At 63.0% G+C, this 197,575-nt stretch carries 165 protein-coding genes, 1 tRNA gene and 2 pseudogenes; 58 read left to right on the plus strand and 110 right to left on the minus strand.

Features of this window, described 5'->3' with window-relative positions:
• Positions 1 to 356: 356 nt before the first annotated feature.
• The gene (locus tag VGE08_RS18750) at positions 357 to 623 is read right to left on the minus strand and encodes a DksA/TraR family C4-type zinc finger protein (protein ID WP_331069440.1); all 267 of its coding nucleotides are present in this window, start codon (positions 621 to 623) and stop codon (positions 357 to 359) included.
• Positions 624 to 1,031: 408 nt separating this feature from the next.
• On the opposite strand from VGE08_RS18750, the gene VGE08_RS18755 reads away from it, so the two are divergent.
• The gene (locus VGE08_RS18755) at positions 1,032 to 1,370 is read left to right on the plus strand and encodes a hypothetical protein (protein ID WP_331069441.1); all 339 of its coding nucleotides are present in this window, start codon (positions 1,032 to 1,034) and stop codon (positions 1,368 to 1,370) included.
• A gap of 35 nt (positions 1,371 to 1,405) precedes the next feature.
• Here the strand turns inward: VGE08_RS18755 and VGE08_RS18760 are convergent, their stop codons facing one another.
• The gene (locus VGE08_RS18760; RefSeq protein ID WP_331069442.1) at positions 1,406 to 1,864 is read right to left on the minus strand and encodes a hypothetical protein; all 459 of its coding nucleotides are present in this window, start codon (positions 1,862 to 1,864) and stop codon (positions 1,406 to 1,408) included.
• A gap of 73 nt (positions 1,865 to 1,937) precedes the next feature.
• Between VGE08_RS18760 and VGE08_RS18765 the strand changes: the two genes are divergently transcribed.
• The 3 genes from VGE08_RS18765 (at position 1,938) to VGE08_RS18775 (ending at position 6,054) form a co-directional block, all read left to right on the plus strand.
• Positions 1,938 to 2,801 carry an endonuclease/exonuclease/phosphatase family protein gene (locus tag VGE08_RS18765; RefSeq protein WP_331069443.1) on the plus strand — a complete coding sequence of 288 codons (864 nt, stop codon included), beginning with the start codon at positions 1,938 to 1,940 and terminating at the stop codon, positions 2,799 to 2,801.
• Between the two features lie 21 nt (positions 2,802 to 2,822).
• Positions 2,823 to 4,862, plus strand: coding sequence for a 3-hydroxyacyl-CoA dehydrogenase NAD-binding domain-containing protein (locus VGE08_RS18770; protein WP_331069444.1), 2,040 nt, complete (start codon positions 2,823 to 2,825; stop codon positions 4,860 to 4,862).
• A 133-nt stretch (positions 4,863 to 4,995) separates the two neighbouring features.
• Positions 4,996 to 6,054 carry a cyclic nucleotide-binding domain-containing protein gene (locus VGE08_RS18775; RefSeq protein ID WP_331069445.1) on the plus strand — a complete coding sequence of 353 codons (1,059 nt, stop codon included), beginning with the start codon at positions 4,996 to 4,998 and terminating at the stop codon, positions 6,052 to 6,054.
• 19 nt (positions 6,055 to 6,073) lie between these two features.
• Here the strand turns inward: VGE08_RS18775 and VGE08_RS18780 are convergent, their stop codons facing one another.
• From VGE08_RS18780 to rrtA, 10 genes are all read right to left on the minus strand, one after another.
• Entirely contained in the window at positions 6,074 to 6,424 is a 351-nt protein-coding gene (locus VGE08_RS18780; protein ID WP_129648570.1) for a PilZ domain-containing protein, read from the minus strand.
• A 90-nt stretch (positions 6,425 to 6,514) separates the two neighbouring features.
• Positions 6,515 to 7,588, minus strand: a complete 1,074-nt coding sequence (gene holB, locus VGE08_RS18785; protein ID WP_331069446.1) for a DNA polymerase III subunit delta' — start codon at positions 7,586 to 7,588, stop codon at positions 6,515 to 6,517.
• Positions 7,589 to 7,632: 44 nt separating this feature from the next.
• Positions 7,633 to 8,673: an endolytic transglycosylase MltG gene (gene mltG, locus VGE08_RS18790; protein ID WP_331069447.1), complete on the minus strand. Its 1,041-nt coding sequence runs from the start codon at positions 8,671 to 8,673 to the stop codon at positions 7,633 to 7,635.
• A gap of 16 nt (positions 8,674 to 8,689) precedes the next feature.
• A complete protein-coding gene (pabC, locus tag VGE08_RS18795; protein WP_331069448.1) occupies positions 8,690 to 9,499 on the minus strand; it encodes an aminodeoxychorismate lyase in 810 nt (269 codons plus the stop codon).
• Positions 9,496 to 10,863: an aminodeoxychorismate synthase component I gene (locus VGE08_RS18800; RefSeq protein WP_349258746.1), complete on the minus strand. Its 1,368-nt coding sequence runs from the start codon at positions 10,861 to 10,863 to the stop codon at positions 9,496 to 9,498. Before VGE08_RS18800 ends, pabC begins: the two co-directional genes overlap by 4 nt.
• A 54-nt stretch (positions 10,864 to 10,917) precedes the next feature.
• A complete protein-coding gene (fabF, locus tag VGE08_RS18805) occupies positions 10,918 to 12,162 on the minus strand; it encodes a beta-ketoacyl-ACP synthase II (protein ID WP_331069450.1) in 1,245 nt (414 codons plus the stop codon).
• 137 nt (positions 12,163 to 12,299) lie between these two features.
• Positions 12,300 to 12,542, minus strand: a complete 243-nt coding sequence (acpP, locus tag VGE08_RS18810) for an acyl carrier protein (RefSeq protein ID WP_066920125.1) — start codon at positions 12,540 to 12,542, stop codon at positions 12,300 to 12,302.
• A gap of 156 nt (positions 12,543 to 12,698) precedes the next feature.
• The gene (gene fabG / locus VGE08_RS18815) at positions 12,699 to 13,448 is read right to left on the minus strand and encodes a 3-oxoacyl-ACP reductase FabG (RefSeq protein WP_331069451.1); all 750 of its coding nucleotides are present in this window, start codon (positions 13,446 to 13,448) and stop codon (positions 12,699 to 12,701) included.
• Positions 13,445 to 14,404, minus strand: coding sequence for an ACP S-malonyltransferase (gene fabD, locus VGE08_RS18820; protein WP_331069452.1), 960 nt, complete (start codon positions 14,402 to 14,404; stop codon positions 13,445 to 13,447). Before fabD ends, fabG begins: the two co-directional genes overlap by 4 nt.
• Before the next feature lie 82 nt (positions 14,405 to 14,486).
• Entirely contained in the window at positions 14,487 to 15,026 is a 540-nt protein-coding gene (gene rrtA, locus VGE08_RS18825) for a rhombosortase (RefSeq protein ID WP_331069602.1), read from the minus strand.
• Positions 15,027 to 15,168: 142 nt separating this feature from the next.
• Between rrtA and gspH the strand changes: the two genes are divergently transcribed.
• From gspH to VGE08_RS18860, 7 genes are read left to right on the plus strand one after another with little or no spacing between them, the layout of a single operon-like run.
• Entirely contained in the window at positions 15,169 to 15,834 is a 666-nt protein-coding gene (gene gspH, locus VGE08_RS18830; RefSeq protein WP_331069453.1) for a type II secretion system minor pseudopilin GspH, read from the plus strand.
• Entirely contained in the window at positions 15,831 to 16,397 is a 567-nt protein-coding gene (gspI, locus tag VGE08_RS18835; RefSeq protein ID WP_331069454.1) for a type II secretion system minor pseudopilin GspI, read from the plus strand. Before gspH ends, gspI begins: the two co-directional genes overlap by 4 nt.
• Positions 16,394 to 17,059 (plus strand): type II secretion system minor pseudopilin GspJ, encoded by a 666-nt coding sequence (gene gspJ / locus VGE08_RS18840; RefSeq protein ID WP_331069455.1) that lies wholly within the window; start codon positions 16,394 to 16,396, stop codon positions 17,057 to 17,059. The genes gspI and gspJ overlap by 4 nt, the downstream gene beginning before the upstream one ends.
• On the plus strand, positions 17,056 to 18,066 hold the full coding sequence (gene gspK, locus VGE08_RS18845) for a type II secretion system minor pseudopilin GspK (RefSeq protein WP_331069456.1): 1,011 nt from the start codon (positions 17,056 to 17,058) through the stop codon (positions 18,064 to 18,066). The genes gspJ and gspK overlap by 4 nt, the downstream gene beginning before the upstream one ends.
• The gene (gene gspL, locus VGE08_RS18850) at positions 18,066 to 19,394 is read left to right on the plus strand and encodes a type II secretion system protein GspL (protein ID WP_331069457.1); all 1,329 of its coding nucleotides are present in this window, start codon (positions 18,066 to 18,068) and stop codon (positions 19,392 to 19,394) included. Before gspK ends, gspL begins: the two co-directional genes overlap by 1 nt.
• Positions 19,394 to 19,891: a type II secretion system protein M gene (locus VGE08_RS18855; RefSeq protein ID WP_331069458.1), complete on the plus strand. Its 498-nt coding sequence runs from the start codon at positions 19,394 to 19,396 to the stop codon at positions 19,889 to 19,891. The genes gspL and VGE08_RS18855 overlap by 1 nt, the downstream gene beginning before the upstream one ends.
• Positions 19,892 to 19,914: 23 nt before the next feature.
• Positions 19,915 to 20,664, plus strand: coding sequence for a type II secretion system protein N (locus tag VGE08_RS18860; protein ID WP_331069459.1), 750 nt, complete (start codon positions 19,915 to 19,917; stop codon positions 20,662 to 20,664).
• Between the two features lie 34 nt (positions 20,665 to 20,698).
• Here the strand turns inward: VGE08_RS18860 and VGE08_RS18865 are convergent, their stop codons facing one another.
• From VGE08_RS18865 to VGE08_RS18880, 4 genes are all read right to left on the minus strand, one after another.
• Positions 20,699 to 24,067 (minus strand): UvrD-helicase domain-containing protein, encoded by a 3,369-nt coding sequence (locus VGE08_RS18865; RefSeq protein WP_331069460.1) that lies wholly within the window; start codon positions 24,065 to 24,067, stop codon positions 20,699 to 20,701.
• Positions 24,054 to 26,693, minus strand: coding sequence for a PD-(D/E)XK nuclease family protein (locus VGE08_RS18870; protein ID WP_331069461.1), 2,640 nt, complete (start codon positions 26,691 to 26,693; stop codon positions 24,054 to 24,056). The genes VGE08_RS18865 and VGE08_RS18870 overlap by 14 nt, the downstream gene beginning before the upstream one ends.
• Positions 26,694 to 26,755: 62 nt before the next feature.
• The gene (locus VGE08_RS18875; protein ID WP_331069462.1) at positions 26,756 to 28,027 is read right to left on the minus strand and encodes an aminotransferase class I/II-fold pyridoxal phosphate-dependent enzyme; all 1,272 of its coding nucleotides are present in this window, start codon (positions 28,025 to 28,027) and stop codon (positions 26,756 to 26,758) included.
• Between the two features lie 96 nt (positions 28,028 to 28,123).
• Positions 28,124 to 28,870 (minus strand): hypothetical protein, encoded by a 747-nt coding sequence (locus tag VGE08_RS18880; protein ID WP_331069463.1) that lies wholly within the window; start codon positions 28,868 to 28,870, stop codon positions 28,124 to 28,126.
• Between the two features lie 258 nt (positions 28,871 to 29,128).
• Here VGE08_RS18880 and VGE08_RS18885 point away from each other — a divergent pair, with 258 nt between their 5' ends.
• Together VGE08_RS18885 and VGE08_RS18890 are read left to right on the plus strand one after the other, a co-directional pair.
• On the plus strand, positions 29,129 to 29,878 hold the full coding sequence (locus VGE08_RS18885; RefSeq protein ID WP_331069464.1) for an electron transfer flavoprotein subunit beta/FixA family protein: 750 nt from the start codon (positions 29,129 to 29,131) through the stop codon (positions 29,876 to 29,878).
• Positions 29,878 to 30,822: an electron transfer flavoprotein subunit alpha/FixB family protein gene (locus VGE08_RS18890; RefSeq protein WP_331069465.1), complete on the plus strand. Its 945-nt coding sequence runs from the start codon at positions 29,878 to 29,880 to the stop codon at positions 30,820 to 30,822. The genes VGE08_RS18885 and VGE08_RS18890 overlap by 1 nt, the downstream gene beginning before the upstream one ends.
• 365 nt (positions 30,823 to 31,187) lie before the next feature.
• Here VGE08_RS18890 and VGE08_RS18895 read toward each other — a convergent pair whose 3' ends face one another.
• From VGE08_RS18895 to VGE08_RS18915, 5 genes are all read right to left on the minus strand, one after another.
• The gene (locus tag VGE08_RS18895; protein WP_331069466.1) at positions 31,188 to 31,667 is read right to left on the minus strand and encodes a peroxiredoxin; all 480 of its coding nucleotides are present in this window, start codon (positions 31,665 to 31,667) and stop codon (positions 31,188 to 31,190) included.
• A gap of 150 nt (positions 31,668 to 31,817) precedes the next feature.
• The gene (locus VGE08_RS18900; protein ID WP_331069467.1) at positions 31,818 to 32,450 is read right to left on the minus strand and encodes a GntR family transcriptional regulator; all 633 of its coding nucleotides are present in this window, start codon (positions 32,448 to 32,450) and stop codon (positions 31,818 to 31,820) included.
• Positions 32,451 to 32,679: 229 nt separating this feature from the next.
• The gene (locus tag VGE08_RS18905) at positions 32,680 to 33,597 is read right to left on the minus strand and encodes a hydroxymethylglutaryl-CoA lyase (RefSeq protein WP_331069468.1); all 918 of its coding nucleotides are present in this window, start codon (positions 33,595 to 33,597) and stop codon (positions 32,680 to 32,682) included.
• A gap of 43 nt (positions 33,598 to 33,640) precedes the next feature.
• On the minus strand, positions 33,641 to 35,368 hold the full coding sequence (gene ilvD, locus VGE08_RS18910) for a dihydroxy-acid dehydratase (protein WP_331069469.1): 1,728 nt from the start codon (positions 35,366 to 35,368) through the stop codon (positions 33,641 to 33,643).
• An 83-nt stretch (positions 35,369 to 35,451) separates the two neighbouring features.
• The gene (locus VGE08_RS18915; RefSeq protein ID WP_331069470.1) at positions 35,452 to 36,837 is read right to left on the minus strand and encodes a class II 3-deoxy-7-phosphoheptulonate synthase; all 1,386 of its coding nucleotides are present in this window, start codon (positions 36,835 to 36,837) and stop codon (positions 35,452 to 35,454) included.
• 388 nt (positions 36,838 to 37,225) lie between these two features.
• Between VGE08_RS18915 and VGE08_RS18920 the strand changes: the two genes are divergently transcribed.
• Complete coding sequence (locus tag VGE08_RS18920; RefSeq protein ID WP_331069471.1) at positions 37,226 to 38,200, plus strand: 2-dehydropantoate 2-reductase; 975 nt, start codon at positions 37,226 to 37,228, stop codon at positions 38,198 to 38,200.
• A 7-nt stretch (positions 38,201 to 38,207) separates the two neighbouring features.
• On the opposite strand, the gene VGE08_RS18925 is transcribed toward VGE08_RS18920, so the two are convergent.
• From VGE08_RS18925 to VGE08_RS18965, 9 genes are all read right to left on the minus strand, one after another.
• Positions 38,208 to 38,672, minus strand: a complete 465-nt coding sequence (locus VGE08_RS18925) for a DUF1772 domain-containing protein (protein ID WP_331069472.1) — start codon at positions 38,670 to 38,672, stop codon at positions 38,208 to 38,210.
• Between the two features lie 102 nt (positions 38,673 to 38,774).
• Positions 38,775 to 42,683, minus strand: a complete 3,909-nt coding sequence (gene hrpA / locus VGE08_RS18930; protein WP_331069473.1) for an ATP-dependent RNA helicase HrpA — start codon at positions 42,681 to 42,683, stop codon at positions 38,775 to 38,777.
• Positions 42,684 to 42,810: 127 nt separating this feature from the next.
• Positions 42,811 to 44,175: an ATP-binding protein gene (locus VGE08_RS18935; protein ID WP_331069474.1), complete on the minus strand. Its 1,365-nt coding sequence runs from the start codon at positions 44,173 to 44,175 to the stop codon at positions 42,811 to 42,813.
• A 21-nt stretch (positions 44,176 to 44,196) separates the two neighbouring features.
• Positions 44,197 to 44,886, minus strand: coding sequence for a response regulator transcription factor (locus VGE08_RS18940; RefSeq protein ID WP_331069475.1), 690 nt, complete (start codon positions 44,884 to 44,886; stop codon positions 44,197 to 44,199).
• A gap of 3 nt (positions 44,887 to 44,889) precedes the next feature.
• Positions 44,890 to 45,183, minus strand: a complete 294-nt coding sequence (locus VGE08_RS18945; RefSeq protein WP_331069476.1) for a PepSY domain-containing protein — start codon at positions 45,181 to 45,183, stop codon at positions 44,890 to 44,892.
• 102 nt (positions 45,184 to 45,285) lie between these two features.
• On the minus strand, positions 45,286 to 45,852 hold the full coding sequence (locus tag VGE08_RS18950; protein ID WP_331069477.1) for a glycine zipper 2TM domain-containing protein: 567 nt from the start codon (positions 45,850 to 45,852) through the stop codon (positions 45,286 to 45,288).
• A gap of 145 nt (positions 45,853 to 45,997) precedes the next feature.
• Positions 45,998 to 46,873, minus strand: a complete 876-nt coding sequence (gene mazG, locus VGE08_RS18955; protein ID WP_331069478.1) for a nucleoside triphosphate pyrophosphohydrolase — start codon at positions 46,871 to 46,873, stop codon at positions 45,998 to 46,000.
• A gap of 18 nt (positions 46,874 to 46,891) precedes the next feature.
• Positions 46,892 to 47,533, minus strand: coding sequence for a CoA pyrophosphatase (locus tag VGE08_RS18960; RefSeq protein WP_331069479.1), 642 nt, complete (start codon positions 47,531 to 47,533; stop codon positions 46,892 to 46,894).
• Complete coding sequence (locus VGE08_RS18965; protein ID WP_331069480.1) at positions 47,530 to 48,930, minus strand: class II fumarate hydratase; 1,401 nt, start codon at positions 48,928 to 48,930, stop codon at positions 47,530 to 47,532. The genes VGE08_RS18960 and VGE08_RS18965 overlap by 4 nt, the downstream gene beginning before the upstream one ends.
• Before the next feature lie 81 nt (positions 48,931 to 49,011).
• Between VGE08_RS18965 and purB the strand changes: the two genes are divergently transcribed.
• The 5 genes from purB to VGE08_RS18990 all read left to right on the plus strand — a co-directional run bounded on the left by purB (position 49,012) and on the right by VGE08_RS18990 (position 55,961).
• Positions 49,012 to 50,391: an adenylosuccinate lyase gene (purB, locus tag VGE08_RS18970; RefSeq protein WP_331069481.1), complete on the plus strand. Its 1,380-nt coding sequence runs from the start codon at positions 49,012 to 49,014 to the stop codon at positions 50,389 to 50,391.
• Between the two features lie 110 nt (positions 50,392 to 50,501).
• Positions 50,502 to 51,017, plus strand: a complete 516-nt coding sequence (locus tag VGE08_RS18975) for an NUDIX hydrolase (RefSeq protein WP_331069482.1) — start codon at positions 50,502 to 50,504, stop codon at positions 51,015 to 51,017.
• A 118-nt stretch (positions 51,018 to 51,135) separates the two neighbouring features.
• Positions 51,136 to 52,218, plus strand: a complete 1,083-nt coding sequence (gene mnmA / locus VGE08_RS18980) for a tRNA 2-thiouridine(34) synthase MnmA (protein ID WP_331069483.1) — start codon at positions 51,136 to 51,138, stop codon at positions 52,216 to 52,218.
• 249 nt (positions 52,219 to 52,467) lie between these two features.
• The gene (gene acnA, locus VGE08_RS18985) at positions 52,468 to 55,161 is read left to right on the plus strand and encodes an aconitate hydratase AcnA (RefSeq protein WP_331069484.1); all 2,694 of its coding nucleotides are present in this window, start codon (positions 52,468 to 52,470) and stop codon (positions 55,159 to 55,161) included.
• Positions 55,162 to 55,184: 23 nt separating this feature from the next.
• Positions 55,185 to 55,961, plus strand: coding sequence for an enoyl-CoA hydratase-related protein (locus VGE08_RS18990; protein ID WP_331069485.1), 777 nt, complete (start codon positions 55,185 to 55,187; stop codon positions 55,959 to 55,961).
• A gap of 15 nt (positions 55,962 to 55,976) precedes the next feature.
• On the opposite strand, the gene VGE08_RS18995 is transcribed toward VGE08_RS18990, so the two are convergent.
• Entirely contained in the window at positions 55,977 to 56,297 is a 321-nt protein-coding gene (locus VGE08_RS18995) for a hypothetical protein (protein WP_331069486.1), read from the minus strand.
• 51 nt (positions 56,298 to 56,348) lie between these two features.
• Here VGE08_RS18995 and VGE08_RS19000 point away from each other — a divergent pair, with 51 nt between their 5' ends.
• Entirely contained in the window at positions 56,349 to 57,218 is an 870-nt protein-coding gene (locus VGE08_RS19000; RefSeq protein WP_331069487.1) for a GFA family protein, read from the plus strand.
• On the opposite strand, the gene creD is transcribed toward VGE08_RS19000, so the two are convergent.
• Positions 57,178 to 58,515: a cell envelope integrity protein CreD gene (gene creD / locus VGE08_RS19005; protein WP_331069488.1), complete on the minus strand. Its 1,338-nt coding sequence runs from the start codon at positions 58,513 to 58,515 to the stop codon at positions 57,178 to 57,180. The genes VGE08_RS19000 and creD overlap by 41 nt on opposite strands.
• Before the next feature lie 178 nt (positions 58,516 to 58,693).
• Between creD and msrP the strand changes: the two genes are divergently transcribed.
• Positions 58,694 to 59,659, plus strand: coding sequence for a protein-methionine-sulfoxide reductase catalytic subunit MsrP (gene msrP / locus VGE08_RS19010; RefSeq protein WP_331069489.1), 966 nt, complete (start codon positions 58,694 to 58,696; stop codon positions 59,657 to 59,659).
• Positions 59,660 to 59,673: 14 nt separating this feature from the next.
• Complete coding sequence (locus VGE08_RS19015) at positions 59,674 to 60,333, plus strand: protein-methionine-sulfoxide reductase heme-binding subunit MsrQ (protein ID WP_331069490.1); 660 nt, start codon at positions 59,674 to 59,676, stop codon at positions 60,331 to 60,333.
• On the opposite strand, the gene kynA is transcribed toward VGE08_RS19015, so the two are convergent.
• The 3 genes from kynA to VGE08_RS19030 all read right to left on the minus strand — a co-directional run bounded on the left by kynA (position 60,283) and on the right by VGE08_RS19030 (position 62,780).
• On the minus strand, positions 60,283 to 61,146 hold the full coding sequence (gene kynA / locus VGE08_RS19020; RefSeq protein WP_331069491.1) for a tryptophan 2,3-dioxygenase: 864 nt from the start codon (positions 61,144 to 61,146) through the stop codon (positions 60,283 to 60,285). The two genes, VGE08_RS19015 and kynA, sit on opposite strands and share 51 nt — an antisense overlap.
• Before the next feature lie 87 nt (positions 61,147 to 61,233).
• Positions 61,234 to 61,968, minus strand: coding sequence for a SprT family zinc-dependent metalloprotease (locus VGE08_RS19025; protein ID WP_331069492.1), 735 nt, complete (start codon positions 61,966 to 61,968; stop codon positions 61,234 to 61,236).
• 26 nt (positions 61,969 to 61,994) lie between these two features.
• A complete protein-coding gene (locus VGE08_RS19030; protein WP_331069493.1) occupies positions 61,995 to 62,780 on the minus strand; it encodes a tetratricopeptide repeat protein in 786 nt (261 codons plus the stop codon).
• A 27-nt stretch (positions 62,781 to 62,807) separates the two neighbouring features.
• Here VGE08_RS19030 and VGE08_RS19035 point away from each other — a divergent pair, with 27 nt between their 5' ends.
• Positions 62,808 to 63,659 carry a TatD family hydrolase gene (locus tag VGE08_RS19035; RefSeq protein ID WP_331069494.1) on the plus strand — a complete coding sequence of 284 codons (852 nt, stop codon included), beginning with the start codon at positions 62,808 to 62,810 and terminating at the stop codon, positions 63,657 to 63,659.
• 33 nt (positions 63,660 to 63,692) lie between these two features.
• Complete coding sequence (locus VGE08_RS19040) at positions 63,693 to 65,117, plus strand: M20 family metallopeptidase (RefSeq protein ID WP_331069495.1); 1,425 nt, start codon at positions 63,693 to 63,695, stop codon at positions 65,115 to 65,117.
• A gap of 187 nt (positions 65,118 to 65,304) precedes the next feature.
• On the opposite strand, the gene VGE08_RS19045 is transcribed toward VGE08_RS19040, so the two are convergent.
• The 5 genes from VGE08_RS19045 to VGE08_RS19065 all read right to left on the minus strand — a co-directional run bounded on the left by VGE08_RS19045 (position 65,305) and on the right by VGE08_RS19065 (position 72,163).
• Positions 65,305 to 65,886: an NERD domain-containing protein gene (locus VGE08_RS19045; protein WP_331069496.1), complete on the minus strand. Its 582-nt coding sequence runs from the start codon at positions 65,884 to 65,886 to the stop codon at positions 65,305 to 65,307.
• 6 nt (positions 65,887 to 65,892) lie between these two features.
• Positions 65,893 to 67,194, minus strand: a complete 1,302-nt coding sequence (gene thrC / locus VGE08_RS19050; RefSeq protein ID WP_331069497.1) for a threonine synthase — start codon at positions 67,192 to 67,194, stop codon at positions 65,893 to 65,895.
• 60 nt (positions 67,195 to 67,254) lie between these two features.
• On the minus strand, positions 67,255 to 68,187 hold the full coding sequence (locus tag VGE08_RS19055) for a homoserine kinase (RefSeq protein WP_331069498.1): 933 nt from the start codon (positions 68,185 to 68,187) through the stop codon (positions 67,255 to 67,257).
• Positions 68,184 to 70,691 carry a bifunctional aspartate kinase/homoserine dehydrogenase I gene (thrA, locus tag VGE08_RS19060; RefSeq protein ID WP_331069603.1) on the minus strand — a complete coding sequence of 836 codons (2,508 nt, stop codon included), beginning with the start codon at positions 70,689 to 70,691 and terminating at the stop codon, positions 68,184 to 68,186. The genes VGE08_RS19055 and thrA overlap by 4 nt, the downstream gene beginning before the upstream one ends.
• Positions 70,692 to 70,846: 155 nt before the next feature.
• Positions 70,847 to 72,163, minus strand: a complete 1,317-nt coding sequence (locus tag VGE08_RS19065; RefSeq protein ID WP_331069499.1) for an AAA family ATPase — start codon at positions 72,161 to 72,163, stop codon at positions 70,847 to 70,849.
• Positions 72,164 to 72,360: 197 nt separating this feature from the next.
• Between VGE08_RS19065 and VGE08_RS19070 the strand changes: the two genes are divergently transcribed.
• The gene (locus VGE08_RS19070) at positions 72,361 to 73,299 is read left to right on the plus strand and encodes a glyoxylate/hydroxypyruvate reductase A (RefSeq protein ID WP_331069500.1); all 939 of its coding nucleotides are present in this window, start codon (positions 72,361 to 72,363) and stop codon (positions 73,297 to 73,299) included.
• A 13-nt stretch (positions 73,300 to 73,312) separates the two neighbouring features.
• On the opposite strand, the gene VGE08_RS19075 is transcribed toward VGE08_RS19070, so the two are convergent.
• Both VGE08_RS19075 and VGE08_RS19080 read right to left on the minus strand, forming a co-directional pair.
• Positions 73,313 to 74,113, minus strand: a complete 801-nt coding sequence (locus tag VGE08_RS19075; RefSeq protein ID WP_331069501.1) for a metallophosphoesterase family protein — start codon at positions 74,111 to 74,113, stop codon at positions 73,313 to 73,315.
• Positions 74,110 to 75,063 carry a diacylglycerol/lipid kinase family protein gene (locus tag VGE08_RS19080; RefSeq protein WP_331069502.1) on the minus strand — a complete coding sequence of 318 codons (954 nt, stop codon included), beginning with the start codon at positions 75,061 to 75,063 and terminating at the stop codon, positions 74,110 to 74,112. Before VGE08_RS19080 ends, VGE08_RS19075 begins: the two co-directional genes overlap by 4 nt.
• A gap of 241 nt (positions 75,064 to 75,304) precedes the next feature.
• Here VGE08_RS19080 and ligD point away from each other — a divergent pair, with 241 nt between their 5' ends.
• The 3 genes from ligD to VGE08_RS19095 all read left to right on the plus strand — a co-directional run bounded on the left by ligD (position 75,305) and on the right by VGE08_RS19095 (position 79,943).
• Positions 75,305 to 78,079, plus strand: a complete 2,775-nt coding sequence (gene ligD / locus VGE08_RS19085; RefSeq protein ID WP_331069503.1) for a DNA ligase D — start codon at positions 75,305 to 75,307, stop codon at positions 78,077 to 78,079.
• A gap of 67 nt (positions 78,080 to 78,146) precedes the next feature.
• Positions 78,147 to 79,019, plus strand: a complete 873-nt coding sequence (locus VGE08_RS19090; RefSeq protein ID WP_331069504.1) for a Ku protein — start codon at positions 78,147 to 78,149, stop codon at positions 79,017 to 79,019.
• Between the two features lie 84 nt (positions 79,020 to 79,103).
• Positions 79,104 to 79,943 (plus strand): tetratricopeptide repeat protein, encoded by an 840-nt coding sequence (locus VGE08_RS19095; protein ID WP_331069505.1) that lies wholly within the window; start codon positions 79,104 to 79,106, stop codon positions 79,941 to 79,943.
• A 6-nt stretch (positions 79,944 to 79,949) separates the two neighbouring features.
• On the opposite strand, the gene VGE08_RS19100 is transcribed toward VGE08_RS19095, so the two are convergent.
• The 6 genes from VGE08_RS19100 to VGE08_RS19125 all read right to left on the minus strand — a co-directional run bounded on the left by VGE08_RS19100 (position 79,950) and on the right by VGE08_RS19125 (position 84,463).
• Positions 79,950 to 81,614, minus strand: a complete 1,665-nt coding sequence (locus tag VGE08_RS19100; protein ID WP_331069506.1) for an alpha-amylase family protein — start codon at positions 81,612 to 81,614, stop codon at positions 79,950 to 79,952.
• 15 nt (positions 81,615 to 81,629) lie between these two features.
• Positions 81,630 to 82,004 (minus strand): sensory rhodopsin transducer, encoded by a 375-nt coding sequence (locus VGE08_RS19105; RefSeq protein WP_331069507.1) that lies wholly within the window; start codon positions 82,002 to 82,004, stop codon positions 81,630 to 81,632.
• Positions 82,005 to 82,006: 2 nt separating this feature from the next.
• Positions 82,007 to 83,218 carry a D-arabinono-1,4-lactone oxidase gene (locus VGE08_RS19110; RefSeq protein ID WP_331069508.1) on the minus strand — a complete coding sequence of 404 codons (1,212 nt, stop codon included), beginning with the start codon at positions 83,216 to 83,218 and terminating at the stop codon, positions 82,007 to 82,009.
• Between the two features lie 321 nt (positions 83,219 to 83,539).
• Positions 83,540 to 83,812, minus strand: coding sequence for a DUF5985 family protein (locus tag VGE08_RS19115; RefSeq protein ID WP_331069509.1), 273 nt, complete (start codon positions 83,810 to 83,812; stop codon positions 83,540 to 83,542).
• 3 nt (positions 83,813 to 83,815) lie between these two features.
• Entirely contained in the window at positions 83,816 to 84,076 is a 261-nt protein-coding gene (locus VGE08_RS19120; protein ID WP_331069510.1) for a DUF5985 family protein, read from the minus strand.
• Positions 84,077 to 84,463, minus strand: a complete 387-nt coding sequence (locus VGE08_RS19125) for a hypothetical protein (protein ID WP_331069511.1) — start codon at positions 84,461 to 84,463, stop codon at positions 84,077 to 84,079.
• A gap of 364 nt (positions 84,464 to 84,827) precedes the next feature.
• On the opposite strand from VGE08_RS19125, the gene VGE08_RS26595 reads away from it, so the two are divergent.
• From VGE08_RS26595 to VGE08_RS19145, 4 genes are read left to right on the plus strand one after another with little or no spacing between them, the layout of a single operon-like run.
• Positions 84,828 to 86,891, plus strand: a complete 2,064-nt coding sequence (locus tag VGE08_RS26595; protein ID WP_331069512.1) for a HAMP domain-containing protein — start codon at positions 84,828 to 84,830, stop codon at positions 86,889 to 86,891.
• A 17-nt stretch (positions 86,892 to 86,908) separates the two neighbouring features.
• Positions 86,909 to 91,612 (plus strand): HAMP domain-containing protein, encoded by a 4,704-nt coding sequence (locus VGE08_RS19135; RefSeq protein ID WP_331069513.1) that lies wholly within the window; start codon positions 86,909 to 86,911, stop codon positions 91,610 to 91,612.
• Positions 91,609 to 93,270: a response regulator gene (locus tag VGE08_RS19140; protein WP_331069514.1), complete on the plus strand. Its 1,662-nt coding sequence runs from the start codon at positions 91,609 to 91,611 to the stop codon at positions 93,268 to 93,270. Before VGE08_RS19135 ends, VGE08_RS19140 begins: the two co-directional genes overlap by 4 nt.
• A 25-nt stretch (positions 93,271 to 93,295) precedes the next feature.
• A complete protein-coding gene (locus tag VGE08_RS19145; protein WP_331069515.1) occupies positions 93,296 to 93,937 on the plus strand; it encodes a hypothetical protein in 642 nt (213 codons plus the stop codon).
• A 6-nt stretch (positions 93,938 to 93,943) separates the two neighbouring features.
• Here the strand turns inward: VGE08_RS19145 and VGE08_RS19150 are convergent, their stop codons facing one another.
• Complete coding sequence (locus tag VGE08_RS19150; RefSeq protein ID WP_331069516.1) at positions 93,944 to 95,527, minus strand: M48 family metalloprotease; 1,584 nt, start codon at positions 95,525 to 95,527, stop codon at positions 93,944 to 93,946.
• A 166-nt stretch (positions 95,528 to 95,693) separates the two neighbouring features.
• On the opposite strand from VGE08_RS19150, the gene VGE08_RS19155 reads away from it, so the two are divergent.
• Positions 95,694 to 96,254: a hypothetical protein gene (locus VGE08_RS19155; protein ID WP_331069517.1), complete on the plus strand. Its 561-nt coding sequence runs from the start codon at positions 95,694 to 95,696 to the stop codon at positions 96,252 to 96,254.
• A gap of 25 nt (positions 96,255 to 96,279) precedes the next feature.
• On the opposite strand, the gene VGE08_RS19160 is transcribed toward VGE08_RS19155, so the two are convergent.
• From VGE08_RS19160 to VGE08_RS19235, 16 genes are all read right to left on the minus strand, one after another.
• The gene (locus VGE08_RS19160; protein WP_331069518.1) at positions 96,280 to 96,840 is read right to left on the minus strand and encodes a hypothetical protein; all 561 of its coding nucleotides are present in this window, start codon (positions 96,838 to 96,840) and stop codon (positions 96,280 to 96,282) included.
• Positions 96,841 to 96,871: 31 nt separating this feature from the next.
• Positions 96,872 to 97,090 carry a hypothetical protein gene (locus VGE08_RS19165; RefSeq protein ID WP_331069519.1) on the minus strand — a complete coding sequence of 73 codons (219 nt, stop codon included), beginning with the start codon at positions 97,088 to 97,090 and terminating at the stop codon, positions 96,872 to 96,874.
• Positions 97,087 to 99,120, minus strand: coding sequence for a carbon starvation CstA family protein (locus tag VGE08_RS19170; protein WP_331069520.1), 2,034 nt, complete (start codon positions 99,118 to 99,120; stop codon positions 97,087 to 97,089). The genes VGE08_RS19165 and VGE08_RS19170 overlap by 4 nt, the downstream gene beginning before the upstream one ends.
• A gap of 91 nt (positions 99,121 to 99,211) precedes the next feature.
• Complete coding sequence (locus VGE08_RS19175; protein ID WP_331069521.1) at positions 99,212 to 100,516, minus strand: cytochrome c; 1,305 nt, start codon at positions 100,514 to 100,516, stop codon at positions 99,212 to 99,214.
• A gap of 224 nt (positions 100,517 to 100,740) precedes the next feature.
• Positions 100,741 to 101,208 (minus strand): Lrp/AsnC family transcriptional regulator, encoded by a 468-nt coding sequence (locus VGE08_RS19180; protein ID WP_331069522.1) that lies wholly within the window; start codon positions 101,206 to 101,208, stop codon positions 100,741 to 100,743.
• A 295-nt stretch (positions 101,209 to 101,503) separates the two neighbouring features.
• A complete protein-coding gene (locus VGE08_RS19185; protein ID WP_331069523.1) occupies positions 101,504 to 101,977 on the minus strand; it encodes an Lrp/AsnC family transcriptional regulator in 474 nt (157 codons plus the stop codon).
• Positions 101,978 to 102,000: 23 nt separating this feature from the next.
• On the minus strand, positions 102,001 to 103,404 hold the full coding sequence (lpdA, locus tag VGE08_RS19190) for a dihydrolipoyl dehydrogenase (protein ID WP_331069524.1): 1,404 nt from the start codon (positions 103,402 to 103,404) through the stop codon (positions 102,001 to 102,003).
• A gap of 3 nt (positions 103,405 to 103,407) precedes the next feature.
• On the minus strand, positions 103,408 to 104,808 hold the full coding sequence (locus VGE08_RS19195) for a dihydrolipoamide acetyltransferase family protein (RefSeq protein WP_331069525.1): 1,401 nt from the start codon (positions 104,806 to 104,808) through the stop codon (positions 103,408 to 103,410).
• A 3-nt stretch (positions 104,809 to 104,811) separates the two neighbouring features.
• Positions 104,812 to 105,825 (minus strand): alpha-ketoacid dehydrogenase subunit beta, encoded by a 1,014-nt coding sequence (locus tag VGE08_RS19200; protein ID WP_331069526.1) that lies wholly within the window; start codon positions 105,823 to 105,825, stop codon positions 104,812 to 104,814.
• Between the two features lie 2 nt (positions 105,826 to 105,827).
• A complete protein-coding gene (locus VGE08_RS19205; protein WP_331069527.1) occupies positions 105,828 to 107,105 on the minus strand; it encodes a thiamine pyrophosphate-dependent enzyme in 1,278 nt (425 codons plus the stop codon).
• A gap of 259 nt (positions 107,106 to 107,364) precedes the next feature.
• Positions 107,365 to 108,471 (minus strand): hypothetical protein, encoded by a 1,107-nt coding sequence (locus VGE08_RS19210; protein ID WP_331069528.1) that lies wholly within the window; start codon positions 108,469 to 108,471, stop codon positions 107,365 to 107,367.
• Positions 108,472 to 108,498: 27 nt separating this feature from the next.
• Positions 108,499 to 109,902 (minus strand): hypothetical protein, encoded by a 1,404-nt coding sequence (locus tag VGE08_RS19215; RefSeq protein WP_331069529.1) that lies wholly within the window; start codon positions 109,900 to 109,902, stop codon positions 108,499 to 108,501.
• 38 nt (positions 109,903 to 109,940) lie between these two features.
• On the minus strand, positions 109,941 to 111,278 hold the full coding sequence (locus tag VGE08_RS19220; RefSeq protein ID WP_331069530.1) for a DUF1552 domain-containing protein: 1,338 nt from the start codon (positions 111,276 to 111,278) through the stop codon (positions 109,941 to 109,943).
• A gap of 23 nt (positions 111,279 to 111,301) precedes the next feature.
• Positions 111,302 to 113,107 carry a DUF1588 domain-containing protein gene (locus VGE08_RS19225; protein ID WP_331069531.1) on the minus strand — a complete coding sequence of 602 codons (1,806 nt, stop codon included), beginning with the start codon at positions 113,105 to 113,107 and terminating at the stop codon, positions 111,302 to 111,304.
• A gap of 291 nt (positions 113,108 to 113,398) precedes the next feature.
• A complete protein-coding gene (locus VGE08_RS19230) occupies positions 113,399 to 114,361 on the minus strand; it encodes an MBL fold metallo-hydrolase (protein ID WP_331069532.1) in 963 nt (320 codons plus the stop codon).
• An 88-nt stretch (positions 114,362 to 114,449) separates the two neighbouring features.
• The gene (locus VGE08_RS19235) at positions 114,450 to 117,509 is read right to left on the minus strand and encodes a TonB-dependent receptor domain-containing protein (RefSeq protein ID WP_331069533.1); all 3,060 of its coding nucleotides are present in this window, start codon (positions 117,507 to 117,509) and stop codon (positions 114,450 to 114,452) included.
• A gap of 277 nt (positions 117,510 to 117,786) precedes the next feature.
• Here VGE08_RS19235 and VGE08_RS19240 point away from each other — a divergent pair, with 277 nt between their 5' ends.
• Positions 117,787 to 119,019: an aldolase/citrate lyase family protein gene (locus tag VGE08_RS19240; protein WP_331069534.1), complete on the plus strand. Its 1,233-nt coding sequence runs from the start codon at positions 117,787 to 117,789 to the stop codon at positions 119,017 to 119,019.
• A 67-nt stretch (positions 119,020 to 119,086) separates the two neighbouring features.
• On the opposite strand, the gene VGE08_RS19245 is transcribed toward VGE08_RS19240, so the two are convergent.
• Positions 119,087 to 119,734 (minus strand): outer membrane beta-barrel protein, encoded by a 648-nt coding sequence (locus VGE08_RS19245; protein ID WP_331069535.1) that lies wholly within the window; start codon positions 119,732 to 119,734, stop codon positions 119,087 to 119,089.
• Positions 119,735 to 119,871: 137 nt separating this feature from the next.
• Between VGE08_RS19245 and VGE08_RS19250 the strand changes: the two genes are divergently transcribed.
• Positions 119,872 to 120,567 (plus strand): DUF6445 family protein, encoded by a 696-nt coding sequence (locus VGE08_RS19250; RefSeq protein ID WP_331069536.1) that lies wholly within the window; start codon positions 119,872 to 119,874, stop codon positions 120,565 to 120,567.
• Positions 120,568 to 120,936: 369 nt separating this feature from the next.
• Positions 120,937 to 121,569 (plus strand): RNA polymerase sigma factor, encoded by a 633-nt coding sequence (locus VGE08_RS19255; protein ID WP_331069537.1) that lies wholly within the window; start codon positions 120,937 to 120,939, stop codon positions 121,567 to 121,569.
• 101 nt (positions 121,570 to 121,670) lie between these two features.
• Here VGE08_RS19255 and VGE08_RS19260 read toward each other — a convergent pair whose 3' ends face one another.
• The 14 genes from VGE08_RS19260 to ruvC form a co-directional block, all read right to left on the minus strand.
• The gene (locus VGE08_RS19260; RefSeq protein WP_331069538.1) at positions 121,671 to 122,360 is read right to left on the minus strand and encodes a c-type cytochrome; all 690 of its coding nucleotides are present in this window, start codon (positions 122,358 to 122,360) and stop codon (positions 121,671 to 121,673) included.
• A gap of 150 nt (positions 122,361 to 122,510) precedes the next feature.
• Positions 122,511 to 122,586: transfer RNA gene (locus VGE08_RS19265), tRNA-Lys, on the minus strand.
• 69 nt (positions 122,587 to 122,655) lie between these two features.
• Positions 122,656 to 123,336 (minus strand): 7-cyano-7-deazaguanine synthase QueC, encoded by a 681-nt coding sequence (gene queC, locus VGE08_RS19270; RefSeq protein ID WP_331069539.1) that lies wholly within the window; start codon positions 123,334 to 123,336, stop codon positions 122,656 to 122,658.
• A gap of 74 nt (positions 123,337 to 123,410) precedes the next feature.
• Positions 123,411 to 124,103: a 7-carboxy-7-deazaguanine synthase QueE gene (queE, locus tag VGE08_RS19275; protein ID WP_331069540.1), complete on the minus strand. Its 693-nt coding sequence runs from the start codon at positions 124,101 to 124,103 to the stop codon at positions 123,411 to 123,413.
• A 121-nt stretch (positions 124,104 to 124,224) separates the two neighbouring features.
• Positions 124,225 to 125,007, minus strand: coding sequence for a tol-pal system protein YbgF (gene ybgF, locus VGE08_RS19280; protein WP_331069541.1), 783 nt, complete (start codon positions 125,005 to 125,007; stop codon positions 124,225 to 124,227).
• Positions 125,008 to 125,015: 8 nt separating this feature from the next.
• Complete coding sequence (gene pal, locus VGE08_RS19285; protein WP_331069542.1) at positions 125,016 to 125,543, minus strand: peptidoglycan-associated lipoprotein Pal; 528 nt, start codon at positions 125,541 to 125,543, stop codon at positions 125,016 to 125,018.
• A 171-nt stretch (positions 125,544 to 125,714) separates the two neighbouring features.
• The gene (tolB, locus tag VGE08_RS19290; RefSeq protein WP_331069543.1) at positions 125,715 to 127,016 is read right to left on the minus strand and encodes a Tol-Pal system beta propeller repeat protein TolB; all 1,302 of its coding nucleotides are present in this window, start codon (positions 127,014 to 127,016) and stop codon (positions 125,715 to 125,717) included.
• 51 nt (positions 127,017 to 127,067) lie between these two features.
• Positions 127,068 to 127,982: a cell envelope integrity protein TolA gene (gene tolA / locus VGE08_RS19295; RefSeq protein ID WP_331069544.1), complete on the minus strand. Its 915-nt coding sequence runs from the start codon at positions 127,980 to 127,982 to the stop codon at positions 127,068 to 127,070.
• Positions 127,983 to 127,997: 15 nt separating this feature from the next.
• Positions 127,998 to 128,450 (minus strand): protein TolR, encoded by a 453-nt coding sequence (gene tolR, locus VGE08_RS19300; RefSeq protein WP_349258747.1) that lies wholly within the window; start codon positions 128,448 to 128,450, stop codon positions 127,998 to 128,000.
• Positions 128,451 to 128,455: 5 nt separating this feature from the next.
• Positions 128,456 to 129,175 carry a protein TolQ gene (gene tolQ, locus VGE08_RS19305; protein WP_349258745.1) on the minus strand — a complete coding sequence of 240 codons (720 nt, stop codon included), beginning with the start codon at positions 129,173 to 129,175 and terminating at the stop codon, positions 128,456 to 128,458.
• Complete coding sequence (ybgC, locus tag VGE08_RS19310) at positions 129,172 to 129,624, minus strand: tol-pal system-associated acyl-CoA thioesterase (RefSeq protein WP_331069546.1); 453 nt, start codon at positions 129,622 to 129,624, stop codon at positions 129,172 to 129,174. Before ybgC ends, tolQ begins: the two co-directional genes overlap by 4 nt.
• A gap of 8 nt (positions 129,625 to 129,632) precedes the next feature.
• Positions 129,633 to 130,667, minus strand: coding sequence for a Holliday junction branch migration DNA helicase RuvB (ruvB, locus tag VGE08_RS19315; protein WP_331069547.1), 1,035 nt, complete (start codon positions 130,665 to 130,667; stop codon positions 129,633 to 129,635).
• A 25-nt stretch (positions 130,668 to 130,692) separates the two neighbouring features.
• Entirely contained in the window at positions 130,693 to 131,298 is a 606-nt protein-coding gene (gene ruvA, locus VGE08_RS19320; protein WP_331069548.1) for a Holliday junction branch migration protein RuvA, read from the minus strand.
• Positions 131,295 to 131,957 carry a crossover junction endodeoxyribonuclease RuvC gene (ruvC, locus tag VGE08_RS19325; protein ID WP_331069549.1) on the minus strand — a complete coding sequence of 221 codons (663 nt, stop codon included), beginning with the start codon at positions 131,955 to 131,957 and terminating at the stop codon, positions 131,295 to 131,297. The genes ruvA and ruvC overlap by 4 nt, the downstream gene beginning before the upstream one ends.
• A 107-nt stretch (positions 131,958 to 132,064) precedes the next feature.
• Between ruvC and VGE08_RS19330 the strand changes: the two genes are divergently transcribed.
• Both VGE08_RS19330 and VGE08_RS19335 read left to right on the plus strand, forming a co-directional pair.
• Positions 132,065 to 134,248 (plus strand): bifunctional (p)ppGpp synthetase/guanosine-3',5'-bis(diphosphate) 3'-pyrophosphohydrolase, encoded by a 2,184-nt coding sequence (locus VGE08_RS19330; protein WP_331069550.1) that lies wholly within the window; start codon positions 132,065 to 132,067, stop codon positions 134,246 to 134,248.
• Positions 134,249 to 134,262: 14 nt separating this feature from the next.
• Positions 134,263 to 134,742 carry a WbuC family cupin fold metalloprotein gene (locus VGE08_RS19335; RefSeq protein WP_331069551.1) on the plus strand — a complete coding sequence of 160 codons (480 nt, stop codon included), beginning with the start codon at positions 134,263 to 134,265 and terminating at the stop codon, positions 134,740 to 134,742.
• Positions 134,743 to 134,776: 34 nt separating this feature from the next.
• Here the strand turns inward: VGE08_RS19335 and VGE08_RS19340 are convergent, their stop codons facing one another.
• From VGE08_RS19340 to VGE08_RS19375, 8 genes are all read right to left on the minus strand, one after another.
• The gene (locus VGE08_RS19340) at positions 134,777 to 136,141 is read right to left on the minus strand and encodes an APC family permease (RefSeq protein WP_331069552.1); all 1,365 of its coding nucleotides are present in this window, start codon (positions 136,139 to 136,141) and stop codon (positions 134,777 to 134,779) included.
• 169 nt (positions 136,142 to 136,310) lie between these two features.
• The gene (gene lpdA / locus VGE08_RS19345; RefSeq protein ID WP_331069553.1) at positions 136,311 to 137,735 is read right to left on the minus strand and encodes a dihydrolipoyl dehydrogenase; all 1,425 of its coding nucleotides are present in this window, start codon (positions 137,733 to 137,735) and stop codon (positions 136,311 to 136,313) included.
• A gap of 99 nt (positions 137,736 to 137,834) precedes the next feature.
• Complete coding sequence (odhB, locus tag VGE08_RS19350; protein WP_331069554.1) at positions 137,835 to 139,052, minus strand: 2-oxoglutarate dehydrogenase complex dihydrolipoyllysine-residue succinyltransferase; 1,218 nt, start codon at positions 139,050 to 139,052, stop codon at positions 137,835 to 137,837.
• Between the two features lie 30 nt (positions 139,053 to 139,082).
• Entirely contained in the window at positions 139,083 to 141,968 is a 2,886-nt protein-coding gene (locus tag VGE08_RS19355) for a 2-oxoglutarate dehydrogenase E1 component (RefSeq protein ID WP_331069555.1), read from the minus strand.
• Positions 141,969 to 142,331: 363 nt separating this feature from the next.
• The gene (locus VGE08_RS19360; RefSeq protein ID WP_331069556.1) at positions 142,332 to 143,810 is read right to left on the minus strand and encodes a hypothetical protein; all 1,479 of its coding nucleotides are present in this window, start codon (positions 143,808 to 143,810) and stop codon (positions 142,332 to 142,334) included.
• Positions 143,800 to 145,287 (minus strand): undecaprenyl-phosphate glucose phosphotransferase, encoded by a 1,488-nt coding sequence (locus VGE08_RS19365; protein WP_331069557.1) that lies wholly within the window; start codon positions 145,285 to 145,287, stop codon positions 143,800 to 143,802. Before VGE08_RS19365 ends, VGE08_RS19360 begins: the two co-directional genes overlap by 11 nt.
• A gap of 200 nt (positions 145,288 to 145,487) precedes the next feature.
• Complete coding sequence (locus VGE08_RS19370) at positions 145,488 to 146,330, minus strand: IclR family transcriptional regulator (protein WP_331069558.1); 843 nt, start codon at positions 146,328 to 146,330, stop codon at positions 145,488 to 145,490.
• A 75-nt stretch (positions 146,331 to 146,405) separates the two neighbouring features.
• Positions 146,406 to 148,067: a long-chain fatty acid--CoA ligase gene (locus tag VGE08_RS19375; RefSeq protein WP_331069559.1), complete on the minus strand. Its 1,662-nt coding sequence runs from the start codon at positions 148,065 to 148,067 to the stop codon at positions 146,406 to 146,408.
• A gap of 324 nt (positions 148,068 to 148,391) precedes the next feature.
• On the opposite strand from VGE08_RS19375, the gene VGE08_RS19380 reads away from it, so the two are divergent.
• Positions 148,392 to 149,603 carry an acyl-CoA dehydrogenase family protein gene (locus tag VGE08_RS19380; protein WP_331069560.1) on the plus strand — a complete coding sequence of 404 codons (1,212 nt, stop codon included), beginning with the start codon at positions 148,392 to 148,394 and terminating at the stop codon, positions 149,601 to 149,603.
• A 19-nt stretch (positions 149,604 to 149,622) separates the two neighbouring features.
• Complete coding sequence (locus VGE08_RS19385; protein ID WP_331069561.1) at positions 149,623 to 150,765, plus strand: acyl-CoA dehydrogenase family protein; 1,143 nt, start codon at positions 149,623 to 149,625, stop codon at positions 150,763 to 150,765.
• A 57-nt stretch (positions 150,766 to 150,822) separates the two neighbouring features.
• Here the strand turns inward: VGE08_RS19385 and VGE08_RS19395 are convergent.
• Positions 150,823 to 151,466: pseudogene (locus VGE08_RS19395) on the minus strand (DUF6134 family protein).
• Positions 151,467 to 151,631: 165 nt separating this feature from the next.
• Entirely contained in the window at positions 151,632 to 151,793 is a 162-nt protein-coding gene (locus tag VGE08_RS19400) for a TetR/AcrR family transcriptional regulator (protein WP_331069564.1), read from the minus strand.
• Positions 151,794 to 152,018: 225 nt separating this feature from the next.
• On the opposite strand from VGE08_RS19400, the gene VGE08_RS19405 reads away from it, so the two are divergent.
• The 5 genes from VGE08_RS19405 (at position 152,019) to VGE08_RS19425 (ending at position 157,319) form a co-directional block, all read left to right on the plus strand.
• On the plus strand, positions 152,019 to 153,755 hold the full coding sequence (locus tag VGE08_RS19405) for a diguanylate cyclase (RefSeq protein ID WP_331069565.1): 1,737 nt from the start codon (positions 152,019 to 152,021) through the stop codon (positions 153,753 to 153,755).
• A 416-nt stretch (positions 153,756 to 154,171) separates the two neighbouring features.
• Positions 154,172 to 154,918 (plus strand): hypothetical protein, encoded by a 747-nt coding sequence (locus tag VGE08_RS19410; RefSeq protein WP_331069566.1) that lies wholly within the window; start codon positions 154,172 to 154,174, stop codon positions 154,916 to 154,918.
• 203 nt (positions 154,919 to 155,121) lie between these two features.
• Positions 155,122 to 155,409, plus strand: a complete 288-nt coding sequence (locus tag VGE08_RS19415) for a hypothetical protein (RefSeq protein WP_331069567.1) — start codon at positions 155,122 to 155,124, stop codon at positions 155,407 to 155,409.
• A gap of 242 nt (positions 155,410 to 155,651) precedes the next feature.
• On the plus strand, positions 155,652 to 156,182 hold the full coding sequence (locus VGE08_RS19420; RefSeq protein WP_331069568.1) for a sigma factor-like helix-turn-helix DNA-binding protein: 531 nt from the start codon (positions 155,652 to 155,654) through the stop codon (positions 156,180 to 156,182).
• Positions 156,183 to 156,242: 60 nt separating this feature from the next.
• Positions 156,243 to 157,319 (plus strand): LacI family DNA-binding transcriptional regulator, encoded by a 1,077-nt coding sequence (locus tag VGE08_RS19425; RefSeq protein ID WP_331069569.1) that lies wholly within the window; start codon positions 156,243 to 156,245, stop codon positions 157,317 to 157,319.
• Between the two features lie 73 nt (positions 157,320 to 157,392).
• On the opposite strand, the gene VGE08_RS19430 is transcribed toward VGE08_RS19425, so the two are convergent.
• Together VGE08_RS19430 and VGE08_RS19435 are read right to left on the minus strand one after the other, a co-directional pair.
• Entirely contained in the window at positions 157,393 to 160,146 is a 2,754-nt protein-coding gene (locus VGE08_RS19430; RefSeq protein WP_331069570.1) for a TonB-dependent receptor plug domain-containing protein, read from the minus strand.
• A 189-nt stretch (positions 160,147 to 160,335) separates the two neighbouring features.
• Positions 160,336 to 161,244: an amidohydrolase family protein gene (locus VGE08_RS19435; RefSeq protein WP_331069571.1), complete on the minus strand. Its 909-nt coding sequence runs from the start codon at positions 161,242 to 161,244 to the stop codon at positions 160,336 to 160,338.
• Positions 161,245 to 161,414: 170 nt separating this feature from the next.
• Here VGE08_RS19435 and VGE08_RS19440 point away from each other — a divergent pair, with 170 nt between their 5' ends.
• Positions 161,415 to 161,753 carry a carboxymuconolactone decarboxylase family protein gene (locus VGE08_RS19440; protein ID WP_331069572.1) on the plus strand — a complete coding sequence of 113 codons (339 nt, stop codon included), beginning with the start codon at positions 161,415 to 161,417 and terminating at the stop codon, positions 161,751 to 161,753.
• Positions 161,754 to 161,791: 38 nt separating this feature from the next.
• Complete coding sequence (locus tag VGE08_RS19445; RefSeq protein WP_331069573.1) at positions 161,792 to 162,604, plus strand: IclR family transcriptional regulator; 813 nt, start codon at positions 161,792 to 161,794, stop codon at positions 162,602 to 162,604.
• A gap of 8 nt (positions 162,605 to 162,612) precedes the next feature.
• Here VGE08_RS19445 and VGE08_RS19450 read toward each other — a convergent pair whose 3' ends face one another.
• Positions 162,613 to 164,103 carry an aldehyde dehydrogenase family protein gene (locus VGE08_RS19450; protein ID WP_331069574.1) on the minus strand — a complete coding sequence of 497 codons (1,491 nt, stop codon included), beginning with the start codon at positions 164,101 to 164,103 and terminating at the stop codon, positions 162,613 to 162,615.
• A gap of 87 nt (positions 164,104 to 164,190) precedes the next feature.
• Between VGE08_RS19450 and VGE08_RS19455 the strand changes: the two genes are divergently transcribed.
• The gene (locus VGE08_RS19455) at positions 164,191 to 165,807 is read left to right on the plus strand and encodes a GMC family oxidoreductase (RefSeq protein ID WP_331069575.1); all 1,617 of its coding nucleotides are present in this window, start codon (positions 164,191 to 164,193) and stop codon (positions 165,805 to 165,807) included.
• An 81-nt stretch (positions 165,808 to 165,888) separates the two neighbouring features.
• On the opposite strand, the gene VGE08_RS19460 is transcribed toward VGE08_RS19455, so the two are convergent.
• The 9 genes from VGE08_RS19460 to VGE08_RS19500 all read right to left on the minus strand — a co-directional run bounded on the left by VGE08_RS19460 (position 165,889) and on the right by VGE08_RS19500 (position 175,412).
• Positions 165,889 to 166,755, minus strand: coding sequence for a p-hydroxycinnamoyl CoA hydratase/lyase (locus VGE08_RS19460; RefSeq protein WP_331069576.1), 867 nt, complete (start codon positions 166,753 to 166,755; stop codon positions 165,889 to 165,891).
• Positions 166,756 to 166,766: 11 nt separating this feature from the next.
• On the minus strand, positions 166,767 to 168,908 hold the full coding sequence (locus VGE08_RS19465) for an acetate--CoA ligase family protein (protein WP_331069577.1): 2,142 nt from the start codon (positions 168,906 to 168,908) through the stop codon (positions 166,767 to 166,769).
• Positions 168,909 to 168,916: 8 nt separating this feature from the next.
• Positions 168,917 to 170,266 carry an MFS transporter gene (locus VGE08_RS19470; RefSeq protein ID WP_331069578.1) on the minus strand — a complete coding sequence of 450 codons (1,350 nt, stop codon included), beginning with the start codon at positions 170,264 to 170,266 and terminating at the stop codon, positions 168,917 to 168,919.
• Positions 170,267 to 170,315: 49 nt separating this feature from the next.
• A complete protein-coding gene (locus VGE08_RS19475) occupies positions 170,316 to 171,203 on the minus strand; it encodes a DUF6282 family protein (RefSeq protein WP_331069579.1) in 888 nt (295 codons plus the stop codon).
• A 54-nt stretch (positions 171,204 to 171,257) separates the two neighbouring features.
• A complete protein-coding gene (locus VGE08_RS19480; protein WP_331069580.1) occupies positions 171,258 to 172,175 on the minus strand; it encodes a hypothetical protein in 918 nt (305 codons plus the stop codon).
• 188 nt (positions 172,176 to 172,363) lie between these two features.
• Positions 172,364 to 172,927, minus strand: coding sequence for a flavin reductase family protein (locus VGE08_RS19485; protein WP_331069581.1), 564 nt, complete (start codon positions 172,925 to 172,927; stop codon positions 172,364 to 172,366).
• A gap of 23 nt (positions 172,928 to 172,950) precedes the next feature.
• Positions 172,951 to 173,349, minus strand: a complete 399-nt coding sequence (locus VGE08_RS19490; RefSeq protein WP_331069582.1) for a carboxymuconolactone decarboxylase family protein — start codon at positions 173,347 to 173,349, stop codon at positions 172,951 to 172,953.
• On the minus strand, positions 173,349 to 174,539 hold the full coding sequence (locus VGE08_RS19495; protein ID WP_331069583.1) for an LLM class flavin-dependent oxidoreductase: 1,191 nt from the start codon (positions 174,537 to 174,539) through the stop codon (positions 173,349 to 173,351). Before VGE08_RS19495 ends, VGE08_RS19490 begins: the two co-directional genes overlap by 1 nt.
• Positions 174,540 to 174,572: 33 nt before the next feature.
• Positions 174,573 to 175,412, minus strand: a complete 840-nt coding sequence (locus tag VGE08_RS19500; RefSeq protein ID WP_331069584.1) for an alpha/beta hydrolase — start codon at positions 175,410 to 175,412, stop codon at positions 174,573 to 174,575.
• Positions 175,413 to 175,613: 201 nt separating this feature from the next.
• Here VGE08_RS19500 and VGE08_RS19505 point away from each other — a divergent pair, with 201 nt between their 5' ends.
• Both VGE08_RS19505 and VGE08_RS19510 read left to right on the plus strand, forming a co-directional pair.
• Positions 175,614 to 176,798, plus strand: coding sequence for an FAD-dependent monooxygenase (locus VGE08_RS19505; protein ID WP_331069585.1), 1,185 nt, complete (start codon positions 175,614 to 175,616; stop codon positions 176,796 to 176,798).
• Positions 176,799 to 176,839: 41 nt separating this feature from the next.
• Entirely contained in the window at positions 176,840 to 178,042 is a 1,203-nt protein-coding gene (locus VGE08_RS19510) for a hypothetical protein (RefSeq protein WP_331069586.1), read from the plus strand.
• Positions 178,043 to 178,052: 10 nt separating this feature from the next.
• Here the strand turns inward: VGE08_RS19510 and VGE08_RS19515 are convergent, their stop codons facing one another.
• Entirely contained in the window at positions 178,053 to 178,583 is a 531-nt protein-coding gene (locus tag VGE08_RS19515; protein ID WP_331069587.1) for a VOC family protein, read from the minus strand.
• 225 nt (positions 178,584 to 178,808) lie between these two features.
• On the opposite strand from VGE08_RS19515, the pseudogene VGE08_RS26600 reads away from it, so the two are divergent.
• Positions 178,809 to 179,027 (plus strand): annotated as a pseudogene (locus tag VGE08_RS26600) (hypothetical protein); the annotation flags it as partial.
• A gap of 4 nt (positions 179,028 to 179,031) precedes the next feature.
• On the opposite strand, the gene VGE08_RS19520 reads toward VGE08_RS26600, so the two are convergent.
• Positions 179,032 to 180,048, minus strand: a complete 1,017-nt coding sequence (locus VGE08_RS19520; protein WP_331069588.1) for a LysR substrate-binding domain-containing protein — start codon at positions 180,046 to 180,048, stop codon at positions 179,032 to 179,034.
• Positions 180,049 to 180,130: 82 nt separating this feature from the next.
• Here VGE08_RS19520 and VGE08_RS19525 point away from each other — a divergent pair, with 82 nt between their 5' ends.
• Complete coding sequence (locus VGE08_RS19525) at positions 180,131 to 181,573, plus strand: aldehyde dehydrogenase family protein (protein WP_331069589.1); 1,443 nt, start codon at positions 180,131 to 180,133, stop codon at positions 181,571 to 181,573.
• A 68-nt stretch (positions 181,574 to 181,641) separates the two neighbouring features.
• Here VGE08_RS19525 and VGE08_RS19530 read toward each other — a convergent pair whose 3' ends face one another.
• The 4 genes from VGE08_RS19530 to VGE08_RS19545 form a co-directional block, all read right to left on the minus strand.
• Positions 181,642 to 184,047 carry a TonB-dependent receptor gene (locus VGE08_RS19530; RefSeq protein WP_331069590.1) on the minus strand — a complete coding sequence of 802 codons (2,406 nt, stop codon included), beginning with the start codon at positions 184,045 to 184,047 and terminating at the stop codon, positions 181,642 to 181,644.
• A gap of 238 nt (positions 184,048 to 184,285) precedes the next feature.
• Complete coding sequence (locus tag VGE08_RS19535; RefSeq protein WP_331069591.1) at positions 184,286 to 184,618, minus strand: YnfA family protein; 333 nt, start codon at positions 184,616 to 184,618, stop codon at positions 184,286 to 184,288.
• 76 nt (positions 184,619 to 184,694) lie between these two features.
• Positions 184,695 to 185,183 (minus strand): VOC family protein, encoded by a 489-nt coding sequence (locus VGE08_RS19540; RefSeq protein ID WP_331069592.1) that lies wholly within the window; start codon positions 185,181 to 185,183, stop codon positions 184,695 to 184,697.
• A 182-nt stretch (positions 185,184 to 185,365) separates the two neighbouring features.
• On the minus strand, positions 185,366 to 187,156 hold the full coding sequence (locus VGE08_RS19545) for a sulfurtransferase (protein WP_331069593.1): 1,791 nt from the start codon (positions 187,154 to 187,156) through the stop codon (positions 185,366 to 185,368).
• A 178-nt stretch (positions 187,157 to 187,334) separates the two neighbouring features.
• On the opposite strand from VGE08_RS19545, the gene VGE08_RS19550 reads away from it, so the two are divergent.
• The gene (locus tag VGE08_RS19550; RefSeq protein ID WP_331069594.1) at positions 187,335 to 188,264 is read left to right on the plus strand and encodes a M14 family metallocarboxypeptidase; all 930 of its coding nucleotides are present in this window, start codon (positions 187,335 to 187,337) and stop codon (positions 188,262 to 188,264) included.
• 3 nt (positions 188,265 to 188,267) lie between these two features.
• On the opposite strand, the gene VGE08_RS19555 is transcribed toward VGE08_RS19550, so the two are convergent.
• Positions 188,268 to 189,818, minus strand: a complete 1,551-nt coding sequence (locus tag VGE08_RS19555; RefSeq protein WP_331069595.1) for a S10 family peptidase — start codon at positions 189,816 to 189,818, stop codon at positions 188,268 to 188,270.
• Between the two features lie 91 nt (positions 189,819 to 189,909).
• Here VGE08_RS19555 and VGE08_RS19560 point away from each other — a divergent pair, with 91 nt between their 5' ends.
• Both VGE08_RS19560 and VGE08_RS19565 read left to right on the plus strand, forming a co-directional pair.
• Entirely contained in the window at positions 189,910 to 190,239 is a 330-nt protein-coding gene (locus VGE08_RS19560) for a 2Fe-2S iron-sulfur cluster-binding protein (protein WP_331069596.1), read from the plus strand.
• A 22-nt stretch (positions 190,240 to 190,261) separates the two neighbouring features.
• On the plus strand, positions 190,262 to 191,578 hold the full coding sequence (locus VGE08_RS19565) for a cytochrome P450 (RefSeq protein ID WP_331069597.1): 1,317 nt from the start codon (positions 190,262 to 190,264) through the stop codon (positions 191,576 to 191,578).
• A gap of 9 nt (positions 191,579 to 191,587) precedes the next feature.
• On the opposite strand, the gene VGE08_RS19570 is transcribed toward VGE08_RS19565, so the two are convergent.
• On the minus strand, positions 191,588 to 193,324 hold the full coding sequence (locus VGE08_RS19570) for a CocE/NonD family hydrolase (RefSeq protein ID WP_331069598.1): 1,737 nt from the start codon (positions 193,322 to 193,324) through the stop codon (positions 191,588 to 191,590).
• A gap of 667 nt (positions 193,325 to 193,991) precedes the next feature.
• Between VGE08_RS19570 and VGE08_RS19575 the strand changes: the two genes are divergently transcribed.
• The 3 genes from VGE08_RS19575 to VGE08_RS19585 all read left to right on the plus strand — a co-directional run bounded on the left by VGE08_RS19575 (position 193,992) and on the right by VGE08_RS19585 (position 197,548).
• Complete coding sequence (locus VGE08_RS19575; protein ID WP_331069599.1) at positions 193,992 to 195,809, plus strand: glycosyl hydrolase family 18 protein; 1,818 nt, start codon at positions 193,992 to 193,994, stop codon at positions 195,807 to 195,809.
• A 92-nt stretch (positions 195,810 to 195,901) separates the two neighbouring features.
• The gene (locus tag VGE08_RS19580; RefSeq protein ID WP_331069600.1) at positions 195,902 to 196,459 is read left to right on the plus strand and encodes a DUF4126 domain-containing protein; all 558 of its coding nucleotides are present in this window, start codon (positions 195,902 to 195,904) and stop codon (positions 196,457 to 196,459) included.
• Between the two features lie 51 nt (positions 196,460 to 196,510).
• Positions 196,511 to 197,548 (plus strand): IS630 family transposase, encoded by a 1,038-nt coding sequence (locus VGE08_RS19585; protein WP_331069601.1) that lies wholly within the window; start codon positions 196,511 to 196,513, stop codon positions 197,546 to 197,548.
• Positions 197,549 to 197,575: the final 27 nt, after the last annotated feature.

Here is a 197,575-nt window from a genome sequence, read left to right on the forward strand (position 1 = left end):
TATGCATTATGCGCCCCAGCGATGCCGGTGCCACAGGGGCTCAATCACCAGACTGGTTCTCCAGAATTGCCCAGCCTTTTCGCGCTCCTCGGTCGCCCGACAATGACAATCCGGCCGCTCGGTCGGAAAGCTCGGCTCATAAACTGGAATCAAGCGGACCCACTGCGTATGCAGTGTCGCCGGTGCTGGCTGCGTCATGACGCCAATGACATCTTGGGAATGGAACACTTCCGTCCGCAGATCGGCATTGCCCAGCCGAGAAATTCAATCGGTGGTGCCCGCCGACGCTGTGCGCGCGCAGTTCGACGAGATACTTGCCTCGCAGGGCTGAGTAACACATCAGCCAGGAATGTTTATTAGCGAAGCTGGCTGTCCTTACTGCCGCGGCGGTTGTAGCCGCTGAACTGAGCGACTTCTTTGTCTTCCGCTTCCTGGCAGGGAATGCACAGGCGCACGCCTGGGATGGCCTTGCGTCGCGCTTCGGGAATCTCGTTGCCGCAGTCGGCGCAATGAGTGAGCCCAGGGCCGCTGGGCAACAGGCTTTTCGCGCGCTCCACGGCATCTTTTACCGTCGCGTCGATCTGATCCTGAACGGCGCCATCGCCTGCCCAACCCGTCGCCATGATCACCTCTCGAATTCTCGCAAGATCCCAATGTATGGGGCCGCGGCCCGGCCCGCTCAAGCTACTCGCCGCCCCCGAGATTCGCCAGGTGGCCGAGCCGGACGAGCAGCGACTCGGCATATCCCTGAACCACCCCCTGGGCAGGATGCTGGCCTTGCAGGCAGGCTCACTTAAGCAAAGCGACCACACCCCCGGGCCCCCGGATCGCAATGCCAAAAAACTGGCGCGGCCCCGTTGCCTTTCGAAGTCGCAGGAGTATATTCCGGCTGTAGTCGATTGACGCGACGGGAGAAAAACCGCCGCCCCGACTTAAAGTAACTTCTCAGCTTTCGCTCGCCGTTGTTGTTGCTAATGCTCGAAGCGATCCTTGGCGCCAAGCAGCGGCTAACCCATCCGGGAGTCAGTTGAATGAGCAGCGCCTGGGAGCAATTTTTCGCCGCCACACTCGTGCTCGCCTCGGCCGGACCGATCAAGCACCGTCTGGCGGAAGCTTTTCGTGAGCATCTGGCCGATCTGGAAGAAGACGAGCTGCCGCGGGAGATCCGCGACGAATTCACGTCCCTGTCCACGTCCTTGTGCTGTGTCCACCCGATGAAGGGCGAAACGGCGGTTCAGGCCACCGTGCGCAAGATGTCCGATTCCGAAGCCGGTGGCTGCGCGACACGCATCGTCGGCATGCTGGGTGTGCTGGCCCGCCTGCAGGCGGCGCAGCGTGCACCGAAACTGCGCGCGGTTGGCGAGGACTAGCCGCGCTCGAAGGCCTCGCGGCCTTTCAAGCGCCCTCAATCCAGCTTGAAATCGATGGTGTCCCAGCGGGCTGTGTCTTCGTGACGGGCCTGGCGCCGGATGGCGTCCGCGATGGTGCGCTCGTTCCACTCGATGATTTCGTCGCCCAGCGCTTCGAGCTGCACCGGCACCTTCTCCTTCACGCCGAATTTCTCCAGCACGATGACCGGCTTGTCCAGGCCCTTGGCGCAGTTGAGCTGAAAATCGAGCAGCTCCCGGTGCCGCTGATACAGCGCCGCAGGAACGATCACCACCTCCGCCAAGTTGATCTGCTTGCGCAACTCGTCCTTCATCGCCTCGCGCGAGTTGCTGGGGAAGTCCGGATTGCTACAGTTGCGATAGTAGAAATTGTGCGAACTCTCCAGATACTCGAACACCCGGTGATAATCGTCCGAGGGCTCGAACGCGTGGCTGACGAACAGCCGCACCGGATCGTGTTGAGAAATGCTGCCCACTTGAGCTTGGCTCCCCGTCGCGATGGAGGCGCCCATTCTAATCCATAATGCTGCTGTAGAATGCGGCCCCGCCGTGCCGATCCGCAATGCGGGCGCCGGCGCGTCCGATTGCGTCGAACAGTCCGTTAAACAGTCCGTCGAACAGCCCCTGACCACGCCGCTTCATACGCCGATTCGAGCTGACGCCAACACGATGCGCTTCGTTCTGTACAACATCCGGTATGCCACCGGTTTCGGCCCGGCCTTCCACCTGCCGGTGCCCGGCGCGGGTTACCTGCGCAGCAATCGAAGCGTCCTGAACAACATCACCCAATGGCTCAAGTCGCTCGATCCGGACCTGGTCGGGCTGATCGAGATCGACACCGGCTCGATCCGCTCGGGGCTGGTGAACCAGGCCAAGCAGATCGCCGACTCGCTCGGCCACTACTCCACCTACCAGTGTAAATACGGCACGGCCTCCATCAACCAGTTGATGCCCATCGTTCGCAAACAGGGCAACGCCTTCCTGGCGGCGCCGCGCGTCGAGGGCGAGCGCTTCCACTACTTCGAGACCGGCATCAAGCGGCTGATCATCGAGCTGGAGCTGGAGGAATGCGCCATCTTCCTGGTGCACCTGTCGCTGAAGTTCCGCCATCGCCACGACCAGCTGCGCCACCTGCACGAGTTGGTGAAGCGCGCCAGCAAGCCGGTGATCGTGGCCGGCGACTTCAACACCTTCTGGGGCGATCACGAGATCTACCTGTTCATGGAAGCCTCGGGCCTGAAGAGCGCCAACCGGCTGGGCCTGCCCTCCTACCCCAGCCACAAGCCGCGCAAGGAACTGGACTTCGTGCTGTATTCCAACGGCATCGAAGTGACCCAATTCGATGTGCCGGACGTGCGTTTCTCCGACCACCGGCCGCTGATCTGCGACTTCAACATCCGACCGCGAACGTAACAAGAACTGCGGGAGCCGAGCATGACCGAAGCCACCTCTGCTGCGAGCAGCGCGCAACACTGGCGCTTGCAGATCGAAGCGGACGGCGTCGCCTGGCTGATCATCGACAAGGCCAACGCTGCGGTGAACAGCCTGTCGCGGGAGGTGATGGAGGAGCTCGACGCCATCCTCACCGCTTTGAACCGGACGCCACCCAAGGCGCTGATCGTCAGCTCGGCCAAGAACGGCTTCATCGCTGGCGCCGACATCAAGGGTTTCGTCGGCATCGAGTCGCCGGACCAGGCGTATGACATGATCCGCCAGGGTCAGCTGGTCATCGACAAGCTCGCGGCACTTCGCTGCGTCACCGTCGCGGCCATCAATGGCTTTGCACTGGGCGGCGGGCTCGAGGTCGCGCTCGCGTGCCGGTATCGCGTGGCGGCGGATGATCCGTCGGTGACGCTGGGCTTTCCCGAAGTCCAACTCGGCGTGCATCCGGGCCTCGGTGGCACTGTGCGAGCCGTGCAGCTCGCGGGCCCCATTGCCGCGATGGATTTGATGCTGACCGGTCGGCATGTCCGCCCGAAGCAGGCGCTGCAAATGGGGCTGGTCGACAAGCTCGCGCCTCCAGCACAGTTGAAAGATGTAGCTCGGCAGGTGGCACTGAATCCACCGCCGCTGAACAAGCCGCCGCTGAAGAATCGATTGCTGAACTCCGGCTTGGCGCGGCCCATCCTTGCCGGGCAAATGCGCAAGCAGGTGGCGAAGCGCGCTCGGAAGGAGCACTACCCTGCTCCCTACGAGCTCATCGAGTTGTGGCAGGAGTACGGAAGCGCTGGCACCCGTGCCTACGAGGCCGAAGCGCGCTCGATGGCGCATCTGCTATGCACGCCAACGTCGCGGAATCTCGTGCGAGTGTTCTTCCTGCAGGAACGACTCAAGTCCGCGGGCAAGAGCAGCGGCGAGCGGATGAAACACGTGCATGTCATCGGCGCCGGTGTCATGGGCGGCGACATCGCCAGCTGGTGCGCGGCTCGCGGTCTGACCGTAACGTTGCAGGATCGCGAGGAGAAGTATGTCGCGCCCGCCATGGAGCGCGCTCGCAAGTTTTTCGAGAAGCGCTATCCGGACCCGGCCAAGCGCGATGAAGTCATGGCTCGTCTCAAGGCCGATGTCCCCGGCGCAGGCGTGCCGCAGGCCGATCTGGTGATCGAGGCCATCTTCGAGAACCTCGAAGCCAAGCAAGAGCTGTACGCCCGAGTCGAGCCGCAACTCAAACCGAATGCCGTGCTCGCCACCAATACCTCCAGCATCGTGCTGGAGCAGCTGGCCGAGAAGCTCAGCAAACCGGAGCGCCTCATCGGGCTGCACTTCTTCAACCCGGTGGCGCGCATGCCGCTGGTCGAAGTGATTTACGGCGAGAACACGGAGCCGCAGCAGGTGCAGGCCGGGCTCGCGTTCGCGCGGCAGATCGACAAGCTCGCGATTGCGTGCCGGAGCGCTCCAGGCTTCCTCGTGAACCGGGTGCTGATGCCCTATCTCAGTGAGGCCGTGCGCGCCGCGCAGGAAGGGATTCCACTGCCTCTGATCGACCGCGCTGCCGAGGAATTCGGCATGCCGATGGGGCCCATCGAGCTCGCCGACGTGGTGGGGCTCGATGTCGTCATGAGCGTCGGCAAGGTGTTCTTCGAAGCGGGCTCCGAAGTGCCGCCGGTGCTGGCGACCCGCCACGCGCAGAAAAAGTTCGGCAAGAAAACCGGCGAGGGCTTCTATGTCTGGCAGAACGACAAGCCGGTGAAGCCGGAGACGGCGGGCCAGACGGCGCCGGATGATCTGCAGGATCGCCTGTTGCTGCCTCTGGTGAATGAAGCGGTGGCCGTGCTGCGGCAGCGTATCGTCGAGGATGCGGACCTCATCGACGCCGGCGTGATCTTCGGCGCGGGCTTCGCGCCCTTCCGGGGCGGTCCGCTCCAATACGCCCGCACTCGCGGGGTCGATGCCATCGTCGCGCGCCTGCAAGAGTTGCAGCGGCTGCACGGAGATCGCTTTGCGCCGGACGAAGGGTGGGATTTACTGCGCTAATTAGCCATTTTAGCGCGGTCTTGCCGTTAATTCGGCTGTGCTACCATCCGGCAGATACTCCGAGCCCATCGCTGCCGGCCTCCCTTCCCCGGTCGCGTTGCCCGGACAACGATCCCTGCGACATTGGAGACCCATGGAGAGCAAGCCGCTCGATCTTGGCCTGCTTCGGCAATTTTCCCCGCTTGACGGTTTGAAATCCGAAAACCTGCAGTCGCTGGCGCGGAAAACCGTGCTGCGCGAGCTGCCCGCGGGACGCGTGCTGTTCAAGGAAGGCGACAGCGACAAGCGGACCTTTTACCTGGTGAGTGGAGCCCTGGAACTGCTGCGGGACGATCGCCCCGTTAGCGTGCTGCGCGCCGGCTCCCCTGAAGCGCGCAGTGCCATCGCTCCCTTCACGCCGCGCCGCTATACCGCCCGCGCCATCTCCGATCGCGTCGAGTTCCTCGCCATCGACAGCGACATGCTCGACATGATGCTCACCTGGGACCAGACCGGCTCGTACGAAGTGGGCGAGCTGAGCTCGGGCGCCGAGCAGGCCTCCAGCGACGACTGGATGACCACGCTGCTGCAGACCAAGGCGTTCCATCGCATTCCCCCGGCCAACATCCAGGCCATCTTCATGCGCATGCAGCGCGTCGATGCCAAGGCCGGTGACGTCATCATCAAGCAAGGCGACGACGGCGATTACTTCTATGTCATCGTCAAGGGCAAATGCCAGGTGACACGCGAGACGCCGTTGAATCGCGCCGGCATCAAGCTCGCCGAGCTGGGCATGGGCGACACCTTCGGCGAGGAGGCGCTGATCGCCGACGCCAAGCGCAACGCCAACATCACCATGCTCACCGACGGCGCGCTGATGCGCCTGGCGAAAGACGATTTCCGTACTCTGCTCAACGAGCCGATGCTGAATTGGGTGACGCTCGAGCAGGCCAACGCCATCATCGCCAAGGGCGGCAAGTGGCTCGACGTGCGGCTGCCGAGCGAGTTCGAGAACTTCCACCTGGAAGGCGCGCTGAACCTGCCGCTGTATTTCATCCGGCTGAAATTGAAACAGCTGGACCCCAAGGTTCACTACGTCACGGTGTGCGACACCGGCAGGCGCAGCTCCGCGGCGGCTTACATCCTGGCCGAGCGGGATTTGAATGCGTCGGTGTTGAAGGGCGGCCTGGGTGCCGCGGGTCTGAAACGCTGAAGCTGGAGAGCGCCCGCGCTTACATCGTGTGCGTGGGTTTATCGCCGCCGAGAGCGCCGGCCAGGTAGCTCTCGATCTTGCGCTGGGTGTTGCCCCGATCCTGCTCGCTGAACTGCACGCCGATGCCGGCGGTGCGCTTGCCCTGCGCGCCCTTGGGCGTCATCCAGATCACGCGGCCGGCCACCGGCAGCTTCTCGTCCTCGCCCATCAGGTTCAGCAGCATGAAGACTTCGTCGCCGAGCCGGTAGTTGCTGTTGGTCGGAATGAACAGGCCGCCGTTCTTCACGAACGGCATATAGGCCAGATACAAGGCGCTCTTGTCCTTGATCGTGAGAGTCAGCAGACCGGGCTTGCTGCTTGGTTGACGCATCACACTGTTGGTTCCGACGGCGATTTCGACTGCAATTCCGAACGACTCTGAATACTACTCGACCCTTGCCAGCCTGTTGTGTGAACGTGCTCAGCCCGCGCGTGCCACCGGCGCTCCACCCCTGGAGGGTGCGAGCGCTTCCAGCAGCGCGATGAGCCATGATTCCACCGCCAGCTCGCGCTGGAGCGCGGTACGGGCCAGTTGTGCCTTCAAGGCCCGCGTACGGTCCACCATGCTGTAGAGCGCGCTTATGTTCAACGGCCGCGACGGGCTTGGCAAGGGCGCAGGTCCCCCTGGGAACGTGACCCGATCGTCAGTTCCCGCAATCGCCGTCCGGGCCAGCGAGGACAGCCACAGGTCCAGCCATACCAGCCGATCGATCAGCGCATCCTTGTCCTTGGAGTCGTCCCATTCCGCCGCGACCTGGGTCACATCCGCGTCGCCGCTCAGCAAATCCCGCAGGGATTTCTGCATGTGCTGGTTCAACGCGTCGAATCGCCCGTCCGCGTACGACAGTGCTCGCAGCGGCGCCCCGCCACTGAACGCGAGCAGCGCGGGCGACACCGACTTGCCGGCCTCGTTCTGCAGCCACGCCATGGCCTCTGCAGTGGACGGACGCGCGATCGTGAGTTTCTGACAGCGGCTGCGCACCGTAGGCAACAGGCCCGAGGGACGCGATGTCAGCAGAACGAGCAAGCTGCCCGGCGACGGTTCTTCGAGCGTCTTGAGCACGCTGTTCGCCGCGCCCAGCGTCATCTGATGCGCAGGTTCGAGGATGGCGACCTTGTAGCCTTGCCGGAAGCTGGTCTTGGAAAGCTTCTCGCACGCCGCGCGCACCTGATCCACGGACAACTGGGTCTTGTCGGCCTCCGGCGCAACCCAATACAGATCAGGATGCGAGCCCGCCTTGATGAGCGCGCAGCTCGCGCAGGTTCCACACACATCGAGCTTGCCGTCCACGGACTGTTCGCAAAGTGCAGCCGCGGATAGCCAAGCCGCAAAGGAGCCTTTGCCGAGCCCATCGGCCCCCTGGACGAGAATGGCGTGTGGCAACCGATTCGCTGCCCACGCCTGACGCAACTGCGTGGCCGCAGCCGAATGCCACGGCAGCAAGCGTGGGCTTGGCAGCGGTTGCACCTCGGGTTGTTCGTCTTTCTTCGCCATGACTCACATAAGAAACATTCTGTGGCCGACCAACGCGCCGGGGGTCACTTGCTTTGCACCGGGCTCGAACTGCTCCGCAGCTTTTTCAAATAACGCTTCACGGCTGCATTGTGCTCCGCCAGCGTGCGCGAGAAATAGTGGCTGCCATCGCCATCGCCGGTGGCCACGAAGAACAAGGCGCCGGTGATCTCGGGCTGCACGGCAGCGCGCAGGGAGTCGAGTCCGGGCAATGCAATCGGCGTCGGCGGCAGGCCGGCGCGCGTGTACGTGTTGTATGGAGTGTCTCGCAGCAGGTCGGTGCGACGAATGTTGCCGTCGTACGAAGCCATCATGCCATAGATGACCGTGGGATCGGTCTGCAAGCGCATGCCTCGTCGCAGCCGCTCCACGAACACGCCCGCAATCTGCGGACGTTCGGAATCGAGCGCGGTTTCCTTCTCGACGATGGAAGCCAGGATCAGCGCCTCGTAGGGTGTCGCCAGCGGCAAGTCCTTGGCTCGCGACTCCCACGCCGACTTGAGCTCCTGCTGCATGCGCCTGAAAGCCATGCCGAGCAGCTCGATGTCCGTAGTGTTACGCGGGTAGCGATACGTATCGGGGAAGAACTGGCCTTCCGGATGCACATCGGGCTGACCCAAGGCGCGCATCACGTCCTGGGCACTGCGTTCGCCGTACTCGCTCACGATCGTTGGCGATTGCGCCAGCGCTTTGCGCATGTCGTTGAAGGTCGAACCTTCGATGAAGGTGATGCTGTGAAGGAGCACCTCGCCGGAGTTGAGCAGATCGAGCAGCCCGCTGGGCGTCAGTCCGGGCGACAACTGGTACTCGCCTGCTTTCAGCGAATGCGCACGTTTGGTGATGCGCGCCCAGGCCGTCCAGATCTGCGGCTGATCGAGCAGGTTCTGGTCGTTGAGACTGCTGGCGACCGTGCGCAGGGACGCGCCCTTGCGTATCTCGATGATGGTCGGCTCGGTCAGCGTTGCAATCGGCGTCTGCAGCCAGCGGTGGCCCCACCACGCCAGGGCTGCGGTAGCGACGATGCCCAGCAGAATCAAAACACCCAACAGACGCAGCAGCGTTCGCATTTACAAATTCATTCCTTTACGGCTCGCTCAGCGACAATGCGTTCGCCATGCGCGTGGCCACACCGGTCTCGCTCCATTGCAACGAATCGAGCGACGCCACCGATCGGATGCCGCGCACGGCATTGGTGATGAACACCTCGCTCGCCGTCTCGAGGTCGTGCGGCCACAGCGGCTCCTCGCTTGCCGTCAACCGTAGCCTGGCGGCCGCTTTTAGAACCTGGGCACGCATCACACCCTGCACACCGCAGAATCGCAGATCGGGCGTGACCAGCACGCCATCGCGTACCGCGAACACGTTGGCCGAGGTGGCGCAGACGACCTCACCTTCGGTATCCAACATGACGCCCTCGTCCGCCTCGCCTTCCTGCCATTCGCTTTGCGCCAGCACCTGTTCGAGCCGGTTGAGATGCTTGATGCCCGCCAGGCGTGCGTTACGACCGAGTCGGATCTCGCACCAACGCAAACGCAAGCCTGCCTGCGGAGATGGATTGAAAGGATACAGCGCGACCACGCGAGTGCTCGCCATCGCATTGCTGGGACGATAACCACGCCCGCCCGCGCCTCGCGTCACGATGATCTTGAGCACACCGCGGTCACGGCCGGCTGTGACCTGCGCGATCTCGCCTCGCAAAGTGGCTGCGTCCGGCGCGTTGATGCCCAAGCGATCGCAACCGGCGAACAGGCGACGCAGATGATCGTCCAGAAAACGAACCCGGCCGTGCGCCAGCAACACGGTCTCGAACAATCCATCGCCATATTGCAGGCCGCGATCGTCGGCACGTAGCAGTTTCGATGGTTGACCATTGATCAGCATTGCGAGTGTCATCGCTTGCCACCTTCGGTATCGGCATCGAAGGCTCGCAGCACACCGCGAGCCTTGGCGCGCGTCTCCGCCAGTTCGCGCTCCGGCACTGAATCGGCAACGATGCCGGCACCAGCGCGCACGGTCAGTTGATCGCCCGCCACTTCCAGCGTACGAATCAGGATGTTCATGTCCATGCTGCCGTCGCGGTTGAGATAACCGAACGAGCCCGTGTACGCGCCGCGTGCCGTGCCTTCGAGCTCGGCGATGATTTCCATGCACCGGACCTTGGGGCAGCCGGTGATGGTGCCGCCAGGAAACACCGCGCCGAGAACTTCGCCGGGCGTCACGTTGGCGCGCAGCTGGCCGCTCACATTGGAGACAATGTGATGGACGTGCGCATACGACTCGATGGTCATGAGCTCGTCGACCTTCACGGTCCCCGCTTCGCAGATTCGCCCCAGATCATTGCGTTCCAGGTCGATCAGCATCACGTGCTCGGCCCGCTCCTTGGGATGAGCGTGCAGCTCACGCGCGAGATCGACATCGGCCGAGGCAGTCTGGCCTCGCGGCCGCGTGCCTGCAATGGGTCGAGTCGACACGTGCCCGTCGCGCACGGACACGAGGCGCTCGGGCGAGGAACTGACGACGGTGATGTCCTCCAACCGCACGATCCCGCTGAAAGGAGCCGGGTTGGTCTGACGCAGGCGTTGATAGAGATGCTGGGGAGTGATTCCTGCCGTCAAACGCGCCGACCAGGCGCGGGACAGGTTCGCCTGATAGATGTCGCCAGCGGCGATGTACTCGAGCGCGCGCGTCACACTGCGCAGATATCTGTCAGGCTCCTCTTCCTCCACGCCGCCCGTAACCAGAGGCACTGTGGCCGGGATCAGCGCTGGAAGATGCGCAAGGTCTCGAGCCATGCCAGCCAGCAGCGGCTCGAATCCCGCCTCGGCCAGCAGCCAGGACTTGCCGCTGTTGCGCTCATGGATGATCGCGGCGGGAATGCGCACGGCGGATGCGATCGGCCCGGCTTTGGGCAAGGGCAAATGCAGTCGCGGCTCGATCTCGCCCGCCATTTCGTAACCGAGGTAGAGCAGCCAGCCGCCGGTAAAAGGCAGATCGAGGCCGGCCGTCGCGCTTGATCGCTCGCTTTGCCACCAACGATCCAGCGCCGGGAGAAAACGCTTGTCGTTCGAGCCCGTGCTGAAGTTCAGCGTGCCATCAGCACGTAGCGACAGCCGAGCTTGTGGATGAGCGAAAAGAATGTCGAAGCGAGTGGCCGCATTGCCGGCTGCGGCACTTTCGAACAGTGCTGGATAGCGATCGGGGAACGCGGCATGCAACGCCAGCAGCGCCGACGGATCGGCGCTGACGGGGCGGAGCAACGGCGGCCGGTCGATCGAGAGAGGCGTGGGCGACTCCTGGCCGCGCACGGCAGCTCAGTCGAGCTTCTTGAAGATCAGGCTGCCGTTGGTGCCGCCGAAGCCGAACGAATTCGACAAAGCCACCTTGATCGGCATCTGCCGCGCGACCTTCGGAACGTAATCGAGATCGCAACCTTCGCCGGGATTGTCCAGGTTGATGGTCGGCGGCGCGACCTGATCGCGGATCGCGAGGATCGAGAAAATCGCTTCCACCACACCGGCGGCCCCGAGCAGGTGGCCGGTCATGGACTTGGTGGAACTGACCGCGAGCTTGGACGCGTGATCGCCGAAGCAGCGCTTCATGGCGATGGTCTCGGCCCTGTCGCCCAGATCGGTCGAGGTGGCGTGCGCATTGAGATACTGCACTTCGCTCGGGTTGAGCTGCGCGTCCTTCAGTGCGTTCGCCATGGCAAGGCGAGCGCCCTCGCCGTCATCCGGCGGCGCGGTGATGTGATGCGCATCGCCGCTCATGCCGAAGCCGACGAGCTCGGCGTAGATGCGCGCGCCGCGCTTCTTCGCATGCTCGTACTCTTCGAGCACGACCGAGCCGGCGCCATCGGCCAGCACGAAGCCGTCGCGATCCTTGTCCCACGGACGGCTCGCCGCCGCGGGATCATCGTTACGAGTCGACAACGCGCGTGCCTGGCAGAAGCTGCCGAGGCCCAGCGGTGTGGTCGCCATCTCACCACCGCCGGCGATCATCACGTCGGCATCGCCGTACTGGATCAAACGCATGGCCAGACCGATCGAGTGAGTCGAGGTCGTGCACGCGGTGACCGTGGCGATGTTCGGTCCGGTGAGCTTGAAATCGATGGAAATGTGGCCGGAGATCATGTTGATGATGCTGCCGGGCACGAAGAATGGAGAGATGCGCTTCGGGCTCTTGGTCTCCATCCACTTGGCATGATTCTCCTCGATGGTGTCGAGGCCGCCGATGCCGGCGCCCATCGCCACACCGACGCGAGGCGAGTTCTCGGCGGTGACCTCCAAGCCCGAGTCCTTGAAGGCGTCCACCGCGGCGGCATAGCCGTAGTGCATGAACGGATCCATGTTCCGCAGCCGTTTCGCCGGCAGATATTTCTCCGCCTCGAAACCCGCCACCGCACCATGAAAGCGCACCGGGAAGGCGCTGGCATCGAAACGGGTGATCGGCACGATGCCGCTCTTGCCTTCGAGCACGTTGCGCCACGCCGTATCGACCTGCGAGCCGACGGGAGAAACGATGCCCAGACCAGTGATGACGACGCGTCGCTTGGACAAACAGCTACCTCACAAGCGTGACTTCGATGGACGTGAACGGAAAGGATCGGAACATGGAGGGGCAATTGGCGGAAGACCGTGAGTGTGCGGCCTTCCTTGTGCTTTGAGCGATGGCGCAGCCCGCGCCTGCAGGCCCGTCAGGCCTGATTGCGGCGCTCGGTGATGTAATCGATCGCCTGCTGCACGGTGGTGATCTTCTCCGCGTCCTCGTCCGGGATCTCGGTCTCGAACTCCTCTTCCAGCGCCATGACCAGCTCAACCGTGTCGAGCGAGTCCGCGCCCAGGTCGTCGACGAAGGAAGCGTCGTTGGTGACCTCTTCCTCTTTCACCCCCAGTTGTTCGGCGACGATGGCTTTGACCTGCTGTTCAATACTGCTCATTGTGTACGAGTCCTCTATGAGGTGCTTAAACCCTTCGCTCGAGACCGACCCTTTTTGTTCATGGGTGGGGTCGCACGGGGGGCGTATTCTAAGTTAGAAGCCCGGTGGGGCCAACATTTGCGAAATTCTGACGAAATCGGCGCCAAGCCGCTTGATTCAGATCATGTACATGCCGCCGTTGACGTGCAGCGTCTCGCCGGTGATGTAACCCGCCTGTGGCGACGCAAGAAACGCCACAGCATGGGCAATATCCTCGACGGAACCCAGTCGCCCCAACGCAACTTGCGCGCTCAGCTGCTGTTGTTGCTCGGCTGGCAGCTTGGCGGTCATGTCGGTCGCGATGAAACCCGGCGCCACCACGTTCACCGTGATGCCGCGCGAGCCGACTTCGCGTGCCAGAGACTTGGAAAAGCCGATGATGCCGGCCTTGGCGGCGGCATAGTTGGTCTGCCCGGCGTTGCCCATCACTCCGACCACCGAGGCGATGTTCACGATGCGGCCGCGGCGGGCCTTCATCATGCCGCGAAGAACGCCCTTGGACAGCCTGAACACCGAGGCGAGATTGGTGTTCATGATGTCGTCCCATTCTTCCTGCTTCATGCGCATGAGCAGGTTGTCACGGGTAATTCCTGCATTGTTCACCAGGATGGTGACCGCGCCTTCCTTCGCTTCGATGTCTTTCAAAGCGCTTTCGCTGGCGGTGGCGTCGGCGACGTTCAGCACGATACCGCGGCCCTTGTAGTTGCCCGCGGCGAGCCAATCGGTGATGCCCTGGGCGCCGGCTTCGGTGGTCGCCGTGCCGATCACTGTCGCGCCGTTGCGCGCCAGCTGTTCAGCAATGGCTCGACCGATACCACGCGACGCGCCGGTGACCAGCGCCACATCCTGGGAGAGTGTCTCGCTCATGACTGACTCCGGCAGGCGGCCAGCGCCGCTTGTAACGACTCGGGATCCTCGATGGCGAGCATGCCGATATCCTTGTTCTTGTCGATGCGTCGATTCAAGCCGGTCAGCACCTTTCCCGGGCCGCACTCGACCAGCACTTTGGCCCCGCCGGCCAGGATGGCGCGCACCGTTTCGGTCCAGCGCACCGGCTTGACCAACTGTTGCACCAAGGCCTGGCGGATGCTGTCCGGGCCTTGGTGGGTCTTGACGTCGACGGTGTAGATGTCGCGCACTTGCGGCTGCGCGAAAGTAATGCCTCGTAACTTCTCAGCCAGCCGCTCGGCTGCCGGCTGCATCAATGCAGTGTGCGAAGGCACGCTGACCGGCAGCTTGATGGCGCGCTTTGCGCCCTTGCCCTTCAGCACTTCGATCGCACGGTCGACGGCGGCCGCGCTGCCTGCGATCACGACTTGTCCGGGCGAATTGAAGTTGGCTGCCTGCACGATTTCACCGGCGGCACCGGCGGCTGTAGCTTCGGCACAGGCTGCTTCCACGTCCGCATCGTCGACGCCGAGGATGGCAGCCATCGCGCCCTGCCCGGGGGGCACGGCAGCCTGCATGGCCTGGCCGCGAAACTGCACCAGCGCCACCGCGGTCTTGAAGTCCAGCGCGCCGGAACACACCAGCGCCGAATACTCGCCGAGGCTATGCCCGGCCATTGCCGCCGGCATGGGACCGTCATGCTTGCGCCAGACGCGCCAGGTGGCGACCGCGGCCGTCAGCATCGCCGGCTGGGTGCGCTCGGTGGAGCCCAGTTGATCCTCCGGCCCCTGCTGGCACAGCTGCCACAGGTCATAGCCCAGCACCGAGGACGCTTCGGCGAAGGTTTCCTGCACCAACGGCTCGGCACTCGCCAGCGCGGCCAGCATGCCGACCGACTGCGATCCCTGACCGGGAAATACGAAGGCAAAAGTCATTGAGCTCCTACACTGGTTACGGGCCGCTTGCGGCCCACCAGGCTTATGCGGCGCGCGATTATAGCGATCACAATCGCCGCGGCTAGATCCTTGACTTTACGGCTACTTGCCTGTGGGCCTGCAACCACAGCATGAGTCCGGCCAGGGCGCCGCCCAAAGCACCATACAGATGGGCGTCCACCACCACCGGCAGGCCGCCCGACAGCGGCAGCGCTCCGTGCCACTGCTCCCAGGCGAGTTTTCCGGCAAAAATAGCGGTCAGAACCGCGGCCAGCGCCTTGGATTCGTGGCGCCACCAGGCGATGGCGCCAGCGGCCAGCGCCCCGTGCAGCGCTCCCGACAGGCCCACGTACCAGGCCAACTGTGGCTCGTAAAAGACAAATCCCACATCGATGGCCAGGAGGCTGAATAGCGCAATCAGCAGCCATGCCCGCCACGAATAATCGTGCGGAAACAGCGCCGCGATCAGCCCCAGCCCCGCGGCGTTCAGGATCAGGTGCTGGGTGTTGCCGTGAACCAGGTGCCCTGTCAGCAACCGCCAGTATTCTCCTTGCAGCACCGCCTCGCGTTCGTAGCGCAGCGCCGAGCGGGCGGTTTCGCCAAGTAGCGACAACAGAACCACTGCGAGCAACAGGAGTCCAAGCAGCCATGCTCCGGAATGCTTTCCGGACCCGCCAGGCCCGGACATCCATTGTCGGAAGCGCCGCGAAGTCCGAAGAGCGGGCCGGGACAAGCCGTCACTCATGGGTTCGATCTGCTTTGTTATGATCCGGCGCCTTACGCATATCGGTAGGCCTCCTATTATCCACACCCGCAACCCGCGCCGCCGGATCGAGCTGCACAGCGGCTTCACGCTGCTGGAACTGCTCGTCGTGCTGGTCGTCGTCGGGGTCATGGTGGCGATGGCCGTGCTGTCGTTCGGTGTGCTGGGAAGCGACCGCCAGGCCGAGGAAGAGGCCCGACGTTTCTGGACAGTGCTGCAGCAGGCGCGCGAAGAAGCGGAGTTGCAGGCCGAGGACATCGGCATCTATGTGGCGGCCAGCGACTATGAATATCTGCGCCTCGATACCCGCAGGAACGAGTGGCAACTCATCGAGGGCGACGAGCTGTTCGCGCAACGCGAGATTCCCGAAGGACTGCGCTTTCGCCTGCGCCTGGAGTCGCGTGAAGTCGTGTTGAAACCCACCCTGCCCGATCGTGGCGACAAGGATGAGAACAACAGGGCCCCGCCGCACATCCTGGTGTTGTCCAGCGGTGAAGTCATGCCCTTCGAGCTGGAGATCGAACGCGAAGGCGCCCCGGCGCTGTGGCGCGTGACCGGGCTTGCGAACAACGATCTGCGCGTCGAGGTTCGTGACGAACGCAGAGAATGGGGGCCGCTGCTGCAGACCAAGCCACCGGTGGAAGCGACAGGGAGTCCGAGATCATGAGCAAGGCACGCGCGCCACGACGCAGGCTCGGCGGATTCACATTGATCGAAGTGCTGGTGGCACTGGTCGTCGTCGGCCTCGGCATGCTCGCCGTCATTCAGACGGTGAGTCAAACGGCCAACACCAGTTTCTACATGCGCGAGAAGACGCTGGCGCACTGGATCGCGATGAACAAGCTCACCGAGGTGCGCTTGCAGCCCGGTCCGCCGCCCATCGACAAGTCTTCCGATGAAGTCGAAATGGCGGGACGCGACTGGCGCTGGACCATGGAAGTGAAACAGACGCCGGTCGAATCGATTCGCCGCATCGAAATACGGGTGCGGCCATCGGACGCGCCCGAGACCAGCTCGCTCGCCTTCATTACCGGGTTTTACGGTCAGGCGGTCGCACCGCCGGGCACGACGCTCATCAACTGGCAGGCTGCGCCGCAAGGCGGCCCTGGCAGAAGCGGTGGCCAGAACCAGCGCCGACCGCGCGACGGCTCCGACGACAATCCAGCGCCGCCGCCCCCGCTGGAGCCCGGTGATGTCGTGCCGCCGGAGCCGGAGGAAACCGAGTCATGAGCAGAGCAAGCGCGCTCATGATTTCCACGGACCTTCGCAAGCACTGTTCGCGGCGAGGCGCCGTCGCGGGCTTCACGCTGGTCGAGGTGATGGTGGCGGTCTTCATCTTCGCCATCGTCGCCGCGATCGCCATGGGCGGTTACAACGAGTTGGTGAAGCAGAGCGATATCGCCAATGCCGGCGCGAGCCGCACGCGCGAGGTTCAATCGGCGATGCAACGCTTGAATATCGACTTCGCGTCACTCGAGCCGCGCCCCGTGCGCGAGCCGCTGGGAGATTCGCTGATACCGGCGCTGCGCTCCGACGATCGCAACCAATCGCTGCTCGAGCTCACGCATTCCGGCTGGAGCAACCCTGCCGGCGTACCGCGCTCTACTTTGCAGCGTGTGTCGTATCGTCTCGAGAACGACAAGCTGCTGCGCGAATACTGGCTGGCGCTCGATCGCACCATGAATGGCGAACCCGAAAGCGCCGTGCTGCTCGCTGGCGTCAAACGCATGGAGTTGCGTTTTATGGACGGTAATCGCTCCTGGCACAAGCAGTGGCCGCCGTTGGGGTACTCCGCACCCGATGGAATGCGCCTGCGTCCCATCGCGGTCGAGATCACCATCGAGCTGGAAGACTGGGGCGAGATCAAGCGACTGATCGAGGTGTCCGGATGAGCCGCGCCCGCGCATCCATGCATGCGAGCCGTTCGCGCGTTCCGCGCAGCATGCGACGAGAGCGCGGTGTGGCGCTGGTCATGGCCGTGCTGATCGTGGCATTGGCCACCATCCTCGCAGCCGAGGTTGGTTTCAGGAGCTATCTCGATCAACGTCGCACCCTCAATACGTTCTCGCTGGATCAATCGTTCGAGATCGCGTTGGGCGGCGAAGCCTGGGCGTCGGACGCGCTGCGCCGGGACAAGATGCAGAGCTCCAAGACCGATGACTTCACCGAGGAGTGGGCGACGCCCATTCCTCCCATTCCGCTGGAGGACGTGGGCGGCGAGTTCGAAGGTCAGCTCGAGGATCTGCAGGGCCGTTTCAATCTCAACAGCCTGGTGATCTTCGACAACAACGGCATCGGCAAGATCGATCCGCAGGCGGTGGAGCGTTTGCAGCGGCTGCTGGAAGTGCTGGAGATCGAAACCAAGTGGGCCGAAATGATCGCCGACTGGATCGACAGCGACACCAACGCCACTGGTTTCGACGGTGCCGAGGATCCGGTGTACACCAACCTGTCGCCGCCCTACCGCACCGCGAACATGCCGATCACGCGCGCGAGCGAATTGCTGGCCTTGCCGGACTTCGGACCGGAGCGCTATCGCAAGCTCGCGCCGTTCGTCACCGCCCTGCCCGCCGACGTGCGCACCATCAATCTATGCACTGCCTCGCCGGAGCTGCTCGATGCATTGGTGGAAGGCAGTCGCCAATTCACATTGGCGCGTGACAACGCCAAGGAAACGCGCGCGCAGCGCTGTTTTCCCAACAAGCAGGAGTTCGAGGCGGGACTGAACCCGAAGCAGAAACAGGAGCTGGCCGACATCGTCGGTGTAACCAGCAATTACTTCCTGGCGACCATCTGGGTCACTCTTGGCACTCAACGGTTCACCCTGTACAGTCTGTTGTATCGCAACGACGGTGCCAACCAGGTCCGTCCCATCCTGAGAAGCTACGGAACGCTCTGATGCCGGAACTCCTAGTTGTCCGCTTGCATCCCATGGCTGTCGCTCGGACAGCTGTGGCGGTTTCCGAAGCGGCCTCGCAGACCCCGCAAGTCCCTGCCCAGGCCGCGCCGCGGGCGGACGCGTATCAAGCCGAATGGCTGATCGTCGAGGGCAACGGTACCCGCAAGGGCAATGTGTCGTGGGGCTCGCTCGAGGATGCCGCCGCGCAAGCCACGGGGCGCAAGACCATCGTACTGGTGCCGGGCACCGATGTTTTATTGGCCGAGCCGGTGTTGCCGCTCAAGAGCGGCGCCAAGCTCGCGCAAGTGGTGCCGTTCGCGCTCGAAGAACAACTCGCGGCCGACGTCGAAGACATGCATTTCGCAGTCGGCAAACGCGCTTCACGCCCGGGCACGCCGGTCGCGGCAGTCGCACGCAAGCGCATGGAGGAATGGGTCGCTGCGCTACAGTCAGCGGGCTTGCCTTGTGACGCGCTGTACGCCGAGACCAGTGTGCTGCCCACGGTCACTGGCGCGATCGCCGTGCTCATCGATGGCCAGCGACTGTACGTGCGGCGCGAGAATCAACCAGGCACCGTCATCGAAGTCGAGCCGTTGATCGAAGCCTTGCAGCTGGCGCTGGGCAGCGGCGAAGAGGCGCGCGAGCACGTCACCATCTTCGTGTCCGAAGACGATTACGAGCGCGAGCGCCAGATGCTCGAAGAGTTGCGCGAGTTCACCGCCAGCCTGCAATTGAAGCTGCTGCCCGATGGCCCGCTGCCGTTGCTGGCCGCGAACGTTCCCGCCGCGATGAAGAGCGGCGCGGTGAACCTCTTGCAGGGACCGTACGCGGTCAAGACCAAGTTGAATGTTTCTTTTGCGCCGTGGCGTTACGCGGCCGTGCTGGCCGCCGTGCTCGTGGCCACTCACATCGGCGTGAAGACCTGGCAGTACGTGCACTACAAGAAGGTCGAAAGCCAGCTCGATGCGCAGATCACCGAAACGTTTCAGCAGTCGTTGCCGGGCGCGCCGGTGCCCGACCCTCTCGAAGCAAGGCGGCAGGTCGAGCAGGTCCTCGCCCAGCTGCGCGGCACCGGGCCGACCAGCGGCATGTTGACCGCGCTTGCGATGTTGAGCGAGGCGATGAGCCAGGCGCCGAATACTCATATCGAAGCCCTCTCCTACCGCGACAACGTCACCGACCTGCGCGTGCTCACTCCATCGGTCGACTCGCTCGAGCGCATCCGGCAGGTGGCTGGCGAGCGTGGCATTGCGGCGGAGATCCAATCCACCAATCCGCGCGATTCCAAGGTCGAAGGCCGGCTGCAGTTCAAGAAGGCGGGCGCCTGATGCAACAGCTCAAGGACAAGTTCAATTCGCTGCAGCCTCGCGAGCGCTGGGTGGTCATCGGTGGGGCCATTCTGGTGCTGGTGGTGGCGGTCTACGTATTCGCTCTCGCCCCGCTCTATAGCGCGGTCGAGGCGCAAGCCAATCGTGTGGCGCAGAAGGAAGGCGATCTCGCCTGGATGCGCAGCGTTTCCGGCGAAGTCGCCGTGCTGAGCGCGGCTCAGCCGAGTCGCCCGGGACCGAGCAACGAATCGCTGGTGGTACTGATCGATCGTGCGGCTCGCGAATGCGGCCTCAGCAATTCGCTCACCGGCCAGACACCCAATGGCGAGCGCGGCATTCGCGTGCGTCTGGAAGCGGCCGAGTTCGACAAACTGATGGTGTGCCTGGGCACGCTCCAGCAGGTGCATGCCATCGACGTCGAATCCGCCACCATCGATCGCACCGCCAAGCCCGGCCTCGTGAATGCCAATCTCGTCCTGATGCGCGTCGGCGTATAAGAACACGGGTTATCGACAACACTATGAAGCGACTCTGGCCGCTGGTTGCGCTCGGCGTGGGCGCCTTCATCGTCTTTGCCGTGGTGACGTTGCCCGCCAGCGTGGTGCTGTCCCGGCTGGGCTCGACTGGCATCAATGCCGGCGGTGTGTCCGGCACCATCTGGAATGGCCGCGCGCAAGTGCTGCAGATCCAGGGTGCCCGTATCGGCGGCGTCGAATGGGACCTGCATGTGCTGCCGTTGTTCGCAGCTCGCTTGAGCGCCGATGTGAAAGTCACTCGCATCGACGGCTTTGCCACGACCCAGCTCAGCGCCAGTCCCGGCGGAACCGTTCGTTTGAAAGATCTGACGGCGTCGCTGCCGCTGAGCACGTTTCCGCCCAACATGATTCCGGGTGGCTGGAACGCCACGCTCAATGGCAAATTCACGCAGCTCACGCTGGAGAATGGCTGGCCGACGCAAGTCGGCGGTACGCTGGACATCGTCGATCTGACCGGACCGGCCCGCAATCCCTTCAAGGCCGGCAGTTATCGCGTCGTGTTCGATCCGGCGGCTGCTTCGGCCGAGGTACTGCAAGGCGCGATCTCGGATGCAGGCGATGGTCCACTGCAGGTTTCCGGCACGCTCGAATTGCGACCGGACCGCACTTACAAGCTCGATGCCCTGGTTGCCGCGCGTCCCGATGCGCCTCGCAATCTGGTTCAAGCCCTGGAGATCCTCGGCCCACCGGACCCGCAGGGCCGGCGTCAGTTCGGGACCGAAGGCTCTTTCTGAGTCAGCCTTGCCGGATGTTCACACCGATCCCGGCTCAGCTCACCGGCACTTCCCGCCACTGCTTCAGCAACGGGAAATACAGCGCGGCGCGTATCGGCTGGTCGGGACGGAACAGCCGCATGAGCCGGGCGTAGCGCTGCAGCTGATCGCGATAACGCAGCACTTCGGCGTTGAGGAACTGCTCCAGGCCGCCACCTTCGTGCGAGCCCGTCTTGAAATCGACGATCCAGCGCAGGCCGTGCTCGTCCACGAACGTACGATCGATCACACCCGAAACGATCTCGCCCTGGAACACGCCGCTCAACGCCAATTCGGATTCCGCGTCGCTCAGCGGTGACGACAGGCCCAGCAGCCAGCGACCGCGTTCATCCGCGAGCGTATGTCCGATCGCGGCGATGACGCGATCCACGGCGGCGTCGCAAAGGTCGGGCGGCACGCCCAACTCGGCAAGCTCCGCACACAGACGTGCGCGATTGGGAGATAAAGGCGCGTGCCCCGCCCCGGCTCGCACCAACCGGTCCAGCTCACGATGCACCAGCGTGCCGATGTGACGCGCGGTCTGCGACGCCCAATCGAATTCGATCTGCGTTTTCAGGTCGCTGAGAGTCACCGCCTTGGCAATGATGGCGTCGTCGGCTGCCGGGGGTTGCCATGGCAGCGGCAGACGATGCAGGCGAGCGTGTGGCGCGGGAGCGGCGGCGAACAGGTCCTGTTGCGGCTTGGTATGCACGACCGCTGCGAAGCTCGCTTTCACCTCGGGCCACAACAATCGCAGCATGGAGCCGCTGCGAGGCTCTTGCAGCACCGCGCCCTGTTCCGTTTCTTTGACGCGCACCGTGCCGAGCAAATGCAGAACACGTTTGGCGCGAGTCGCTGCGACGTAAAGCAATCGGCCGCGCTCGCGAGCGCTACGCTCACGTTCCAGCAGCTCGATCCAACGATACATCGGATCGGCATCGGCGCCCGCGGCCTTGATGGGCGCGAACACGATGCCGCCGTCGTTTCCTGGAATCCGCGTCCATCGCAATAGCTCTCGTCCCTCGCCGCGCAGCAGGCGATTGAGCGCCGGCAGGATGACCACATCGAACTCCAGGCCCTTGGCCTTGTGTATGGTCATCACTTCAACGCGCGCGCGATTCTCGGGCCTGGGGCGAGCAAACAACCGGTCCAGTTGCTGTTCGAGACGCGCGACATCTTCCAGGTCGCCTGCGATCTCGATCTGATCGAGCCGGCGCAGATAGGCATCGGCGTCGTCCAGGTCCTGTGGCCTGTGCAGCGTCGCTGGACCGCCCAATGCGTTCCAGGTGCGCTCTACCCAATCCCGCAGCGAGAGTCGGCCTCGCTGAGCCAGCGCCGTTTGCAGAATGGAGTGCACGCGCGCGATGCGCTCGCGGCCGTCATTGCTGAGCACGTCGCTGTTCTCGAGCGCCTGGGCCAGCAGCTCATTGATAGTCGATGCGCGATTGTTGTTTACGATCGCATGCAGGTCTTGCAACGTGAGACCGCACCATGGCGCGCGCAATATCGCCAGCCAGGAGGTTCGATCCGCGAGATGCAGCAATGCTCTGGTCAGGGCAGTGAGATCCTGCACGACCGGCCGGTCCAACAGGGCTTCGATCTCGATGGCCTGAAAGTCGATGTTCGCGGCGTGCAGCTCGCTGGCGATCAAGCCGACGTGTGTACGTGCGGTAACCAACACGGCAATCGTGGCATCCGGATCTTCGGCAAGACCCTTGCGGACCAGACTGACGACTTGTCGCGCTTCGAGCAGTTCATCCTTTTCGAACGACGGATGAACCTTCACTCCGCCTCGCGTGCTACTGATCGCGGCGACGCTCGGGCTGTAACGCACGGCGCCGTGCTCGGCATTGTCCGTCGGCGACAGCACGCTCGGAAACACGCGGTTCACCCATTCGATGATGGGACGTGTCGAGCGGAAATTCGCCGTGAGCCGCAACGGCTCCAGCGGCACGTTGCGCAGCCCGTGTTGTTGCAATTGCAGGAACAAACCGACCTCGGCCTGGCGGAAACGATAGATGGACTGCATGGGATCGCCCACGCAGAACAATGTGCGGCCGTCTCCGGCGGTCCATCCCGCTGTCAGCCGTTCCAGCAGATCGAGCTGCCCGAACGATGTGTCCTGGAACTCGTCGACCAGCAGGTGTTGCAGACGATAGTCGAACGCCAGCGCCAGGTCGGTCGGCTCGTCGCTCGGACCCAGGGCCTGCAAGGCTCGCAACGCCGCTTCGATGTAGTCCGCCTGTCCGTGCGCTTGGAACACCAGTTGCAACTCGGCCACTGCTACCGGCAGCACGGCGAGCAGCGCTTCGAGAATGCGCCACTGTTCCTCCGAGTAACTCGGTCGCGGCAAGGTGCGCAGCGCACAGAGGCGAACGATCAGCTCCGGGTCCTGCGCCATCTCGGCGAGCAAGCCCAGCATTCGTTCCTTCTCGGCGGGATGAGTGGTCGGAAAGCCGCTCTTCTTGGTGACCGTCTGGTACGGTGTCCCGTCGCGCTTCAGGAAGACACCGGTCAGGGCGAGCCATGCGTCGAGCGTGTCACATTCGGAGCCGGGCACGGCTGCGGCGTTGCTACATGCCTCCAGCAGCAGGCGCTTCTCTTCGTTGAGCCCGGCTGCGTCGCGCAGATTGGTGGCGGCGAACACTGTCAGTTCCCACAACTCCCGACGCCGCACGTCATTGAGCAACTCGCACAGCGACACCAGGTGACGTCGAATTACGCCCTGTAATGTCTGTTCGAGCATTGCGCGCAAGTTGTGGTGCGCGCTGGCGCTGACGATCTGGTGCAGCCACTGGTCGCGCTTGGCCAGCAGCTCGCACAGCAGCTCTGCCAGCATGTCGGTGCGATTGCCGAGATGCACGATCAGAGATTCGAGCTGCTGCGCGACCGAAGATCCGTCGCCGAGCCGTTCGATGAGGTGCCGCGCAGCCTCTTCGTACAATGGCCACGGATCTTCAGCCGGCTCCAACGCCGAGCCGGTGCCGGCCAGAACCGGCAGACGACGCGCCAATGTCGAGTTGAGCGCGTCGATGGTCTGTATGCGCAGGCGTGAAGGATGCTCGGTAAGTTTCCAGTTTCTCTGCGCGTCAGCTGCCCGCACGGCGCGAGCGAGCTCCCATGTGGTGAGCTTATGAGCCGAATCCGGGGGGGGCTGACCCGCCGCTTCGATCGCCAACAGAATGCGATTGCGCATTTCAGCGGCGGCCTTGCGCGTGAACGTGATCGCGAGAATCTGCTCCGGATGCTCGACTGTTGCGAGCAATCGCAGATAGCGCTGCGTCAGCAACTCGGTCTTGCCCGAGCCGGCAGGCGCCTGGACGATGAAGGAGCGCGTCGGGTCGAGCGCGCGCTTGCGGGCCGCCGCGTCGCTACTCATCGGCATGATGCTCCGAATCGTCTTCGTTCTGCATCTGTTCGCTGATGCGGCAGAACGCGCCGAGATGACAGGTCGCGCACTCCTGCGGCAGCAGCGGGTCCACGACCGCCTGCCCTGCCACGAAACTCTCCGCCAGTTGCGTGAGCGTCTTGCGCCAGTGATCCATCAGAGAAGGCCAATCGGGCGGATGGTCATCGCGGAGTCGCATGCCCGATGGGTAAGGCGCTATGCCGTCGCCAATATAAGCGCCGTCACTCCAGCCGCGATACTCGACGGCGCCTGCCGCCAGCACTACATAGGCCAGGCCACGCAATGTTTCTGCATGAGCCAAACCATAGAGAGGCAACTGCGGCCGCAGCGGGCGTCCCGGGCGTGTGTCCAGCCATTGTCTCGGCGTGTGCGAGTCGCCGAGCTTGTAATCGATGAGCAGATGGCCACCGTCGCTGAGCTCGTCGATACGATCCGGCTGCAAGGTGATGGACAGTCCGCCAATGGCATAGGGCTCGGACGTTTCCGTGACACGCATCGAGAATGGGGGCCGCCGCTTCTCGATCATCAACAGCTGCAGCACCTGGTGGGCGACGCTGCTGGCTTCCAACGCCGCAAGACGCTCGCGATAGCGCACAGTTGGCTGCAGTGCCTTCAACGTTTGGCGATGCGCACTGTCGCGCACTCGCGCCGCCAGGGTCTCTTCATCGATGGACAAGAGCGCTGCGTGATTTCTCAGCCAGCCCCAGATCTCGTGGAGCACTCGGTGCAAGATAATGCCGCGATCGATCGGCTCCACTCCGATACTCACCGAAGGCAAAGCCTCGGCGCCCAATCGAATCTGCGCCTGCGCACGGAACGGACAGCGCGACTGCAATTCCAGCGTCATCGATCCACCGCGCGCCGTTCTGCCGGTGAGCTTCGGAGCAAAGTCATCGTGCAAGTGTTCGAGCAACGGCCGCTGTTCGAACAACGTCCGTCGCAACGGGCGCACTGCCGCGATGGCGATGTCACTGCCCTTGATCGTCGGCCACGTGCTCAGCATCGGGCTGGGCTGCAACTCGGCCTCGCCTTCCTGACGGGGCCAGCTGAGCACGACTTCGGGTGCGCTGCTGGTCCAGCGCGCCAGTCGAGCCCGCGACAGCTGCAGCACTCCTTCGGCCGTGGCCTCCGGAATCTTCGCGGCCCGTTGCAGAGCGACCGGCAGCAAGGGATCGGGATTCACCGGCTCGGGCAAACGAGCCGCTTCCAGGCCCATCACCCAGGTTGCGTCGAACTTCATGCCTGCGACGGTTGCGGGATCGATGACGGTGATCGATGTCGCGTGGCTCTCCGGCTCGAACGGCGTATCGCGCAACAGCTCCTGCAGGCGTGACAAAGCGGTTGAGGCGGACAGCGGCGGCGTTACGGCGTCCAGCGTGCCGAACTCGGCCAGCGCCGCATGAAACTTGAGCACGGTTTGATGCTCGACGCTGCTCAGCGAGCGTTCTCCCGGCCAGCCGGCTGCACGCAGCCAGGAATGGAACCGTTCGGCCCAGGCGCTGGCCCCGGTCGCCGAGGTCTTGCCTCGAATGAGCTCGCCGATGCTGCGCGCGGCCTGCGCCAGCTGTTCGCAGCCCGTAACACCCGCCCAGCGTTCCAGCTCGAACCAGTCCCAACGATCGCGTTGGTCCTCGCGCAAGCGAAAGTCGGCCATGGCACGGCGATCTTGTTCGGATTCTCCGCCAGCGATGAAAGGTGTTCGTAACAATCGGCCAGCGTGCGTCGCGGGCCGATCATGCAAAGCGAACTGCAATATGAGCAACGCCGCATCGACAACGGGATATGAAGTAAGCGGCGTGGGTGCCGCGATCGCTACCGGAATCTTCGCGGTCTCGGCGTGAATGTCCCGGTGTCCGGGCGCGAACACGTCTTCGAACACTCGTTGCACTTCAGCGCGTCGCTGCTGCAGGTCGGCAACCACAACGCCGACCGTGCTCTTGCCTGTCGCGATTTGCGCACGCGCCCAGCGCGCCGCAAGCTCCAGTTCATCATCGGCGTCGCGAGCCGCGACCACCACCACCGATCGCGATGGTGGCTCCTCGCTGTCGACGTCCGCGATCTTGCCTTGCGCGCGCCAACCTTCGATCAGCCGCGCCATGGAGGGCGGCATGCTGTCGAAGCCCACCAGTGCCAATGTTTCTTCGGGCACGAAGTTCGCATCGTGCGCCCAGTGCGGCAGACGCGTTTCGTCGATGGCGTGCAGTTTCGCGCAACGTTTCAAGAACTCGCTGCACCAGGCGTGCAGCGCTCTGGCTTCGGTGCTGTCGCTATCGTGCAGGGCTGCGAGCGGGATGAGATATTCCTGCATCCGCCGCCAGCTCCGGGCGGCCAGGCGGGCGGCATTCGAGGGATTGAGCAAGTGGTCGCCCCACTGGCTCTCGGCGACCACCGTGTCCCAGAGAATGTTTGCCTGTGCGTTGCTGAGCAAACGTGCGTGGTGCGCGTGCGTGCCGATGGCCCTCGCCTCCAGCCATTGCTGTGCGAGCCAGGTCGACCACGGCAGGATGCGAGGTGTACGCCAGACGGATTGCCCGAGACTCTGCGCATACTGCGCGTAGCCCAGCCGCAGCGCGTGCGCGAGCCTGCGGCTCGCGGTGAGCACCGTGACGCCCCCTTTTTCAGAGGAACTGGCGAGAAGAGAATGGAGCCGCAATGCCCCTTAACTCATGAAGACGTGCGGACGACCTTGAGATCCGGCGCCGCGCGTGACACTGGCTCTGCCCCGTCGGCATAGCTGTCCAACAGTTCCTCCATGCGTTGGAACACGTCGGCCAGCACTTCCGGCCGTGGCAGGTTGGTGATGCGGAAGTGCGTCTTGTAGGGCGTGTTGAAGCTGGTGCCTGGCGCGAGCAGCACGTGCTTGTGTTCCAGCAGATCCATGGCGAAGCGCTCATCGTCGAAGTTCGGCAGCACGCCCTCCTTCACGCCGATGAACGCATAGATGGCACCGCGCGGCGCATGCACCTGCAGGTACTTGCTCTTGGCGACGCCGTCGAGAATGGCCTGGCGCGATTCATACAAACGGCCGCCCGGACGCGTCAGCTCCAGGATGCTCTGATAGCCGCCGAGCGCGGTCTGCACCGCCCATTGACCCGGCACGTTGCTGCACAAACGCAGCGACGACAGCTTGTCGAGCGCGTTCAGGTATTCACGCGCCGACTCGAGATCGCCCGAGAATGACACCCAGCCGACGCGATAGCCGCAGGCCCGATACACCTTCGACAGGCCGGACATGGTGGCGCACAGCGTGTTGTGCACGAGCGTCGCCATCGGCACGTACTTGGCGTCGTCATAGACGATCTGGTCGTAGATCTCATCTGAGAACACCACCAGATGATGACGCTCGGCGATGCGTGCAATGGCCTCGAGCGTGGCGCGCGAGTAGACGGCGCCGGTCGGATTGTTTGGATTGATCACGACGATGGCGCGCGTGCGGCTGGTGATCAACGCCTCGATGTCTTGCGGATCGGGCTCGAAGCCATTCTCTTCGAGACACGGATAGTGCACGGCGCGGCCGCGATTCAAATTCACCGCCGCCGTCCACAACGGATAGGTCGGCATGGGCACCAGCACTTCATCGTCGGTCGACAGCAACGCGCGCAGCACCAGGTCGATGAGCTCGCTGAGGCCGTTGCCCATGAACACTTCGTCGGCGCTCACGCCGCGCACGCCCCGGCTCTGCTGCTGCATCACCACCGCTTCACGGGCCGGGAAGATGCCCTTCTGATGGCAGTAGGCTTCGCTGGACTTGAGGTTCTCGATCATCGCCAGGCGCATGGTCTCGGGCGTGCGAAACCCGAATACGCCAGGGTTGCCGATGTTCAGCGGGATGATGTCGTAGCCCCGGCGCTCCATTTCGTGGGCGCGCCGTGCCAGGTCGCCGCGAATTTCATATTTCACGTTGGCGAGGCCGGCACTGGGACGAATGGTACGCATGGGAGTATGGGCTGACTGACTTTCCGGCCCAAAGATAACAGAATCCATGCGCCCAAAGTGCGCACAGAGTCATGAGAAAGCGAGGATTACAGGGCTTCAGTGCTCGCTCAGCAGCGAGCCGAATCCCTCGATCTTGTCCTCGATGCCGGTGCTGCGCAGGGCATGCCAGTAGCTGCAGGTGTTCACGGCCAGCACCGGCTTGCCCAGCCAGCGCTCGGCTTCGGCGGCCACTGCCGTAAACGCCAGGTTGGTGCCCACCTGCAGGATCAGCTCGACGCTGCTGTCGTCCACCTCGCGCACTGCGCGGCGCAGGCGCTCGGGCGGCTCGTGCGCCATCAACAGCGGGCTGTTGGACTTCAGGCCCAGCAGGTTCACCACCTCGAAGCCGTTGTCGGTGAATGAACGGCGCACCTGCGCATCGCCCGAGGGCATGTACGGCGTGATCAGGCTGATCCGGCGGATGCCGCCGTAGCGCTGGATGGCCGCCTGGCAGGCCTGTACCCCGAGGATCACCTTGACGCCGGCGCGGGCTTCCAGATGCGCCTGCAGCGCATTGACGTCCAGGACGCCTTCCCAGAACGTCTCGGCCGACATGCCGACAATCACCGCGGCCGGTGCACAAGCCATGACGGTATCGACCGCGCCTTCGATGGAGCTGCGTACCTGCCCCATCATGGCCGCGAACTCGCTCTCGGTGCCGACCGGCGAATCCGGGATGACAACGCGCGCCATCTGGTTGGTGACGCCGCGCGGGCGCATGGCGTCGTATTCCGGCTGCACGATGGTGTTGGTCGCGGGCGCGATCACACCGAACTTCAGGCGCGGAGCGAGAGCATCGGGCATGTTGGGTGGTCGTTGGGCTGGGACTGGAGGCGAAGTTTACCGGGTCACCACCCCTGGCGAGTCGTGACCGCATTCCACTTCTCGCGACGAGTCTGGCAAGACACGATCCGGATGTCGGACAAAAAGCCCTTTTTCCTCACCGACAGCGCCCTTTGCCCACGTGCTTCAATTGACTAGCGGGGTGGGTTCAAGTAGCGTGCCCGGCCGCTGCCGCGGCCTGCAGTGGCAAATTAAGCGATCAATTAATCGGAGCCGACGTTGAGCAAGATTCTGGTGGGACTGAAGCGCGTGGTGGACTACAACGTCCGCGTACGCGTCAAACCCGACGGCACGGGCATCGTGACCGACGGCGTCAAAATGAGCATCAACCCCTTCGATGAGATCGCGCTGGAAGAGGCGCTGCGCATCAAGGAAAAAGGCGGCGCCAGCGAAATCGTGGTCGTCAGCATCGGCCCGGCCGATACCCAGCAGCAGCTGCGCACGGGCCTCGCCATGGGTGCCGATCGCGCCATCCTCGTGCAGGCCGACACTGCGGTCGAGCCGCTGGCCGCCGCGAAGATCTTTCTCAAGCTCATCGAGAAGGAAAATCCGCAGATCGTGTTGCTCGGCAAGCAAGGCATCGACGACGACAACAACCAGACCGGCCAGATGCTGGCCGCGTTGTGGGATCGTCCGCAGGCCACGTTCGCCTCCAAGGTCGAGCTGGAAGGCGGCAAGGCCAAGGTGACGCGCGAAGTCGACGCCGGCCTGGAGACCATCGAAGTCGATCTGCCGGCGGTGCTCACCACCGACCTGCGCCTGAACGAGCCGCGCTACGTGAAGTTGCCGGACATCATGAAGGCCAAGAAGAAGCCGCTCGACACCATCGCGCTCGCCTCGCTGGGCGTGGACACGGCGCCGCAGTTCAAGACCACCAAGTACGAGCCGCCCGCGGCGCGTTCCAAGGGTGTGATGGTGAAGGATGTTGGCGAGCTGGTCGCCGCGTTGAAGCAGAAAGGGCTCGTTTGATGACCGCCAAGATTTTGATCGTCGCCGAACATGCCGGCGGCAAGCTCAATCCCTCCACTGCCAAGTGCGTGGCCTGCGCCAGCACCATCGAAGGCGCGCAGATCGACATCGCTGTGTTCGCGACCGACGGTTCCGCCGTCGCTGCCGAAGCCGCGAAGATTCAGGGCGTCAAGACCGTATTGAAGGTCGACAACGCCGCGAATGCCGAGCCGCTGGCTGCCGTGCTCGCACCGCAGGTCGCCGCGGTCGCTGCGAACTACACGCACGTGTTTGGTCCTTCGACCACGTTCGGCAAGGACTTGATGCCGCGCGTTGCCGCCCTGCTCGGTGTCGGTCAGCTCAGCGACATCATGGCGGCCGAAGGCGCTTATAAATTCCGTCGCCCCGTGTACGCGGGCAACGCCATCATCACCGTCGAGGCTCCGCAGGATAAGAAGCTCGTCGCCACTGTGCGTACCGCGTCGTTCCAGGCTGCGCCTGAAGGTGGCAGTGCCGCCGTCGAGGCCGCGAATGTTGCTGCTTCGCTGCCCTCTCACACTCGCTTCGTCTCGCGCTCCGCCGCTGCGACCGGTCGCCCGGATCTGCAGACCGCACCGCGCGTGGTTTCCGGCGGTCGTGCGCTAGGCAGCGCGGACAACTTCAAGATCATCTTCAGCCTCGCCGATAAGCTCGGCGCCGCTGTCGGCGCATCGCGCGCCGCGGTGGACGCGGGTTATGCCGCCAATGATCTCCAGGTCGGCCAGACCGGCAAGATCATCGCGCCGGAGTTGTACGTTGCGGTCGGTATCTCGGGCGCGATCCAGCACCTGACCGGCATCAAGGACGCACGCACCATCGTCGCAATCAACAAGGACGCCGAGGCGCCGATCTTCGAAGTGGCGGATATCGGCTTGGTCGGCGACCTGTTCACGGTCGTGCCGGAACTGGAAAAAGCGCTCGGCTGAGCCCGTTTACTGCTGTAGAGCAAAGGCCGCTGCGTCTCATAACGCAGCGGCTTTTTTATTCTTTGTTTCTCGCGCTTCACGCGAAGAGCGCGACTGGTCGAATCAATCATGGGACGCCGCGGCGGCTGATGCGACCGACTGGTTGGGAGGAATAGCACCGGCGATCAGTGCGGCTGGCGGCGGAAAAGGCGGTGCCGCGCGGAGCGCGCCCAGCAAACTCGGCCGCGTGAAGTCGACTACGCGGCACGCCATGGAAGAGCCGCGGCGGACGCCCTTGCTGCGGCCGAAGGCGCAAACAAAATGGCCGCGCGAAGCGCGGCCAAATAGAAAAATCTCTTAGACCGCGCCCAATGGGCGAGGCCCTCTCAAAGCTGCGTCAGCACATGCTCCGCACTGGAGACCTTGAACTCTCCCTTCTGCTCGACATTCACCTGCTTCACCACCCCATCATCAACGACCAGCGAAAACCGCTGCCCTCTCACCCCCATGCCGAAGCCGGTGGCATCCATCTCCAACCCGAGCGCTTTGGTGTACTCCGCATTGCCGTCCGCCAGCATCTCCACCTTGCCATCGGTGTTGTGCGACTTGCCCCAGGCGCTCATCACGAACGCGTCGTTGACCGCCATGCAGGCAATCACATCGACGCCTTTGGCTTTGATGTCGGCCGCTTTCTCCACGAAGCCGGGCAGATGCTTGGCGTCGCAAGTGGGAGTGAACGCACCGGGGACCGAGAACAGCACGACCTTGCGGCCTTTGAAAAAGTCCTCGGCATTCACCTTCTGCGGCCCATCCTTGGTGACATGCGTTAACGTGCCCGCGGGCATTTTGTCGCCGACTTTGATCATGACGATCCCCTTGCTGATTGCGTGAACGGAACCGTCATTCTAGTCATCCAGCAGCACCGGGGGTACAGGAAGGTCAGCCCCACGGCGAAATGGCGAGTCGGCAAAAGGCAGCGCCCTTTACCGACTCGCACGAGCCGCGTTGCGATCGAGTCAGGCGGCCAGCGATCCGCGGGCGCCGAGAATGTGGGACCGCATGAGCGCCGCGCTCCAATCGCCATCGCGCGCTTCCAGCGCACGCACGATTTCGAGGTGATGCGACGCGCTGCGGATCAGGTCCTCGTCCTGATACGTCGTGAAAGTTCGCAGCATCATCGGCGCCTCGATCAACGATGCCAGCGCCGTCACCAGCCTCGGGCTGCCCGCGAACTGGTGAATGCGCCGGTGAAACTGGCTGTTGAGAATACCGACGCGCTCGAGATAGCCCTCGGGCTTCGCCAGGGTTTCGTGATACTGATCCTCCGCGAGTTGCCGCAGTTCGGCGATGCCTTCAGGGTTGATGCGACGTGCCGCACGAGCCGCGCCATACGCTTCCAGCGTGGCTCGTAATTCGTACACGTCTTCGCGATCTTCAGGGGTCCACTCGGTGACGATCGCTCCCTGGTGAGGAATGAACTCCAGCAGTCCCTCTGCGTGGAGTTTTCGCAACGCTTCCCGGACCGGGGTGCGGCTGACTCCCGCGACGGCCGCCACTTCCAATTCGGTGATGCGAGAGGAAGCTGGATACACGCCGCGCACGATGCGTTCACGTACGGTGTGATACGCCTTGTCCACTGCCTTGGTCATGATGCTCCTTCATGAAAGTGATGGAGGCCTCGGCATCCGCCGTTGGATGTAATCGGTTACTTCGGAGGCCTCGTATGACGCGAGTGTATACGCGCCCCGGTACGTCAAACAGCAGAATGAGCACCCCGGCGGAGTAAATTTCTGGCAGGACTAACTTAAGTCAGGAGACGGAGATAACCCCGGACAGGTGTGTTCCGAGGTTTGTTCTCTTTGGGCAGGAATATACGTATCAGGCTGATGCGGCTACAGTTCCGACTGGGAATCCGCCCGCCTTCGATACCATGCTGGGCACCGGCTTGCCGCGCTGGTCTTGCAGCCACCTTGCGGTCTCGATGAGCTTGGTCAGATCGATGCCGGTCTCGTATCCCGAGCGGGACAACATGTACACAAGATCCTCCGTGCCCACATTGCCGGTCGCGTTGGGCGCGAAGGGACAACCACCGACGCCGCCGACGCTCGAGTCCAGCGTGTTCACGCCGGCAAGGATGGCAGCGTAGGCATTCGCCACCGCTGTATTCCGAGTATTGTGAAAATGACAACGCACCGGCACGTCGCCGACGGCGGCGCGCACCTGTTCGACCAGCGCCGTGACCTGACTCGGAACCGCAACACCGATGGTGTCGGCAAGCGCAATTTCGAGCGGCTTCGCGGCGGCCAGACGCCTGGCGATCTCGACCACGCGAGATGCCGGCACTTCGCCTTCGAACGGACAGCCGAACGCCACCGAGATGGTAATCTGCGCTCGCACGCCCGCTTCCCGAGCCAGCGGCGCGATCTCCTCGAAGTTCAGAATGTTCTGCTCGATGTTCGCCCCTTGATTGCGTTCACCGAAGCTGTTGGTGGCGGTAGCCACGAGGCCAACCTCGGTGCAGCCAGCGGCCAGGGCACGCTCGAATCCCTTGCGATTCAGCACCAGGCCAACGTATTGCACGCCAGGCACCTTGGGCAGCCCCGCCATCACCGCTTCGGCATCGGCCATCTGCGGCACGCGCTTGGGATTCACGAAGCTGGCCACTTCGATGCGTCGCAGACCGGCCGCGACCAGGCGCTGAATCAGCTCCAGTTTCGCGGCGGTCGGCAGAATCTCGGGCTCGCTCTGCAAGCCGTCGCGCGGCCCCACCTCGACAATTTCAATCGCTCGACCCATGGCTGATATCTGGCGTTGATTCCTGCAGGTTGATCTCTGGTACTCAGTGATTCTCGCAGGCATCAGCGTCGGTGATCGCACCCAACGAGGCGCTGCTGACCGAGCGAGCATACTTTGCGAGCACACCGCGACGAGTGTACGGCTCCGGCGCCTGCCACTGCGCACGCCGCTTCGCCAACTCTTCATCGCTCAGCGCGACCTGGATTTCGCGAGACTGCGCGTCGATGGTGATCGAATCGCCATCGCGGATCAGCCCGATCGGGCCGCCGACCGCCGCTTCCGGCGCGATGTGGCCCACGACGAACCCGCGGCTGCCGCCCGAGAAACGACCATCGGTGATCAACGCCACCTTGTCCGCCAGACCAGCGCCGGCGATGGCACTGGTCGGGCTCAACATCTCACGCATACCCGGTCCACCTTTGGGGCCTTCGTAGCGAATAACAACCACGTCGCCTGCCTGAACCTTGCCATCGAGAATGGCCTGGACCGACGCCTCTTCCCCATCGAACACGCGCGCGCGCCCGGTGAACGACAAGCCTTCCTTGCCAGTGATCTTGGCGACCGCGCCCTCCGGCGCCAGATTTCCATAGAGCACGACCAGGTGGCTGTCCGGCTTGATCGGGTTGTTGAAGGCGTAAATGATGTCCTGATTCTTCGGGTACGGCTTCACGCTCTTGAGGTTCTGCGCCAGTGTCTTGCCGGTGACCGTCAAGCAGTCTCCGTGCAGCAGCCCTTCCTTCAGCAGCATCTTCATGAGCGGCTGAATGCCGCCGATACGCACCAGCTCGGACATCATGTACTTGCCGCTCGGGCGCAGGTCGGCGAGCACCGGCACGTTCTTGCCGATGCGAGTGAAATCGTCCAGCTCCAGCGGAATGTTTGCCGAGTGCGCGATCGCCAACAGATGCAGCACCGCGTTGGTCGAGCCGCCGAGCGCGATGACCGTGGTGATCGCGTTCTCGAAGGCTTCGCGCGTCATGATCATCGAGGGCGTGATGCCCTGCTTGGTCAGCTTCACCACCGCCTTGCCGGCGTTCTGACAGTCCAGCATCTTTTGTTTCGAGACGGCGTCCTGCGCGGAGCTGTTGGGCAAGCTCATGCCCATCGCCTCGATCGCGGAGGCCATGGTATTCGCCGTGTACATGCCGGCGCAGCTGCCCGGTCCCGGAATGGCCTTGCGCTCGATCTCGTCCATTTGTTTCTTGGAGATCTTGCCGGCGGTGAAGGCGCCGCGGGCCTCGAACACGGAAATCACATCGAGATGTCCCGGTCCCGGACGAATGGTGCCGCCGTAGACGAACACCGCCGGGCGATTCAAGCGCGCCAGCGCCATCATGCAACCGGGCATGTTCTTGTCGCAGCCGCCGATCGCGACCACGCCGTCGAAGCCTTGCGCGCCCGAGACTGTCTCGATCGAGTCCGCGATCACTTCGCGAGACACCAGCGAGTAACGCATGCCCGGCGCGCCGTTCGAAATGCCGTCGGACACGGTGATCGTGCCGAACGTCGTGCTCTTGCCGCCGGAGGAATCGACTCCGGCCGCGGCGGCCTTGGCCAGCTTGTCGATGTGCATATTGCACGGCGTGAGATTGCTCCAGGTGGACGCAATGCCGATCGCCGGCTTCTTGAAATCCGCGTCCTTGTAGCCCACTGCCCTCAGCATGGCGCGGCTGGGCGCCTGCTTCAGGCCATCGACGACTTCACTGGAATAGCGACGGAAATTGACGGCTGGCTTGCCGGTTGACTTGGGAGCTTGCTTTTTCGTGGCCATGGATGATGCGAATCGATGAGCAGTAGCAGCGGCCGATATTGTAGTGGCCGCCGCCGACTGCGAGGCAAGTTATTACATTGGAACTAGATGTTGCTGCCGGATCTCATGCGAGAGCCTTTGTTCGAGTGCAGGCCGGCGATTCGCATGGCCAGTTCCAGCGCCTGTTCGTAATTCAGGCGCGGATCGACCTGCGATCGATAGGCACGCGCGAGGTCTGCATCCGTCAGACCGCGAGCGCCGCCCGTGCATTCGGTGACATCCTCTCCCGTGAGCTCGAAGTGCACCCCGCCGAGCCACGAGCCCAACTCGCGATGGATGCGGAACGCGGACTCCAGCTCGCTGAGGATGTTTTCGAAGCGTCGCGTCTTCAGGCCGGACGTTGCCGTCTCGGTGTTGCCGTGCATGGGATCGCAAACCCACAGCACCGGGCTGCCGGTGGCGCGTACTGCCTGGATCAAGGGCGGCAGATGCTTGTCGATGTCCTTCGCGCCCATGCGATGGATCAGCACGATCCGGCCGGGCTCGTTGTTCGGATTGAGCTTGGCCAGCAAGCCCTGCACCCATTCCGCGCTCATCGACGGACCGACCTTGATGCCCAACGGATTGGAGATGCCGCGGAAGAATTCGACGTGCGCACCGTCGAGCGCCGCCGTGCGCATGCCGATCCAGGGCATGTGCGTCGACAAGTTGTACCAGCGCTGCGAACGAGGGATGAAGCGCGTCTGCGCCTGCTCGAGCAGCAAATGCAGCGCTTCGTGACTGGTGTAGAAGCGAGCGCTGGTGGCCTCGTGGATGGGCCGGCCCGCGGTCGACTCGAAGAAGTCCAGCGACTCGGAGATCGACTGCACGATCTTTTCGTAGGCGTCCTTCGAGGGCGAATGACGCATGAAATCCAGATCCCAATATTCGGGGTGATGCAGGTCGGCGAAGCCGCCATCGATCAGCGAGCGGACGAAATTCAGCGTCAGGGCCGCACGTTCGTAGCCTCGCAGCAGCAGTTGCGGGTCGGGCACACGGTCCGCGGCCGTGAACCCGGGGCGGTTGACGTTGGCGCCGCGATAGCTCGGCAGGGTCACGCCATCGCGCGTTTCGGTGTCAGCCGAGCGCGGCTTTGCATACTGACCGGCCATGCGGCCGACGCGGATCACCGGCTTCTTCAAGCCATAGACCAGCACCAGGCCCATCTGCAGCAGGATCTTCAGCTTCTTGGCGATCTTGTCCGACTCGCAATCCTCGAGGGTCTCGGCACAGTCGCCGCCCTGGAGCAGGAAACGCTCACCGCGCTGCGCGGCCGCGATCTGGTCCTTCAGCGCTTCGATTTCCCAGGAAACCACCAGCGGCGGCAGCCGTGACAGCTCGGCGATCACTTGTTCGAGAGCCGCCTGGTCGGGATAGGTGGCCTGCTGCTGGGCCTGCTTGGACTGCCAGCTGGTGGGGTGCCATTGCACGAGGTCGAGATTACGGGTCATAGCGGTGCGGGAGACTAGCACTCGGTCGCCGCCAAGCATACGGACGCGGGCGGAAAATTGCATACAAGTCGCGGCTGCCGAGCCGTTGTTGCACCATTGCGGCCTGCTCATGCGTTCGTGCAGTCGGGGAGCGAGGGGCGAGCATGGCCAAAGTTCTGATTCTGGGGGCCGGCAAGATCGGCGCGCTGATTTCCGGGTTGCTGGCCGAGTCCGGGGTCTTACGAAGTGCATCTCGCAGACGTGCACGCAACTCAAGCCGGCGGTGGCAAGGAAGTGTCAGCGTACCTCGTGGTAAGTGGACAGACGGGCACCAGAGGAAGTGAGCCCCCAACCCAGGCGATCGCTCGGATATCCTCGCGCTCCCTGAGTCAGCCAAGCGGAGAGTTTAGTGTCACGTACTGAGTTCGCGATCGTCGGCGCCGGTGCGCTCGGGTCCATTCTGGCCGCGCATCTGGTTCGTAGCGGTCGTTCGGTTGTGTTGCTCGCGCGGGGAGCACGTGCAAAGCAAGTTCAAGAGCAAGGCTTGCGCATCAAGGGACTCAGCGAGATCTCCACGCCGGTCGACGTGCTGACCGATCCCGCGCAACTGCGCGAGGCAGGCACGCTGATCATCGCCACGAAAACCCCGGGGTCCGAGCAGACCATGGACTCGCTGCGTCACGTGAGCGTGGCTCGCGCGCTATCGATCCAGAACGGTGTGATGAAGGACGAGCTGTTATCGCAAACCTTTGGCCGCGAGCGCACCCTGGGCGCGCTGGCCGATACGAGCGGCGAGCTGCTCGCCTCCGGCGATGTCCTGTTCACTCGCAACGTGAACTTGTTCGTCGGCGAGTTGGACGGCGCGATGACTGATGCCGCTCGCGGCATCGTCAAGGCCATCGATGACGCGGGCATTCGCGCCACGCTGGTGACCGACATCGTTTCTCGCGAATGGAGCAAGTTCGTGTGCTGGGTCGGCTTCGTGAGCCTATCGCTCACCACGCGGGCCAAGACCGGGCTGTTTGTCTCGGACCCCGATTCGGCGCTGTTGATGGTGCGTCTCACGCGCGAGGCGGCTTCGATCGCCAACGCGCTCGGTATTCCGCTGACCGAGGATCGAGCGCTGTTGCCGATAAAAACCGTGCTGGGCGCGAGCGAGGCAGACGCCGTTGAAGCCGTGCGCAAGGTGGGCGCGGAATACCAATCGAACGTGCCTGAACATCGCATGTCGTCGCTGCAGGATCTGCTCGGCGGGCGCGCTCTGGAGATCCACGAGACCTTGGGGTACGCCGTCCGCAAGGCCAGAGAGTTGAATTTGTCGCTGCCCCTGCTGAGCAACTTCTACGCGCTGGTCAGCGCGATCGATCGCACACGCGGTCGCTGAGCAGGTGTCAGCGTGCGAGGCTGAGAGCGAACAAGGCGGCCGCCAGCAAACAAGCGACCGTGCGCACGTGGTTCCAGCGTGTCCACGGTCCACGATAGGCTCGCCATTGGCTTTCCAGGTCTGCGGCAGACGCCCTCACCTTCTGTAGCTTCTCGTTGAGCGGCACGTTGCACACCATGGTGACCCCGATCGAGCCGGCCAGATACAGCAACGCACCCGCCACTACCAGCGGCTCATCGAGCTGACCGATCAGCAACACCACGCACAGCAGCGCCGTGCCGAAGAAAGCCAGGAAGAACCCGGGATTCAGGATCACCCGATTGATGCTGTTCATCGCCGCCACCGCGTCAGCGGCAGGCAGTGCGTCGAACGCACGCATGCACGTATTGGAAAAGATGAAGAACGAGCCGCCGATCAGCCCGGTGCCCACGGAAGCAATGACGGTCAGTGCGGTCCAGAGATGATCTCTCATGACTCCCCCATTGCCAGATCACGCTGGGTCGATGTGCCGCAAGTTACTGCAATCCGGGAATCGACACCACGCCGAGCCGGCAAGCAATGTTTGCTACTGCGCTCAGGCCGCGCGTTGCACTTCCACGCGGGCGCGCTCGATCTGATCGGCGATGCGCTTGTCGGACACCGGCAACGCGGCCTTCAGGTCCTGCGCAAACAATGACACGCGAAACTCCTCGATCATCCATTGCAGGCGGTCGAGCTCGGGATGCGTTTCGCCACGGGGCGCGAGAGCAAGCAAGCGTTGATAGACCTGAGTCGCGGGTGACACTTGTTTCAGCAACTCGGCGTCGCGCTTCTGGTTGCCCGGCGCCTTGTCCAGGCGACGGGTCAGTGCACGAAAGTAGCGAGGCAAGTGAGGCCACAAGGCAGTCGGCACGCTGGCAGGAAAATCTCCGGGCACCAGCATTTGCAATTGCGCATTCACGTCCGTGCGCAGCGCCTGGAACGTGGGTCCTTCGAGCGCGGCAAGTTTCAGGCGCGCGTTGCGTAGCTCCCGAAGAGCTGACGTCGTGTGCTCGATGACCTTGTCCGTCACCTCGCCGAAACGTGCGCGATGCCGGTCGAGCAAGGCATCGAACTGCGCTGTCGAACGCGGCAGCTGCGAGTCTTCGCCGAGGAAACATTCGACAAAACATTTTTCCGCCAGCGCCTCAGCGATGGGGCGCGAGTTGTTCAGTCCTTGAGCCAACAGCATCAACTCGGTGCGCTCAGAGCAGCGCTTGCGGGCGTATTTGAATTGCTCCGGCAGCGCCAATATCGCCAGTCTCAAAACGCCGGCGCGCAGCATGCCTTCTGCGTCAACCAGGGTTGCCGCCTCGGTGACTTCCACGCCTTCGCCCTTGTCGCGCAAAGTTGGATACACCGAGAAGCGCAGGCCCCGGCGCTGCACGGACTCTTCGATCGCGAGGTCACCGAAATTCCAGCGTCGATGAATCGTGCCTTTCTCGGCTGGCCTCGGCCCGCCGCCCTTCGCCTGGCTCTGAGCCTCACGTTCGCGAACAGTCCGCTTCAACGCAATGAGATCTCGGCCTTCCGCCAGTGTCTTGCCATCGAGGTCCGCCACCCGGAAGTTCACGCGCAGATGATCCGGCAGCGGCAGGGCCGCGACCTCCTCTGCCGTCACAGGCGTACCGCCGACACGCGTAATCCACTCCGCAACCGCGGCGTTGAACTCTTTGGACTCGTCGATCTCGGCCGCAGCGCGTGCAGCGTGCTCGGGCACGGGAACGAATGCTTTTCGAATCTGCTTGGGCAGACTGCGGAGCATTTGCGTGATGGTTTCCACTCGCCAGCCGGGGATTGGCCGCGAGAAATCGCCAGCAACCGCGTTGATCAGCAGCGGCTTCGGCAGCACCACCGTTACCCCATCGCTCGCGGCACCCGGCTCGAAGCGATACTCGAGGGGTAGCTCATTGCCAGTAACGGCCAGTACCGGCGGAAATTCCTGCGGCGTGATCTCTGAGGCGTCGCGACGCGTGATATCCGCCATCGTCATGTGCAACTGCTGAGCATGGCCCGGTGTCTTGAGCCATTTCTCCAACGCCGAAACCGAGTTCACGTGCGGCGGCAACCGGGACAGATAAAAGTCACACAACGCCTGTTCGTCCGCGAGGATGTCTCGACGGCGAACCTTCGCTTCCATCACCTCGACTTGTCGTCGCAGGCGACGGTTGTGTTTCAGGAACTCGGCCTTGAGCCGCGAACGCTCTTCCACCAGCGCTTCGCGAACGAAAATTTCCTGGGCCTCGCGCGGCGACACATTGCCGAGATTGATCCGCCGGCGCGACGACAACGTGAGTCCATATAGCGCCACCGACTCGAATGCCGCCACGAAACCGCGATCCTCCACCCAGTGCGGCTCGCTATAGCTGCGTTTGATGAGATGCGCACCTGCGGACTCGATCCATTGTGGCTCCACGGCTGCAACGGTGCGAGCATATAGCCGTGTCGTTTCCATCAAGTTCGCGGCGACCACCCACTTCGGCGGCTTGCTCGCAAGTGGCGTGCCTGGAGCGATCACGAAGCGCGAGCCGCGAGCGCCGTCGTATTCACGTTTCTCATCCAGTGCACCGATGTTGCCGAGGAAGCCCGTGAGAATGGCCTGATGCAGATTGGCGTAGTCAGCCGGCGTGGTGTTGGGCTTGAGACCGAGCTCTTTCACCGTTTCGCTCAGCTGCCGATGCAACTCCTGCCATTCCCTGGCGCGCATGAACGCAATGAAGTTCTCCCGGCACCACTTGCGAAGCTGGTTGCCGGACAACTCCGCGACCTGTGTCGTATAGGCATTCCACAAGTTCAGGATCGCGATGAAGTCAGAGCGTGGATCGGCGAACGCAGCGTGCTTCTGGTCCGCCTGCGCTTGAGCATCTGACGGCCGCTCCCGCGGATCCTGCGCGGACAGAAACGCGGCGATGACGAGCATTTCAGCGAGACAGCCGTGATGACTCGCCGCGAGCAACATCCGACCCAGGCGCGGATCGACGGGCAAGGACGAGAGCTGACGGCCCACACTCGTGACTCGCCGGTTGTCGTCGACAGCCTTCAGTTCCTGCAGCAGCCGATAGCCGTCGTTGATCAAACGCGTGTCGGGAGGATCGACGAACGGAAATTCTTCCGGCTCGCCCAGCTCCAAGGCGGCCATTTGCAGAATGACACTGGCGAGATTGGTGCGCAGGACTTCGGGCGGCGTGAATGCCGGCCGCAGGTTGAAATCATCCTCCGCGTACAGGCGAATGCAGATGCCCGGAGCTTCGCGGCCTGAGCGACCTTTGCGTTGGTCGGCGCTGGCTTGCGAGATCGGCTCGATAGGCAAACGCTGCACCTTGCCACGCACGCTATACCGGCTGATGCGCGCCAGTCCGGAGTCGACGACGTGTCGAACGCCCGGCACTGTCAGCGACGTCTCGGCAACGTTGGTCGCGAGCACCACGCGACGCGAGCCATGCTTCTCGAAGATCTTTTCCTGATCGCGCGTCGACAGTCGAGCATACAGCGGCAGCACTTCGGTGTTGCGCAGCTTGGCTTTCGACAACGCGTCCGCCGCGTCGCGAATCTGTTTCTCGCCTGGCAGGAACACCAGCACGTCACCGCGATCCTCGCGTTCCAGTTCTTGCACGGCGGCGACGATGCCCTCGTCCAGGGACAACTCATAGTCGTCTTCATCCGTGCCGGTCAGCGGGCGATAGCGAACCTCGACCGGATAGCTGCGCCCGGAGACTTCGATGATGGGCGCGCCGCCGAAGAACTCGGCGAATCGCTGCGGATCGATGGTGGCCGACGTAATCACTACGCGCAGCTCGGGCCGCTGCGGCAGCAAGCGCTTGAGCACGCCGAGCAGGAAGTCGATGTTGAGACTGCGCTCGTGCGCTTCATCGATGATCAGCGTGTCGTATCGTCGCAGCAGCCGATCATTCTCCAACTCGCGCAACAGGATGCCGTCGGTCATGAGTTTGACGCGGCAGTCCGGACCCGTGCGGTCGTTGAAGCGCACCTGATAGCCGACCGCACCGCCAACCGTCGTCCGCAATTCTTCAGCGAGTCGATTGGCGATGGCGCGGGCGGCGATGCGCCGTGGCTGAGTGTGGCCAATCATGCCGAATGTGCCGCGGCCCGCTTCCATGCAGATCTTGGGCAACTGCGTGGTCTTACCCGAGCCGGTGGCGCCGCAAACGACCGCCACCTGGTTTGTTTGTAACGCCTTTGCAATCTCATCCCGATGCGCACTGATCGGCAGCGCGGGGTCATAGTCGAGTCGCAACGGCAGAGACTTCAGGCGTTCGACATGGGCCACCGAGGCCGCGATCGCCTGGCTGAGTTTCTCGACGGCAGCATCTGCCTGAGCAGGCGGCGTGCGGCGCGCGAACAGCCGATCCAGCTCTCGTGACAGACGCGGCCTGTCGGCGAATCGCGTGTGCGGCAGCTGGTCGCGCAGCGCCATCAGCGTTGTTGTGTAGGAGGAGGTAGTCATTGGGCAGCCGGTTTGTATGCGATCGCGCCGGCTCGTTTCAAGTGGCAGCGGTTGGCGGTTAGCGGTTAGTGGTTAGCCGGAAGAGGCCCTCTACACCGCCACAAACCGCTAACCGCCAACCGCTGGGTCAGACGGGCGCGATCTTCAGCTCGATGCGCGCGCCGCCCAGCGCCGACTTGTCGATATCGATACTGCCGCCGTTGAGCTCCACCAACTCGCGCACCACCGATAGGCCGATGCCCTGCCCCGCCACGCGCTCATCCAGGCGCGCGCCGCGTTCCAACACCCTGGATCGGGAAGCCAGCGGAATGCCCGGTCCATCGTCCTCGATCACCAGCCGCAGCCCATCGCGCCGCGCGGCGGGGCTGACAATGCGATCGGCGGTGATGCGAACCTTGGTGCGGGCCCATTTGAATGCGTTGTCCAACAGGTTGCCCGCGATCTCGGTGAGATCTTCGCGATCGCCGGTGAAGGTGCAGCCCTCGGCGACGGTCAGCTCGCACGTGAGCCCGCGCTCCACATAGACCTTGAGCAGTGCGCCCCGGAGTCCTTCGAGCGCTTCGCGAACATCGGTCGGCGCTGTTCCCAGCCCCGTGCCGCCGGACGCGGCCGCGCGGCGTAGTTGATACTTGACGATGTCGTCCATGCGCCCGACCTGCTCGTCGAGTTGCTTCGCGACGCTCAACTCTCGCACCTGTTGAGTGGTGAGCAGATTGCGCATGACGGCCAACGGCGTTTTGAAACTATGCGCGAGATTGCCGAGCGTATTTCGATAGCGCGCCAATCGCTCGCGCTCGCTTCGAAGCAGTGCATTCAAATTGGTGGTGATGCCGAGGAGCTCGCGCGGATAACCGCCACCCAACTCGGTGAGATCCCCCGCTTCGATGGCTTCGATCTCCTGCTCTACCCGCCGCAGCGGCGACAACAATCGTCGCAGCGTGTAGGCGAAGCTGCCCAGCAACAGCACCATCAGCACGCCGAACCAGCCGAACAACCTGCCTCGCAGGCGGCTCAATTGCGCGTAATAGGGATCCAGGCTCTCAGCGACGCTATACACGAACGGCCGCAGCACGCCATTGCGGAACTGCCATTCGATGCCGACGCTGAGCGACAGCACGCTCGAGCCATCGGCTCGCTGCAGCTCGCCGAAGCGTCGTTCTCCGGTACGGACTCGCGGAAATTCGATGCCCGTGCCCATCAGGGACTTCGAGCGCCAGGTCGGCACGCCGTCGGCATCCACGATCTCGCCGTACAGCCCGGAGCCCGGGTTGCTGAACCTGGGCTCGGCCAGGCCATCGGGGCGCAGCCCGCCGTCGTCCTCCTCGGACGCCGACAGCAGCGCGAGTACCTGGACCTCCAGCCGATCCTGCACGGCACGCCGGCTCACGTCCTGGAACACCAGATCCAGGGCGAGGATGGTGACCCCAAAGAACAGGATCAGCAGGATGCTGAGCGAGACGAGCAGTCGTGTGCTTAGGGAACGCGGCTGCATCGTCCTCGCTACAGAGTGTCCTCAGGCTGCAGCCGTATCCCGCTGGAGTGCGAAGCGATAGCCCCGGCCGCGCAGCGTCTCGATCGGCTTGATGGTCTCGTCCGGATCGAGCTTGCGGCGCAGACGACCGATGAACACCTCGATGGTGTTGCTGTCGCGGTCGAAATCCTGGGCGTACAGGCGCTCGGTGAGCTCGCTCTTGGAGATCACTTCGCCGGCGCGATGGATCAGGTGGTCGAGGATGCGGTACTCGAAGCTGGTCAGGTCGACCTTGCGGCCGTTGACCGTGACTTCCTGGGTCCGCGGATCCAGCGACACCGGTCCACAGCGCAGCACCGGTTGTGCCCAGCCGCCCGAGCGCCGCAGTAGCGCCTGCACGCGCGCCAGCAACTCCTCGAAGTGAAACGGCTTGGCGACATAGTCGTCGGCGCCGGCCTGCAAGCCCTCGACCTTGTCCTGCCAGCGGTCTCGCGCCGTCAGGATCAGGATGGGAAAGCTCTTGCCTTCGGCGCGGAGGGTTTTGATCACCTCCAGTCCGGGCACCTTGGGCAAGCCGAGATCGACGATCCCCAGGTCCAGGGCATATTCCCGCCCGCAGTAGAGTCCTTCCTCGCCATCGGCGGCGGCATCGACCGTGAAGCCGTGCTGCTGCAGCTGTTCGACGATGGATTCACGCAGGGTTTGTTCGTCTTCAACAATTAGGACGCGCATGGATCAGTTCATTGCTCCCGATTCTGCGTCCACGCTCACGTTTCGTACCTTGCCGTCGGCGCTGAGCAGGCGGATACGATGTTCCAGCCTGTCGCCATTGCGGACGGTTTCGGCTCTGACCGCCTTCGCGCGATAGCGCCGTTGCACCATCTCCACGGCCTGGTCGAGCGAAATGCCCGAGGGCTGGATACGGTACTCCCGACGCTGCCTGCGATCGATCAGGTCCTGGGCATTGGCACTGGGAACCGCCGCGATCAGCGGCAGCAGAACCAAGACCAGGTGCCAGAAAGTGCGCATGGGGGCTAAGTGTACGCACGGCGCGACGCTTCTTCACGCCCCGCCGCACAACCATTCAAGAAACTCCCGTCGAAGATGCAGATCGTTTGACCGGTCTCCATCTCATTCGGCCACGGCGACGGCCACCCTGACCCGAATGCGGTCACCGGGGTCGTACGGCAGTCGGGTCGTGTATTCGCGACCGTTGTACTCGTAGCTCACCCGGTACCCGTCAACACGCTCTTCGTACCGTTTCTCATATCGGGTTTCGCAACGCTGAACTATTTCTTCCCGCACCGTGGCGGAACGGCGGGCGGCGGCGTCGTAGCCCACCGCGGCACCGGTCAGGGCACCGGCCACGGTGGCCGCGTCCCGGCCCCGGCCGCTGCCGAACTGATGACCCACCACGCCGCCGATGAGGGCTCCCACCAGGGTGCGGCCACCCACGTCCGGGTCGGAAATGTGCGGGCGGGATTCGACATATCGCACGTCGTCATAGCAGTGGCGGGCCGGGGTCTCGACGCTCACCTGGCGAACGATGGGGACCACGCGGGTCACGGGGGCATAGTCGTATTCAGAGGAGACACTGCGCTCGTGGGAGCGCTCGTACCGGGAATGAGGCGGTGTGGCCAAAGCGACGCCAGCCAGCAGGACACCCGCGACAGCCATCGAAACCCGAGCGGCACTCATTCTTGATCTCCTCAGAACCCGGCGCTTGGCCGAGCGTGGGGGTCAAGTTAGGACCGAGGCCATGAATGAACCCTGAACCCAAGTCAGTCAACTTGTTACCGATTGTGTGCTCCGGGCAACAGCCGGAAGGGCCGGCCCGCGAGGCTCAGCGATCGCCTCGTTCCTGGCGCTTGCCTTCGTCCCAGAGCTGGTCCATCTCGGCGAGAGTGGCCTGCCTGGGAGTCTTGCCCCGAGCGGCAAGGCCGCGTTCCACGTAACGAAAGCGCCGCTCGAAACTGGCATTGGTGCGCTTGAGCGCCAGCTCGGGGTCGATCTTCAGGTAGCGGCATACATTGACGACGCAGAACAGCACGTCGCCGAGCTCGGCGGTCAGCCGTTCGTGCTGGCGGCTGTGAGCCTGCTTCGACTGTTCGTCGTTCGCGTGCTGTTGATTGGCGACCGCATCGGCTTGCAGACAGGCATGTGCGCGCACTTCCGCTTTGAACTCGGCGATCTCCTCGTCGAGCTTCTCGATGGCGCCGTGCACGTCGGACCACTCGAACCCGACCTGGGCCGCACGCTTGCCCAACTTGTTGGCACGCGTGAGCGCCGGCAATGCCAGCGGCACATCGTCCAGGACACTCGCCTGTTCCGCGCCGGCATTCTTCTGTGCGCGTTCCTGACGTTTCTGTTCTTCCCAAGCAACCGTTTGCGCCTCCGCGTCGGCGATGGAAGCGTTGCCGAACACGTGCGGATGCCGACGCTCCATCTTGTCGCAGATCGCGTTCACTACGTCGTCGAAATTGAAAGCGCCCTGCTCCCGCGCCATCTGCGAATGAAACACGACCTGAAACAGCAGGTCGCCCAGCTCGTCGCGCAGCGCCGGCAGATCGTCGCGTTCGATGGCGTCGGCGACTTCATAGGATTCTTCGACCGTGTACGGCGCGATGGTCTTGAAGCTCTGTTGCAGGTCCCATGGACAGCCGCGCTGCGGATCGCGCAGGCGCGCCATGATGTCGAGCAGACGATCAATGCTGGCCATGGTGATTACTCGGCGTGGTTACTCAGCTCGTAACAAACGATACAGGCTCATCAGCATGCCGGCGGTTGCGCCCCAGATGTTGTGACCTTCATAAGGAAGGTCATAGACCTGCACACTGATCGGTCCGAGCTGGCGCTCGCGCGCACGGTGATTCGCCGGATCGAGAATGAACGACAGCGGCACCTCGAACGCGGCATCCACTTCCCGGCGATCGAGTTTCAGCTCGAAGCCCGGTTGCACGAACGATACGACCGGCGTCACCCAATAGCCGGACAACACCAGCTGCGGCTCGAGATACCCGGCGAAGGTGATGTGCTCGCGCGTGAGTCCGATCTCCTCCTGCGTTTCCCGCAAGGCGGCTTCCACCGGATTCAGATCGGTCGGCTCGATGCGGCCGCCCGGAAAGCTGACCTGCCCGGCATGATTCTTCAAATGAGAAGCGCGCTGCGTCAGCAATACCGTCAGGCCGGAATCATGATCGACGATGGGCACCAGCACGGCCGCGGCAGTCGGCGAGGCCGGAAAATAAGAGCGAATCGAGTCGATGTCCCGCGCCGCGAAGCCCGCCGGTACGGCAGTCTTCGGGTCGGCTGCGGCGCGCGAGTCCTTCAGCCGTTCTTCGATGAGCCGGCGCAGGGCGATACGATCCTTGGCTATCAACCGCCGCCACCTTCCGCCTTGCCGCCCGGCTTGGTGAGCTCGCGGGGATCGAGGAGCTTGTCCAGTTGCTCGGCGGGCAGCTGTGTGCGCTCGGCGGCGACGTCCTTGATTGGCCGGCCGGTGGCATAGGCTTCTTTTGCGATCTTCGCGCCCGCCTCGTAACCGATGACGGGATTCAGTGCGGTGACCAGAATGGGATTGCGGTTCAACGCTTGGTCGATGCGCTGCTGGTTGACGGTGAATCCCGCGAGCGCCGAGTCGGCCAGTGCCCGCGCCCCATTGGCCAACAGCTCGATATTCTGCAACAGGTTGTAAGCGATCACCGGCAGCATCACGTTGAGCTGGAAGTTGCCGGACTGTCCGGCGAGGGCGATGGTGGCATCGTTGCCCATCACCTGCGCCGCGACCATGGTCACGGCTTCGGGAATCACCGGATTCACCTTGCCGGGCATGATGCTGCTGCCCGGCTGCAACGCCGGCAATGCGATCTCGCCCAGGCCCGCCAGCGGTCCGCTGTTCATCCAGCGCAGATCGTTGCTGATCTTCATCAGCGACACGGCCAGGGTGCGCAGCTGGCCGGATAGCTCCACCGCTGCATCCTGTGACGACATTGCTTCGAAGTAGTTGCTGCTAGGCAGTAACTCCAACCCGCTCTTGACCGAGAGGTGACGCGATGCCAGTGCCGCGAAACGCGGATGTGCATTCACTCCAGTACCGACCGCCGTGCCACCGAGCGCGATTGCCTGCAGGCGGGCGCGAGATTCGATGATGCGAGCGCTGCCGTGATCGATCTGTTGGCGCCAGCCACTCATTTCCTGGCCGAGCGTCAGCGGCATCGCGTCCATCAAATGGGTGCGGCCGGTCTTCACCACGTCGCCGACTTCGCCGATGCGCCGACCGATGACTTCCGAAAGATGAGCGAGCGCCGGCAACAGCTGTTGCTGCAGGCCCAGCAGCGCGCTCAGGTGGATGGCCGTGGGAATCACGTCGTTGGAGCTCTGGCTCATGTTGACGTGATCGTTGGGATGCACGGGGATGCCGGCGTACTGCGAGGCCAGTCGCGCGATGACCTCGTTGGCATTCATGTTGCTGCTGGTGCCGGAGCCGGTCTGGAACACATCCACCGGGAAGTGCCGGCCGTGGCGCCCCTCGCTGACTTCGAGCGCGGCCTTCTGGATGGCGCCGGCGCGCTTGGCATCGAGCCCGCCCAGCTCCTGATTGGCCATGGCCGCCGCCCATTTGACCAGGCCCAGCGCACGAATGAAGTCGCGCGGCATGCGCAGGCCGCTGATGGGAAAGTTTTCAACCGCGCGCTGTGTCTGCGCGCCCCACAGCGCATCGCCCGGGACTTTCAGCTCCCCCAAGCTATCTCGCTCGATGCGCAAGTCGTCTGCCACAACCACCTCTTCGGACTGGCCGCAAGTACACCGGTAAGCGCAAAAAATAGCCTGCCGGTATACGTGCGGTATCATTCTACGATGAACACCAGTCCCTTGAACGCCCCACTGAATGCTATCTCTCCCATCGACGGCCGCTATGCCGATAAAGCGGCCGAGCTGCGGCCGCTTTTCAGCGAACGCGGCCTGATCCGCCAGCGCGTGCGCGTCGAAGCGCTATGGCTCAAGGCCCTGGCCGCCGAGCCGGGCATCGACGAGCTGCGCGGCCTGCCCGCTCCGGCGCTCACGGTGCTGGATGCACTGGCCGCCGAGCTGACCGATGCCGAGGCCGCCGAGGTCAAGAAGCTGGAGCGCGAAACCAATCATGACGTAAAGGCGGTCGAGTACTTCGTCAAGTCCCGCCTGGACGCCGTGCCGGCCTGGCGCACGCGTCGGGAGTTCGTGCACTTCGCCTGCACGTCGGAAGATATCAACAATCTGAGCTATGCATTGATGCTGCGGGAGGCGCGGGATCAGGTGCTGCTGCCTCGAATCGACGCGTTGATTTCGCGCCTGCGAACGCTGGCTCATCTGCATGCGGCGACACCGATGATGTCCCGCACGCACGGTCAGCCCGCCACGCCCACCACGCTGGGCAAGGAAGTCGCGAATTTCACTTACCGCCTGCGCGAACAACGCACGCGCCTGGCTGCCGTCACCATCAGCGGCAAGATCAACGGCGCGGTGGGCAACTTCAACGCGCACGTCGTTGCGTATCCGCAGGTCGACTGGCCGAAGCTCGGTCAACGCTTCGTCGAATCGCTCGGCCTGGCGTGGAATCCGTACACCACGCAGATCGAACCGCACGACTGGATGGCGGAATATTTCGACGCGGTGGCGCGGTTGAACACCGTGCTCGTGGCTCTGTGCCGCGATATGTGGGGATACATTTCGCTCGGGTATTTCCGGCAGCGCGTGGTGGCGGGCGAAACCGGTTCCTCGACCATGCCGCACAAGGTGAATCCCATCGACTTCGAGAACGCCGAAGGCAATCTGACGTTATCCAATTCACTGCTGCGCTATCTGTCCGACAAGCTGCCAGTGTCGCGCTGGCAACGCGATCTCACGGATTCGACCGTGCTGCGCAATGTCGGCGTCGCTGTGAGTCATGCGTTGATTGCATGGCGCTCCATCGAGCGCGGGCTGGAGCGAGTCGACGTCGATGCCAATCGCCTGGCCGAAGATCTGGACGCGAACTGGGAGCTGCTGGCCGAGCCCATCCAGACGGTGATGCGCCGCTACGGCGTCGAGAATGCGTATGAGCAGCTCAAGTCGCTGACGCGGGGGCAGCGGGTCGATGCCGCTTCGCTGCGGCAGTTCATTTCGGGTCTGGCGCTGCCCGAGTCTGCCAAGCAGGCGCTGCTGGAACTCTCACCCGCGCGTTACGTTGGCTATGCAGAGCAGTTCGCAAGGAATGTCTAGGAAGCGCCGGCCCCGGGGCCGGCAAGAAATCAACAACCTGCTTTATCATCATTCGCCAATATCTTGAAAAACATCACAAAAAAATTGACTCGGGTCACTATAATCCGCTCATGAGCATGCGCCCTGACCTGACCGTCGCTGCGGTCGTCGAACGCGACGGCCAATTCCTGCTGGTGGAAGAGCGGGTCGGCAACCGCATGGTGTTCAACCAGCCCGCCGGTCATGTCGAGCGCGGCGAGCAGTTCCTGGACGCGGTGATCCGCGAGACCATGGAAGAAACCGCGTGGACCTTCCGGCCGCACGCATTGATCGGCATCTATCTCTGGGAACACACCGAGAAGCAGCGGAGCTTCCTGCGCGTGGCCTATGCCGGCGAAGTCATCGAGCATGATCCGCACCGGCCTTTGGATCGCGGCATCGAGCGTGCGGTGTGGCTGGATCGGGACCAGATCGTGGCCCGCTCGGCGCGCCTGCGCAGCCCGATGGTGCTCAAGTGCATCGACGATTATCTGGATGGCTCACGTTACCCGCTGGACGTCGCCAAGCATGTGTTGAAAGATGGCATCTTGTCCCCAGAAGTACGGGCGCGCACCCTCGAGCACCCGGCCATCAATCGCCTGATCTAGAAGTGGCTGGTGACTAGCGGTTGGTGGCTAGTCAGAGTCTCTTCTTCTCCTGCCGTCGTCGTAATATTGGCGGCTGTGCTTCAGACCATCCACTAGCCACTAGCCACTAGCCACTTCTATGTCCTTAGTCATCGTCGGCATGTCCGGCGGCGTCGACTCGTCCGTCGCCGCGTACCTGTTGCAGCAACAGGGATACGAGGTGCAGGGCTTGTTCATGAGCAACTGGGACGAGGATGAAGACGGCTACTGCACCGCTGCCGAGGATTATCAGGACGCGCGCCACGTCTGCGAGCAGCTCGGCATTCCGCTGCACAAGGTGAGCTTTGCCGGCGAGTATCGCGAGCGCGTCTTCAGTTATTTTCTCGACGAGTATCGTCGCGGCCGCACGCCCAATCCCGATGTGCTGTGCAATCGCGAGATCAAGTTCGGTGTTTGTTACGACTATGCGCGCCGGCTCGGCGCCGAATGGGTAGCAACGGGCCACTATGCTTGCGTCGAACGCGACGCTTCGCAAACTCACGCCCGGCTATTGCGCGGCCTCGATCCCAACAAGGATCAAAGTTATTTTCTGCATGCCATGCCTGGTGAAGCGCTCGCACGCACACTCTTCCCGATCGGCGCCATGGAGAAGAGCGAAGTGCGACGCCTGGCTCGCGAGCTCACGCTGCCGGTGTTCGATAAGAAGGACAGCACCGGCATCTGTTTCATCGGTGAGCGGCCGTTCGCGCAATTCCTCGAGACTTACCTGCCGGCGCAGCCAGGTGACATCGAGACGCTGGAAGGACATCGCGTCGGTCAGCATCGCGGCCTGATGTACTACACGCTCGGTCAGCGCCAGGGCCTGGGCATCGGCGGACGTAACGATGCCGGTGAAGCGCCATGGTACGTGGCTGACAAGGATCTCGCGCGCAATGTGCTGGTTGTCGTGCAAGGTCATGATCACCCGGCGTTGCAGCGAACCGAAGCCTGGGCTTCGCAACTGGCGTGGGTGGCCGGCGAACCACCCGCAACCACGTTCGAGTGCACTGCCAAGGTGCGATATCGCCAGGCGGATCAGGCATGCCGCGTCGACGTTCTGGCTGACGGGCGTTGTCATGTAATTTTTCAGCAGCCGCAACGCGCGGTCACGCCCGGACAGTACGTGGTGTTTTATGTCGGCGACGTCTGCCTCGGCGGCGGCGTGGTCGACCGGACTGCTTGAGCTTTCTAGAAAGTCGACCTGCGTACCGACTATTTGCGTGCCAATCGGCCCGGACATCCCCATACACAGGCCGCGACCGCTATAATCCCGCCGATTTGTCCCGGGGGCATGCAATCGGAGCTTCGCGGCTCTTGAAGGGCGCTTTCGTGGGCGATGAAGCTAATGGGGTGGCCCTACGTCGAGGTGGCACCCCTGGCGCTGCCAGCGCTCGAGCCAGCCGCGCCACTCCCTAATCCTCGCGGAGGACGCATGAAAGACTCGTTCAAGGCGCGCACCACGCTCGCTTGCGGCAATCGGAATTTTGAGATTTTTTCGCTCGCAGCTCTTAAAGACCGCAATGTCGCGCGCCTGCCCTACTCGCTGAAAATCCTGTTGGAAAATTTGCTGCGCTTCGAGGACGGGGTCAACGTGACCCAGGCCGACGTCGACGCACTGCTCAACTGGGACCCGAAGGCAGCGCCTTCCTACGAGATTTCTTACACGCCCAGCCGTGTGATCATGCAGGACTTCACCGGCGTGCCGGCGATCGTCGACCTCGCCGCGATGCGCGAGGCCATGATCAAGCTCGGCGGCAATCCCGACGAGATCAATCCGCTCTCGCCCGCCGAGCTGGTCATCGATCACTCGGTCCAAGTCGATGCTTATGGCTCGCCGCAGGCGCAGGCCGAGAACAACCGCATCGATTTCAGCCGCAACACCGAGCGCTATGCGTTCCTGCGCTGGGGCCAGACTGCATTCCAGAATTTCAAGGTGGTGCCGCCCAACACCGGTATCGTGCACCAGGTAAACGTCGAGCATCTGGCTCGCGTCGTGTTCGACGCCGAGAAGGACGGCGTGCGCTGGGCTTATCCGGACACGCTGGTCGGCACCGACTCGCACACCACGATGGTGAACGGCTTGGGCGTGCTGGGCTGGGGCGTCGGCGGCATCGAAGCCGAAGCGGCCATGCTCGGCCAGCCGGTCACGATGCTCATTCCGCACGTCATCGGCTTCAAGCTCACCGGCACGCTGCCGGCAGGCGCGACCGCGACCGACCTGGTGCTCACCATCACCGAGATGCTGCGCAAGAAAGGCGTGGTCGATAAGTTCGTCGAGTTCTTCGGCGACGGCCTGGCCAATCTGCCGCTGGCCGATCGCGCCACCATCGGCAACATGTCGCCCGAGTTCGGCAGCACCTGCGCCATCTTCCCGATCGACGAAGAAACATTGCGCTATCTGGAGCTGACCGGTCGCAGCGCCGAGCAGATCGCGCTGGTGAAGGCGTATGCGCAGCATCAGGGCATGTGGCGTAACAACGGCGATCCGCAGGCCGACTACACCGACGTGCTGGAGCTGGACCTCGGCACCATCGTGCCCTCGCTCGCCGGTCCGAAGCGTCCGCAGGATCGCGTGCCGCTGCGTACTGCCAAGCAGGTTCATCAAGCCACTCACAAGAAGATGGCCGAAGAGCGTGCTGCCAAGAATCCGAGCGCCAAAGGCGTCGCGACCGCGACGGTCGATGGCAAGACCTTCGAAGTCGCCGACGGCGCGGTGCTAATCGCCGCGATCACCAGCTGTACCAACACGTCCAACCCGGCCGTGCTGATTGCTGCCGGCCTGCTCGCTCGCAACGCTCGCAAGCGTGGACTCAGCTCCAAGCCGTGGGTAAAGACTTCGCTGGCGCCCGGCTCGCGCGTCGTGACCGACTATCTCAACAAGGCCGGCTTGAGCGACGACCTCGACGCCGTGGGCTTCTACACCGTCGGCTATGGCTGCACCACTTGTATCGGCAACTCCGGTCCGCTGAAGCCTGAAATCAGCGATGCAGTGAAGGCCGGCGACGTGATCGCCGCGTCGGTGCTGTCCGGCAATCGCAACTTCGAAGGTCGCGTGCATCCGGAAGTGAAGATGAACTTCCTCGCTTCGCCGCCGCTGGTGGTCGCCTACGCGCTCGCCGGTTCCATGACCATCGACCTGACCACCGAGCCGCTGGCCACCGGCAGCGACGGCAAGCCGGTCTATCTCAAGGACATCTGGCCGACGCCGGCCGAGATCCAGGAGTTCATCGGCAAGTCGGTGGATGCGGCGATGTTCAAGAAGAGCTACTCCAGCGTGTTCGCGGGCGACGAGAACTGGAATGCGATCCGCCTGCCGAGCGGCAAGATCTACGCGTGGGACGAGAAGTCGACCTACGTGAAGAATCCGCCCTACTTCGTCGGCATGACCATGAAGCCGAGTGCCGTTACGGATGTGCGCGGTGCGCGTGCTCTGGCGGTGCTCGGCGACTCCGTGACCACGGACCACATCTCTCCTGCCGGCGATATCGCCAAGACCAGCCCGGCGGCGAAGTACTTGATGTCGCTGGGCGTGCAGCCGAAGGACTTCAACTCCTACGGCGCGCGCCGTGGCAACCACGAAGTCATGATGCGTGGCACGTTTGCAAACATTCGTCTGCGCAACCTGATGGTGCCGGGCGTCGAAGGCGGCGTGACCGTGCACGTGCCGAGCGGCGAGCAGATGAGCATCTACGACGCCGCCATGCGCTACAAGCAGGAAGGCACGCCGCTGGTGATCCTGGCGGGGAAGGAATATGGCACCGGCTCCTCGCGTGACTGGGCCGCCAAGGGCACCATGCTGCTGGGCGTGAAGGCCGTGATCGCCGAAAGCTTCGAGCGCATCCATCGCTCGAATTTGATCGGCATGGGGGTGCTGCCGCTGATGTTCAAGGAAGGTCAGAACGCCGCCTCGCTCGGCCTCACCGGCAAGGAAAGCTTCGAGATCATCGGCCTGAACGGCGGTGCCGCGAAGGTGGTGACCGTGGTTGCCACGCCGCCGAGCGGTGCGCCGATCAAGTTCGAAGCGCGGGTGCGCATCGACACGCCGAAGGAGCGCGAGTACTACCAGCACGGTGGCATCCTGCATTACGTGCTGCGTCAGCTGGCGTCTTCGAGCAAGGCTGCTTAACGCTTCGTTAGCTAAGGAAGATCATGACCGAGCACGTACTCATCGCTGCTGAAGACGGCGTTCTTCGCATCACGCTCGCCAGAGCAGACAAGAAGAACGCGCTGACGCAGGCGATGTATGCGGCGCTCGGTCAGGCACTGGCCCGGGCCGACACCGATGCGTCGGTTCGGGCGGTGCTGCTCGAAGCGGAAGGTGACGCGTTTTGCGCTGGCAACGACCTCGGCGATTTCGCCGCGGTCGCGGCCGGCAAACTGGCCAGGGAAGACATGACGGCATTCAAGTTCCTGTATGCGCTGGCCAGGGTGCGCAAGCCCATCGTGGCGGCGGTTCAGGGACAGGCGGTGGGGGTCGGCGTCACGATGCTGTTGCACTGTGATCTGCTGTTCGTCGCCGATGATGCCAAGTTGTCGGTGCCCTTCGTGAATCTCGGGCTCGTGCCTGAAGCGGCGTCGTCGGCGTTGCTACCTGCGCGCATCGGCTACTCGCGGGCGTTTGCGATGTTTGCGTTCGGCGAGGCGGTCGATGCTCGCAGTGCTGTTTCGCTCGGCCTCGCCAATGAGGTCGTTCCGGTGAGTGAGGTGCGCGCGAAAGCGCTGGCCGCAGCCAAGCTGTTGGCGACCAAGCCTACGGGCGCGCTGCAGGCGATGAAGCAGTTGATGCGGGATGGCGAAGCGCTCGTCGCGTTGATGGCGAAAGAGAGCGAGATCTTCACCGAATGTTTGAAGTCTCCGGAAACCGCTGAAGCGTTGCGCGCCTTCGCCGAGCGCCGGCCGCCGGACTTCAGCAAGATCACCGGCTGAAAATCCTCGAGCGATTCAGTAACCGGGCCGCGGTTTCTTCTTCAGCGGCTTGCGCGGCGTCGGATGACGCTGCAAGCGAATCGGTAGCTGCGGCTCTTCGGGCTCGTCTTCCACCGACCATTTCTCCTTGAACATCTGCATCGCTTCGCTTTGCACGGCCGCGTGACGGTTCGAGAGCATGAGCGAGGATGGCGCACAGACGCGCGCCCGGATCAATCCCAGGTCGGAAGCGGCATCGAACAGGCTCGGATACCAGCTGCGCCAACCGGGCAGCAGGTCCTCCACCTGCTCGCGCAGGCTGCGGCGGTCCGATTTTTCAGGTACGGTGTCGGTCACGGCAGCCCCTTTTACCACAAAGCATTTTCGTTGGAACCCGAGCGCACGCCCATGGCCATGACTCACCCGGCGCCCCGTCTCGAGGGCAGTTGTCTATGCGGCGCGGTCACTTATCAGGTGAACGGCCCGTTCAATATGATGGTGCATTGCCATTGCTCGATGTGCCGCAAACATCATGGCGCCGCGTTCGCAACCTTTGTCGGGGCGCCGCTGATGGGCTTCAAGTGGTTGAGCGGCGAAGACCAGATCCAGTGTTATGCGTCCTCGGAAAAAGGCCGACGCTGCTTCTGCCGTCATTGTGGCTCGGTCACGCCGACCTTGGTGAAGGAGATGGATCTCGCGCTGGTGCCGGCCGGCAATCTCGAAGGCGATCCTGGCATTCGTCCGCAGAGTCATGTGTTCGTCGGCTCGAAGGCATCGTGGTACACGATCACTGACGAGCTGCCACAGCACGAGGAATTTCCTCCGGAGTTCGGTGTCGGTGGCATCACGCGGCCAATCGTCGAGCCACGCGAAGGCGTCGTGCTCGGCAGCTGTCTCTGCAACAGCATCAAGTACGAGATCACCGGGCAGCCGCTGCGTAGCGCGAATTGTCATTGCTCTCGCTGTCGGCGCGGCCGAAGCGCCGCGCACGCGTCGAACTTGTTCTATAAGCTCGATGACTTCCGCTTCACGCGCCAGGATGTGGCGATCGGCGACTACCGCGTGCCCGGGGCAAAATACTTCGGCGTGTCTTTCTGCACCAGATGCGGTAGCGCCGCGCCTAGAATCTCCAAAGAGCGTAACTCCGTGGTGGTGCCGGCTGGAACGCTGGATACGGACCCGGGCATCCAGCCGGCGATGCACATCTACGTCGCCGACAAAGCCTGCTGGTTCGAGATCACTGACTCCATTCCTCAGTATCAGACGTTGCCGGCTTGAGCTGGTACCAGTCGATTTTGCGAGTCGTGAGCATCACCGCGGCGAGCGCGACGAACAGGATGATGGAGCCGAGCAGCAAGCTGTAATCCTCGGACAGCAACAGCATATAGAGCAGGCCATAGACCAGGCCCATGGCGGCGCCAGCGACCATGCCGCGCTGTGCGCTGCGTAGCGCGCCCGCTAGATACAAGCCGATCAGCAACACCAGCGCGGTCGCCGCGACCACGTAGGCCAGCGCAAATGCGATGTGCTCGGAAAGCGCGATCAGCAGTAGATAGAACATGCTGAGCGCCAGTCCCACCAAAAGGTATTGCAGCGGATGCAAGGGATTGCGCGTCACCTGCTCCCAGGCAAAGAACGTCATGAACGTCAACGCGATGAACAGCACCGCATATTTCACGGCGCGCTCGCCGCGTTGATAGATGTCGACTGGCTGAAACAGGCCGACGCCGAAGGCCGATTGCGCCAGCGCCTGGTCGTTGACCTCCCCTTCCTGAAACACCTGGCCGTAGGAACGATTCAACTCCAGCACCTGCCAGCGCGCCTGAAAGCCCTGGTCGCTGATCGTGTGCTCGACCGGCAGGAACGAGCCCCGGAACGAAGGATGGGGCCAATCCGAGCTCAGTTTCACCGCGGTAGCGCTGCCGAGTGGCAGGAACGAAACGGCGCGACTGCCCGCGATCACGGTGCCGAAGTCGAAGGTCGCACCGGGGCTGCGATGCAGCTCGCTCAAGTCGACACTGGCTTCGATACCTCGGTACAAGCCTGGACTGGCGGGCCCGAGCTTGACCTGGCGGCCCGCGAAGTTTGCGTGTTTGATCTCGCGCAGACTGCGCACAGTATCCATGGGCAGCCGCAATCTCGCTTGCGACCAGAGGTAGGTCGCTCCCGATTTCGCTACAAGCTCCTGCAACGTCGAGAAGTCGAACTCGCCCTGCAGCCGCAATGTCGACAGATACACTGGCACCGCATAGATGCCGACGTGGCGCGGTTGCGGCTCCAGCTTCACGTCCACGTCTGCGCTGAGCTGTGCAGGCAGGATGTACACAGCACTGCGCACCAGGCGCTCCTTGTCGTCGACCATCACGGTGTACTCGGTCGGCACGACGAGCATCGGTCCGCCGACGGTCAGCTCGCCGCCCCACCCTTCGGCGACCTTCCGGTAGGCCTGCTCCCGCAGCCCCGCCCGTTCGGTCACCACGCCCATGAGCATCGCCAGCGGGATCAGCATCAACAGTACGATCACCCCGACCAGCGCCGCCTTGGCGGTCACCGATCCCAAGATTCGCATCGCCATCTTCCCTCTCCCATGTGGTTGATTCAGCGCTTACACTGGCGCGCACGATGCCGCTTCCATCGGGCAAATTGCCGGCGCAATTCGGGCAGATCATGACAATCTCATCCGAGGTAATGTCCGACGCGAAACTCCGGTCTAATGCCACGAGTCTTGCTGATAGGCTTCGCGAGAACAGACGATGCTCATTCGACGTCCCCGTCCCGGCGACAGCGCCGCCATCCGCCCTTCGGAGATCACTTCGGAGTCCGTGTACTTGAACCGCCGCAAGCTGCTGCAGGCGGCGCTGGCGGCTGGCGTGGCGGGGATCGGTGCCGCGTGGGTCAGCGATGCCGGGGCAGTCACGGACCTGAATGTCCAGCGCAATCCGAAGTACAGCCTCAGCGATCCGCCCAACAGCTACGAAGACATCACCACCTACAACAACTTCTACGAGTTCGGCCTGGACAAGAGCGACCCGGCCGAGCACTCCGGCCGCTTCAAGCCCGCGCCCTGGTCGGTGAAAGTCAGCGGAGAGGCGGAGAACACGGGCACGTTTGCGCTCGAGGATGTTCTCAAGCCTCACACCATCGAGGAACGCGTCTATCGGCTGCGCTGCGTGGAAGCCTGGTCCATGGTCATTCCCTGGGACGGCGTGCCGCTGGCGTCGGTGTTGAAGCAGTTCAAGCCCACGTCCAAGGCAAAGTACGTTGCGTTCAAGACTGTGCTGCGTCCCTCGGAAATGCCGGGACAGCGCACGCGCACGCTCGACTGGCCCTACGTCGAGGGCCTGCGCATCGACGAAGCCATGCATCCGTTGTCATTGCTCGCCGTCGGCGTGTATGGCAAGACATTGCCGAATCAGAACGGCGCGCCGCTGCGTTTGATCACACCGTGGAAATACGGCTTCAAGGGCATCAAGTCCATTGTCGAGATCCGCTTCACCGAGCGCCAGCCGCCGAGCACCTGGAACATCTCGGCGCCGCATGAATATGGCTTCTATGCCAACGTCAATCCGAATGTCGATCATCCCCGCTGGAGCCAGGCTCGCGAGCGCAAGATCGGCGCCGGCCTGTTCGGCTCGCGCGTGCCAACGCTCATGTTCAACGGTTACGAACAGGAAGTGGCGTCGCTGTACAAGGGCATGGACCTGAAGAAGTATTACTGACCCGCCCGCGTTCGATGCCCTCTTCACTCGTCATTCGCCGCGTCATCAAGCCCGCGCTGTTCGTGCTGTGCGCTCTGCCGCTGCTATCGCTTGTGTTCGCAGCGTTCGAAATCGGCGGCGCGACGCTCGGAGCGAACGCGGTTGAAAAGATCCAGGATACGTTCGGCCAATGGGGCCTGCGTTTCATCGTGATTACGCTGGCCGTCACGCCGCTGCGCGACTGGTTCAATATGCCCTGGCTCGTGCAACTGCGCCGCATGCTCGGGCTGTATGCCTTCTTTTACGTGCTCATGCACTTTGTCACCTGGCTGCTGCTCGACCAGGGCTTGTACTGGTCGGGCATTCTAGAGGATATCGGCAAGCGGCCGTTTATCACCATCGGCTTCAGCGCGCTGCTGATACTGATTCCGCTGGCCGTGACCTCCACCAACAAGATGATGCGCCGCCTGGGCCGGCGCTGGAAAAGCCTGCACCGACTGATCTATCTCATCAGCTTGCTGGCCGTATGGCACTACTACTGGCAGGTCAAGGCGGACACGACCGAACCGCTGATCTATCTCGCCATCGTGCTGGTGCTGCTCGCCTGGCGAGCGTGGAAAGCGCGCAACTCGCTTTTGCAGCGGCTACATCGACGTGCGGATCGTCCACAGCTCGGGGAAGAACCGCAGCTCTAGCGCCTTGTTCAGATAAGACACGCCGCCGGTGCCGCCGGTGCCGCGTTTGTAGCCGATGATGCGCTCCACCGTTTTCATGTGGCTGAAGCGCCAGAGCTGGAACTTGTGGTCGAGGTCGACCAGCTTTTCGGCCAGATCGTACAGATCCCAGTTGTCGTCCACGCTGTGATACACAGCGAGCCATGCGGCGGCGACTTGTTTGCTGGGTTGATACGGCTGCGACCAGTCGCGATCCAGATAGTCCTGCGGAATCTCGAAGCCGCGGTGGCTCAGCAGGCGCAATGTTTCATCGTAGATGCTCGGGCTGTGCAGGGCGCGCTGCAGATCTTCGTATGCTTGTGGATCGCGGCGGTGTACCTCGATGGTGTCGGCGTTCTTGTTGCCGATGATGAACTCGAGCATCCGGTACTGCACCGACTGGAATCCCGACGCGCGGCCCAGGTGATTGCGAAACAGGGAATATTCGGCCGGCGTCATGGTCGCCAGCACATCCCATGACTGTACGAGTTGCTGCTGGATGCGCGACACGCGCGCCAGCATCTTGAACGATGGGCCGAGGTCGTCCCGGCGAATGTGCTCGCGCGCCGCGGTCAGCTCGTGCAGGCACAGCTTCATCCACAGCTCGGAGGCCTGGTGGATGATGATGAACAGCATCTCGTCATGCTCGAACGACACCGGCTTCTGCGCCGTGAGAATCCGATCCAGCCCGAGGTATTCGCCATAACTTTGCGATTCGCCGAGGTCCCAATGGACCTGCTCGTCGGAGAAATCGACCGGATTGCGCCGGCTGGGGGGAGTGTCGGAACTGGCCATGATGTCGGAGGGCGGTGAAAGATGAACGGCAGGGTCGGTCCCCTGGGGGATCGTGTCAACCCTGCCCGCTTTGGTGTGCGTTTGAGGCTATTCGAACATCCAGCCCGGTACCGCCTGCCAGCCACGCAGCAGCTCGCGATCCAGCCGCCGGTACTCGGGCTCATGGTGCTCGACCAGGGCCCAGAACCGCGGCGAGTGGTTCATGTGCCGCGTGTGGCACAGCTCATGGACGAACAGATAGCGCACCACCGCCGGTTCGAGAAACATCAGGCAAACGTTCAGGCTGATGGTGCCCGTCGCTGAACAACTGCCCCAACGCGTGCGCTGCCGGCGGACCTGAATGCGGCTGAAACCCAGCCCCAGCTGCCGCGAGACTGCTGCGAGCTGCACTCCCAACTCGTCGTAGGCCAGGTCGGACAGCCACTGGCGCAAGGCGCTGGCGATCGCTGCCTCGTCATGGATGGGCCCGAAGATCCGCAGCACATCGCCATCGAACAGCTGCGGCCGGATCGACGTCGAGCGCGTGTACTCGTACTCGACCTTGAAGGTGCGACCGATGGCCGGAACATGAATCGCCGTGGGTGGGCCTGCGTTGTCCGGCAAGCCAACCGCACTGAGGTCCTCGACGCGGCGGGAAATCCATTGGCTATGCGAGCCGACGAAACGCTGCACGGTGGTCGAGGACACGCCCGGAGGCACGACCACTTCCACGCGCCCGCCCGGATACACGCGTACCGACATGCGCCGCGCACGACGACTCACACGCACGGTCCAGCGTTCGGGCGACTCCCGCGATTCAAACAGCTGAAGTTGAGCGGACATGAATGATCGAAACGAGGTGGCCTGTCTCAACGAGGACGACTGGCCGCCGTCTGCAACAGCTTTTGCGCCTGGCGATAGTCTGGCGCAAGCACCAGGGCCCTTTCCAGCACATCGCGCGCCGCCACCATCTCGCCGCGCTTCAAGTAGCACTGGCCCAACAATGTCAGCGCCTCGGCATGGCCCCAATCGGGCTTGCCGGGCTGCGAGGGTGGTGCGGCCTCGAACTTCGCGACTACGGCGCGCCAGCGCTCGATCGCGGCTGGATCGCCTTCGCCATCCGGCGAGCACATGGCATTGATGAACTGGACCCGCGGATTCTCGCCACCGAGCGTCACCGCCGTGCGCATGGATTTATTACGCAGGCACGCTGACGAGCCGTTCGTTGTCAGGCTGGGCGAAAACGTGTCACACACGGCTTCGATGGCATAGATGTCGGCCATGCGAGGATCTTTCGAGATGGCATCGCGCGCATGCTGAACACAGCTCTTGGCGGCCTTGCTGGGGCTGGTCTTGATCGCGGCCTGCGCTCGCTCGCTCTGGGGGTCGCTGAGCAACTGCGCCAGCTTCCAGTAGCCGTAGGCCAATTGATAGGACTTCGCGGCCGCCAGCGCGCCTTCGACTTCGAAGTTGGCGAGCTCGCGGAGCATTTCATCGAGGGCGCGGCTGTCGCCGGTGAAAAAGGCAAACTGCAGGCGCGCCACGACGTCGTCGAACTCGGCGGTAGACGCGGCGGGTGCAGAACCCGCGGCCACCAGCAGCAATGGCAGCACCAGCCAGCCCACCAAGCGGGCAACCCTTGCACTACAATTCATGGCTGAAAGATAGCACAGACCTCCACGATGGCAGTTGATCCAGCTCGCTTTTCCGACCCGTCCTCGAAAGTCGCATCCGCTGCGCCCGCGTTGCTGGACATCGGCCTGAACCTGGCTCATGACAGCTTCGATCACGATCGTGACGAGGTCATCCGACGTGCGGCCGAGGTGGGCGTCACCCGCATGCTGATCACGGGCAGTTCTCTGGAAAGCACGCGTGCAGCCATCGCTCTCGTCCAGCGTTATCCCGAGCAGATGCGTTGCACCGCCGGTGTTCATCCGCACCATGCAGTGGAGCTGGACGCGAGCCAATTGCAGGCCTTCAACGAGTTGGCGCGACGCCCCGAGGTGGTCGCGGTCGGTGAATGCGGTCTGGATTATTTTCGCAACTTCTCGCCGCACGACGCTCAGCTCAAAGCATTCGAAGCGCAGCTGGAACTGGCCGCGGAGGTCCGCAAGCCGGTTTTCCTGCATCAACGCGACGCGCACGAGGATTTCATGAAGGTCATGCGCAAGCATCGCGCGCACCTGACGGGCGGCGTTGCACATTGCTTCACCGCCGGTTTGGAGGAGGCCCGCGCGTATCTCGACCTCGACCTGTACATCGGCATCACTGGCTGGATTTGCGATGAGCGCCGTGGCTATCACCTGCGCGAGGTGGTGCGGCACATTCCTGCCGAGCGCTTGCTGATCGAAACCGATGCACCTTATTTGTTGCCGCGTGATTTGCAGCCCAAACCGCCAAGCCGCCGCAACGAGCCTATGTATCTTCCCCATGTGCTGGCCACAATCGCGGCGGCACGGGGCGAGTCCGTGGCAGCGTTGGCGGAAATCACGACAAGCAATGCGTTACGTCTATTCAACTGGCAGACTGCCTGAAACTTCATCGATCGAATCAGCCGGAGACCCACAGTGAACACCGAGCAACTGCTGCGCTATGTCGGCGAGGTCTGGGATCAATCCATCGTGCCTACCTTGTGCGAGTACATTCGCATTCCGAACAAGTCGGCGCACTTCGACAGCGAGTGGGAAAAACACGGTCACATGGACGCCGCCGCCGAGTTGCTGCGCCAGTGGTGCGAGGCCAATGCCCTGCCCGGCATGAAGACCGAGATCGTGCGTCTGCCCGGGCGCACGCCGTTGCTGTTCATCGACGTGCCCGGCACCGGCGCGGCAAAGTCGAGCAAGGATTGCGTGCTCATGTACGGGCACATGGACAAACAGCCAGAGTTCACCGGCTGGGCCGAGGGACTGGCGCCCTGGACTCCCGTCATTCGTGATGGACGCTTGTACGGCCGTGGTGGCGCCGATGATGGCTATGCTGTGTTCGGTTCGTTGCTGGCGCTGAAAGCACTTGCCCAGCAGAACATTCCACACGCGCGCTGCGTGATCCTGATCGAGGGCAGCGAGGAAAGTGGCAGCCCTGACCTGCCCGCCTATATCGATGCCCTGGCGGACCGCATCGGCGACCCCTCGCTCGTGGTGTGTCTGGATGCCGAGTGCGGCAACTACGATCAGTTCTGGTGCACTACGTCACTGCGCGGCAATTTGACGGGCACCTTGCGTGTCGATGTGTTGCGCGAGGGCGTGCACTCGGGCATGGGCAGCGGCATTGCCGCGTCGAGCATGCGCATCGCTCGCGCAGTGCTCGATCGAGTCGAAGATTCGGCGACCGGGCGCATCAAGCTGGATGCCCTGCATGTGAAGATTCCAGAGGATCGCCTGCAGCAGACGGAGGCCGCCGCCGCGGTGTTGGGCGACGAGGTCTATCTGAAGCTGCCGCTGGTGGAAGGTATGCGGCCCATGGACCAGGACCCGGCGGAGCTGCTGCTCAACAGCACCTGGCGGCCGACGCTGTCCGTCACCGGGGTCGATGGCATCCCCAGCCTGCCGAATGCCGGCAACGTGTTGCGACCGTACACGGCCTTCAAACTGTCTTTCCGGCTGCCGCCGATGGTCGATCCGGAGCAGGCCAGCGCTGCGGTCAAGGAAACATTGGAGCGCGATCCGCCATACGGCGCGAAAGTAACATTCGACGCTGACCCCGGCGCCGACGGCTGGAACGCACCCACCACCACACCGTGGCTGGCCGCGGCCATGTCGGCGGCGTCCAGGAACTTCTTTGGCAAGGATGCGATGTACATGGGTGTCGGCGGCACCATTCCGTTCATGGGGATGCTGGGCGCGAAGTTCCCCAAGACTCAGTTCCTGGTCACCGGCGTGCTCGGCCCGCAATCCAATGCGCACGGGCCGAATGAGTTTTTGCACATCGAAACGGGCAAGAAAGTAACGGCGTGCGTGGCGCAGGTTGTGGCGGAGCACTATCACCAGGCCTAGTTAGCGTGATGTGGCGCGATTGCGCTCATCTCGTAACGCGGCCACCCTATCTTCTCATTTGCGCGCTTCGCGCGCATAGGAAGAACGAAACATCTCCTTCGGAGCGCGCCTGCGCGCCAGAGAAAAAGTAGCCTGCGCAAACTCTGAAAGCCCCTCTCCCAACGGGAGAGGGGTTTGGGGTGAGGGGTCAGGAGAGCGGATTCGCCTCCGCGTGACGTTTCACATTCGCCCAAACGTCACCGAACGCCGCCGTAATATTCCCACGCGCCTTATCGACCGGCGGAAAATCATCCGTCAAGTCATCGATCCGCAGCACATTGCGGGGCTTGCCCTTCGGGAATTCGCTGCGTAGGGTGAACAGCAAGCGCCCTTCCACAGGCACTTCACCCGTCAGCAACCGCACCGCGGCCATGCGGTCATACAACGCATGCTGCGGGTTGGGAAAGGTATAGCGCTGCTTCTTGCCGATTGCCGTCCACTCCAGCATCTGATCGCCACCGAAAATCGCCCCCGGACGGTCGAGCAGGTCCGCCACCAGCAGGCCGCGCTGGGTCAGCAGCAAGTAGTGGACATGGATCTGTCCGCCGTTGCCGTTCGGGATGAGCACGTTCTTCAGCATCTCGTAGGCGACGCTGGCGATGGCCGCGTCGATGGCCTTGCGATACCGGTAGGCGCGCACCAGCAGGTACAGCCAGACGAACAGCGCCACGACCGCCGCGGCAACCGCGGCGGGAATCGCCCAGAACGGAATCTGATCGGGAAGCTGCATGTATCGTTAATGCTGTTGCAGTTGCGCCCGCAAAGCCGCCAGGGAGGGTTCCAGTTCCTGCTCCTGGCGCGGCAGCGACAGCAGTTTCGCCAATGCCGGCGGCACCGGGATTTCCTGCCCGGTCTGCGGCTCGACGATGTCGTTGAACTTGGCGGGATGCGCCGTCGCCACGATGACCCAGTGTCCACGCGCGCCACGCGACAACAGCCGCCGATAGACCTTGGCAGCCGTGGCCGTGTGCGGACACCAGATGCGGTTGAGCTCGTGCGAGTCACGCCGCAACGTGCCGCGAATCTCGATGTCGTCCACGCTGGACGCACCGAGCTGGCTCTGCAGTTCCTCGAAATCCGGATGCAACGATCGCAGCCGCTCCATATTGCTCGGATTGCCCACGTCCATTGCCGACGCCAGGGTGGCCACGCTGGGACGCGGTTGCCACTCGCCGGAACGCAGGAAGTCCATCACCGTCTGATTGGCATTGGTCGCGAGCACGATCTCCCCGATGGGCAAACCGACATGGCGCGCCCACACGCAAGCCATGGCATTGCCGAGGTTGCCGGTGGGAATGATGAAATTCGGGCGGCGCCCGAGCTGGCGCCACAGCTCCAGGCTGGCCTTGGCGTAGTACACCATCTGCGGCAGCAGCCGGCCGATGTTGATGCTGTTCGCCGAAGACAGCTGATGCGATTCCTTCAGCGACGGATCCAGGAACGCCTCCTTCACCATGCGCTGGCAGTCATCGAAGCTGCCGTTGACTTTGAAAGTCCGCACATTGCCGCCCCAGCAGGCCAGCTGCTGCGCCTGGCGATCCGAGACCAGCCCGTTGGGATACAGCACCACCACGTCGACCCAGGGCTTGTTGTGGAACGCCGCCGCCACCGCGCCGCCAGTGTCGCCGGATGTCGCCACCAGGATGGTCAGCTTGCGGGTCTCCTTGCGACGGATGCGTTCCAGGGTCGCGGCCAGGAAACGCGCGCCGAAATCCTTGAAGGCGCAGGTGGGGCCATGGAACAGCTCCAGCACCGACGCCGGTGCGGGGGCATGTTCCAGATCCACCAGCGGCGCCGGAAAATTGAATGCCTCGCGGCAGATCGCCCCGAGCTCGCTCGCCAGCGGATCGCCGGCGAAGAACGGCGCCAGCAGGCGCTCGCCGATCTCGGGCAGCTCCGTGGCGCCGTCGAAATCGCGAGTGTTGAAGTGCGGGAATTCGCCGGGAACATACAAGCCGCCGTCCGGAGCGATGCCACGGGCGATGGCTTCGCTCAGCGAAGCTCGATGAGAAGCGTCTCGGGTACTGATGTAGTGCATGGAACGGGACGTTGAGATCGTTGCGGGGGTCCGGCCTGCTGGTCCGTCAATCGACTTGCCCTAGTCAACAATCCTGGCGCCTACGGCGTCGAGCGTGGAAATCCACGCATCGCTGTCCATCTGCTGCGCGGCGAAGCCTGCCACCATCGCGTCGCGGACGCGCTCGGCATGCGGTGCTTCGCACCACGCAAAGATCGTAGGACCGGCGCCGGAGATGGAGCAGCCCAGGGCGCCGTTGTCCATGGCACCTTGCTTGACGGCCTGGAAGCCTGGAATCAGCACCTGCCGCTGCGGCTCGATGATCACGTCCTCCAGCGACTCGCGAATCAATTGCAGGTCGCCGGTGAAGCAGCCGGTGATGAAGCCGGAGATATTGGCCGTCTGCCAGATTACATCCGACAGCTTGACCGTCTTGCTCAGGATGGAGCGCGCCTCGCGCGTGTTCAGCACCATGTGCGGGTGAACCAGCACGCAGCGCACCGTGGGCGGCACCGGAATCTGTTTGACGTAGGGATTGTCGATGCCCACCGTCAGCACCAGTCCGCCGAACAGCGACGGTGCGATGTTGTCGACGTGCCGCGAGCCGCTGGCCACCTGCTCGCCTTTCAACGCGAACTTCAGCTGCTCCAGCAGAGACAGCGACTGCGGCAGCAGCGCGTTGGCCGCGACCACGCCGGCGACAGCCGAAGCCGCCGAGCCGCCGAGCCCCGAGCCGAGCGGAATGCCTTTGTGGATCGTCAGATCGATACCGAAGTCGAGCTGCAGGTCCTGCACCATGCTCAGCACCGCCATGCCGGCCGTGTTCTTCTCCGGATCGAGCGGCAGATCGACGGTGGTTCCAGTGATCGCGCTGATAGTGACGCCCGGCTTCGCGACGCGGCGTGCCGTGACGCGATCGCCGATCGTCTGAAAGCTGTGACCGAGCACATCGAAGCCGACTGCGACATTGCCGATGCTCGCCGGCGCGAATGCCGTCGCCGATTGCCTGCTCAAAGCCTTGCTCCAAGATACGCGCACACGCGCAAAAGATCGCCAAATACGCCAGCGGCGGTCACTTCGGGACCGGCACCGGGCCCCTGCACCACCAGCGGATTCTGGTTGTAGCGCGAGGTCAGGAAGCGCACGACGTTATCGGTGAGATTGATGTTCGCGAAGGTGTGCGAACGCTCCAGCTCGACCAGCCCCAACGACGCCTTGCCGGTGGCCGCATCCAGCGAGCCGACATAACGTAGCACGCGATCGCGGCTGCGGGCGGCCTTCAAGCGCTCCGCCATCGGCCCATCGAACTCCGGCAGCCGGTCGAGGAACTCCTGCGACGAGCACTTGGTGAGCGCCGCTGGCACCAGGCCTTCGAGCTGCACGTCACCCAGCTCCAGGCGCAATCCCATCTCGCGTCCCAGGATGATCAGCTTGCGCGCGAAGTCCAGGCCGGACAGATCGTCGCGCGGATCGGGCTCGGTGTAGCCCTTCGCTTTGGCGGTGCGCACCACCGATGAGAACGGTTCGGAGCCGTCCCAAACGTTGAACAGGTAGGCCAGCGTGCCCGACAGAATGCCTTCGATGCGCCCGATCTGATCGCCGGTATCACGCAGGTCGCGGAGCGTCTGGATGACGGGCAAGCCCGCGCCCACCGTCGCCTCGTATAAGTAGTGAGCATTGCCTTGCCTGCGCGCTTCATGCAACCGCGCATACAGCTCCAGCTCCGAGCTGTTGGCCTTCTTGTTCGGAGTGACGATGTGAATGCCGCTGGCCAGCCACGCCGGATAGCGAGCCGCCACTTCGGAGCTCGAAGTGCAGTCGATGATGATGGCGTGCGGCAGATGATCGGCACGCACGTGCTCGGCGAAGCGAGTCAGGTCCGCCTCTTCACTGTTGGCCGCGAAGGCATCGCGCCAGCCGTTCAGCGGCACTTCCGAATTCGCCAGGTGCATGCGCTTGGAGCCCATGATGCCGCGCACGCGCAGATCCAGCTTCAGGTCGCGCGACAGCCGCTCGACCTGCGAAGCAATTTGATCGAGCAACACGCCGCCGACCGTACCCGGGCCGATCAAGCCGATCGATACCGTGTGCGGCGACAGGTAGAAGCTCGAGTGCACCGAGCGCAGCGCGCGCGACGAGTGCTTGCCGTCGATCACGGCGGAGATGTTTCTTTCCGAAGCGCCCTGCGCGATGGCGCGCACGCTGACCCCCGCCGTGCCCAGCGAGCTGAACACTTTGGCGGCGACGCCGTGCGAGCCGGCCATGCCGTCGCCGACTACCGCGAGGATGCTGCATCCGGAGGCGACTTCGACGCTTTGGATCTGTCCCTCGCGCAACTCGCGATCGAACGCCTGGCGCACCACGGTTTCTGCGCGCGCGGCCTCGGCCTCGGGAATCGCGAAGCAGATGGAATGTTCCGAGCTTCCTTGAGAAATGAGGATGACCGAGATGCCGTGATCGCGCAGCGCGCCGAACAGACGATGCGCGGTGCCAGGCACGCCGATCATGCCGGCGCCTTCCAGATTCACCAGCGCGATCCGGTCGATGCAAGTGATGCCTTTGACTGCGAGCTGCGAGCTGGGCTTTTCGCAGATCAACGTGCCGGCCTTCTCGGGCGCGAAGGTATTGCGGATCCAGAGCGGGATGCTCTTGCGCACCGCCGGTGCCATGGTCTGCGGATGGATCACCTTGGCGCCGAAGTAGGCCAGTTCCATCGCCTCGTTATAGGACAGCGAGTCGATCACCTTGGCATCGGGCACCAGCCGCGGATCGGCGCTGAGCACGCCGTCGACGTCGGTCCAGATGTGAATCTCTTCGGCATCCAGCAGCGCCCCGAAGATCGACCCGGAGAAGTCGCTGCCATTGCGGCCCAGCGTGGTCTGCAGGCCGTTGCCGTCGCGCGCCACGAAGCCGGTGATGATCAAGGTGGCCGGATCGGACGGCGTGATGCGATTCATGTTCGCTTGCGACACATCCCAGCGCACCGCCGGGCCGAGCGGTCCCCATTCGACCGATACGACCTCGCGCGCGTCCACCCATTGCACCGAGCCCGGCCGCCGGCCGCGATGACGCAGGTAGGCCGTGAACAGCCGCGTCGACCAGATCTCGCCGTAGCCGGCGATGAGATCGCGCACCGTCTGCGAGGCCGAGCGGATCAGTTTCACGGTCTGCAGGATGCCGGCGATGTCGCGGCAGTCCTGTTCGAGCTTGGTCATGTACTCGACGCGGCTGCCGTCCGGCAGCAGGGTGTCGGCGATGACTTGATGACGATGGCGCAGTTGTTCGATGCGCTCGGCCAGCGTCGTTTCCTGCTTCTCGGCGGCAATCACCAGGTTCAAGAGGCCGTCGGTCACACCGCGGCAGGCCGAGAGGACGATGCCGAGGCGCGGATGCGGGTCCTGCTCCAGAATCCGGGCCACTCGCTCCATGCAAGCTGCGTCGGCCACGCTCGAACCGCCGAATTTATGTACGCGCCAGCGCTCCACTAGTCTGATCTCTTCTTGATTGAGGATGCCCATCCGCGCGCGCACACCCTCCCGTCTGCCTGACCGGCACAGGATCAGTGGGACTGAGGGGGCGGCGGTTGGGAGGCCGACACTCTACTGACAGCAACAGAACGGCGCAAGCCGCGGTCGTAGCGGCATTTTTTTGCGCCGAAGAGGCAGGTTCAACCCTAAGCCAGCGGGTCCAGCCGCCCGAACGCCAGCAGCGTGGCGGGCTCTTCCTCGCCGGCGGCGGCCGGAAACCCGGGGCGCGAAAAGCACAGGGTCTCGCCGGGATCTGGCTGCACGTTGTTGGCTTGTTCGTTGATGTACATGACGCGCGCGGGACCGACCTGAATCAGGTCTCGATGCCGCAGCGCCCGTCGCAGGATGCGCCGGGAGTTCACGAGCAGGCCGTTGGTGCTGCCCAGGTCGAGCAGCAGGTGCCGGTTGCCATCGCGCACGATCAGGGCGTGATAGCGGCTGATGAACACTGAATCGATGCGGACGTCGGCCTCGTCTCCGCGTCCCACCAGGATGCGGTCGGCTTTTAGCGACACTTCTCGCTCGGCTTCCCCCTGCGCGGTGATCACCAGCTTGGCCTGAGTCTCGGTCGGCGCCAGCGAGGCGACCTGTTGTTCGAGCACCGCGTTCTCCAGGCTCAGGCGGCGGCGCATCCAGTCCAGGTCCTCGATGGCTTTGTCGAGCGCCGAGGTGGTTACCAGCGAAGCACCCTCCTCTCGCGCATGGATCAATGCGCGCGTGCACAGCCTGTTGACGTTGGCTGGCACGCCGAGACTGCAGGCGTGAATCTGCGGCAGCAGCGTGTACGGCATCAGCGCATCGGGATTGGCTGCCCCTGCAGCTCGCAGGCGGTGGGCGACGTACGCCGCCGTCTGGTCTTCGCTAAACGCGCCGAGCGAGAAGCGCGAGACGTTGCCCGTCACCAGCTCGGCCATCCGGGGTGATTCCAGGACCAGGTTCAACGCCGGCTGACCCAGCAACAGAATCTTCAACACGCGCACGCCTTCGTGTTGAATGGTCGCCAGGCAGCGCAATTCCTCGAGCACCGACGGATGCATGCTTTGCGCGTTCTCGACGACGAGCAGGCACAGCCGCCCGGTGCTGGCCTGGTGCGCCAGGAAACGCTCGAGCAGTCGGCGGCGATCGGTCTTGTCGTCGTCCGCGAGCGCGAAGCCGAACTGGCGCAGGATTTCGAGCAGGAACTCGCGCGGCCCGATGTGCTCCCGCTGCACCGTTGCCACCACCACGCGCTCGTCCAGGTCCTTTAAAAGGCGACTGATCAACAGGCTCTTGCCGCAACCATGCTCCGCCGTGACCACGCCCAGACGCGCTTTGGTCCACAGCGAATGGCCCATGAACTCCAGGGCGCGCAGGTGCTGATCGCTGGGAAAGAAGAAAGACTCGTTCGCGGTATCGGCGAAGGGCTCGGCGGCAAGACCGAAGCCAGTGGTGATGGGCAAAACGGCGACGTCGGGTGCGGTCATTGATCGAATTGTGGGACTGTCCGTAACTCGCTGACGAAGTTGATGTTGGAGAATTGTACACGTCCCTGCGCAACGATCGGACAATAATCTCTGCGTGGTCGCAGTACAAGCGATCCTGCGGCCACTGTTGCGCACGCGCCAGCGCCTGCTCAGCATGGCAGGGTTGCATGACATTTTGAGGGTGCACGGATAGTCCAATGCGGATCGCCATCGTTTACAGCAGCGCCAAGTCGGGAGCCTGGCGCGACGCGCTTGCCGCCGAGTTGCCGGACGCGCAGGTCGACATCTGGCAACCCGGCTACACGCATGCGGTGGACTTCGCGGTTGGCTGGGCACCCCCTCCTCAATTCTTCGCCGAGCAGCCGCGCTTGAGAGCATTCCTGTCGGTGGGCGCGGGCGTCGAGAACATCCTGAGCAACCCGAAGCTGCCTGCGGAGCTGCCGATTGTCCGGGTCGAGGACGCCGGCATGGGCGAGCAGATGGCCGACTACTGTCGGTATGAAGTGCTGCGCTGGATGCAGCGGCGGGATGAGTACGCGGCTCAGCAGGCGGCCGCTTTGTGGCGGCCCCTCCCCGCGGCGTGGCGCGCCGAATGGCCCGTCGGGATCTTCGGGCTCGGTGTGTTGGGACGCAAAGTGGCCACCGCGTTCGCAAGCGATGGCTTTCCGGTGAATGCGTTCTCGCGCTCTAATTCGGTTGGCGAGCCGAACGTTCGCTTGTTTAGCGAGGCCCGCGGCGTGGATCAGTTCGAGGCGTTCATGCGCGCGACGCGTGTGCTCATGATCTTCGCACCCCTCACACCTGAAACTCGGAACAAGTTCGATCGCAAGGCGCTGCAGATGCTGCCGCGAGGCGCATACGTGATCAACGTGGCGCGCGGAGCCCTAATCGTGGACGAGGCTTTGCTGGAACTCCTCGATAGTGGACATCTGCACGGCGCGGCATTGGATGTGTTTCATGAGGAGCCGCTGCCGAGACAGCACCGCTATTGGACGCATCCGAAAGTAAGTGTCACCCCACACATCGCCGCAGTGACGCCCATTGTGCCAGCGGCAAGGCAGATGGCCGCGAAGATCCAGCAATTGGTCAACGATCAACCGATCACCGGCATCGTGGAACGCAGCCGGGGTTATTGATGCGAAAGTTCCGTTAGCGGTCGAGATTCAGTTCATGAGCATTGACGCGGTGGAACTGATCGCGTTCGGCGCTGTAATCCCAGCGCTCTGCGAACACTGTCTTCGGATCGGCGCGAGAGATGACGTTGACTGAGTTCGGATGACGAGCGCGTATTCGGCTGGATACCGCCGTGCCTGCCTGCACCACCCAACATCGGCGATGCACATCCGCATGATCCTCATGCAGTGGTGCGATATACGGCAGATGGATGTGCCCACCCATGATGATGTCGGCGCCGGCGTCCGACCATGCTTTGATGGCTTCGCGATGACCGTGCAGGCGATTGTGAGTCTCGCTATCGCGGAGCACGTGGACCGGTTGGTGAGTAACTACGATGCGCAGTTGCTCTCTCGTGGCTGTGGCCAAACGGCGAGATACGCGCTGGATCTGCTCGGCTGAAACCTCTCCATCCTTGTGTCTCGACGGCCGGGTCGTGTTGACGGCAAGGACCATGAGCTGCTCGTCCTGCCATTCCGGCTCCAGGTCCGGGCCGAACACGCGCTCGAAGCCGGCATAGGGATGGAACATGCGAGCGATCACATTGAACAAGGGAATATCGTGATTACCCGGGATGGCGATCAGCGCCTGCCTGGCGATTCGGTCGAAGAAACTACGCGCGGCATCGAACTGAGCACGCCTGGCTCGTTGCGTTACGTCGCCGGAGAGGATCACCAGCGACGGCTGCAGCTCGCTGGCCAGTCGCAGCAGTGCTGCCATCACGAGGGTTTGTTCGGTCCCGAAATGGGTGTCCGAAATCTGCAGCAGCACACTCATTGTCCGGGCTTCGAGGTCGGCACCAACAGCATCAGCGGCTGGGGCGCGACCTGGAACGTCAATGGCGGCGGACACCAGAAGAGCTCGCCGTCCACGGCGACTTTCACGCCGCGGCGACCGACGCGATTCACCACGCGCACCGTCATGCTATGAAATGAAAAGTTGCGCACGCGCTCGTCTTCACCCAACTGTCCCAGCATGCCGCGTGCAGCCAGCCACAACAGCTCACTTGTTCCCACCGGCTCGACGATCACCGCTGCGAGCCGCCCTCGCCGCTTGACGTCTTCGGCTTCTTCCAAGCCGACTTGTTCCAGTTGCAGCACGTTGTTGCCGATGAAGATGCTCGGCGTACGGAGCCGTTCCGCGCCCTGCTCGTACTCTACCTCCACGGCCCAATGCCGATGTTCGCGCAACAGCGTCCGCAAACCGGACCAGAGCGCAACCGAACGGCGGCGGCCGTACTGACGTTTGTACTCTTCGCGATCCTGCAACAGCTCCGGATACAGGCCCAGGCTGGCGTTCACCAGGAATACTCGATCGTTCACCATGCCCACTTGCACGGGCTCGAGGCGAGCAGTCAGCAATGACTGCGCCGCTTCGGCGGTATCCAATGGAATGCCGTGGGCGCGGCTGGAATAGTTGAATGTCCCCTGCGGAATGATGCCGAAAGGACGCCGAGCCGGCAGCACGGCCTGCATGACCGCGTTGATGGTGCCGTCGCCTCCGGCCACGACCACCGCACCCCCGCTGCGCGTGGCGGCATCAGCCGCCTTTTTGGCCACCGACTGCAGCTGGCCGGGATTCTCGATCAATATGAATTCGTGTGGCCGGCGCGCTGTCGAGAGGATGGCCTCGATCTGTTGGCGGGCTTCGTGCGCGTCCTTGGACCCCGAGCCCGCATTGCTCACGATATGAAACGGTGCGTCGGGTGCTAGAACCGGCTCGGCCATGAAGCGCTTGCAGTAACTGCCACGAACTGGTGGGGCCGCCGGTTCAATGCGCGATCCCTCGAGGAAGTTCGACCCAGGAAGTTGGACCCAGGAAGTTGGACCCAGAAAGTTGGACCCGGCAAGCTCGACAGGGGAAGCTCTACTTGCCGACCAGGTGCTTTGTTCAAAGACCCCTGTCGGAGTGCAGCGCGCTTCCGCGTCTTCATGGAACAGGCCACAATCCTGGAGCATGAAACGCCCGATGAAAAAGGCAGCGAAAAGGCCGGCGCAACCGGCCGCAAGCGAGTCGCTCGCCCCGGCACTGGACAAGTACGGGAAGAAGCGCTCCTTCGGCAAGACGCCGGAGCCGGCGCCCGCCGTGCCGGCGCAACGCCACGGACCGCTGTTGTTCATCGTGCAAAAACATGCCGCGCGGCGCCTGCATTACGATTTTCGTCTCGAGCTGGATGGCGTGCTGAAATCCTGGGCCATTCCCAAGGGGCCGTCGCTGCAGGCGGGCGAGCGCCGGCTGGCCGTCGAGGTCGAGGATCATCCGTTCGACTATGCCTCGTTCGAGGGCGTGATTCCGGAAAAGAACTACGGCGCGGGCAACGTGATCGTCTGGGATTGCGGTGTGTATTCGCCCGATGAAGGCTCGCAGTATTCGTTCGACAATCGCGCCGAGGCCGAACAGCGCCTGCGCCGCGAGTTGCAGCAAGGCAAGCTCAGCTTCTTCCTGCGCGGGATCAAGCTCAAAGGTTCATTCGCGCTGGTACGTACCAGCACCGACAATCAATGGTTGCTGATCAAGCACAAGGATCGCTTCGTCGGCGGCGACGAGCTGCTGGCGCACAACACTTCGGTGCTCACTGGCGACACGTTGGACGATGTCGCTGCCAGTAACAATCGCGAGCGCCTGTCAGCCGTGGAGCTGGCGCCGAGCGGGCCGGTGGAGAAGATGCCCAACGAGATCGAGCCCATGCTGGCCTCGCCTGGCGAGAACATGGTTTCGGGCCCGCGCTGGAGCTTCGAGCCCAAGCTGGATGGCTATCGCATCATCGCCTTCATCGACGGCGATTCAGTGCATCTCCAATCGCGCCGCGGCCAGGATTACACTGCCTTGTTTCCCGAGGTGGTGGCCGAGTTGCAGGCGCAATGCGTCGGCTCGATGATCCTGGATGGTGAGATCGTCGCGCTCGATGCGGCCGGCCGGCCGTCGTTCAATGTCTTGCAGAACCGAGCCCAGACCAAGAATCCCAGGGATCTGGCCGAGGCGCAGCGCCAGTCTCCGGTGATCTACCTGTGTTTCGATCTGCTGCACTTCGCGGGAATGAACCTGCGCGGTGCGAGCTACGAACAACGGCGTCGCTATCTGTCGCAATGTTTGTTACCGGGTAAGCACGTGCAGTTGATTCATGCCTCCGACGACGGCGAGCAATTGCACGAGGCATCGCTCGCCGCAGGCTTCGAAGGCACGGTGGCCAAACGCAAGGACAGCATCTATCAGCCCGGCCGGCGCTCGCCTCACTGGCTGAAATACAAGGCAGTCAGCACGGCGGAATTCATGGTCGGCGGCTTCACCAAGGGTAAGGGCCAGCGCGCCGCGTTGGGCGCGTTGTTACTTGGATTCTGGAACGAGGATCAGCTGCAGTACGTGGGCCACGTCGGTTCGGGATTCGATGACGCAACGCTGGCCAAGGTGCAGCGACAACTCGCCGCGCTGGTTCGCAAGAGCAATCCGTTCTCGACCAAGCCACCCCTCAACGGCCCGGCCACCTGGGTCGAGCCAAAGCTGGTGGCTGAAGTCGCCTTCGATGCCTGGACCGAAGAAGGTTACTTGCGTGCGCCCGTGTTCATGCGTCTGCGCGACGACATCGAGCCCGAGAGCGTGAGAACCGGTCCCGCGAAGAACAAGGCGCGCCCCAAAGCGACGCCCGCAAACGACATCGAGGCGGTCCTCGAACAGCTCAGCGGCGACGCGAAGCGGTTGGACCTCGTTGTCGGCCACGGCACGGGCAGCGCCAGGATTCGCCTCACCAATCTCGATCGCGAGTATTGGCCGGCCGATCCGCAGACGCGCTCGCCTGCGATCACCAAGCGCGAGTACTTGCGTTACCTTGCGGGCATTTCGCCGTACATGCTGCCGCATTTGCGCGACCGGCCCCTGACCATGATTCGCATGCCGGAAGGCATCCATGGCGAACGTTTCTTTCAGAAACATTGGGACCAGGAACGTCCCGAGTTTGTCGACACGGTCACCACGTTCTCCGAGCACGTCGGCGGCGCGCACGACTACATCCTTGCGCAGAACCTGCCCACGCTGTTGTGGCTCGGCCAGCTGGGGACGTTGGAATTCCATGTCTGGCACTCGCGCGCCCGGGTGGCGAAGGACTCGCTCAGCAAGAGCGACGACTATTCCAGCTCGCTCGAAGCCATGCAGGCCTCGGTGCTCAACTACCCGGACTATCTGGTATTCGACCTCGATCCCTACATCTATTCCGGCCTGGAAGCCAAGGGCGCGGAACCCGAGTACAACAAGAAAGGTTTTGCCATGGCCAAGCGCGTCGCTTTCTGGATCAACGACCTGCTCAAGCAGATGTCGCTGCGCGCCGTGGTGAAGACGTCAGGCAAGACCGGACTGCACGTGTTCGTGCCCATCGAACGCACCGTGACTTTCGACGAGGCCCGCGCCATTTGCGAGATGGTCGGGCGTCACGTCCTGCAACAGCACCCGCGCGATGTGACCATGGAATGGGCCACGCAGAAGCGCACCGGAAAAATTTTCATCGACTACAACATGAACGTGCGTGGTAAGACTTTGAACGTGGCGTATTCCCCGCGGGGTGTACCGGGGGCGCCAGTGTCGATGCCGCTCACCTGGGATGAATTGGAGGCGGCCGAACCGGGCCATTTCACATTGCGAAATGTGCTCCCACGCTTGGAAAGAACCGGGGACCGGTGGCATGATGTTCTCTCGGCGAAACAGAGCCTTGCGAAAGCCTTCGGAAGTAAAGCCGAAACGAAGGTCCGAGACTGAATCCCGGACTCGCGCTCCCCGGACAGCCAGGATCGACCCGCCCGACACGATCGAAAAGGTACCCCTCATGGCCATGCGCTCCATCGGTTCGTTGACGATTTCCTTCGGCCTGGTGGCCATCCCGGTCAAGCTGTACACCGCGACGCAGACCGCCAATGCCATCTCTTTCAACCTGTTACACAAGGGCTGTGGCTCGCGCCTGAAACAGCAGTACATCTGCCAGAAGGACGGCCAGGTGGTGGAGCGTGAGGACATGGTGAAAGGCTACGAATTCGCCAAGGACCAGTACGTCCAGTTCAGCAACGAAGAGATCAAGGCGATGGAAGAGATCGGTACCCATTCCATCGACATCGCCGAGTTCGTGCCCATCGAGTCCATCGATCCGGTGTATTTCGACAAGACCTACTATCTCGCGCCCGACAAGGGCGGCGCCAAACCCTACGCCTTGTTGACCGAAGCGCTGAAGGACACCAAGCGGTGTGCCGTGGCTCGCTGGGCGGCTCGTGGCAAGTCCTATCTGGTGGCGCTCCGCCCGGTGGGTGACGTGCTCACCATGCAGCAACTGCATTTCGCGACCGAAGTGCGCGCGCCCAGCGAAGTCGAAGTGGCCAAGCCCGATGTCAAAGCCCAGGAGCTGAAGCTGGCCAAGCAGTTGATCGAGCAACAGACCGCCGAAAAATTCGACCCCACCGCCTATGTCGACGACGTGCGCGCCCGGATCGAGGCGGCCATCCAGAAGAAGGTCGAAGGCCAGGAGATCTCGGTGGCCGAAGGTCCGGTGGAGACCGGCGCCAAGGTCATCGATCTCATGGAAGCGCTGCGAGCCAGCCTGACCAGGACCGAGACCGCCAAGGCCAGTGTCGCCAGGCTGGGACCACGGAAGGCACCGAAGAGAGTCGAACAGGCCGACAAGCCGGCGCGCAAGGCCGGCAAGCGCTGAGGGCTCACGTCACCCGGGTAGCCGGTCGTCCCCTCTAACGGGACCAGAGGCGACTCGCCGCATCACCAGTCGTTCGCTCAAGCAGTGCAGACATTCAGCGTTCAAGATGTGGAACGGGTATTGCGCCTGTCGCGCAGTACCATTCGTGGGCTGATCAAAACCGGCTTCGTGCAGCCGGCCCGCGGCCCCAAGCGGCAGCTGCGTTTTTCGTTCCAGGATCTCATCGTGCTGCGCACCGCCCGCGCTCTGCTCGAGGCGAAAATCTCCCGCCGTCGCATCAATCGCTCGCTCGAAGACCTGCGCCGGCACTTGCCGGAGCAGATGCCGCTGTCCGGCCTGAGCATCAGTGCCATCGGCGATCGCGTGGTGGTCCGTGATGGCAAGAACCACTTTCAGGTCGACGACGGCCAGTATGTGCTGGGTCTCGATGTGAGCGTCGAGAACGGCGTGCTGCGCGTCGTCGATCACGAGCAGACCAAAGAGACCAGGCAAGCAAGAGCAGCGCCCGCGGCGGCCACGGCCGATGACTGGTTCGACAAGGGGTTGCGTCTCGAGGATGCCGATGCCAGGGCCGCGCAAGCCGCTTACGAGCGCGCTCTGGAGCTGGAGCCCGACTTCGTCGGCGCCTGGATCAACCTCGGCCGGTTGCTCCACACCCGGCATGAAGAAAAGAAAGCCGAGGCCGTGTATCGCCGCGGACTGAAGGAATGCGGCGTGCATCCTGTGCTCTTGTTCAACCTGGGGGTTGTGCTGGAAGACCTCGGCAGGATCGAGGAAGCCATCGAAGCGTATCAAGGCGCGCTCGGCGCAGATCCGAACATGGCGGACGGACACTTCAACCTCGCCCGCCTGTATGAAGCGCAAGGCAAGGAACAGCACGCCATCCGTCATCTTGGCCAATATCGGCGGCTGGTCAGCCCGTAGCGGCTCTCAGTGACGCTCGTTCGAGGCCGCCGGCTGACGCCGTAGCGCGTAGTTCAGTCCGCCGACCCGGAACCACTTGTAACCGAACGCCGGCAGCGCGATCTCGTGATGACCTCGCCGCCTCGCGTGACTGTCGTCGATATCGAGCAGGTTCACCAGCGACTCGCTTCCCTCGCCCTCCAGCTTCACGCGCACCTGCTGCGGCTGGCGATTGAAGTTGTGCAGCGTCACGATGCGATTGCCGCGCCACGAATAGCACAAGCCCAGCACGCCTGCCGCGCCGGTCCGAAGCAACTGCCACTCCCCCCAGCCGATCTCGGGGCATTCCTTGCGCACGCGAATCATCCTGATCATCCATAAAAGCAGAGAGTTGGGGTCGCGACGCTGCGCATCGACGTTCACGGTCTGATAGCCGAAGGGGCCTTTGGATATCACCGGATGCACCGTCTTGCGCGCCGTCGAGAAGCCGCCGTGACGTTCATTGGACCACTGCATTGGCGTGCGCACGGCATCGCGTTCCTTGAGCGACAGGTCCTCGCCCATGCCGATCTCATCGCCATAGCGCAACACGGGCGAGCCCGGCAGAGAGAACAACATGCTGTTGGCAAGTTCCAGGTGACGTCGATCGCCGAGCATGGAGGCGAGCCTGCGGCGAATGCCACGATGATAGAGCTGCATGTTGCGCTGAGGACCGAAGCGCTCGAACACCTCGTCCCGCCGCCGCTTCGGCAGGCGATCGATGTCCAGCTCGTCATGATTGCGCAGGAACACGGCCCATTGCGTCGCATCCGGAATGTCGCGCGTCGCTTCGAGCGCCTCTTCCAGCGGCTGCACGTCGCTGGCGGCCAGCGCATAGAAGAAGTGCTGGTTGACCCAGAAATTGAACATCATGTTGAGGCCATCGCGGCCGTCCCCAAAGTAGCGCCGCGTATCCTTCGGTACGACATTCGCTTCACCCAGCAACGCTGCATGGCCCGCGCGCCACTGCAGGAACTGACGCATTTCGGCGAGGTATTCGAATTGCAGCTCCTTGCCCGGCAGTCCCGATTCGAGAATGAATGGCACCGCGTCGACACGAAACCCGTCCACGCCCAACTGCAGCCAGTAGCCCATGATGCGGCGGATTTCCGCCCGCACTTCGGGATTGTCCATGTTCAAGTCGGGTTGGAATTCGAAGAAACGATGGTGGTAATACTCCTTGGCCACCGGATCGCGCGTCCACACCGCCTTCTGCACTCCTGGAAACACCATGCCCTTGTTCCATCCGTCCGGCCGCCGCTTCGACCAGATGTACCAGTCGCGATAGCAGGAATTCGGATCGCTGCGCGCCGCCTTGAACCAGGGATGCTGGTCGGAGGTGTGGTTGACGACCAGGTCGAGAATTACGCGCATACCTCGTTTGCGCGCGTGATTCATGAGCTCCACGAAGTCGCCGCTCGAGCCGTGTCGAGGGTCGACACCGTAGTAGTCGCTCACGTCATAGCCGTTGTCACGATTCGGCGAAGGCTGGAATGGCGCGAGCCAGATCACGTCCACGCCGAGCGAGTTCAAGTAGTCGATGCGATTGATCAATCCCGGCAGATCGCCCACGCCATCGCCGTTGCCATCCATGAAGGTGTCGATATCCAGGCTGTATATGATGGAATTCTTGTACCAGAGATCTTCGATCATGAGCTTCCCCGACACTCACGCGGGATAGGCCAGCGTGGTTGCGATGGTGTTGGCCGCCTGGCTGGTATCCCGCCGCGTGAATTGCACGACCACCGGATGGTCGGCGACGATCAGGGCCGCATAAGGCGTGTCGAGCGGCAGGGCTCGTGGATCGATCAGGTCATTGAAGCGCACGTGACGCACTCGCCGTGCCGCCACTTGCAGCGGGTACGGTCCGACCGGCTCGCGATCTTCGTAGTAAATGGTCAGCCGCAGATGTACGTCGACATGGCCGGCGTTGAGCACGCACAACTCGTCCCGGCTGGTGTCTCGCGGCTCCTCGCCCGAGCTGCGCAGCGGCAGGTGGCCGCCCGGAATGGCCCAGACTTTGGTGCCAATGGTCTTGAGCACGCTCACTCCTCGCCCACCAGTCGGGCCATGGCTTCGGTCAGGAACACTCCGTGTGGATCCAGCTCGCGCCGCAGCTTCATGAAGTCCGTCCAGCGCGGATACAGCGATGCCAGCGCGCACCCTTGCAGCGAATGTTTCTTACCCCAATGCGGTCGGCCGTCGTGGGCGCGCAGGATGGATTCGATGTCATCGAAATAATCCTGGTATGGCAGGCTGGCATTCTGGTGCACCGAGATTGCCACCGAATCGCGGCCGTGCACCGGACTCAGGAACCCCGGGTCGCTGGCAATCAAGCGGTACAACACACGCCAACCGACGTGCCGGCGATGATGTTCCAGGATTCTCCGGCGGACTTCTCTGAAGCAGGCCGGGCCGGCCGCCGCGGGGACGAAATACTCCAGCTCTTCGAATTTCAGCTCGCGCTCGCGGGCGATGATCTCGTGACTGAACCCCTCCTCGTCCTTGATACATCGCGCGAAAGGCAGTGCGGGCGGAGGCTCCTCGGGCGGATTCAGCGTACGAAGCTTCACTTCATCGCGGCGTGGGTACCAGTAGAAATCGAAGTTGCGATGCGCGTCCGCCAGTTCGTCAAGATGGGTCAGGCAATCGTCCGTGCGTGCGCTGTACTCGCGGCGTCGCAATCGAAAGGTGGGCTCGAGCTGTAAGCGCAAGGCCGTGAAGATGCCGAGTAGCCCCATCGAAACACGCGCGGCATCGATGAGATCCGCATGCTCTTCGGCGGACCACTCCACTACTTCGCCCGCGCCAGTGACGAGCCGAACGCCGACCAGGGTTGCGGAAATGTTCTGCAGTTTTCGGCCGGAGCCATGCGTGCCGGTGCTAATGACACCCGCGATGGTCTGAGTGTCGACATCCCCCAGGTTCTGCATGCTAAGTCCGATGTCATGCAGGACCGGGCCGAGATCATGCAGCACCGTGCCCGCGCCAATGGTGGCCTGGCTGGCCTGCAAGTCATAGTCGATCAACCCTCGGTGATCGCGCATCGACATCAGGATGTCGGGCGTCTGCACCAACGCGGAGGACGAATGCCCGGAGCCAACGACGCGGATCTTGCGAGATCGCACCGCCGCGTCCCGCACGTAAATACAGACTGCCTCTTCCGTCGCAGGCCACACTTGCCAACCAGGAATGAACCGCAGGCTGCCCGACCAGTTGATGAATTCGTCCGCAGAATGCGTGCGCAATATCTTCACGGGCTGCGGAGATTCTTCCGGGCTCACACTCGAGAAAACGGCATGTGCTCCCGGTAGGTTCCTCGCCGACGTGACAAGTCGCTATGCCTCGCTACACCGCGTGCCGGAACCTTCGTGGGCGCCAAGGCGTCACAGCACCGGAAGTTGCAAAGTTATCGGCGTAATGAAAGAGCAAGCGTGCTCGATTCAGGAACCGGAAACCGAGCTCTTCCATCGCCGGTATCTCTCGAGGGTCATCCTGACACCAGGATCATTCTCAGGATCCGGCACGAAGCCCCGCCTTTTCGCGGGGCTTCGGCTATCTGGGGGTGAATCCGGCGATCATTTCTTGCGGGCCGGAACGCGCCGGTTCTTGGCGACGATGGCGCCGAGCAGCAACAGGAATGCGACCAGTCGCACCAGATAAATGATGGGGCTGCCTTCGCTCGGCTTGTCGATCAGCAGGAAGGCCATGCGGTTGATGCCTTCGATGGCGAAGGCGGCCGCGAACGCGAGGAACAGGCTGTCACGCGTCTGGCGGTAGAAACGCCAGAAGAATCCCGCGGCGGTCAACGACCCTGTGACGATCACTCCCAGTAGAAAACCTACGATCATGTGTCACTCGCTCTCGAACACCAGGCCGTACACCAGCAGCAGCATGGCCGACGCTGCCGTGCCCAGGCGCCACATATACAAGCTCTGTGCCGGGCCCAGCAGCCCGAGGTCGATGAACAGCAAGCCATTCGACACGGTGAGGCCGGCGAAACACAGGCCGCTCCACAACAGCAGGCGGCTGCGCGACCGGGCGAACCCTCGCAACAACAGGATGGCGCACAGGGCCGTGACGAGCGCTCCGAGCAGATAGACGAGGCTGGCCATTTAGTCGTTATCCTTGAGCCGGAACGCCCGCGCGAAGTCGCGCACCGAGGCGGAGGCATTCGAATGAATGAATCTGGTTACTTGGACCAACTGCGTGCGATACGACTGCGCGACCTTCTCGATGAGTTCTCGTTGTTCCTGCGACCGGGGCACATATTGATATTTCGGCGGCGAATGCTCCACGCGGGAAATCAACGAACGCCGAGTGAGATCTTCGAGAATACCCGCTGCCTGCTTCTCGTTGACATAGATACGCGCCGCCAGCTCCGCCACGCTCCACACCACGGCGGGCGATTGAAACAGCAGCAACAGCGCTTCCAGGTGCGGAACCGTGTCGATGCTATCGAGTAAAAATTGCTCGATTTCTGGAGCGATCACTCCCGTCATGTCACCCGCTCGTTGGCTCCCGGCGACTGCCGCGGTGCTTGCTTGACTGTTTGTAGTTGCAACGTCGTGTTTCGCGGAACGCGTAAAACGTCTACCTACGCTGAAAGTTCCAGCGCGCCTGCACATTATTACGAACTTTCTGTCAGCCACGCGCCAAGTCGCTGTCAGGGTTGCACGTGCGCCAGCGAATAGATAGGTTCGCTCCGCACCATTCGGCAACAAGAACAGTGCTCGGCACACGCGTCGATCCACGGCAGGGCTGTCACACGCCAGTGATTCGGAGTCTTGAATGCAAACCCCCGCGAGAGTCCGTCGTAGGATCGCCAAAGCATCTGTGAGAAAAATACCTGCAAAGGCTTCGCGGATGAAGGCACCGCTGCCCTTTGACTTGAGAAACCTGCTGCTGATCCTGCAGGCGGTCCGCGATGGCGACTTTTCCGTGCGCATTGGCGAGGACTACCACGGCATCGAGGGCAAGGTCGCCGAAACATTGAACGAGATCATTGCCTCCAACCAGCGCCTGGCCCAGGAGATGTCGCGCGCCGGCACCCTGGTCGGCAAGGAAGGCAAGACGCGCCATCGCATGACCATCGAGCGTCGCTCCGGCGCCTGGGGCGACATGGAAGGCTCCTTCAACACCCTTATTGACGATCTGCTGTGGCCCACCACCGAAGTCACTCGCACCATTGCCGCGGTGGCCAAGGGCGACCTGTCGCAAACGGTGCGCCTGGAAGTCGACGGCCGGCCACTCAAAGGCGAGTTCCTGCGTTCGGCCACGATCGTCAACACCATGATCCAGCAGATGGGCTTGTTCACTTCCGAAGTGACGCGTGTGGCTCGCGAGGTGGGTACGGAGGGCAAGCTCGGCGGCCAGGCTTCGGTACCGGGTGCCGCGGGGACCTGGAAGGACCTCACCGACAATGTGAATTCCATGGCCGGCAATCTCACTGGCCAGGTCCGCAACATTGCCGAGGTTGCCACCGCCATCGCAAATGGCGACTTGTCGCGGAAGATCACGGCGAATGTGCGCGGCGAGATTCAACAGTTGAAAGAAGCCATCAACACGATGGTGGATCAGCTGCGTTCGTTCGCTTCTGAAGTGACGCGTGTGGCGCGTGAAGTGGGTTCCGAAGGCAAGCTGGGTGGTCAGGCCGTGGTGCCCGGTGTCGCCGGCACCTGGAAGGACCTCACCGATTCAGTGAACTCCATGGCCGCCAACCTCACCGGTCAGGTTCGTAACATCGCCGAGGTCACTACGGCCGTGGCGCGAGGCGACCTGTCTCGCAAGATCACGGTGGACGTCAAGGGCGAAATCCTGCAGCTGAAAGAAACCATTAACACGATGGTCGACCAGCTCAACGGCTTCGCCGCGGAAGTGACGCGCGTGGCGCGTGAAGTGGGCACCGAAGGCAAGCTCGGCGGTCAGGCCGAAGTGAAAGACGTGTCGGGCGTGTGGAAAGACCTCACCGACAACGTCAACTCCATGGCCTCCAACCTCACCGGCCAGGTCAGAAACATTTCCGAAGTGACGATTGCCGTCGCGAACGGCGACTTGTCGCGCAAGATCACGGTGGACGTGCGTGGCGAAATTCTGCAACTGAAGGAAGCCATCAACACGATGGTGGATCAGCTGCGCTCGTTTGCGTCCGAAGTGACGCGCGTGGCGCGTGAAGTGGGTTCCGAAGGCGAGCTTGGCGGCCAGGCCATCGTGCCCGGCGTCGCCGGCACCTGGAAGGACCTGACCGACTCGGTCAACGCCATGGCCAAGAACTTGACGGGTCAGGTTCGTAACATCGCCGAGGTGACCACGGCCGTCGCGCGCGGTGACTTGTCCCGCAAGATCACCGTGGATGTGAAGGGCGAGATTCTGGAGCTGAAGGAAACCATCAACACCATGGTGGACCAGCTCAACGGCTTCGCTGCCGAAGTGACACGAGTGGCGCGTGAAGTGGGCACCGAAGGCAAGCTGGGTGGTCAGGCCATCGTGCCCGGCATCAGCGGCGTGTGGAAGGACCTCACCGACAACGTGAATTCCATGGCCGGCAATCTCACCGGCCAGGTCAGAAACATTTCCGAAGTGACCATTGCCGTGGCGAACGGCGACTTGTCGCGCAAGATCACCGTGGACGTGCGCGGCGAGATCCTGCAGCTGAAGGAAGCCATCAATACGATGGTCGACCAGTTGCGTTCATTCGCGTCCGAAGTCACGCGCGTGGCCCGCGAAGTCGGTTCCGAAGGCAAGCTGGGCGGCCAGGCCATCGTGCCGGGTGTCGCCGGCACCTGGAAAGACTTGACGGACTCCGTGAATGCGATGGCGACCAACCTCACCGGACAGGTTCGCAACATCGCTGAAGTGACCACGGCCGTGGCGCGCGGCGACCTGTCCCGCAAGATCACGGTGGACGTCAAGGCGAAATCCTGCAGCTGAAGGAGACCATCAACACCATGGTCGACCAGCTCAACGGCTTTGCCGCTGAAGTGACGCGCGTGGCGCGTGAGGTCGGCACCGAAGGCAAGCTCGGCGGCCAGGCCGAGGTGCAAGACGTGTCGGGGGTGTGGAAGGACCTCACCGATAACGTCAACTCCATGGCCTCCAACCTCACCGGCCAGGTGAGAAACATTGCCGACGTTGCCACCGCCATCGCCAGCGGCGACTTGTCGCGCAAGATCACCGTGGACGTGCGTGGTGAAATCCTGCAGCTGAAAGAGACCATCAACACGATGGTTGACCAGCTACGTTCGTTCGCCTCCGAAGTGACGCGCGTGGCCCGCGAGGTAGGCACTGAAGGCAAGCTGGGCGGCCAGGCTTACGTGCCCGGCGCCGCCGGCACGTGGAAAGACTTGACCGACTCCGTGAACGCGATGGCGACCAACCTCACCGGTCAAGTTCGCAACATCGCTGAAGTGACCACCGCCGTGGCGCGTGGCGATCTCTCTCGCAAGATTACCGTCGACGTCAAAGGCGAGATCCTGCAACTGAAGGAAACCATCAATACGATGGTCGATCAGCTCAATGGCTTCGCCGCCGAAGTAACGCGCGTGGCGCGTGAAGTGGGTACCGAAGGCAAGCTCGGCGGCCAGGCCGAAGTGCAAGACGTGTCGGGCGTGTGGAAGGACCTCACCGATAACGTTAACTCCATGGCCGGTAACCTCACCGGCCAGGTCCGCAACATCGCCGAAGTCGCCACGGCCATTGCCAACGGCGACTTGTCGCGCAAGATCACGGCGGACGTCAAAGGCGAAATTCTGCAGCTGAAAGAGACCATCAACACGATGGTGGACCAGCTCAACGGCTTTGCGGCGGAAGTGACCCGCGTGGCGCGTGAGGTGGGCACCGAAGGCAAGCTCGGTGGCCAGGCCGAAGTGAAAGACGTGTCGGGGGTGTGGAAAGACCTTACGGACAACGTCAACTCCATGGCCTCGAATCTCACCGGCCAGGTCCGCAACATTGCCGAAGTCGCCACGGCCATCGCCAAGGGCGACCTGTCGCGCAAGATCACGGTCGACGTGCGTGGTGAAATCCTGCAGCTGAAAGAGACCATCAACACGATGGTGGATCAGCTCAACGGTTTCGCGGCGGAAGTAACCCGCGTGGCGCGCGAAGTGGGCACCGAAGGCAAGCTCGGCGGCCAGGCCATCGTGCCCGGGGTCGCGGGCACGTGGAAGGATCTTACGGACAACGTCAACTCCATGGCCTCGAATCTCACCGGCCAGGTCAGAAACATTGCCGAAGTGTCCACCGCCATCGCGCGCGGCGACTTGTCTCGCAAGATCACGGTGGACGTGAAAGGCGAGATCCTGCAGCTGAAGGAAACCATCAATACGATGGTGGACCAGCTCAACTCCTTCGCCGCCGAAGTGACGCGGGTGGCGCGCGAAGTGGGTACCGAAGGCAAACTCGGGGGTCAGGCGGCCGTGCCTGGCGTGGCGGGCATCTGGAAAGACCTCACCGACAACGTCAACACGATGGCCAACAACCTCACCAACCAGGTGCGTGGCATCGTGAAGGTGGTGACGGCCGTGGCCAATGGCGATCTGCGCCAGCGCCTCACCGTGGAATCGAAGGGTGAAGTGGCGGCGCTCGCTGAAACCATCAACAGCATGACGACCACGCTCGCCACCTTTGCCGATCAGGTGACCAGCGTGGCGCGCGAAGTGGGCGTGGAAGGCCGGCTGGGCGGCCAGGCGAACGTACCTGGCGCTGCAGGTACCTGGAAAGATTTGACCGCGAACGTGAACCTGCTGGCCGCGAATCTCACCACGCAGGTGCGTGCTATCGCTGAAGTGGCGACGGCCGTGACCAAGGGCGACCTCACCCGCTCCATCCAGGTCGATGCGCGCGGCGAAGTGTCCGAGCTGAAGGACAACATCAACGCCATGATCGGCAACTTGCGCGAGACCACCGAGCGCAATACCGAGCAGGACTGGCTGAAGACCAATCTCGCCAAGTTCAGCCGCATGATGCAAGGTCAACGCGACCTCGTAACCATGGGCGAGATGCTGCTGGCCGAACTGGCGCCGCTGGTCGGTGCGCAGCAAGCCATTCTGTATATTGCCGAGCTCGATGGCCCCAGGAAAGTGTTGAAGGAGTTTGCGACCTATGCGGACTCCAATCCCGGCGAACGTCGCCAATTTGCGTTGCGCGAAGGCCTGATCGGGCAATGCGCAGCCGACGGCCGCCGCATCCTGCTCGAGAACGTTCCGCCCGACTCCATCCACGTGCGCAGCGGGTTGCTCGCCGCACGTGCACGCAACGTCATCGCTCTGCCGATCCTGTATGAAGGCCAGGCGAAAGCCGTAATCGAGCTGGCCTCGCTGCACGAGTACACCGCGTCGCAACTGGCCTTCCTCGAACAGCTCGCCGGCAGCATCGGCGTGGTGCTCAACACCATCGAAGCCACCATGCGTACCGAGGGCTTGCTGAAACAATCGCAGGAGCTGGCCGGCGAATTGCAGACGCAACAAAAGGAGCTGCAGCAGACCAACGAAGAGCTGGCCAACAAAGCCCGGCTGCTGGCCGAACAGAATGCCGAAGTGGAGCGCAAGAACGAGGAAATCGAGCTGGCGCGCCGCGCGCTCGAGGAAAAGGCCACCGAGCTGGCGCTCACGTCGCGGTACAAGTCGGAGTTCCTGGCCAACATGTCGCACGAGCTGCGCACACCGCTCAACAGCATTCTGATCCTGGGCCAGCAGCTGGCCGAGAATGCCGATCAGAACCTGACGCCGCGCCAGATCGAATTCGCCAAGACCATCCACGGCGCCGGCACCGACCTGCTCAACCTGATCAGCGACATTCTGGACCTGTCCAAGATCGAGTCGGGCACGGTGACGGTGGAATCCGAAGACCTGCTGTTCTCGCATCTGCGCGAGACCATCGAGCGCAACTTCCGTCACGAAGCCGAGGCTCGTGCCCTGCTGTTCTCGACCGAGTTCGATCCGGCGCTCGGCCGGCAGATCTCGACCGATCCGAAGCGGCTGCTGCAAGTGTTGAAGAACTTGCTGTCGAATGCATTCAAGTTCACCGCGCAAGGCAGCGTGACATTGCGCGTGCATCCGGCACAGTCGGGCTGGAGCTCCGATCATCCGGTGCTCAACCAGGTGGCCACCGTGGTCGCATTCTCAGTCACCGATACCGGCATCGGCATCGCGCCCGAGAAGCAACGGATCATCTTCGAAGCGTTTCAGCAGGCCGATGCCGGCACGTCGCGCAAGTACGGCGGCACCGGCCTGGGTCTGGCCATCAGTCGCGAGCTTGCTCACCTGCTCGGCGGCGAACTGCGGCTGGTCAGCGTCCCCGGCCAGGGCAGCACTTTCACGCTGTATCTGCCGCTGGTCTTCGTGGGCTCGGCCTATCGTCCGGCCCGGAACCAGATCGGCGGGACCTTGATGGCAGCATCGAGCACACCATTCCAGCCGCTTGCCCTGCCCCTGCGCGCCGAGGAGCTGAACGACGATCGCAACGACATCGATGCCGGCGATCGCGTACTGCTGATCGTCGAGGACGATCCGCACTATGCCAAGGTGCTGTTGAACGTGGCGCGTGACAACAGCTTCAAGGTGCTGGTGGCCAAGACGGGTGCCGACGGGTTGACCCTGGCGAGGAAATATCTGCCGACCGCCATCTCGCTGGATGTGTTCCTGCCCGACATGCTCGGTTGGACGGTTTTGAACCAGCTCAAGCAGAGCCCCGCGACCCGGCACATTCCGGTGCAGATCCTCACTGTCGAGGAGGAACGTCAGTACAGCCTGGAGCGAGGCGCCTATGCTTTCATGAACAAGCCGGCGACCACCGACGAGCTGGCCGCAGCACTGCGGCGGATTCAGAACTTCGCCGCGGCCAACGTTCGCGAGTTGCTGGTCGTGGAAGACGATCCGGCTGAGCAGCTCAGCATCGCCGAGCTCATCGGTTTCGACGACGTGATCATTACCGCGGTCGGCAGCGGCAAGGAAGCTTTGCAGGCCATGCGCAGCAAACGGTTCGATTGCGTGGTGCTGGATCTGCGCCTGCCCGACGTGTCGGGTTTCGAGCTGCTGGCTGAGATTCAAGCGGACGCGACGCTGCGCGATACCCCCATCGTGGTGTTTACCGGCCGCGACCTGACGCCGGCCGAAGAACAGGAGCTGCGCAGCAAGGCCAAGAGCATCGTGCTCAAGGGCGTGCGCTCACCCGAGCGGCTGCTCGACGAGACCGCGCTGTTCTTGCATCGCGTCGTGCGCAACCTGCCGCCGGCCAAGCAGAAAATGATCGAGGCGCTGCACGAGGGCGACGAACCCCTGCAGGGACGCAAGGTGCTGGTCGTGGACGACGATGTGCGCAATATCTTCGCCTTGAACAGCGTGTTGGAGCGCCGCGGCATGCAGGTCATCAACGCCAGCAACGGCATGGATGCGATCAAGCTGGTGGAATCCACCGATGACCTGTCGCTGGTGTTGATGGATGTAATGATGCCGGAGATGGACGGTTATGAGACCATGCGCAGGATTCGCGACAACGCCCGCTTCCGGCTGCTGCCCATCATCGCCTTGACTGCCAAGGCCATGAAGGGCGACCGCGAAAAATGCCTCGAGGCGGGCGCGTCCGACTATGTCGCGAAACCCGTGGATACCGCGCAGCTGCTGTCTCTGGTAAGGATGTGGCTGCAACCGTGAACGCACCTTTGCAAGAGCGGGTCAACATCCTGCTGGTGGATGACCAGCCCAGCCGGCTGCTTTCCTATGAATCGGTGCTGGGCGAGCTGGGTCAGAACCTGGTCAGCGCCCGCTCCGGGGAGCAGGCTCTGCAGCGCCTGCTGGAGGATGACTACGCCGTCATCCTGCTGGACGTGAGCATGCCGGGCATGGACGGCTTCGAGACCGCGGCCATGATCCACGATCATCCGCGCTTCGAGAGTATTCCCATCATCTTCGTGACCGGCGTGCACGATTCCGAGTTCGATGCCTTGAAGGGTTATCGCCTGGGCGCGGTGGACTATGTCTCGATTCCCATCGTGCCGGAGATCCTGCGCAGCAAGGTCTCGGTGCTGGTGGAGTTGTATGTGCAACGGCGGGAGCTGCAGCGACTGAATCGCAGTCTGGCCGAAGCCAATACCGCGCTTCAGCACGAGAAGGCCCGGGAGCTGGAACGCGTCAACCGCAACCTCGAACAGGCCAACGCGGCGCTGCGCGATGCCGACCGTCATAAGGACGAGTTCATCGCCATCCTGGCGCACGAGCTACGCAATCCGCTCGCCCCGATTCGCGCCGCCGTGGATGTAATGTCGCTGATGCCGCTGGAACACGGCCAGTTGCGCTGGGCACGCGAGGTGATCGATCGCCAGACCACGCATCTAAGCCGCCTGGTGGACGACCTGCTCGACGTATCACGCATCTCACGAGGCACGATCAAGCTGAACAAGGAGCTGCTGACGCTGCAAACCATCCTCGATCGCTCGATCGAGGCCGCTCAGCCCATCATCTCCGCTCACCACCATCAGTTGCAGATCGACTGCTCGGTGCAGAACGCCACGGTCGAGGGCGATCCGACCCGGCTGGTGCAGATTCTGAGCAATCTGCTGAACAACGCTGCCAAGTACATGCAGACCAGCGGCACCATCCAGCTGCGGGCCAGCGTCGAGCAATCTCATGCCGTGTTCTCGGTGAAGGACACAGGCATAGGACTCACGTCGGAGGCGCTGCCGAAGTTGTTCAATCTATTTTCGCGCGTGCACGAGGATTCGGGATTGCTGCCTAGCGGCCTGGGCATTGGCTTGGCGCTGGTTCGTCAGCTGGTCGAGTTGCATGGAGGCACGGTCAGCGCGACCAGTGCCGGACCGAATCTTGGTAGCGAGTTCACGGTGCGACTGCCGCTCGCTGCCGGCAACGTTCCAACCGAACGCCGCGCAGCAGTTGCAGCCCCGGCGCCGCACTCACAGGGTTTGCGGGTGCTGGTCGCGGATGACAATCCGGACGCGCTGGAGAGCCTGGCGCTGCTCTTGGAAGTGTGCGGGCATGAAGTCAGAAAAGCATCCGATGGCGCCGAGACGTTGCAGGCGGTGACCGCCTGGCGTCCGGACATTGCCTTGTTGGATATCGGCATGCCGATCCTCGATGGTTATGAAGTGGCGCGCCGGATTCGCGGCGAGCCGTGGGGGGCGCAGCTGTTGCTGGTGGCTGTCAGTGGCTGGGGCCAGAGCGAGGACCGGCAGCGTGCCACTGACGCTGGCTTCGATCTGCACTTTCGCAAGCCCATCGGCCTGCCGGTGCTGGAAAGCATCCTGGAAAGAGCGCAGCGCCATACGGCTGAAATCATCGTAAAGTCCGACTCGTGATCCCGCACCGGCCCAAAATCTCGCCGTGAACGACACTTCCTTGCTGGAGGACGCGCTGCGTACCTACCTCAATCGCCGCTGCCGCAGGGCCTACGCGCACGATTTACGCAACGGCATGCAGGGCATCTTTGGAGGGATCGATGCGCTGACGCGCGCGGCGCGCTCCACCAAGCCTCTGACGATACCGCTCGACCAGCTGACCCAGTTCGTGCAACAGGCGATCAGCAATCACGAACGCGGCCTGGAGCGGCTGCTCGAGTGCATGGCGCCCGAGCGGCAACCTCCGGCGGTGGTTCCCCTGCGCGAGATGCTGACCGAGCAGGCCCACTTCATGACCAACGATACCGCGCGCCACGGCATACGCGTTCGACTGGATTTCAACGACGACCTGAAGGTTTTCGCCGCGCGTGCCCGGCTGCAACTGATCGGGCTCGGCTTGCTGACCGAAAGCATCGATGCCATGCCCTCCGGCGGAGAGCTGCGCATCGGCGGACGAACCATCGGCGATCGCGTGCACTTCGAATTCATCGATAGCCGCACATCGCCGCGCCCGACGTCCTTCGTGAACGAAGCCGTCGACCGGCTCGTTCACGAGCTATCCGGTCAGATCGAGCACCTGCAAAGCGCCACCGGATGCGAGGTGCGAGTGAATCTTCCCACTGGCTGACACGCGCTACTCGGCGACCTTGGCGCCGTCCACTCGGAAACGCAGATAAGGCAGCTGAGCCTGGGAAATGCTGGCAATGCCCGTCTGCTGTGCCGCTTGCTGACCCGGCGCCACGACCGACCGGAACACCACAGGCGAGCCTTGCTGGGCGACCCGCCCTGCTCCATCGACCAGCACCGGCGTGACTTGAATGCCGACCAGCGGCGCCGGCGAACGATTCTGAATCACGACTACGACGCGGCCCTGCGCATCGATCTGCCCCTGCGTCGCGATGTAATTGCCCGGGTTCTGCGGCAGATCCATTCGCACGAACTCGGCCGCGGCGCGCTGGCCGATCTGGCTCTGCGAACCGGCCGCGGCACGGAAATATTCCATCGCCTTGGCACGATCGCCGCGGTCACGCGCAATCGTGCCCAAATAGTATGCGGCGGGCGCCGTGGGCAGCAGCTCGAGGCTCTTGGTCAACCACTCTTCGGCTCGTGCCTTGTTACCGGTCTGGTACTGCGCCACCCCCGCGCCGAGATAGGAGCCGAAATAATCGGGATTCAGATCGATGGCTTTCTGATAGTGCGTCAGCGCTTCTTCCGGCTTCTTCTCCGCCAGTTTCATCTCGCCCAGCAACTCGTGAAACCGCCCTTCGCGCGGCTCGATCTTGATGGCTTCCTGGACCAGCGATTGCGCCTTTGAATATTCCTTCTTGCGTGCCGCCGCCAGCGCCTCTTGGAACTTCTCGTAGGCAGGCTGGATCTTGCGGAACGGCTTCAATCTGGCCTCGTAGCGCTCCTTACCGAGATCGCCGCCGGCACCGAGCCGTGCGGCGGTTTCCTTGTTCCTGGCAACGCGCTCTTCCGAGGGTGGGTGCGAGGCAAACAAGCCTTCGAGCCAACTTTGCGATTTCGCGCCACCCTGCTGAGACAGCCGCACGAATGTTTCCTGCAGGGTGACCGCGCCTTGCGGGTCGTAGCCGGCCAGCTTCATGTACTTCATGCCGTACTCGTCGCTCTCCAGCTCCTGGTCGCGGCCGTACTTCGTCTGGATCAGCTGCGCGCCGAGGCCGGCGCCCGACAAGGCAAGATTGGCGACGGTCGAATCGACGTCGCTGATCGCGGCGCCGATCTGCGCCGCGGCCAGACCGACTTGCATGATGGTGCCGCGCTCCTGCGCCTTGGCGCCGTGTCTTGCGGCCGCATGGACGATCTCGTGGCCAAGCACCGCCGCCAGCTCCGCTTCGTTCTTCAGTTCCGCCAGCAGGCCGACATTGATCGCAATCTTGCCGCCGGGCAACGCCCACGCGTTGGGCACGGGATTGTTCAGGACCACGAATTCGTAGGGCAGCGGGCGGTCGGCGACCGCGGCCAGCTTCTGGCCCACTTCATTCACATAGGCGCTGAGGTCGGGCAGCACGTCGAACTCGCCGCCCTCGCTCTGCTTGGTGGGCGCGTAGTATTGCTCGCCCATCTTGATCTCCTGGGCCTCGGAGATGAATTGAATTTCTTTCTTGCCGGTGACTGGATTGACGCCGCAGGCGCTCAGCGACAGCGCGGCCAAGGGCCCCATCAAGAATAGACACAACAGCCTGGCGATACGCATGGGCGTGACCTGTTCTGGAGAATGCCGGGAATTATTCTACGACCCTGCAGGTTCAAGAGCGATGGCGGGGAAAGGTTCCGGCCAGGAACGATTCAGGCTGGCATGACGTTTCCTGATCATGGGAGCGAGGGGGAGTGATTCGCGGCCGGCAACCGCAGGGAAAACCATGGCACCTTCCATTGGCAATGCAGCGCTGGTAACGGCTCTATTCCACGACGCGGCCAGCGTCGAGCGCGCGTATGACACGGCCCTGGCTAGAGGATACGGGCAGGATGACATCAACCTGGTGCTGTCGGAGGAAACCCGCCGCCGCTACTTCACGGCGGATCAGGTGGAAAGTGAGCTTGCCGACAAGGCCACGGCCAGCACCGAGAAGAACACTGATAAGAAACAACCTGCCGCCAGCAAGCTTGGCGGACCGGCCGGCGGTACTGCCGCGACGATCGCCCCTGCCCTGGCTGCCATTGGCTCGGCAACATTGCTGCCTGGATTGATCTTCGCCGGGCCCATCGCCGTTGCCTTGGCCGCGGCAGTGGCAGTTGGCGTCACGGGTGGATTGATCGGCGCACTCACCAACTGGGGCATTCCCAGAACGCGCGTCGAGGAGTACGAATCACAGATTCGCAACGGCGGCATTCTGATCGGCGTCAAGACGAAATCCGCCGCTGACACGGCCTTTCTGCAGACCGAGTGGCAAGCCGCAGGTGCCGAGCTGGTGCGCGCTTAGAGAATTACCAGCGCACTCAACCGCATCAGATGGCGTTCTTTTTATCGAGCCGTCGCAGTACGTGCGGCGCCAGCTTCTCTTCCATTGCGCTGGTGCGCGGCACATCCCGTTGCGGCATGAACACGGAGATGCCGAAACTCACATCGCCTCTGCGAACCGCCAGGCCATCGCCCCACCACAAGGCCTCGTCGCCGAACTTTCGGGGCGAGGGTTTGTTCGGGAGAATGCCCTGTTCCGCGGAGTCGTGAAACGCCTGCAGGAATTTCCTGGCCATGTCGCGTCCGGCGGGCCATTGCATGGCATTGATAATGACGAAGCGGCGGCCACGGGCCGGTGCGCTTCGATCGGGCTGCTTGCCAGGCTCGATCATCCAGATGCAGGACGAGGAGTACTGTCCATCGCGGGACATGCCTTCGTCCTGGCGCCGGCCCGCGCCCACTGGGAGCCCGACCGCGGCGCTGATCTCCGCCTGGGTCAGCAAGTCACAGGCGTTGATCTCCAGCGGCTGCTCCGCCGTCCCAGCGGCAGAGACACCCACGCTGGACAATACGGCGAGCGCGGCTGCGATAGTTGGCGCTCGCTTCATTGTTTCAAGCTCGGCGCTTGCGGGCGAACGCTCATGCGCTCGCCGCCTGCTGCGAAGAGAGACTTGTTCCGCAGCGCCGGAGCGAGATGCCGTGCATCGTCGCTTTGTTCCTGATCGCCGAACGCGTCCGGCGCAACCGCACGGCAATGGTTTCGAGCGGTGCGCCGTCGATCGCCAGCTGCCGCAGCAGCCGGATGTCTTCGGTGGACCAGGTGTTGGCGGGAAGGGATTTGCGAATCGGATTGATCATGCCGCTCCTCGAGCCGATGCCTCCGAGCTGGGCGGCACCGGCAAGCCTTGGACGACTCGCATGCACACGCGCGCGGTATCGGCGATCACGATCCAGAGAATCAGCGTCAGCACGATCGCAAGCACGGCATCGAGCCGTTGATTGAAGATCAGCTGCGGCGCAACCGCCGCCTGTTCGGGCGTCAGTGTTCCGGCAGCCAGTTGCGATGCGACTTTGTCGGCTGCGGCCAGGAAGCCCACGCGCACATCGTCGGAGACGACCTTTTCCCAGGTCGCCGCGGTGGTCACGAGAGTCAGCCAGGCCAGCGGCGCGCCCGTCACCCAGGCGTATCGGACCTTGCCATGCTTCACCAGGATGCCCGTGCAGATGCACAGCGCGATGCCGGCGAGCAGCTGGTTGGAGATGCCGAACAACGGCCACAGGATGTTGATGCCGCCGTTCGGGTCGATGACGCCTATATATAAGAAGTAGCCCCAGCCCGCGACGATCAGCGCGCTGGAGATCAGCACCGACGGGTACCACGAGGTCTGGCCCATCTTCGGCCAGATGTGGCCCAGCGCATCCTGCAGCATGAAGCGTCCGACGCGCGTACCGGCGTCGAGCGTGGTGAGGATGAACACCGCTTCGAACATGATCGCGAAGTGGTACCACAGCGCCATCATGCCCTGCCCGAATGCGGAGGCGAAGATCGTCGACATGCCGACGGCCAGTGACGGCGCGCCGCCAGTGCGTGCGAACAGCGTGCTCTCGCCCATCTCGGCTGCGAGGGCTTGCATCTGCTCTACTGTCACTGGAAAGCCCCAACCGGATATGGTCGCTACCGCGGCTTCGGCAGTGGCTCCGACCACGCCGGGCGAGCTGTTGATGGCGAAGAACACGCCCGGGTCGAGCAGCGTTGCCGCAATCATTGCCATGATGGCAACCGCCGACTCCAGCATCATGCTGCCGTAGCCGATCATGCGCACATCGCTTTCGTTGGTGATGAGCTTGGGCGTGGTGCCGCTGGACACCAGCGCATGAAAGCCGGAAATCGCGCCGCAGGCGATGGTGATGAATACGAACGGAAACAGCTTGCCGGCGAAGATCGGTCCGGTGCCGTCGATGAATTGTGTGAATGCCGGCATGTGAATGTCCGGCCGCATCACGATGACTGCGACGAACAACAACATCACGGTGCCGAGCTTGAGGAAGGTCGATAGATAATCGCGGGGGGCAAGCAACAGCCACACGGGCAGCACGGCGGCGATGAAGCCATAGCCGATGACGAACCAGGCAAGCGTGATCGCGTCGAGATCGAAGTACTGGCGGATCTGCTCGTGACTGTCGACCCAGCCGCCGCCCGCCACCGCCAACAGCAACAACCCCACGCCGAGCACGGATGCTTCGAGCACACGCCCGGGCCGGATATCGCGCATATAGATGCCGATGAGCAGCGCAATGGGTATGGTCGCGAACACCGTCGACGTTCCCCACGGACTGTGGCGCATGGCGTTGACGACCACGAGGCCGAGCACCGCGATCAGAATCACCATGATGACCAGCGTGCCGATCATGGCGGCGTAACCGCCGACCGGTCCCAGCTCGTCGCGTGCCATCTGTCCCAGGCTGCGCCCGTTACGCCGCGTGGACAGGAACAACACGGTCATGTCCTGCACGCAGCCGCCAAGCACCGCGCCGACCAGAATCCACAGCGTTCCCGGCAAGTAGCCGAACTGCGCCGCCAGCGTCGGTCCGATCAACGGGCCGGGGCCGGCGATGGCGGCAAAGTGATGCCCGAACACGATCCAACGATTGGTCGGCACGAAATCGCGCCCGTCGTTGATGCGCATGGCAGGCGTGGCCCGAGTGGCATCCAACGTGAGCACGCGCGCCGCAACCCACGCGCTATACAGACGATAGCCGATGGCATAGACGCAGCCGGCCGCGACGATGATCCACATCGCATTGATGGATTCGCCCCGGTGCACGGCCAGTCCGCCGATGGCGAACGCACCCACCACGGCGACCAGCAGCCAAATCAGTCTATTCATTCAACCCCCGCATTGGAGCGGCCGTCGAGCACGCCGGCACACACGATAGGAGCTCGTGGTGTCGGCGCTCGATGCCGCAGTGAGCTTTCGCTCAACGCTGCTTGGCCACCTGCTCTTGCGTTACCGCCCCACCGACGTTGCCCCATGCACTGCGCACGTAGCTGGCGATGGCGGCGACCTCGTCGTCGGACAGCTTGCTGCCGAACTCGGGCATGTCCTTCCAGCGCTTCGGCCCCGGCAGCTTCGCCAGGTGCGGCCCATACAGAATCACATTGATCAGCGACGCAGGATTGCTCGCCTGCACCAGCGGGTTGCCGACCAGTTTGGCACCGGCCTGCTCGCTCAGCGCGCCGAGACCGGTGGGCTGATGACAGGTACCGCAATTGACGTTGTAGAGTGTTTCGCCATCCTCGATCACTTGCGCGCTGGCCGCTTTGCCGATGTTGCCGACGTTGCCCGGCAAGCTCTTGAGATAGACCGCCATTGCCCGCACATCGCCCTCACTCAGATGGCGCGTGCTGTTGAGGATGACTTCGTTCATCGGGCCATGCGTTTCAGTGAAGCCATTGCGTCCGGTCCTCAGATAGGCGGCCACTTCTTCCATCGGCCACGAGCCGAGCCCGTTGGGAACATCGGTGAGATTCGGCGCGGACCACGTGCGGATCTCGCCGCTGGGGACCTTGTCGGTGTATTCGCCGCCGGTCATGGCCATGCTGGCTTGCTCCGCACCCATGAAATTGCGAGGCGAGTGACACGCCGAGCAGTGCCCCAGTCCTTCGACCAGATAGGCGCCGCGATTCCATTCCTCGGACTGCGAGCTGTCGGCCAGGAAGCGGCCCTCGTCGAAGAACAGCATCTTCCACATGCCCAGCGCCCAGCGCTGATTGGCGGGAAAACCCATCTCGTTTTCCGGCGGCGTGAAGCTCACCGGCTTGACGACCTTCATGTACGCGAACAGCGCGGACACATCCTCGTCGCTGAGCTTCGTATAGGCCGTGTATGGAAACGCGGGATACAGATGCGCGCCGTCGGGCCGCACACCTTCTCGCACGGCACGAGCGAATTGCTCCTCGGTCCATTTGCCGATGCCGGTTTCCGGATCGGGCGTGATGTTCGTGGAATACAGCTTGCCGAACGGCGTGTTGAGCGCCAGCCCACCCGCGAACGCCGGACCGCCGGGGCTGGTGTGACAGCTCACGCAGTTGCCGGCTCGCGCCAGATAGCGGCCGCGCTCGACCTGCGAGTTGCCTTGATCGCCCTTGCTGTCGAGCGGACTGTCCGCCTTGCTCGAGTCGGCGAATGTCAGCTCGACCACGAGCGCCACGGCGAATGTGAGCCCGAGCGAGACCCAGGTGGCGGCGCGTGTGCGCCGGCCACGATCGAATGCGAGTTTCATCATTTGTTGTGGAGTTCCGTGCGGCAACCGCTCGTTACTCTCATCCCCCTCAAGCGTAGACGCTGCCAAGGCTCGCGCCGTTGTGATTGCGTTGTGCAAGCTCTGCGAGGAACAAGCCTACTCCTGGCGCGAGGCAGGAACTTCGCGGAAATGCCCCCGCCGTTGCCGCGTCACGCATGAAAAATGCGCAGCCGATCCGGCCAACGGCGGCTGGCATGCACGGCTCAAACCCGCAGCGGCAGCGAGGTGGTGGACTTCACTTCCCAGGCCGCCACGAAAGAGTTCACCTCACGGATGTTGGGCACCGTGGAGAGCTTGCCGAAGTAGAACTTCTCGTACGCTTCCATATCGCGTACCACGACCCGCAAAAGGAAATCGTAGGCGCCAAGAATGACATGGCACTCCAGGACCTCGGGGAAGCTGCGGATGTAATCGGTGAATTCCTGCAGGCTCTGCTGGTCGTTGCGAATGACCTTGACCTGCACGAACAGCTGAGTGAGCAGGTTCAATTTGCGGCGATCGAGCATCGCCACGATCCGCGTGATGTACCCCTCCTCCTTCAGGCGCTGGATGCGCCGGTAACAGGGTGATTGCGACAGGCCCACCGAATCGGCGATCTCGGCGGCCGAATGCGAGGCATCTTCCTGAAGCGCCCGCAAGATTTTCAGATCGATCTTGTCCAGACCTTCCATCGTTCCCCCTAGCAAAGTGCGCGCCCGAGTGCTGGTCGGGCGTCCCATCGACGTGGCGTGTTCTCGACGTGGCAACCAGCAATGCATGTTTGCAACGATCTTGTGCGCCAGACCGGTTCGCGGGGTTTTAAAAATCAACCTCGACGAATTCGGTGGCGTAGTGATGCACGTAATCTCGCTCTGACGCAAGACGCTAACGTGCATCCAGGGAATTTATGAAAAAGGTTTCAGCAAGCGCCGCGCAGCCTCGGCAATCCTGTGCTGCCGATGTTGCGTTGGCTGGATAATTTTGTTGCTAGACGTGCAACGGCCACGCGGTCGTGGCTTTTATTTCCGAAGCGGCGACGTATGAGGTGACCTCGAGAATGTGCGGCACGCGGGCCAGCTTCTCGAAATAGAACGTTTCGTAGGCGTCCATGTCCTTGGCGACCACGCGCAGCAGGAAGTCGAACACGCCGAGCACCACGTGGCATTCGATCACCTCGGGAAAGGCACGGATCGCTTCGGAGAATTCCGCGAGCGTGGCGCGGTCGTTCTTCATCACCTTGACCTGCACGAACAGCTGCGAGCGCAGGCCGAGCTTCTGTCGATCCAGCAACGCCACGATCTTGGTGATGTAGCCGTCGTCTTTCAGGCGTTGGATGCGCCGCCAGCAAGGAGATTGCGACAGGCCGACCGCCTCGGCCACTTGCGCCGCCGACAGCGATGCGTCCTGTTGCAGGACCGAGAGGATCTTGTAATCGATTTTGTCGAGGCCGCTGGCACTCATCTCCATCCTGCCTTCAGGTTGCTTCATACGTGCAGGGCATGCCCGAGGCCCGCGAGCGAAGCCTCGAAGAACGCCTCCGACAGCGTCGGATGCGCATGGATCACGCCAGCCACATCCTCCAGCGTCGCACCCATCTCCAACGCCAACGCAAACTCGCCCGACAGCTCGGACACATGCGCACCCACCGCTTGAATGCCGAGCAGGCGGTGGTCGTGCTTGCGCGCGACGATGCGGACGAAGCCGCCGCCCTCACCCGCCTGCATCGACAACGCACGCCCATTGGCCGCGAACGGGAATTGTGAAGTGATCACTTCCATGTCGCTCTCGCTGGTGTCGCCGGGCGACATCCCGACGCTGACGATCTCGGGTTCAGTGAAGCACACTGCCGGAATGGCCACGGGATTGAAGCGACGGCGCCGCCCCGCGATGATCTCCGCCACCATTTCACCCTGCGCGGCAGCTTTGTGCTCGAGCATCGGCTCGCCCACCAGATCGCCGATGGCCCAGACATTGCGCATCGACGTGCGACACTGATCGTCGACCTGCACGAAGCGGCCGCTCATCTCGACGCCCATGTTCTCCAGGCCCCAGCCCTGCGTGCGCGGCCGGCGCCCGACAGTGACCAGCACCTGCTCCGCCTTGATCGCGAGTGTCTTGCCATCCGCTGTCCTGGCAAACAATGATCCGGCTTCGTAGCCGGACACCGAGGCGCCGAGATGCACGGTCACGCCCGCACGCTCCAGCCAGCGTGCAACGGGCTTGACCAGCTGAGTGTCATAGAGCGGCAGGATGCGGTCCTGCGCTTCGATCACGGTGACGTCGACACCGAGCTTCCGCAATGCCGAGCCCAACTCCAGGCCGATGTAGCCGGCGCCGATGACGGCGAGACTGCGCGGCAAGCTCTGCAATGACAACGCCTCGGTCGAGGAGATGATGGCATCGCCAAATGGCAGGCCCGGCAGCTCAACCGGCTCGGAGCCCGTCGCGAGCACCACATGCTCGGCGCTGATCGCGACCGGCCCGGCCGCAGTGCGTACTACGCAGGACTTCGCGTCGTTGAAGGTTGCCCAACCCGAGATCACCTGCACCTTGGCACGTCGGAGCAAGCCGCCAACGCCTTCGTTGAGGCGATCCACCACGCTGTCTTTCCAGCGCACGGTTTCGCTCAGGTTGAGGCTCGGCTCGGCGCCGATAGAGATGCCCAACGTTCCGCCCTGCCGGGCTGCCTCACGAACGTTGGAGAATTTTTCCGCGGCATGAATCAACGCCTTCGACGGAATGCAGCCGCGGATCAGGCACGTGCCGCCGAGTCGATCGCCTTCCACCAGCGTGACCTGCAGACCGAGCTGTGCCGCCCTTAGCGCGGTCACGTAGCCGCCCGGGCCACCGCCGACCACCAGCACTGTCGTTTTGTTTGCCTGGCTCATGCTTCACCGGACGAAAATGGTGGCGGGTTGTTCCAACACCGCACGCAGCCGTTGAATGAACGCGGCGGCCTCGGCGCCGTCGATGACGCGATGATCGAACGAGGACGACAGGTTCATCATCTTGCGGATCACGATCTGGCCGTCGCGCACCACCGGGCGCTCGACGATCTTGTTCGGACCGATGATGGCCACCTCGGGACGATTGATGACCGGCGTCGCCGAGACACCGCCGAGAGGTCCGAGGCTGGTGATCGTGATGGTCGATCCCGTCAGTTGCTCGCGCGATGCCTTGCCGTCTCGGGTGGCTGTTGCCAGCTCACTGACCTGGCTCGCGCAATCCCAGATATCCCGCGCTTCAGCGTGTTTGATCACGGCAACGAGCAGACCGCGCGCGGTTTGAACTGCCATCCCTATGTGAACGGGCGCGCTTCGGTGAATCACACCGCGCTCGTCGTCATAGGTGGCGTTCATCTGCGGAAACTCCCGAAGCACTCGGACCAATGCGCGCATCAGGAACGGCAGCAACGTCAGCTTGGGTTGGCCGGAAGTGCGCGTGGCGTTGAGATGGGCGCGCAGCGCTTCGAGGTCGGTGACGTCGGCTTCCTCGACGTAAGTAAAGTGCGGGATGTGACGTTTCGCGAGTTGCATGCGCTCGGCGATCTGGCGTCGCAGGCCAATCACAGCGATGTCTTCGCCGCCGGAGAGCCTGGTGTACAGATCGCTCCGCACAGGTCCGCCGTCGGCGGGCCCGATCCTCGACAAATTGTTGCCGGTCGCTTCGGATTCTTCCGCAAGAAACGCGTCGAGGTCCGAGTGCATGATCCGGCCGCTTGGACCAGTGCCGCGGATGTATTGGAGCTTGATGCCAAGCTCTTCAGCGCGCCGACGCACGGCTGGCGACGCGGCGGGTCGTTGACCTCGCACACGGTGAGCGTTCGACGCCGACGGCGAAACGGCTGCTCCCCGCCCGAGTCGCGCCCCCAGGTTGACGACCGACTCTGTGTGCCGATCCGCGATCGCTGCCGATTTTGCAGAGGGCGAACTGGCCGCCAAGCCGACCGGCCCGGTGCCTGTGCGACGCTGCTCGACTGCTACCGGCGCTACTGCACTGACTGGCTGCGCAGTAGCCACTTGTTTGTTTTCAGTCGTGGCTGAGCCGGCATCCGCTGTTTCCAACACCACCAGCACCGATCCTACCGCTGCTTTGTCACCTGCCTTGCCGGCGAGGGACTGCACCACACCCGCAACCGGCGAAGTCAGCTCGACGGTGGCCTTGTCGGTCATCATGTCGACCAGCGGTTGATCTTCTTCGACCCGATCGCCGACCTTGACGCGCCATTCGGCGATCTCGGCCTCGGCGGTGCCTTCACCCACATCCGGAAGTTTGAAGCTGTACAGTCCCATGGTTCAGCCCTCCAGCGTCTGGCGCAATGCCGCCGCCACGCGCGCCGGCCCGGGGAAGTACTGCCACTCGAAGGCATGCGGATAGGGAGTGTCCCAGCCCGTGACGCGCTCGATCGGTGCCTCCAGCTGATAGAAGCATTGCTGCTGCACCAACGCAGCCAGCTCTGCGCCAAACCCGGTTGTCTTGGGTGCTTCGTGAACCACGACGCATCGGCCAGTCTTGTTCACGGACTCCATGATGGTGTCCACATCGAGTGGAATCAGGCTGCGCAGATCGATGACTTCGGCATCGACGCCGCTGTCGTTTGCGGCCGCTTGCGCAACATGCACCATGGTGCCGTATGCGAGCACCGTGACGTCGTTGCCTTCGCGAACCACCGAAGCTTTGCCCAACGGAACCCGGTAATAGTCCTCGGGCACTTCGCTGGCAGGATGCACCGACCACGGTTTCACGGCCGCCTCGTGATGACCATCGAACGGTCCGGTGTACAGCCGTTTGGGTTCCATGAAGATCACCGGATCGTCGTCTCCGATGGCGCTGATCAGCAGGCCCTTGGCATCGTACGGATTGGAGGGAATGACGACTTTCAGACCTGCGACATGCGTGAACAATCCTTCCGGACTCTGGCTGTGCGTCTGGCCGCCGTAGATGCCACCGCCGTAGGGAGTGCGCACCACGATCGGCACGCTGAACTCGCCCGCCGAGCGGTAACGGATCTTCGCCGCCTCGGACACGATCTGGTCGAAGGCCGGATAGATGTAATCCGCAAACTGGATTTCCACCACCGGCCGCATGCCGTAAGCCCCCATGCCGATGGCCGCACCCACGATGCCGCCCTCGGCGATAGGCGTATCGAAACAGCGGTGCTTGCCATATTTCTTTTGTAAGCCGTCGGTGGCGCGAAACACGCCGCCGAAGTAGCCCACGTCCTCGCCGAACACGACCACGCTCGGGTCGCGCGCCATCATGGTGGCCATGGCGGAGTTCAGGGCCTGGATCATGTTCATCGTCGCCATGCTCAGAAACCCGCCTCCTGGCGTTGCTGCAGCAGACGCGCATCCGGTTCCTTGAACACGCCCTCGAACATCGTCTTTGGACTCGGAGTCTGGTTGTTGCCGTGGTAGCCGTGCGCTTCGGCTTCCTTCTGCAGCGAACGGATTTCGCTGTTCACTTCTTCCTGCAGCGCTGCGTGCTTCTGCTCGCTCCACTCGCCCCGCTGGATCAGGTGCCGCTTCAGGCGTGCGATGGGATCGCCAAGCGGCCATCGTGACGCTTCGTCTGCCGGGCGATAGCGGCTCGGATCGTCGCTGGTGGAGTGCGCTTCGGCGCGATACGTAAACAGCTCGATCAACGTCGCGCCGTGATTGGAACGTGCTCGTTGCGCAGCCCATCGGGTCGCGGCGTACACCGCGAGGAAATCGTTTCCGTCGACTCGCAGTGCCGGCAGTCCGTAGCCAATGGCTCGAGCGGCGAACGGTGCTGTGTCGCCTCCAGCGATGCCTTGGAACGAAGAGATGGCCCACTGGTTGTTGACGACGTTGAGAATCACCGGGGCCCGATAGATGGAAGCGAAGGTCAGCGCATGGTGGAAATCGCCCTCCGCAGTCGTGCCATCGCCCACCCAGCTGGCAGCGATGCGGGTGTCGCCGCTCAACGCCGAACCCATGGCCCAGCCCACCGCCTGGATGAACTGCGTGCCGAGATTGCCCGAGATGCTGAAAAAATTGTGCTCGTGGCTCGAATACATTACCGGCATCTGCCGGCCGAGCAGCGGGTCCAGAAGGTTCGAATACAGTTGCCCCATCATCTTGAGGATGGGATAGCCACGGGCGATCAACAGGCCCTGCTGGCGGTAGCTCGGAAAGAGCATGTCGCCGCTGTCGAGTGCTGCAGCCTGTGCGGCGCTGATGGCCTCCTCGCCCAGGCTCTTCATGTAGAAGGAACATTTGCCCTGGCGCTGGGCGCGATACATGCGTTCGTCGAACGCGCGCGTCAGCATCATCGTGCGCAGGCCTGCCAGCAATGCAGCGCTGGACAGCTCAGGTGCCCACGGACCAACGGCATTGCCCTTGTCATCGAGCACACGGATCAGTTCGTATGCGAGGTCGTGCATCGAGCGCGCCTCGGTGTCCAGCGACGGCCGCCGCACCGCGCCTGGCGCGGACAAACGTAACTTGCTGAAGTCGGCCGGCTCGCCCGGGCGGGCGGCAGGTTCTGGGATTCTGAGCGTCAGTGGCGAACTACGCGCCGCTCTGAGCGCCACCGCCTGACGATCCAGGCGGGTTGAATGCAGCATGAAAGCCCCCTGACAACGCTGGTTGTCCGCATGTTTATAGTGGGGGGAGTCTAGCCAGCGCATCACGGACAATTCTTCGCCAAATGCATGCCGCAAAGGCGGTTCTCTGCATGATCGTGGCAAGCGTGGGCGCGAGGTCTGAAAATTCCTGCGTGAATGTGGCGCCAACGAGGAAACGGCGCCTCGTTGTGACGAGGCGCCGGGTTGTCATCTATGTCGTTTGTTTTGTTTCAGGCGGTCAGGTGACCGGGGATTGTGCTTACTTCTTCTGCGACACCAGCTCGCGCTGTTCCGGCTGACGCACGTATACCTGCGTGAACTTGACGCGCACGGCGGAGGAAATCGCGGTGTTCTTGCCGGTTTTCGGATCGGGATAGCCATCCGCCAGGCGCGTCATCGCCTTGTACTGCGACGGCGAGGACAGCTGCCCGTAGCTGTGATGATGCGTCGACCACGAAGTATTCAAGTGATGATTGAAGGCCTTCACGTCGACGAAGCCCGCCATCAGGCCCTCGGCCTCTTGCGGGTCGAGCTTCAGCTTCAGCTGAAAGCCACGGAAGATGTGATGGCCGCTGGTACCAAACGTCACACCCCAGGGCAGCATGACGCGATCGGCAGGCTCCGTGATGAGCACGCCATCGACGATCCTGCCCTTGAGCTGGCTGACGTACTCCTTGCCCCAGCGCAGGTCGATACGCTGCGTGCCGCCGGGAATGAAGCCTTCGCCAGTGGCGTCCTGTAACAAGCCGTCGCTGCCGCGATAAGTGGTAACGACCACGGAATCGTCGTTCTTCAGATCGTCCACCTCGGTCAGCTCGATGACAATGCGCGCGTCATCAAAGCTGCGCATGAACAGATTCTCGAAGTGATTGATCGTGCCCATGGTGCGGTAGTGGCCGGTGCAGCCGATCACGCGATACAGTTGATTGTCGATGCCCGGCTCGCCTTCGGGGCTGTTGAAATCTTCCGGACCGACTTTGCCGTCGAGGTTCAGGCCATAGGAAATCTTGCCCTGAGCTTCCTTGTACTTGAACATCGGCTCCGGATCGGTGGTCGGATGCCACTGCTCGCCCTCGCGCTTCAGCTGCGCTTCGACGATGGAGCGCTTCTTGCCGTCGCCGAACAGTTGCTTGAACTGTTCGCGCGGGCCGTCGTTGAAGCCTTGCGGGCATTCAGTCTTCGCGCCGTCCGTTTCGTACACGGCCCAGTACTTGTGAGTCAGCGCGTAACCGATTCGCCGGTCCTTCAATACAGCCACGCCTTCCTGCTGCAGAGGTTGCGCGGCTGCCGTGGACAACGCCACCGTGACGGACGCGGCCAGCAGCGCGGCCGTGGCGCCCAGCGTGCGAGATGCATTGCTAGTCATATCAGCTCCTCTTGTCGCTGAACCGCGTTAACGATCGTTGGCGAGCCGGCCGAGCGAGTTGTTGCGATAGTCATCGCGCAGCCAGAACGCCCGGAAGCCGTTGCGTTGGCCGTTGAACTCGCCGACGTTGTCGCCGTTCGCATCGCCGGGTTTCAGATCGTCGCCGTACGTGTAAACGGGACGATTGCGATACGCCCACACCTGGATGGCGCCGGCATCGCCGGGCTTGGCCCACTTGCCCGTCTTCGGATCGATGGTGACGACGCTCCAAAGGCTGCTCTCGCTGGTCGCGCCGGGCGACGCCTTCACGTACGGGAAGGTGGCCTGGCACCGCTCGGGATCGAAGTTGCCGCAGATGGCCATGCGATACGCCTGCGGCGAATCGGGATGGTCGCAGGTCTGCTGATCCATCGCGTCATCGTTGCACTGGTAGAGATAGATGGTCTTGCCATTCTTATCCGCCAGCACCTGGCCGATGCGCGAGTCGTGCACCGTGAACTCCGCCGGCGGCGGCAATGCACGTTGCGTATACACGTTGTGCCAGCCCGGGATGTCACTTCCGGTGACGGCGCGTGCCTTCTTCTCGTGCACGTAGGTGTACAGCGGCTGACCACGATAGGCCCATTGTTTGATGCCAGGCGAACGCTCGACCACACTCCAATCGCCTTTCGCTTTCGCCGTCTGCGGCGCGAGCACCGGGTCCCAATCCGACAGACATTTGCCGGTGCAGTTGGACTTGCCCGGCTCGTCGGCATCGGAGGCGTACACGGAAAAACCTCTGTAAGTGGTGATCATGTGCCCGGTGCGGAACGGCACCACCGCGAGCTCGGGAGGAACATCGGGCTTCGGACCGATGGGATGACGCACGATACCCTGCGCACCGCCCGCCAAAGCGTTGGTGCCTCCGAGCACGTCGCCGGGCTTGCGATCCATATCCGAGGTATACACGGGATAGCCGTCGTAGGCCCACTGGCTGCGGCCATCCTTACGCTTGATGGTGGTCCACTTCCCCACCGGCTTGGCATCGGCCGGCGCGATCACCGGCGGCCACACATCCTGGCAGCTGCGGCGCCGGTCCAGCTCGGGCAGCAGGAAGCCGCCCGGATAAGGGCTCATGTAGCCGCTGGTCTCTTTGTAGATCGTGTCGTCACAACTCGACTCGCCGCTGTTGCGCCGATCGCCGGCGTTACCATTGCGCAGGCCGCCGAGCGGCCAGGTGTAGATCGTCTTGCCTTCGGCGGTGGCGAACACCGGACCTTCCAACTCGGTCTCGATCACCTGAAAGCCCGCTGGCATCGGCTCCTTCACATAGCTCTCGCGGTCCTTGGCGTCCTCGGCTTGCCAATACGGCCCGCTGGCCGCCCAAGTCGACTGGCCGACAGCGACACCGAGCAGTGCCGCCGCCGATAGCCACCATCTTGATCTCGTCATCGCCTATCCCCCAATCGTTCTATCTGGCGCCGTCGACGTCAGACGAGAATCTCGCCGACCTCCTGCGAGGTATTGTTGCTGTTCACACCCCACGACGGCTTGTCCACGCCGAACAGGCGTAGCGCCGTGTAGCCGACGCGCGTGCCGGCTGTGGCCTTGCCGTCGATGTGCAGGCCCGTCTTCACTTTGCCGCCGGCGCGACCCGCGGTGAAGATCGGAATGTTGTCCAGGCTGTGCACTCGCGCGTAGCCGTGATCGGTGGTGCCGTAGATGAACACGTTGTCGAGCAGCGTGCCGTCGCCCTCCTTCACCTTGGTGAAGGCTTCGACAAAGTACGCCCACGATTCCATCGCGCGACGCGTGAACCACGACGCGGTCGGCTGGTAGCCGAGCTTCATGTCGATCGGTTCCTCGTGCGTGGTGGTGTGATGCGGCTTCTCGTAGCCCGGCTTGATGGTCGAGGAGTTGGCGTTGGTGTAAGCCATGTTGAAGACGCGCGTCTGGTCGCACGCCAGCGCCATGACCAGCAGGTCGGTCATCATGCGATGACGAAGCGCGACGGCTTCCTGTTCCTGGCCCATGGCCGGATCGACCTTGATCTCGCCCGGACGCACGCAGGCCTCGATGGGCTCGGGCTTCTCCAGGCGCTGCTGGAATTGCTGCTCGAGATGACGCAGGCCGGTGAAATACTGATCCAGCCGCGCGCGATCGTCGGCCGGCACGGTGTTCATCAGATTCTTGGTTTGATCCATGACGCCCGAGAGCACGCTCTCACGCACCATGACGCGCGGATCCGGTGTGAACGACTCCGCGTTCGGGTCCGGGAAATCAGGACCGAACAGACGGGTGTAGAACTGCAACGGCGACCACTCGGGCGAGTTCGGCGTGTTGCTGTTCTCGTAGCTGTAGGTGTTGCGCACGTCGCCGGTGGCGGTCGCGGTCAAGGACTTGAAGCGCGTCGAGCCGCCAATCTGGTTGGCGATGGTGACGTCGATGGTCTCGCCCGGAATGTCCTTGTTGTCCTTCGGGGCGGCGCCGGTTCGCGCGATCACCCAGCCGGTGTAGTGGCACAGATTCTGATAGTTGTCGCGGAACGCCTGCGTATTGGTGATCAGGTTCATGTGCTGCTTGATCGGCGCCAGCGCCACGATCTCTTCGGGCAGATCGAAGTCGGGGCCGTACTTCTGCGGCACGAAAATCTTCTTGGTCATGCCGAGGCCCCAACCCCACGTGCCGAAACGCACCGGCAAGGGCTTGCCGGAAGCGAACGCGGTGCCGTTGGTGTTGAGGAAACAGTTCAGCAGCGGCAAGGCGACGTTCACCGCGACGCCACCCACCATTCCTCGCAACACAGTCCGCCTGTTCAACTTGCTCATGTGGTGATACTCCGCAACCAAACTCAATTCTTCTTCCCGGGCCCGACGATCGAAGCCACGGTTTGTTTCGCTTCATCCACTCGCCTGTTGGCGGGCGCCGTTGCATCGACCGTGGTGTTGGCCGGCGACTCCTCTTCGATGACGATTTCTTCAGTGGGCGCGTGGCCGTCATTCACCTCGGACTTCTTGGCCATCGTCACGTGCCGGAACGCATCCGACAGCGCGATGGTGCGCAACAGGTCCGGCAGCTTGTAGCCACTCTTGGCGAACTCGGCCGTGAAATGCTTGATCAACGGGCGATCGGTGGGCTTGGCCGCGCCGCCCGAGCCATAGCTGTAGAGCCGGTCGACGAGACAGCTGGGCAGGCTCGGGTTGTCGCGCAGCGCCTTGCCGAGGCCGATGGCGTCGTCGAAGTGCACGCCGTCCAGATCGCCCGACGTGTCGAGCTCCGCGCCGTTCTCGGTGGTGCGGAAGCGGCCAGCGCCGTCGAAGCTCTCCAGCGCGAGGCCCATCGGATCGGTGATCTTGTGGCAGCCGGCGCACGCCGGATCTTCCAGGTGCACAGCCACGCGTTCGCGCTGGGTCTTGTAGTGAGCATCCGGATTTTCGAGCTTGCCGAAGTCCACGTTCGGCGGCGGTGCCGGCACGATCTGGCACAGCAGGCGTTCACGCAGCGCCTTGCCGCGCAAGGTCGGCGAGCTGCGACCCGGATGCGAGCGCAGTGCTACGAAGCTCACGTGCGTCAGCAAACCCTGGCGCGGGCTGTCTTCGGGAAACTCATATTCGGTCCAGCCGCGCGCTGCCGGGATTTGATACAGCGGGGCGAGCGCTGGCGACATGAACGTCTCGCGCGTGACGAACAGGTCGCGATAGTCGGCTTGCTTGTTGATCAAGTGATCGACGATGGTACGCAACGTCTGCTCGCGCGCGTCGGTGGCGGTCGCACCGGTGAAGAACGGATACACCGTCGGGTCCTTCGACAAGGCATCGAAGTCATCGAAGCCGAGCATGTCGTCGAAGAAGGCGCGCATGCCGTCCTCGAGCCGTGGGCTGGCGATCATCGCGTCCACGACGCGTCGCAGGCCGCGCTCGCTGTCCAGGTCGCCGTTCTCGACGGCCTTCAGCACCATGTCATCCGGACCGGCGTTCCACAGGAGGAAGCTCAGGCGCGAAGCCAGCGAGTGGGCATCCAGGCGGCGAGGCCCTTCATCGCTGGCCTTGCCCTCGGTGGTCTCGACGATGAACAGCACTTCGGGGCTGATCAGCATGGCCTCGAGCACCAGCTCGATACCGGCGTAGAAGTCTTTCAGCTGGGTGGCCGCCTGGTTGGCAGCCGTCACGTAGCGACCCAGTTCGTCGCCGCGCAGAGTGCGCCGATGTAACAAGCGGCCGGTCTGTGCAAAGAACTGTTCGGCGCACGCGGCATCCGCCTCGGTCTCGGACTGCGGCGTGCAAGGGATGAGATAGTTGCGGCGCTCGGGCGAAACCACCTGCGCGGCCACGCTGCTCGCGGCGCGCTGGAAGGTTTCGATCTTGCTCGAGGTGACACCGGCGAGAGCGGCGCCGTTGGCGAGCAGACCGTCGGTCCGGCGCAGCGGCGGGAATTTCATGTCCATGACCACGCTGGAGCCGAACACGTTTTCGATGGTGTTCAGATACTGCTGAGTGGTGATCACCCGCACGCGTGGCGGCGTCCCGGGATTCTCCGGTTCGCTCTTGCCGGCACAGCCGGCCAGCAGCAGAACACTCAGCGCGGAGGCGCCGCCGAGCAATGCTTTGCGAACACGCCCACCGCGGGCCGGGGTTGATGCATCGTTACAAGAATTCACTCAACGTCCCCCTAATCGATCAGCTGCAGCGATGAACGGCGGTTCTCGCCTCTTGTGGCGAGCGTCGATGACTCGCGACCACGGCGTAGACCTGTTCTATCCTGCTGTTCAGAATGTACCCCTACCGGCCGGTAAGAACTTTGTGTTTTTTGCCGCGAACGTGGAAGTTTTCCGTCCGCGGTCAGGTATTTATCCATTATCTCGGGCACCCGGCGCAGGCTCGGCGGCGGGCCGCCTTGGACCGCCGGCTCGGGGAGGTGGTTCCACGCTGCAGCCCGGATTTCATCGCGTTCAGGACTCCGGCAGCCGGCCGTCCAGCTCCTGGTAGACACGCCAGATGGCCAGCGGCGCTTGCGAGCTGGCGAGTGCCCAGCCAGCGTATTGGCCCCAGTCGGCGTGCTCGGCGGCCGGACAATTGGCCGCAGACTCGCACTTGTAACCGGCTTTATGGAGCCGCTCGGCTTCGTCGATCACGGACGCAAGCGCGAGCCGTGCTTCGCTCAGCTCGCGCCTCATCACCGCCGGCTCGTCGATGAAACCGTGGCCGGGAATGTAGTAGGACGCGTTCATGGTCGCCGCCTTGCGCAGCGTCTCGAGCCACTCGCTCGGGTAGGCCGAGCGCATCGCCGGAAACACGTCCCGCAAAAACACTTCGCCGAGGAACAGGATGTTGCTCTCGGGCAGCCATGCAACCAGGTCGCCCCCGGTGTGCGCGCGTCCCAGATTCAGAATCTCGATCTGGATCGCTCCGAGACGCAGCGAGCGTTGCTCGGCGACCAGCATGGTGGGCGGATTCGGATCTTGCGCCAGTCGCTGGCGCGACGCCGGCGACCCAATGAATACCACGTTGGGAAAAGTCTGCTTGAAGGCGGCGTTACCGCCCACGTGATCGCCGTGGTCCGAGGCGATCACAACGTATTTGATCGGCTCGTCGGTCAGCTTGCGAATGTTCTCGATCATCGCGCGGGTCTGCGGCACGTCGCCCTGCCCGTCCACGACCACCACGCCATCGCCGGTGATCACGATCAGGCTCACCGTGTTGACGATGACACCCTGCTTATCGGGTGAATGCAGACCCTCATAGGCATACACGCCGGTCGCGAGCTGCTGCCAGCGCGGAAAATCTTTCGCAGTGAGATTGCGTTTGGAAATATCCGCCGAATGCGGCGGCTCGGCGCCCTCGACACCACGGGCGGCCGACAACAACAGCAGCGCACCCGACAGCGCGGACGCGAGCAGGCTCGCCAGTCTCATCGTCACCCCCCGCAAGCGGGGCGGGCCTGCGATGGCCCGCCCCTCTTTCACTCATCGACCACTCATTGACGTAAAGACGTCGGCCAGCTCAGAAGCGGAAGCGGACGCCGCCGTGGAACATGGTGCCGAAGCGGTCGTACAGCTCCACGTTCGCCTGTCCCTGGTAGAAGCCGGCGCCACGACCGCCCGCCACCTTGGCCGGATCCTCGTCGGTCAGATTCTCGATCACCAGGTACAGCTCGCCCATGTTCTCGAGCTTGTAGTTGATACCCAGATCGAAATAGTGAGCCGCATCGATGTGGTTGTCGTTGATCGATTGGGTGTAACCCATGGCGGTCAGCTCGCTGGCCGTCGGGCAGCTGCCCACGGCGCACTGGTAGAACGCGTTGTTGTACACGCCCGAGCTGATACCACGCATGCTCAACGTGATCGAGAACGGATCGAGGTCGTAACCCGCCGAGAGCAGGTAGCGATACTTCGGTCCGGACAACTCGGCGCCGAGGCCGATGCCGGCGTCGTCCGAGTTCACGCCCTTGCCGTCGATCTTCTGACCCAGGGTGTTGATCGTCTCCAGCTTGTCGACGAAGTTGCCCATCGCGCGCAGCGTCAGCTCGCCAGGGCCGACCGGCAGGCGGTAAGTGGCATCCACGTCGATACCGCTGGCCGTTTCCCCGACGATGTTCTCCGGATAGCTGGTGACCACGTCGATGAAGCCGGCCGCGTCGCGGCTGATCTGCGAGCACATCTGCGCATCGTTGCGGAGATAGCAGTTCTCGATGATCTCGCGCGTGCTGCGCACCGCGATCGTGCCGTCCACCTCGATCTTGTAATAGTCGATCGACATGGTGAAGCCCGGCAGGAAGCGCGGCGTGAGCACCACGCCGATACCCGTCGTATCCGCTTCTTCCGGCTTCAGGTTGCGGTTGCCGATGGTCTGGCTCTGCATGAAATAGGTGGGATTGCCCGGCAGACCCAGATCGGTGTTGTTGCCCGTGCCGCCGGAGCCCTGGTTGAACAGCTCGCCCAGGCCGGGCGCGCGAATGTCACGAGAGCGCGTGAAGCGGAAACGCATATCTTCGAGCGGCGACCACACCAGACCTGCTTTCCAGGTCGTGACCGAGCCGGACTCGCTGTACTCCGTGTAGCGAACCGCGCCGTTGAAGTCCAACTGATCGGCGCCGGGCACGTCGTTCAACAACGGGAACACCGTTTCGACGAAGCCTTCGGTCACATCGTATTCGCCGATGGTCGCCTTGTAGTTGCCCGCGAAGAACGCGCTGGCTCGATCCAGCTCGCTCACCGAACCTGCGGAGGACTCCTTGCGATGCTCGGCGCCGAACGCGAGCGACACCGGGCCGGCCCAGTTGTCGAACGGCTCGCCGCTCATGCTGGCAGCGACCACCTGCTGCTTCAGCGTGATATCCGACCAGCCCATGGCGGTGATGTAGTCGAGCGCCTGCTGCGAGTTCACGTCGCGGCCCATCGGGTTGTAGGGACGGCAGTTCGGATCGACCGTGATGTTCAAGAACTGATCGCGCGGACCGCAAACGATGTTGCCGGTCGCGGAATCGCGCACCGCGTTGATCGCGGCGAGGTATCGCGCGTTGACGCGGTTGGTCGGCGTGAGCGACACGATGTTCTGCTCGCCGTGCACATAGGACGCATCCCAATTCCAATCCTTGCCGCCGAGCTCGAAGTTGCCTTCGAAGCCGAACACGCCGCGCTTCAGTTCACGCTCGTTGATACCCTGCAGGTAGTGCATGTCGCCGTTGAACGTGCCGATTTCGATGGCGTCGATGTCGTTCGCCACCATCACGTCGCGAATCTCGGGCAACAGGAATGCGTTGTCCTGATAGACGTACACGCTGCCGCCGTTGTTGAGGATGGGCACGACCTGCGAGTTGTGCGACCAGGTCTTGCCATACTGCACGTCGAGGAAGGTGCTGACGTTGTCGGTGATATCGAAGCTGGCGCGGCCGAACAGCGTCTTGCGTTCCAGCGGCAGAGCAATCGTCGTGGCGCGATCGACACGCGAGGCTTGCCAGTCGCCGCCCGACATGGTCGGACCGTTCACCAGGTCGCCGAACTGGAACGGAATCGCCACGCCGCCGGTGACGAACTGAGTGCCGCGCAGGCCGCAGGCATTCGCGCGTGTCAGCCGGTTGCCAGGCTGACCCGTGACGAGGTCGACGTACGGAGTGATGTTCTGGCAGCTCAACGTCAGGCCGCCGAACGTGCCGTTGGCAACACCGGCGTTGTGAACCGTGAGCAGCGTCGGCTGGCCAGGCTGACCCGCGCGCGGGTTGTTCATCAACTGGAACGAATCGTCCGCCCAGTCGCGATTGTTGCCGATGATGCCCTTGTCGTTGGAGTACTCGCCGCTGAACAACAGGTGGCCACGGCCAGCGGCGAACCCGGTGCCCGCCGTCAGCGAAATCTTGTAGTTCTCGCCATCGCCGGCGGTGGTTGCGCCGTAATCGACGTTACTCTTGAAGCCCGTGAACTCCTTGTCGAGGACGAAGTTCACCACACCCGCGAGCGCGTCCGAGCCGTACACAGCCGAGGCACCGCCCGTCACCACGTCCACTCGCTGCACCAGGCCGCTGGGAATCATGTTGACGTCGACCGCGCCCGACAGCGTGCCCGTGGCAATCGTCGAACCGACCATGCGCTTGCCGTCCTGGAGCACCAGAGTGCGGTTGGCACCCAGGCCGCGCAGGTTGAGGATGTTTGTTCCGGCGGTGCCGGAGCTGATGTTCGAAGAACGATTGCGCGGCGTCTGGCTGTTCGTGAAGGCCGGCAAGCGGTTCACGGAGTCGGCGATGGTCACCGTCGCCATCTTGTTCAATTCTTCTGCGCCCAGCACCGAGACCGGCGTCGGCGCTTCATAACCATCGGCACGCAAGATGCGTGAGCCGGTGACGGTGATGGCTTCGAGAGTGGCGTTGCCGCTATCGGCGACAGAGGCTCCCGTATCGCTTGCGGAAGCCGGCGACGGCCCTGCCTGCGCCATTAGCTCCTGCGCCGTTGCGTTGGCCGCAACGAAACTGGTGAGCGCGAGCAACGTCACACTCGCCGGTCGCAATGTCCGTCTTACGGCCGCAGAAACCGGGCGCTCGCCCGAACGTGCCGCGCTTCGATGGTTCATCGTCATATTCCCCCTCTTAGGAAAATTTCTTTTCGTGCGGGGCATGGCCGGAACTCGCCCGCCCTCTGACCACGCCGATCAGTCACTGCATGAGGCAGGGGCCGAGAGCGGCGCCGATGCTTCATTTCGCGGCACAGCCTACACGCGTCGGGTCGCAGGAATTTACTGAACATGTGTCTCGCCGATCGGGGTTACAGCATGATTCAGGCGTCGAAGCGCGCGTTGACGACATTAGTTTGCGCCGTCTCGCGAACGCCACATGCGAGGGGCTGTTGCGATGCTGTCAGAGTGCGTGGCGCAGCGGTTGAAGTCGCAAGCGGCGACGGTTACTTTGCTCGAGCGCACGCGAGCTTTCGCACGCGTCGTCATTCGCATCGAATCGAGCGCACTTCGATTCGATATGACCCAATCAATGTTCCAGACCAACGCGCGTTCGTTCGGGGGATTGCAGATCATGTCAGTTCAATCGTCGGCCCAAGCGCCGGCTCTTTCATCGGCGCAGCGGCACAAGACGCTCGCGAAGTCGTTGGCCAGCTCGCTGGCTTGCACGTCCTTGTTGGGCATCGCGCTCGCCAGCTCGGTGGCCAGCGCCGATGCGCCGAAGCAGCGGCTCAATCCACTGATCGGCCTGATCGAACAGGGCAAGCCGGCGATGGGGTTGTACGCGCCGAGCAATCGGCGGCCCGGCGGCAGCAGCGCCGATGTGCCACGAAAGACTCCGGCCGAGCTTGCCAGGGAGACCGTCGCGTATCGACTTTCCGATTTCGTTTTCGACGGCAGCATGGAGTATGACTACGAGCAGTCGCTCCCGGTGTTCGCCGCGTACGCGAAAGCATTGGGCGCGGAAAAGAAACATCTCGCCACCCGGCCCTTCCGTCATATCGCCTATCCGATGATCGTGAAGATCCACGAGATCGCGCCCGATCCGGAGCTGGCGGCGAAGCGCATCGGCGAGCAACTGGATCTCGGCGTCAGCGGCATCATGTTCGTCGGCGTGGAGAGTCCCGAAGAAGTGAAACGTGGCCTGGCGGCCATGCGTTATCCCTCGCAAGGCGGCACGCGCGCCGACAGCGTTGGCTCAGCGGCCAGGTATTGGGGGCTATCCGCGAAGGAATATAGAAAGAAGGCCGATGTGTGGCCGCTCAATCCGCAAGGCGAGCTGATCAACTGGGTCGTGGTCGAGAGCAAGGAAGGTTTGAAGAACGTTCGTGAGATTGCCGCGGTGGAAGGCATCGGCGTGTTGTGGCCGGGCGCCGGCACGCTGCGCCGTGTGTTCTCGACCACGGATGCGGATGGCAAGCGAGTGGTCGATGAAGCCGCGTGGGAAGGTGCCATTCAACAAGTGCTGAGCGCCTGCAAGGAATTCAAGGTGACCTGCGGTATTCCCACCTCGCCCGATCAGATCGAGAAACGCATGAGCCAAGGCTTCAGCGTGTTCGTGATGAACTGGGGTGACGATGGCTTCAAGACCATCGAGGTGGGCAGGAAGGCGGCAGGTCGCGCGCTCTGAGGGAGTCTTGTGAGATCGGGATCGCCAGCGACTATTGATGATCGCTGGCGATTTCCAGGCAGAACTTTTAGAAATAACTGAAGCCGTAGAGCACGCCGACCGTCCACAGGTGGATCGGCTCGCCCGCCACCTGATAGCGCGTCCACCCCGCCGTGGCGTTGAGATCGTTGATCACACCGACTTCCAAACCGGCGCCGTAAAAATTCTCCGTTCCACGGCGACTCGTATATTCAGTGTCGATCCACGGCGCGACAATTCGAGTGCGCGACTTCCAATAGTATTTGCCACCGTGCAACTCCACGGCGAAGCGCTCGCTGAGCGGCACTTTCAATTGCAGTCCGACGTCCGCGCCTCGAATCGTCTGCGTGCCAATGCCGTCGGGCTGGGCAAAATTGCCGGATGCTTGCGGCATGTAACGCGATCGCACTTTGCCCAGGTCGGTGTAACCGACGTGGATGGCCAGCAAGTCGGTGAAGCGGTAGCCGGTGAACACGCGCCAGCCGAGCCGGTCCTTATCGCCGAACGTGGCGGCTACGTCATAGCTGTGGGTGCTGAGCTCGTTGGGGGAGTGCACCGCCCCGCCCTCGCGCCGCACCTGGCCGAGCTGCGAGCCGAAAGACCAGCGCGAGGCCGCCTGATCCGCATGAACGGCCTCGGCCGCCAGGCCCGGCAGCAGCATCAAGAGCGTTCGCAGTAACTTCCCGATCCCGGGCATGCTTTCCTCCTAGAATCGCAGTCCCCCTCGGGACTGCCTGGTGCGGACTCGCTCGCAAAGTCGCGGGATTCTAGCGTAAAGCGCCAGCCTGCTTCGGCCGCTTGTGTTGCCTGAATCGCTACTCTAAAAAGCGTTCCATGATACTGGACCTGCACCCCGACCTCAGGATCGAGAAGCGCCGCTTTGGCCGCGAAGGGGCGGTGCTGCTGGTGATCGACAATTTCGTCGCCGAGCCCGAGCGGCTGGTCAAGAAGGCGCTGCTGGCGCCGTTCAGCTCGGGCGGCCGTTTCTACCCGGGCATCCGGGCCAAGGCGCCGCCTTCCTACGAGCACTTCCTGACGACCCGATTGCAACCGCTGCTGGCCGAGCACTTCGGTGTGCCGAGCTGCCCCCTGCGCCTGTCGATGTGTCACTACTCCCTGGTCACCACGCCGGCGGCACAACTCGCCCTGATGCAACGCATTCCCCATGTGGATTCGTTGGCGCGCGACGGCTTCGCCACGGTGCACTACTTGTTCAAGGGGAAGCATGGCGGCACGGCCTTCTACCGGCACCGGGCCACGGGCTACGAAAGCCTGGACGAGCTGCGCGGGCCCGAATATTTCCGTGTGCTGGAAGCCGAAAGCAGCGGGCCGAACAGTCCCGCCGCGGGCTACATCAATGGCGACACCGAGCTGTTCGAGCAGATTGCCAGCGCCGACGGCGTGTTCAATCGCATGCTCGTGTACCGTCGCAACTCCTTACATTCGGGCTCGATCGACCGCTCGTTCATCCCGGACGCCAATCCTCTCACCGGCCGGTTGTCCATCAACAGTTTCATCGATGCGGTTTGAACGGCTTCCATAATCTCGATTAGAAGCTCGACGAGCGTGCTGCGATGATGCGCGCTCTTCACGGAAATACCCCGCGATCTATTCTCAGTCGCGACCGCTTGCCCCTGCCGCAGGCCTCCACTCGCTTCCTGTGTCCACAGGACGCTGCGACTGTCGAGAAATTCACGGGATGACCTTGGCCTCAAGGCCCATCAATACAGATATGACAGACGGATGACGAGGAATCTTGACATCACTTTCGGTCTTCACTATTTTGACCGAGATTCAGTATATGATGACACGTACTGAATAATATTCAGTCGTTCCAATGCTCGATCAGGTCGGCTGAATGGTTCGTCAAGACACACAACGACAGGGGGATGACCCTCGATGCCGCCTGAAATATCCGCGCTCAGGACCGGCCGCACGCCGTCCGTTCCCACGGAGGACCTGGCTGAAAGGCGCTGCTATGACGACCGGAACGTTCGTTTGAGCCAATGGTTCGAAGCATGGCGCGGTGCAATGCGTCGCTGGCTGTCGAGCCGATCATCGATACAACCGGCCGATCTCGACGACGTGGCGCAGGAGGTGTTCCTCCGTCTCATTCGCTACAGCGACGACGCCCTGGTCGAGTATCCGCAGAGCTATTTGTTTCGTATCGCCACCAATGTCGTCAACGAATGGCACGAGCGCGCCAGGAACAAGTTGCCGCACGACGATGCGGGCCTCGAAGCACTACAAGAAGAATCTCACCGCGAACCGGAGAATTTCACCGAGCGTACTCTGGTGAACTCGCACGTCCGTGAGGCCGTGGATCGCTTGCCGCCGCGCCAGCGCGCGGTGCTGTTGTTGCACATCAATGACGAGCTCACTTACAAACAGATCGCGGTCAAGCTCAAACTGAGCCCCCGCATCGTGAGACGCGACATTGCGAATGCATACATGCAACTACGTTGCGACCTGCATTCGGTGCATCAGGTGGGCCATTCTCAACAAGAGCTGCGCGCGCGCACCGTCGCGTGACGCGGTTGAGTCGAGCTGGATCGAGCCGAGGTGAGTCGAAGTGAGGAAATTGGGCGCGAGGGGCCGATGAGACGCCTCTCGCGCCGGGGCGGTCGACGCGTTCAGTTATTGACGGTCCCGTCGCTGTTCATTCTGTCGCGATCCTTCACCGGACCCCGCATGCGAGACAGGTAGTCCGCGACGGCGGTGGCCTCTTCCGTGTCCAAGCTGTCCAGGTAGCGCACGAAATCCGCATCGACATTGAGCCGATGCCACGACGCGATGCTGCGCATCTGGCGCACCAGGTAGGAGTAGTGCTGGTCGCGCACCGAAGGAATGAAGCCGTCATCATCCCCTCGCCCGTCTTCTTCGTGACAGGACGCGCATTGGTCCTGAAAGATGGCTTCACCCAGCTCCAACCCCCGGCCATCGCCAGTCTGGGGGAAGCTGGTCCGCGGCAGAGAATTCAGATAGCCGGAGAGGTCCGCCCACGCCTGCTCGTTCGACAATTCCCGGCGCGACACCACCCCGTGCATGTCACGACTGGCGCGCTCCTGCTCGCTGAAGTCGGCGAGTTGCTTGACGAGATAGGCGCGCCGCTGTCCGGCAAGCGATGGAATCACCTTCTCCGCACTGCCCAGCGCCTGCGGACCGTGACATTGAACGCAGTGTTTCTCGTAGAGTTTCTTGCCCTGCTTGACGTTCTGATCGAGCTGCAACGCGTTGCGTACTTTCTCATCGACCGTGAGCGGCGAAGCGCCGGCAACGCCGACCGCGAGCGAACCCACGACGCTCGCAATAATCACCGACATCGGAATACCCATTACGGAGCCCACCAGCCTCTTATTCGACGCGCAGTCTCGACCAGCGTGTACCCGCGTGGCCACCGGTGGATCCCACTAACCCACCCGCAAAATCCGCGTGGCCTCGGGGGTACACCCGGGTTGGAGATCACCTTGAAATGGTGGGTCGGCTGGGACTCGAACCCAGGACCAATGGATTAAAAGTCCAGTGCTCTACCAACTGAGCTACCGACCCACGGCAGGAAGCGATCAGGCCCGGGGGGGCCTGATGGGGCGCGCATCATACCGAAACTGCTGGCGAAGTTCACCGAAAATACCGTGTCGGGTCCGCCACACCGGCGGCTCGAAAGCCCTCGCGCCGCAGGCGGCAGGCATCGCAGCTGCCACAGGCCCGGCCGCTGTCGTCGGCCTGGTAGCAGGACACTGTCAGTGAATAGTCCACGCCCAGCGAGATACCGCGCTGGATGATCTGCGCCTTGGTCAGGTCGATCAGCGGCGTCACGATCTTGAACGCCACGGTGCCCTCCACCCCGGCTTTGGTTGCGAGGTTCGCGACTCGCTCGAACGCGGCAACGAACGCGGGCCGGCAATCCGGATAGCCCGAGTAATCGATCGCGTTCACGCCGATGAAAATGCGCGGCGCCTGCAGAACCTCGGCCCAGCCCAGGGCAAACGACAACATCACGGTGTTGCGCGCCGGAACGTAGGTCACGGGGATTCCGACCTGGGGCGATTCAGGTACGGCGATGCTTGCGTCCGTGAGTGCGGAGCCGCCGATGCCGCCCAGATCCACGCGCAGCGTGCGATGCTCGACGACACCCAGAGACTGCGCCACGCGCCTGGCCGCTTCGAGCTCGGCGCGATGGCGTTGACCATAATCGACGCTCAGCGCGTAGCACTCGCTGCCCTGTTCCCGGGCGATGGCAAGCACGGTGGCGGAATCCAGGCCACCGGATAACAGCACGACTGCGCGATTATCTGGCATGTTGATCGAGCTCTCTTACGTCCATGCCTGGTAGAGCATTGGACTCTTAATCCAGTGATCGTGGGATACGCCGGCTATTTACCAGGCGTGTCGCCCCACAAGACTTTGTGCAGCTGAATCTGCAGACGCACCGGCAGGCGCTCGTCGAGCACCCACTCCGCGAGCTGCCGCGGCTGCACCTGGCCATAGCTGGGGCTGAACAACACCATGCATCGTTCATGCAGGCGTCGCTCGCGAACGAAATCGCGCGCCCATTCGAAATCAGCGCGGCTGCACAGGACGAACTTCACTTGCTCGTCCGGTCGCAGCACATCGAGATTCTCGTAACGGTTACGAGCAGCCTCGCCGCTGCCGGGTGTCTTGACGTCGACTACGCGCGTGACGCGTGCATCTACCTTCGACACATCGATCGCGCCGCTGCTCTCGAGCGAAACGCTATAGGCAGCATCGCAAAGTCGCTGCAGCAGCGGGAAGCATCCCTTCTGTGCCAGCGGCTCGCCGCCCGTCACGCACACATGGCGTGTGTTGAACGAAGCCACGCGTTCCAGCACCTGCTCGATCGAAAACCACTCGCCGCCATGGAATGCGTAAGCGGTATCACAATACTGACACCGCAACGGACAACCGGTGAGCCGCACGAACACCGTGGGCCAACCGACGCTGTCGGCCTCGCCTTGGATCGATAGAAAGATCTCGGTGAGCTTGACGCGCGCACTGCCGCTTGCGACGGCCGCGGAATCGACAGGGATTGAGTCAGCGATGTTCATGACAGGACCGATCGAACCGCAAGGCGGCGGTTAGCGGTTAGCGGTTGGCGGTTGGTAAAAGCGTCCGACCGCGGCTCTGGACTAACCGCTAACCGCTCTCCGGGCGTCACTACCCTTCGGCTTACCTGCCCTCGGTATCCAGTTTCGCCAGTCGTTGGCTGGCGAGGCGGGCCGCGGTGGTATCGCCGTAACGCTGCACGACCTGGTTGAGCGCCGAGCGCGCTTCACTCCAGTTCTTCAGCTCGTAGTTGCAATAGCCGATCTTCAATAGCGCGTCCGGAACCTTGCGCGAATCGGGATATTTCTCCAAGACGGTGCGAAAGTCGCGCAGCGCATCGGGATATTGCCTGGTCACATAGTGCGCCTCGCCCAGCCAGTACTGCGCATTGTCCGCCAGCGCACTGTTCGGGAACGTGGTGAGGAAGTTCTTGAAGGCGCTGATGGCTTGCGGATATTTCGCATCCTTCAGCAGATCGAACGCCGCCTGATAGTTGGCTCGATCGTCCCCCGAGGGAAGTGGCAGGCCACCCACCGCCGGTGACGCACCCGCCGCTGCCGCGGCACCTGGATTGCCTTCGAGCGCCGACAGCCGGCGATCCACGTCGCCATACATCTCGCGCGTCTGCGTCTGACTCTGGGTGACCTGGTGTTGCAGCTCATCGACCTGACCGCGCAGCACGCGCGCTTCCGCCTGTGCCGCCTCGATCCGTTGCGACAGATCGAGCAGACTTTGATTGGCGAGCACACGCTCCAGTCGCAGCAGACGGCTGTCGAGCTCGGAGAGTTTCTGTACCACGGGATCGGCTTCCGGTGGCGTCGTGACGCAGCCGGACAGCAGCGCGACCGCGGTGCTGAGCAGACCGGCGCGAACCACTGTGGTGTTTGTGAAAGGGTGCTTGATCATCGACGGGATCATCGACCGTATACCAGCTCGACCCGACGGTTCTTGGAGTATGCCGACTCGTCACTGCCCTGCACGGCTGGACGCTCTTCGCCATAACTCACGGTGGTGATCTGATTCTCGGTCACGCCCTGGAGCATCAGCGCGCGACGCACGGCCTGCGCACGGCGCTCGCCCAGACCGATGTTGTATTCGCGCGAGCCACGCTCATCTGAATGACCTTCGAGGCGCACCTTGGCCTGCGAGTTGCCGTTCAGGTATTTCGCGTGGGCCGCCACCACCGGCACGAACTCCGGCTTGATCTCGGCGCGGTCGTAATCGAAGTACACGATCACGCCGGCGGCCTTGGCGGCCTGCAGGGCCTGCTGGTCGGCGGACAGCGCAGTGCCGCTGACCGAGCCGCTGCTCGCGCCTTCGGTGCTGGTCGTCGGCCCGGCCGGCTCGGAGGTATTCTGCGCCTCCGGCAGGGGCTTGTTGCCACCACAAGCGGCCAGCATCAGGCCAGTCGCCACGATCAGCATCAGCTGCGCTGCACGCATCTACATCTCCTGAATTTGGTTGTTACTACGACCGGCGGAGCTGCTGAAAAATCCGCAAGGTCGCCGTTCACAGATCAAAACTGCGCGAATTCTGCCACAACTTCGGTCCTGAACAGCGTCCGGAGGGACTTTTCGGCACCTTTTTGAACCTTCCAGCAACTATTTCGCGCCTCAACGCTGCGGGAACGGCGCCCACACCGGTTCGCGCACTTCGCCAGCGGTACCGGTCAGCCGCTCCTCGGTACGGCCATCGACCGACACCGTCGCCAGGACGCCACGCCCCCTCTCCTGCGTCGCGTAGATCAGCGTGGCGCCATTCGGCGCAAAGCTCGGGCTCTCGTCCTGCCGGCCCTGTGACAGCACCTGCAGGCCCTTCGACGCCAGGTCGATGATGGCGATCCGGTAATTGCCATTCTGCTGGTGTACGACGGCGAGTTGCTTGCCGTCGGGCGAAACGCGCGGCCGGGCGTTGTAATTGCCCTCGAAGCTGATGCGCGTGGCGCGATTCGGGTTGGCCACGTCGGTCTCGTAAATCTGCGGGCCACCCGCGCGGTCCGACATGAAATACAGCTTCTTGCCGTCCGCGGACCAGCTCGGTTCGGTGTCGATGCCGGGATCGAACGTCATGCGCGTCAGCACCTGCGAAGTCAGATTGAGCGTATAGACATCCACGTCGCCATCCTTGCGTGACAAGGTCAGCGCCAATGTCTGACCGTCCGGGGACCATGCCGGCGCCCCGTTGATGCCGGCACGTGCGGACACACGCCGGCGTTCGCCAGTGCGCAATGTCTGCACGTAGATCGCCGATGCCTTGCTCTCGAAAGAAACATACGCGAGGCTCTGGCCGTCGGGCGACCAGGCCGGCGACATCAAGGGCTCTTCCGAGGTGGCGATCACCTGCGGATTCTCGCCATCGTAGTCCGCCACGATCAGCTTGTAGCGCTGTTTCGGCGGCGTGCCCTCCACATTGATGAATGCGACACGCGTCGAGAACGCGCCACGCACGCCTGTCAGCTGTTCGAAAATGATGTCCGAGATGCGGTGCGCGAGCGCTCGCATGGAATTGGCGCTGGCGGTCAGGCGCTGGCCGGCCAGACGCTGGCCCGTGAGCACGTTGTACAGCTCGAACTGAGCCGCGAAGCCGGCCCCTTCCGGCATCAGCTTGCCGACCGTGATGAAATCCGTCTTGAGATAACGCCAGTCCTGGAAACGGATCTGGTCGCCTTGCGTGGGCCGGTCGATCATGGCCTTGCGATCCAGCGGCTCGAAGCGGCCGCTGCGCCGCAGATCGGCGGCGACGACTTCGGCCACGTCGAACGGCGCCGCACCGCTGGCTTCCCAGCCGAATGGCACGATGGCGATGGGCACTGCGTCCTCGGCGGATTTGGTGATCTCGATGACCAGTTGTGCGTTGGCCGCGGCGGCGAACCACGACAGCGCGAAGCAGACGAGAACGGCAAAGGTTTTTTTCATCAGTCACGGCTCCTTGGAGCGAAATCGGGAGCGAAATCGGCCAGCCACGCGCTAGTTGGCCGGCATGAAAATGAAGGCCAGGTTCGGGTCGAACAGCCGCGGATTGCCCGGCAGCGGCAGCGGCGACGCGCCGAATACCGCAGCCTCGATCGACTGGCGAACGGCACTATCGCCATTGCAGGTTCCGACCTGCACCGACAGCACGACGCCGGCCGGGGTCTGCCTCACGCGCACTTCACATCGCAGACCCTCTCTGGCCGACAGCGGACGTTTCCAGCGACGTTCTACGGCCTGAGCAATCATGGCCTTGTACTGTGCCGCTTCCGGCGAGCCAAGGGCAGCCGCGTTGGCCTCCTCTTCGGCCAGCTGACGCGCCAGCTCCGACTCGGCAGCCTGCTGTCGGCGCGCCTCCTCGGCGGCTCGACGGCGCTCGGCCTCTTCCTTTTGCCGGCGCTGGATTTCGGCTACTCGCTTGGCTTCTTCCTCGGCCTGACGTTTCCTCTCGGCTTCGGCAGCGGCGCGTTTCTTCTCCGCCTCCTGCCGTTCGCGCAATTGCTTCTCTTCCGCCAGCCGCCGTTGCTCGGCCTCCTGGCGTTGTTTCAATTCGAGCTGACGCGCCTGCTCGGCCTGTTGTTCCGCTTCCCGCCGCGCAGTTTGTTCCTTTTGTTTGCGAGCGGCTTCCTCTTGTTCGCGGCGCTGCTGTTCGGCTACCTGCTCGCGTTCGCGCTGCGCCTGGGCCTCACGCTGCTGCTGTTGGATGCGCTCGCGCTCACGGCGCTGTTGCTGCTGCCGGCTTGGCTGGTTGAGCGAGGCCGGATCGACGATGACCGCCTGGATCGCCAGCTGCACCGGCGGCGCGTTGCGCTGCATGTTCAGCATGGTCAAGCCAAAAATGCCCGCGAACAGGGCGTGCAACAGCAATGCGCCGAGAAAGTACTGCCAGTGTTGCTTGATGAAATCGACCATGAGGTCTGCGCAAACCTAGCGGCGCTTCTTCTCGTTGCGCGCTTGCGCCGGATCAGTAATGAAGCCGACCTTCTCGGCGCCCGCTTCCTGCAGCAGCACCATGCCGGCGACCACGCTGCCGTAGGGAACATTGGTGTCGGCCTTCACCAGCACCGGCGTTTGCGGCTCTCGCCCCAGCACCGCCGCCACGCGCTCGACCACCACGTCCTCGCCGATCGGGCTCTCCTCGTTGGAGCCGATGTTCAAGTAATACTGGCCCGAGGCATCGACGCTCAGAATCAGCGGCTGATGCTGCCGCATCAACTCTTCCGGCAACGGCTCGGCGCCCGCCTTCGGCAAGTCCACCTTGATGCCTTGAGTGAGCATGGGTGCAGTGATCATGAAGATGATCAGCAGCACCAGCATCACGTCGATGTAGGGAACGACATTGATCTCGGCCACGAGTTTCTTGCCCCGCCGGGCATTCATCGGGCTCATCCGTGCGCCTCGGCACCGACACCGCGTTGCGACTCACGAGGAGCCGTCGCATGCCGTTGCAAGATGGTGGAGAGCTCTTCGACGAACGTGTCGTAGCGCACTTCCACGCGGCTGACCTGATCCGCGTAACGGTTGTATGCGACCACGGCGGGAATGGCGGCGAACAAACCCATGGCCGTCGCGATCAGCGCCTCGGTGATGCCGGGCGCGACCATCGCCAGCGTCGCCTGTTGCACGTTCCCCAGACCGTGGAACGCATTCATGATGCCCCAGACGGTGCCGAACAGTCCGATGTACGGGCTGGTGGAACCGATCGTGGCCAGCATGGACAAGCCCAGCTCCAGCCGGTCGCTCTCCCGCAGCAGCGCCACTCGCATGCCACGGCGCGCGCCTTCGATCAGCTGTGCCGAGGCGATGCCGCCCTGCTGGCGCAAGCGCGAGAACTCGCGAAAGCCCTGCTCGAAAATGGCTTCCATGCCTTTGGTGACACGGCGGCTCTGATCGATGGAACGGAACATGGCGGTGAGATCGCCGCCCGACCAGAACGTATCCTCGAAGCGGTCGGCATCGGCCCGCGCGCGATTCAGCTCGGCGCGTTTGCGCAGCATGATGGACCAGGACACCAGCGAAGCCAGCAGCAGCAGACCCATCACGATCTGCACCACGATGCTGGCGTTGAGCACCAGCTCCAGAGGATTCAGGTTCTGAGACATCATTCGCGATCACTCCGCATGAGTTCTTTTGGCAGGGCCGTCGGACGCAAGTTCACTGCATCGAGGCAGGCCACGCGCACCTTGCCTTCGACCAGCACCTCGCCCTGCAGGCCGCCGCGATAAACCTGTTGTCGAAACGTGAGACTGGCGCGCCGGCGCCCGACGATCGTGCACGTGACCAGCAGCTCGTCGCCATAACGCGCCGGCTGTCGATACTGCGCTTCGATATCAACCACCACGAACATCAACCCATGCTGCTCCTTCAACGGCAGCTGCTCGATGCCGGCGGCGCGCAGCCATTCGGTGCGCGCGCGTTCCATGAACTTCAGATAATTCGCGTAGTACACGATGCCGCCGGCATCGGTGTCTTCCCAATAGATGCGCACCGGCCAGGTGAACGGTGCCTCGGTCGATGCAACATGGACCGGGTGGGTCATTGAGCTGGCCGCCATTGCCTCGCTTACTCTCCGAACAGCTCGCCGGTGCCCGGCCGCTCGGGCAACTTCAGGCCGAAATGTTGATAGGCCAGGCGGGTGGCGACTCGGCCGCGGGCGGTGCGCATGATGAAACCTTGCTGGATCAAATACGGCTCGATCACGTCCTCGATGGTGCCGCGTTCCTCGCCCAGTGCCGCCGACAGGCTTTCCACGCCCACTGGACCGCCGTCGAATTTCTCGATGATGGTCAGCAGCAGCTTGCGGTCCATGAGATCGAAACCCAGCGGATCCACGTCCAGCAGATCCAATGCTGCCTGGGCGACTTCATCGGTGATCCGCCCGCCGGCACGCACTTCGGCATAGTCACGCACGCGCCGGAGCAATCGATTGGCGATTCGCGGAGTTCCGCGTGAGCGCTGAGCGATGCGTGCCGCACCGGCCGGGTCTGCCGGCACACCCAGCAAACCCGCCGAGCGCGTGACGATGCGGGTCAGCTCGGCGTGATCGTAGAACTCCAGGCGCTGCACGATGCCGAATCGATCGCGCAACGGCGAAGTCAGCAGGCCGGCCCGCGTGGTGGCGCCAATCAAGGTGAACGGCGGCAGATCGAGCTTGATGGAGCGCGCCCCCGGTCCTTCGCCGATCATGATGTCGAGTTGAAAGTCCTCCATCGCCGGATACAGGATCTCCTCGACCACCGGGCTCAAGCGATGGATCTCGTCGACGAACAGCACGTCGTTGGCCTGCAGGTTGGTGAGCAGCGCGGCCAGGTCGCCGGCGCGCTCGATCACCGGTCCCGACGTCTGCCGCAGGTTCACGCCCAACTCGTTGGCCACGATGTTGGCCAGCGTGGTCTTGCCCAAGCCGGGCGGACCGAAAATCAACACGTGATCGAGCGCTTCATGGCGGTTGCGCGCCGCCTGGATGAAGATTTCCATCTGCGTCTTGACCGCCGACTGACCGACGTAGTCGGCCAGCTTCTTCGGCCGCACGGCGCGGTCGAAGGCAGCTTCATCGCCCTGGGAGGCGGCGGAAACGATGCGGTCCTGCTCGATCATGCGTCACATATATTACCGGCTGGGATCATCGGCTCGCGGCAGCCTGCAGCGCGCGGCGAATGATTTCTTCGGTGGTCTGCACCGACGCATCCACCGCCTTCAGCAAGCGCGTCACTTCGGCCGGCTTGTAACCCAGCGCCACCAGCGCACTGAATGCTTCGGCCTGTGGCCCGACCGTGGCCTCCGCGGTTCCGCCCGTAGGCAACACCGCCAGGCCAGTGTCGCCAAATCCCTTCACCCGGTCGCGCATCTCGACCACCAGGCGTTCGGCGGTCTTGCGGCCTACGCCCGGCGTGCGCACCAGCGTGTCGACGTCCTGTGACTCGATACACATCAGAAAGGCATCGACCGTCATGCCCGATAACAGGGCGAGCGCCAGCTTCGGCCCCACGTTGGAGACTTTCAGCAATTCACGAAACAACCGCCGCTCCCGCTCGGTGCCGAAGCCGAACAGGACGTGCGCATCCTCTCGCACCACCAGGTGCGTAAACAAATGAACGTCCGACCCCGTGGCGGGCAGGCCATAGAAGGTGGACATGGGTGCTTCCACTTCGTAGCCGACGCCGCCCACGTCGATCACCAGCTGCGGCGGCTGCTTGGCGGTCAGGCGACCGCGGAGAAAACCGATCATCGGGCCCCGCCAGCTGCGAGCTGGTGCAACTGGCCGCTGAGACCGCGTGAATGCGCATGACAGAGCGCAATGGCCAGCGCATCGGCCGCATCGGCGCCCATTCGACCGCTCAGATTCAACAAACGTCGCACCATCAGCTGTACTTGTTCCTTCTGCGCCCCACCGGTGCCCACCACGGCCAGCTTCACCTCGCGCGGCGCGTACTCAAAAACACGAGGACGCACGGCAAAAGTCGCACTCAGCGCCGCGCCCCGGGCCTGACCCAGTTTCAAGGCACTATCGGCATTGCGATGCATGAACACGCGTTCGATGGCCACCTCGTCGGGCTGGTATTCGTTGGCCAGTCGATCCACGCCGGCAAAAATTTCCTGCAATCGATCCGCCAGCGAGGCGCCGCGGGCCCGGATGGAGCCGCTCACCACATAGGTGACGCGCGGCCCGGTCTCGATCACGGCGTAGCCCGTGCACAGCGAACCAGGATCCAACCCCAGAATGCGCACCCGTGCCGGAGGTGTCGCCGCCGGCCGCGGCAGGCTCACGAAGGCTGCGGAAGAAGCCTTGGCCAGCTCGCTCCGGCTGCGAGACTGACCGTCCCGCTGGGCGGGGCTCCGGGCGAGATTGAGCTCAGCGAGACTTTTCGGGCGCCTGTGTCTGCGCAAGGACCCTCCGCTTGTATCAGATCAGCACAGACCGGCGGGAACAGGCCGCAGGTTCAGGCATTCGAAGCCGGTATGATACCGGCAACGGCTACAAACGACACGATTCCATGCCTTCCGTCGACGTCGCTGCATCTGACACCGAGCAGACCTCGAACGCCCGCCGCCGGGCGCGCGAGCTGCTGACGAAGCTGGCCGAAACGATCGGCGACGGCAAGCCGCAGGCTGCGCCGGCGCTGGCGCGCGCGCAGGCCATCGGCGACATCCTGGTCGGTCTGACCGACGACGACGACATCCTCGGCGGTGCCTTGCTCCTGCCCCTGCTCGAGGCCGACGTGATCACGCCCGAGCAGGCGATCGCGACCGTCAATGCTTCCGCCACTCGGCTGGCGACCGAGTTGCAACGGTTGGGCTCGTTGAACATCAGCATGCCCACCAGCAAGGCGGGCGGACGCGCTGGACCGTCGCTGTCGGGCAACCAGGCCGAGGGCCTGCGCAAGATGCTGCTCGCCATCGTCACGGATCCGCGCCTGGTGCTCGTCAAGCTCGCGGATCAACTGCAGCGGCTGCGCGATTGCAAGGACGGCCCCGCCGAAGAACGCGAGCGGCTGGCGTATGAAACGCGCGAGGTCTATGCCCCGCTCGCCAATCGCCTCGGCGTGTGGCAACTCAAGTGGGAGCTGGAAGATTTGAGCTTCCGCTATCTCGATCCGGAGAATTACAAACGTATCGCCGGCTGGCTGGCCGCCAAGCGCACCGATCGCGAACGTTACATCGAGGAAGTCATCGAGATCCTGCGGCAGGAATTGCGCAAGGCCAACATCGTCGATGCCGATATCGCCGGGCGGCCGAAGCACATCTACAGCATCTGGCGCAAAATGCAGCGCAAGGGCCTGCAGTTCGAGCAGCTCTACGACGTGCGTGCGGTGCGCGTGCTGGTCAACACCATCGCCGACTGTTATGCCGTGCTCGGCGTCGTGCACGGCATGTGGCCCTACATTCCCGGCGAGTTCGACGACTACATCGCGACGCCCAAGGACAACTCGTATCGCTCGCTGCACACGGCGGTTATTGGCCCCGGCAAGCAACCGCTGGAGGTCCAGATCCGCACGCGCGAGATGCACGCTCAGGCCGAGTTGGGCGTCGCGGCCCACTGGCGATACAAGGAAGGCGCGCGCAGCAACGCCGCCTATGACCAGAAGATCGCCTGGCTGCGCCAGCTTCTCGAACCCGCAACGGCGCCCGGCGAGCGCAGCGAGGAAAGCGAAGGCGAGTTCCTCGACCGCGTGCGTTCGGAGCTGTTCGAAGATCGCGTCTACGCCATCTCCCCTCGCGGTGAAGTGATCGATCTGCCGCGAGGCGCGACGCCGCTCGACTTCGCTTATCACGTGCACACCGATCTGGGCCATCGCTGCCGAGGCGCCAAGGTCAATGGGCGCATGGTGCCGTTGAATACGGTGCTGACCAACGGCGACCAGGTGGAGATCATCACCGGCAAGCAGCTCAATCCGAGCCGCGACTGGCTGGTGCCCTCGCTCGGCTATCTGGCTTCACCCCGCAATCGCAACAAAGTTCGCGCCTATTTTCGCAAGCTCGACGAGCAGCAGAACACACAGCAGGGCCGGCAGATCCTCGAGCGAGAGTTGCAGCGCCTGGCGATCCATTCGGTGACACTGCCCGAGCTGATCAGCGAGTTCCATTTCGATAACGCCGAACAGTTGTATCGCGCCATCGGCGAGGGCGAGATCAACGTTGCCCAGATCATCGGCGCCGTGCAGCGCCGGGCCAAGCCGCAGGAATTGCCGACGCCGATCGCGCGCCGGCCGGCGGCCGAACCCAAGAAGGCGTCCGGCATCACCATCGACGGTGTGGACGACCTGTTGTCCGCCTTCGCAGGCTGCTGCAGTCCGGTGCCGCCCGAGCCGATTGCCGGCTACATCACGTTGGGGCGAGGCGTGAGCATCCATCGTGACGACTGCAGCAACTTCAAACGTCTGGCGGCAGCCAGTCCGGAGCGCGTCATTCCCGTTGAGTGGGGCTCGGGCGGCGATCGCGCGTTTCCCGTCGATGTGAATGTGAGAGCCTATGATCGGCGCGGACTATTGCGCGATATCAGCGCGGTGCTCGCAGATTCCAGGATCAACATTCACGCCATGAACACGATCACGCATGAACACGACGGCATCGCCGACATGAATCTGAAGATCACCGTGCACGACCTGGAAGAACTGTCGCGCGTGCTGGCACGCATCCAAGGGCTGCCGAATGTGCTCAGCGCACGCCGCAAGGCTTGATCGAGGCTCGACCCATGAAGCTGATCACCACTGCCCTGCTCGAAGAAATGTCGGCGAAGGCCGCCGCGAGTCCGCGGCGCCGCGCACATCACAATCTGCATTCGTCTTCGAGCGATCTCGTGCAGCGCTTCGTCGTGGTATTCCAGCAGGACTCGTACGTGCGGCCGCATCGTCATCTGACCAAGTCGGAGCTGTGCACCGTCATTCGCGGCCGCTTCGAAGTGGTGGCGTTCGATCCGGACGGCACAGTGACGGGACGCACCGTCATCGGGGAAGGCACGCCCAACCTTGCGTTCGAGCTGCCCGAGAAGACCTGGCACACCCTGCTGCCGCTGAGCGATGGCGCGGCCTTCCTGGAAGTCAAGGAAGGTCCGTATGAGCCAGGTGTCGCGGCCGAGTTCGCCGCGTGGGCGCCGGAAGAAGGCAACGCGGCCACGCCTGCCTTTCAGCAGTGGCTCAAGACGGCGCCGGTGGGTTCCCGCGCGCCCGCTTAGCGCAGCGTCGATGCCATCGCAAACACTGGGGACGTCATGCTGTTTGCGGCGTTTTCATACGCCATGACCGCAGCCCGTAGATGGCGAACACGATGACCAGCACGATCGCCAGCACGGTGAATTGATTGACGGTGACCGTTTCGTAGAACAGCCACGAGAGCAACAGGCAGGTGGTGATCGGCACCAGTGGCCCGCCGGGCGCGAGGAAGGGTTCGCCGTCGGTGCGAACATCTTTCTTCCGCAGCACATATGCGGCGACGGCGCACAGGAAATACAGGATCAGCGCCGAGAGGTTGGCGAAGATCGCCAGTTTCTCGAAGGTGCCGGACAACGCTATGCTGGCGACGATCACCCCATAGATGACGATGGCTTTGTGAGGCGTGTGGAAGCTCGGATGCACCGACGTCAGGAGCGCCGGCAGGAAATGATCGCGGCTCATCGCGAACAAGCCGCGAGGTTCGGACAGGATATTCGCGCTGAGATAGCCGAACATCGAGATGGCCGCGCCGGCGACGATGATGGCACGTCCGGTCGGGCCGACGACCGCGTTGGCGGCGCTGGCCAGTGGCGTGGTGTCATCGTTCGCGAGCGCCGTTCCCATGATGCCGAGCGCGACGAACTGAATGGCCAGATACAACAGCGTCGCCGCACCGAGCGCAAGGAACGCAGCCCGCGGCACGGTCTTGGAAGGATTCTTCACTTCGCCGCTGGGAATCAGCGAACCCTCGATGCCCGAAAAGGCGAAGATCACGATGCCTGCCGTGGCCAGCACCGTGCCCGCTGCGGGGACCTCGGTCCAGGCTAGATGGGACGGCTCGATGAAGAATACGCCAATGCCCACGAATGCCAGCAGCGGTAACAATTTGGCAACGGTGATCATCTCGATGAAGCGTGCACCGGTCTTCACACCGCGGTAGTTGATCGAGACCAGCGTGGCGACCAGCAGCACGATCACGGCGCGGTTCACCCAGATGGAGGTGCCCGGCGTCAGCGTCAGAATGGAGCGCGCCAGCAGAGTGCAAACACCGGCGGCAGCGGAAGTGCCGGTGACGACGACCAGGCAGCCGGCGACGAAACCCCACAGCGGTCCGAGCGCGGTTTCCACGTAAGCATAGGGACCGCCGGTGGCCGAGACGCGACTGCCAGCCTCGGCAAAGCACATCACCACCAAGCCGATGATGATTGCGCACGCCACATACGCAAGCGGCGCGGCGCTGCCCAACCGCAGAACCGCGAAGGCTGGCAGCACGAAGATGCCGCTGCCCACCGTGTAATTGAAGATGTTTGCCGCCAGCTGTCGTGTACCCAGCTCGCGCGACAATAGTGCATCTGGATTGCCGTTGGCGCCCACGATGTGGGGCGCCGCTGCGGGCAATGAAACGTTCTTGGTTTCGTGCATCGGGCGGAGAATAGCCGATGCGCAGGCGTGAGAGACTGACGCCGGGCCGTTCTTTATCGGTTTTTTGGAGCTGTCCCCGCCGCCGCAGTGGTTCGGCGGCGGGTGACATTGCGGTCAGGCCAGGTGTTTGATCGATCGGGGCTTCGATCGCGATCTGGCGACTCGGCCGTCAGCGATTGGGGAAGTCGATCGCGATCTTGTCCGCGTTCAACGCCGCCTCATGCACCGCCTCCGAAAGCGTCGGATGCGCATGGATGGTCCGCTGCAGGTCCTCGGTGCTGGCCGAGTATTCCATCGCCAGCACGGCTTCGGCGATCAGCTCGCCGGCCATCGGGCCAATGATGTGCACGCCCAGGATCTCGTCATCATCCTTGGCGGCCACGATCTTCACGAAGCCGGCGGTAGCTTCCATCGCGCGCGCGCGGCCGCTGGCCAGGAACGGGAACGAGCCGACCTTGTATTCGCGGCCGCTCTTCTTCACTTCCTCTTCGGTCTGGCCGACCCACGCGATCTCCGGCGCGGTGTAGATGACCGAAGGAATGGTCTTGTAATTCACTTCGGCGATCTTGCCGGCGATCAGGTCGGCGGCCATCACGCCCTCTTCCTTGCCCTTGTGCGCCAGCATCGGGCCGCGCACCACGTCGCCCACGGCCCAGACATTGGGCGCGTCGGTCTTGCAGTCATGATCGACCTTGATGAAGCCGCGCTCGTCGATCTGCACGCCGGTGCCCTCGCCCAGCAGATCCTTGGTGAACGGACGGCGGCCGATGGCGACCACGACCTTGTCGACTGCCAGGGTCTGCTCGCCCTTCGCATCGGTGTACTTGAGCGTCACGCCCTTGGCCGACTTGTCGGCGCCGCTGACCTTCGCGCCCAGGCGAATGTCCAGGCCGAGCTTTTTGAAGTGCTTGAGCGCTTCCTTCGACACGGCACCGTCAGCCGCCGGCAGGAAGGCATCGAGCGCTTCGAGCACTACGACTTCCGAGCCGAGACGGCGCCACACGCTGCCCAGCTCCAGGCCGATCACACCGGCGCCGACCACGCACAGTCGCTTGGGAACGGCGTCGAATTCCAACGCGCCCCACGAGTCGACGATCTGCTTGCCATCGAACGGCACGCTCTTCAATTCAGTGGGCGTCGAACCGGAGGCGAGGATGACGTGCCTGGCCGTCAGCTCTTCCTTCTTGCCGTCCTTGTTGGTGTATTCGACCTTGTTGCCCTTCAGCAGCTTGCCGTGACCCTGCAGGCCGGTCACGCCGGCGGCCTTGAACAGCGCGCTGATGCCCTGTGTGGAAGCTTTCACGATGCCGGCACGACGCTTCTGCATCGTCGCCACGTCGACGGAGACGTCACCCACCTTGATGCCGTGAGTGGCGAACTCGTGCTGCGCCCGGTGCACCAGCTCGGACGATTCGAGCAGCGCCTTGGAAGGGATACAGCCGGCGTTCAAGCAGGTGCCGCCGAAGGCATACGAGCCGTCCTTGTTCACCCACTCATCGATGCAGGCCACTTTGAGCTTGTTCTGGCCGGCGCGGATGGCGGCGGGATAGCCGGCGGGACCTCCGCCGATGACGATGACGTCGTATTGGGACATGAAAACTCCGAGAAGCGGTTAGCGGTTAGCGGTTGGCGGTTAGTCGGAAGCGCGGCTTTCTTCACTAACCGCCAACCGCCAACCACCAACCGCTTCTTATTAGAGCTGCAAAAGCAGGCGGGCGGGGTCTTCGAGAGCTTCCTTGATCGCCACCAGGAATTGCACCGACTCGCGGCCGTCGACGATGCGATGGTCGTAAGTGAGCGCCAGATACATCATCGGGCGGATCTTGATCTCGCCGTCGACCACCATCGGACGCTCCTGGATCTTGTGCATGCCGAGGATGGCGACCTGCGGCGGATTCAGGATGGGGGTCGACATCAGCGAGCCGAACACGCCGCCGTTGGTGATGGTGAAGGTGCCGCCGGTCAGCTCTTCCAGCGAAATCGAGCCGTCGCGAGCCTTCTTGGCATATTCGCCCACGGCGGTCTCGAGCTCGGCGAAGCTCAGCGCTTCGGCGTTACGGATGACCGGCACCATCAAGCCACGATCCGTGGAGACGGCGACGCCCACGTCGTAGAACTCGTGATACACGATGTCGTTGCCGTCGATGGAAGCATTCACCGCCGGGAACTTGCGCAGCGCTTCGATCGACGCCTTGATGAAGAACGAGCTGAAGCCCAGCTTCACGCCGTGAGCCTTTTCGAACTTGTCCTTGTAGCGGGCGCGGATTTCGTTCACGGCCGTCAGGTCGACTTCGTTGAACGTGGTCAGCATCGCAGCCGTGGACTGCGCCTGGATCAAACGTTCGGCGATACGAGCACGCAGGCGAGTCATGGGCACGCGCTGTTCGTTGCGTGAGCCAACGGCTGCCGGCAACTTCACCGCAGGAGCCTGCTTCGCGGCGGGCTTGGCTTCAGCCGGAGCCTGCTTGCCCGCGGCCAGGTGCTGAATTACATCGCCCTTGCTGACGCGGCCATCGCGGCCACTGCCGGCGATCTGCGTGGCATCGAGCTTGTGCTCCTCGACCATGCGCTTGGCGGCAGGAGCGAGCTTGCCGCCGGCCTTGCTCTCCGCGGCAGGCGCCTTCTCGGCCTTGGCTTCGGCTTTTGCGGCTGGAGCAGCGGCTGCCGCGCCCTCGCCCGCCTCGAGAATTGCGAGCACCTGGCCGCTGGTGACGGTGGCACCGTTCTCGACCTTGAGCTCCTTGATCACGCCAGAGGAAGGCGCCGGCACTTCGAGCACCACTTTGTCGGTTTCCAGATCGACCAGATTCTCGTCACGGCTGACGGCTTCACCGGGCTTCTTGTGCCAGGACACCAGCGTGGCGTCGGTAACGGACTCGGGCAGTTGCGGAACCTTGATTTCGATACTCATCACTTGATCCTGTTATTGGCCCCCGCGGCGTTACTTGTTCGCGGCCTTCAGCCGCGTGGTATGCCGGAGGGATTCCTCGGTGCTGGTAGAGCGCAGCGCGGCGTCGACCAGCGCCTGCTGTTGTTCCTGGTGCATCTGCGCGATGCCGGTGGCGGGAGCCGCCGCCGGAGCGCGGCCTGCGTACAGCAGCTGATGATCCTTGGTCAGCGACTCCTGCAGGCGATGGCGGATCTGATACCAGGCGCCCTGATTCTGCGGCTCTTCCTGGCACCAGACGATTTCCCGGGCGTTCGCGTACTTGCGGATGATGGCGGCGTACTCCTCGGCCGGGAATGGATACAACTGCTCGATGCGCACGACGGCGATGTTGCTCAGGCCGTCACCGCGGCGCGAGTCGAGCAGATCGAAATAGACCTTGCCGGAACAGAACACCACGCGCGTCACCTTGGTCGCCGCGATGTCGTCGACCTCGTCGATGACGGTGCGGAACGAGCCGTGCGTGAGATCGTCCAGCTGCGACACCGACAGCTTGTGACGCAGCAGGCTCTTGGGCGACATGATGATGAGCGGCTTGCGGAAGCTCTGCTTCATCTGCCGGCGCAGCATGTGAAACATCTGCGCCGGCGTCGAAGGCACGCACACCTGCATGTTCTGCTCGGCGCACAACTGCAGGAAGCGCTCCAGGCGCGCGGAGGAATGCTCCGGCCCCTGGCCTTCATAGCCGTGCGGCAACATCAGCGTGAGTCCGCACAGGCGGCCCCACTTGGCTTCGCCGGAGCTGATGAACTGGTCGATAATGACCTGCGCGCCGTTGGCGAAGTCGCCAAACTGCGCTTCCCAGATGTTCAGGCAGTTCGGTTCGGTGGTGGAGAAGCCGTACTCGAAGCCGAGCACCGCTTCTTCGGACAGGAACGAGTCGTAGACGTCGAAACGCGGCTGGCTCGGCGACAGGTGCTGCAGAGGACTGTAGCTCGCGCCGCTGCCCTGGTCGTGCCACACCGCGTGGCGATGGAAGAAGGTGCCGCGGCCGCTGTCCTGGCCGATCAGACGAACTTCATGGCCTTCGGTCAGCAGCGTCGCATACGCGAGATTCTCGGCGAAGCCCCAGTCGAGCGGCAGCTGGCCCGCGGTCATCTTCTCGCGATCCTGCACGATCCTGGCCACTTGTCGATGCAGCGTGAAATCCGGCGGCAAAGTCGTGAGCCTCGTCGCCAGCTCGCGCAACTGTTCGACGCGCACGCCAGTCATCACCACTTCAGTGAGATCGACGTTGTGGAACTTGGTCCAGTCGACGGTGTGCTTGTTGCCGATCAGGCCCAGCGAGCGCTTGGCCTGCGACTTGCCCTCGTCCATTTCGCGCCGGTACTCATCGACCATGGCGTCGGCGTCGGCCATGGTGATCACGTTCTCGGCGACCAGTCGCTCGGCGTAGATCTGGCGCGGCGTCTTGTGCGCGCGGATCTTCGAGTACATCACCGGCTGCGTGGCCGCCGGCTCATCCGATTCGTTGTGACCCAGGCGCCGATAGCAGACCAGGTCGATCACGACGTCCTTGTGGAACGTCATGCGGTACTCCAGCGCCAGGCGGGTGACGAACGCCACGGCTTCGACGTCATCGCCGTTCACGTGGAAGATCGGCGCCTCGATCATCTTCGCAACGTCGCTGCAGTACATGGTCGAACGGGCGTCTTCCGGCTTGGAGATGGTGAAGCCGACCTGGTTGTTGATGATGACGTGCACGGTGCCGCCGGTGTAGAAACCGCGCACCTGCGACATCTGCAATGTTTCACTCACTACGCCTTGGCCCGCGAACGCCGCGTCGCCATGAATCAGCAGCGGCAGCACCTTGTCGCCCTTGGCGTCGGAGCGGCGCTGCTGGCGAGCGCGCACCGAGCCTTCGACCACCGGGTTCACCACTTCGAGGTGCGAGGGGTTGAACGCCAGCGCCACGTGCACGTTGCCGCCCGGCGTCTTGATGTCGGTGGAGAAGCCCTTGTGGTACTTCACGTCGCCCGAGCCCTGCATGTGGTTCACGTCATAGTGACCCTCGAACTCGGAGAACAACTTCTGCGGCGCCTTGCCCACCACGTTGACCAGCACGTTGAGGCGGCCGCGGTGGGCCATGCCGATGACCATTTCCTCGATGCCGCGCAGGCCGCCCTGCTGGATCAGGTCGTCGACCATCGGAATCAGCGCGTCGCCGCCTTCCAGCGAGAAGCGCTTTTGCGCCGGATACTTGGTGGCGAGATAGCGCTCCAGGCCTTCGGCCGCGGTGAGATGACGCAGGAACGTCTTGCGCTCCTCGGTGGAATAGCGGTTGCTCACCCGCCCTTCCTGGAAGCGATTCTGCAACCAGAGCCGCTCGGTGGAGTTCGACACGTGGGCGAACTCGGCGCCGATGGTGTCGCAGTAGATGTGACGCAGCTGGGCGACGATGTCTTTCAGCTTCATGCGCTTCGGGATGGCGTCGATGCGGCTGCCGGTCAGGAACTCGGTGTCGAGGTCGGCATTGCTCAGGCCGAAGTGCGACAGCTCGAGCACCTCGGGGACCGGGCGCTTCATCAGGCCCAGCGGATCGATGTTGGCGACCAGGTGACCCCGGTTCGAATAGACCTGCACCAGGCGCGACACGGCGCCTTGCTTTGCGGCAGCGTCACTGCTCACCGCCGCGGGGGCTGCTGCCGCTGCACCGATGGAATAGGCACGTTTTGCCAGCGCCTCCCGAATCGGGCCGTGCGCGACATCGGCGGCGCCCGCCTGGCCTGCGCCATGGACCAGCCCGGTGAAGTAGTCGCGCCACTTGGGCTCGACCGACGCCGGATCGGTCAGGAACTGTTCGTAGAGGGATTCGATGTAGGGGGCGTTGCCAGCCCCGAGAGGCGTAGAGTCGAGCAAAGCTCGCAAAGAGTCGCTCATTGCGCTCGCAAGTTCCTGTTCGGACTGTAGGTGATGTGGCCCGTTCCGGGCGTGTCAGGTCGCATTGGGGGTCGTTTAGCGGGCCGGTAGTGTAGCCGAACCACACTGCAGTTGCGAAACGCGGCGTACTCACTCACCCGACTAACGCGATGGATTTCACATCCTCGCCGCTGCCCGCCCGATTTGAACCTCCGTTCAAGGCCGGTCATGCGCACGGTCACCGATAGTGCATCCGTGGTGCATGCATGCTGACTGCATGGGGGCGAGCGGCCCGAATTCATCCTTTTTATATAGAGAGTGTCGGATAGAGATTGTCGGCTTGCCCCACCCCGAACCTGTCATGAAGCTGTCACGCCCCAGCCTTCAAGCGGCGCTGTTGCGGCGGGAAGGCGCGGGGAATTGAGCTACGTTGGCGTTCACAACGGTTGGGCCGACCAGCGCCGGGCTGCGACGTGTGGCCACGATGCGATCGGCCCCCACAACGGTGGCACCGGGCGGGATGTCACGGGTCACGACAGCGTTGGCTCCGATCGTGGCGCCATTGCCGATGCGCACGTCGCCGAGAATGCGAGCGCCGGCGCCGATGGTGACGTCGTCGCCGATCACCGGCGCGATGTTCTGGTCACGATCGCGGCTACCGATCATCACCTGCTGCATGATGGTCACGCGATGACCAATGATTGCCTGCCGGTGCAGAACGATGCCGTAGGGATGAGGCATGTGGACATCGGCCGGCAGGCGGCAATGGATATCACTGTTGAACAGCACGCGCACCAGCTTGCTCAGCAGCGGCACGTGCCTGCGGCAGAAGAACAGCAGGATGTCGGTCGATGTTGGATTGTCCTTGCTGGTGTCCGGCAGGCCGAGACGATGCGCGGTACGACGCGCCAGCTGGGCCACGATGGCGCGCTCGGCTTCCGCACTCACCTCTTCCAGCGGCTGACCGGCATCCAGCACCACCACGTCTTCGCGACGGCGTAACACCCTGCGATATTCGCTACGCAGTCTTGCAGCCTCTTCCGAGGCGACTTCGCGCGTTCGCGTCTGCAGCAACTCGCCAGGAATATCGAACACCAGCCACAACTCGGGACGCGGAATCCAGGGCAGCAGCCAGCGCGCCAGTCCGCGCGAGCGATCGATTCGGTAGTAGCCTGGATCCACCAGGATGTCATCGAAGTAGCGATTCGATACCACCATGGTCGAGGACACCAGCTTGGGCCGGATCTGCAGCCAATAGCCCAGCCAGTAGTCCGCCACGAACATCATCAGTTTGGCGATCGTGCCCAGCGGACCGCGCGGTACCCGCGAATCCGGATCGACCGGCTTGGGCCGCATGAGGTGCGGCCGCAGGTCCATGATGTGAGCTCGAGCGAACGGCGCCAGCGGCCGCGCACCCAATTGTTCGACGACACTGGTTCGACCGCTGCCGTCGGGACCCAGGCAGGCGATGAGCAGTCCCGCCGGTTCGCGCCAGCGTCGTATCTTGTCCCATTTGCGCTGCCACCAGCCCACTTGCTTCGGGCCCTTTGCGGTTGCCTGCCTGACTCGCAACGAAAAGAATTCGGGCCGCTGGCGCTCGTTGAGCCAGCTGAGCATGAACCCCTGTTCGCCGGCCTGTCGATAGTGATGCACCAGGGTCATGTCGTTGCGGCGACAGAATTCATGCAGCACGGACGGGATCTGCGGCAGCGTTGCCGCTGCTGTCAGAATGGTGGTCTCCGGGGCGCTCGAGCCATCGGTTTGCTTGTCCGACTCCTCTTCCGGGAGCACGTAGTCGACCTGCTCCGCCAGCAGGTGACGAAGCAACGCACTCGACACTGCTGTGTGGCCGTCAATAGGCATTGCGGTCTCGCCATACCAGGGAAGCGGTTCGGAACAGGATCGCCAGGTCCAGGGCCAGCGACCAGTTGCGCAAATAGTCCAGGTCGTACTCGACGCGGCGCTGCATCTTGTCGACGGTATCCGTCTCGCCGCGCAACCCGTTCACCTGCGCCCAGCCGGTGATGCCGGGCCGCACCTTATGACGCAGCATGTAACCTTCGATGATGCGCCGATACTCTTCGTTATGAGCCACGGCATGCGGCCGCGGGCCCACCAGGCTCATCGAGCCGAGGAACACGTTGAAGAGCTGCGGCAGCTCGTCCAGAGATGTGCGACGGAGGAAAGCACCGAAGCGCGTCACGCGAGGGTCGTTGCGCTGTGCTTGCACGATGGTGTCGCTGTCTTCGCAGACCGTCATGGTCCGGAACTTGTAAACATTGATGGCCTCACCGTACATGCCATAGCGCTGCTGGCGGAACAGGATGGGGCCGGGAGAGCTGAAGCGCACACCGATCGCAATGAGCAGCAGCAACGGCCACAGCATCAACAACAGCACCGAGGAGAACACGATGTCGCTGACGCGTTTGATGACGCCGTCGAGTCCGGCGAACGGCGTCTCGCACACCGCCAGCATGGGAATGCCGTCGATGTCGCAGACGCGTGCCTGCATCAGGTCGAACATGAAGATGTCGGGTACGAAGTACACCGAGGCCGTGGTGTCCTTCAGTTCCTCGAGCAACTTGGTAACGCGCTCGTCGGCGCGCATCGGCAGACAGATATAAATGCAGCTGACGCCGTTCAGGCGCACGTAGTTGACGATATCCGCCATGCCACCGAGCAGCTGTTCTTCCGGCATGTCGGGAAGACGAGTGGTATCACGATCGTCAAAGAAGCCTTTGAACAAACCCAGGTGCGGATTCGCCATGAGCCGGCGCGCCAGCCGTGAGCCAACCTCGTTCGCGCCGACGATCACATGACTCTGCTGGATTTTGCCGCGCAGAGCGGAGAATGCGGTGTAGCGACGTAGCAATGCCTCGGCGGCGACCACTGCGAAAGGAGTAATGGCGAACCAGGTAAGAATTACCCGCCGCGAAAATGTTTCAGTGACCTTGAACGCAAACGCCATCAACAACAACGCAGCTGAGACCACCAGCCACTCTGCGAATATGCGGTGCTGAAGCACGCCGGTCAGACCGTTGCGCGCCGAGCGATCCATCACCGGCTCGCTTACTACTTGCGAGGCAATCAAGAACGCCAACGCCGCCAGAGCGAAATACGCGGGCGTTGGTTCCTGCGAGTACAGGAACACGCAGAAAAATAACGTGAGAACGATGACTGACGGGTTCAGTACGTGTCGAAGAAGGGCGACAGAAGGTGGCTCGGAGCTACCACGAGACACGCGCTGGTTGCGCCGGCGATACGCAAGGGCGTTGTCACCCGACGCATGCGCGCCGCGCGACTCGGCGCGGTTGCTCTCTGCTCGAAGTGTTTCCCGCATGCTTGACTGATCGCTGTCGGAATTACCAAGGAGGCAGCTGTCTAACTGGCGTTGTACCGCGAAAGTTCCGATTTGCATCGGCGTCGGCTCGCAGCTACGTCTAGAGTTGATGACAAGCCGGTGACAGCAAAAAAACAACGGCGCACACCTTGCGATGTGCGCCGTCGTTACGAACGGTTGCGAGCGTGAGTTTGGAGCCGTCAGGTGCGCGCCTGGCCCAGACCTTCCTCGATGCGTCGAACCAGCTCCACCAGTTTCGGCCGCACATCGTTCAGCAAATATTCCTGGGACACCTTGAACGCCGGAGCGCCGCAGTTGATCGACATCGGCGGCAGGCCATTGCCCGGACGGAAGCCGACAGCGATGCCGTTCACGTCCGGCTGCCATTCACCGAACGAACTGCACACACCGACTTGCTCATAAAGCGCGAGCGACTTCTCGATGCCCTGCTTCAAGCCCGGCCAGGCCACGTGGTCCAGTTCCTTCAACTGATCGAGCAGGTCGGCCCGCTCGGTATCGCTGCACACGGACAGATAGGCGCGGCCGATGGCCGACGTCGCCAGCGGCAAGCGCATGCCGACCTCCATGTTCAACGACAGCACTGCGTTGCCCTTGCAGACCTCGACACAAACCATGCTCAGCCGCTGCCTGGCTCCCAGCGCCACCGACGTGCCGGTCGCATCCGCCAACTCCTGCATCAGTGGACGCGCCAGATCGCGCACCTCGAAGCGGCCGAGCACCGCGCTGCCGAGCGCGAGCGTCGCCGTGCCGAGTCGATACTTGCCAGACTCCTTTACGTAGTGGAGATAGCCCAACTTGGTAAGCGTATAGGTCAGGCGCGATACCGTGGACTTCGGCAGACGACAGCGCTCGGAGATGTCCTGGTTGCCGAGCAGCCGGCTGCCGCTGCGGAAGCAGGACAGCACGTCCAGGCCGCGCGATAGTGCGGTGACGAAGTGCCGATCCTGTTTGCCCACATGAGGTTTGGGCGCGGCCGGCGCTGCGATCGCTGGCGTCGCCACCTCGGTGGTCGTCTCGATCATTCGAGTCGTTTCTGATGCTCTGGTCACCATGATTTGTTTCCCGCCTCATTCGTAATAATCGCGCGCTGCTGCCGATCAGGGGCGCGCCATTTCTGCTTCCTGCAACACTCGCCACTGAACCTTGCCGGTCGCCGACTTGGGCAGCGACTCGACGAATTCGACCACCCGCGGATGTTTGTAGGTCGCCATGTTCTGGCGCGTCCACTCGATGATGTCTTGCTCGGTGACCTTGCCCTTGTGGGTCGCCCGCAATACCACGAGGGCTTTCACGGTCTCGCCCCGATGCGCGTCTTTCGCGGCGATCACGCACGCTTCCTGGATGGCCGGATGGGTGTACATCTGCGCTTCGACTTCCGCCGGCCACACCTTGAAGCCGGAGCAATTGATCATGCGCTTGAGCCGGTCGACCAGGAAGAAATAACCCTCCTCATCGACGTAGCCCAGGTCGCCGGTGCGGAAGAACTTCTTGCCGTCGAGTTGCATGAAAGCCGCTGCGGTGGCTTCCGGATTGCGCCAATAGCCGCGGAACACCTGCGGACCGTGCGTGACGATCTCGCCCACCGTGCCTTGCGGCACTTCCTGCAACGTGTCCGGATCGATGATGCGCGAGTCGGTGTTGAAGATGGGAATGCCCAGGCATTGCCGCTTCGGCCGGTCCGTCGGGTTGATGTGCGTCGGCGCGATCGTTTCGGTGAGGCCGTAGCCCTCGATGTATGGCGAGCCGATCAGCTGATGCAACCGGTCGGCCACTGCCGCCGGCATCGCCGCGCCGCCGCCGGAGACTCGCACCAGCGACGACAGGTCGTAGCGATCGAGGTTGGGATTGGCGAGGAAGTCGATGACCATGGTGGAGATCGCCGTCCACGACATCAGTTTGTAACGTTGGATCAAGTCGGCCGCCAGGTCGCGATCCCAACGGCACATCAGCACGATGGTGCATCCCTGGAACAGCGGTGCGTTCATGCCGCCTTGCATGCTGGTGACATGAAAGAACGGCAGGACCACCAGGTGGCTGACGTTGGAGCTGCCGCAGAACCAGATTCCGTTGCTGGCCACCGTGTGCATCACATTGCGATGAGTGAGCATGCAGCCCTTGGGGCGGCCGGTGGTGCCCGAGCTGTACGGAATCACGCAAAGATCTTCGGGCCCCGCCGTCAAAGGTCCGGGGGTACGTTGCGCGGCGAGCGCGTCCGCCCACAAAGTCACATTCGCAGCGTCGATCGCCTGTCTCGGCGCGCTGACGATCTCGGGCATGCGCAAGCTGGTTTTCGGGTCGATGTAGTCGCTGTACGCCGCGACTACGGCGTGTTGCAGCTGGCTCCCCACCAGAGGGCGCAGCTGTGGATAGACTTCCTGGGCGACCAGCGCCACTTTCGCGCCGCTGTCTTGCACGTAGTGTTCGAGCTCCGCGGTGACACTCATCGGATTCACCGGGACCACGATGGCGTTCGCCCGCAAGATGCCGTAGTACGCGAGAATGAATTGCGGGCTGTTCTGCATGACCAGCAGCACGCGATCGCCGGCCGCGACGCCCAGATCGTGCTGCAGGTAACCGGCCAGGTGCTCGGCTTGCTCCTTGAACCGGGCGAAGGTCAGCGGCGCCTCGTAGAAAATCAAATACGGTTTGTCAGGGTAGCGCGCGGCCGAGACTTCCACGTTATAAAACAGGTTGGTCGCCGGCACGGTGATGTCACGCGGCACGCCGGCCGGCCAGAAGTCGAAATGCTTTTGGGACATGCTCCCGAGTGCCTCCCCCCAAGTCGTCAAGCCATCAAGTCGTCCAGGTTGTCCGGGCCTCTCGAAGCCCTTCAACGTCCATTTCCACAATGCGGGCGTTTGTTCTGCCCAAAAATTATCACAGCTCGCACTGCGCAACCAACCGGCCGGAGCCGCAAGATAAGGGAGCGTGCCGGGCAATAGCAACGGATGACAGCGCCGAACTTGTATACTTTGGGGCGACTGCCGCGGGGTCCCGCGAGTTGCGGACGCGCGCCCCTCACCCCTATGATTTGCGCCCGCAATGAAAACTATGGTTCCGCATAGCAGCTGGAGAAGCGATCCATGGATTTGAATTTCACGCCCGCGGAGCTCGCGTTTCGCGATGAAGTCCGCCAGTTCATGCGCGATCAGCTCCCACATGACATAGCGCATCGCGTTCGCAACGGACTGGCGCTGCATGCCCAGGACTACATCCGCTGGCAGAAGCTGCTGTATCAGCGCGGCTGGGGCGGAGCCGGCTGGCCCAAACAGTTCGGCGGCACCGGCTGGGGCCCGGTGCAGATGCATATATTCGATGAGGAAGCGGCCATGGCCGGCGCTCCCCGCACCATTCCATTCGGCTTGAAGATGGTCGCGCCGGTCATCATGGCGTTCGGCTCGCCGGCCCAACAACAGAGATTCCTGCCGGGAATCATCAGCGGCGACGTCTGGTGGTGCCAGGGCTATTCGGAGCCGGGCTCCGGCTCGGATCTGGCCTCGCTCAAGACGCGCGCCGAACGGCAGAAGGACGAGTCCGGCGAGTATTACCTGGTCAACGGTCAGAAGACCTGGAACACGCTCGGCCAGCATGCCGATTGGATCTTCTGCCTGGTGCGCACCGATCCCAACGCGCCCAAGCAGCAGCAAGGCATTTCCTTCCTGCTGATCGACATGAAGTCGCCAGGCATCACCGTGCGTCCCATCATCACCATGGACGGCGCGCATGAAGTGAATGAAGTCTGGTTCGAGAACGTGAAAGTGCCGGTGGAGAATCGCATCGGCGAAGAGAACAAGGGCTGGACCTACGCCAAGTTCCTGCTCGGCCATGAGCGCACCAACATCGCCGGTGTCGGCGCGTCCAAGCGCGAGCTGGGACGCTTGAAAGACATCGCGAGCAAGGAGATCAAGAACGGCCGTCCGCTGCTGGAAGATCCGCTGTTCGCGGCCCGAGTGGCGCAGGTCGAGATGGAACTGATGGCGCTGGAGATCACCAACCTGCGCGCCTTGTCCGCAGAATCCGAGAAGCGCGCACCGGGGCCCGAAGCGTCCATTCTCAAGATCAAAGGCACCGAGATCCAGCAGGCACTCACCGAGCTGATGATGTACGCGGTCGGTCCGTATGCCCTGCCCTTCGAGCGCAACTCCGCCGAGGAAGGCGATCTGAAGAGCGTGGCCGGTCCCGAGTACGCCGCGCCGCTGGCGGCAACCTATTGCAATGTTCGCAAGGTCACTATCTACGGCGGCTCCAACGAGATTCAACGCAACATCATCTCCCAGATGATCCTCGGGCTTTGAGAGCGGCGAGAACACACTCATGGATTTCAATTTCAGCGAAGAACAGCAACTGCTGGTCGACACCGTGCAGCGCTTCGTGCGCGACACCTACTCGTTCGAGACGCGGCGCGAGATCCTGAAGAGCCAGCCAGGCTGGAGCCGCGAGACCTGGCAGGCCCTGGCCGGGCTCGGCCTGACGGCGCTCAACGTGCCGGAGGAACATGGCGGCCTCGGCAACGGCCCCGTCGAAACCATGCTGGTGATGAATGCGCTGGGCGAAGGCCTGGTCGTCGAACCGTTTCTGCCTGCCGCGGTGATTACGCCCGCGTTGTTGAATGCGCTCGGCGATGAAGCGGCGGCCGGACAGCTGCTGCCGGACGTGGCTTCCGGAGAACGCATCGTCATCGTCGCGCATCAGGAACCCACGACGCGTGGCGAGATCGATCACGTTGCCACGCGCGCTACAAAGAGCGCCGCGGGCTATGTGCTGGAGGGCGTGAAGAACGTCATCATTGGCGGCGGCGCTGCCGATGAGCTGCTCGTGACGGCACGCACCAGCGGCGACACGAACGACACTGCTGGCATCAGCGTGTTTCGCGTCGATCCCAAGGCCAGCGGCGTCACGGTGAAGGATTACGGCACCATCGACGGGCTGCGTGCGGCCGACATCGAATTCAAGAATGTTTCAGTGCCCGCATCGAGCCTGGTCGGCGGCGAAGGTCAGGCGTTCGCCGCGATCGAAGCGGCACACGATCAGGCGCTGAGCGCGCTGTGCGCCGAAGCCGTCGGCATCATGAAGGCGGTCAACGCCACCACGCTCGAGTACACCAAGAACCGCAAGCAGTTCGGCCAGCCGATCGCGCGGTTCCAGGTGTTGCAACATCGGATGGCGGATATGTTCATACACAGCGAGCAGGCGCATTCCATGAGCTATCTCGCGGCGATCAAATGCGTCGATCCGGACGCCGGCGAGCGGCGGCGCGCTCTGTCGGCGGCCAAGGTCATCGTCGGCCAGGCCGGTCGCTTCGTCGCCCAGCAGGCGGTGCAGTTGCACGGTGGTATGGGCATGACGGATGAGTTGATGGTGAGCCACTACTTCAAGCGGTTGACCGCCATCGAGCTCACGTTGGGTGACACCGACTTCCACACGCAGCGGTTCATCGCGGCGTCCAGAACGGCGTAATCGTATTGCAATGGCGGCGGCCATCCGCCGCCTCCCGCACCGTTCAATGCAGCGTCGTCATTTCAATTTGTAGATCAGCTTCTGGCCGCGCGCGGTCTTCGACTCCAGCGCCAGCCATTCGCTCTGCTGCGAATACCAAAGGTCGATCGACAACTTCTTGCTGCGCAATTCGTAGCGGCGCGCCTGAGTCTTCACGCCACGCACGTCGATGGAGTCGGTGCCGGCGTCTTTGACTCCACTGCGACGTGTTCGCCATCCTGCGAGTTCAGCAACCAGCTCTGCCGGAGCATCGCCGGATTCCAGTACGCGAACGTCAGCACGCACTCGCCCAGACGCTGCGTGCCTTCCAATGTCTGCACCACCGTTGCTCCGTCCCGACGCAGCACATCGACACGGTGCTTTCTGCCGTTGTCATCGGTAGTCGAGGTGAGCTTGCTCAAGCAGTCGCCCTGCCAGTGCTCGACGTCGTGATGATCGTAGGTATACGCGGTGACGAACAGCAGCTTCACCTTCATGGTGGCTGTGCTGGTGAGCTGACGCTCACCGCCCTGCTCCAGGAGATCGAAGCGATGCGTGCCGATCTCCTTGTCGTCGAGAAAGACCCGGAAGTCCCAGGTCTGGTCAGCGTTCGCCGCCGCGGCGCTCAGGACGAATAGCGTCGCCACGCAGCCACGTCCGAGAATCCTGCTCATCCAGCGCATGTATGAAGTCGCAACCGGCACCCATCGGGCTCACCTGAACGGGTTCGCTGAACGATGCGGATTGGATGTCATTTAGAAACAGCGACGGGCATCCTGCCACTCGCACTGTGGTGCAGAGAGGAAAAGGCGCGACCGCCGAGCTTCTGTGCCCGGGGTGGCTCTAGCTCAGGCGCGGCCGGCGCGATCATTCAGGCCGAGTCGGGACAGCAGCTCGACCAACTCATCGAACATCTGTCCGATGGCGCTGGCGATCAGATCGTCCTTTGATGCGAAATGCGCATAGAAGCCACCGTGAGTCAGCCCCGCCTTGGCCATCACCGCGGCCACCCGACACGATGCGGCCCTTCCAGCCTGATGACCTTGGCCGCGGCCTGGAGCACGCGGCGTCGCGTCTTCTCCTTGTGTGCCTTGTCGTAGCGCATGGTCAGTCCGCCGAGCAATGATTCGCATCATATCAACTGGCCCGGGCGTGTGGGCCGCGCCAGTGTCATCGAGTGCGTGCTAGGATTCAGCCGGTCTCGGCCGGTCTACCGGTTCGTTGTTGGGACATCAATGGGGAGCAACCTGGTGCGTGTGTGGTGGGCCACGTGGCTGCTTGCGGCTGGCGTCTGTCTTCTGGGCGTTTGTCTGCTGAGCGCGCCGTCCATTGGTCGCGCCGCAAGCGCCGTGTCTGCAGGCGCCAGCCTTGCGGTCGAGATGTTTGATCCTGCCGTCGGCGATCCTCACGTCGACCAGCTCGCCAGCGGCGCGCTCGACGCGCAGTTGCGTCCCTTCGATTTCAAAGCGGCGCGCCAGGTCAATGCCGCTTTCTGGTTGCGGCTGCGGGCCGAAGAAAGCTCTACCCCGGGCTCGCTGCCGACCTTGAATGTGAGCAAGGGCCGGCACCTGCAAGTGCAGGGGTTCACGATGCACGGCGAGCGCATCGTGCAATTGCGAACGGCCACTCATCTGCCTGGCTTCCGTGGCATGCACGAGGCGGTGTTCGCCCTGCCCGACCGCCTTTTGCCCGGCCAGCTGCTGTTCATCCGTGTCGATCCGCAGGGACAGGGTTGGGAAGGACTGGCATTCACGGTCTCCACCCTCGATCGGACATTGGCGAGCGGCGCCGAGCACGCGCGCATGATTGCCATCGCCTTCGGCGCTCTCATGGCAATGGCAGTTTCCGCGTTCCTGATCTGGATGGTGCTGTCGGATCGGTTGTTGCTGCTGTATGCGTCGCTGTTCTCTCTGCAGGCGCTATATATCGCCTATCTGTCGGGCCAGGGATTCGAATGGCCGGTGCTGTCGCTGGGGCTGCCGGTCATGTCGTACACGTGGAATGTGACCGCGGCCTTGAGCGGCGCGGCGGCCTGCTTGTTTGTGCGCGAGATCGCCGAGTTGCGGTTGTACTCGCCGCGCGTCTACGCCGTCTTCGGGTGGTTGGCCGGCACCTTCGTGCTGCTGGCGTTCGCCAATCTGGCGCAACACGTCGGCCTCGGCGGCGTGGTGGCCGCCATCGGTAACCTGGTGTTCATGGGCACGGCGATCTTCACGCTGGTCGTGGCATTCCTGGCCTGGCAGCGGGATAACCGGGCCGCCGGATGGTTCCTGATCGCCTGGGGCATGCTGGAAGGCTTCACCATCGCGACCGCCGTTCGCCTCCTGGTGACCGATCCCGAGGGCGCCGAAGGCTTGTTGTATTACGGATTGCCCCTGTCGATGGTGGCGGCCGCCGTGCTGATCGCCCTCGGCGTCGCGGATCGGCTGCGGGACCAGCGCCTGGCCCTGTCGGACGCCGAGCGGCGGGCGCAGACCGATCCACTGACGGGTGTGCTCAATCGCAGGTCGCTGGTGGAACGCCTGGAAGCAGCATGCCTGCGAGCGCGGGCCCGCGGGCTGCCCATCGCCCTGCTGTTCATCGACCTGGACCACTTCAAGGAGATCAACGACACGCGGGGCCATCAGGCCGGCGACGCGTGCCTGCGGGCCATCATCGGGCCCATTCACGCCGAATTGCGCCAGTCGGATGTCATCGGCCGCTACGGCGGCGAGGAGTTCGTGGTCATCCTGAGCAGCGCCGACATCTCCGCAGCCGGTCCCATCGCCGAACGCATTCGCAATCGGGTGGCCGGGGTGCGAGTGGCAGGCTTCGGCGAGCCGATCCAGCTGACCTGTAGCATCGGCGTGGCGACCAGCGACATGCTCGGCGTCTGGGGCGAGCACCTCATCGCCCGCGCGGACGCGGCCGTCTACGATGCCAAAAGGTCTGGTCGGAACCGCGTTCAGATCGCCAGCCCGCTGCCGGCGTGAGCCATTGGCCCACCGGGCCGCCCAGGGCTGCCAGCGCTGCCCCAGGCCTCAGCGGGCAACGCTCGACGACAATTTTCCGCTGTAAGCCTTGGATTTTGAATGCCGGACCCCATGCAGGGCGGGCGCCCGCCAGGCCGCCCCGGCGTGCTCCGGCGAGGCCGGCGAGCGAATTCAGTGCGAATCCGATGGCAGTTTGAATCGAATCCTCGGTGAAACCCGCATTAGAGCGGCCCCAGCGGCCCCGTTTTGGCATACAATCCGCGCCCCGAAAATTCCCGCTGCCTCATCCGCCGGTGAGTGGTCCGACCACGGGTCGACATGGCCCCGACCATTGCCCGGACTGTTGGCGCAGATTGTTTTGCGTGATGGCGAGCTAAGTTTTGTCTACCCCCCGTAACCAACCCCAGGAAGTGAATGTGGAACAAGCGCAACTTGAGCTGCAGTTGAAAGTTTGGAAAGAGCTTGCGATCAGCAAGCAGATTTTGATGCGGTCGGCGACCGATGCCTTGAAGCTGGATCCCAACTGCTCTCAGGATGAACTCAAAGTAGCGCTTGACGCAGTCATCAAGAAGATCGCCGAGGCCGATTCCAGCGTCGCCACCGCGCGCCAGGAGGCCAAGCAGGCGATTGCGGAGATGGAAAAGAAGCTGCAGGCCGCCGAGAAGGCGCGCGCCGCCGCTGAAGCCACCGCGGAAGAAGTCCGCGCCGCGCACGAGAACGCTTCCAAGCAAATGGAAATCGAGCGCGCCAACTTCACCAAGGAAATGCAGCAGATGAAGAGCTTCGTGGCCGAGAAGGACAAGGCCATGAAGGCGATCAATGCCGCGCTGGCGGATACGCCCGAGAACGTCGTGAAGAAGCTCAAGGCGCTGCGCAAGGAGAAGCAGGACGAGGCCGAGGGCCGACGCCTGGCCGAGAGCAATATGGCGACGCTGCGCAAGGAAAAGCAGCAGACCGAAGAGCAACTCACCAAGGCGAACGAGAAGAACGCCAAGCTGGTGACCGCGTACACCGAAACGCATCAGCTGGCGAGCAAGCTGCACGAGCAGCTCAAGCCGCTGCTGAAGGACGAGAAGGATCTGCCGGTGCTGCCAGAGCTCGACAAGAGCCTCACCGAGGAAGCCAAGGACGACTCCCCCAAAGGCAAGAACGGCAAGAAGTGACTTGCTTCCGGGCGCCGCGCTCAGCGGCGCCCTTCGCCTGCCGTAGCGCAGCGCGTCTGCCCCACACTACCCGGTTGGCCCCGCCGCAGTCAGTGCCGCCGCCAATGTCGCCGTTATCCTACGGGAATACTGATTGTAAAACGGTGCGCATCGGGCATATGGTCTAGCCTCGGTCTCGAGCTCCTTTGCGGACGGAGGTTTGTATGTACGCCACAGCCATTCCTGCTGGAACGCTCACCATCCGGGCCGCGAGCGATAACTCGATGAGCTGCGAGCTGTGGCTCAACGATGATTTCGTCGGCACGTTTCCTTCCGCGGCCGAAGCAGCCCGATGCGTGAGCCTGCACAACAGCGGCTGCGCGTTGATCGATTCGGCGGGCGCATCCGTGCCGGATGATATCGATGCGTGGCAGTGGATCAGCGTGTCATCGGTCTCGGCCAACCAACCTCTTTTCCTGGTGCGCGGCGCCGCGCCGTCGCCATCTCTCTAGCCACTCGCCGGGTCGCAGTCGCATCCGTACAAACAACGACTTCACATCGGCGAAAGCCGAGTACGAGCGCTGCTGGGCCAACGTATCGCTTTGGCCCCTGTAGTGCGCCCGTATTGTGGATTCATGCCGAAATATTCTAGCTTGTGACTCGCCGGATCCTCCGCACTCGAAGCGATTCAAGGCGGTCATAACACGTAAATGACGCGCATAAGAAGCGCATAAGAAGCGCATAAGAAGAGGCCATGATGCAGGCACTGGAACGGGGGTTGGGGTCGCTGCGTCTCGCCATCCAGAGTTGGTTGAGCCGCACAGGCTGGTGGCGCGAGCGCCAGGCCATGGCGGGCGAAAGGCTGGCTCGCGAGCTGGGCCTGCCCGCCGCAGAGATTACCGACATTCTCGATCATGCGGTCGCGGATCTGCAGGAGCTCTCCGACGCGGACGGGGATCCATGGCCGATCATCGACCGCGCCGTGCACGAGATCGACCAGCTTGGCCGCCATTCCGATCCTGCCGAAGACGCCGTCGTGGCCAGCTTTCTGCGCGAACTGCCGGAGCGTGACCGCCAGATCCTTAGCCTCTTCAACGAGGGCAAGAAACACAGCGAGATCGCCCGGCTGATGCGCACCGATGTGGAGTCGGTGTGCAACTCGCTGGTGGCGACCTACACCAATCTGCGTTTGCGGATGCTCGATTCCGACGACGACGCGCCGAGCCCGCCTCGGCGATCGACGAGACCCGGCAATGCGATGAAGCCGATGAGAGCCGGGCTGTGAAATCTTGACGCGCCGCTGAGCCCCAGCGCATTCTCATTGCTGCGGGTGAACAGGGTGGAGATGCAGCTGGCTACGCGCGCGGACAAGCGGCGACCTCGCCGTCAGATACAGGAAGTCACGATCGATGATGTCGCCGCCGCCGCTGGCGTCTCACGTATGACGGTTTCCCGCGTCCTGCGCGGGGGACATCTCGTGCGGGCACCGCTGCAAGAGCGCGTCTTCGATGCGGTCAAGAAGCTGAACTATCGGCTCAACCTTTCGGCGCGCGCGCTCGCCGGTTCCGGCCCCTCGCGAGTCGCCCTGGTCTATCAGAATCCCAGCCAGGCATTCCTGGGCGAGCTGTTGACCGGCGCGCTCAAGGAAGCAAGCAAGCTCGGCATGCAGCTCACGCTCACCGCGGATGCCGCGACTCACGATCGCACTGCCGAGATCGAGTCGGTGCTGCGCAGTGGCGTGCAGTCGTTCGTGTTGCCCTCTCCCGCCTGCGACGCACCCGACGTGCTCGATTTGTTGCGTGCGGCGCGCGCCCGATGGGTCGCAATCTCTCCTGCGAACCTGGATCTCCATCCCTTCAGCGTGTCGGCGGATCATTTCGACATCGCCCGGCGCATGACCACGCGACTGATCGAGCTGGGCCATCGTGACATCGGCTTCATCGCCGGCGATCCGGCTTCCAAGGGCGGCGCCGAACGCCTGCGCGGCCACTTGCATGCCATGGCCGCGGCCGACATCAAACATTGTCCGGTCGAACGAGGTTTCTTCACGTTCCAGTCCGGGCTCGAAGCCACCGAGCGCATGCTGGCTGCCTTTCCCGAGTGCACGGCCATCATCGCGTGCAACGACGACATGGCCGCCGCGGCCATTTCAATAGCCCATCGGCATCGACTCGAGGTGCCGGGGGATCTCACCGTCGCCGGCTTCGACGACACGCCGATCGCTACCACCGTATCGCCGGCCATAACCACCGCTCGCCAACCCATCGCGGACATGGCCCAGCACGCCATTCGCATGCTGCACGCAGCGGCGCAGACTTCCGACAAGGAGGACAAGCGCACGCAGAAGGTCCTCCCCTGCACCCTCATCGAGCGCGAGTCGAGCGCCCCGCCACCCACGGTGGCAAAGATCCGGCACGGTTAAGTTGTCGGCGCACCGGGCAAGCAAAGAAAGCGGGCCACACTGGTAGCCCGCACAAGGGGAACGCGGACGCTGCTCAGAACTGTACGCGGGCGCCGAGCTTGAAGTAACGACCGATGCGATCGTGGAACGCGCCGCTGTTGTAGTTCGGCTCGGTGATCTGGCTCGGCGCCAGCGGAGGGTCGACGTCGAACACGTTGTTGACCTTGGCGTACACCTCGAAGTGGTCGTTCAGGGTCTTGGAGTAATCCACGTCGACATAGGTGCGTGAGGGGATGCTGTTGTCGTCGATGTTGACGCCGCTGACGAAGTTGGAGCGGTACAGGCCGGAATCGATATATCGAACCAGCACCCCGGCGCTGAACGTCGGCCGGACGTAGCGAGCCGAAGTAACGAAGCGCCACTGCGGAATACCGCCGGAGGCTTCCGAACCGAGCTGATGCAGAACATCCGTGCTGACGTTGTTGATGGTAGTCACCAACTCATCGACATACGTCCCCAACAACCGCAGATCCAATTTGTCCGCACCGAGCGGCAAGCTGTAACCGAGCTCGATGTCGAAGCCGCTGGTCTTGACTGCGGCGGCATTGATCAGCGTGGCCTGCACCAGGGAGATCGCGCCCGTGCCGTCCAGGGTGATGGCATTGCATAACTGCTGCTGCCCCAGGTTGAAACAGCCGTCGAGGATCTGCTGGCCGGTGAGCGTCGCGATCGCGTCCTCGATCTCGAAGGAGTAGTAGTCGACCGACATGCGCAGGCCGTCGGCCCAGTGGGGCTGGTAGACCAGGCCCACTGTCAACGCGTCGGAGATCTCCGGATCGAGGTCCGGATTGCCACCGGTGCGCAGCGGGGCCGTCACGTTGGCCAATCTGTCGGGGCGGGGATCGAACAGGATGTTGACGGACTGGTTCTGCCCGGAGAACAACTCGTTGATGCTCGGCGCGCGGATGTCTCGTGACACGGTGGCCCGTAAACGCAGCTGATCGATCGGCGAATAATTCACGCCGAGCTTCCACGTGTTCACGCGGCCGCTGGTGGAGTAGTCGGTAACTCGCACTGCGCCGTTCACGTCCATTGCGTAACCGAACGGACTGTCGTTGAGCAGCGGAACCACCGCCTCCGCATACACCTCCTTGACATCGACCTTGCCCGAGAGCGGCTTGGCGTTCACCGCGAACCAGCCGTTGCTCTGCGAAATGGGATCGGAGCTGGCTTTGATCTCGTCCTCGCGATACTCGCCGCCGAAGGCCACGGCCACATCGCCCGCCCAGGTCTGGAACAGGCTGCCCGAGAGATTGAAGCCGAACAGCCGCTGCTCCTGCTGCGAGTCCAGCACGGCGGTGCCCCGGAAATAGTCCAATGCCTGCGGGCTGATCGAGCCGACACCAAAGATGTTGATCGGCACGCAATTGGCGATGTCCGGATCGGTGCTGTTGGGCGCATTGAGCAACGCGCGGCAGATCGGCTGATTGGTCGCGGGGTTGATGACCGAGTCGACACCGAACGCGTAGCGGCGCAGGTGCTGGTTGTTGCCGTCCTCGCGGTGAAAGTCATTCCTGCTGAACTGCACGGCAGTGTCCCACCTCCAGCCGTCGCCGAACCTGCCTTCGAGGCCGAAGCCATAACGTTCGACAGTGTTGTCGATCGAGGTATTGGTGGTGCCCGCCTCCTCCACGATGCGGCCCATGAAGAACGTGCTCGCGCCGTTGGCGGTCATGATGTCGCGTACGTCCTGCGGGAGGAATGCGTTGTCGATGCCGATGGCGATCGGAGTACGGTTGACGGCGTACGCGCTGTCGGAAAAGGCATCGGTCTTCGAATACAGCGCGTCGGCGTAGATGCTGACCGAATCGTTGATATCGAAGGTGGCGCGCGTGAATGCCGACTTGCGGCCGATCTCCGGCAGGATGTTGGCGTTATCGGCCATCGAGCCGCCGTCGCCGCCGATCATGAACGTGCTGCCGACCGACGTTCCGTAGTTGAACGGCAGCACAGTGCCGCCTGGACCGAACTGGATGCCGCGCAGCGCCGGAATGTTGTTGAGCGTAGCGACACCGCCGTTGGTCAGCTGGGAATAGCGTGTGTCGCGGGCGCGAACCTGGCTCGGCGGTCCATTGGGGTTGGTGATCAATGCATAGTCATTGCGGCCCCACGGGCGGCTGGCCTGACGCAGCTGTCCCCGATTGTCGTAGTAGTCGAGCGAACCGACCACGTGCAGGCGCCCGCCCATGAAGGCATGGCCGCCGGTGAGGGACGCGGCCGCCGTTTCGACGTCCTCGTACGAAGACATGCCGTATTGAAAGTCGCCCTTCAAGCCCTCGAACTCGTCATCGAGGAAGATGTTGACGACGCCGGACACGGCATCCGAGCCGTATGCCGCGGAGGCGCCGCCGGTGACGATCTCGATGCTCTTGATCAAGCTGGCCGGAATGATGTTGGTGTCGATGGTGCCCGCCGGATCGGTAGGCGCGACCCTCCGGCCATCCAGCAGCAGCAGCGTGCGAGCCGTTCCGAGGCCGCGCAGATCGAAATTGCTGGCGCCGATCGAAGCGCTGGTGCGTCCGATATTCTGGTTCGCAGAGAACGCCGGGACGTCGACGAGCAGATCCGACACGCGCTGCACGGCTTTGGCTTCCAGGTCGTCTCGGCTCACTTCGGTCAGTGGCGTCGGCGCGTCGAAGCCGGAGATGCGCGTACCGGTGGCGGTGACGACCACTTCTTCGAGACCGCTTGCGGCATCCTGCGCGCCCGCCGGCGACACAGCCATGACCGCCATGTTGACACAGCCCAGTAGTGCGACTTTCTGGCTGGTGCCTCTACGCATTCGCATTATTGCCCCCTGCCCCACCGTTGAACTTTATGTGACCGGGCCCGGCGGTACCGTGCCGCTGGCCGGATCTCTAATTTGTATTGCTGAACCGTATTCGATTCTTTTGAGCAGCGTCCAAGACTTTTAGGGTCCGTTTTCGATAATCCGGCGGCATCGGACGGCGCAGTCGGAGATCTTCCGCCAGATCGTTCAGGCCAGCTTCGCGAGCCGGGTTCGCTGGTCACGGCAGGGGAACAGCCGCGCGCCGGTATCGTGGAGAAACAGCTTGCTTTCGGCCGCTGTCAGCAGTGCCGCCGACATCCTGGCTCGATGCGCCATCAACACGAAACTCTCCAAGGTGTTGCTCACATCGGAGCCCCACATCATGTGATCCGCACCGAAGATGTCCGCCGCGCGGCGCACGAATTGCGCGGCATCGATGCCTGTTCGGTCGAACAAATGGAAGTTGATGGTGGTCAGCTTGTAGTAAACGTTGCGATGCTTTCGCATTTTCACCAGGGGTTCTGGCAAGCCGAGATCGGTGGGCTGTGCGCCCGCCCACGCAAAATGATCGAGCGTGATGGTCGTTGCCGGGAAACGCTCGGCGAGCGCCGCAACTCTCTCGAGCACAGCGGGAGTGACCTGCGCTGGTGCGGCCATGAGAACCATGGCCAGCCCGTGCCGGTCGGCGATCTGCCACGTTTCCAATGCCGCCGGTGAATCGAGCCAGGGGTACGCTCCACTGGCGTCGGCACGGCCGAACAGGCGAAGACCGGCGATGCCGCGCCCGTTGATGTATCGGGTCAGAGTCGCTGGCGTGTCGGCAGCCGCGGCATTCATCATGACGACCGGAGCGACTCTGTTCGCATGCTGCTCGGCTACGTCGAGAACGTAGCTGTTGTCATGTTTGTACACTGTGTTGTACTGGACTCCGGCGCCGCCGGAGACGCCACTTTCGTCCCACAGCCCGAAGATGCGCTCCGGCGTCGCGGGTTCCGCAAGGATTCGCCGCCGCAGGTTTGCCTCGCCTTCGCGAGCGTTGGCGATATCGATCGGATAGCGCTGCAGGTCGCTGCTGAAAAAGTGCGCATGCGTGTCGTAGAGCGGAGCGTGAACCATCGATGCAGTGTCGTTCGGCTGGCGAGCGGCGGTCCAATTCCTTTCGCCGGTGGCTTCGATACCGGCGGGCTATCGATCGCCGGTCAGCCGGGCATTTGACTTGGGCGGCGATGCCACCGGATGCTTGCCGGCCGACGGTCCGGACGGGCCCAGCACAGAGGATCGGCATCATGAAGAAACCCAGTGGCAATCAAGGTGACGAGCTCGCAGCCGTGGTGCCCCACCTCGTGGACTATACGAATCGGCTGCTCTACGACGAGGTCTGGGAACGGCCCACGTTGTCCAAACGCGACCGCAGCCTGATCACCATCGCCGCGCTCATCGCGATGCATCGGCCGGAGCAGCTCACGGCGCATCTGTCGTTGGGCCTGGATCATGGCCTCAGCAAGGAGGAGATCGGCGAGGCCATCACGCATCTGGCGTTCTATGCCTCGTGGCCCTCGGCCGTCAGCGCCAGCCGCAAGTTCTACGATCTGATCAAGCAACGGGAGAGCGAAGCGGCATCCTGACCCCGGCCAATCACTTGGGCTACGACTATAATGACCCGATGGATGCCGCATCAGACAAAGGTTCGCCCGCCCGACGACGAATACGTTCGATCGAGGTCGGCTTTCGAGTCATTCGCGCTTTGCTCGCCGCGCAGCGTCCGACTCCGCTGCGTGACATCGCCGCGGCGGCGGGCATGCCGCCAAGCAAAGCTCATCTGTACCTGGCCAGTTTGGTTCGCGAAGGCATGGCGTTTCAGGACCCGGAGACTGGCCACTATGGGCTTGGCCCTTTCGCCGTGCGCCTGGGCCTCTCCGCGATTCGCCAGCTCTCCATCGTGGACGAGGCGCGCAGCTACTTGCGGCAGCTCTCCGATCGCACCGGTTGCGCGGCGTATCTTACGATTCTCGGCGCAACCGGACCGGCCATCGTTTCCAAATCCGACGGCATCAGGCACGGCGCGCTGACAGTGCAGCTCGGTTATGTGCTGCCTCTGACTTCCTCCGCCACCGGACAGATTTTTCTTGCGTATCTGCCGCCGCAACGCACGGCTGCGCTGCTGGATCGGGAATACGCCACGGCTGCTCGCGACCAGGGATCGTATCTGTCGCGAGACAAGCTCGAAGCCACGTTGGCCAAGATCCAGAAGCGAGGTTTCGCGACGACGTCGGGCCAGCTCAACGCCAATTTCGTCGCCGCCGCCGCACCCGTGTTCGATTACAACGAAGACATCGTGGCGGCGCTGACCGTGCTGGGACCGGATCGATATCTCTCGGCCAGCAAGCTCAAGGAGTCGGTCGCCGACTTGTTGGCAATGGCGGCCGGCCTGTCGCGCGCCATCGGCGCGCCCGATCCGAACGAAATCTCCGATTGAGCACGCGATCAAAAAGCCATCGCGACCGATTTGATTTCCGTATAGGCCTCGATGCCGGCACGGCCGTTCTCCCGCCCCCAGCCCGATTGTTTGAACCCGCCGAACGGTAAGGCCGGATCGAGACCGCCACCATTGACGCGCACAGTCCCAGCCTTGAGCTTGCGTACCAGGTGATGCGCGGCTGAAAGATCGTTGGTCCAGACCACGGCGCCCAGCCCGTAGTCGCTGTCATTCGCTTGCGCGGCGATCTGAGTCAGCTCGCTCTCATCGAAGCGCATCGCGCACAGCACCGGTCCGAATATTTCTTCCCGAACCACGCGCATGGAAGCAGTGGTGTCGGTCAACACGGTGGGCTGAACGAAATAACCCTTCTGATCGATAGCGCGGGGCTTGGTGATGCGCTTGGCGCCCTGCTCCAGGCCACTCTCCACGTATCCTTGAATACGCTGTTGCTGCTCCTGGGAAACCACCGGTCCCATGCGCGTCGCCGGGTCGAGACCAGAACCCAGCGTAATGCCGTCCGCGTATTCGGCAACGCGCTCCACCAGACCATCGAAGATTTTTGCATGGGCATAGAGACGCGAGCCGGCATTGCAGATCTGGCCGGCGTTGGTGAAGATCGAACGCGCCGCTCCCATCGCAGCCTTGTCCAGATCCGCATCGGGCAGCACGATCACCGGCGTCTTGCCGCCGAGCTCCAGGGTCAGCCGTTTGAAATTCCCGGCGGCCGCGCGAATGATGGCGCGCCCCACTTCGGTGGAACCGGTGAATGTGACTTTATCGACGCCAGGATGCTCGGTCAGGGCGGCGCCTGCTTCCTCGCCGATACCGGTCAAGAGATTGAAGGCACCCTCAGGCAGACCCGCTTCCAGGGCCAGATGCGCAAGGCGGAGTGCAGTGAGGGGCGTTTGTTCGGCCGGCTTCAGGATGACTGCACAGCCGGCTGCAAGCGCAGGCGCGATCTTGGTCGCGGCCATGGCGAGCGGCGAGTTCCAAGGAACGATCTGGGCAACCACGCCGACGGGCTCGCGGATCGTATAGGCGTGCCAGTTCCCCGGACCGGAAAGCGCGATGGTCTCGCCCGAAAGCTTCGTGCACCAACCCGCGTTGTAGCGGATCACTTCGATGGCGTGCGGAATGTCGAAGTTGCGCGATTCGCTCAGCGGCTTGCCGTTATCGAGCGTTTCCAGCACGGCCAGCTCGTCAGCGTGGGCCTCCACCAGATCCGCCAGGCGCCATAGCAATTTCGCGCGATCGGATGGCTTCTGTGTCGCGAGCGGACCGTCGAGCGCAGCTCGCGCGGCACGGACAGCGAGATCAGCATCGGCCTCGTCTGCAGCGGCGACTGTTGCCAACTTTTCCCTGGTGGCCGGATTGTAGCTATCGAAAGTCCGACCGGACTGCGCCTCGAGCCAGCGTCCGCCAATCAGCAGTCTGTGTTGTGTGGCTGCGAACGAACGGGCTTTGTCCAGCGCGGTGGCAAGAGTGGCTGCATCCATCATGATCCCCCCGATTTCGCCAATGACGAATACTATATGGCATTATCCAAATGGATGCAGCACGCACGGCTGCCAGCGGGGGGATGAGTGAAGGTTTACGACTACATCATCGTCGGAGCCGGCTCGGCGGGCTGCGTCCTGGCCAACCGGCTCAGCGAGCATCCCGAAGCGCAAGTATTGTTGTTGGAAGCCGGTGGCGCCGACAACCATCCGCTCCTGACGATGCCATTGGGATTTCTGGCGGCGTCGCGCAGCCCTTTGCTCGATTGGGGTTATGCCACTGAGCCGGAGCCGCATATGAACGGCCGCAGCCTGCCCTTGCCACGAGGCAAGATCCTCGGCGGCTGCTCGACCATCAACGGCATGATTTATATGAGGGGTCATCCGCGCGACTACGATGAATGGCGGGATCTCGGTTGCAGCGGATGGGGATATTCCGATGTGCTGCCCTACTTCCGAAAGATGGAGAGCAGCTGGCGAGGCGCGAGCGATTTGCATGGCGCCGATGGACCATTGACGGTGCAGCGAGTCGACAGCACGCGCCTGGGCGGCGATCCCGTCTGGCAAGCGGCCCGGGCTGCGGGCCACGAGTCCACCAACGATTTCAGCTTTCAGAGCGGAACAGGCTTTGGCGAGTGCGAAGTGACGGTGGATCGGAAAGGACGTCGCGCGAGCACTTCTCGTGCTTATCTTCGGCCCGCGGCGTCACGGCGCAACTTGACCGTGCTCACGGGTGCGATGGTCACGCGAGTATTGATGAAGGACGGTCGTGCGACTGGCGTCAGCTGTGTTCGCAACGGCACTACCGAGGAGTTGTTCGCGAGACGCGAAGTGATTCTGTCCGGCGGCGCATACAACTCACCCAAATTGCTGATGCTCTCCGGCATCGGACCCGCCGAGCATTTGAGACAACACGGCATCGACGCAGTGGTCGATCTTCCCGGCGTGGGCCGCAACTTGTCCGAACATCCCATGATCTACGCCGAATTCACCGCGCGTGAACCGATTACTTTTCTCAACTCGCTGAGATTCGACCGGCTGGCTGGCGCAGCGTTGCGCTGGGCTCTCACCGGCTCGGGCCCTTTGTCTACGCTGGTCTGCAGTTGCGTGCTCATGGTGAAGACCCAGCCGCAACTGCCGCGTCCCGACATACAGCTGATGGTGTTGCCGGTGAGACTGGACGCACGGCCGTGGTTCCCCGGTTTCGGAACACGGCAGGCGCATGTGTTTTCGGTAATGGTGATTCAGCTCCATCCGGAAAGTCGCGGTCGATTGGAGCTGCGCTCCGCGGACCCTTTCGAACGGCCGAAGATCTCGCTGAACCTGCTCTCCACAGAGAACGACTTTGCCCAGCTGCGACGTGGCGTAGCGGCAGCTCGCAAACTGTTCGCGACTTCGCCGCTCGCTGAGCTCATCGCCAACGAAATCAAACCGGGCGCGCAAATAACAGACGATGCAGCCCTTGATGCATATCTCCGCGACAACGTCCGAGTGACGCAGCATCCAGTCGGGACCTGCGCCATGGGCGTTTCTTCGGACGCAGTCGTTTCCCCGCGTCTGCTCGTCCGAGGCGTCGCAGGGCTACGCGTCGTCGACGCCTCGATCATGCCGACCGTGCCTGGCGGCAACACCAATGCTGCCGTCATCATGGTCGCGGAGAAGGCTGCGGACATGATCCAGGAGGATGAAGTGGTTGGCGGTTAGTGGTTGGTGGTTAGGCAGAAAAGAAGCTATCTTACTGGCTCCTTCTAACCCCTAACCGCCAGCCACTAACCGCTTGTCTCGTCACTCGCGCGCGTAATTGCCCAGGCCCGGCCGAAACGACTTCTCGTCCAGGAACTGCTGCAAACCCTTCGCCCGGCCCTTCTCCGGATCGATGAAGTGCGTCTGATCCGCCTTCGCGGTCAGATACTCCGCCGCCTGCTCCCAATTCATTTCACGCACATATTTGTACGCGGCGCGCGCCTGGCGCAGCACCGTGGGATTCTTGCCGAGCAGATTTCGAGCCAGCTGCGTCGTTCGCTGCTCGAGCCGGTCCGCCGGCACCGCCTCATTCACCAGGCCCAGCTCGACGGCCTTGGTGCCGTTGAACTGCTCGCCCGTCATCACATAGTAGAGCGCCTGCCGGTCGCCCATTACAGTAGAGATGGCTTTGCTGACCACGCCAGCCGGAATGATGCCCCAGTTGATCTCGGACAACCCGAAGACGGCATCCTGGTCGGCGATCGCCAGGTCGCAGCAGATCAACGGCGTGAAGGCTCCACCGAAACACCAGCCGTTGACCATTGCGATGGTCGGCTTCGGATAGTTCATCAGCGTGCGCCATTGCCAGGCGCGAGTGGAACGGTAGGCACGCTGGCGCTCGACATCCGACAAACCATCGGTGGCGCGAAAGAAATCCTTGAGGTCCATGCCGGCCGAGAACGCCGTACCGACGCCCGTCAGTACGATCACGCCGCAACGATCGTCGATCTCCAGCGCGTCGAAGATCTGATTCATCTCCTCGGCCAGGCCCACGCTCATCGCATTCCGCTTTTCAGGCCGGTTCAGCCGCACCCAGGCGATGCCGTCGTCCAACTCGACGGCCACATTCTTTCCTCCCGGCAATCCGGCAGTATGCGGGGCGGGTGCATCCTGGGCGACGTTTTCCATCGTGGCTCCTGTCATGGCTTCGCTTTCGTGTCTGTGATCATGAGGGCGTCCAACGCCATGACGCCGGCGCCTGCCGCGAACACCATGACGGGATTGATATCGATTTCTCGAATGGATGGATTGGCGCGCATTGCGTCGCCAAGCGTGAGTACCAGGTTGGCAAGGGCATCCACATCGCGGGGCGGCTGTCCCCGAAACGAACCGAGTAGTGTTCCGCCCTTCATCGCCTTGATGCGCTCGACGGCGCGCGCATGAGTAATGTCCGGCGGCAATAGCTCGACCGCTCGCAACGCCTCGATCCACACACCGCCGAGCCCCACCATGATCACCGGGCCCCATTTGGGATCGCTCTTGGCCCCCACGACCATTTCCAGTCCGGGCGGCACCATCTGCTCGACCAATACTCCGTCGAGCACGACGTCCGAGGCCGCTGTGCGTAGATTGGCGTGCAATCGTTCCCAGGCGGCGTTCAGCTCGCTATCGCTCTTGATGCCGACGATGACGCCGCCGACATCACTCTTGTGCTGCAGGCTCGGTGCCTGCGCTTTGATGACCAGTGGATAGCCAACGGCGTTCGCGGCTTGCCGCGCCTGTTCCAGATTCTGTGCGAGGTGACCGGCCGGAACCGGCACGCCCAGCTCTCGCAACCAGGCCTTACCAGCATATTCGGCAATGGCACCCGAACCGCTGAGAACGGGAATATCACGCGATAGTCCGCGACGCTCCTGTGCTGCCTCACGCGCGATGGCATGTCGATGCAGCGCCGCCATGGCTCGTAGCGTCCGCTCGGGCGAGCGAAATAGAACTATCTCGTTCTTCTCGGCCGCGGCGAGACAGTCCGGATCGAGCGGCGAGCCGTCGCCAGTGATCGTCAGTATCAGCGGCTTGTCGTCGCGCTGGCTCAACGGAATCATCGCCTCGACCTTGGCGAGCTGCTGCCGCGGGCCTCCGCCGGTCATCGCCCAGATGACCGATCCCGTCGCGGGATCTTCGAGGACCGCTTGCGTGGTGGTCGTGAAGATGCCGGCATAGGCATAACCCGCGGCGCCGAGATCGAGCGGATTATCGACTTCCACGTTGTCGGGCACGATCGCTTTGAGCTTCTCGATCGTGGCGGCGCCCGGACGTGCGACTGGCAGACCGACGTCCTCCATCATGTCCAGCGACAGCGCTCGTATCGCACCGGAGTTGGTGATGATCGCGGCCCCGCCCGTCGATGGGCGCGGGAAGCGTTGCAGGATGGCCGTGGCATCGAACAGTTCATCCATGGTTTCAACCAGCACCACCGCTTCATTCTCAACGGCTGTTTTCATCACGGCGTAGTCGCCGGTCAGTGCGCCGGTATGCGATTGAGTGGCGGCTCGTGCACGCGCGCTTCTTCCTGGATGCAGCATCACGATCGGCACTTGCCGCTCGCGTGCGTGCCGCGCGATCGTCAGAAATGCACCCGGATTGCGGATTTGTTCGACGTACAGAGCAATCGCCGCAACACCCTCTTCGATCACGTATGTGATGAAGTCGTCGATGTGCAGCACCGCCTCGTTGCCCGTCGAGACGACGTGCGACACGGCGATGCCGCGAGCCTGCAATGAGCTGCGCACGTTGGCAGCGGTCGCGCCACTTTGGGCGATGACGGCCACTCGTCGACTGCCGGACGCGAGATTGCTCTGAGAGAAATTCAGATCTTCGAACGACGCGCACATGCCATCGACGTAGTTGGCGAAGCCCAGGCAATTGGGACCGAGCAGAGCCAGTCCGGCATCCTGGCATAGCGCCGTGATTGCCTCCTGCTCGACACGCCCCGCCTCGCCGCTTTCACCAAAGCCGGTCGCGAACACCACCGCGCCACCGACCTTGCGAGCCACACAATCTTCGAGCGCCTGACGAATCGCCACGCGAGGAAGATTGAGAATGACCGCATCCGTGCCTTCGGGAATGTCCCGCAATGACTTCACGCAAGGTTGATCGTCGATCCGATCGCGCGTCGGACTGACCAGCGTCAGCTGGCCATTGAACCTGGAGTTGCGAAGGTTGCGCAGGATTGCCCCGCCGATGGAACGTGGATCGGGCGAGGCGCCAGCCACGGCCACACTGCCGGGACGAAGCAGACGATGCAGATTGAACCGGCGCGTCGGCGCCGCAGACGACTCCATGTCTCTCCTCACTTTTCCGACGTCGCCGGCCGCACCGCTGGCGAAGGTGCCGGGCGCAAGGTGGCGCCCGCGGCCAGGAACATGCTCATCACGGGAATGACGGCGATGCTGGCGAACACCGCGAAGGTCATGACTCGATCGAAGCTCGCACCTATCAGCAGCCCGCCGAGCATGGGACCGATGATCGCGCCCACCCTGCCCCAGCCGACCACGAAGCCGACGCCGGTATTGCGCATCTCCGCCGAATAGATCTTGATCGCCACCAGGAACAAGCCGGTATAGGCGCCCACCGTGAACAGCGTGAGCACGCCCGAAGTACCCAGCAACAAAACCGGGTTGGCCGGAATCGTGCCGAACACCACCAGGACGACCACCACCATGGCGAAATAGATAGCGGTCAGGCGCGTCTCGTCGATCCAGCGAGTCAGCAAGCCGATCGTCAGATGCCCGAGGGTTCCGAATGCGCCATTGATGACGCCGACGTAGCTGGCCTGGGTCGGCGACAGTCCCGCGTTCACCAGGATCTGCGGCTTCCAGTTCATGAGGAAGTAACCGACGATGGCGTAGGTGAGCGAGGCGATCCAGATCAGTATCGTGGTCCGGCGCATGTCAGGTGCCAGCAGGGCCGCGACTGTGATCTTCGGCCGTGATCCCATTTGAATCTGCGGCAGCGACTCCAGCGGCGGACGTTTCAACTTCGCTAGCACCGCGTTGACCCGCGCCAGCGCATTGCGCGGCTGGCGTGTCGTCAAATACTCGGGAGACTCGAGCAGGAACACGATCGAGAACAGCAGGACGACGCCATTCAGCAAGCCACCGCCCACAAAGATGTAGCGCCAGCCGAACGGCTCCATGACCCAAGCCGCCGTCGCGCCGCCAACAGCCATGCCCAGCGAGAACCCCGTGTGCAGCACGCCGAGCAGCACGTTGCGCCAGCGCTCATTGCTGAACTCCGCCACCAGCACGTTCAAGCTGACCACCAGCGTGCCCAGACCGATTCCTTTGCAAAAACGCAGGGCCGCAACCATCCAGATCGAGTTGGAAACGGCCAGGCACCAGTGCGCGATGGTGATGATGAGCAGCGCCGTCAGCACTACGGAACGCCGCCCCAGTCGGTCGGCCACTGGCGCGACCACGAATGCGCCCAGCACCAGCCCGATGGAGGTTGCGCTGAATGCGACTCCCAACATCTGCGGTGCCACGCCCCATTCCTTGGTGAGCTGCGGCGCGGCCAGCGCCAATGACAGCACGTCATAGCCGTCCGACAGATTGATCAGGCAGCACAGGATCACCAATATGAACTGGCGGATGTGCATGGGCGAACGGGCGATCAACGCTTGGACGGGATTGTCATTCATCGGCCGTTGTCTCCCTTCCCAGCAAATTCGGCCCAGCAGATCCGGCCCATCAGATCAGGCCCACGAGGCGCGCAGCGTTGCCGCCGACCATCTTGCGAATGTCGGCTTCGCCGTAGCCCAGGTCGAGACACATGCCGATAACGTAACGCAGCCCTGCCACCGGCGCAGGATTGCCTTCTTGGCCGAGGTCCGAGCCGATGATGGTGTTGTCAACCCCGCCCGCCTTGATGAGCGCGCCCAGTTCCTGCGCCGTGTATTTGCCGTTCTTGTTTTGCACGCCCGCCCACATGCAGCAGCTGTGCTCCAGCATCGCGCCCATCGAGGCAAGCTCGGCGATGTCGCTGGGACTGGCACCAATCAGGAACGTGGGATGATTGACCAGCAGTCGCTTCACGCCACGCGCCTTGGCCTCCTCGAACAACGGCCAGATCTCGGAGATATGCAAATGCCCGGCCGATAGCACCGCATCCTGCCTGGCGATCTGATCGAGGATGAACTTCACTTCGTCCAGCAAGCCGCCGGTGTCGTTCACCACCGTCAGGCCCTTGGGCTTCAACATGGCTTCCTTGGTCGCCAGATAGTTCTTGCGATGCGAATGACGAATGTGATTGGCCGCGGAGAACGTCGGCATCCAGACCAGTCGCGCGTTCAACTTGAAGCCATGTTCCACCGCATAGGGATTGAGCCCGCCCACGGTGTTGTTCAGTGGCACGCCGGTCAGCAATTCGATTTTGGGCGAGAGCGTTTCCTTGAGCAGCTCGGCGACCGGCGAGACCGAGTAATAGTGATCCTTGAACAGAATGGCCCGCAGACCGGCCGCTTCGGCCTGGCGGATCGCCTCGACGTGATTGAGCCGGCGCGGCATCACCGACGGCCCGCTGTGACAGTGCAAGTCGATGGCACCGATCAGCAATTTGCCGATCAATTCTTCGCGCATTCCGTCCCCCCTCGCTTCGTCATCCAGTCATTCGAATAATCGTCATCGGCGCCGCTATTCCAGCTGGTCGAAACACTCCGGCAACGGATAGTCGGCGGCATTCAACACCCAGCCTTCGCGGCGTGAAAAATCCTTACGCGGCGGGCAGAACGCATCACACAGGCGATTCAGACCGTCGGTCATGCCGACGGATGTGTGGGTGGCCGGCGGCGGAATCACTGTGACGGATGGGGACGCGCACTGCTGGTGCTCATCGTCGCGCCACATGGTGCTGTCCGAGGTCCACGGCCAACGCAGGTGATGAACGAACACTCCGGCCAGGGCGATCGAGTATTGCTCGAAGTCGTCATGGTGATGCGGCGACACGTCGCGAGGATCGCGCTTGCCGACGCGCCCGTCGCCGAAGTTCACCATGATGGTCGAGCCCCGGTACAGCCTGCCGAAACGCCCCTTCTGCCCGGGCACGTCGCCGGGATATGCGCGAATGCGATAGCCGCCCACCGGCTCCGGCCACGCTTCGAACGGTGCGACGTTGGGGTCGCGTTCTGCGTAGTCGCTTTGGTTGGAACACTTGCCCACCAGGTCTTCGGACCGTGTCGTCAGCAAGCGTAGCAGTACCCCAGCGCTTCTCGCCTCGATGCTGCTGTCGCCGGGTGGAATGAACACCACCGCAGGCCCAGTGACCGACTGCTCTTCGTCCCTGGCTGTAATGGTCACGTGCATTCCTACATCGGGGATCAAGAGCGCGTATTCGTCGAGCTGCCCGGAGCGCGAAAAACGGCCACCCACTTTTGCCAGCACGTAGTTGACGATCATGTTCTGGCCGCGGCAATACCAAGCCTGCCCGTTCGCATCGTCCTCGACTGGCGGCTCCTCGTAGAAGCGCGCGTAGCTGGCCGGCTTGAAAGGAGTGCGTACCTCTGTTGCCTGGGGCGCTGCCAGGGAGGCGCGAAGGTCATTCTTGCCGTACATCGTCTCGAGACTCAGCGGATGAAGGGCGATTGAAGGTTAGGCTTCGCCAATTGCACAGGTCCAATTCCAAAGGACGAGGCCTTTGATGCCGGTGTGGCATCGAACTGGCGCTGCCAATCCCCCGGGTCGATGTTACGCCCGGGCCGGGCCCCGGCGCACCAACGAGTCAGCACGATCTTGCCACGCGATCAGGTTCTCCGCTCGGGGATGCTGCCCGGTGGATAGGTACAAGCGAATGCGCCATAGCGCCCGTCCATGTAGACCAGGGGATCTTTCTGCTCGCGCATGTACACCTGCTCGACCTGGCCCACGAAGATACCGTGCGTGCCGAACTCGAGCTTGGAAACGTTGCGACACACGAAGCTCGCCTGCGCTTCTTGCAGATACGGCGGACCCAGCGAAGATTCCCGCCAGGAGCCTACCGCGAAACGCGCTTCTCCCCTGACCTTGCCGGCGCAGAGCGCGGAGATTTCCGCCTGCGAAGCTTGCAGGATGTTGATGCAAAAGTTCGCACCTTCGGTCAACGGAGTGAACAGGCCGGCGGATTTGTTCACACAGATGAGCATGGACGGCGGATCCATGCTGAGCTCGTTCACCGCGGTCGCCGTCATCGCATAGCGCCTGGCGCCATGACGGCAACTGATGACCGTCACGGCCTTGGCCAGGGCACGCAGCCCGACTCTCAGTGCGGCGGCAATAGCGGCGCTGTCGGTCGGCTCCGGCGGCGTCAATGTCTCACTGCTGGCTTGCATGAACCTGCCCAACGAGGCGCGAATCAATACGCGCCGATCTCTTTCAACGCGGCTGTAGCCTGCCGCCAGCTGTCGCTGGCGGCAGGCAGTCCCACGTACAGCATCGTGTGCAGCAGAATTTCGCGGATCTCCTCTTTGGAAACGCCGTTGGCGATGGCGCCCTTGATGTGATTCTGCAATTGCTCGGGCCGGCTCTGTCCCGCCAGGATGGCGATGGTCAGCATGCTCCGCAATTTCAGGGGCAATACCGGGCGGCTCCACACTTCGCCGAAGCACAGCCGGGTCACCATATCCTGCAGCGGCATCTGGAAATCGTCCGCGTTGTCCAGGCTCTTCATGCCAGCCGGACCGAAGATTTCTTCGCGCAGGCGCCGGCCCCGCTCGAACGCGTCCTGCGGCGAAGGGTTCGTCTGGTCAGTCATCAGGCGAACGCCTCGTAACGCACTTCCGGCGCGTCCATCGCAATGTCCTGCAGTCGCGGCAGCACCTCTTTGGAAAACAAGGTGAGATTGTCGACCGTGTCGGCATGGCTGATGGTGCCGGCCTGGCCCATCATGAGCAGATTGCCGAAGCCGCCCACATCGACATAGAACTGCTTGATCTGCTGGTAGACGTCGTCGGGAGTGCCGACGAACATCAAGCCGGCGTCGATGTATTGCTCGATGGTCGGATCCGAAGGCAGGGGCGCCCCGCTGCGCAGCCGGGGCCGGACCGCGTTGGGTCCGGCCTGCATCATCTTCACGTTCGCCTTGATGTGGTTGAAGCCGGCCGGATTGCGGAATTGCACGTCGAGTCGCGCGGCCGTCGTGAAGTATCCCTTCATCTGCTCGGCGCGTTCGAAGGCAGCCTTGCGATCGCCGGCGACGGCCACCACGCCGAGGTATGCAAGCCGCTCCTCCGGTGCCGCACGGCCGTGTGTTTCCTGATAAGCCTTGCGATAGCCGTCGAACACCGATCGTGCCACCGCACCAGAGAGAAACGTCGCGCAGGTGTAATCCAGCCTGGCGTGATCGATCGAGCTGAACGGGCTGGACGAGGTCATCCAGATCGGTGGCGTGGGTTGTTGCAGCGGCCGCGGCCACAAGCTCACGACCCGATAGTGATAATTCTCGCTGTCCCAGGAGAAGTTCTCTGCGCGGTTGCGCAGCGCCTCCATGATGAGATCGTGCGCTTCCCAGAAGCGGTCGTTGAAGCGCGCCGGCAAGCGGTTCGACATGAACACTTCATACGCCGCGCCCTTGACCATGCCGACTTCCAGCCGGCCGCCGGAGATCACGTCGACCATCGAGATCTCTTCGGCAACCCGCACCGGATTGGAGCGGTTGGCGATGGGAATGCCCAGCGCCAGCAGCCGCGCCTTGCGAGTCTGGCGCGCCAGAATGGCCAGCGTGGTCATGCAGGACGTCGACATGCACGTCGCCGCCGCATGATGCTCGTTCACCATGATGTTGAAGCCCAGCTCGTCGGCGAGCACGTACTCATCCAGATAGCGATTGATCAGCGTCCCGGCCAGCGCCGGATCGCAATGGTGCGAGGGCAAGGTCACACGCATCGGTCCCGGCACCTCGAATGCCGGGTGATACGCCTGTTCGCTGAATTGCCAGACTTTCACTGAACGCTCCTCATGCCTCGATTTGCCCGCGGCTCAATGCGCCCGCGATTCATTTGCCCGTGCCGCCGTGAAATTCACGATCGTCTCCGCAGCCGCGGCCGGACTATCCACATAGATGCGATGCCCGCAGCTGGCCAGGGTCTGCAGTCGCCCTCGTTTCAATTGCGCGGCGAAGTTCCTGCCGTAGTCGAGCGGCGCGAGGCGATCGTCCTCGCCCCACAGCACGACCGTGGGCACTTTGATCCGGTGCAGCCGCAGGTGCAGCTTGGGGTTGTAGAGATACGGCGACCAGCCGAACAGGGAAACGGCTTCGGCGTTGCGCGCGATTCGCTCCAGCATCGGCTCGGACAAGGCCGAGAGATTCACTTCTGTGACCGGCGTGACTTGCATGACGGCATCCAGCTGCTTGGGATCGAGCATGAAAAAATCCGTCACGTGCATCTTGCGGCGCTCGGCGGTGCGCAGCCCCAGCGGTGCGCCAAGCACGAGCTTCGCGACCCGACTGGCGTCCTTCACCAGGATCTCCGCGGCAATCCATCCCCCCAGGGAGAAGCCGACAACGGTGACGTTGCGCAGATCCAGGTGCTCGAGCAGATCGAGATAGAAATACGCGAGATCGTCGATCGTACTGAAGGAGCGCGGCAGCTCCGACGCCCCGAAGCCGGGATGCGACGGCGCATAGACAGTGAAGTCACGTGCCAGGATGTCGATGATGCGCGAGCAACTCTCCACGCCGTCCATCCCGTGAAGAAACAAGAGCGGTGCGCCCTGCCCCTTGACGATCATTTCCAGCTTCAGCTCGCCCGCGTGCAGGGGAATGTTCAGCAGTTGCGCCTGGCCCAGGAAATCCGCCGGCGACTCCTCAGTATTCATTCTCGATCGCGCTCCATTGTGTCGCGGCCGCGTTCGAGCGACCGCGGCGTCATGATTGTCGCGGCCCTGCATGCGGTCCAATTCTTTGTTCTTGTCGTTTTGATGCCGGCCCGGTATTGCTTTGCCCGGACTCGTAACTATTTGTCATTGGCGAATTCGTTTTGATAGAGTCAAATCAGGTAGCGCAAGCGGCGGACAATCATGCGGATCGGAATCGTCGGAGCAGGCATCGGCGGCTTGGTGGCGGCACTCGCGTTGGCCCGCCGCGGCTGCGAAGTCGACGTCTACGAGCAGGCGCCGGTGCTGAAAGAGGTAGGCGCGGGCCTGCAGATCAGCGCCAACGGCACTCGCGTGTTCGCCGACATCGGCATTCTCGAGCGCGTCGTCGCCAACTCCTTTCAACCGGTGGGCAAGGAGGTGCGGCTGTGGAGCACCGGCCAGACCTGGAAGCTGTTCGACCTCGGCGCGCAATCGATCGAACGCTATGGCTTTCCCTACGTGACCATCCATCGCGGCGACCTGCACGACGCACTCGCCGATGCGCTTCGTGCAATCAAGCCGGACGCGCTGCATCTGGATCATCACTTTCATTCGGTCGAACAGGACGGCGCGGCGGTCAAGCTGAAGTTCGACAACCAGCCCACGGCAACTTGCGACGTAGCGGTCGGTGCCGATGGCGTCCATTCGACGATGCGCAAGGTGCTGTTCGGCGCCGGTGACGCCAGCTTCACCGGCATCGTCGCCTGGCGGGGCCTGATCCAGATGGATCGCCTACCCGAGCGCTTGAAGAATCCGGTCGGGTCCAATTGGGTCGGCCCCGGCGGCCATGTGATCCACTACCCCATTCGCCGCGGCCTGCTGATGAACTTCACCAGCGTCGTGGAGAATCGCGATTGGCAGATCGAGAGCTGGTCGCAGCCCGGCACCATCGAGGAGTACCTGGCCGACTATCCGGGCTGGCATCCCGACGTGCACGAGTACATCAGCAACATCGACAGGCCGTTTCGCTGGGCGCTGCTGTCGCGTCAGCCCATGCAGCAATGGAGCAAGGGCCGCGCCACCTTGCTGGGAGATGCCTGCCATCCTACCCTGCCATTCCTGGCACAGGGCGCCTGTATGGCCATTGAAGATGGCCTCATCCTCGCACGCGCACTCACGAGCTACCAAGACCCTGAAGTTGCTTTGCTCAAGTACGAGCAAGCGCGCGTGGAGCGAACATCACGGATGGTCCGCGGCGCCGCGGCGAACACGCAGCGCTTTCACAACCCTGCCCTCGCCAACGTCGAAGGCGCACAAGCCTACGTTGACCGTGAGTGGCAGCCCGATCGCGTAAGCGAGCGCTACGAATGGTTGTTCGAATATGACGCCGCTGCCGCTCCGCTTTGAGCGGCGCTCGCGCTACGTCACATGGCTGAGTCTGCACGCACATGAGCACGCAATCGAACACTCCCCGGGCCACCACATACTGGGAGCGTATCCCCCAGATCGTTTCCTTCGCCAATCGCGCCAGCTTCACGGAAACGTATGGCTTCGCCGGAAACTCCGGCAAGGTGAATCTGGAGGGACAGTTGCTGCGCGCGCCGGATCGCAATTCGAACACGCTCTACGTGTTCATGCATCCCACCTCCACGCTGCAACTGCTGCCCATGCCGATGGCCCTGGCCGACCGTGGCTTGCACGTGCTGTGCGCCGCCAGCCGCTATGCGAAGAACGACAGTGCATTGATCATGGAAAACGTCGCGGTCGATCTTGGTCATTGGATGCGTCACGCCCGTGAGGGGCTGGGCTATCAGCACGTCATCCTGGTTGGCTGGTCGGGGGGCGGCTCGCTTTCGCTTTTCTATCAGGCCCAAGCCGAGAAACCCGACATCACGCAGACGCCGGCGGGCGATCCCATCGATCTGGCAGCGGAACAGCTGCTTCCGGCCGATGGCGTGATCTTCGTTGCAGCTCATCTGTCTCGCGCGGAGACATTGACCGAGTGGATCGACCCCTCAGTGATCGATGAGCTTGACCCCGAGCGTCGTGATCTATCGCTCGATATCTACTCGCCGGAATGCCCCGCCCAACCGCCCTACACCGCCGAGTTCATCACGACCTTTCGTGCGGCTCAGGTGGCGCGCAATCGCAAAATCACCGCGTGGTGTCAGGACAAGTTGGCGCAGTTGCGTGCAGCGCAGACGGGTGAGATGGAACGCGCGTTCGTGGTTCATCGAACCATGTGCGACGTTCGCTGGCTCGATCCGCAAGTGGATCCGAATGGACGCAAGCCCGGCTGGTGTTACATGGGCGATCCCCGCGCGGTCAATGTCGGTCCCGTGGGCCTGGCGCGCTATTCAACATTGCGGTCCTGGCTGAGCCAGTGGAGCTACGATCTGTCGAACGCCAAAGGCCCTGCGAACGCGGCCAAGATCCGCCGCACCTCGGTATTGCAGATCGAGAACACGGCCGATGACGCCGTGCCTGCAACGCATAACCCCGCGATCTACGCAGCACTGGCCACGCAGGATAAGCGACTGCTGCGCATCGAAGGCGCGACTCACTACTACGTCGGCCAGCCGGAATTGCTGAAGGAGTGTATCGATGCGGTCGTTGGATGGAGCCGGGAAAAGCGCCTGCTGCAGGGGTGAGCGTGGCCGATCAGTTGGAACGGGCTTTCAGGCGTTGCGTCTTCTGGCGCGACCATTCCTGCAAGGTTGCGTGCGCCGCCGCTTTCGCCTTCGCGAGAAACCCAGGCTGCTCGGTACGCGCGGCAATCTCCAGACGCAGCCCGTTGGGATCGAAGAAATAGATGGAGCGCACAAAGCCATGATCCACCGGCCCGAGGACTTTGACGCCGAAGCTCTGCAAGCGCGAGTGCATGGCCATGACACTCTCGACCGAATCGGTTTCCATGGCGAAGTGCTGGACCCAGGCCGGCGTATTCGGCGACGGCTCGGGCATGTCGCCGCGGCCCAGATCGAAGAACGCGATGTACGAGCCGTCACCCAGCTCGAAAAAGAAATGCGCGTAGGGTGCCTCCTCGCCGGTGCTGGGTACACGCTCGCTGAGCATGCAATTCACCAGCGGCACGCCGAGGATGTCCTCGTAGAAATGGCGCGTCTCTTCCGCATCCCGGCAGGGATAGGCGAAATGATACAGACCCTTCAGCGGTGCAATCTCTTTGTCCATCGTGTTCCTCGGCTCCCTGGCGAAGATAAGCCGTGCCGCGGGACATTCCTATCATCCTGCTAGGGGGACATCGTGGCGAATGAAATCGTCTCGGCAGCGCAGGTGGCAGCTCGCGTGATTCCCGCCATCGGCCGTGCAGATTTTCCGGAGCGGCTGCGGCTGGTTTATCGCGAGCTGGCCGGTTGCGAGTTTCATGGCGCGATCGATCCGGCAGCCGCGCAACGGATGGAACATGCGAGCCCCATCCTCGTGGCCGCGATCCGCAGACACATCGAGTTGCTGGAACAGGCGACACGAACCGTCGTTTCACCGTCGCTCGACACTGTAGTGCAGTGGGCGCGTGGCTGTGGTCTCAGCGAGAGAGAAGCCGAAGTTGCCGCCGCCCTTGCGACCGGACGCAGTCAGTCTGACATTGCCCGACGCTTCGGACTCTCGCTCAACAGCGTCATCACCTATCGGCGGCGTGCCTATCAGAAGCTCGGAGTCGCTGATCGGCGGGAACTGCAGGCACTGTGCGCGCGGCAGCTTTCGCTGGCTGATGACTTGCAGGAGGACTTGCGGCAGAGCTGGACTCGCTCGGCAGAGCCATGGCGTCCAGGAACCGGCTCAAGGCCACCGACTCGTCGGACCTGCGCCAGAACACCCGGATCTTGAACGACACGTTCAAGTCCACCACCGGACGCAGCACCACGCTGCTCGACTGGCAGCGATGCTCGGAGAATTCGACGAAGCCGATGCCCATGCCCACGCCGACCAGGCTCAGCAGAATGGAATGCGTCGCGGTTTCCTGGATGATGTTGGGTATAACGCCATGAGCCTCGCAAGCCCGCATCAACGTATCCGAATAGCTGGGCGCGCCTTTGCGGAATGGCCACAGGAAGCTCTCGCCCTGCAGGTCCTTCATCCTGATCTGCTTGGCGTTGGCCAGAGGATGCCCCTTGTAGAGCGCCAGCACGATATCGCTGTCACCTACATCTTTGCATTGGAGTAGCTGCGTGCCGGCCGAATCCTGATGCACGTCGTAGACGATCGCAGCGTCGATCTCGGCATCCTTCACGGCTTCGATCTGATCCTGCGAGCTCATCGGCAGCAGCTCGAGTGTGACGTTGGGCTCGTTCAACCGGAACGCCAGCAGTTTGCTCGGAATCTCGCGATGTCCCGAGGCAATTTCGCTGAAGCCGACCCGCACCGTGCCGAAGTGTCCACTCGCGTAGCTGCGAGCTTTTTCGACAGAGCGCTCCACGTGAGCGAGGATGGCTTCGGATTCGCCAAGAAACATTCGCCCGGCGGCCGACAATTGCACGCCACGAGGCTTGCGCTCGAACAAGGCGACGCCCAGTTCCTCTTCCAGATGGCGAATCTGCCGCGTCAGAGCCGGCTGGGCCACATGCAAAATCTTGGCCGCGCGCCCGAAGTGCTGTTCACGACCGACCGCTCGAAAGTAGCGCAGGTGACGTAGCTCCATGCGCCGTTGATACCGCTTCAGTATCGAAAAGGCAAGTACAATGCATTGGACGGCGTGAGGCGCCCACCACCACAATGCCTCCATGTCGCATTCCAATGACCCGCGATTCCACAGGTCACCGTTCAAGCTGGTGATCGGCGGCGAGTTGGTGGACGGAGCGAAGCTCATTGACGTCACCAATCCTGCGACGGAACAACCGGTGGCCGCTTGCCCGGTCGCCAGCGTCGAGCAACTCGAGGACGCGATCCGAATTGCCAAGCGTGCGTTTCCGGGTTGGTCGAGCACCTCGCTCGATCAGCGGCGTGCTCTCATGCGAAACCTCGCGGGTGCCATCGAGGATCGCATCGAGCTGCTCTCCGCCCTGCTGACCGCCGAGCAGGGCAAGCCGCTGTCGCAGGCAAAGTTCGAGATTCAGCGCGGCTGCGCCATCCTGCGTCATTTCGCCGAGGCTGAACTGCCGGTCCGCACGCTTCGCGATTCCGAGCGAGAGCGCATCTATGAACGCCGCGGACCTTTGGGCATCGTCGCCGCAATCGTTCCCTGGAATTTCCCGATCCTGTTGTTGATGAACAAACTGGGTCCGGCGCTGCTGAGCGGCAATTGCGTCATTGCCAAACCCGCGCCGACGACTCCGCTGACAACACTGAGGATCGGTGAGATTTGTGCGGAGATTCTTCCCGCGGGCGTGTTCAGCGTCATTTGCGACGCTAACGATCTGGGCGCGGTGCTCGCCAGCCATCGCGACATCGCGAAAGTCGCTTTCACTGGCTCGACCGAAACGGGCCGCAAAGTCTTCCAGAGCGGCGCGGCCACGCTCAAGCGACTGACACTGGAGCTGGGCGGCAACGATCCCGCCCTGATCCTGGACGATGCCAATCTCGATGAGGTTGCGCCGCAGATCTTTCGTTGTGCCATGGCGAACTCGGGGCAGGTTTGCATGGCCATCAAGCGCGTCTATGTGCCCGATGCACTCCATGACGATCTGTGTCGGCGTCTGGCCGACCTTGCCGCCGCTGCGATCGTCGGCGACGGCACTGATCCCCGGACGCAGTTCGGGCCCGTGCAAAACTCCGCGCAGTTCGAAAAGCTGAAAGTGCTCCTGGCCGACTGCAAAGATCGCGGCACTGTAGCGAGCGGCAAAGTTCCCTCGCATTCCCGCGGCTACTTCATCGCGCCCACCATCGTTCGTGATATTCCGGACGACGCGCGGATCGTGCAGGAGGAACAGTTCGGTCCGATTCTTCCGGTCTTGCGATACACGAGCGTCGATGACGCGTTGGCACGCATGAACGGCACCGAGTTCGGTTTGGGCGCGAGCGTGTGGAGCACCAATGTAAGCAGGGCTGCCGAGATCGCCGAGCAGGTGTGCAGCGGCACGGTCTGGGTCAATCGTCACATGGTGGCCGATCCAGCCGTCCCCTTTCGCGGCGCACGCCAGTCCGGCATTGGCGCGGAACTGGGTGACGCCGGCCTCCACGAATTCACGCAGGCGCAGGTCATCAACATTTCGCTACGAGGCGGGTGACAATCCCAAATGACGAGGGCCGCCCGATGGCGGCCCTCGTCGCTCTCGATACTAGCGAGCTGTCTCGATCAGAACGACGCGCGCAGCGTCAGTCCATACGTGCGAGGATCGCCCGGCTGCCCGATCACCAGGCCGGTGTTGCCGGATTGCGTCGAGAGGAAGTCGAAGTATTCCTCGTCGAACGCATTGCGAACCCAGCCGTAGACATCCCAACCATTGCCCAGGCGAACGCCGGCACGGAAGTTCGCGATCGCGTAGCCATCGACATCCGTGTAGATGGAGCGCGACGGATTCGACGAGAACTTGGAGCGATACAGTCCATCGAATCCGAAGTACGCGGCGCCGTTGCCACCCAGCGCGGCCAGCGGCAGCTCATACTGGAAGCCGTACGATGCCGAGATCTTCGAGATGCCCGGCAGCCACTGGCCGGAGATATCGCAGGACGGCGGACTCACACCACCGGGCGTACCGGGCGCGCTGGGCGGATTGGTTGGTGAAGCCGCCGAGCCACCGGCCAGCTCCGGCGGGCACGGCGCATTCGGGAAGCTCGTGTACTCGTGATCGTTGTACGCGCCATTGGCGTAGACCGTCAGTCCGCTGACCGGCCGTGCCGACAGGTCCAACTCGATGCCGCGCACGCGAATCTGGTTGACGTTGGCAAGATAACCGCGGATGACGTTGGCCTGGCTGTTGTTCACCGTGGCCTGATAGTCATCGATCTCGGTCCAGAAGCCGGCCAGATTGGCCGTGACCAGGCCACCGAGCCACTGCGATTTCAGGCCGAGCTCGTAGTGATTGACCTTTTCCGGAGCGACGGTTGCCACGGCCGTGATCGGCAGGCCATTACTGTCCAACGGCAGGCCGGAGAGATTGATGCCGCCCGATTTGAAGCTGCGCGCATAAGTCACATAACCGAGCAGGTTGTCGGCAAAGTCATAGGAGACCGTGAAGTCGCCGGACACGTTCGTGTCGCTGAACTCCGGCTCGTAAGTCTGCGGCGCGAGCACACCACGTTGCGCCGCCGTGAGCGGCGTGTTGGTCGCATTCGTCACGGTGGCGATGTACTTGCCGTCCTTCTTGTCGTAGTTCACACGCAAGCCGGGTTGCAGCCGAAGGTCGTCAGTGACGTGCCAGGTGAGCTGGCCGAACACTGCGGCGCTGGTGTTCTTCAGGCCGATTTCGTTCTCCGAGCGCAAGCCGTCAAGGATGGCAGGATCGTTGGCATTCGCGCCGCTCAGCAGCCAGCGGCTTGCCAGCGAACCCTGCTCCTGCGCGCCCGAAGTATCGACGGTCTGATAGAAGCCGTAGACGCCGACCACGTAATCGATCTTCTCTGCGCTCACCGCATAGCGCACTTCCTGAGAATATTGGCGCTGCTTCGAGGGATTCTCCGAAATGGTGGTGATGGGCAGACCGATATAGTCGCGATCGTTCTTCGGATACCAGTCCCACTTGCGATAGGCCGACACGGAGGTGAGCCGGCCCGGTCCCACATCCCATTCCACCAGCACGGAAGTGCCGCCGAAGTACTGCTCGGCGCTCATGTCGGCATCGAGGTCGGTGATGCGACGGAACGGATCGGTGCTCGGCACCTGATAGCCAGATGCCGCTGCGAGGGCGGCGAACTGTCGATTGAGCGCCCGCTGGGTCGTCCCTTCGCGCACGTACAGCTGGCCGAAGCCGAGCGGATCGGAGTGCGTATAGTCTCCCGAGAACGTGACACTGAGCGTGTCACTGGCCTTCCAGAGCAGTTGGCCTTTGAAGCCGAGGTTGTCCTGCTCGTTCACATGCCGGCCGTTGGCGACGTTATAGAGGGTGCCGTCGCGGTGCGTATAGGAAGTGCCGAGGCGGAATGCCAGCCGGTCGGTGATCGGACCGGACACCGAGCCTTTGCCCTGCGTGAAGCCATAGTTGCCGTAACTGATTTCGGCATCCGCCTCCGGTGTGAAGCTCGGCTTGCGCGAGGTCACGTTGATCGCGCCGGCCGTGGTGTTCTTGCCGTACAGCGTGCCCTGCGGGCCGCGCAGAACTTCGATCTGCTCGACGTCGAGGAAATCGAACGTCGCCGTCGCGCTGCGCGCGTAGTACACCTGGTCGATGTAGATACCGACGCCCTGTTCGATGCCGTCATTGGTCAAGCCGAATGGCGCACCGAGGCCGCGAATGTTGGCCGCCGAGTTGCGCGGGTTACTGGAATAGAACTGAATGGACGGCTGCAGCTGACTGAGCTTGCCGACATTGAACGTGCCCGTCTGCTCGAGATGCGCGGCGTTCACGACCGAGATCGCCAGCGGCACGTCCTGCATCTGCTCTTCACGTCGACGCGCGGTCACCGTGATGTTCTCGATGTTGCCACTCGAGCCTTCCGCCCCCGGGGCGGCCGCTTCGGCTCGCGCCCAATCCGGCGTCGACACTCCGGCAGCGAATGCCACCACCGTGGCTGCACCGCCGACCCAACCGCGCAACGAATACATTCGATCTCCCTCTTTTTTTGACAGGCGCGCCGCGCGTGATTGCACGGGCATCGCGTGCCGGAAATGCTACGAGGGGAGACGTGAGCGATCAGTCGAACGCCGGTGACAAATGGGTTGGCGGCCCAAGATCGCAGGTAGAAGATGAGGACTGAAGCCTGAGCGCCGCCGCTGCGTTATTTCGCAATCGAATCAGCTGATGCCAGGATACCTCATCTTTCTGTCCGAGCAACAGCCGGAGCTAGCTCGCCCTGGGCGCGAGCATGATGATGGTCATGCCCGCGACCGCCACGCCGGCGCCGACGAGATCCCAAGTCGTCGGTCGCTGGCCATCGATGAGCCAGAGCCACACCATTGCAACGGCAACGTAAACCCCGCCGTAAGCCGCATACACCCTGCCCGCAGCAGTAGGATGCAGCGTCAGCAGCCATGCGAACATCGCCAGGCTGACAGCGGCGGGAATGAGGAGCCAGGGTGAACCGTCGCGCTTCAACCAGAGATACGGAAGATAGCAGCCGACGATCTCCGCGAGGGCGGTGAGCACGAACAAGCCTAGCGTTTTGAGGAGCAGCATCGGCGCCAGGATAGCCGATTCCATCGCCGGTGCCGCAGCCGGGCCCACGAGCCCGGCCGCTGGAGGGCATCGACTTTCAACCCCGCGATGCTCCCCGCCACGCAGCTTCGATCGTGGCGATATCGATCTTCCCCATTCCCATCATCGCATTGAACGCCCGCTTCGCGGCCCCGCGATCGCGATCAGTGATTGCTTCCACCAAGATGCGTGGAGTGATCTGCCATGACACGCCCCACTTATCCTTGCACCACCCGCAGGCGCTCTCCGTGCCGCCGTTACCGACGATGGCATTCCAATAGCGATCGGTCTCGGCCTGGTCTTCGGTGAGGATCTGAAACGAAAACGCTTCGGTTTGCTTGAACACGGGGCCGCCATTCAGCCCCAGGCACGGCACGCCCACCACCGTGAATTCGACCGTGAGCACCTGCCCTTCCTGGCCGCCGGGAAAGTCGCCGGGAGCCCGGTGGACGGCCTGCACGGCGCTGTCCGGAAAGGTCCGTGCGTAGAAATTGGCGGCTTCCTCGGCGCCATTGTCGTACCAGATGCAGATGATGTTCCTGGCCATGTCTGTCTCCCAGCGTTGGTGCACCGTCGAGGCTAGGACGAACCAGCCGCCCGGAATCCGACAACCGGTGTGCTGCAGCTCAAAGAGGCCGATAGACCAGCTCGTACCTCGCTAGTAGCACGGGATCGCTGTGTACGAAGGCCGTGCTCGCACGCAGTTTCACTGCTGCCGCTTCAAGTCGCTCAGTATGACGCCCACGCCGGCGGTGGTGCGGTGAACGTGACAGGCTGATGACTGACTGGATGCCGGAACGTCAGCTCGAACGCATGCAGGCATAGCGGCGGCGCATCGACGCTTAGAGTTTGCACGTCACCTAGTTCATTGCCGGACACGTAGGCGGGATCGCCGCACACGGGCCAGCCAAGATGCGCCAGATGAATGCGAATCTGGTTGGTGCGCCCGGTGCGAGGCCGTGCTTCGAGCAGCGACGTGCCATCACTCGAGCGGCGCAGGACGCGAAAATCCGTAAGGGCCGGCAGACCGGCGATCGGATCGACGCTGCGTGAACCGAGCTTGCCCGGCTCGTTGCTGATCGGCGCATCGCAGGTGAACTCGTCAGCCTGCGGATGGCCGTTGACGCGGACGAGGTACACCTTCTCCACTTGCATCTGCGCGAACTGATCCTGCACGCGACCCGCAAAGTGCTGCGTGCGCGTGAATACTTGCACGCCGGTAGTATTGGCGTCGAGCCGATGTGCCGGACGCAACTTCTGCGGCGAGTAGACGTCGTACAGCAACCATTGCAGCGTATTGCGATAGAAACGCCCGCCCGAGTGGATCGGCAAAGGTGCGGGCTTGTTCACCACGACGATCGCTTCATCCTCGTAGAGAATGCGGACGTCCATGTTCACCGCCGGCTCGATGACAGCGGGCATGCGGTGCAAATATCTCTCGCCCGCCTTCACGCGATGCGCTGCGCTGACGGGTTCACGGTCCGCAGTAAGAATCAAACCGTCTGCGCACTTCTGTTCCCAGACTTCGGCTGGAATGTACCGGACCACGCGGCAGAACGCCTCGACGACGGTTGCTCCGTCGCAGTCGGCCGGCACATTCACCGGCTTGAAATGATCGTACGGCTGGCTGCCGGGCAGCGGTGTCGTCAGACCTTGAATAACCTCGTGCCGCCGGGCGATGCTGGCGGCCATCTGCTCGGCCGGCGTCTGATAACAATAGGGACACGATTTGCCGGGCACGTAATGCGGGTGCTGCTGCTCCGCCTCGGTCAACGGCGACTGGCATTGAAAGCACTGTGCCGAGCCGGTCTCGCCCAACCTGGGATCGAGCCCGACGCGCTGATCGAACACGAAACATTCGCCTTGGTAATGTTCGCCGCCGACTTCCTCGAAATATTTCAGGATGCCGCCGTCGAGCTGCAGGATGTTCTTGAAACCCACCTGCTCCATGTACGGCCCCGCCTTCTCGCAGCGGATGCCGCCGGTGCAGAACATCACCACCGTCTGCTCTTTCAACTCCTCGGGCAACTTCGCCACCGCCGCGGGGAAGTCACGAAAATGGTTCACGCCGATAGGCAGTGCGTTCTTGAATGTGCCGAGCTTGATCTCGTAGTCGTTACGTGTGTCCAGCAGAGTGACCGGACGGCCTTCATCCAGCCACTGCTTCAACTGCGCGGCAGGTAGCTTCGGCGAGGTGCGGCGACTCGGATCGATCCCGGGCACGCCGAAGGCAATGATCTCTTTCTTGATCCGCACCAGCATGCGCCGAAACGGTTGATGCTCGGTGTAGCTGAGTTTCGGTTGCAGGTCGGCCAATCCCGGCCAGCCGCGCAACTCGGAAAGCAGCCGGTCGATCTGCGGCTCCTGGCCCGCCACGAACAGGTTGATGCCTTCCTGGCTGAGCAGAATGCTGCCCTTGAGCTCGGCCTCCTTGCACAGCCCTTGCAGCCGCTCGCGGCGCGTCTTCAGATCGTCGAGTGGCAGGAATTTGTAGGCAGCGATGTTCAGGATGGGGCTCATGAGGCCGCGCATCTTATAGAGCGCCCCTGCCATCGTAAACCGCGGTACGGGACGAGCCGGCCGCTTCCATGCAAGCGCCCCCGAGCCGTACATCACGCCCTTCGATGCCGCTGCTGGGGCGATTTTTGCCGAATTTGAGCTAAAGTAGCGCCTCCCCGTGTCAGGAGTTGCTCGAAGCATGACCGCGACAACCGCTCAGTACCCCATCGGCACACCGGGCGTCCCCTGGGGCGATGCAGAGCGTGCCCAGTGGCTGTCGCGGCAGGTCAGACACCGCAGTTATCACGACGATGTCGTGCGCACGCTCGAACGACTATCGGAGCGTTTCGGCGTCGCGGAGTATGGTCAGCTCCACTATCCCCCAGACCACTATCGACTATTCGCGGTGCGAAATCGCGATTGGCGCGATCGGTTGCCGATAGTGCTGGTGACGGGGGGCGTGCACGGCTATGAAACCAGTGGCGTGCACGGTGCTCTGCAATTCGTCGACCGCCGCGCCGCGGACTATGCGGGGCGGGTCAACTTGCTCGTGGCGCCTTGCGTGAGCCCATGGGCGTACGAGCGCATCCATCGATGGAATGCGAATGCCATCGATCCCAATCGCTCGTTCCGCGAGAACAGTGCTGCCGAAGAGTCGGCGGCGCTGATCCGTTTGATCGCGCCGCTGCGTGACCGCATCCTCATGCACATCGACCTGCACGAGACGACGGATACGGACGAAACCGAGTTTCGCCCTGCCCTGGCCGCCCGCGACGGCAAGCCCTTCGAGCCCGGCCTCATTCCGGATGGCTTCTACCTCGTCGACGACAGCGCGAACCCGCAACCGGCGTTCCAACGAGCCATCATCGAAGCCGTCAGAAAGGTTACGCACATCGCGCCGGCGGATGCGAACGGCCAGATCCTCCAAGCCAACGTCGTGGCGCCCGGCGTGATCCAGTACCCCGTGCAACAACTCGGCTTGTGCGCAGGGATCACCGGAGCGCGCTACACGACCACGACCGAGGTCTATCCCGACAGTCCACGCGCCACGCCCGAGCAATGCAACGAGGCTCAGGTCGTGGCGGTGTGTGCTGCGATCGATTTCGTGCTGGCGAACGCCAACAATTAGCCTTCAGTTCGAGCTCTGATCGAGGAAGGTCTTGATGTCCTCGCTGAACTTGCCCATCGAGGCCGGGTGCACGTACATCATGTGCCCGGCTTCATAGAACTCGAGCTGCACGTTACGCCGCAGCTCGGGCGTGATGTTCAGATGATCGAGCGCCGATTTGACCGTGCCATACGGACATGCCAGATCGAAATACCCCGTCTGCACCAGCACTTTCATCTTCGGATTCATGGTCATCGCATAGGAGATGTCCGGCAGCACGTTCGCATACGGCACCTTCCAGCCGTTGGAATCCGGCTGCACATGGCTCGCATCCCAGTCTTTATACAGCCCGCCCGATAGCACGTACTTCTGTTCCGTGACCACGCCGAGCTCGCTGCGAGCGTAGTCGTTGAAGGCCGCGACGATGGCGGGAGCGACGGCACTGGCATACGGATCGAACGCGGTAGTCTCGGCGATTCGGTTCGGCATGCCGGCAGCGAACCGCGAATCGATCCGGCCCACCGTCTTGCCCTGGGCGCGCATCAGCTCCTGCAAGAATTGATTTTCGCTCATGCGCAGGTTGGCGGCGTCCCAATAGGCGGCGCTGACCCCTGTATAGCGCGCCAGGCCATCGAGCGCTGCTTGCCGCTCTTCTGGAGTGGCGCGTGCCCCCTTGTACAGTACGGGGTGATAGACAGTATCGATCCACTGTTCCACTTCGCGCAGGAATGGCAGCAACTCGGGAGGCTGCGGATTGAGGACTTTGTGATACCAGGCGGTCGCGGCATACGTGGAGAAAAAGTTCGCATCGCCCGCATCGCTGTTCAATCCGGCCGTCCCAGTGACGAAATCGAGATAAGGCGACACCAGGATGATGCCGTTCAGCGCCACATTGTGGCGAGTCAACAAGTCGTAACTCACGCCGCCGGTGCGAATGCCGCCGTAGCTTTCGCCGAGAATGAATTTCGGGCTGCCCCAGCGCTTGTAGTCGCCCAGATAGCGCACGATGAAGTCGGACACCGACTTGATATCGTTGTCCACGCCCCAGAACTGCTTGCCTTCGGCCTTGCCCACCGGTCGCGAGAACCCGGTGCCGACGGGATCGATCAGCACCAGGTCGGCGCGATCCAGGAAGCTGTACTCGTTGTCCACGAGCTTGAAGGGACCGCGCGTGTTGCTGGCGAGATCCTCGATCACCGCGCGACGCGGCCCGAGAATGCCCATGTGCAGCCAGGCGGAGGCGGAGCCCGGGCCGCCGTTGTATGCAAACACGATGGGCCGCGTCCGCTGATCCTGACCCTGGCGGACGTATGCGGTGAAGCCGAACAAAGCGATCGGCTCATCCTGCTCGTTTTTCATGAGCAGTGTGCCGGTGCTCGCCTGATAGTCGATGGCTTTGCCGCCGATGCGGATCTGGTTGCGCGTGGTCCACAGCTTGGGCTCGGGGACCGGCTTCTGCTGCTTGTCGTCCTTGTCCTGCTGCGCGGGCGGCGGGGCGTCGGCACCACGGGATACAGGCGCGCCGAGCAAAAATAGTGCAGCGAACGCGGCCGCCATGCCGTAATTTATCCTCATGCGGTCTCCAGGTTTCTGATGTATTCAGTGTGGGGCCGCAAGTATATATGCGATCGTCCCGCTGTTCGTTCAGTGCATGGAATCCGCTGGCATGGAATCGAAAGGCCAAGTTACTTATATCGCGCACGATGGCACGCGCCACACCATAGAGCTCGCCGAGGGTGAGTCGCTGATGATCGGTGCCGTCTCGAATGCAGTTGCGGGCATCGATGGCGATTGCGGCGGCTGTGCCGCGTGCGGCACCTGTCACATCCATGTTCATCCCGACTGGCTTGCTGCGGTGGGGCCCGCCTCCGCCACCGAACGCGAGATGCTGCAGTTCGCCGATGGCGCCGGCGACGATTCGCGTCTCGCCTGTCAAATCCGGATGCGCCGCGAGCTCGACGGCATCGTCGTGCTCCTGCCGGAATCTCAACACTGAGTCACACTCAACGAGTCACGTCATGAACGACACGCTCGCTTCTCAAGGCCCTCCGGTCAACTACAGCCTCGACGTGTTTCCAGAAGCGCCCGCGACGCTCGAAGCAGCGCGTGCTCACGCTTACTCGCAGCCGCTGGCCGAGATCGACGTCGCCAATCCGAAGCTGTTCCACGCCGATACGGTGCATCCCTATTTCGAACGCCTGCGGCGCGAAGATCCGGTTCACTTCATCGAGAGTCCGACGTTCGGCGGCTATTGGTCGATCACGCGCTACAACGACATCATGGCGGTGGACATGAATCACCAGCAGTTTTCGTCGGACGCTGCGCTGGGCGGCATCACCATCAACACCCTGGCCCGCGGCGCCCTGCCGATGTTCATTGCCATGGACCCGCCCCGTCACGATGTGCAGCGGCGCGCGGTACAGCCGATCGTTGCACCGGCCAATCTGCGCAATCTCGAGCCGCTGATCCGCAGCCGCGCCGCTGCGATCCTCGACGAGTTGCCCGTCGGCGTCGAGTTCGATTGGGTGGACAAGGTCTCCGTCGAGCTGACCGCGATGACGCTGGCAACCCTGATGGACTTCCCACAGGAGCAGCGGCGCCGGCTGACACGATGGTCCGATGTGGCAACCGCCGTACCGGGGGCTGGCGTGATCGATCGAGCGGAGCAATGGGTCGAAGAGATGAGTGAATGTTTCAGCACTTTTCAGACGCTGTGGTACGAGCGCGCCGCCGGGCCGCCGGGCAATGATCTGATTTCAATGCTCGCTCATGGCGCGGAAACGCGGAACATGCCGCCGCATGAGTTTCAGGGCAACGTGGTGTTGCTCATCGTTGGCGGCAACGACACCACGCGCAATAGCATCAGCGGCAGCGTGCTCGCCTTGAACCAGAATCCCGAGCAGTACCAGAAGTTGCGGGAGCATCCGGAGCTGATTCCCAGCATGGTTTCCGAAACCATCCGTTGGCAAACGCCGCTCGCTCACATGCGGCGCACGGCGGTCGAGGACGTCGAATTTGCAGGCAAGCGGATTCGCAAGGGCGACAAGGTCGTGATGTGGTATCTCTCCGGGAATCGCGACGACACGGTCATCGAGCGTCCCAACGAATACATCATCGATCGCGCCCGGCCACGCCAGCACATCTCGTTCGGTTACGGCATCCATCGCTGCGTCGGCAATCGTCTGGCCGAATTGCAGCTGCAGATCATCTGGGAAGAGATCCTAAAGCGCTTCCCCGTGATCGAAGTGGTCGGCGAGCCCGAGCGCGTCTACTCCACCTTCGTGCGCGGCTATCGATCCCTGCCTGTCAGAATCCCGCAGCGAAGAGCAGCCTGATCATCGCTCTCAAGGCTGACCAATCGGCACGAACAGAGTGGTCGGATGCGCGCGGTCGTGGAACAACTTCACAGTCACCGGCCGCGCGTCACGCAGCGTTTCCGACGAGATATCGCCGCCGCTGTTGAAGTTCTTCTGGATGTTGATCGAATTGAGCGGCCCGATGACCAGGCGCAGCCGGCTGCCCTTGCGGACCATGCGTGACGTGAACGAGAAGCCGTCGAAGTCATACTCGAGCGGCTCGCGAGTCTTGATCAGCTTCGCCTCGCGCACACTTTCGCGATAGCGGGCCCGCTTCTGATCGTTGGATAGAAAGATGGAGCTGCCGTCGCGCCGGATCTCGTACACGGACACGTCGAAATCGGTGTCCGGCTGATCGATGGCGAGCCAGGCCGACAGCTTGAAAAAGCCGCTGATCTCCGTGTCACGCTCGAACGGCGCGGTGTGATAGACCAGGTGCTTGCCTCGCGAGGCATACACCGCGCGCTGGTCGGTGAAGGCTTCCATGTCCGCGTCCTCGATCGCGGCGATGCTCACGTCGCGCGGGTCGTAGACATATTGATCCGGCTTGCCCTTGGGTTGTGTTTCGGCCAGCGATCCGGACGCCAGCACATCGTTCGCGCTGCCGTTGGAATCCAGAAAATAGGCACGCGATTGCGCCGTGATGGCCTCGAGTGTGTCCGCGTAGCGCCAGCTGTCCGTATCCATCACGTAATACGCAACGCGCTTCTGCAGAAACTCGGGCTTGGGGCCACCTTGCATGGTCCACGCGTACCACTCCAGGTGCAGCTTCGGCAGATCGACCAGGCTCGCCGGCCCGAACTTCAGGCCGCCGAATTCCGCCTCTGGCGTGCGTGTGCCGGCGTGGTTCCACGGACCGATCACGAGGTAGTGCTGCGCCTTCGCCGCCTCGGTACCGTGCTTCATGTGCTGACGATAGTGTTCGAGCGCGCCCAGTTGGTCGCCGTCGTAGCTGCCCGTAATCGACAGGATGGGCAGCGAGAGCTTGGCGTACTGCTCGGCGGTGGGGTTGTACGAATCCCAGTAGTCATCGACCTGGGGATGCGCGACCCACTCCTGGAAGGTCTTGGAAGGATTGCCGACCAGCGTGTCGAATTCCTTGAAGGGCGAGCCCGACTCGAACCAGCGTCGATTCGCGTCGCGCCAGAACGTCTCGTCGCCGAAAATGCGCTCCTGCGAGGCATTGCCGCTGGTGAACGTGAGCCAGCGCATGGCATAGGGATACGAGATATTCGCGCGCATCGGGAAGTCGACGCCCACATACGGCGACGCCACCGGGACGATGGTCGCCAGGTGCGGCGGAAACTCCTTGGCCGTGACCCACTGGTCATAGCCAGCATACGAGCCGCCCCACATCGTGACTTTGCCGTTGCAGTAAGGCTGCTGCGCGAGCCACTCGACGACGTCATAGCCGTCGCGTGCCTCCTGGATCAACGGCCGGAACTCGCCCTCGGAGTCGCCTCGACCGCGAACGTCCACCGTCAGGAACGGATATCCGTGCGCGGCGAAATACATGCCACGATCGTGATAGCTCTGCGCCATGTAAGGCGTCAGCGTGAAAATGCACGGCGCGGGTTCCTTCTGCTCACGCGGTGTATACACCGTGGCACTCAGCTTAACGCTATCCCGAAGTGGAATCTGCACGCCCCATTGGAACTTGGCCGGCCCGGTCTTGGGAGACGCGGGCTGATCCGCTCGAACGACACTCGCGGTGACACAGAGCATGACAAGGACTGCGAGGCTCGGCTTCAAACTCACGCGAGGTCTCCCTGCAATGAATGCTCATCGGCAGGTGAGTATAACCATCCTTCCAACCTCGTCGGCCGCATCGAGGATTGAATCGCGCATGCGAACCTCTCTTCCTTGGTTGCAGATGTTTGGAAGCTGGCGCGTTCGCAGAAGAAACATGAGCGCCAGCGGCTGCAGGTTGCCGCCCCATGTCTCATGCGATGTCGTCGGTACGACCATTGGCTGACGATTCAGGGTAATACCATTTAAATACCACTACCGGCACTAACAGACCAACCGGTATGCACAGGGCCCTGCAATTTCAGGAGAGCGCCTAAGCTTGCGAAATGTCAAAGCGCAGCCTTGGCAATCCGTGCTTATTGGTACTATATTGGTCCTAACGTGATACTAACCAAGTGCGCCGGCGATGGCCTCGCCCGCGAGGAACCGGGATGGGCAACGCCAATGCGGTGCTGGAGGGATCGACATGGACAAGTTCGTTCGCAAGCCAGCCCCGCTCTCCTCACATCCTGTCTCATTCCGCGTGCAGTCGAGTCACACCGACAACCCAGGCGGCGTCAGACCGCCGGTCATTGCACGCCCCCTGCCGGGACTGCCCTTCCGATCCGCCAGATCAGCAATTCTTTTTACGGAGGAACTCGCAGTGACAGCATCAATTGCACGTGTCCCACGCGACATCGTCGTGGGCATCGTGGCGGCACTCTTCTGGCTGATGTATTCATCGGTCAGCCATGCACAGGCACAACCCTGCCCCTATCCAGAATGGAACAGCACCGCGGTCTACGTGAACGGCAATCGCGTCAAGTACCAGAACGTTGCGTACGAGGCGAAATGGTGGACGCAGAACGAAATCCCCTCGCAATCCGGTGAATGGGACGTGTGGCGCAGGCTGCATGAGTGCAGCGGCGGCGGCGCGAACCAACCGCCAACGGCGAATGCCGGAGCGGATCGCTCTGTCGCCGAGGGAACTGCGGTAACTCTGCAAGGCTCTGGCTCCGATTCTGACGGAACGATCACCGCCTATGCGTGGACGCAGACCGCTGGTCCCGCAGTGACGTTGAGCGGAGCAAACACGGCGAGCGCGAGCTTCACGGCACCGCAAGTCAATGCGAACACGGCGCTGACGTTCCGTCTCACGGTGACGGACAACCAAGGCGCCACTGGCAACAACACCGTCACCATCACCGTGACGAATGGTGGCGACGATGGCGGTGGCGGCGACAAGCAGGTCGGTGCCTACTTCACTCAGTGGGGCATCTATGGTCGCAACTACCATGTGAAGAATATCGACCAGAGCGGCGCGGCCGCGAAATTGACGTTCATCAATTACGCGTTCGGCAACGTTTACGACAACGGCCGCTGCGGCCTCGTCAACCGGCCCGAGAGCGGCAACGGTGACGGCGGCGATGCTTATGCGGACTACCAGAAGTCCTATGACGCAGCCACTTCAGTGGACGGCGTCGGCGATATGTGGGATCAGCCGTTGAAGGGCAACTTCAATCAGCTGAAGAAGCTCAAGGCGCGTCATTCGCAGATCAAGGTGTTCATCTCGCTGGGTGGCTGGACGTGGTCGAAGAATTTCAGCCGCTTCTCGACGACGGCAGCAGCGCGCCAGGCCATGGCGGCTTCGTGCATCGACATCTATCTGAAAGGCAACCTGCCCGTGGGTGATGGCGCCGGCGGTCCGGGCGCGGCAGCCGGCGTGTTCGACGGCATCGACATCGATTGGGAATATCCGGGCGGCGGCGGTCAACCGTACAACTCGGTCAGCCCCGAAGACCGGCGCAACTTCACGCTGCTGCTGGCGGAGTTCCGTCGTCAGCTGAACGAGCTCTCGTCGCAGACGGGACGGCAGTACTATCTCACCATCGCTGCCGGCGCAGGCTCCGACAAGATCGACAACACCGAGCCGGCGCAATACTCGCAGTCGCTCGACTGGATCAACTTGATGACATACGACTACCACGGCGGATTCGAACCGCAGGGGCCGACGAACTTCCAGTCGAACCTGCGCATGGACCCGAACAACCCGGCCACCGGCGTAGTGAAAACCTATGCAACCGAAACGGCAGTGAACAAGCTGCTCGCAGCTGGCGTGCCTGCGCACAAGCTAGTCATCGGCATTCCGTTCTACGGCCGCGGCTGGCGGGGCGTGCCGAACGGCGGCACCAATGGCCTGTATCAGCCCGCGTCAGGTCCGGCGTTCGGTACTTACGAACAGGGCATCGAAGACTACAAGGTGCTCGCGCCGCGTAACGCGCCGAAGTTCTATCATCCAGTGACGAAGCAGCTGTGGACCTATGACGGCACGGAGTTCTGGAGCTTCGACGATCCGGTGGTGATCGCGACCAAGGCGGCCTACGTCAACACCCTGGGCCTGGGAGGCTTGTTCTCCTGGTCTTTGGATGGCGACGACGCCTCCGCCACCTTGGTGAAGGAGACCGCCAAGGTCCGCGAGTGATCGGGCGATAGTTCGAAACAGGCGGCGTCGGCGACCCTCGTCACCGGCGCCGCCTTGCCAAAGCAACCGGCCCGGGATGAGACTTGGTTCGCGTGAACCTCTCATTCGACATGCTGTTCAGCATCGCCCTCGGCCTGGGTCTCGCCGCGGCGACCGGATTCCGGGTCTTCGTGCCGCTGCTGGTGGCAGGCTTGGCTGCCCGCGCCGACTACATACCGCTGTTGGATTCCTTCGCCTGGCTCGAGAGCACGCCCGCATTGCTCGCACTCGGCACTGCCGCAGTGATCGAGACGTTGGCCTTCTACATCCCAGGCGTCGATCACCTTCTGGATGTGCTCGCGGGACCGCTGGCGATCGTCGCGGGCGTACTGGCGAGCGCTTCAGTCATGGTGGATCTGCCCGCCGAGGTCCGATGGCCGATCGCGATCATCGCCGGCGGCGGCGCCGCGGGCATTACCAAAACTACAGCTGCATTGATTCGAGCAAAGAGTACGGCTCTGACCGGCGGCTTGGGCAACCCTGTCGTCAGCACCGCGGAAACCGCGGGTGCTGCGACAGTTTCAGTGCTGGCGATCCTGGCGCCGGTCGTCTGCGTCGTAGCGGCAATCGTTCTAGCGATCTACGTGTTTCGCAAGTTGCGACGTTATTAACCCGGCGTATAACTAGTGGACATTTGTCTTTAGTCGTACGACACTGCACGGATGCTGAAGAAGCCTGATCGCCGACGCGCGAGTACCGACGTTCGTCTGGAACTGCGTCGTCAGATGCAGTTGCTGCACGCGCAGGGTAAGACTCACCTGGAGATCGCCCAGATCACCGGCTACACCCGCACCTACGTATCGACGATGCTCAAACGCATGACGAGCGCGCCGTCGCTGCTGGAGGGCATGTCTCGGGGCGGTCGCCCGCAGGGGAGCCTGCGGGCGCTGTCGGCGAAAGAAGAGCGGCGCGCACAAACGTTGATTTGCGGGAAGTATCCGGACCAGTTGTCGCTGCCGTTTGCGCTGTGGACACGTGCCGCGATCCGCGAATTGATCCGTAAGGAATTTGATATCCGCCTGTCGATCCGCGGCGTCGGTGAGTACGTGGCGCGCTGGGGCTACACCCCCCAGAAGGCGGCGCGGCGTGCTTATGAACGCGACGATGCAGCAGTGAAGGACTGGTTGAGCATCGAGTACCCGAAGATCCGAGCACGCGCGAAGCGGCAAAATGCCGAGATCTGCTGGGGCGATGAGACCGGTGTGCGCTCGGACGAGAGCCGGCATCGCGGCTACGCGCCGCCCGGCCAGACGCCGATCGTGAAGATCCCGGCGCGGCGCAGGAGTCTGTCGATGATCGCGGCGGTGACGAATCAGGGCAAGGTGCGCTTCATGATCTATCCGGGCGGTCTGTCCCCACAACGCCTGATCGAGTTCATGCGGCGGTTGATCAAGGACGCGCAGCGCAAGGTGTTCCTGATCCTCGACAATCTAAATGTACACAAGGCCAAGCGGGTGCGTGAGTGGCTGGAGGAGAATGCCCATCGCATCGAAGTCTTCTATTTGCCGCCGTACTCGCCGGAACTGAACCCGACGGAGTACTTCAACGGCGATCTCAAGGGCGAGATCCAGCGCGGTCGCCCGCCGAAAGATGTGAAGGATCTGAAACGCACGATGCTCAGTCACTCGCGCCGGATCCAGAAGTCGCCAACCCGCGTGCGGGCATACTTCAAGAATAAGAACATTCGCTACGCCGCGTGAGTCCACTTCAATTACGCCGGGTTAATA

The organism is Steroidobacter sp. (assembly GCF_036406195.1).
In the GTDB taxonomy this organism is placed as follows: Bacteria; Pseudomonadota; Gammaproteobacteria; order Steroidobacterales; family Steroidobacteraceae; genus Steroidobacter.

Bases quoted from the DNA above. Each gene is read 5' to 3' on its own strand.
- VGE08_RS19205 (WP_331069527.1), bottom strand. From the start codon at position 107,105: ATGCTGCATTCAACCCGCCTGGATCGTCAGGCGGTGGCGCTCAGAGCG.
- VGE08_RS19180 (WP_331069522.1), bottom strand. From the start codon at position 101,208: ATGGAAGGTCTGGACAAGATCGATCTGAAAATCTTGCGGGCGCTTCAG.
- VGE08_RS19030 (WP_331069493.1), bottom strand. From the start codon at position 62,780: ATGAATTGTAGTGCAAGGGTTGCCCGCTTGGTGGGCTGGCTGGTGCTG.
- VGE08_RS19560 (WP_331069596.1), top strand. From the start codon at position 189,910: ATGGAATCGAAAGGCCAAGTTACTTATATCGCGCACGATGGCACGCGC.
- VGE08_RS19540 (WP_331069592.1), bottom strand. From the start codon at position 185,183: ATGGCCAGGAACATCATCTGCATCTGGTACGACAATGGCGCCGAGGAA.
- mazG (WP_331069478.1), bottom strand. From the start codon at position 46,873: ATGGCCAGCATTGATCGTCTGCTCGACATCATGGCGCGCCTGCGCGAT.
- gspI (WP_331069454.1), top strand. From the start codon at position 15,831: ATGAGCAAGGCACGCGCGCCACGACGCAGGCTCGGCGGATTCACATTG.
- VGE08_RS19375 (WP_331069559.1), bottom strand. From the start codon at position 148,067: ATGTCCCAAAAGCATTTCGACTTCTGGCCGGCCGGCGTGCCGCGTGAC.
- hrpA (WP_331069473.1), bottom strand. From the start codon at position 42,683: ATGACTACCTCCTCCTACACAACAACGCTGATGGCGCTGCGCGACCAG.
- VGE08_RS19370 (WP_331069558.1), bottom strand. From the start codon at position 146,330: ATGATCGAGACGACCACCGAGGTGGCGACGCCAGCGATCGCAGCGCCG.
- VGE08_RS19200 (WP_331069526.1), bottom strand. From the start codon at position 105,825: ATGGCGACGATGAACATGATCCAGGCCCTGAACTCCGCCATGGCCACC.
- VGE08_RS19165 (WP_331069519.1), bottom strand. From the start codon at position 97,090: ATGATCAATCCGATTCGCAAATCCCTTCCCGCCAACACCTGGTCCACC.
- queE (WP_331069540.1), bottom strand. From the start codon at position 124,103: ATGAACATCGCTGACTCAATCCCTGTCGATTCCGCGGCCGTCGCAAGC.
- VGE08_RS18755 (WP_331069441.1), top strand. From the start codon at position 1,032: ATGAGCAGCGCCTGGGAGCAATTTTTCGCCGCCACACTCGTGCTCGCC.
- VGE08_RS18975 (WP_331069482.1), top strand. From the start codon at position 50,502: ATGAGCATGCGCCCTGACCTGACCGTCGCTGCGGTCGTCGAACGCGAC.
- VGE08_RS19250 (WP_331069536.1), top strand. From the start codon at position 119,872: ATGATACTGGACCTGCACCCCGACCTCAGGATCGAGAAGCGCCGCTTT.
- VGE08_RS18750 (WP_331069440.1), bottom strand. From the start codon at position 623: ATGGCGACGGGTTGGGCAGGCGATGGCGCCGTTCAGGATCAGATCGAC.
- VGE08_RS19120 (WP_331069510.1), bottom strand. From the start codon at position 84,076: ATGGCCAGCCTCGTCTATCTGCTCGGAGCGCTCGTCACGGCCCTGTGC.
- VGE08_RS19535 (WP_331069591.1), bottom strand. From the start codon at position 184,618: ATGCTGCTCCTCAAAACGCTAGGCTTGTTCGTGCTCACCGCCCTCGCG.
- VGE08_RS19185 (WP_331069523.1), bottom strand. From the start codon at position 101,977: ATGAGTGCCAGCGGCCTCGACAAAATCGATTACAAGATCCTCTCGGTC.
- VGE08_RS19355 (WP_331069555.1), bottom strand. From the start codon at position 141,968: ATGAGCGACTCTTTGCGAGCTTTGCTCGACTCTACGCCTCTCGGGGCT.
- purB (WP_331069481.1), top strand. From the start codon at position 49,012: ATGAACACCAGTCCCTTGAACGCCCCACTGAATGCTATCTCTCCCATC.
- VGE08_RS19510 (WP_331069586.1), top strand. From the start codon at position 176,840: ATGAGCACGCAATCGAACACTCCCCGGGCCACCACATACTGGGAGCGT.
- VGE08_RS19220 (WP_331069530.1), bottom strand. From the start codon at position 111,278: ATGAGCAAGTTGAACAGGCGGACTGTGTTGCGAGGAATGGTGGGTGGC.
- VGE08_RS19525 (WP_331069589.1), top strand. From the start codon at position 180,131: ATGTCGCATTCCAATGACCCGCGATTCCACAGGTCACCGTTCAAGCTG.
- VGE08_RS19570 (WP_331069598.1), bottom strand. From the start codon at position 193,324: ATGCTCTGTGTCACCGCGAGTGTCGTTCGAGCGGATCAGCCCGCGTCT.
- VGE08_RS18875 (WP_331069462.1), bottom strand. From the start codon at position 28,027: ATGCGTACCATTCGTCCCAGTGCCGGCCTCGCCAACGTGAAATATGAA.
- VGE08_RS19415 (WP_331069567.1), top strand. From the start codon at position 155,122: ATGTACGCCACAGCCATTCCTGCTGGAACGCTCACCATCCGGGCCGCG.
- gspL (WP_331069457.1), top strand. From the start codon at position 18,066: ATGCCGGAACTCCTAGTTGTCCGCTTGCATCCCATGGCTGTCGCTCGG.
- VGE08_RS19210 (WP_331069528.1), bottom strand. From the start codon at position 108,471: ATGACTAGCAATGCATCTCGCACGCTGGGCGCCACGGCCGCGCTGCTG.
- VGE08_RS19385 (WP_331069561.1), top strand. From the start codon at position 149,623: ATGGATTTCAATTTCAGCGAAGAACAGCAACTGCTGGTCGACACCGTG.
- VGE08_RS19500 (WP_331069584.1), bottom strand. From the start codon at position 175,412: ATGAATACTGAGGAGTCGCCGGCGGATTTCCTGGGCCAGGCGCAACTG.
- VGE08_RS19515 (WP_331069587.1), bottom strand. From the start codon at position 178,583: ATGGACAAAGAGATTGCACCGCTGAAGGGTCTGTATCATTTCGCCTAT.
- VGE08_RS19230 (WP_331069532.1), bottom strand. From the start codon at position 114,361: ATGAGACTGGCGAGCCTGCTCGCGTCCGCGCTGTCGGGTGCGCTGCTG.
- VGE08_RS18780 (WP_129648570.1), bottom strand. From the start codon at position 6,424: ATGCGTCAACCAAGCAGCAAGCCCGGTCTGCTGACTCTCACGATCAAG.
- VGE08_RS19115 (WP_331069509.1), bottom strand. From the start codon at position 83,812: ATGATCGTAGGTTTTCTACTGGGAGTGATCGTCACAGGGTCGTTGACC.
- VGE08_RS18905 (WP_331069468.1), bottom strand. From the start codon at position 33,597: ATGGGTCGAGCGATTGAAATTGTCGAGGTGGGGCCGCGCGACGGCTTG.
- VGE08_RS18915 (WP_331069470.1), bottom strand. From the start codon at position 36,837: ATGACCCGTAATCTCGACCTCGTGCAATGGCACCCCACCAGCTGGCAG.
- VGE08_RS19430 (WP_331069570.1), bottom strand. From the start codon at position 160,146: ATGCGAATGCGTAGAGGCACCAGCCAGAAAGTCGCACTACTGGGCTGT.
- VGE08_RS19445 (WP_331069573.1), top strand. From the start codon at position 161,792: ATGGATGCCGCATCAGACAAAGGTTCGCCCGCCCGACGACGAATACGT.
- VGE08_RS19070 (WP_331069500.1), top strand. From the start codon at position 72,361: ATGCGGATCGCCATCGTTTACAGCAGCGCCAAGTCGGGAGCCTGGCGC.
- VGE08_RS19530 (WP_331069590.1), bottom strand. From the start codon at position 184,047: ATGTATTCGTTGCGCGGTTGGGTCGGCGGTGCAGCCACGGTGGTGGCA.
- VGE08_RS19260 (WP_331069538.1), bottom strand. From the start codon at position 122,360: ATGTCGGTGATTATTGCGAGCGTCGTGGGTTCGCTCGCGGTCGGCGTT.
- VGE08_RS19475 (WP_331069579.1), bottom strand. From the start codon at position 171,203: ATGCGCGAAGAATTGATCGGCAAATTGCTGATCGGTGCCATCGACTTG.
- ybgF (WP_331069541.1), bottom strand. From the start codon at position 125,007: ATGATCAAGCACCCTTTCACAAACACCACAGTGGTTCGCGCCGGTCTG.
- VGE08_RS19435 (WP_331069571.1), bottom strand. From the start codon at position 161,244: ATGGTTCACGCTCCGCTCTACGACACGCATGCGCACTTTTTCAGCAGC.
- VGE08_RS19170 (WP_331069520.1), bottom strand. From the start codon at position 99,120: ATGAATAGACTGATTTGGCTGCTGGTCGCCGTGGTGGGTGCGTTCGCC.
- VGE08_RS19080 (WP_331069502.1), bottom strand. From the start codon at position 75,063: ATGGCCGAGCCGGTTCTAGCACCCGACGCACCGTTTCATATCGTGAGC.
- VGE08_RS19585 (WP_331069601.1), top strand. From the start codon at position 196,511: ATGCTGAAGAAGCCTGATCGCCGACGCGCGAGTACCGACGTTCGTCTG.
- VGE08_RS18890 (WP_331069465.1), top strand. From the start codon at position 29,878: ATGACCGCCAAGATTTTGATCGTCGCCGAACATGCCGGCGGCAAGCTC.
- VGE08_RS19000 (WP_331069487.1), top strand. From the start codon at position 56,349: ATGGCCATGACTCACCCGGCGCCCCGTCTCGAGGGCAGTTGTCTATGC.
- msrP (WP_331069489.1), top strand. From the start codon at position 58,694: ATGCTCATTCGACGTCCCCGTCCCGGCGACAGCGCCGCCATCCGCCCT.
- VGE08_RS19035 (WP_331069494.1), top strand. From the start codon at position 62,808: ATGGCAGTTGATCCAGCTCGCTTTTCCGACCCGTCCTCGAAAGTCGCA.
- queC (WP_331069539.1), bottom strand. From the start codon at position 123,336: ATGCCAGATAATCGCGCAGTCGTGCTGTTATCCGGTGGCCTGGATTCC.
- VGE08_RS18990 (WP_331069485.1), top strand. From the start codon at position 55,185: ATGACCGAGCACGTACTCATCGCTGCTGAAGACGGCGTTCTTCGCATC.
- VGE08_RS19470 (WP_331069578.1), bottom strand. From the start codon at position 170,266: ATGAATGACAATCCCGTCCAAGCGTTGATCGCCCGTTCGCCCATGCAC.
- VGE08_RS19125 (WP_331069511.1), bottom strand. From the start codon at position 84,463: ATGACGGGAGTGATCGCTCCAGAAATCGAGCAATTTTTACTCGATAGC.
- VGE08_RS19090 (WP_331069504.1), top strand. From the start codon at position 78,147: ATGGCCATGCGCTCCATCGGTTCGTTGACGATTTCCTTCGGCCTGGTG.
- pabC (WP_331069448.1), bottom strand. From the start codon at position 9,499: ATGACACTCGCAATGCTGATCAATGGTCAACCATCGAAACTGCTACGT.
- pal (WP_331069542.1), bottom strand. From the start codon at position 125,543: ATGCGTGCAGCGCAGCTGATGCTGATCGTGGCGACTGGCCTGATGCTG.
- VGE08_RS19245 (WP_331069535.1), bottom strand. From the start codon at position 119,734: ATGCCCGGGATCGGGAAGTTACTGCGAACGCTCTTGATGCTGCTGCCG.
- VGE08_RS19380 (WP_331069560.1), top strand. From the start codon at position 148,392: ATGGATTTGAATTTCACGCCCGCGGAGCTCGCGTTTCGCGATGAAGTC.
- odhB (WP_331069554.1), bottom strand. From the start codon at position 139,052: ATGAGTATCGAAATCAAGGTTCCGCAACTGCCCGAGTCCGTTACCGAC.
- VGE08_RS19420 (WP_331069568.1), top strand. From the start codon at position 155,652: ATGATGCAGGCACTGGAACGGGGGTTGGGGTCGCTGCGTCTCGCCATC.
- tolQ (WP_349258745.1), bottom strand. From the start codon at position 129,175: ATGATGTCTCAGAACCTGAATCCTCTGGAGCTGGTGCTCAACGCCAGC.
- VGE08_RS18900 (WP_331069467.1), bottom strand. From the start codon at position 32,450: ATGACCAAGGCAGTGGACAAGGCGTATCACACCGTACGTGAACGCATC.
- VGE08_RS18865 (WP_331069460.1), bottom strand. From the start codon at position 24,067: ATGCCGATGAGTAGCGACGCGGCGGCCCGCAAGCGCGCGCTCGACCCG.
- VGE08_RS19065 (WP_331069499.1), bottom strand. From the start codon at position 72,163: ATGACCGCACCCGACGTCGCCGTTTTGCCCATCACCACTGGCTTCGGT.
- VGE08_RS19015 (WP_331069490.1), top strand. From the start codon at position 59,674: ATGCCCTCTTCACTCGTCATTCGCCGCGTCATCAAGCCCGCGCTGTTC.
- VGE08_RS18860 (WP_331069459.1), top strand. From the start codon at position 19,915: ATGAAGCGACTCTGGCCGCTGGTTGCGCTCGGCGTGGGCGCCTTCATC.
- VGE08_RS19195 (WP_331069525.1), bottom strand. From the start codon at position 104,808: ATGGGACTGTACAGCTTCAAACTTCCGGATGTGGGTGAAGGCACCGCC.
- lpdA (WP_331069553.1), bottom strand. From the start codon at position 137,735: ATGTCCCAATACGACGTCATCGTCATCGGCGGAGGTCCCGCCGGCTAT.
- VGE08_RS19100 (WP_331069506.1), bottom strand. From the start codon at position 81,614: ATGATCGAAGATCTCTGGTACAAGAATTCCATCATATACAGCCTGGAT.
- gspJ (WP_331069455.1), top strand. From the start codon at position 16,394: ATGAGCAGAGCAAGCGCGCTCATGATTTCCACGGACCTTCGCAAGCAC.
- VGE08_RS19490 (WP_331069582.1), bottom strand. From the start codon at position 173,349: ATGACTGACCAGACGAACCCTTCGCCGCAGGACGCGTTCGAGCGGGGC.
- tolR (WP_349258747.1), bottom strand. From the start codon at position 128,450: ATGAATGCCCGGCGGGGCAAGAAACTCGTGGCCGAGATCAATGTCGTT.
- VGE08_RS19330 (WP_331069550.1), top strand. From the start codon at position 132,065: ATGCCTTCCGTCGACGTCGCTGCATCTGACACCGAGCAGACCTCGAAC.
- VGE08_RS19465 (WP_331069577.1), bottom strand. From the start codon at position 168,908: ATGGAGTCGTCTGCGGCGCCGACGCGCCGGTTCAATCTGCATCGTCTG.
- VGE08_RS19025 (WP_331069492.1), bottom strand. From the start codon at position 61,968: ATGTCCGCTCAACTTCAGCTGTTTGAATCGCGGGAGTCGCCCGAACGC.
- VGE08_RS19520 (WP_331069588.1), bottom strand. From the start codon at position 180,048: ATGGAGCTACGTCACCTGCGCTACTTTCGAGCGGTCGGTCGTGAACAG.
- VGE08_RS19365 (WP_331069557.1), bottom strand. From the start codon at position 145,287: ATGCGGGAAACACTTCGAGCAGAGAGCAACCGCGCCGAGTCGCGCGGC.
- VGE08_RS18945 (WP_331069476.1), bottom strand. From the start codon at position 45,183: ATGCGCACTTTCTGGCACCTGGTCTTGGTTCTGCTGCCGCTGATCGCG.
- VGE08_RS19425 (WP_331069569.1), top strand. From the start codon at position 156,243: ATGCAGCTGGCTACGCGCGCGGACAAGCGGCGACCTCGCCGTCAGATA.
- VGE08_RS18770 (WP_331069444.1), top strand. From the start codon at position 2,823: ATGACCGAAGCCACCTCTGCTGCGAGCAGCGCGCAACACTGGCGCTTG.
- acpP (WP_066920125.1), bottom strand. From the start codon at position 12,542: ATGAGCAGTATTGAACAGCAGGTCAAAGCCATCGTCGCCGAACAACTG.
- thrC (WP_331069497.1), bottom strand. From the start codon at position 67,194: ATGCACTACATCAGTACCCGAGACGCTTCTCATCGAGCTTCGCTGAGC.
- ligD (WP_331069503.1), top strand. From the start codon at position 75,305: ATGAAAAAGGCAGCGAAAAGGCCGGCGCAACCGGCCGCAAGCGAGTCG.
- VGE08_RS19405 (WP_331069565.1), top strand. From the start codon at position 152,019: ATGGGGAGCAACCTGGTGCGTGTGTGGTGGGCCACGTGGCTGCTTGCG.
- mltG (WP_331069447.1), bottom strand. From the start codon at position 8,673: ATGCGAACGCTGCTGCGTCTGTTGGGTGTTTTGATTCTGCTGGGCATC.
- VGE08_RS18880 (WP_331069463.1), bottom strand. From the start codon at position 28,870: ATGCCCGATGCTCTCGCTCCGCGCCTGAAGTTCGGTGTGATCGCGCCC.
- VGE08_RS19450 (WP_331069574.1), bottom strand. From the start codon at position 164,103: ATGGATGCAGCCACTCTTGCCACCGCGCTGGACAAAGCCCGTTCGTTC.
- VGE08_RS18855 (WP_331069458.1), top strand. From the start codon at position 19,394: ATGCAACAGCTCAAGGACAAGTTCAATTCGCTGCAGCCTCGCGAGCGC.
- VGE08_RS19545 (WP_331069593.1), bottom strand. From the start codon at position 187,156: ATGAGCCCCATCCTGAACATCGCTGCCTACAAATTCCTGCCACTCGAC.
- acnA (WP_331069484.1), top strand. From the start codon at position 52,468: ATGAAAGACTCGTTCAAGGCGCGCACCACGCTCGCTTGCGGCAATCGG.
- fabG (WP_331069451.1), bottom strand. From the start codon at position 13,448: ATGAGCGAGACACTCTCCCAGGATGTGGCGCTGGTCACCGGCGCGTCG.
- VGE08_RS19550 (WP_331069594.1), top strand. From the start codon at position 187,335: ATGACCGCGACAACCGCTCAGTACCCCATCGGCACACCGGGCGTCCCC.
- VGE08_RS18895 (WP_331069466.1), bottom strand. From the start codon at position 31,667: ATGATCAAAGTCGGCGACAAAATGCCCGCGGGCACGTTAACGCATGTC.
- fabD (WP_331069452.1), bottom strand. From the start codon at position 14,404: ATGACTTTTGCCTTCGTATTTCCCGGTCAGGGATCGCAGTCGGTCGGC.
- ruvA (WP_331069548.1), bottom strand. From the start codon at position 131,298: ATGATCGGTTTTCTCCGCGGTCGCCTGACCGCCAAGCAGCCGCCGCAG.
- VGE08_RS19175 (WP_331069521.1), bottom strand. From the start codon at position 100,516: ATGAAACTCGCATTCGATCGTGGCCGGCGCACACGCGCCGCCACCTGG.
- gspK (WP_331069456.1), top strand. From the start codon at position 17,056: ATGAGCCGCGCCCGCGCATCCATGCATGCGAGCCGTTCGCGCGTTCCG.
- mnmA (WP_331069483.1), top strand. From the start codon at position 51,136: ATGTCCTTAGTCATCGTCGGCATGTCCGGCGGCGTCGACTCGTCCGTC.
- ilvD (WP_331069469.1), bottom strand. From the start codon at position 35,368: ATGGCCACGAAAAAGCAAGCTCCCAAGTCAACCGGCAAGCCAGCCGTC.
- VGE08_RS19235 (WP_331069533.1), bottom strand. From the start codon at position 117,509: ATGAACCATCGAAGCGCGGCACGTTCGGGCGAGCGCCCGGTTTCTGCG.
- VGE08_RS19505 (WP_331069585.1), top strand. From the start codon at position 175,614: ATGCGGATCGGAATCGTCGGAGCAGGCATCGGCGGCTTGGTGGCGGCA.
- gspH (WP_331069453.1), top strand. From the start codon at position 15,169: ATGATCCGGCGCCTTACGCATATCGGTAGGCCTCCTATTATCCACACC.
- tolB (WP_331069543.1), bottom strand. From the start codon at position 127,016: ATGAAAAAAACCTTTGCCGTTCTCGTCTGCTTCGCGCTGTCGTGGTTC.
- holB (WP_331069446.1), bottom strand. From the start codon at position 7,588: ATGGCGAAGAAAGACGAACAACCCGAGGTGCAACCGCTGCCAAGCCCA.
- thrA (WP_331069603.1), bottom strand. From the start codon at position 70,691: ATGGGCATCCTCAATCAAGAAGAGATCAGACTAGTGGAGCGCTGGCGC.
- VGE08_RS18940 (WP_331069475.1), bottom strand. From the start codon at position 44,886: ATGCGCGTCCTAATTGTTGAAGACGAACAAACCCTGCGTGAATCCATC.
- lpdA (WP_331069524.1), bottom strand. From the start codon at position 103,404: ATGAGCCAGGCAAACAAAACGACAGTGCTGGTGGTCGGCGGTGGCCCG.
- VGE08_RS18950 (WP_331069477.1), bottom strand. From the start codon at position 45,852: ATGAGTGCCGCTCGGGTTTCGATGGCTGTCGCGGGTGTCCTGCTGGCT.
- VGE08_RS19440 (WP_331069572.1), top strand. From the start codon at position 161,415: ATGAAGAAACCCAGTGGCAATCAAGGTGACGAGCTCGCAGCCGTGGTG.
- VGE08_RS18925 (WP_331069472.1), bottom strand. From the start codon at position 38,672: ATGAGAGATCATCTCTGGACCGCACTGACCGTCATTGCTTCCGTGGGC.
- tolA (WP_331069544.1), bottom strand. From the start codon at position 127,982: ATGGTCGATTTCATCAAGCAACACTGGCAGTACTTTCTCGGCGCATTG.
- VGE08_RS19480 (WP_331069580.1), bottom strand. From the start codon at position 172,175: ATGTACGGCAAGAATGACCTTCGCGCCTCCCTGGCAGCGCCCCAGGCA.
- VGE08_RS19160 (WP_331069518.1), bottom strand. From the start codon at position 96,840: ATGAAGCGAGCGCCAACTATCGCAGCCGCGCTCGCCGTATTGTCCAGC.
- VGE08_RS19335 (WP_331069551.1), top strand. From the start codon at position 134,263: ATGAAGCTGATCACCACTGCCCTGCTCGAAGAAATGTCGGCGAAGGCC.
- VGE08_RS19135 (WP_331069513.1), top strand. From the start codon at position 86,909: ATGGTCGACCAGCTCAACGGCTTTGCCGCTGAAGTGACGCGCGTGGCG.
- VGE08_RS19565 (WP_331069597.1), top strand. From the start codon at position 190,262: ATGAACGACACGCTCGCTTCTCAAGGCCCTCCGGTCAACTACAGCCTC.
- VGE08_RS19045 (WP_331069496.1), bottom strand. From the start codon at position 65,886: ATGCAGCTTCCCGATCAGATTCCGTTCTGGGCGATTCCCGCCGCGGTT.
- VGE08_RS19150 (WP_331069516.1), bottom strand. From the start codon at position 95,527: ATGCGTATCGCCAGGCTGTTGTGTCTATTCTTGATGGGGCCCTTGGCC.
- VGE08_RS18935 (WP_331069474.1), bottom strand. From the start codon at position 44,175: ATGCAGCCGCGTTCCCTAAGCACACGACTGCTCGTCTCGCTCAGCATC.
- VGE08_RS26595 (WP_331069512.1), top strand. From the start codon at position 84,828: ATGAAGGCACCGCTGCCCTTTGACTTGAGAAACCTGCTGCTGATCCTG.
- creD (WP_331069488.1), bottom strand. From the start codon at position 58,515: ATGGCGATGCGAATCTTGGGATCGGTGACCGCCAAGGCGGCGCTGGTC.
- VGE08_RS19155 (WP_331069517.1), top strand. From the start codon at position 95,694: ATGGCACCTTCCATTGGCAATGCAGCGCTGGTAACGGCTCTATTCCAC.
- VGE08_RS19215 (WP_331069529.1), bottom strand. From the start codon at position 109,902: ATGACGAGATCAAGATGGTGGCTATCGGCGGCGGCACTGCTCGGTGTC.
- VGE08_RS18775 (WP_331069445.1), top strand. From the start codon at position 4,996: ATGGAGAGCAAGCCGCTCGATCTTGGCCTGCTTCGGCAATTTTCCCCG.
- VGE08_RS19360 (WP_331069556.1), bottom strand. From the start codon at position 143,810: ATGCCTATTGACGGCCACACAGCAGTGTCGAGTGCGTTGCTTCGTCAC.
- VGE08_RS19460 (WP_331069576.1), bottom strand. From the start codon at position 166,755: ATGGAAAACGTCGCCCAGGATGCACCCGCCCCGCATACTGCCGGATTG.
- VGE08_RS19555 (WP_331069595.1), bottom strand. From the start codon at position 189,818: ATGAGGATAAATTACGGCATGGCGGCCGCGTTCGCTGCACTATTTTTG.
- VGE08_RS19255 (WP_331069537.1), top strand. From the start codon at position 120,937: ATGCCGCCTGAAATATCCGCGCTCAGGACCGGCCGCACGCCGTCCGTT.
- ybgC (WP_331069546.1), bottom strand. From the start codon at position 129,624: ATGGCGGCCAGCTCAATGACCCACCCGGTCCATGTTGCATCGACCGAG.
- VGE08_RS19075 (WP_331069501.1), bottom strand. From the start codon at position 74,113: ATGAGTGTGCTGCTGCAGATTTCGGACACCCATTTCGGGACCGAACAA.
- VGE08_RS19340 (WP_331069552.1), bottom strand. From the start codon at position 136,141: ATGCACGAAACCAAGAACGTTTCATTGCCCGCAGCGGCGCCCCACATC.
- kynA (WP_331069491.1), bottom strand. From the start codon at position 61,146: ATGGCCAGTTCCGACACTCCCCCCAGCCGGCGCAATCCGGTCGATTTC.
- ruvB (WP_331069547.1), bottom strand. From the start codon at position 130,667: ATGATCGAGCAGGACCGCATCGTTTCCGCCGCCTCCCAGGGCGATGAA.
- VGE08_RS19485 (WP_331069581.1), bottom strand. From the start codon at position 172,927: ATGCAAGCCAGCAGTGAGACATTGACGCCGCCGGAGCCGACCGACAGC.
- VGE08_RS19240 (WP_331069534.1), top strand. From the start codon at position 117,787: ATGCTGTCAGAGTGCGTGGCGCAGCGGTTGAAGTCGCAAGCGGCGACG.